A 223,648-nucleotide genomic window follows, 5' to 3' on the forward strand; every position below is an offset into this window, starting at 1 on the left:
GGTCCTATCGCGGCTATGCTTTACTCTATCGTGTCGCAGGCGATCGGATAGGTGTCGTCCGAATCCTTGGACCAGGACAGGACATCGACCGGGCCTTGAACCTACTTTGAGATGAGCGGCGCGCACGAAGCGCCCGTGCTGTCTGCTGTCAATGCTGCGGTTTGTCGGCATGAAACATTATGCAGCCACCCCCAACGGACGGCGCCGAGCGCGGTATCATCAATAGGCTCCAGTCGTCCTGGCGACTGCGGAGCATATTGACACACAGGTTCACGCGCCTGGTCTTCGGCGCATGGGAAGGGGAGAGGGGAGAGAGCAGGCGAGGCCTGTTCAAATGGACCGCAGACCATCACGACCGCGGTTGCTCCAGGGCAGGCGCTCCTAGCACCGGAGTCCTTCCCATGACCATCCCAAGATCCGCGCCATGGACGGCGCAGGAAATCGTTACGCTGCGTGCCTGTTATCCTGCCGAAGGACACAGCGTCGCGCAGCGGCTTCCGGGCCGAAGCGTCCATGCCTTGCAGGTCAAGGCTCACAAGCTCGGCCTGAAGACAGCCCATAGAAATCCCGCGCCGAGGCCGCGCCTTGGCGGTGAGAACCTCGACGAAGCCATCCGGCTGCGTGAGGTCGAGAACTGGTCGTTCAGCGCGATCGGCACACATTTCGGTATCTGCGAAGCCAGCGCCTGCAACGCGGTGACGATCGCCCTTTGTGTCCGGCGCGGATACCGTCCGGCAGAGCGCGATCAGCATGGGCGCCTGACGGCTGAGGGTATCGAGCGACTGCGCTATGCGTTGAAGAAGGGTTACAAGGGCATCGACATTCAGTTGCGTCTTGGCGTCTCGGCCGCCTGCGTTTCCGAGCAGCGCCGGCGATATAATCGTGAACTGCTCGCACGCGGCAAGGCCGCGCTGCCCCCGCCGGGCGGCGGCGAGGCTTACAGCGGCGTCAAACTGTCGCCGGCAAAGCGCAGGCAGGTCGAGGAGCTGTTCCTGCAGGGGCTCGGCACACAGAAGATCGCCGAGCGCACCGGCGTGTCGAAGACGAGCTGCACCAGGATCAGGGGGCGCCTTATCCGAAGTCTGCGCCGCAAAGGGGAGTCGCTTCCTGGATGCGATAGCTGCGGGGTCCGTCATGTGCATGCTGAAAGCGCGCGTTTCGTAACCGATGAACAGAAAGACCTTCTGCGCGCGATGCTCCTCGATCGGGTGCCCGTCCAGCGAGCCGCGCGCGAACTCGCGATTGGCGCCTCGACAGCCTATCGGCTTCGTGACGCCTTCGCCGCCGAACTGGCGGGCGAAGGCCGGGCCCTGCCGCCTCCAAGGCGTCCTGGCCGGGTTCGCCACGCGCCCATGCGCAATTCCTGCTGGCCTCCGGCTTCGCCTCAGGAGATCTACGCGTTCCGGCGCCTCCTCGGCTGTATGGGGTTCGCTGAGGCGAAAGCACATTGGCAGGACACGCGGCGAGAGGAGGCAAGGATAGCACGAGAAGCGGCCGCGACGCACAAGCTTACTTTCGAGGAGCAGCTTGCCAAGGTCGCGTCCGGCGAACTGCGCATCACACGCGGCTTCGTTCGCAACCATCTCGAGCCGCGGCTTCCCGCACAAGCCGTCGACGCGTGATCGCGCGCGGCACCGGCGCGCTGGGGCGGCCGGAATCTCCTGGCATGATCGATCCCGGGCAACCGCCGGTCGCCCAGCCTCTGGCGGCGACGGCCTGACCGAAGAGGAGAGGGAGGGTTTGAGGCGGGCGTGCTGATGCGCCCGGACGGCAGGAACTGGCCTCATGCCCTATGACATCCCCTCTCGCTTCCAGCAGCCGCCCGCCGGCTTGTCCCAGGCGGACCGATCACCGGTGTACTCTTCGAACGTTGCCCCTCGGTTGGCCGCGGGCACCCCCATCGAGATCATCGTCGGCCTTCCCGGCCTGTCGGAGGGGCCCTTGCTCGCCCGCGCGCGCGCGTTGCAGCTTCCCGTCCTCATCTCCGCGAACAGCCTGTCACGCTGGCGGCAATGTGACGGCGGGCGTGAATGGGCCGGTTGGCGGTTGAGGCAGCTTGCCAACGCCCATGGCCTCGCTTCGATCATGCTCGATTCCGCCGGATTCGTCCTCGCATCAAGATATCGAGGCCTCCCATGGACCGTCGAGGATTATGTCGAAGGGCTGGCGGCCGCCTACCCCTGGCGGCTCTGGGCAAGCCTCGATCATTGCGTCGAACCCGAGATCGCGCGCGACCGTGAAGAAGTGCTCGATCGGATCGCGCGCACTGTTCGCCTCAACATCGAATGCCATGCCCGCGCACTCGACGCCGGTATCGTCTCGAATTTCATGCCAGTTTTGCAAGGCCGCCGACCAGGCGATTATGTGCGCTGTCTCGATGGCATCGCCCATATCCTGCGTCCGGGACAAACGGTTGCGATCGGATCGACCTGTCGGCGCGCCGTGCACGGGGAGGATGGCCTTCTCGCCGTGTTCGAAACACTCGACCGCCATCTCGATTCCACGCACCCGCTCCACGGTTTCGGGATCAAAGGCCCGGCTCTTAGTCATTTGCGCGCTTTCGAACATCGCAAGATCACGGTCGACAGCAGCGCATTCTCCTATGCGGCGCGTATGTCCGCGCTGTTCGACGGACACGCCAAGACCAACCACTTCGTCGCCGACCACATGGAACGCTGGACCGAACGGCAATATGCCCGGCTCGCGCGTCCTCGGAACGGGTTTCAATCGTCATTGCCGCTGCCGTTGCCTGCGGAACCCCTTCCGACAGGCTGGGAAGCCGCCGTTGCCGCCGCGCGAGAGGAGATTCGGGCGCTCGTGATGGACGGCGAAATTTCCCACGATCAAATTACCGACGCCTGGATCGCCGAGTGGGCGGCCGATTTGCTGGGGACCGCTTGACCGACCGCTCCGCACCAAAGTGAAGCGTCAGACAGAATGCTGGTTGAATTGGTCGCGATAATCCGCTAAATGTAACTCATTAAACTAGGAGTGCCCCCATGTCCCGTCCCGCCAGCACCGCAACCGTCGATGTCGATAGCATCCTGCGCGACCGGATAATGGCGAGCGCCGACCGCATCATCAAGATGATGCCGCCCGCCGCCAAGGCGGCCGCGATCGGCAGCGTCGATGTTGCGGCGCTCGTCTTCAATATCGCGCGCGGAATCCCATCGGTCGAAACCGATGATCCCGACAAAGCGGAGGACATCACACGGGCAATCGCCTTCAAGCGCCGGCTGATCGACGAAGCGGGCGGCGCGTTCGACGCCGAGGCGGTGCGCAAGCTTCTCGGCCACAAGACCGTGCAAGCCGTCTACAAGGCCGCCCGCGATCGCCGCCTGCTGATGGTCGAAGACAATGGCGCCAAGCTGTTTCCGGCATTCCAGTTCGACGGCGACACCATCCGTCCTGCAATGTCGCGCATTCTTGCCGCCGCGCCCGGCGCCGGCGGATGGGCCGTGCTGCAATATCTGGTGAGCGGCGATGGAGGTCTGGGCGACGCGCGGCCGATCGACCTGATCAAGGGCAATGAGGCGGACGTCGATCGCGTCATACGCTTCGCCGGTACGCTCGACGACTGACGATGGTCGCTCGCGCTACTATGCCGGTGGCGACCATCGCCGCCGGGCAAACGCTCCACCGCGTGCACGGCGCATCCGTTCCCGCGCGCTGGTATGGGCGCAAGGACGCGACATGGCGCTGGGACGACCCTCAAGGGCGCTACGGCGTCCTCTATCTCGGCAAGAGCTTGACCGGTCCATTTACCGAGAGCCTGCTGCGGACACCAGGCGACCGGGACGTCCTATGGGACCGCGTCCAGCAGAAGCGCGCCGCCGCCTTCGTCACCACGCGAACGCTCCGCCTCGCAAAGCTGCATGGCCCTGGCCTCGCCTGGTTCCAAACGACGGCCGCGGGCGTTTCGGCGGACTTCGATCCCGCAATCCATCGGGATGCCTATGCCACGACGCAGACGATCTCCGCGTTCGTCTACGCTGACACCGCGCTTGACGGCATCCAGTACCGTTCACGCTTCGATACCGATCAGCTTTGTGTCGCATTGTTCGAACGCGCCGATTCCGCGATTGACCTGGTCAGCGAAAACCTGCCGATCGGCAAGGACTGGACCCGGAAGATACTGAAGCCGAGAGGCTACGAATTGATTGAGCTATAGAGTCCCGTTTCAACTTCGAAGGCGCCTCCCAGGCGCTGACCTATCCGAGGCGTCGTCACCACCGGGGCGCGAAGAGCGGCGCCCTGCGGCTTCATGCTATGCTGACTGCTCTGCCTCGGTCGGCTTCTTGCGCGGTCGCCGGGTTGTCGGCGTTTTCTTCGCCTTAGGGGCCGGAGCGGTTTCCACCGTCCTTGGCTTACGACCAAGCCCGATTTTCTTGGCGAGCGACCGGCGCTGTTCGGCGTAATTGGGAGCAACCATCGGGTAATCGGAAGGCAAATTCCACTTGGTCCGATAGTCGGCAGGGCTCATCTGATAGTGTGTCATCAGATGCCGCTTGAGCATCTTCAACTTCTTGCCGTCTTCGAGACATACGATGTAATCGGGCTTGACCGAAGCACGGATCGAAACCGCCGGTTCAGGTTTGATGTCCGGCAGCACTGCCGGCTCCCGAAGACTGTTCAGCGCACCGTGAATATTCTGGATCAACACGGGTAAGTCACCAACGGCGACGCTGTTGTTCGAGACATGCGCGGCCACGATATCGGCGGTAAGCGTTATGAGTATTTCTGCCGTATCGACCTTCTCTGTCATGTCGTTCTTCCTTGTCGTGAGGAATAATGCGGCTGCGAAGACGGACACCCGATAGCAAGTCGTTGCGGGCACGGCCAGAGCTTCCATGCGCCCCACTTGCCGGGCCAGTGACCCGGCTTGCCGCCGGACGGGCTACGCATCCGAAAATGGCCGACCGCCGTCGCCGCGACGGGCCGGAGGAGAGAAGGGGGTGGTTGATGGTGATCCAATAGGGAGGCTATAGCCATGACCGCCGTTCACATGATCGCGCCCGACCGTCGTCGGCACGCAGAGCCGATTTTCGTATCCGGCTCGCTTTCCATCCGGCAACTTCCCCAGGCAGTGAAGGCTCGCCTCGGCAAGATTGTCGACGACGGCGTCCCGGTGCTGGTCGGCGATGCCCGCGGCGTCGATACGGCCGTGCAGCTCTATCTTTCGGATTGGAACGTCGACGCGGTGACCGTGTTCTGCACCGGATCCACGCCCCGGAACAATATCGGAGGCTGGCCGGTCACGCGCGTAAAGTCCGATGCGCGTCCGGGCACACGCGAGTGGCATAGCGCGAAAGACCGCGAAATGTCGCTCCTCGCAGGCGCCGGTCTCGTGATCTGGGATGGCACAAGCAAGGGCAGCGGCTTCAATATTCGACGACTGTCCGATCGCGGCTGTCCGGTCATCATCTATCTTCATCCCGCCGGTCGCTTCGTGCAGCTGAGCACCGACGCCGAGCGAAATGCCTTCTTCTCTCGCTACCTCCCGGGCTGATGGGGCTCCGATCAATAGAAGCCGACCACCTTCATCGCTGTCGCCTCAACACGATAGACCAGGATTCAAACCCATGATCTTCTACACCGCCGTCGAACCCGGCACGCTTCACACCAGGATAGTGGGAACCCAAGCCGATGCCCGCGCCATCAACCGGGAGTTCACCCAGATCGATATCCCGATCGGAAAGCCGGAGCTGATGGCTTGGGCGAACGACATGCAGCGTCAGATCGACGAATTGCGCGACGCTCTCGGCCGTGCCGCGGCTGATGAGCCGAGCGGGACTAGCGCAGAGACCCTCGAACCCGCGCCGCTCCCACACCGGACGACTTCCAGCGATGACCGGCCGATGGAAACGGCCCCGATACGCGCTGAACCGCCAACGGAGATCATGGCACTGGACGCGGCGCGGCTCGCTCCGATCGTCGAACAGGCGGTCGAGCGCGTCGGCGAATTGGGCCAAACCGCGTTCGAGGCGATCGACGCCTACCAGGCCCGGGACGGTGTCGGTGGCTCTTTCAGCCGCGGCGTCCATATCCTGTCGGTGCTCTGCGCCAGCGAGCATCAATTGACCCGGCTGCTATTCCGGGCGCGCGCAAAAAGAACCTGATCCTCGGCCGCGGTGCTGCCGCGACGCCCGACTGGGGAGGAGGGGGAAGGATTGAGGCGGGTGTGTTGATGCGCCCGGACCTCAGGAGCCTGACCCCATGTCGTACGACATTGCCTTTCGCTTTCAGCAGGCGCTCGATCCCTCGGCGCTGATCACGCTGCCGACCGCCTTGCACGCCCTCAATGCCGCGATCACGGATTGCCGCAACGCCGGGCGGCCTCACGAAAGCGATCCCGCCGTAATTCTGCTTGCACGTCACCTCGGCGACATCGCCTCTCGGATCGAGCGTCCCAATGTCGAACTGCGGCGCGCCTGCATGGATGCCATTGCCGATCTCAGGCGCAAGCCCGCGCTCATCGCGCTGGCTCACAAAGGCGTTGCCTATGACGAGGCCGCCAAGAAGCTGTTCCACTCGGACGCGCGCAAGGCGCTCCGCCGGTTGGCCGACGCGCTTCGCCTGCCCGAAGACAGCTTCGATATTCGTTCGGTGCAAGGAGGAATCTCGGTGTCGGGCGAGATCATTCTGCACGGCGAACAGATATACGTCCAGATCAGCCTCGGCTGTATGGGGCGCGGCCGCGAGATCATGTTCCGCCGTGTCACCGGCCGCAAGGACTATTGCGGCGATCGCAACCATTGGGGGGACATCGCTGACCTGATGGCGCCCGACACCCTGGCACGACGCATCCGCCGCGAACTTCATCTTTCCGAACCTGACACACCGCCCTCGCGGCTCGTCGCCTGAGGAGCTGCGTCATGGAAATCATTGCTGCCCACGCGTGCGTCCTCGCGCGCCCGAAATCCGTGTCACGGGGGCGTCTCTTCGTCTGCGGTGATATTCACGGCTGCTACGATGAATTGATGCAGCAGCTCCGGCTTGTTGGCTTCGACACGGGACGCGATCGGCTGGTTGCCCTCGGTGACCTCGTCGACCGCGGCCCCAAAAGCGCTGAGGTCCTGGCGCTGCTCACAGAACCCTGGTTCACCAGCATTCGCGGCAATCACGAGGAGCTGATGATCCAGGCCGTCAACGGCGATCCCACCATGCACATCATCAACGGCGGGATCTGGCTTGCCCATCTGCCTGCCGACGAAAGGAATCGTCTCGCCGCCTTGGCGATGGCGCTTCCGGTCGCGCTTACCGTGATCTCACCCTCGGGCCGCAAGATCGGCTTCGTCCACGCCGACGTGCCGGGCGACGATTGGGACGCGTTCATCGAACGTCTCGACTGCCCCCAGGTGCAGGAATACGCCATGTGGACGCGCGATCGCGTGCGAACCGCGAAACGTAACCTCCCCCTGCCGCCGATCCGCAACGTCGATCATGTCTATTTCGGCCACACGCCGCTCGCCGAGTCCGTCACCGCCGCGAACATGAGCTGGATCGATACCGGATGCTTCGCCACCGGCAGGCTGACGCTGGAAGAAATCGCATAACCGTCCTTGTCGAACCCGGCCCCCGCTCGATGGGGCGGGCCGCAAGGTGATGTCCCGCAAGGTCGCGGACCGCAACGACCATGTTAGCGGCTCGTACGCGGGCACCGGTCCACGCGCTTGCCCGACCTGCGAGGCGCGCTGAGCGCATCCACCGCGAACTTCCCTTTTCGAACCCGACACCCCGCCCACGCGACTGGCCGCCTGAGGAGCAGCATTATGGAAATCATCGTCACGACGACCTGACCGCCGCGTTCGATCGTCTCGAACCCCGGTCCGACCTTCTTACCGTCGCCGATCTCGGACTTCGGCAGGACGACGGCCGGCGCGCCGCCTGATCGCCGCCACCTGACATTCGTCATCGCCATTGGAGACCCATGATGGATATTTATGTCGTCACAACATTCCATTTCTCGCAAACGCCGGCGTCCATCAGCTATCACGCCAGCGAACGAGAGGCGTGCATCGCCGCGGCAGAGCGCGTGAACGCGTTTCGCGCCGATCTCGATCCCGTATCCCTGTCGCTGGTCGATGGGGACTGCTGGCAGCTTGGGTTGGCCGCGGCGCAGTTGGTCCAGCTCGCGGTGTTCGGCCTCAATGTCACCGACGTCGATGTCAGCAAGCTTGCCGATGCCTCCGGATTCGATGTCCGGCTCGAAAAGTCCGAACTTCAGGGCATGACCACCCTGGCGCTCGACGACCGCGAGCGGTCGACCGTTCTTGCGGCGCTTCGCGGATACCAGCGGCACCACTGTCCGTCCGATCTTGCCGATACCGGCAGCAACCTCGGCCGTCACAAATCGCTATCCCCGGATGCAATCGATGATCTCTGCACGCGGATCAATTGCGACACCCCGTTCCCGGTCGAAGCCAATATCGTCGTCACGCTCGACGGCGGTCTTGTCCAGGGTATCGCCGCCGACCGGCCTATCACGGTTCGCGTGGTCGACTACGACGTCGAGGGCGCCGATTCCGGTGACCTCGTCATGATTCCCCGAGACCAGGGTGAACCGGTTCCCGCATCCGTCAGCGGTTGGGCGGTGGACAGCGTCTGTATCGATCCGGAATGGATCGCCAACGTCGACGCGGCCTGCGCTTCGGAAAGTCGGGCGACCGCGCTGATGGCAGGAGCATGACCGCCATGAACCGCATCCGCAGGGTCGAGAACTTCGACCGCTATGAGATCCTCGCCCATCCTCTTCCCAGCCGCGAAGATCGCGTCTTCCATCCCGGCGACACAGAAACCTCGCGCGCTTCGATCACCTACGCATCACACGATGTTCGGATCGCCCGACCCACGGGTATCGGCAGCAAAGGCCGGGTCGCCATACTGATGCATCATGGAGGCGGGCGACACGTGCTCGAATTCAACGAGACCGCCCTGCCGATCGCCACCGCGCTCCTGGCCCTGCCGGAAAGGCAGCAATATGCCCTCGCATATGCGATCTTCGAGCAAGCCGATGAGTGCGCCGGCGGCGCCCGTGCGGCGGAGGCGGAGCGATGGGCCGATGCGTTTCTCGATGGCCGGATCCGCAAGCGCCGTAGCGGCGGCAGGCGCTACGCCCAAATAGAAACGCCGGATGAAAAGGCCTGTCGCCGCTCCTGATCTCGCTGCGGGTTTCCGCCGGAACAAATGATCGCCTGGTCGCCGCCAGGCGAGCTCCCAGACCATCACAGCAACCTAGGGGACATTCGCATGGATCACCAACCTTCACCGGCGAGCATCACCCAATTGCCCGTCATGACCAGCGCCGATGCCGAGAACGTCGGCTTTGCCATCTTCAACCATGTCCCGACGTTGCCGATCGACATTCCCGACGGGGGCTTCACGGTGAGCGCGAAAACGAGCGAGGGGCTGCGCGTCACCTTCTATTTCGGTCCTTACCGCACCGGCGGACCGCCACGCTGCATCGACATTTGCTACCACGATGCGAGCATGACCGTGCCCGATGGCGGAGGTTCACCAGTCCCGGTGTTCGACATGTTTACGATCGCGGAGGAAGGCCGCCACCCCTACGACAGCCGCAAATCCGATGTGTCCGAAAAACCGTCGATCGCGGTCGTGCTACTCGACAAGCCCGAGAGAGCGGGCGGCTGATCGTGCCGAACATGGCCCGCCTATCGGCCGCCACACTTACGGAATGACCCCGATTTTCCGGAATTTCCGGTGCGAATGGTCGGGAGCACCGGATCGTATCGCCCGCGCCGCGGGCTGTCCCCGACCGCCATCCCTCCATAATCAGGAGCATTTGCATGAACACGGACGATCTCGACACCGCAACACCCGAGCAGCTTGCGCCGGTCCTCTATGCCGCCCTCCAGCGTCTCGGTCAGCTCGGCCGGACCGGGGCTGTCGCGCTCGCGGCGCTGGTCGATGAAGACGATCCCGATTTCGAGGAAGCTGCGTCCTGGGTCGGCGACGTAGCCGCCGGAGACCTGCGCGAATAGTTCTCCACCACCGACATTTCTACCCACGCACGAAGCCCGGCCATCGCGCCGGGCTTCGTGATTCCGGGACATGCAAATGCACCGATCCGCCCCGGCACAGGATGCTGGCGGGCGTTTGAAAGGACCATCAATGATCAGCTTCACCGCGACATACAGCCCGGAGGACAACAAGATCCACCTCTACGCATCGTCCCGCCTCGATGCCGAGACCTATGCCCGTGTCAAGGAAGCGGGCTTCAAATGGGCTCCGAAACAGGAGCTTTTCGTGGCGCCGAAATGGACGCCGCAGCGCGAAGACCTCGCCATCGAACTGGCCGGTGAGATCGAGCCCGAGGAAATGACGCTGGCCGAGCGCGCCGCCATCAAGGCCGAGCGGCTCGAAGATCTTTCCCACAAGCGGCACGCCCAGGCCAATGCCTTTTCCCGGCGCGCCGATGAACTCTCGCAAGCCTTCTACATGGGCCAGCCCATCCTTGTCGGCCATCATAGCGAACGTCAGGCGCGCCGGACGCAGGAGCGCATGCATTCGGCATCGAGCGCCGCCGTGAACGCCGAAAAGGCCGCGACCTACTGGCTGGGTCGCGCGAGCGGCGTCGAGCATTTCGCCAACATGAAGAACAACCCGCGCACGCGGGCCAACCGGATCAAGACGCTGCTGGCCGAACTGCGCGACCTTCAGCGCGGCATCAACAGAGCCCATGCGGCACTGGCGATCTGGGAGGATATCACGAGCGACGAACAGATCCGCCACGCGCTCGGCAACATGGATTCCCGCACGATCTGGGCGAGCTGCGATCTCTATTACAAGGTCGACAATGGCGAGATCACGCCCGCCGATGCCCGGCAGCAGTGTGTCGAGGGCGCCAAGCTTGCCGCGGGCGGCCCCAACCGCCGCCGTTGGATCGAACATATCCTGCACCGGCTCGCGTTCGAGCGGTCGATGCTCGGCGACGTGCCGCGCTATGACGGCGAGCTGACCCCGGTCATCATCCAGGCCTTCGCCCGCGAGCATGGCGCCGAAAGTCCCAAATCCACAGCAATCGACGCCGGACGGTTCCGGCTCGAAAGCCCGGTCCCGCTCCCGGCGCATATCGCGTCGGAGAATTCCCTCGAGCTCAGCGAGGGCGACTGGCGCGACCTGATGCAAGCGTGCGGATACACCGTGCCGGAAAAGAAGGCCCGTCAAGCCTCGGCCAAACCGGACACCGTGCCTCTGATCAATCCATCGCGCGAACAGGCCGAGCAACTCCAGGCGATCTGGAATCTGCGCATGGTTGCGGCCTGCATCGGCAAGCGCAGCACCGCCAGGGCCAACGCGGTCTACGCGACGACACAGGCCACCTATTCGGCCAATGCGAAGGGCGACTATGACCCGTTCAAGACCGTCGAGATCGCCGCCGACGGGCACCGCGTGCGAATGGAATGGAAGGGCAATGAGCGTGTGCGGTCCGGCGAACCTGTCGCCCGCATCCGTATCTCAACGATCGGCGGTGAATTCTACAAGCCCGACGCGGTGGTCATCATCACCGACAAGCCCGCCAAACCGCTGCCGATCGACCTCGACACCCTGGAGGAGGGCGCCCGCCAGGCCGCGAACGAGGAGGCCGCAGCATGACGACCGGCAGCAACACTCCGCCCGATATCCCATCGCCCATCGACGTCCCGTGGCCCGGCGATTTCGAGAAGGTCGAGATCGCGCCCGCTGCGCAAAACCGGAGCGGCGTCACGCAGACGGACACGCTCGAATTCGCGCTCGAAACCGCCGCCTGCCTCTGGGAGGGGGTGCTGACATTGCGCGACCGTCCCGCCACCGATCCGGATGCCATCGCCCTGGCACTCGCTATCCGCGAAACCTGCAATGCCGTCGGCACCGCCGACCTGCGCTTGACCGTCGTGGGCTGGACCGGCGCCGTCGAGGCGGCCTGGAGCGCGGTCGCCGACGGCTACGACCTCTGTTTCGACTGGGACTTCGTGCCGGGCTGGATCATCGACCATATCGACTGGTCCGATCCCGCTCATCCGACGATCAGGCCGGAATCCCTGCGACAAGATCCCGAATCCGCTGCGAACGGCGGACCAGTCGCCACGCGGCCGACCAGCGTGCAGCCGCCTTCCGACGAGGAGAGCTGACGATGGGGCGCTCGGTATCCTATCCCAGCGAGGCGTATGTCGCCTTCTCGCAGTGGGACGCGGGCTGGATCGAAGACGACGACGAGCCCTATACCCGCCATTTCAGCCAAGTCGCGGCCCAGGACGATTGGGACTTCATCGTCGAGGATTTCCGCGAACAGGTGCTCGCGCTCTATCCTTCGGCATGGACCGCGACCGGCTGGATCGACCGCGAAGACCGTATTGTCGCCATGAACCGCTACGCCCGCTTCGGCATCTCGGAATATTGCGGCTGCATCGCATATTGGGTGGTCCTGCGCCACGACATCCATCCCGGTCAGGAAGGGTTGGCGCAACGCTGGGTCGACCAGATCGCGGTCGGTTTCAAGAAGCGGTTCGCGACCCTCGTCCGCTTGGACGTGTTCTCCAACGGCGAGGCTATTTTCGAGCGAACTGCCCCCTGACCGCGCGGCTCCCCGATCGCGCCCCTCCTAACATCCGACACCGGCATGATCCCGCCGAGCGGCCACCGCTCGGCGGCGCGGCCCGGCCGTGGAGCGAAGGGAGAGTGATGGGGTGCGGCGATGAGGTCGCGGCAACCCAGGAGGCTCACATGACATTTCCCACCACGATCCACGCCAGTGTCGGCGAGTCGATCATCCACAAGGCGACAAGACTTTTTGCCGGCTGCGTCGCCGACGCGCTCCACGAGCTCCTCCAGAACGCCCGCAGAGCAGGTGCCACTCGCGTCGACATCCGCCGGTTCGACCGGGATAGCGCCACGATCCTGCGCATCCGCGACGATGGCAGAGGCATAGCCGATCCGACCAAGCTTCTCGCGCTCGGCGACTCAGGCTGGGACAGCGACATTGCCCGCAGCGAGGATCCGGCGGGCATGGGTGTCTTCAGCCTTGCCGGTCGCCATGTCGTCATCCGGTCGCGCCCCGCCGACGCCGAGGACGGATGGCAAGTGACGATCCCGCCGCAGGAGTGGGAGAGCGGGGAGCCGCTCGAACTTGTCCCGGCAATAATCGCCAAGGGCACCGAAATCGAAATCGAATTGTCCAAGGCGTGGATCGACGAGCTTGGAGAAGCGGTGAAAAACGCGGCGCGCTTCTATCCGCTTCCGGTCTTTTATGGCGAGGAGCGGCAGGCCCATGAAGCCTTTTTGAAAGAGGCCGTGCGCGTCGAAAACTGGAACGGGTGCAGCATCGGCGTTTTTCTCGACAAATACACGCCCCACCGCGAGCAGGCCCGAATCAACTTCCATGGCCTCACCGTCCCGTGCCGCCTGCCGCATGTCCATGACGCCGATGGCGGGCGCGGTTGGTATGCCAAGGTCGACATCGTGGACGCGAAAAATTTGCAGTTTGTGCTTCCGGCACGCAAGGAAATGGTCCAGAATACGGCGCTCGACGCCCTGCGCGAAGCCTGCCAAGCGGCGATTTTCCGCACCATCGCCCGTGAGGGCCATCATCGGCTTTCCTACACACAATGGCTCCGCGCGCGAGAACTCGGCATCTCGCTGCCCGAGGCGGCGCCCTTCCTGCACCTCTGGACACCCCGCATCGCCGAAACGAACGACATCTTTCCGGGTGAGCGGATCGCCGGGGAACCGATGGTCATCATGCCCACGCTATCCGCGAACATCGAGCAGTGCGTCGACCGCGCGCTGAAATCCGCAGATGGTCTCGGCGGCTCGCCCGTTCGCGCGATGCTCGAATTCGCCGGATATGGCTGGTACAATGCGCTCCCGCGCGTCCTGGGGCTGTCCTTTCAGGTCGAGACGGACAACGAGACGTTCCACTATGACGACGGGGCATCGGTTCCCGACGACGTCGATTCCGGCCGCGTCGGCGCGATCACGCTCGAGCTCGCAGTGCGGGCCACCGCCGATTCCGAGGAACCCGCCGACATCCTCGCATTCCCCGCCGATGTGCTGATCGTCCCCACCGACTGTTGCAGCGACCTCGACGACGTCGCCATCCTGCTCGGCACCGACTGCGCGATCACGCCCGGCGAACTCGCCTCGCTGCTCGAAGCCTCCTGCTTCTGGCCCAACGAGGATTGCGACGCCGACAGCCATTACACCCAACAGGCGGCATTCGAGATGCAGGCCCGCTTCGCCGCGAACATGCTGCTTCTCGGCGAGGATGCGGCGGTCCTCGAGCGCGTGCGCGAGGCGTTGCGCCAGCATGTCACCTGGCTGATCCCCAAGGACCGGGCGATCAGCATGCAGGCGGTCAACCATCTGGTCGAGGCCGCCTTCGCGGACAATGACGACGCGCCTTCGGTCGACGCCGCCGAGTAGCCAAGCTTTCCCCTCGCGCATGTCCGGCGCGTCGTTTCGCGCGGCGCGTCGGGCCGCGTCCACAAGGAGCCGTGCCATGACACAAAAGCCGCCCTTCACGAAAATCTTCGACGGCGTTGCGACGCGCAAGCAGATGTTCGAGTTGTTCAACCGGATTCCCGACTGCCCGTTCGAGGATCGAATCTCCGGGAAAGCCTACGAAAATACGTGGTTCGAGGTGGACCGCGAGGGCTATGACACGATGCTTGAAGTGCTGCCGCCGCTCTTCATGCGAGCCGGGATGTTCGCTTTGTCCGAGCTCAAGGCCGGCTTCGTCGGCTCGGTTTTCTTCGAGATCGATAGCATCGACGGACGCAGGCGCTGGTTCACCGGATATTGCAACCTCGGCGATCGCAGCAGCCCCGACGCGATGCGGGCCGCGATCATCGCGTATGAGAAGGTCGCTATGGCCAACCTGTCGCGAGACGCCGCCCTGGATTTGATCTGGGAGCGCACGCACGATGATTTTCGCGGTCTCGCAGGTCAGTTCAATCCCGACGCCTGGCCCACCGAGCATCACGGCAAACGGTCCATCCTCGTCCATGAACCGGGCGTCGGCACTGTCCAGAAGCTTCTCGAAAATCTCACCGACGCCGAGATCGCCGACCGGCTGCCGCACGGGCCGACGATCTAGCTGCGTCCGCGAGACCTTCCGCTCCACGAGGAGCCGCCCGCGAACCCCGATGACGCGATCGGTGACCGAACGGGATTCGCCCGGTCGAGCCAAATCCCGTCATTTTCATCAAGGAGCCGAAACATGACCAACAATTTTGTGCGAACGGCTTTCGCCATTCCGGTGATGCCGCACGAAGCCCTGTTACTCGAAGAATGCTTTGCCGTGGCCGATGAGCTGTCCAGCGATTTCGCCGAACTTCCGATCGACGGCATGCAGACGGTGAAAGCTTACTACGCATCCCGCAGCGACGCTTTCAAGATCACCTTCCCGAAGAAACCGGAAGAAGACGATCCTTTCGCCGGCTTCTTCGACCTCTGGTCCGATCCCGGCTTTCTCGGCTTTGACGCCGACCTCAGTATCCGGGGCGATCCGGAGGGCAAAGCGCAGTTCGCATTCATCAGCGGCCATGATGTCGACGTTCCGTCAATCGCCTCGCTGATCCAGAAGGTCTGCAAATCCGCGTTGCCCTTCGGTTTTCAGTGGGCGGAAGGTAACGAGGAGGACGACGGGTGCCGCTCCTTTGCGGGCGGATATTATGTCATATCCGACACCGAGATCTTCGGCGGCCCGACCCGCTGGCTCATGAATGAAACGCTGCACACCCTGCGGGCAGGTGCGGCGTGAAGCCCCTGCTCAAACGGCCGTGCAACGAGTGCCCCTGGCGCCGCGACCATCCTGCCGGCTGGCTTGGCGGCTATCGGCCGGAAGACTTCACGCAGCAAATCCAGTTCGATGGGCCGCCGCTGCCATGCCATAAGACCATCCCGGGCGACGGCACCGATGCCCGCGCCATGTGCGCCGGCGCGCTCATATTCATGCGCAACTCGTGCAAAGGTGCGCACCATCCCGACTATGGCGATGCGCTCGACACGGTCGAGCCCGACACCGCGACGGTGTTCGCGTGGTCCCACGAGTTTATCGATCACCACTGCAACCCGGACAAATGGCTGGAGCGTGTTCGGGCCAGGATGACCGCCCAGCGTTGACGTCCTCGGTCAGTGAACGGCTCAATCGCCCTGATGGAAGGGAAGGTGGCGGGAGGGGTGCGGCGATGGGTTCGCTGCCAGTCAGGAGACTCCTATGTCATTTTCCACCTCGACACGCACGACAAGCGGCCGTTCCGGCTTCACACAGGCCGACGAGCCGCCCGGTCCGCTCGATACGATCTTACGCGAACTGTTCCGCATCGCCCAACGCGCCGGTGCCTGCCGGATCCATGTCGAAACGTTCGATTATGAAGGACGTCCGACCCTCTCCGTCCTCGACAATGGCTCGGGGATCGACAGTCCACGGGCCTTGCTCGCACTGGACGCCTTCGGTTGGCGCGCGGCCCGTCTGCGGTCGCAGCCTTCATCTGGCCTCGCGCTATCGAGCCTGGTTGGACGGCATACGATCGTCCGGTCCGGTCCCGATGAAACCGAACCCGCATGGAGCGTGACGATTCCAGCCGAGGCCTGGACTGGTGAAGCGCCGATCGCGGTCGAGCCGGATGGCGGCCTTTGCGGCACCAATATCATGGTCGAGATTCCCGAAGAATGGCGTCCGGGGCTCGAGGACGCCGTGGCAGCCGCCGCGCGGCACGTGCCCATGCACGTCTTTTTCCACGCCCGGTGGAAGAATCCCGACTGATCCCGAACGATCGGGCCGGTGCCTGCCGCGCCGGCTCCGGCCGTGCCTTTTAAGGAAACATCCGATGCACGACGATCAATTCGACGCGCTGGTCGACGACGCGACCCATGCCGTCAACAACCTAATTCCCGACCGGCTGCTCGACGGCCTGGGCGATAGCGGAAGGTCGAACCTGCTTTTCCAGATCAACGACGTGCTGACGCCGATCCTGCGCGAGGTGGTCGACACCGCCGGGGACGACAGCGACAATCCGACCCGCGCAAGCACGATCGCCGGGCTTTTGTCAGAGCTTCTGGAGACGCATGCCGCCAAATGTGACGATGGCGGAGCTCGTGAGGAAGACCGTCCGCCGCATGTGATTTCGGAAGTCCACGGCACCAGCGCCAATATCGACAGCATCGCGAGCTGCGACATCGAAACCGGGACGCAAATCTACCTCGTCCTGGACGATGGCGCGGCGTTCCGCATTGCCGTGGAAGCGGTCGCCTGATGATCGAAATGCACATGGCGCTGCTCGCACTTCTCCGATCGCGACGGCCCATCACCTGAGACCCTGATCCAGCGTCGACCTTGCCCGCCTGGCGGGACGCAAAGCTTCCTCAACGCACACACAAGGAGGATATCATGGCCCAACTGTCGCCGCTCAGATCCCGCCTTTGCGATTTCGACCGAGCCTATGCGCTGGCGATCCGCATACGCGAGACCACCGGACGCCATCAGTTCGTCCTGCGCACGGGCGATCCGATCCAGCCATTCCGCATAACGGAGACGCGTCCGGCAATGGACGAAGGTCTGGTCCTGCACGTCGCCTGATCCCGATTCCCATCGTCACGGAGCTACGCCAATGGACGCTGCCGCCCAATATCCCATCAAGCCGGGCATGTGGATCAGGACCGAGGAGGGCGAGAAGCTCTTCTTCCTGCGATACTCGTTGACCGGCCATTGGGGCTTCTTCTCGGAAGACCGCCACCACGCCACACGGGAACACAAGCTCCCGCTCGCGGGCCTGCAACCCTGGCACCAGGAGCGCCGCCGATGAAAACCCACGTCATGACCAGCGGCCTTCGGATCACGCTGTCAAAAACCGAACTCCAGGCGTTGCTGACCCTCGCGCGCTATGGCGCCGAACAGATCGCGGTCGCGCGACTATTACATCGTGCCCAAGCGGCAGGAAGCCGTGGCGCCCGACATCATCAAGGGCCTCGAAGACGGCCTGGCATCGCTTCGGTGGAAGCAGGCGGAGGCCAGGGAGAGACGCGACGCACCCAGGCGCGAGGCCGAACGCCGCGCCGCACGCGAGCATCACGCCGTGGTCGACGGCTTTACGGTCTTCGGCACGCTCGGAGACTGGACCGACCTCTCGGACCACCCCGACGAGCGCCGGTGGGCGGATATGTTCATGCCAGGGACCGAGCCAAGGGAACAGGCCGAACTGCGTCGTAACGTCTGGCGGATATACGTCAGCAAAGGCAGTGCGGCGTCGGACGACTTCACGGTCTTTCCGGGCGACTGCACCGAAACCGCCGACCGCGGAGAAATCGAGCATCTCGCTCGGCGGATCATCGCCAAATATCAGAAATGACGATCTCGCGTCAGCGGGATGCACGCAATCCGGGAAGTGGGTCGCATCGGGGCGAGGCGCTGCCTCTGCTCTTCACAGGAGTTGCGCCATGCAGGAAATCACATTTCATCTCGGCTCCGCCGGACATCCGGTAAGCTGGACCCTCCATGCCGTCTACGGTCGTGCCTGCGGGATCGCGTTCGCCTCCGCCCGCGCATGGTACGCCCGGCAGGTATCGGCCCCCAAATTGGCGACGACGCCGCCAGGCGGCCAATATGTCGTGCAGATCAGGAATAATCAGGTCGTGAACGCCGAGCTGTTCTTCGACGCCGAGTATTTCCGGCATCATCAGGAGCCGGACGACCTATCCTGGCTATGCCAGTTTCACACGTTTCCGCTCGAGATGCCCGAGCGCCTCAAGGACATCGTCACCGCGGACCTGCGCAGCCGGCTGATCGCCGCCGGGTTTCTGATCCCCCGCGCCGAATGGATTGCGCGATACCCCGATCAGGCGGAGTTTTTGCGGCAATTCCGCGAACTGCGGCATCGGGACGGTGCATAGTCCGCGGGCCTCGTCTTAGCCGCGCGAAGAGAAGGAGGAGGGATGGTGGTGAGGTCCATTTGGGAGTCCACCAGCCATGCACGTTGCCAACCACGCTTCGGGTAGTCTGTCTCGAACGCCGCCGGTCTTCATTTCGGGATCCCTGTCGATCCGGCACCTCCCGACCGTCGTGAAGGAGCGGCTCTGCGCCATCGTCGACCAGGCGCTGCCCGTCGTTATCGGGGATGCACGCGGTGCGGACGCGGCTGTCCAGCGGTTCCTTGCCGATTGCGGCGTGCGTCATGTCACGGTCTTTTGCAGCGACACGAGCCCCCGGCACAATCTCGGGCACTGGCCTGTCCAACACGTGAGAGCCAACGCACCTTCCGGCACGCGCGCCTTCCACAACGCGAAAGACCGCGAAATGTCTGGCCTGGCAGGGGCCGGCTTCGTCATCTGGGATGGGTCCAGCCAAGGCAGTCGGGCCAACATCCGTCACTTGTGCGAGCGTGGACGCTATATCGTCGTCTTTCTCCGAGCCGAAAACCGCTTTGCCGTCCTGTCCAGCAACGCGAAACGGATGGCCTTTCTAACTTCCGGCCGCCTCGACTGACATCACGGTGACCACGCCGGGGCTTTCGCGAAAACTCCTGGCCCACACGGGCACGCAGGGCCATCAATCGAAGGACATTCGCTTATGAATCCCGCCCTTGCCAATGAGCTTGCCGCTCGCGTCGACGAGGGTTGGCACCCTGTCACTCTCGACGACATCGAGCGGCGGCTGCGCGATATCGGTTACGCCCTTGATCGTCGCCTGGACTGCCGTTCGACCGCTCGAATCATGACCGGCTCTCGCGCCGGAAAAACCTATCCTTGCCTCTCGACCGGCATCAAGGAGACCGACACTGGCCGTTGCGCCTGCCACACCGAGGCTCGGCGCGATGCCAATTTCCGAACTCTGCAACAGCTTCGCTTCATGGACCTCTGATCCTTTGCGGACCGTTGTCCACCGCTTGAAAGGCGGGCGTTTCATCTCTAGATATTGAATCGATCGTTTCGATCGATACGATCGAATGGAGGTATTATGCAGACGATTACGGCCAATGAAGCCAAAACCCGCTTCGGCGAACTGATCGACCGGGTTCAGCGCGAGCCCGTGCGGGTTACGCGCCGCAACCGGGTGGTCGGCGTCATGGTTTCCCCGGAGGATTACGCGGCGATGCGGGAGTTCTACGCGGACAGGCTTGCCCGCACGCTACGCGAAACCGCGAGCGAGGCTGCGCGCAAGGGCCTGACCGACAGCGAACTGGAGCGTCTGCTTTCCGATGAAGGGTGACGCTTTCGTTCTCGATACGAATGTCCTCATCAGCGCCGCGCTTTCGGCGGAATCGCCCCCTGCCAGAGTGACCCACTGGGTGATCGCTAATGCCCGGCTGATCTTCGCCGAACCCACTTTCGAGGAATTCCGATCCCGGCTCTGGCGTCCGAAGTTCGACAGATATTTGACGATCGAGCGTCGGAACCAGATCCTGCACGATTTCAGCGCTATCGCGGACTGGGTGGAACTGAACAGCGATCCTCTCCCGGTCAGCAGCCGGGATCCCGACGATGATATGTTTATCCGCGCCGCCATTGCCGGATCGGCCCGCTGGCTGGTGAGTGGGGACCGGGATTTACTTGAGGTTCAAGGTTTGCCTGCCCCCACGATCGTGTCGCCCGCGGACATGCTGAAACGCATTTCCGCATAGGCGGCACAGCCTCAGGCCCCTTCGAGCAGCCGCTCGCGGGCCAAATCCAGCGCATGCGACAGCCGCATCGCCACCACCTGGTCCTTGGGATCGACGAGGCATTCAAGAGCCGCCTCCATGTGCTTGATAGCGTTTTCCAACCCAGGTGCTTCATCCGTCATCTTTGGTTCTCCGCTAGTCCGCGCTCAGTCGGCGGGCACCCTCCTTGTGGAGGATGCCGGCCCCTGAGCCGGACGGTTGAAAACGCGAAAGATAGACGCGTGCCTGAATTTTTAGCCGGAGCCTGGACATAGTACAGGCCATCCGGCCGCAAAGGCATGCAGCCGACTCTATCTCTCGGAGTTTCAACGCTCCGGCCCACCACCGGCAGACGCACATCCCCTAGCCCGATCAAGCGTTAGTTGCCAGTCGGTTCGTGTGAAATTACCGGATGTCGAGGTCAGGTGTGCGGGATCAGCGCGTCGACTGGCGGGCCGCTTCGACCGGGCGATACATGTCTGCCCGATCGCGCATCAGGGCAGCGAGCCAGACCAGATCGCTTGCGGCATCAGCCAGCGGCAGGGGCGCAACCTTGTCGAACAGACGGCGCTGATAGGAAGACCCGTGATCGTGAATCTCAACCAGACGGTTGCGCGCCGGGCTGTTCGGATCGGTGATTTCCGCATTGGCTTCGCGAGCCGCATCGAGAAAGGCTTCTGCCAGTTCCTGCGCCTCATAGTAGCCGGAATCCAGGCCTTCCCCCAGAGCGAGGGCGGCGAGTTCGCTACGCACGCCGGTAAGATCGGAGTCGTTCACCGCATCGATCAGTGGCATGTTAAAATCGAAGGTGGTGAGATAATCCGCGATCATGGAGAAACGTCCTTTCAACCATTTACTAGAACATAAAAAGAACGCAATCAAGCTCTCAAACCTCCTATGCTGAAGGACTTTCGTCATGCTTTCTTCCTCCGCAGGGGCCGCCCACAGCGGCCATCCTCCCGCGCAGTGTCCATGGCGGCTGCACCCCTGCGTCTCCATGGCCGTCTTCGCCGCAACGCGCGTGGCTTCCTCCTCGAGATGGACGATGGCCACGTCTGGCGGCTCAGGGGCGCGCAGGATTTCCCGCCGCTCCTGGATACTGCCGTCATCGTCGAGGCACGCAAGGCCAGCAGCATCCTCCTCGACGTTCTCTGGATGGGGCCGGCCTAGCACCTTGGCGGCGCGCCCGGCGCTGGTCTTCGAGCGTCGCGCCGGCGGCACCGTCGCTGCGGACCTCGGCGAGGACGCCTCGGCCCGCCATCACCCTCGGAGCAGGTCTGTCATCGCATCCTGCGCCGCTTCGCACGGTCTCGGCGTGCCAGGGCTGGTCCGGGCAAGCAAGGGCTGCCTCCGCCCAAGCTCCGGTAGAAGAAAATGGGCCTGCCGACGGAATTGCCTGTCCCAAAGGTGTCGGCAGGCCCATTTTCTTCAACCTCCACTAGGGCGCAGCGCGACGTCCCTTGCTTGCCCGGACCAGCCCTGACCCTTGAGCCCCGGCGAAGGCGGCTCCGGATGCGATGACAGACAGGCACCCGCTTCTCCTCAGGTGATCAGGAAGGAATGGCTTCGCCATGCTTTTCCTTGTTCGGGCCGCTACCGCGGCCTTTTTCTTGGCTCAGGCTCACCAGACACGATGAAATACTGTCAAGAAAACAATGACATATAACAAATAAAGGGGAGGTGGTATAAGTATAGGTGCAGACGGGGAATGATCCCCGGAGGCACATATAGGAGTAAAGGCAATGAATATCGGTGAGTTCAAGTTGAACAAGGGGCGCATTTTGGGCTGGATTGCTACCCGCACCATCGACCTGCCCAAGCTGGCCTTGCGCCCGGTCGAAAGCGAAAACGAACTGGCCCCCGCTTTTGAGATCATCGCCCCCAATGTCGGCGGCCGCGTCGTGCAGGTCGGCGCGCTCTGGGCAGCCGTCGCAAAGCGGACGGGCGAGGTATTCTATCAAGGCCATGTGGACGATCCGTCTATGCCCGAACCCCTCCCCATCGCGCTTTTCGGCTCGATTGAAGAAGGCTTCCGCGCAGCATGGCGCAGGCAGGAACGCGACGATTTCGGGCCTACCCTCCGCACGTCGCGCAACGATGCACCTTCCGGTCGCGGCGGCGGTGACGACTACGGCTTCGGGGACAGCACCGCCAATGAAAACGGCGAACTGTCCAGCCAAGGCGCCGCCGCCGATCTGGACGATGAAGTCCAGTTCTAGCCGCTAGGCCGAGACGGGCCGGGGGAGCGCAGCAACGCTTCCCCGGACCCTGACCGATCAACCTGCCATCAGGAGTGACCCATGACCAAGAAGTCAGCTAAGAGAAGCGTTAGCACACTTGCCGACTTGTCGGAACTTATCGCGGAGGAAACCGCAACGCCGGAGTTTGAAGCGTCGTTTGGCGACCCGCTTCCCCTTTCGATCATTGAACCGGGCGAAGAACCGGGCGAACATGACATGCCCGAGCCGTTTGCCGCGCAGAAGGTTTGCGGCGAACTTATCACGTCGCTTTACTGCCTATTCACCGACACACGCCTTGACCCGCTGGCCCCGCAAGTCGCTTGGGGCATCGTCAACAGCTTCCAATTCGTCGCGGGAACGCTGAAACGCCAAGAGGATGACCTGGCCAGCAAAATCCTAGACATGACACGGCGCATGGAGCCGAGCGAGGTATTCAACAAAGACCTTGAGGATACGCAGCTTCAATGCCAGTCGCTTGCCGAGCAGCGCGCCAATATCGAAACAATGCGCGACTACGCCGCCGCCATGTATAAGGCTTGCTGGCGTCGCGCATGGGCACCGGCCAAGGGTAGCAAGGCGTCATCCGTAACGACCGCAAGCTATATCAGCGCGGTTGATTTCCTGCGGGAACGCGCCCTCGCCAAGCGGGAACAGCACCATCCGCAAGGCCCGGTTGTCGTCTTTTCCGGCCCCGCCATATGGGAGGAATGGGAACCCCTCTGGACGAAGCTGACCGAAATCAAGGCGCGCGTTCCGCACATGACGCTTGTGACGACCGGGCAGCGCAAGGGGGCCGATGCCATCGCGGCAGCATGGGCCGCGCGCGAAGGTGTGCCGATTGTCGCTTTCGGCCTTTATGGCGGCGGCAAGAAACCCGCCTTCACCCGCAACAAGAAAATAGCCGAACTTCGTCCGGTCGAAGCCGTGCTTTGCGAGGGATCGGGCATACAGGCCAATCTTTACCAGACCATGCGGAAGCAGGGCGTTCCCATTCACGCTTTCCACTGGCCGAAGGATAAGCCCAAGCCCCAACGACCGCACACTATCGACACCTACCGGGCGGAGGATATATTCCAGCCCTCGGACACGTTCAGGCGAGCGCGCCGCTACGGCTGACACGAGACGGCGCGGCGCTGCCTCAAGCGCCGCGCCCCACATTGCGACACCCCCGCCAAGGCTGGCGCGCTTTCCAGCGCGCTGGCCTTTTTTCGTGCCACCGGACGCCGCCGCGCCTGACGGCGCGGCGGCGGGAGGAACCCAAAAAGGGAAGGGCCGACAGTCTCACGTCCCCGCGCCGGGAACGGCAGCCGCGCCGTTGTCTCCCTTCGCGGGCGCTTGGGCCGTTGGCGCTTTCCCCGAACGGGAGGCATCGGGCGCAACCGATGCCCCCTTGAGCGCGGCCAGCGCGGCAGCACCGCCCAGCCGCAACACATGGCCCAGCACGTCGCGGAACTCGCGTTCCGACACTTGCTCGACCGGCAGCGCCGTGACGATTCCCGCATAGCGATCGCGCAGCCTCTGGCGCGTTGCGGCAATCTCGCTCGCAATACGTTTCTCGCGCGCTTCCAGATCGGCGAGCTTATCGCGTTCAGACATTTTCGGCATGACCAGTTTCCTTGTTCAGGCTGGCCCACTCGTCACGCCCGCCTTGTCGCACAGGCGCACACGCGCCACAAGCGACCCCCGCCGCATAGCGCGGCAAATTCCCCCACATCGACCGAAACCGCAAGGGTGCGCCCGGCAGCGGTAGAGATGACGCAGCGACGCTGTCGCTGCGGGCAAGCGACGCACGCGCTGCGCGGTTTGTAATGCACCGTACGCACGGGTGCTGTGGCCGAAAACGGCCCTGTAATCAGTGCCTTGCGCTGGCAGACGCGTCAGCCAAAAAACCACAAAAGTGGCTGACACGTCTGCCGCCCCAGAAAGCGGCGTCCCAAACCCCCAGCATTTCCGCCGTTTTCTGCTGGCAGACGCGTCTGCCACGTCGATTTTATTGTGATTGCCGTCCATCCGCGCTATATTGCGGCTGCGTCGTGATCTCCTTGCCGAAGCTCCTGATGGAGCGCCCACGTTGGCAAGGATCACAATCCGGATAGACGATGCGCTTTGCGAGCGGCTGCAGCGCCGTGCTCGTAAAGTCGGCATCAGCGTTGCCGAACTCCTCCGCCCTGCGATCGACCAGGCCGCCGACCCTCGCGGCGGCTACGTCTATACGACGCAGGACGAAATCCTCTCCTGCGTCATACAGACACTCTCGATCGTCGCGGCATCGGTACGCCGTCGGTCGCCCGAAGCGCTCGAGCAGGGCATGGCCGACGCCAAAGCGTTGCTCGAAGCGAAGGGCCTGCTCGGGCCGGAGGACCAGCCATGAGCGGGCGTGGGGATACCCCCGTCACGGGCGCGCTTGTCGGCTCCCTGTCCCCCACTAGAGGCTCCTGCCACGGTGGCGATGGCGGCGATCGCTTCCTTCTGCCGTCCGGGTCTCACCCCGAACTGAAGGATCAGGCGGTCCCGGATGCCTCTGTTCGGGGGAGGGCGCAATCATGAGCATCTTCCGTAACGACACATTGGGCTCATGGACCCGCGGTGGTCAGGCGATCGTCCACAATGTCAGGATGACCACCCAGGTCTTCTTCCAGACCGTGGTCGCGGGGATCGTCCTGTGGGCGATGGGGACTGGCTGGTATGCCTTCGAGAAGTCGAGCGAGTATCAGCGTTTCGTTCTGGTCAAGATGGCGGAGGCCAGCTTCAAGGCCGATACCGCGCGAGGAACCAGTGACCCCATGCTGTTCCGCACCCCGGACGGTCGGGAATATTGGACGTCGGCCGACGCCCTCATCGAATCCCGCGTCGGTAAGAAGGCGCTCGGTAAACTCGAAACCGACCTCATCCATGGGGCGGCCATTGCCGGTATGGGGGCACTCGCCGCGCTGGTTTTCGCCTGGTTCTATTTTACCCGGACAGGACGCGGCCTCGGGTCCAACGAATATATTCGCGGCGCCCGCTTTGGGACGATCTCGGAAGTCCGCCGTGCTCTCCGGGGGCAGAAGAAAGGGGCGCTCAACATCGGCGGCGTCGCGGTGCCAGAGGCCTTCGAGCCGGAGCATATCCTGCTTGTCGGCGCCCCCGGCACGGGGAAAACCAACCTCATCACCACCATGCTCGCTGGGATCCGCAAGCAGGGCAAGCGGGCCATCGTCTATGACACCGCCGGGAGCTTCGTCGAGAAATTCTACCGCCCCGGACGCGACATCCTCCTTAACCCGCTGGACAAGCGCACTGACATCTGGAGCCCCTGGGTCGATGTCCCGCAGGAGTATCACTACGACCAGATCGCGGAATCTACCATCCCCGACAAGCATGGCGATCCCTTCTGGTCGAAGGCAGCACGCGGTACGCTGGTCGCGGTCCTGCGCAAGCTTGCCCGGCAGAAGCACACCCTCATCTCGATCCTGCTCGACCGCGTGCTCCGCTCCCCGGTCGCGGACCTCGCCGCCTATGTGAAGGGCACTGATGCCGCCGCGTTCATCTCCTCGGAAGGGGAGCGCACTTCTGCCGGCGTCCAGGCCGAGCTCGCCTCGGTCATGCGCAGTTTCTCCTATCTTGACGATACGGTGGACGGTTTCTCGATCCGTAAATGGGTCGAGGACGAGAAGGACGACAGCTGGCTGTTCGTGACCGTCAAGGCCGACCAGCTTCCCTCGCTGCGTCCCCTCATCACCGTCTGGCTCGATATCGCGATCAGCGCGATCATGAGCCTTACGCCCGATCGCAACCGGCGGCTCTATTGCGTGATCGACGAGTTGCCGACGCTTCAGAAGCTTCCTTCGCTATCCGACTTCCTGGCCCGTGCGCGCAAATATGGGGGCTGCGGCATATTGGGGTTCCAGTCCTATCCCCAGCTCAATGCCACCTACGGCAAGGAGGATGCCGCCGCCATCACCGGCTACTGCTCGACCTGGGTGGCGCTCCGGGCCAACGATTCCGATACCTCGGAACTCATCTCCAAGAATCTCGGCCGGGTCGAGCAAGTCGAGGCGAACGAGGGCATGTCCTACGGCGTCAACGACATGCGCGACGGGGTGAACTTAAGCCGTATGCAGGTGACCCGCCCGCTGGTGATGGACACCGAGGTCAACCACCTGCCCAACCTTTCGGGGTTTCTCCGGTTCGGTCGCAACCTCCCCGTCGTGCGCTTCACTGATCGCTTCAATCTCCTGCCAACGGTCGCACCCGCCTTCATCGAACGGAACGAACCGCCCAAGCGACTGCCGATCGGCGAGAAGATCATATGCGAGACACGGAAAAGTCGCCGGGCGGCGCAAGCACGACAAACGGCCGCTAGGAAAGGAGAGGCTTCATCGGACCAAGGCGCAAGACCGACACCCGGGAAGCCGCAGGGCGACTTTTTCAACCGCCCGAACGATCCTCCACCCGTGGACGAGACGACCGGTGTGCCGATCCCCGAAGAGGCGGCCGGTCACGACAAAAGCACAATACCTCCGGATCATCCTGATCCCGACATGGGCGAGGGCGATTTGCCGATCGAGGACCATGCTGATGCGGACGACGTGGTCGCGACGCCCATCCCACTGCTGGGCGCGCGGCGGGGGACCCTTCGCGTATCGCTCGATAGCCATGGCCGGTCCGAAGGACCGCGCGAGAAGGCGAAGCCGGCATGATACATCCCCGCCGTCTCAAGGGCACGGCCGCCAATATCAGCCGCTACTATACGATCGGCGACTATTATACCAAGGGCGGCGACGAACCGTCTGAATGGGGTGGCAAGCTTGCTCCCGGTCTCGGCCTGTCGGGCAAGGTCGATCCCAAACAGTTCGAGGAACTGCTGGCCGGCAAGGTCGGCGACCAGCAACTCGGTCGGCGCCGCAAGGAAGGTATCCAGCACCATCCCGGCTGGGACTTCAACATCAGCGCCCCCAAGTCGATCTCGATCCTGGCGCTGGTGACGGGCGACGAGCGGATCATCGCAGCGCATGAACGGGCGGTTGGCGTCGCGCTGGCCCATCTTGAAGAGCATGCCGAACTGCGCCGCCGCGTCGAGGGCGAGATCGTCCATGAAACGACCGGCCGGCTTCTCTTCGCCCGCTTCACCGAACATGCGAGCCGCGACCTCGATCCGCACCTTCATACCCATGTCGTCGTCCTCAACATGACCAACCATCTTCGTGGCGACCGGATGTCGAGCCTCGAGACGCGTTCGATGTTCGCGGAACAGCTCGTTACTGGGCAGATTTATCGCAACGAACTAGCCCATGACGTGCGTGAGCTCGGTCACGAGATTGTGTTCGATCCGCGCCGCGGTCTGTTCGAGGTAGCCGGCGTCCCCGGCGAAATGATCCGCGAATATTCGCAGCGGGCAGAGGAGATAAACGCCCATGCGAAGGAACATTGCCTCACCGGACAGGCTGCTCGGCGCATATCCTTCTTCGAGACGCGCAAAGCCAAGGAAAAGATCGGACTGGAGGACCTCCAGGAGCGGTGGAACAAACGTGCCGAACCCTGGCGCGAGGATCTCGACAAGCTCCTGGCGGCCGTCGCGGAGCGCGGCGAACGCACGATCGAGACTGATCCGGGCGTCGCCCGCCGCGCTGCGCTATTCGGAATCCGGCAAAGCGAGACGCGTGAAGCGGTCAACAATATCGGGCGGCTGTACCGCACCGCGCTCGCCTCCCATGTCGGTGAGGTCCGGTTCGGTGACGTGCGTCCGATATTCGATGCTCAGGAAGCCGATCGCAAGCTGCTCCGCACAGTACGCCAGACCGGCGATCAACCGCTTCCACGGGGACGCTCGTCGCGGCGGACCGCGAAACTGGAACTGGCCCTGTCGGAACATCTATCGCTCGCCATGGGCGATGCCTCTCCCGTCGCCAGCTCCGAGCGGCTGGCAGAGGCCGCGGTTGCTGCCGGTCTGACGCAAGAGCAGGCGCGCGCGCTCGAAGGGATCGGTACGGGCAACAACCGTCTTGTCGCGATCCACGGCGTCGCGGGCGCAGGAAAATCGACCCTGGTCGGCGCGCTGGTCGATGCGACCCGCGACGATTACATGACAATCGCACTTGCGCCGACGTCTTCGGCAGCGGCAGAACTGGGTAACCAGGCAAATATCGAATCCCGCACGGTCGCCTCACTGCTCGCCGGTGGCGGCCATAATATCACCGACAGGCATATTCTTGTGCTCGACGAGGCGGGCCAGCTCGGTAACCGTCAGGCATTGCGCATCCTGGAGATCAGCCGCGCGACCGGCGCGAGGCTCATCCTGCTTGGCGACAACAAGCAGACCGGTGCGATCGAGCAGGGCAAGGCGTTCTGGCTCCTTCAGCAGCTGGGACTGCCCACCAGTCAACTTCTCGATCCCATGCGCCAGCAAACCAGGACGACGAAAGAGTCGGTGGCGATGGCGCGCAAGGGCGACTATGCGGCTTCGCTTGCCGCGCTCGATCGTGTGAACACCGGGGAGACCGCAGAGGCTCTCGCCAAGGATATCGTCGTCGAGTGGACCCGGCTGCGGCCCGCTGCGCGCAATGCCACCAATATCCTTGTGCTCGACAATGCGACCCGGTTGATCGTCAACAGCCACATCCGCGAAGTGCTGAAACGCGAGGGCGCGGTCGCGGCCAATGATCACCGGCTCGAAGTCCTGACGCCGGCGGGCATGACAGATCAGGAAAAGCAGATCGCCCGCTTCTACACTGAAGGCCAGGTGCTCAAGTTTGCGCGCGACTACGCGGGTCTCGGAATCGCCCGGGACGCGGAATATCGCGTGGTCGGGATTGGGCGGAATAATAATGGCCGCCAGGTCGTGCGCCTGGCCGACGAGCATGGCCGTCAGATTGAATGGAATCCCCGGCTTGGCAAAGCGGCGCACGTCAACGTCTTCCTGACCGAGCAGCGCCAGCTCGGCGAGGGGGACCGCATCCAGTGGCGGCTCGTCAACAAGGATATCGGCGTCAAGAACGCCGAGCGTGGCACTGTGTTGGCCTTCGACGGGACGATTGCCACTATCAAATGGGACCGCGGCGAGCGTGTGCAGGATGTGGACCTGTCCGCTCATAGGACCTGGGACCACGGCTACGCGGAAACTGTCTATTCCTCCCAGTCGAAAAGCTACCCGCGGACCTATGTGCTGGCGCCGGTCGAATCCGGTCTGGTCAACGGCCAGAACTATTACACTGCGATCACCCGCGCTCGCTATGGTGTGAAGCTGTGGACCGAGGATGTGACACGTCTTGCGGCCAAGCTGGCGTCGCGCTCGGGCGAGAAGACCTCGACGCTCGAAGGGCTTGGCCGGCTCAAGGCCGACAGCCACAAGCAGCGGGGCGCGCGCCACAAGGAACGCCACGATCGGTCGCGCGAGGCGAATGCCCGCGAACGGGACGAACGCAACGCCGAGCGCGAACAGCGCCGGCAGGGGCGGGGTAACACAGGCCCGCCGGGCTTCGCTGACAGCCTTGCCAGTCGCGCGCAAGAGGCTGCCGTTTTGGTCGACCGCTTCCTGCGCGGCACTCTCGATCGCGATCGCGCGCCCGAATCCACCGAGCGTGGCAGCGCGCCCCATCATGTTCACCAGCCAGCACCTCAACCGCAGCATGACCATGGCGATCATGGCAGCGGACACGACCGATAGGAGGGTTACCCATGAATCTGAATCTTGTTCTCATTCTGATCCTCTGCACCGCACTGCTGGCGCTTCTCTTTCGTCACGACCGCATCCCCATCCGCCATCGATGGCGACGGCGGCAGGCCCGGGAGATGTGCGAGCAACTGCGGGGGCGGGACCGCGATCAGCCGGTCGCGCTCCATTATGCGCGGTTCCGCGCCATGGACCCGCTCGCGTTCGAGGAGTTGCTGCTCGAAGCCTTCGAGCGGCGCGGGCACCGCGTCATCCGCAATTGCCGCTATACGGGTGACGGCGGCGTCGACGGCGAAGTCATCATCGATGGAATACGCTTCCTGATCCAGGCCAAGCGCTACAAAGACGCCATCAGGCCCGAACATGTCTGGGACTTTGCCCAGCTCTGCGCCACCAGAAGGCAGCGCGGCCTGTTCATTCATACCGGCCGCACCGGCGGGATGAGTCGCGCCGTTGTCGATGGTGCGACGGGTATCCAGATCGTGTCAGGCCAGAAACTGCTCGCCCTGTTGACGGGGGCGCCGTTCTTACCTGACCTGTGTGATCCTCGTCGCCCCAGAGAAACCATCGCTTTCAGGCGGACGTCGTCATGAACGCGCTGTCCTGCTCACGATCGCAGCGACCCCGCTATTATATCGGCATCGCCTCGCTTTTGTCGCTCTCGCTTGTTCTCGCGCCAACGCCCGCACTGGCACAGCGTGGAGGATCGGCGGAGGCGGCCGAGCTCGCGCGCTGCATCCGCATTGCTGCGCGGGGCTATGGCTGGCTCGAAAAGACCCTCTGGGGACTGCGCAAGCAGGAGGCGGGCTGGATCGGAGCCGAAATCGCCAACACCAACGGAACGCATGACCTGGGACCGCTCCAGATCAACTCATGGTGGGTGCCCCGCATCGCCCGCCTCATCGGCAGGTCCGAGCATCAGGTCCGCCATTGGCTGCGCTACGATGCCTGCTTCAATGTCGAAGCGGCGCGCTGGATATTCATCTCCGGACTGGAGGCTACAGGCGACTATTGGAAGGCCATCGGCACTTATCACAGCCCCACCGCCTGGCGACAGCGGGCCTATGCAACAAAGGTCGCAACCCACATGCGCGTGAGGTTCGGACCGAAGGTGTTCGCAGCAACCGGTATCGACGCACCGAGATAGGGGCGACGAGAAGCGGGAACCGGTGGCCGGATATGGCAGTGTCGCCGTTTCCTGGGTGACTGGTATCCTAGGCTGCCATTGCTGGACGGCATTGGTGATGAGCTCGGCGCTACTATCTCAGCGTATGTGTTCGGGTGGGCCACGCGAGATGAACAGGTCAGTCAATCCTCGACCATGTTGTCGCTCTGGCGAAGGCAAACACTCAACTGGGCGTCAAACTAGCCGAGGTCTGGCGCGAGAGTGGGTAGAAGCTGATCGTCCTCGGCACCAGGGCTGAGGGGGAGGCCCGCGATGAAACGCTGTCGGTACTTCGCCGCAAGCTCTACGATATCACGCGGCTTGGCATGACAGTCGTCATCGCCGGTGACGAGACCGTGCCGCGTATTACCCCAGATCTGGCGTTTTTGGGGCAGAATGAACCGCAACGCTGTCGCGCTGGATCGCATTCGCATGGGCCGCGCCGCGCGTCCCAGTGTCCTCTACGGTCTTCGCGGTGTCGGCAAGACCGTGTTGCTGGTGACGATGCGGGATGCCGCCGAGGTGGAGGGGACGTCGATCTTTATGATCGAAGCGCCTGAGAACCGATCTCTCCCCGGCATTCTCGTTCGGCGCTTCGGGCGGCGCTGCTGCGGCTCCACCGAGAGAAGCAGGCTTCAGAGGGGGCGATCTCGAAGCGGATCTTTCGGATCTGATAGTCACGATAGGGAAGGCCGCACGGGAATGGGGTTCGGCGATGGAACTGGTGATCGATGAGGTGCAATACGTGCCTGAAGCGCAGCTTGCGGCGTTGACCAGCGCTTTGCGCCGGGCGAGGCAGAAGCAGTTGCCGGTGACGATGATCGCTGCAGGATTGCCTCAGCTTATTGGTCGAATGGGGCGCGCCAAATCCTATGCAGAACGCCTTTTCGAATTTGTTGCGATCGGGCTGCTCGACAATGTGTCTGCTAGAGATGCGATCTGCCTCCCGATTGAACGGGAAGGTGAAACGATCGAAGATATTGCGCTGAGCGCTATCGTGGATAGAACGCAAGGATATCCGTATTTCTTCCAGGAATGGGAGAAGCACAGTTGGGATGCCGCTGATATTCCCTGTCACAGAGGGGATGTCGATAGCGCGACGCGGAGCGCACTGGCCGAAGCGATGAGCGTGAAGGTTTCAAGCGTGGCGCCGACCCGCAACAATTTGATCGCCAAGGGGATGCTTTACAGTCCGGCCCATGGAGATACCGCGTTTACGGTGCCATTACTCGACGCGTTCATGCGGCGTGTAATGCCAAACGGCTAAGGTGAATATTTGGAATCGTTCTGTTCGGCTGCCCTATCCACCTGGCCATGTTTCATGAGGCCGAACCAACGGTGCTTACCCGATATGTTGGCAACTGGCGGCTTATCGCAAATAGAATGCCACCGGGATTGTCAGTTCCACCGAATCGGGGCGATCGGCGCGGTCGGTTGCAAATCCCAGCAATGGACGTGATTACAGAAGCGAAGATGGAGGCTCGTCGGAATGGCTATGAGAATTTAGGATGCGACCGAAGATTTTGATCGTGGGCGCCGGCTTTGGCGGAATGGCGGCTGTGAAAGCGCTAAAGCACGCGGATGCGGATGTACTCCTCGTCGATCGTACCAATCACCATCTTTTTCAGCCATTGCTTTATCAGGTCGCGACAGCGGCCCTGTCGCCGGCTGATATCGCCACGGCGAGCCGGGTGCTCCTGAGGCGAAACCGCAATGCGAGCGTCCTGATGGCCGATGTGACTGGCGTCGAACCGACCGCGCAGGTCGTGAAACTCGCAGACGGCAGAACGCTCCGCTACGATTATCTGGTCCTTGCCACTGGCGCGGCGTACAGTTTTTTCGGCCGTGACGAGTGGGCGGACCACGCAAAGGTCCTGAAATCGATCGATGACGCCTTGTCGATTCGGGACCGATTGCTGTTCGCGTTCGAACGCGCCGAGCAATGCGACGATCCTGCGGAGGTGACGAGGCTCCTGACATTCGTAGTCGTCGGGGGCGGTCCGACCGGTGTCGAACTGGCCGGCACCATTGCTGAACTGGCACGGACCACTCTCGCCCGTGATTTCCGGCATATCGATCCCCAATCGGCCCGCATCGTCCTGTGCGAGGCTGGCCAGCATGTCCTGGGCGCATTTCCCGGCGATCTGCCAGACTATGCGTCGGGCGCGCTTCGCTCGCTCGGCGTCGAGGTCCGTCTGGGCGAGGCGGTCACGCTCGTGGATGCGGACGGGATCGTTCTGGGCGATGAGCGGATCGACGCCGCTGTCGTGTTATGGTGCGCGGGCACGCAAGCGCGGCCCGCCGCGATCTGGCTTGGTGCCGCGGCTGCGCGCAATGGCGCCGTCAAGGTGACGGAGAATTGCTCCGTGCCCGGGCATGCCAACATCTTCGCGATCGGCGACGTCGCCAGCTTCGATCCGGGCACGGCCAAACCGCTGCCCGGCCTGGCCCCCGTGGCGAAGCAACAGGGAAAATATGTCGGAAGACTGATTGCCGACCGGATCGCGGGCCGCGAAAAGGCGGTGCCGTTTCGCTATCGCGATCTTGGTACGATGGCGGTCATCGGCAGATCCCGCGCGATCGCCGATTTCGGTCGTTCATTCTTTGTACGCCGATGGCAAGCGTGATGGTGATCACCGCCGGCAGTCCTTCCGGAATGATACCGACGGCAAGGGCCACGACCGCGATCAGCGCATCGACCCAATGAAACTCGCGCGCCAGTACGGCGAAGGCGAACAGCGCGACGGAGCCAGCCAGGACGACTAGGGTGAAGCGGTGGGCAAAGCGGTTGATCTGGCGCAGAAGAGGCGTGGCCACGGTTGCGACACCCTGGAGCAGACCGCTGATCCGGCCGATCTGCGTATTTAGCCCTGTTCCCGTTACGACCCCGGTCGCCTGACCCGATGCGACCAGCGTGCCGGAATAGGCCATGCTGAGACGGTCAGCCAAATCTGCCTCGGTCGCCACAGGGCTGTCCTGCTTTTCCACCGGCAGGGACTCTCCTGTCAGTGGCGCTTCGTCGATAAGCAAGCCGCGGGTGCGGATCAGACGCATATCAGCGGGGACGCGGTCGCCGGCCTCCAGCAAAATGATATCGCCGGGCACGACCTGCGGAACAGGGATCGTCTCTTTCGCGCCGGCCCGCAGCACTGTCGCATGCGGCGCGATCATGTCGCGGATCGCCCCCAGAGCCCGCTCGGCCTTGCCCTCCTGGACGAAGCCGACAATCGCGTTGATCAGCACCACAACGAAAATGACCGCGGCGTCGACGATGTGGCCGAGCAGCGCAGCCGCAGCTGCTGCGGCGAGAAGAAAATAGATAAGGGCGCTGTTGAACTGCGCCAGGAAACGGATGAGCGCAGGGGTCGAGCGAGCCTGGGGCAGGGCGTTGGGACCATGAAACCGATATCGTTCTGCAGCTTCGGCATGGTTCAAGCCTGCGCCGTCGACACCGAGTTCATCGAGGACGGTGTCGGTATCGAGCGAGTGATAGTCTCTGGTTGAACCGGCCACGCTCACGTTTCGTTGTTCCTTTGCAATAGGGCGGTCTTCCAGGTGCCGCGCTTCCCGCTGCTTTCATCCATGTCACCAGAGGCTACGCGATTTGAAGCCTCATGGTTTGTCTGCGCGGTTACGGATTTGTAACATTTGCGGGAAGGGTGCCCTGTTCCGATGAGGGTTATGAAGAAGAAAGCATCTATACTCCAGAGTTTCCTTTTTATATGGTGGCTTGCGCTTGGCCCGAGGGCGCTTCCGTACCTCCATGGGCCGGCATATCTTCAGGGTGATGACCATTGCTGACCAGTTGGAGAGATATCGCCGTATTCCTGAATGCCAGGCCTGAAGGAGAACGGATTGGTCGCCATGCGGCAGCGCTTGCGCAGCGTCATGATGCCCATCTCATCGGGATTTATGGTGTCGCCCGCACACCGCTCGATCCCGCGTCCAGCTATGCGCGTGGCGGGGCAATATCTTCCGTCATTCAGAAACAGAGAGAAGAGGATGAGCAGCGCGCCGTTGCCGCCGCACGTCATTTCGCCGATCTGACCGAAGAATATGGCATCCGTTCGGAGTTCCGCATCATATGGCATGACGGCACCAATGATGATGCGATGTTGCGGGCATTGCATTGCGACCTGATCGTCGCAACCCATCCTTTGCTGGATTTTCTCCCATCGTCCTGGTCCGCCGAACGTCTTTTGCTCGCGACGGGTATTCCTGTTCTTCTTATCCCCGGCGACTGGCACGGGTCAGTGGTCGGGGATACCGTGATCCTTGCCTGGAATCGAAGCCGTGAAGCCCGGCGGGCAGCCGCGGACGCAATGCCATTCATCGCCGGCGCGAAAAAGGTGACGATCCTTACGGTCGATAGCGATCGTAAGCCTGACTATTATGGTGAGGAACCAGGAGAGAATTTGCTCGCGCATCTCGATCGTCACGGGGCTATTGTCGAGATCGCCAAGTTGGCGTCGCAGGGTAAATCCGTGGCGGACACCATTCTGGATTATGCGGCATCCCAGCAGGCGAGCCTTCTGGTCCTGGGTGCTTACAGTCGCTCTCGCACGGCAGAGAGATTGTTCGGTGGTGTCACACGATCCCTTATCGCTGACGCAGAGCTGCCGCTCCTTGTTTCCCATTAGCATGCCCTGATTTACAGGCTTTTACACGCTCTGCCGCCGAAGAATGACGGGTTCAACGCACACGCGGTGTCATACAACGGAATTCACAGGCCGGTTTCGCGGGCGCCTTTGCTCTCGGCGCAAGCTGGCGCGCACCATATTTCAGAGCGGAACACCCTCATTGAGGGTATAGCGCGGATAGTACGCTAACCAACGCTAAAAACGAACGGAATGTGAGCTTGCGTTAAGTCATCAAGGCATCATTTCCCAGATGCAATGGCATGGCGAGCGTTCGACACTCCGCACGAAAACGTCGGACCTGAATTGGTTCCCCGTCGAGATTCATGCTGACATCATGATCGGACTCGAATTCGATCCAGGGACTGCGAGTGGCAATCTTGAGATCATTGATCCTATCGAGCCCTTCGTGCAGAAGGCTGGCAAGTACATTGAGCCCCGCATCGCGGCTGAGTTCTGGCAGGATCATCAGATCCAGTTCTCCATCGTTCAGCAGGGCGCCAGGGCAGAGCTGGATGCCGCCTCCTGCCTGGCGACCATTGCCGATTGCCATTGCGATAAACGAACCTTCCCAACTGAAATCGGGAGTCCGGAAGCGCCCCTTACACCCCGTGAACTCCCTGAGCCGTCCCATGCCCGTAAGAAGATAGGCCAGGCCACCCAGGCGGCTCTTCAAGGCAGGATCGGTTTCCGCAGTGACCCGCGAGCCAAAGCCGCCGGACACGAGATTGACGAAAGGCGTTTCATTCAGCATGCCGATGTCGATCTGGCGCGCCGTCGTGCAGAGGCTCAATCGCAAAGCCGCGGTCAGATCGTCGACCGGGATTCCCGTCGATCGTGCAAAATCATTGGCGGTGCCGAGCGGCAGCACGCCAAATGAGCAATCGCCAAAAGATCCCGTTTTATAAGCGGTCGCAAAGACCTCATTGACCGTGCCGTCGCCTCCACCGGCGATGATGCGATCCACCTCGCCCTGCCGGGCCTGGCGGACAGCGTCCCTGGTGAAACGACGGGCATCGCCCGCTTCCCAAGTGACCCGTACATCGACCATGTGGCCGTCGTTCCTTGCCGCCTGAACGGCCGCGCGGACACGCTCCTCCTGTGCCGCCTTGCCATGAAGAATAAGCCTGGCCCGGATCATTTCGCTCGCTCTGACGGCCGTGGCAGCACTGATATCATGTTTTCTCGTTCTCGGATCGGGATCGTTCTTTCCTAGCTATGCCGGTGTCACCACGCCCTGTCAGCAGGCGCGCGCCGCGGCCATATGTGAACCAGGCCCACGACCAATTGACGTAGACCATCAGCCTGCTTCTGAAATCGACCAGCAACATCAGATGGACCATCGACCAGCCAAGCCAGGCAAGAAAGCCCTTGAGTTGGAAACGACCGAAATCGGCGATCGCGCGGGATCTGCCGATGACCGCCATCGTACCAAGATCGCGATAGCGAAACGGCACCGCCTTTTCGCGGCCCGCGATCCGGTCGGCAATCAGTCTTCCGACATATTTTCCCTGTTGCTTCGCCACGGGGGCCAGGCCGGGCAGCGGTTTGGCCGTGCCCGGATCGAAGCTGGCGACGTCGCCGATCGCGAAGATGTTGGCATGCCCGGGCACGGAGCAATTCTCCGTCACCTTGACGGCGCCATTGCGCGCAGCCGCGGCACCAAGCCAGATCGCGGCGGGCCGCGCTTGCGTGCCCGCGCACCATAACACGACAGCGGCGTCGATCCGCTCATCGCCCAGAACGATCCCGTCCGCATCCACGAGCGTGACCGCCTCGCCCAGACGGACCTCGACGCCGAGCGAGCGAAGCGCGCCCGACGCATAGTCTGGCAGATCGCCGGGAAATGCGCCCAGGACATGCTGGCCAGCCTCGCACAGGACGATGCGGGCCGATTGGGGATCGATATGCCGGAAATCACGGGCGAGAGTGGTCCGTGCCAGTTCAGCAATGGTGCCGGCCAGTTCGACACCGGTCGGACCGCCCCCGACGACTACGAATGTCAGGAGCCTCGTCACCTCCGCAGGATCGTCGCATTGCTCGGCGCGTTCGAACGCGAACAGCAATCGGTCCCGAATCGACAAGGCGTCATCGATCGATTTCAGGACCTTTGCGTGGTCCGCCCACTCGTCACGGCCGAAAAAACTGTACGCCGCGCCAGTGGCAAGGACCAGATAATCGTAGCGGAGCGTTCTGCCGTCTGCGAGTTTCACGACCTGCGCGGTCGGTTCGACGCCAGTCACATCGGCCATCAGGACGCTCGCATTGCGGTTTCGCCTCAGGAGCACCCGGCTCGCCGTGGCGATATCAGCCGGCGACAGGGCCGCTGTCGCGACCTGATAAAGCAATGGCTGAAAAAGATGGTGATTGGTACGATCGACGAGGAGTACATCCGCATCCGCGTGCTTTAGCGCTTTCACAGCCGCCATTCCGCCAAAGCCGGCGCCCACGACCAAAATCTTCGGTCGCATCCTAAATTCTCATAGCCATTCCGACGGGCCTCCATCTTCGCTTCTGTAATCACGTCCATTGCTGCGATTTGCAACCGACCCTGCCGATAAGGCGTCCGCTCCCGACTATTGTGTCATCATCGATCACCCGGCCTGCTCACGCGGATCTAAGTGGTGACGAAGGTGCGAGAGCACATCTCCGCGCGGAAGGCTGGGCACACCGCCCGTCCGCCGTTGTGCCGTGCCAGAGGGCAGCGCCCGCAAGCAACCCGCCCGGCCAGAGCGAAGCGGAGGCCGGAAAGATAGATCGGATCAGGACATGGGAAATCGAATGCCCGAGAAATTGAAGCTGATTACAGCAGCGTCCGCGATGCCATCTCGCATCCGAGCAGCAGCAGACAGATCAGGAATCCACGGCGGAAGGCGACCGGGCTGATCCGGTTGCGAACGTGCTGCCCCGCCCACATGCCTGCTAACGACGGGATCACAGCAAGCGCCGACAGCGCGAGATAATCGCTTTGGAACGCGCCGCGCGCTCCAAGTCCAATCGCCAAAGCAATCGTCGACACAGTGAATGACAAGCCGAGCGCCTGGACCAGATCGTCCTTCGACAGCCCGAGCGCCTGAAGATAGGGCACGGCCGGTATGACGAAGACGCCGGTTCCGCCCGTGATGATACCGGTGATCCCACCGACAAGCGGCGACAGCCATGTCTCGACCTGTCCCGCGACACTGAACTGCCGAGCGAACAGCGTGTAGGTGGAATAGATGATGAGCGCGATGCCGAGCAGCAGCGTCGTCACTCCCGTATCGCCGCTGGCGATCCATCTCGATCCGAGCAGCGTTCCGACAACAACGGCCAGCATCATCGGCCAGAGCCTCCGCAGCAGCGCTCCAAAGCTCGGCCCCGCGAAGAGTTGCCAGACATTGGTGGCGAAGGACGGCACGATCAGCAGGCTTGCGGCCACCAGTGGAGAGATAAGCGCACCGAGCATGCCCATCGCCACGGTCGGAAGGCCCATTCCGGTGACACCTTTGACGAGGCCAGCGGCCAAAAAGGTCGCGAAGACGGCGGCGAGCATTACTGTCGGAAGATCAAACATGCCCCCTGAATATCCGCCTGGACGCCGTGGACAATGCGGATGAGTTGATGTCTGGCTTCGGCTATGCCGAAGCCAGACAAGCGGCTATTCTTGCCGCATGCGCTTCGATCTGACCGACCTTCGCCTGTTTCTCGCTGTCGTTGATGCCGGCAGCATTACCCACGGTGCGATCGAAGCGGGGATGTCGCTGCCGGCCGCCAGCGAACGGCTGCGGGATATGGAGGCGGCGGGCGAAGTGCTGTTGCTCCATCGTGGCCGTCGCGGCGTGGTTCCGACGGAGGCCGGTGAGGCGCTAGCCCATCATGCCCGTGCGATCCTGCACCAGGTGGCCCAGATGCGTGGCGAGCTGGGACGTTACGCGAAAGGACTGCGCACAGAGGTGCGCATCCTCGCCAATACAGCGGCTATCTCCGAGTTCCTGCCCGAAAGGCTTGCGCCCTGGTTGACGGCCCATCCTCAGGTCGATGTCGAACTGAAGGAGCGGCAGAGCACTGAAATAGCGCGGAGCATTGCTGCCGGCTTTGCCGAGATCGGCATCCTGTCGAATGCTGCTGGCACGGAGGGGCTGACTTTGCGCCCCTTTGCCATTGACCGGCTTGTCATGGTGTTCCCGGCCGATCACGATCTGGCAGGAAAGCGACAGGTTCGCTTTGCCGATCTGCTGGACTGCCATTTCGTTGGATTGATGGACGGTGCCCTGCAAAAGCATATCGAGATGCAGGCGGCACGGCTGGGAGCGAAGATCAAGCTGTGTCTGACGCTTCGCGGTTTCGACGGCATCTGCCGTATGGCGGGCGAAGGTGTCGGCATCGGGATCGTGCCGGAAACGGCGGCACGGCGCGCGAAGCGCTCGACGCGGATGGCTTTCGCGCCGCTTACAGACGATTGGGCAACGCGACAACTGTCGGTCTGTGTCCGAGATGAGACGGCATTGACTCCCGCCGCGCTTAGCCTGCTCGATCATTTGACTTCGAGCAGCGCCTGCTGAGCGGCGTGAAGCGCTCCATGTCAGCCCATAGCTTCCAGGCTGATCGCCCGCCGAACGGCGGGGCGCGCCAGCACCTTGGTCATCAGCCGCGCCCAATTGGGCCAACCCGCCTCCATGTCGAGGCCGATGCGACGGCCCCAGAGCCAGAACACGCTAAGATAGGCGTCGACGACAGTATAGCGGGCAGGGACGGCCCAGTCGCGGCCATCGGACAGGATGCGGTCGATATGGTCATAGGCGGCGCGGATGTTCTCCAACCCCTTGCCCTTGACCGCCTCATGCAGCGTGGGGTCGGGCACGAAGCGGTGCGGACGCCAGAGTTGGCTGTAGCCAACGCCGTGGAGATCGACGGAGATCCAGCTCAGCCATTCCAGGCATCGCGCCTCGGCGGCAGCATCGGCAGGCACGAGTTTCGCCTCGGGATAGCTGCCAGCCAGAAACAGCAGGATGGCGACGGATTCGGTCAGCAGGTCGGGCGCGCCGCCGGAGCCACCGGAAACGCCAGTGAGCGCCGGCACCCGGCCCCTGGGGTTGAGCGCCAGATAGTCCGCCGTCGACGTCCCCTCGCCATTTTTGGCGGAGCGGATCTCTGTCTCATAGGGCTGGCCGATTTCTTCCAGAACGATGCGGACGGCGAGCGAACAGGCTCCGGGCGAATAGTAGAGACGATGCATTTGACCCTCCAGTTCAGCGGGCAATGGCATGGTCAGGCCAGCGATTGCGGCCGTCGCGCAGCCACATCAGGGTATCGAGCCAGAATCCAGCGGCATGGCTGTCGTGGAACAGGCCGAAATGCCCAATCTCTTCGCGACCGTAATCCGATGGCTGAAGCAGCACCGACGTCCGCTCGGCGCCGGTGTAATATTCAAGCGTTCGGCGGATCGCGGCCGGTGTGCCAAGCTCGTCATCGCAAACGCTGACAGCCAGCACCTGGGCGGACACGGTCGCCATGCGCTCCAGCACACTTTGCCGCTCGTCGGGCGGGTAGCTACGCTCGAACCGTGACCCGCGAAAGCTCCATTCATGCGCTACGCCAGCCGGCAGGTCTTCAAGCCAGTTCAGCCTGCGACCAGGGAAATAGCCGAAAGCGTATGTCAGCGCAGGCATCGCCACATGCCATTTGAGGAAGAGAGGGAGTCGGCGACGGGCGGCATAGTCGCCCCACCAGGCATATTGCGCCCCGACAGTCAGGATGCGCGCTATGCGCCCGGCGCTGTCAGCAAGTCCCGGCAGAAAGCCGCCTATACTGTGGCCCACCACAAGCAGCTGGTCGCTTCGGCCGTGCTGTCCGATAAATCTGATAGCGCCCTCGAAATCCCGCTCGCCCCAGTCGCGCCAGCGATAGCCACAGCCTCTCAGACGCTCGGGTCGCGACAAGCCGATGCCACGATAGTCGTAAGTGAGCACGTCGAACCCGTGCCGGGAAAGGAACCGGGCATAACTATGGTAATAGCGGGCGAGGACGCCGGTGGCCGGATTCACGATCACCGTTCCGATGGGATGGGCCTTGTTCGCGCGCCAGAGATGGCCGCCGAGACGCACCCCGTCAGGGCAGGAAAGTTCAACCGTTTGCCCGTCAATAGTCGTGGAGTGCGAAGTCAAGCTGCTCATGACGGATATGATATGCGGAGCGATCGCTTGAGTATATTCACTGGTCGGTATACATTGCGGTATGACCAGAACCGATGTGCCCACACGCGATCGAATTATCGAGGCGGCCGGCAAGCTCTTTCACGCCGAGGGAATCCGCGCCGTCAGCGTCGATGCCGTCGCTGAGAAGGCGGGCCTGACCAAGCGGACGCTCTATTACCATTTCCGTAGCAAGGACGATCTGATCGCGGCGTATCTGGAAACGCGAGACCAGCCGAACCTTGCGCTGTTCCAGCGCTGGTTCACTGAAACGGTGGGCAGCACGGCCGACAAGGTGCAAGGCATCTTTTGCAATCTTGCGGCTTCCGCACGGCATCCGAAATGGAAGGGCTGTGGGTTCCTGCGGACATCGGTTGAGCTGATCCACCTGCCGGGGCACCCTGCGATCCTTGCAGGACGCACGCACAAGAAGCGCGTAGAGGACTGGCTGTGCTCGCTGTTTGCAGATGTGCGCCCACCAGACGAGGCCCGGCGTCTTGCGCGCCAGATCATCCTTCTGCTCGACGGGGCATTTGCCGTCGTGCTGCTTCATCGAGACCCGAGTTATATGGAGAGTGCTGGTGAGGCAGCGGCGCAGTTGGTCCGAGGTTAGTGCACAACCTCACACCATTCCAGGATCTGGAGCGTATAGTGCGATACGGCCCGATCGAACGCGGAAGTGATGGCTGACTGGCTGCTGGCGGATGCGCGCTCATCGACCGTGAAGCGGCGGCTTGCGATCGGTTGAAGACTGGCGGAATCGACAAGGGTGGCTGAGCCGCTCACTCTTATCGTCGGAGCGTCGGATTTTTGGGCGTTTCCGCGATAATCCGCTTCGAAACGATCTATCGTCAGGTGCAGGAGCGGGGCGCCGTTGCCCCGGGCGGCAGCGGGCAGGAGGCGAACAGAAGAGGTCGCCTGTTCGAAACGGCGCATCACCGCCTGGGTGAACAGGTCCGGTGCTGGCGCAACCCAGCGCGCATCCTTGATATAGAGGACGGTGTCGCCATGAGCCGTCAATATGCGGTCACCGTCGATCTCGGGAGCGAACCGGACGCGCCCCAGCGTTACAGGCTTTTTATCCCGCTCTATTATGGGGGCCTCATGCGCCGGGTCTTCGACGATGCCGAAGCGATAGAGGTTATCGGGCGGTCCGCTTTTCAGAACGGAGACACAACCGGCCAGCGGCAGGACAGCGGTCATGATCGCGATCCTGGCTCCACGCGTAAAACACATCATCGGGGTAGCTCCAGTTCCTGTCCACTGTCCTTGGTGAGCGCACGGCGCGGATTCTGGCGTATTTCGCGCAAGAACCCATCGAGCGATTCGGATGTCTCCTGCAGGCTATGCATCGCGGCATTGACGGCGGGGAGGGTGGTCGTTCCGATTGTCTCGCTTTGCCGGTTGATATGGGCGAGGGTGCCGCGCGCTTCGCCGATTGCGGCCTTGAGCTCGGTCGCCGCCTCCGACATCTCCGCGAGTGTCCGGCGTCCGTCTCCCTCGCCCATTTCCCGAATGAGCGCCGCTGACGCTTCGATATCGGTGGCAGCGGAATCGAGTTTTGCCAGCATGGACCCGGCATGATCGAACATGGCGCGATTCTCGGCGAGCTCGCCCATGGTGAGACGTACATCCTTTATCGTCGCGCTCAGATCGGCGATGTTCTCGTCCGAGATGAGCTTGTTGACCTGGTTGAGCGCCCTGGTCGCGCTTTCGACCATCTGGCCGCCGCCCTGAATCAGCGACGACATGGCGTTCGGCTTGCTTCGAATAACAGGCCGGTGGGAGCGCTCGGCCTCGCGCAGGAGAGGCTGTTGCGGATCGCCCGCGCTGATCTGGACGATACTCGTGCCGGAAATGCCTTGCGTTTCGGTGGATGCCAGAGAATCGCGGCGAACCGGCGTGCGTGCCTGCAGGGATATGTCGGTGATTACCCGGTTGGGATTGTCTTCGTCGAGCCTGATCCGTTCGATCTGACCCATCTTGATACCGTTGAACTGGACATCCCCGCCCACGCTGAGGCCGCGAACAGGGCCCTCGAAGATGATCCTGTATCGGTCATATTCATTGCTGAAACGCGATCCGCCCAGCCATACGACAAACACCACGCCGGCAATCAGCAGCAGTGTCGAGATGGCGCCTACCAGCGCGTAATTGGCCTGCCGTTCCATCAAATGCTATCCTGCTGTTCTGCCGCAGCGCGGCCGCGCGGCCCAAGGAAATAATCCCTGATCCAGGGATGATCCGATTGCTCCAGCTCGTGAAGCGGGGCCGTGGTCACGATTTTTCGATCGGCGATGACGGCGACCCGATCACAGACCGCGTACAGCGTGTCGAGATCGTGGGTAATCATGAAGACCGTGAGGCCCAGCGTATCGCGCAGATCGCGGATGAGCGCGTCGAATTCTGCGGCGCCGATCGGGTCGAGACCTGCGGTGGGTTCATCGAGAAACAATATGTCGGGATCAAGTGCGATCGCCCTTGCAACGCCAGCGCGCTTGCGCATGCCGCCCGACAGTTCGGCCGGACGAAGATCGGCGGCATGGGCGGGAAGGCCGGCAAGCCTGATCTTGAGGCGCGCCGCTTCGCGCATGAACCCCGGCGCGAGGCGGGTATGCTCCAGCATCGGAGCCTCGACATTCTGAAGCACGGTCAGGAAGGAAAAGAGCGCGCCCTGCTGGAACATGACGCCGATGCGCCGTTGAACATCGCCCTGCGACCGGCCCATATCCTCACCGAAAACTTCCACGTGTCCGGCGTCGGGCTGCTGAAGGCCAAGAATAGTGTTCAGAAGGACCGACTTGCCCGATCCAGAGCCGCCGACCACGCCCAGTATTTCACCACGCCTGACTTCGAGATCAAGATTGTCGTGAATGACCTTGTCACCAAATGCGGTGCGCAGACCGGTCACCCGGATCGCGAGCGGATCGGCCAGACCGTTGTTCACGGACCCGCTCACAGGCCGAGCACCATGAAGATCACCGCAAAGATGGCATCGAACATGATAATGAGGAAAACAGACTGGACCACTGCGGACGTCACATGACGGCCCAGACTCTGGACGTCTCCTCCCACCATCATTCCATGGCGGCACCCCGCGGCAGCGATCAGCAGGGCGAGGAACGGGGCCTTGCCCATGCCGATCCAGAAATGCTTGATACTGACGGTTTCCGCGAGACGGGTGACGAAGAAGGAGGGGCTGATGTCGATGGTGGCCCAGCTTACGAGAAGCCCTCCCAGGAGTCCGCCCAGGTCGCCCACGAACGTCATGAGCGGAATCATGACGAGCGCGGCGAGGATACGGGGCGTGACGAGGGCATCGAACCGGTCGACACCCATGACCTGCATGGCGGCCACTTCCTGGTTCATCCGCATGGAGCCGATTTGTGCCGCGAAGGCAGAGGCCGAGCGGCCCGCCAGAAGAATAGCGGCGATGACGACGCCAAACTCCCTGAGGATTGCGACGCCCACAAGTTCGACGGTAAAAATCTCCACTCCGAGGCTGGTGAGGAGATTGGTGCCGACCAGTGCGATGATCGCACCGATGAAAAACGTCATGATGAAAACGATCGGCAAGGCATTGATGCCTGATTCTTGCATGACAGCGAATAGCGGTGTGACCCGCAATCGCCTGGGGCGTAACAATGTGCCTCCAAGAGCAAGGATCATCTGACCGGTGAAAACCAGCATCGCATAGGCGTCGTGAGCGATTTCAATGATCTGCTGGCCGAAGCGCGCGAAGAACCCGGTCAGGTAGCCACGGGGGGGCGGGCTATCCTCGTGAGGCGTCATGCCCGGCGCAACGAGGTTGGCCAGACGTCGCACATCGTCACGTGTGCCGAACAGGATCTCGCCGTCGGTGGGCATCAGTTTAAGGAGCAGCAAGGCGCCGGTCGTGTCGATCCTCCCGAGGGCGGAGACGTCGATCCTGTTCGCCTGCTGTCCTCCCACAGCCGGCAGCGGCTGACGGCTCGCCTGGTCAAGGGTCAGGGCCGTCCAGTCGCCCTCGGCGTGGAGGGTCAAGGAACCGTCTTCTTCAACCAGCGTCCATGTCGCCGCCTTCATCGGATCAGCGCGATCCCGACGCGCAGACGCCTGGTGTTTCGATCATAGTCGAGGAGGTTTTCTCCATATCCGATGAAGCTCTGACCGAAGAGGTAGAAGTCCGGCCCGCCGCCCAGGATACGGCGGAGCGGATAGGACAGGTCGGCGGACAGCGCGCCCTTTCCGCTGCCGATATTGAAGCGGGTGGAGGTGGAGAGGCGCAGTCCATTATCCTCCCCGACCTCCATAAAAAGACCGGTGTTGCCGCGATACCGGCGTATGTCGGGATTGTCGGACTTGTCCCCGACGAAGAGGGAGAGGCGCGGCGCGATAGAGAGGCGATAGCCGCCGCCCAGCGGAATGGCGGCCATGGGCGCCAGATAGATGCTGTTGATGCTCCGCGAGGCCTCGCCGTCCCGGCCGTTGGACTCGTGCCGGATGCCACCCTGTGCGCTCAGGGACACGCCGCTCGCCAGTGTGGTCGAGGGCGTAAGATAGAATATCTCGGGCTGGAAATCGATGTTCCGGAAAGGCGAGGAGTCCGCGCCCAGATCCCAGAACATGCGCTGCGTGTAGGCGAAATGGAGTCCATCGCGCCAGCTTTGCGGGAGACCTTCCGCGCGGCGGCTTCCGAACAACTGATATTTGAAGCTGAGCTGGATCCGGGCTTCGCTGTTGGTGTCCGGACCATAGACCGCATAAATGGGTTCGTAGCCGGACAGGTTGGCGAGGAAGGCGTTGCCCGCCCTGCGATCCGAAGGCGGCGGTGTGGGAGCAGGGGCTCGCACAGGCGGAACCGGCGCAGGCGTGTGCGCCTCGGCGAGATGCGATGCCGGCGCCGCAGGGCGCGGTATCATGGCGATCTGGCTGACGTTCCAGGCGGGGATGGAAAGCCGGGCCAGGTCCAGGGATTGCCCATCACGGGCTGCCAGGCGGTAGCGGGCGCGCTCGAATCCGCGGGGCGCTATGATCACATGGTCCGCCACATCGCGGGCGCGCTCGAGCCAGACCGTCCGGATATCTCCCGACCGTTCGACCCGGGCCTCGATCCGATCAGGGAGCGCGAAGCTCTGCGGTTCATCGCCCTCGTTCAGCAAGCGCAGATCGACGAGCAAAGCGCCCTCTGCATCCTGTTCGCCCGCGTCCCGGACGAGCACCGCTACCGGCGCTGCCTGCGCCGCGGCGGGCACAAGGAGCGCTGTCGCCAGCAACCATCGGATAGACCGGTCCATCATGCGAGAAGGTGCTGTCCGCCATCGACCGGGATCACCGTTCCGGTGATCCGGCTGGCTGCGTCACTGACGAGGAAGGCAGCCAGCCCGCCGACATCCTCTATCGTCACCAACTGGCCGACCGGCGTCTGGGCGGCGGCGCGCTCGAGCAATTCATCGAACCGCGCGATGCCACTGGCGGCGCGGGTGGCGATAGGGCCCGGCGATATCGCATGGGCGCGGATGCCCTGGGGGCCCAGTTCGGCGGCGATATAGCGCGTCGCGCTCTCCAGCGCCGCCTTGACCGGTCCCATGAGGTTGTAGTTTTCAACGACGCGCTCCGAGCCGTAGAAGGTGACGCAGAGCAGGCAGCCGCCTTGCGCCATCAAGGGCTCGGCCAGCTTCGCCATGCGAAGGAAGCTGTGGCAGGAGACGTCCATCGCGATGCCGAACCCCTCGGCGCTGCTGTCGACGACGCGGCCATGGAGATCGTCGCGGGGTGCGAAGGCGATCGAATGCAGCAGGAAGTCGAGTCCGCCCCATCGGTCCCGCACCTGGTCGAACAGGGCCTCGAGCTGGCCGGGCTCACGCACATCGCAGGGGGCGAGCCATTCGGCGCCCAGCCGGTCCGCCACCGGCTCGACCCAGCCTTTCGCCTTCTCGTTCAGATAGGTCGCGGCAAGGCGCGCGCCGCAGCGGCTGAAAGCCTCGGCGCAGCCCGCTGCAATGCTCTGTTCGTTGGCGATACCGACGATCAGGCCACGCTTGCCGCGAAGATCGACGAGGGGGGTCATGTTTTAACTCCAAAAAGGGTGGCCAGTGTCTGCAGGACGATCATCCGTTCTTCGTCCGTCGGGATGACGCGGACGGTAATGGGGCTGCCAGGCGCGCTGATGACGTCGGCATGGACGGCATTGGCCCGCTCATCGAGGCTGATGTCGAGCCATGCGAGGCGCTCGCAGATGCCCGCGCGGATGGCGGCGTCGTTCTCGCCGATGCCGGCCGTGAAGACGAGACCGTCAAGGCCGCCCAGCGATGACGCCAGCGCGCCGGCCTCGCGCGCGGCACGCCAGATGAAGAGGTCGATGGCCTCGCGGGCTTCGGGCCGGTCGCTGGCCGCAAGCTCACGCATGTCGCTCGAGATGCCTGATACGCCCAGCAGGCCCGATTGCTTGTAGAGCAGCGCCTCCACATCGGCGGCGCTCATGCCCACCCGGTTCTGGAGATGCAGGATGACGCCAGGGTCGATCGACCCGCAGCGCGTGCCCATCATCAGGCCGTCGAGCGCGGTGAAACCCATCGTCGTGTCGATGCTCTTGCCGCCTGACATGGCGCACAGGCTTGCGCCGTTGCCCAGATGCGCGGCGATCACGCGGCCGGCGGCAAGCGATGGGTCGAGCTCTGCCAGGCGGCGGGCGATATAGTCGTAGGAGAGGCCATGGAAGCCGTAGCGCCTGATGCCCTGCTCGTGAAGTGCGCGCGGGAGCGCGAAGCGGGTGGCGGGTGCGGGGCGATCATGGTGGAAGGCGGTGTCGAAGCAGGCGACCTGGGGAAGGTCCGGCGCGAGCGCGGCGATCGCGCGGATGGCAGCCAGATTATGGGGCTGGTGGAGCGGGGCCAGTGGACAGAGCTTCTCAAGCTCCTCGAGCACTATGGTATCGATCAGGCACGACTGGGCGAAGTCGACCCCGCCGTGGACGACGCGGTGCCCGACGGCGAGGACTTCGCGCCCTTCGAGATGCGATGTGGCCCAGTCAAACAACCATGCGAGCAACTCTGCATGGGTCATGGCGCGTTCGTCGGGCCACTCGCGTTCGATCAGCACTGTGCCTGCTGCGTCGCGAATGGCGAGGCGGGGAGAAAGACCGATCCGTTCGATCTTGCCGCCGGCGGACAATGTCGGTTTGCGGTCGCGATCGAGCGTATAGAGCGCGAACTTGATGCTGGACGAGCCCGAATTGAGGCTGACGACGGCCTTCATGTGCGCATACCCTCCGGCAGGCCGGGCGCCGCCTTGGTCGCCGCGCGCGCTACCAGCACGGCAACGGCGCAGGAAGCAAGGCGCGTGCGCAGGCTGTCGGCCCGGCTGGTGAGGATGATCGGCACACGCGCACCCAGCACGATGCCTGCCGCATCCGCCCCGCCGAGGAAGGTGAGCTGCTTGGCGAGCATGTTGCCCGCCTCCAGATCGGGTACGACCAATATGTCCGCCTTGCCCGCGACGGGCGACACGATCCCTTTTTCCTTCGCGGCCGCCTCGCTGATCGCATTGTCGAAGGCGAGCGGGCCATCGAGGAGGCCGCCCGTGATCTGGCCCCGGTCGGCCATCTTGCACAGCGCGGCAGCATCGAGCGTGGTCGGCATCGCCGGGTTCACCGTCTCGACAGCGGACAGGATCGCGACCCTGGGTTGGCCGATGTCCAGCACATGGGCAAGATCGATGGCGTTGCGGATGATATCCGCCTTTTCTTCAAGGTTCGGCGCGATGTTGATCGCCGCGTCGGTGATGATGAGCGGCGTCGGATGGCCGGGCACGTCCATCACATAGGCATGGCTGATCCGCCGTTCGGTACGCAGGCCCGTCGCGCGCGACACGACCGCGCCCATCAATTCGTCGGTATGCAGCGATCCCTTCATGAGCAGCACCGCCTCGCCGGCCCGCACCAGTTCGACGGCCTTCGCCGCCGAATCATGGCTGTGCGCGCTTTCCACGATGCGATAGGCCGCCACATCCTTGCCGGCCTCGGCCGCCGCTGCAAGAATGCGGGCCCTCGGTCCCACCAGGATCGGATCGATCAGCCCTGCCTCGGCGGCCTCGACCGCTGCCGCCAGCGCGGCGGCCGAACAGGGGTGAGCGATGGCGGTGCGCGCGGGGTTGCCGCGCACGCCCTCGATCAACCGATGATAGCCGTCATGGTCTGACAGGCGGATATCGGGGAGCGCGATGCGCGGGCGGCGGATCTTCTCGGTGGGGGCCTTGACCTGCGCTTCGCCGGTGATGACGGTCTCGCCATTCTGATTGTCGCAGCGGCAGTCGAGCAGCAGGATATGCTTGTCCGCCCGCTTTTCCGTCACCGTCACCGTCGCGGTGATGGCGTCGCCGATGCCCACGGGCCTCAGGAACCGCAGCGACTGGCCGAGATAGATGGCACCGGGGCCGGGCAGTTCGGTCCCGAGCACCGCCGATATCAGCCCGCCGCCCCACATGCCGTGCGCGATCACCCGGCGGAAGAAGTCGCTTTCGGCATAATCCTCGTCCAGATGGGCCGGATTGACGTCGCCCGACACCAGCGCGAAGAGCTGGATATCGCGCTTGGAGAGCGTGCGGGTCACGCTCGCGCTTTCGCCCACGGCGATCTCGTCGAAGGTCCGGTTTTCGATCATGGCCTCATCGGTCATGGCTCAGCGCTCCAGGACATAATGGCCGGGCGCGTCCGCGATCGGCGCATAGCCTTTGTCCGCGGCGCCCATGGACGGCGGGGCCCCGGGCGCGCCCGAACGGCTTGCAAGCCAGTCGCCCCATTCGGTCCACCAGGAACCCTGCTTCTTCTCTGCGTGGCGTTCCCATTCCTCCGGATCGTAGGAGAGACCATCGGTTTCGCGCGTCAGCACGCGGTAGCGCCGGCCGTTGTGGCCCGGTTCCGAGACGATACCGGCATTATGGCCGCCGCTCGTCAGCACGAAGGTGATCTCGGCCCCGGTCAGCAGGTGGATCTTATGCACCGAATGCCAGGGCGCGACATGATCGCGCTCGGTGCCGACGACGAACAACGGTCTGCGGATCGCCGAGAGCGCGATGGTGCGACCATTGACCTTGTATTTGCCCTCGGCCAGGTCATCGTCGAGGAACAGGCGCCGCAGATACTGGCTGTGCATGGCATAGGGCATGCGCGTCCCGTCGGCGTTCCAGGCCATGAGGTCGTTGAGAGGCGCGCGCTCGCCCATCAGATATTCCGACAGGATGCGCGACCAGACGAGGTCGTTGGATTTGAGGATCTGGAACGCGCCGCCCATCTGGCCGCTGTCGAGATAGCCCCGGCTCCACATCATCTTTTCGAGGAGATTGAGCTGTCCCTCATCGATGAAGAGGCCCAGTTCGCCCGGTTCGCTGAATTCGGTCTGCGCCGCGAAAAGCGTCACGCTGGCAAGGCGATCGTCACCCTCGCGCGCCATCGTCGCCGCTGCGATCGAGAGCAGCGTGCCGCCTAGGCAATAGCCCACGGCATGAACGGCGGGCGCGCCGGTAATCGCGCTCACCGCATCGAGCGCCGCCATCGGCCCGAGTTGCCGATAGGCCTCCATGTCGAGGTCGCGGTCCTCGCTGTCCGGATTGTGCCAGGAGATCATGAACACGGTGAAGCCCTGGGACGTCAGCCACTGGACGAGGCTGTTCTCGGGCGAGAGGTCGAGGATGTAATATTTCATGATCCATGCCGGCACGATCAGGATCGGCTCGGGCCGCACCGTGTCGGTGGTGGGGGCGTACTGGATCAGTTCGATGAGGCGGTTGCGATAGACGACCTTGCCCCTGGCGGTCGCCACCGTCTCCCCCACGCGGAAGGCGTCCGTGCCCGCCGGAGGCAAGCCTCTTACGAGATGCTGCATATCCTCGATCAGATGGCGGAACCCGTCGACCAGGCATTGGCCGCCGGTCTCGACGATCTTGCGCTGGAGAACCGGGTTGGTCGTAAGGAAGTTGGTCGGCGCAAGGATATCGAGCATCTGTCTGGCGGTGAATTCGACCATGTCCTCATGATGGCTGCCGACGCCGCCCACCCCGGTTGTCGCCGCGTGCCACCATTGCTGGTTGAGAAGGAACGCCTGCGAGAGGAGGTTGAAGGGCGGCTGCTGCCAGGCGGGATCGGCAAAGCGGCGGTCCTGCGGCAGCGGCTCGATCACGGGCGCCGCGTCGCGGTCGCCTGCGGATCGGACGGCATAGTCGAAGAGCCGCACATATTTGCGGGCCGCCTTGGCGGTGAGTTGCAGCTGCTTGCCCGGTGCGAAGGCGAGATGATGTCCCCAGTCCGAAAAGGCCTGGAGGATGGTGATGGGGGAGAGCCCCGCGGTCATCTGCGCGATCGCGGCGCCCGCGGCCCTGTCGAGGGTTTCGGCGATCCCGTCGAGCGGGTCGGGTGCCTGGGGCATGTTCTGGGCGCTCATGATCGGTCCTTTTTGAAGATTTCCATTACAGGGCGGCTACCGGTCGGGCCGTTGCCCGGGGAGGCAAAGCTGCGGCAAAAGGCCGCTGTCGCCCTTGAGAACAGAGAAAGAAAATCAATCCTCATAATTCTCTCCCAGGTACAGACGACGGACTTCGTCATGGTGAAGAAGCTCTTGCGGCTTGCCCACGAAAAGCACCTTGCCGCCGTGGATGACATAGGCGCGGTCGACCAGTTCGAGCATCTCATGGACGTTATGGTCGGTGATGAGGACGCCGACGCCACGCCTTTTGAGATCGCGGACCATGAGCTTGATGTCCGCGATCGAAATGGGATCGATCCCGGCGAAAGGCTCGTCGAGCAGGATCACGCCAGGCTCGGCCGCCAGGGCGCGCGCGATCTCGCAGCGCCGCCGCTCGCCGCCGGACAGGGAAGGGGAGGGTGTCGACCGCAGATGCGTCAGGCCGAAATCGGCAAGCAGTTCGCCCAGCCGGCGGTCGATGTCGCCAGGGTCGGTCATGCGCAGTTCCAGCACAGAGCGGATGTTGTCCGCAACGCTCATCCCGCGAAAGATCGAGGCTTCCTGCGGCAGATAGCCAAGCCCGCGGTTGCCGCGCTCATGCATGGCCAGTGCTGAGACATCTTCGCCGTCGAGCAGTATACGACCGCCATCGAGGCGTATGAGACCCATGATCCCGTAGAAGCAGATCGTCTTGCCTGTGCCGTTGGGGCCGAGCAGGCCAACGATCTCGCCGCGATCGACCTCGAGCGAGAAGCCGTCCAGCACCTTTCGCCGTCCGAACGCTTTCTCGATCGCCTGGACTTTGAGCGCGGGCGGGCCGACCACCGACACCGACCCGGAGGTGTCCAGCCTGGCGCAGTCAACGCCTTCGCGGCAGGCTGATGGAGTGTCGGCAATGCGGCAGGCGCTGTCATCGAGCATCGTCAGAGGCCCGGCGCGGCACATTCGCATGAGAATCGCCGCCGCGCCGTGCCGCTCGTGATCATGCCATCGCCTCCAGGGCGAGGGCCACGCCCTGGCCGCCGCCGATGCACAAGGTGACAACGCCCCGGCGCAGCCCGTCGCGCCGCATCGCATGCAGCAGGCGGGTGGTCAGCACGGCACCGGTCGCCCCGATCGGATGGCCATGCGCGATGGCGCCGCCTTCCACATTGACGATGTCCTCAGGGAGGCCGAGTTCCTGCGTGACCGCGATGGCGATGGCCGCGAAAGCCTCGTTGATCTCGACGCGATCGAGGTCTCCGACCGACCATCCCGCCCGCTCGAGCGCCTGCCGGACGGCGGGCACCGGCCCGAGGCCGAAGAGGCCGGGGGCGACCGCGCCGACACCGAACGCGACGAGGCGCCCCAGGGGCGTCACGCCATTGCGCTGCGCCCATTGCTCGTTCGCGACGATCATCGCGGACGCGCCGGTGTTGAGGCCGGGCGCATTGCCCGCCGTGATGGTGCCTTCCGGTCGGAAGGCAGGCTTTAGACGCGCGAGGCTCTCAAGGCTCGTATCGGCCCGGTTCTGCTCATCTTTTGCAAAGAGCGTCACAGCCTTGCGAGAAGGAATCTCGACAGGCACGATCTCCGCCTCGAACCGGCCATTGGCCTGGGCCGCGCTGAAACTCTGCTGCGAGCGCAACGCCCAGCCATCCTGCGCCTCCCGGCTGATGCCGAACTGTGCGACCAGATCCTCGGTGACCCAGCCTGAATGCTGATTGCTGAAGGCGTCATTCAGCCCGTCATGGAGCATGGCGTCGAGGAGTTTGCCCTCGCCCATACGATAGCCCCAGCGTCCCTTCTCGATGAGATAGGGCGCCTGGTCCATATTCTCCATGCCGCCGGCGATCACGGCCTGGCCAAGGCCGAGCATGATCTCCTGGGCGGCCGAGGCGATCGCCTGTGCGCCCGATCCGCAGACCCGGTTGACGGTCATGGCAGGAGCACTGTCGCGTAACCCCGCGTTGATGGCGGCCTGGCGGGCAGGGTTCATCTTCGCGCCTGCCTGGACCACCTGTCCCATGACGACGCTGTCGATATTGTCAGCGCCCACGCCCGCGCGCCTGAGCGTTTCGGCGATGGCGACGCTGCCGAGCGCGGGCGCTTTCATGTCCTTGAGCGCGCCGCCATAGGCGCCGATGGGCGTGCGAACCGGGGCGCACAGAACGACAGGACTGGTCATGAGAATAATCCTTCCACGCATTTTCAGGCGAGATACTTGCCGCCGTTGATCGAGAGGGTGGCGCCGGTCACGAAACCGGCCTCGTCCTCGACAAGATAGAGCACGCCGCGCGCGATTTCCTGCGGCGTGCCGAGCCGGCCGACCGGCACCGCGGCCAGCACCGCCTCGAGCGCGTCCTGCGGCACCGCGGCGACCATGCCGGTATCGGTATAGCCCGGCGCAATCGCATTGACCGTGATGTTTCGAGACGCGCCTTCCAGTGCCAGCGCCTTGGTGAAGCCGATCACGCCTGCCTTGGCCGCTGCATAGTTGGTCTGGCCAAATTGTCCTGAAAGACCGTTTACCGAGCTGATATTGACGATCCGTCCGAACCGGCGCTCGCGCATGCCCTCGATCACGGCACGGCACATGTTGAAGCAGCCGCCCAGATCGACGTCGACGACGCTGCGCCATTGCTCCTCGGTCATCTTGTGCAACGTGCCGTCGCGCGTGATGCCGGCATTGTTGACCAGAATGTCGATGGGGCCGATGTCTGCCGCAACCTTCGCCACGCCGTCATGACAGGCGGAGAAATCGGCTACATTCCAGTTGTAGATCGGGATCGAGGTTTCCGCGAGGAATCGCTCGGCATCCTCGTCATTGCCATGATAATTGACGGCAACGCGATAGCCTTTGTCGCGGAGGAGCATTGCGGTCGCCGCGCCTATTCCGCTGACGCCGCCGGTAACGAGTGCGACTCTGGGCATGACATCATCCTTTGGCCTTCAATAGTCGCCATGGGCGCCTGGGCCGCACGGCGGGAAGTGGCGCATGCGCTATGCCGCGATGCGCCTGGTCGAAGTCTCTCCCGATATGATTCGGCCCCTGTCATGGCCGATTTAGTCGTGCCTGATCTCGCTGTGAGGGAGCGGCGGCGCCATTAGGAACTATACTTAGAAGTTTCGTATTTGATCGTCAAACGGCTTTGCGTGTCGCGACGATTTGCCATGACATGCGAGGGTCTTGGGCGGGCGCCTGCCGGCGCGAATCAGGTCGCCGCTCCCTGGGCCGCCGGGGGGCGCGGACGTTGAAGCTCCTGGACCCATTCAGCATAATCGGTCGAACGCACAGTCCGGACGACGATCGGTGCGAGCGGAAGGGTTGCGCCGCGGCTGCCTGAATACCCTGGAACCTGGGGGCTGCGACCAGGCCGGGGCTAACGGTCGAAGCAACGCCGTCCATCGACAGGCGAAAACAAGGGCGTCGCGCGTTCGGTCCTGGGCCCTCGTCCTGTCAATGCCTCGGACAGAACGGAGCGCTGGCGGACATCGCAATCACCTTTTGGGTGCGTGTTGCAATTCAGGTTCGAGGAGCGGAACTGCCCGTGCCAGCAGATCCATGGTCTGGGCGAGATGTTCGGTCTTGGCCCGAGCTGTGTTGGCAAGATCCTTTCGTAACAATATTCTCGCGCGCGGACCGGTCACCGTTGCATCGAAGATGAACGCTGCCAGAAAGGGCAGATCCTCTTCTATGTTGCGCACACGCGCCTCCTCCGTCAGCAGATCCTGGATCAATGAGGCGCCGGGGTTGCGATGAATACTGAGCTGCGCCTCGAGCTTGCGTTCGAAAATCCAGGTCGCGAGTGTCTCGATGCCAATGACCTCGGGTTTGAGCGCAGCGTCGAGCATCTTGCGGCAAAGCTTCAGGAGCCGATTGCGTAGGTCTCCCTGATCGCCGGTCGACGGTAATCGCTTTGAGATGGCGCTGGGTGCCGTGCTCGGCACTGGCGATCAGAAGCTGGGTTTTCGATCCGTAACGCGAATAAAGCGTGCGCTTGGAGACGTTCGCGGCCGCGGCAATGTCATCCATGTTGGCGCCTTCCACCCCATGGGCGATGAACTGGTCGAGCGCGACCTGCAATATATGCTCGCCCAATTGCGCGGCTATTTCCTGCGGCGGCCGTCCGCCTTTTGGATCGCGCGGCGCCAGCTTGTGTCGAGGTGATCGGCGGCTTGTCACCTTTTTGTCATTACCTTCCTTTTTCATGCGGGCCAAAGACCGCACTTGATCCGGGGCGGGAAAGCGGCAATAACGACACTCATAAGTATAGATACTAATAGTCCGGAGAGGCGCGACGGGGGAAACCGCGCGGCGTGACCTGAAAAATGGAGCCGGAGTATCATGACGGGAATTGCACTCGTAACTGGGGGAACACGTGGAATCGGCGCGGCAATCGCCCGGTCGCTCAAAGCAGCGGGATGGAATGTTGCCAGCATATATCATGGAAACGACGCCGCCGCCGAGCTGTTCCGGGATGGTACGGGCATTCCCGTCTATAAATGGGACGTCGCGGAGGAACAGGCCTGCCGCGAAGGCCTGGCCCGCGTGGAAAAGGAACTGGGCCCGGTTTCAGTGCTGGTGAACAATGCCGGCATCACGCGCGACACCATGTTCCATCGGATGAGCTTTGCGCAGTGGCGCGAGGTTCTTGGCACCAACCTCGACTCGATGTTCACAATGACGCGCGCCGTCATCGAAGGCATGCGCGAACGCCGCTTTGGCCGGATCATCAATATCTCCTCGATCAACGGCCAGAAGGGCCAGATTGGCCAGGTGAACTATTCGGCGGCCAAGGCGGGTGTGATCGGCTTCACCAAGGCGCTGGCGCAGGAAAATGCGTCGCGCGGCATCACGGTCAACGCCGTATGCCCCGGCTATATCGACACCGAGATGGTCGCTGCCGTGCCGCAGGATGTCCGCGAAAAGATCATCGGCGGCATTCCCGTCGGGCGCCTGGGCGATCCGGCTGAAATCGCCGAAGCCGTTTGTTGGCTGGCCTCGGACAAGGCCGGTTTCAATACCGGCTCGGTGCTCACGATCAATGGCGGGCAATATATCGCCAACGGCTGAAACTCTTGCCGTCCATGAATCTAATGCGTGGTTCGTCTTCCGATCTGCACTCCAGATCCAACCCCACTTCAAGGAGCAGTCTCATGAGCTATCCGTTCGACCAGTTTGCCGCTGTCGCCGGCGCCAATCGGCAACTCGCCCTCAAATGCGCCGAGATCATGCGCGAAGCCGGCCAGCGCCAGGCGGCGATCGCTTCGCGCACGTTCGAGCTTCTCTCGGCGCAGAGCGCGGAGAAGGCGGGGGCTGTGCCTCTGCCCAATATCGCCGGCTTTTCCGAGATGTGGCAGGAAATCAGCCGGAACGGTCAGGCGTGCGCCCAGGACATGAAGGGCGCGCTCGACGATTGGCGGGCCGGGGTTGGTGACAGCCTGTCACCCGGCCAGGTCCAGGAGCAGGCGGCTCATGTGCTGCAACTCTGGACGTCTTTCTTCACACCCTCCCAGGCGGGAGATGCCGCAGCCGCCAAGGCGCCTGTGACCGCCCCGGCCAAGACCGGAACGGCCAAGCCCGAGACCGACAAGACCTGAAAACCACAGTTCGACCGCCATGCCGCCAACCTGCGGCATTTCGGCAGGGCGGGGGCAGGTTGAAGTCTTCTTGCAACAGGGGATGTTGTGCGATTTACTGATCAAGTCCATATGAAAGGGTGGCGCCTGCCGTGCTTTCCCCTGCGGCCGAGGACCGCTGTTGTCGCCGCTTTGATGGTGGGTGTGACCGGCTGCTCTTTTGCGCCTGAGCATGTCCGGCCACCCCAGCCGGTGCCGCCGACCTACGAGGCGGCCAACATCGCCGGGACCACGATCGCGCGCATCGGTTGGCACGACTTCTTCCGGGAAGCCGAGTTGCAGCGGCTGATCGGCGAGGCGCTCGCGAACAATCGCGATATCCGCATCGCGGCGACCCGCGTCGCCGAGGTCCGCGCCGCCTGGCGGATCGAGGGCTCCTCGCTCTATCCGCAGCTCGATGCGGTCGGCACGGGAACGCGGGGCCGGACCCTGTTCAATCTCCCCGGCGCGGGCGCTACGCCTGTCGATGTCAAACAGATCAGCGCGCAGCTCTCGGCCAGTTGGGAGATCGACTTCTGGGGACGGCTGCGCAACCTGCGCGATGCCGCGCGCTGGCAGTATCTGGCGACCGAGGAAGCGCGCCGCGCGGTCGCGAGCCAGCTCGTCGCGCAGGTCGCCAACGGCTATCTTCTCGAACGGGAATATGAGGAACGGGTCGCACTCGCCCGGCACTCGATCGAAACGCGCGAGGAAGCGCTGCGCATCATGCGCCGCCGCTATGAGGTGGGATCGGGATCGAAGCTCGAGATGACCCAGGCGCAGCTGCTCCTGGGCCAGGCCAATACGACGATGCAGGGGCTGGAGCAGGACCGGGCCGTCAACCGCAATGCTCTTGCGGTGCTGATCGGGCGGCCTGTCGAGATCGCGTCCGGGACCCTGTCTCTGACCGACGTGCCCGAACGGCTCACGCTGCCTGCCGGGCTGCCCTCCGACCTTCTGGCCAACCGCCCGGATATCGTGGCGTCCGAATATCAGCTGCGCGCCGCCAGCGCCAATATCGGCGCGGCGCGGGCGGCCTTTTTTCCGAACATCAGCCTGACGGGCGCATACGGCACGATGAGCGATGAGTTGGACGGGCTGTTCTCCGGCGGCAGCGAGGCGTGGAGCTTCACCCCGACCATCCGCCTTCCGCTTTTCAACGCGGGACGCCTGAAGGGCAATCTCGACGTGGCCAGGGCCCGGCAGGAACGGGCGGTCGCGCAATATGAACAGACCGTGCAATCGGCGTTCCGCGACGTGTCCGATGCCCTTGTCCGCCGGCAGCAGTTGCAGCTGCAGATCGACACGACACAGCAGATGCTGGACGCCCAGCGCGAACGCGCGCGGCTCGCCCAGCTTCGCTTCGACAATGGCCGCTCGGCCTATCTGGAGGTGCTGGATGCCCAGCGCGACCTGTTCGACGCCGAACAGGCCCTGGTCCAGCTTCGGCGGGCCGAACTGGCCAGCATCGTCGTACTTTATTCGGCGCTGGGCGGAGGATTTGTCGCGGACGACGCCTTCGACGGCAACCTATCGAACAGAAACGGGGAACAGTCACAATGACGCAGACGACAGGCAAGACCTGGTTCATCAGGGGCGCGATCGTCGCGGCGGTCGTGGCGGTGGCCGTGATCCTCTGGTCGCTGCTCAGGCCCGCGGACCTGCCGGAGGGTATCGTCAGTGGCAATGGCCGGCTGGAAGCGCTCGAGATCGATATCTCGGCGAAAACGCCGGGCCGCATCCGCGATATCGTCGCCGAAGAAGGCCAGTTGGTGAAAGCCGGCGAGGTCGTCGCCCATATGGATGTCGAGACGCTCTCTGCTCAGCTTTCTGAAGCGAAGGCGCAGCTCGCCCAGGCGCTCAATGCCGTCCAGATCGCGCAAACCCAGGTGGGGCAGCGGCAGAGCGAACGCGCGGCAGCGCTCGCCACTGTCCGCCAGCGGGAAGCCGAACTCAATGCGGCCCGCAAGCGGCTTGGCCGGTCGGAAACGCTTGCGCGCGAAGGCGCCACGCCGACGCAGGAGCGCGACGATAACCAGGCGGCGGTCGAAGGAGCTTCCGCCACGGTAGAAGCCGCGCGCGCGCAGTTGGCGTCGGCCGACGCCAATATCGCCGCAGCGCGCAGCCAGGTCATCGGCGCCCGATCCAATGTCGATGCGGCGCGCGCAACCATCGCGCGGATCGAGGCGGATATCCGCGACAGCGACCTCAAGGCGCCTCGCGGCGGCCGCATCCAGTATCGGGTTGCCCAGCCGGGCGAGGTCGTCGCCGGCGGCGGCCGGGTCATGAACCTCGTCGATCTGACCGACGTCTATATGACTTTCTTCCTGCCGGAAACGGTCGCGGGGCGCGTGCGCATCGGCAGCGAGGTTCGCCTGGTGCTCGATGCCGCGCCCGATGTCGTCATTCCTGCAAAGATCAGTTTCGTGGCCGATGTCGCGCAGTTCACGCCCAAGACGGTCGAAACGCAAAGCGAGCGCCAGAAGCTCATGTTCCGCGTCCGGGCGAAGATCGATCCCGCGCTGCTCCAGCGCCATATCGCGCTGGTAAAAACAGGCCTGCCGGGCATGGCCTATGTGCGGATCGATTCCCAGGCAGCCTGGCCGGACAAGCTGTCGAACCTTGTAAAGGAATAGGCCGGTGGCTTCCCCCACGCCCCCCCAGGGGCCACCGGTCGTCCGCCTTGCCGGAGTGCGGTTGCGCTACGGCAAGGCGGAAGCCCTGCGCGGCATCGACCTCAACCTGAGCCCAGGCCGGATGATCGGTCTGATCGGCCCCGACGGGGTCGGCAAGTCGAGCCTGCTATCGCTGGTCGCGGGCGCTCGCGCCGTGCAGGAGGGGACGGTTCATGTGCTCGGCGGCGATATGGCCGACCGCCGTCATCGCGAGGACGTCTGTCCGCGCATCGCCTATATGCCGCAGGGTCTGGGACGGAACCTCTATCCGACACTGTCTGTCGAGGAAAATCTCCAGTTCTTCGCCCGTCTCTTCGGTCATGGCGCGTCCGAGCGCCGCCGCCGGATCGATGCGCTCACCCGCAGCACGGGGCTCTATTCCTTCCTGTCGCGGCCTGCCGGCAAGCTGTCGGGTGGCATGAAGCAGAAGCTCGGCCTGTGCTGCGCGCTGATCCACGATCCCGATCTCCTGATCCTGGACGAACCGACCACCGGCGTCGATCCGCTGGCGCGCGCGCAGTTCTGGGATCTGATCGCCGGCATCCGCGAAGATCGTCCCGGCATGAGCGTGATCGTGGCGACGGCCTATATGGACGAAGCGCAGCGGTTCGACTGGCTGGTGGCGATGGATGATGGCGCGATCCTGGCTACGGGCACGCCTTCGCAAATCCTTGAGCGGACCGGCACGGATCATCTCGAAGCTGCCTTCGCCGAACTGTTGCCCGAAGAGAGGAAACGCGGCCACAAGCCGGTCATCATCCCGCCGCTCGACGTCGACGAGGATGACATCGCCATCGAGGCGGAGGGGCTGACCATGCGCTTCGGCGATTTCGTCGCCGTCGATCATGTCAGTTTCCGCATCCGCCGCGGCGAGATCTTCGGTTTCCTCGGCTCAAACGGCTGCGGCAAGTCGACGACGATGAAGATGCTGACCGGACTGCTGCCGGCAAGCGAAGGGCGGGCCTGGCTGTTTGGCCATGAGGTCGATCCGCACGACATCGCGACGCGCAGGCGGGTTGGCTATATGAGCCAGGCTTTCTCGCTCTACGGCGAACTGACCGTACGGCAGAATCTCGAACTGCATGCGCGGCTGTTCCATGTGCCGGTCGACGAAATACCGGGCCGCGTCACCGAGATGGCGGAACGCTTCAGTCTCGAGCCGGTCATGGACGAGCTGCCCGAGCAACTTCCGCTCGGTATCCGCCAGCGTCTCTCCCTCGCTGTGGCGATGGTTCACAAGCCCGAACTGTTGATCCTGGATGAACCCACCTCCGGCGTCGATCCGGTCGCGCGTGACGCCTTCTGGCGGTTGCTTGCCGAACTGTCGCGCCGGGACAGGGTGACCATCTTCATCTCGACCCATTTCATGAACGAGGCCGAGCGCTGCGACCGCATGTCGATGATGCATGCGGGGAAGGTGCTCGACAGTGACGCCCCCGCGAAGCTCGTCGAGAAGCGTGGTGCTGCGACACTGGAAGAAGCCTTTATCGGCTATCTGGTCGAGGCCGGCGGCGACGGGGATGGGCAGGCCGCCGAAAGCGCGATTGTCGCGCCTGAACGGCCCCAGGAAAGCCATCAGGTCAAGCGCCGCTTCAGTCTGCAGCGCATGCTGAGCTATGTGTGGCGCGAGGCCCTGGAGTTACAGCGCGATCCCCTTCGCGGCACCCTGGCTCTGGCCGGCTCGGTGATCCTGCTGCTGGTGATGGGCTTTGGCATCAGCATGGACGTGGACAATCTGCGTTATGCGGTGCTGGATCGCGACCAGAGCAGTATTTCCCAGCGCTATCAGCTCGACATGGCGGGTTCTCCCTATTTCGTCGAGCGGCCGCCGCTCACCGACTATGACGATCTCGACCGCCGCATGCGGAGCGGCGAACTGGCGCTCGCCATAGAGATTCCGCCCGGGTTCGGGCGCGATGTCCTGCGCGGCGAGCGCGTCGCCCTGGCCGCCTGGTTCGATGGCGCCATGCCCATGCGCGCCGAGACCGTGCAGGGCTATATCCAGGGACTGCATCAAAGCTGGCTGACCGACCAGATGCGCATGGCCGGGGTGGGAAGCACCGCCGGTTCTATCTCGGTCGAGAACCGATTTCGCTACAATCCCGACGTGAAAAGCCTGCCGGCGATGGTGCCCGCGGTCATTCCGCTGCTGTTGCTGATGTTGCCCGCCATGCTCGCGGCCCTGGCCGTGGTGCGCGAGAAGGAGACGGGCGCGATCATCAATCTCTATGTGACACCCGTCACCCGCGCGGAGTTCCTGCTGGGCAAGCAACTGCCCTATGTCGCGCTCGCCATGGTCAATTTCATCGTCATGGTGCTGGTCTCGGCCATCCTCTTCGATGTTCTTCCCAATGGCAGCATCGTGGCCATGATGACGTCGGCTTTCCTCTTCTCGCTGATCGCGACGGGCATGGGTCTGCTTGCCTCCGCCATAACGCGCACCCAGATCGCGGCGATGTTCCTCGCCATGGTCGGCACCCTGATCCCGGCGGTGACCTATGGCGGCATGATAGATCCCGTATCGTCGCTCGAAGGGGTAGGGCGGGCGATCGGCGAGATCTATCCCGCAAGCCATATGTTCACGATCACGCGCGGCGTGTTCAACAAGGCGCTGGGCTTTGGCGACCTCGTCCACTCCTTCTGGCCGCTCCTGGTCTCGGGACCGGTCATCGTCGGTCTGGCGATCGCGCTCCTTAAAAAGCAGGAAAGCTGACATGCGCCAGAAGCTCTCCAACATCTACCGTCTGGGCGTGAAGGAATTGTGGAGCCTGTGGCGCGATCCGATGATGCTTCTGTTGATCGGGTTCAGCTTCACCTTGTCGGTCTATATGTCGGCTTCCTCCATGCCCGAAACGCTGCACAAGGCTGCGCTTGCGATTGTCGATGAAGATAATTCACCGCTCTCGCAGCGGATCGTCGCGGCGTTTTATCCGCCCCAGTTCAAGGAGCCGGTAATGATTAGCCCGGCACAGATCGACCCCGGCCTGGACGCGGGTACATACACGTTCGTGCTGCATATCCCCTCCGGTTTCCAGCGCGACGTGCTGGCGGGGCGTCCCGCCGAGGTGCAGCTCAACACCGATGCGACGCGCATGTCCCAGGCTTTTACCGGCAGCGCCTATATCCAGCAGATCGCTCTTGGCGAGGCCAATGAGTTCCTGCAGCGCTATCGCGGCAGGACGGCGCTGCCGGTCGACCTCGAGCTGCGCGCCCGGTTCAATCCGACCCTCGACAAGAGCTGGTTCGGCGGCCTCTCCCAGATCATCAACCAGATCACGATGCTGTCCATCATTCTCACCGGCGCCGCGCTCATCCGCGAACGGGAGCATGGCACGATCGAGCATCTGCTCGTAATGCCTGTGACGCCGTTTGAGATCATGATGAGCAAGGTCTGGTCGATGGGGCTGGTCGTTCTCGTCGCCTCCTTCGTGTCGCTCACATTCGTGGTGCGCGGCGCGCTTGGCGTTCCCGTTGCGGGATCAACGACATTATTTTTCGCCGGCGCGGCACTTGTCCTGTTCGCGACGACATCGCTCGGCATCTTCATGGCGACGCTCGCGCGCAACATGCCGCAATTCGGAATGCTCGCGGTCCTGGTCCTGTTGCCGCTGCAAATGCTCTCCGGGGGCACCACGCCCCGCGAGAGCATGCCGCAGATCGTTCAGGACGTCATGTTGATTGCGCCTACGACCCATTTTGTCGAGCTAGGCCAGGCGATCCTGTTCCGCGGCGCCGGGTTCGATGTCGTCTGGTCCCAATTTCTCGCGATCGCGGGGATCGGCGCGCTGTTCTTCGCGATCGCGGTGTCGCGATTTCGCAAGACGATCGCGTCGATGGCTTGAGCGGCGGGACCGACGAATGAACGCAGAAAGATACAGAGGTTCGTCTGGTCCGATCGCGCTGACAGATGCGATGAAAGCGCCGCGGGCCGGCTCTTTGGCCCTACCCTGACGCTTATCTCTCGCCGAAGGAGGCAAACGGTCGATCAATCAATTTATAGAAGATATTGGTTTAAGCACCCATGCATCATCATCTCGACGCAGTCGCGGGCCAGGCGCTGCTCACGTAAGTGTGCGTTGTCGGAGCCGGCGCCGCTGGCATCACATTAGCCCGAAAGCTGCTCGAGTCAGGCATCGACGTCGTGTTGCTGGAAAGCGGCGGTATCGACTTCGACCCCGAGATTGCCGCGCTCAATGAAGGCGAAATCACCGGGCTCGACTATTACGACCTGGAAAATGCGCGGTTGCGCTTCTTTGGTGGGTCAACAGCGATATGGGGCGGCCGCTGCGCGGAACTCGACCCGATCGATTTTGCCAAGAGATCTTGGGTCGAACATAGTGGCTGGCCGGTCAGTTGGGCGCAGATGCAGCCTTATTATCGGCAAGCCAGGGAAATTCTTGGGTTGCGCCCAAGGCATCCTGTCGCATCTGATCTGATCGCGGCGGGCATCGCCATGCCTGATTTCAACCCCGATCGCATTCGCTCCCTGCTTTGGACCTTCGATGAGATACATGGCCGCTTTTCCTTCGATAATTGCCGGGACCTGCGTGACCATCCCCGCTGCCGGATTGTCACGCAGGCGACCGTACAGGAGGTGGTGGCCGCTCCCAGCGCGCGAACTATCGACCATCTGGATGTGCGCAGCCTTTCGGGAAATCGCATCACTGTCCGGGCGCGCCACTATGTGCTTGCGACCGGCGGCATCGAAAATGCCCGGCTGCTGCTGGCATCGCGATCCATCATGCCGATGGGACTGGGTAATGGTCACGACTGGGTCGGCCGTTGCTTCATGGAACATCCTCATGCGCGAGGCGGACGTGTCATCTCGGGAAAGACATGGCTACTGCTGAACGCTTTTGCCAAAAGGCATAGAGTGGAGGGGCAGCCGGTTGCTGCGCTGCTGGCACCGGGCATCGAGCTCCAGAAGGAGCAAGGGCTGCTCAACACCTCGCTGACGATCGCTGGACGTCAGCCGCCTCATGGGCGTGAAAGCTATGCAATGCGGACCTATGGCCGACTGAAGCATGAAATGGCGCCTGACCGCCGTGGCCGCAGACTGTGGATGACGGTCAAGAAAAACGCCCATCGCATCCTGCGTTATTCCGAGCCGGCGCGGCCTTGGGTCCTCAACAAGATGCGGCTGCTCGATGTCGCCCTGCTTGTGCGGGCCGAGCAGGCACCCAATCGGGAAAGCCGGGTCATGCTGTCGAACCTTCGTGATCCGATGGGCGTGCCGATTTCGCGCCTGCATTGGCGCACCAGTGCAATAGACACGCATAGCGTCGCCGGTCTCGTCCATGCGCTCGACGCCGAATTGCGGCGCCTGAATCTGGGCACAGTCGAGGCGGCACCCTGGCTGGAAGGCGAGGACTGGCAATTTGATCCGCTGGTGAGCGCGCATCCGATCGGCGGTTATCATCATATGGGTACCACCCGCATGTCGGATAGCCCGCACGAGGGAGTTACCGACAGCTATGGTCGGGTCCATGGCATCGAAAACCTGTCCATTGCAGGCAGTTCACTCTTCCTGACATCGGGCTGGGCCAATCCGACCCTGACGATTATCGCGCTTGCCTGTCGCACAGCAGCGGCGATCGTGGAGGGCCTCAAGGCCGGCGAGAAGACGCGTTCGGGGATGGTCATAGAGGCTGAGAGAACGCGGTGAGCGGGATTGTCATTCGGATGATTTTATATGATCGATCACCGGGACCGCTGCCCGGATCGCCTTTCAGAAACACCTGCCGACAACGGAGGAGGCACGCTATGAACCTGCCCGGATGATGGCGATCCTCAGAATCTTGATCGGCAGGTCTGCCTCCCCCTAGATGCCGCATCCGTGGTCCCGCTGTGCAAGCAGGTTCGCGGGCTCGTCACGACGCTTGGCGCCTTGCCGAGCCTTGCACAATGACCGTATTTCCAGAGGAGACGACCCATGCTGACCGTTCATCATCTTGGCATATCGCAATCAGACCGGATCGTCTGGCTTTGCGAGGAATTGGCGATACCCTATGACTTGGTCCGCTACGACCGCGATCCCGTCACACGGCTTGCACCTGCCACATATAAGGCGCTGCATCCCGCCGGGACGGCGCCAGTCATTACCGATGACGCCCTTGCACTTTCCGAATCCGGTGCGATCGTCGACTATATCGTAGCCCGCTATGGAAACGGGCGGCTGACCCTGCCGTCGGATCATCCTGACTATGCGCGTTTCCTCTACTGGTGCCATTTCGCCAACGGTTCGCTCATGCCCGCGATGATGATGCTGATGGGTGAGGGAGGAATGGCCCAGGTTATGCGTGATCGCATCGCCCGTTATCTGACGGCGCTCGACACGCATTTCGGCCAGGGTCATAGCTGGCTCGCCGGTGATGTTTTCACGATCGCCGACATCATGATCATGTTTCCGTTGACCACGATGCGGGCGTTTGTTCCCCTTGACCTGTCTCCCTATCCAGACCTTCGGGCTTATTTGAAGCGGGTATCCGGGCGTCCCGGCTTTCAAGCCGCAAAAGCAAAAGCCGATCCCGACCTCGAATTGCCGATCGATTGAAGTCCATGATGGAGCGGGAGCCGACGTATGCTCTCATATCGCTCGTCAAAGGCGATCCCGGGCGCAGTGAAGGCTCGCAGCGCCGGGGGGACCGGAGGGTAGGGGAATAGGGTGGCGATCAAGAGTAAAGGGTGCGCAGCGGCGCCTCAGCGATGGGCTTCGTCCTGTTTTGGGCTCATATGCCCGTTCTGGCGTGCCGACAATGAGTGCGAAGGTTTTTCCTGTTCGTGTCACGACCTTGCGCTGATTGGGCATCCTGAGCGAGATGACCGTTACGGTTTCGATGAACCATTTGCGCTTTTCTCGGAGGCATCCTTTACACCGACCTTGTTCAACAGTTTGCTCCAATCGATCCGGACCAAAAGCACGACGAAGCCGATCATCGCGACCTGCAGCGCTATTCCCATGGGGCTGGAGAACATGGAGGTGAAAAGGTCGTTCATGCTGGTTTCGCGGATGCCCTTCGCGGAATAGGCGTAGATGGAATAGGAAACGAGCCGCCCCGCGAAAAAGGCGAGCGTAAAACCCAGCAAGCGAATGCCTGCAAAACCTGCCGCAGCGAACAGTTGAGCCGAGGGTAACGGCGACAGTGCGAACAGGCCCAGGGCCAGTATCATATTGCGCTGCCTGGCTTCCAGCGCCTGGCGGGCGGCTTCCAGGTTCTGACGATATTTTGCCGGCAAATACCCGCCGAAAAATCGGAAAGCATAGGCCAGCGCCAGTCGCCCGGATGCAGCCGCCAGTGCGCCAATGAGAACCAGAGCGACTACCGGCAGGTCTGTGTTCAGACTGAATAACAGGATGATCGACCATGTTGGCGGACCGAATGCGGGTAGCAGGTTCACGCCCAATATGATGACGAACAGCAAAATGTAATCGTTCAAGTCCGCAGTGAGCCTTCATTTATGCATATGGCACGAGCCCACCGCTATGGATGTCGCGTCCCTTGCGCGCAACCCGTTCGCCTGGGCCACGGTGAGGATATAATGTCATTTTTTAAGAATGAGCGAACTGAGTCCGGGGTTTTTTGGGCCAATCCGCGGCTCTTGAACATCAGTTCGCTCATTCTCGAAAACTGAAGTATCCTCGAGGGTGTACTTCTCTCCCCAATTGCGATTGGATCGCATTAAGAATGATGATAGCGTAACCGAATTTGGCAAGGCGATGAGGGACCAGGAGTGCCCAACGGAAAGGCTACCCTCAAATTGTTCCTCTCGCATCGCGAGGCCCTTATCCGTTATGCAAAGAGGATAATGGGCGAAACCGCCGACGCGGAAGACATTGTGCAGGAGGCCTGGCTTCGCGCCAGCACTGGAACCGCCAAGCTGCCAGCGCCGGACGCTATTGCCTATCTGCGAATGACGGTGCGCAACCTTGCGCTGAACGGGACGAGGCGCAAGCAGATCGAGGCGCGGATCTTCGATGCGCGCGACGAGATAGAAGCGATTGGCATTGCGTCAGATCAGCCGGACCCGGAAGTGATCGCGATCTCGCGCGACGAATATGCGCGAATTATTTTCGCGCTCCGGGAGATGCCGGAAAAGATGCGGATCGCTGTCGAAATGCATCGGATCGGCGGTAAAAAACTCACAGAGATCGCAGCCTTTCTGGGAATCTCGAAATCGACAGCTCACACGCTGATCCTTGAAGGCATTGAGCGTTGCCGCGCCATAGCGGATCGCATGTCCGCATGAAAATTCGCATTTCATCCGGAAAAATGCCCTGCTCGATTGTTTAATGAATGGGGGAAAGCCATCATGGCGACTGTTCATCACAAAGGGAAACCATGAGCGCCGGGCGCGACACAGGTGAAGACATGGCCGAACGGCGCCGCGCCAACCGCGAGGCGTCAGGATGGGTCATTCTCCTTCAGGAAGATCCTGAAGATCACGCCCTACGCTCCGAGTTCGACGCATGGCTGGATGCAAAGCCGGTTCACCGGGACGCATGGGCCGAAACGCAGCGCATATCGCATGTTGTCCGCACGATGCCTCCGGCCCACGCCCATCGTTGGCGCAGGGTGAAGCCATCCATCCTGCCGTTCCTCGGCCGAAACAACAGGCGGCGAGCCGCGCATATCTTTCTGGGAGCAGCGGCAGCCTGTCTTGCGATCACCGTGGCCCCCGGTGTGCTGCTCGATCTGCGCGCCGATGCCATTGCGGGGACCGGCGAAATGCGATCGGTTGAGCTTGCCGATGGCAGCAAAATGATCCTCGCGCCAGAAAGCGCCGTCGCGTTCGATGTGAGCAGGGGCGGAGAACGCACAGTGCAGCTGCTTCGGGGCAGGGCATGGTTTGATGTCGCGCCCGATCCCGATCATCCATTCCAGGTCGTCACGGACGTTACCACGACCACGGTTCTCGGCACAGCTTTCGAAGTGCGGAAAGGGGCGGGGCATCAGGTGTCGGTGGCCGTTCGGAACGGCCTCGTCCGTGTGGCCTGCGACGACCAGCCAGATCAGACGGAGAGGCTGACCGCCGGCGAAGCACTCGATCTGAGATGTGCGGAGCAGAGCGCCTTCCGGAAGGATGTCGATCCTGCGCGGATCGCGGCCTGGACCGATCATCAGATCATCGTAAGCGACAGGCCAGTGCGCGAAGTGATCGACGCGCTGAGACCCTGGCATAGCGGTTTGATCCTGACCTATGGCACCGGTCTCGACACACGGCGGGTTACCGGCGTTTATGACACGCGCCAGTCGAGAGAAGTGCTGCAGGCCCTCGCCCAGTCGCATGGTTTGACAGTGCGGAACGTCACGCCATGGGTCACGGTCATCACCGCCGATCAGGGCGACGATTAACAGGGATTCGCGCTTTTTTCCGCTTCCTGTGCATTTTTTTTCCGGAAATTCCCGAGCCTCGATTGTTCTTTATAGTAGGGGCATCTGCAATTGATTATCAGTTGCATGAGATGCCGCCGCTAAGGAATGAAAGGGTGGCTCATAGTGCGTTCGGGGGTTTCAAATTCAGATAAAACACAGGGCCGGATGCTGGCGATATCGTTGCTGGCATCGGTTGCGGCGGTGGGCATTATGGCCCCGCATGCAGCGCAGGCCCAGACTGGCGGCGAGGCTGCTACACATGATTTCAACATACCCGCGCGGACGTTGAGCGAAGCATTGGCCGATTTCGGGCGCCAGTCAGGGATGCAGGTAAACGTGGACGCGGACGAGATCCGCGACCGCGCGTCGCCGGGTGTGTCGGGCCGCATGTCGAGCGACCAAGCCTTGAACCGCTTGTTGGCAGGAACTGGCCTGACTTGGAGACTCAATAACGGGTTCGTCACGCTCCAACCAGCACCCCAGACGGCGCAAGCCTCCGGGGATACGCGAAGTACCGTCAATCTGGGCTCGTTGCGTGTGGAAGGCCAGCAATCCGGTGGCAATGGCGGGTTCGGTCGTGACGGGAGCGTCGGCACCGGTGGTGCGGCGGGCGGCGCGGACGAGATTTTCGCGGCCCCACGCGCAGTTAGCGTCGTCACGCGCGAGGAAATGGACCGCACGCCCGCACGCCACGCTGCCGATCTGATCGCGGAAGTTCCCGGCGTTACCAGCGCGGTCAACCGGCTCAATCCGGGGCTCTCGGTCAATATCCGGGGCATGCAGGACTTCGGCCGCGTCAACATGATGATCGACGGTATGCGCCAGAACTTCGTCCAGAACGGCCACCAGGGTCGAAACGGGCAGATGTATGTCGATCCTGAATTACTGACAGCCGTCGCTATAGAGCGAGGACCGCGAAGCAATGTTTACGGGATGGGTGCGATAGCGGGTAGCGTCGATTTCAAGACTATTGGACCAGAAGATATTCTAAACGGCGAGAGCGATCGCATTGGCGCGAGACTGCGCGCTACGACTGGCCTTGGCGGGGAAGGCAATGGAGTCAATTTTCTTGGAAGCGCCGCGATCGCCGGCAGGTTGACCGATAACATCGAGCTAATGGCTGCTTACTCACGGCGCGACATTGGCGATTACGACGTCGGCACCAAAGGTGATGATGGGCTGGCCAATTTCACTTTTACGGGTGCTGATGGGCTGGAGACGATCAGCCGCATCAAATATGCGAGTCAGCTTCAGGAATCCGCGCTCATCAAAGCGCGTTGGACGCTGGGGGACGGCCATGTCGTTCAGCTGTTGATTTCCACTGAGAAGTGACCCGGGTAGGGCATAAATTTCCACTGAGAATTGACCCATGTTGAACTCGTCCCTGGCTTTGACAAGCGAGGGTATATGGAGTGTTGGACATGGCGTTATTGAGCGTTATCCGGCGCTGGCATTTTCGCGATCATCTACCGATCCGGGAGATAGCGCGGCGCACCGGACTATCACGCAACACGATCCGCAAATATTTGCGGTCCGAGACGATCGATCCGCGGTTCAAGGTGCCTGATCGACCAAGCAAACTGGACCCATTTGCTGAGCATCTGGCGGCCTGGCTGCGACGCGAGATGGGCCGATCGCGCAAGCAGAAGCGCACGATCAAGCAGTTTCACGCCGATCTGGTGAGCCTGGGTTATGAAGGATCCTACAACCGGGTTGCCGCTTTTGCTCGGGACTGGCGCGAAGATTATCGGCGCCAGCAACAGATTGGCGGGCGTGGGACATTCGTGCCCCTATCGTTCGCGCCGGGGGAAGCTTTCCAGTTTGATTGGAGTGAGGACTGGGCAATCATCGCCGGGGTTCGGACCAAGCTGCAGGTCGCGCATTTCAAGCTCAGTTACAGCCGGGCATTCATCGTGCGCGCCTACCTTCTGCAAACCCATGAGATGCTGTTCGACGCCCATAATCACGCCTTCCGCGTGCTGGGCGGCGTGCCGCGCCGGGGTATCTATGACAATATGCGCACGGCCGTCGACAAGGTCGGGCGTGGCAAGGAACGCACCGTCAACGCACGCTTCCTGACGATGGTCAGCCACTATCTGTTCGAAGCCGAGTTCTGTAACCCGGCTGCGGGATGGGAAAAGGGGCAGGTCGAGAAGAATGTCCAGGATGCGCGGCACCGTCTGTGGCAACCCACGCCGCAGGCCGAGAGCCTTGATGCGCTGAACCTGTGGCTGGAGGAGCGCTGCAAGGCGTTATGGGGGGACATCCCTCACGGGATCGAACCCGGATCGGTTGCCAATGTCTGGGCCGATGAATCTGAGTGTCTGATGGTTGCGGGCAGGCCCTTCGATGGTTTTGTGGAATATCGCAAACGGGTATCGCCGACCTGCCTCATCCACTTTGAGCGCAATCGCTACAGCGTACCGGCCTCTTTCGCCAATCGCACTGTCAGCCTGCGCGTCTATCCTGATCGCTTCCAGGTCGTCGCCGAGGGGCAGCCAATCTGCGCACATCAGCGCATCATCAACCGCTCTCACGACGGTCCAGGTCATACGGTTTATGACTGGCGCCATTATCTGGCGGTCGTGCAGCGCAAGCCCGGCGCCCTGCGCAACGGTGCGCCCTTCCTTGAGCTACCCGATGCGTTCCAGCGTCTGCAGCGACATCTGTTGCGCAATCCCGGCGGCGACAGGGAAATGGTCGAAATACTGGCGCTGGTTCTTCATCATGATGAGCAACTGGTGCTGACGGCGGTCACCATGGCGCTGGAGGCTGGCGTTCCGACCAAGACCCATATCCTCAATCTGCTCTATAGGCTGGTCGACGGAAAACCGATCTCCACGCCGCCGGTGACGGCGCCCCAGGCGCTCAAGCTGGTCAGCGAGCCGATGGCCAATGTCGAACGCTATGATGATCTGCGCAAGGAGAAGCGTCATGCGTCATGACCCTGCCAGCGGCGCCATCGTCGTCATGCTCCGCAGCCTCAAGATGCATGGCATGGCGCAGGCCGTCACCGATCTCATGGAACAGGGATCTCCAGCGTTCGAAGCCGCCATCCCGATCCTCTCCCAGTTGCTCAAAGCCGAGACAGCAGAACGGGAGGTTCGGTCTGTGGCCTATCAGCTCAAGATCGCGCGCTTCCCTGTCTATCGCGATCTGGCCGGCTTCGACTTTACCAGTAGCGAGGTCAATGAAGCTCTGGTGCGTCAGTTGCATCGCTGCGACTTCATCGACATCGCCGACAATATCGTGCTGGTCGGCGGTCCTGGCACCGGCAAGAGCCATGTGGCAACGGCGCTGGGCATCCAGGCCATCGAACATCATCGAAAGCGCGTCCGCTTCTTCTCGACGGTCGAACTGGTCAATGCGCTCGAGCAGGAAAAAGCACAGGGCAAGGCCGGTCAGATCGCCAATCGCCTCCTGCACTCCGATCTCGTTATCCTGGATGAGCTTGGATATCTGCCGTTCAGTGCTTCAGGTGGCGCGCTGCTCTTCCACCTGCTGAGCAAACTCTACGAGCGCACCAGCGTCATCATCACCACAAACCTGAGCTTCAGCGAATGGGCCACCGTGTTCGGCGACGCCAAAATGACCACGGCGCTCCTCGATCGGCTTACCCATCACTGCCACATCCTGGAGACCGGCAACGATAGCTTCCGCTTCAAAAACAGCTCTGCCAAGCAGGCCAGAACCCAAAGGAGAAAACCACGGGTTGACCCACCCGTGACACCCGAAACATAATCCGCAGACGGGTCACTTCTCGATGGAAAACCCGGGTCACTTCTCAGTGGAAATCAACACGAACGGCAGAAAGAGCAGCCCAAGCCAGAGCCGGATGTGGTTGTGCCAACGCCGCTTATCCAGCTCCCGATTCCATCCAGGGCTGTGAACGAAAAGCGAGAGCAAGAGGTTGAGGTGGTCGATCCTGGTCCCCCTGTGCCGGAAACGACCGCGCCCAAGAGTATCGCTGCACCTGCGGCAAGCCGTGCATCGAATGACGCGCAGCCCAATTGGGAAGGGCAGATCCTGGCGCATCTTGAGCGCTTCCGCCGCTATCCGGCGCGGGCGCGCGCGGCGCGCCAGGAGGGAACTGCTTTTCTCCGCTTCACGATGAACCGCGAAGGACAGGTGCTGTCCGCCACGATCTTCAAGAAATCCGGCTCATTCGATCTCGATCGTGCAGCGCTCGATACGCTTCAGCGCGCCCAGCCTCTTCCTCCCATTCCCGCAGGAAGGCCCGATGTAGTCGAACTGACTATTCCTGTGGAATTTTATCTGAGGCGGTGATGATCGGAGGAATGTGCCAATTATGAAAAGCGTTTCAGCAAGGATCGGAACAGCAACCTTCGATTGGTTATACACGGTCGCCAGTGAGACACCAATAGAACATCCGGGTAATGCGCCCGGACTGCGTCGGAGAGCGTTAACCTGGGAGGGCGATTGACGATGTATGTTGGTCCGCGTCTGCGCGATGCGCTCTCCCGTCTCAACAGGGCGTCCTCGATTGGAGCGCTGCGCGACGGACTGGCCGATGCCGCCCGGCAGACAGGCTTTCCCTATGTCGCGCTGGTCCAGCATGGCGGCCTCCCACGGCTGGCCGAGGGCGCGCTGGTGGTCACCAACTATCCGGAGAACTTCGTCCGATCCTATATCGACAATCACTACTTCGTCATCGACCCGGTCTATGAGGTGAGCCAGCAGCTCGATCGGCCGTTCGGCTGGGAGGAGATCGCAGGCTTCGTTGAGCTTACCGAGCACCAACTGGCCCTGTTCAAGGAAGCGCGCCGATACGGCATTACCCATGGCGTCACGGTGCCGCTGGACATTCCGAGCGACTCCCGCGCGTCCTGCACCTTCGCCGGCCCGGAATCGATCGAGATCACGCCGTCGTTGATGGCCACGCTCCAGATCGTCGCGGGCTTCGCGTTCAAGGCGGGGCTCTATCTACATCACGCCATGCACGGCCGCAATGATGCCAGGCTCACCCGCCGCGAGGCCGAGTGCACGGCGCTCATCGCGCTCGGCAAGACTGACTGGGAGATCGGCCAGATCCTTGGTATCGCCCAGACCACCGTACGATATTTCATAACGAGAGCGAAGCAACGTTACGGCGTCTTCAGGCGCTCGGAACTGGTCGCGCGCGCAATCGTCGACGCTCAGGTCATCCCTGATAGCCAGGACAAGGTCCCCGAGAGCGCCGGCGACAAGCCGGAACGTGAATAGTCCCCATGGTGCTCTCACTGGCGTGGCGGGAGCGAACCGTTGTCCAAATACGGCCTGTACCTTTTTCCGGCGAGCAGCGCGTAAGGGTGGAGGTTGGTTGAGGCAGGGGAGTAGAATCGCAAAGGTGGGGAGTGGGGATGCGTGTTAAGGCCCCCGAGCGTATGCGCCGTGCTCTTTCAAGGCGTACACTGCTTGACGAACTGCAGCGGAACAGCGTACTAATTGAAGCTGTACGATTGGAGGCGCACAATGCCGCGAGCAGTAGTAGAAGACAACAGACGCATGAGCCTGCGGATTCGGCCGGAGCAAAAGGCTTTGCTTGTCCGGGCGGCTGCGCTCAAGCATACCGATCTCACGACCTTTGTCACACGTTCGGCGCTGCGCGAGGCCGAGAACGTGATCGAAGAGTCGGAGCGGACGAAACTGAGCGAGAGAGACAGCCTGCTCGTTCTTGATCTGCTCGAGAACCCGCCGCCGGCGAATGCGAAACTGCGCGCTGCCATCGCCGCGATGCCGAAGTTGGCATGACGCTTCCTTCATGGCACGAGGAAGCGATTTCGAAAGCGCATGACCGGGCTTCATTCGACTGCGGCGACAATGATCTGAACGTCTACTTGCAGCGTTATGCGCGGCAAAGCCACGAGGCAGGCGGCGCGAAGACGTTCCTCGCCATCGACGACACCGACAACAAGACGGTTCTCGGCTTTTACAGCATTGCTCCGGGCAGCATGGATCACGCGGACACGCCAGAACTGGCGAGGCGAGGACTCGCCAGGCATGAGGTGCCGGGCTTCCGGCTCGCGCGGCTTGCGACGGATGTGCGTGCGCAGGGGAAAGGACTCGGGGGTCAGCTCCTGGGCGCGATCGGGCGCAGATGCATTCGCGTCGCGGCCGAGGTCGGCGGGGTTATGCTGATCATCGACGCCAAAAACGAGCGCGCCGCCGACTGGTATGCCAGCTACGGCGCTATTCCGCTCCATGATAAACCGCTGACGCTCATATTGCCCTTTGCGACACTCGAACGTGAATTGAGAGCGGCAGGCCAGCTCTAGGCGTTTAGGTCGCAAGGGGCCGTGCAACGTCGTTCGCCTTCGACGCGAGCTCCATAGCGGGGGTCGCTCGCGCGACTATATCCTACATCAGAACGCAAACGTAGAGGCGCGCTCCAGATCTGCTCGCAGAGAACAGAATCGGCGGGGTCAAAGCAGTATTCCGGTACGATTTGCCGCACAAAACCGACTATGAATGATGGAACAATGACAAGATATCTGCTATAGTCGCACGTGAGGAATTATCGATGAATACCGCAGTCGACATGCCCCCAACCGATCCCGTGGCGCCGCGGCTGAAGCTGGCCGATTGGCTGTGGCGTCCGTGGTACGCGAAGGCGTGGTGGGCTGCGATACCGGTCTGGTGGACCGGCATGGCGGTTTCCACCAAGGTCGCCCCGCTCGAAGTTTTCTACGACAGCGCGCTTGCCGGATTCCTCAATGTCGCGTTCTTCCCGATGACCGCGCTCATGGTGTTGGGTGTAGGTTTTGTACAGCAATGGCTCGCGTCCGTTTCACCCCGCGGCGATGGCGTTCCCCTGTCTGATGACGAAGCCGCCAGAATTGCCCGTCTGTGGGAGCAGCATGAACGAGACATGGAAAACCTCCGGGCGGGTTCTGATATCTTTGATCCGAGGTCGGGTGGGCTTTATATTGGTAATCCCTCGAGTCTTCAGCACCCCAATCGCTTCTTTCAGCACTAACGCTTTTTGAAGCTGCTATCGCCATCCCCGGCGCTTCCGTCGATGTCGGTCGAGAATCTTCCGCTTTTCAGAACGGAGTTTTGCTCGATCGACGTAAGCGGACCGGTGATGTCGAACGTGGCTCGACCGGAATCAGCGTCCTGAAGGTAGCGGTTACGCATGCCGTCCGGACCGAGAATACGGTCGGATAGTTCGCGCGAGAAGGTGGCAGCCGGATCGCTGGACCGGGCCGCGGCTCGTTCGGAGGCAGCGATGGCCTCGCGGACGTCATAGTTGACAATGTCGAGGGACGATTGCGCCGTCTCATTGCTAAGTCCAACATCGCGGCTCTCGAACCCCAAACTCCCGCCAACCCGCCCAGATGTGGACCGGCCCTTTTGGGTGGTCGAAGCTTGGTTCGGCTGCTGGCCTTTGCCGGTAGGTTGTCCGCGACCGCCTATGGCTTCGGATTCCTGGGTGTCGACACTTCCACCGAGGTGGCCACCGATCGTCGTGCCTATCGTTACCTGATCTTGCGCAGACCGCGATAGCCCGCGCTGCCATCCGGTCTGCGCGATGATCGCCTGCACGTCCCGCGTGAGCGTATCCGCCACCTGCGGGTTGAGCCGCCAGTTGCCGTGACGATCCATCTCGAACCCGCCGCGCAGCCAGTTCTGCATCATGGCCTGGCCCTGCTCGCCGCTGCTCAGGAAATGCTCGATCGTATCGGGCCCGGCCTGTTTCCCCGCCTCGAAGCGCGTGCTGGTGTCGTTGCGCGCCGATTGCTGGAAGCCGACCGAGCTGGAGACAAGGACGTCATTGTCAGCGAATGAAAAGCGCGCACGCCCGCCATTGGCAATCGCCCCGAGCTGGCTCTCGTTGATGAGACCGCCGCGCCACATCTGCGCCGCCGTCTCGGGCGTCAGGTTGAGGCTAAGGTCGCCATTCTGCGACATGGCGATCTGCCGTTTCGACATCTGCACGCCATGCTCGCCCAGCAGCTGCTGCATGCGGGTCAGACGCTCATTGTCGACGATCCGGGTCAGCCGCTCGTTACGTGCGCGATCGGCAATTCCTTCCGCGCCGCCTTCGGCCATATCGACCTGATTGCCGGCACCCTGCGACAATGTGCGAATGAAGCTATCGAGGTGGGCCGCCTGCCGCACCGACATGCCCGCAGCCGCCGCACCCTCGGCAAAGCCGGCATTGTCGGCCTGTCGACGCTGCTCGCCGATCCGAGCCGCAGAGCGCGTTCCATCATGGCCGACCTCGCGCTGCGCATCGAGCTTGCCCGACCGCTCGGCGAAGTCGTAGCCCGCCGCCTCGCGTGTGCGCCCGTAGACGCTGGTGCCTTCCCGGGCAGCCTCGGCCGTCGCGCCGTCGGCGGTGCCGACCTGCACAGCGGCATTGTAGGTTTCGAGCGCGCGCATCACCTGCGCTTCGTTGCGGCCAGTTGCGCGGGAGAGCTGGGAAATGGCGGTGGAGCGGGCTTCGCCCGAGAGGGCGTTGATGAAGGCGATCCGACGGGAGGTTTCCTGCACGCCGAGGCCGAGCATCGATGCGGCATTACGCTGCCCCTCATTGCTGCCGGTGCGGTGTGCCTGCTCGGTCGCGACATTGCCGCGCTCGATCCGCGTCACATTGTCGCCCGCGAAATCGCGCCGTCCTTCCATCGCGCCGACCTGGACCTGAGCGGCGGTGAGGTCGTTCCGCAGCATCTGCTCCTGGTCGAAGGTGTTGGCAATCAGCTTGGCGAAGGTTGGATCGGCCGATGCCTGCGCGATCACCGTCGAAGCTTTCAGTACCGCGTCCTTCTGGTCGTAGCCGTTCCGCTCGAAATGCCGCTGTGCGCCGGACAACATCATGTCATAGGCGCGCGTATCGCCGAACGCCTTCCACTGGACCATCCGTTGCGTAAAGGCGGCAAAGGCACCTTCGCCCGCCTGTCCCTGGCCGAAATATCCCGTGCCCAGCGCGCGCAGCGCATCCTTCTCCGCGAAATTATGGATCGCCGTCGTCGCGGCATTGTCGCGCACTGCGCGAACGGTCGCTGGATCGGTCAGACTACGGCCAGTGAGCGCTGGCGATAACCCGCCCAGTTCTCGTGCGCTATCGAGCCCACCCATGCCGAATGCGGCCGTGCCGTTCGCCCCGCCGCCGTGCTCGCCGAGGACCCGGCTTGCGGCGCCGAATGCCCGGTTCGCGCCGAAGGTCGAGCGCTCCCCGAAGTCGCCGAAGTTCGACGCCGCACCGCGCCGCGCCATGGTGCCCGCCGCCGTCGCCTGCGCCTCGAGCGCGCCCGCATAGCCCTCGCTTGTGGCGAGCGGCGCGGCGGCGGCCGTGCCCTGTCCCTGGACACCGAGGGCGCCGCTGGTGAACGAGGTGAACACGTTGCCCGAAAAACGGAACACGGTGAACACGAAGGCGCCCGCAAGTCCCGCCGCAGCCGTGCGGAAGCTCCCGAAGATGGCGAGCGCCTTCATCGCGGAGGAGGGCGCGAGCATCCATGCGTTGGCCGCGACATTGTTCGCGCGCATCTCGGCCAGCACGTCGGTCGCGCGGCCCAAGGTGAGTTGATAGATGCCGGCGTCGATCACGCCCCAAAGCGCGACGAACACGAAAAGACCGAGCGCGAACGACGCGACGCGCAGGTTGATCGGGGTGAGGATGAACAGGAGCGCGATCGGCATCATGAATAACATGATTCCGAAGACCGTGGCCCGGATGGTCGGCATCCATTCGTTGGCGGTCGACATGGTGGCGAGGCCGGAGGAGACGACGGCGCGATTGGCCATGACGCGCGCGGCGGTTGCCGGACTGTCCTCGAACAGCACGTCTCCCACCGTACTGCCGAGCATGACATTGGTCAGGAACTGCTGGAGCGACTGGGGTGTGTCCATCATCATCTGGCCGAGTTCGCCGATGTTGGATCGGCAACGCTGTAGCTGGGTCGCGTTGGTGATATCGTAGCCGGTGCGTGTGCAGACCTGCGCGACGTAATTGTCGAACAGCGCGGGCTCGGAGAGGCGCGTCGAGATATGCTCCCAGGTTTCGGTGCAGCTGACCGTCGTGCCGCCCTTGTCGGTGGACGTGAACACCGTGCTGAATGTCGCGGGACCCGCCATACCCGCGAAGGCGGCGGGCAGATCGGTGGCGGTGCGGAACAGCATATCATCGTCAACGCCATAGGCGGGCGAGACGCGCGCGACCGGATAGCATTGCCGGACATAGTCCTTGATCGTGCTATCTAGGAAGGTGTCGGTCATCGGACCGCGCGGGGACGCGGCATTGAGAAACAGATCGAACGTGTGGCCGCCCGCGCCGAACTCGAGCTTGGCGTGCGGATCGGTCGTATTGTCGTCGATGACCTCGGCCAGCGCGCGCTCCATCATATTGGTCACGCCCGCGACCAGCACGATCAGGTTCGGCACGTCGCCGACCGGCTGATAGGCGTTGCGGACGCGGTCATAGACATGGACCGTGCCCGTGGTCGCCACCATGCCGACGAACAGCCCGACGCCGATCAGCATCTGAAAACCGAACCCGACCAGCCCCATGCCCTGACCGCGGATGCCGGCGAGCAGGACACCGAGGCCGATGCCGACCACCGCGACGATCAGTACCAGTGTCTCGTAGCGCGGATCGCCGAAGATCATCGAGACCAGGCGGAAGGCGTCCACAGTCTCGGCAAAGCCGTCATAAGTATGGAAGCTGGTATCGATCGCCAGCGCGGGTGTGGCCACGAAAAGCGCGATCAGGACGGACAGGGCGCGGAGAATGCGGATCATGGCGTGGCCCTAGCTCAGCGGTTGCGGTTGGCGGCGGCGCCGGCGGCATCACGCGCATCGCGGTCGCGCTGGCGAACCACCCCGGCATAGTTGGCCGAGAGATTCGCCGACTCAAGCGCTGCCATATAGGACTGACGCATCTGCGCGCGCTGGCGCAGCACTTCGTCGCGCAGTCCGCTCAATTGCTCGATTCCCTTGCTGAGGATGCGCGTCTGGCAGACCTTGGCATTTCCGGGATCGCTGGCCCCTGCCGCCGTCGCGCCGCGTTCGGCATTGGACACCGCGAAGTCGATGCTGCGCGTGAGGTCGTTGAGCATCTGATAGGCGAGCGTCAGGGCGACCAGTTCATCGGTGTCACCGATCACGCTCTCGACCATGCCCTGCCGCACGCCCCATTCCAGCAGGCGATAGACCGGCAATGTACGGACATTGGCGACGAACTGGCGTTCCTCGGGCGTCAGAGCAGCCCGGGTGCGGATTTTGACCGCAATTGACTCCATCCGTCCGCGCGAAAGGATCAGTGCGCCCTTGCCGCTGCCGTCCACGGAACAATCAGTCGAGGTTGGCGGCACGGCGATGGCTCGGGTCTGGACCTTGCCCGTTAGAAAATCGTCCACGCTCTCGGTATCCTGCCGTGGACAGGCCGGGATCGCGCTAAACAGAGGCACGCGATCGGTGGCGTCCCAGCGCATATAGACGTCGCCGACGCGCGCGCGCATAACGCCGGCCCATTCGGATGCTCCGACCCGCGCGGCGGCGTGGGCGAGCAGCGAGCCGGTCTTGAAGATGTCGGTGACCTCGGCGGGGCAGTTTTCGAGCGCGTCCTTCAAATCCTCGGTCGGATTGCCCTGATTGGCCTGGATTTTCTCACGGCTCTGCTGATAGCTTTTCGAGAAACCTTCGCGCACCGACTTATAGCCGGTCATCTCCTCGATGATGCCGGACATGTTGTCGTCACCCTTGGCGATCTGCACCATGCGGTTGGCGAGACGGCAGTCGTTGACCTGGATCGAGTTCAGGAAGTTGGTCGCGGCCTCCATCTTCGAGATGATGTTGCCCATCTTTTCATCAAGGGTTTCGAGTAGATATTGAAAAGCAACGGCGGGCGCGGCCTGCAGGATGCTTTCGAGCTTTTGCACGAGGTAGTCCGGATCGAGGAAACTCATTCCCCCCAGGAACATGTCGATTCCGCCGCAGCCCGCCCTGATCTTCGGCAGCGTGACGCTCATCAGATAGTCGTTATGGACGTCGACCCGGCCCGACATGCCGCCCGCGGTGATGTAGCCGCGAGTCTGATCCTCGAAGCTGCCGGGGCTGGTGTAAGTAACATTGTCGAACCAGCTCTCGGCCCAGCTTTGCGCGGACGCGGGGGAAGCGAAGCCGCAGACCGCCAGCAGCGGCAGGGCAAGCAAGGTCAGACGACAACGAGCGGAGGCCATGGCAGACAACTTTCCTGGAAGTGGGCGAGGACGTGGCTCCCCATGTCAATTCCTCGCCCGGTTGGGGACGGGGCGTGGCGATGCGGCCACGATCCCGGTGAATTTCGACATGCCGCGCACGCCGACGGTGGGCTTCACCCCGGTCAGCATCTTGGCGGCAAGGTAGAGGTTGCGCGCCAGGTTCGGCTCGTGGTCGGTTCCGATCGCAACCGGAATGATGCGATTGGGATCGGAGACCGGGCGCACCCAGGCGACGGGATGCCCCACCCAGGGCAGACCGAGTCGCCCGGAGCGCAGCATCGCCTCCTGGCTACCGATCGTGCGCACCTTCCAACCATAGCGTTGCCCGAGGGCACCGAGTCTGTTCCAGAGATCGGCACAGGGCACGCAACCCGGCGCCGTGCTCATCTCGACGATGAAGGCCGGTCCCTGGCCCTTCATGGTTTCCGCGAAATCGGGCGGCCAGTTGCGTGTCACCGGCACGCGGGCGAGCCATTGTCGCATCCCGGCCTCGGTTGCGACGGGATGGATCGCCGCGCGCATCGCCTGCTCGCGGGTGACAGGCTGTGCGGACGCCGGGGAAGCGCCCGCAAGGAACACGGCCAGCGTGCAGGCCAGGTGCCGCTTCACCGCTGCGGCTCCAGGCTCGCGCCGACAAGATCGCCGCCAAGCGCGCGGGGATCGGTTGCGGACACCGGCCCGGCCGAGAGGGCATCGAAAAAGCCGTCCTCTTCGCCGGCCCCGGTCAGGAACTGTTCGGGCCGGATATCACCCGCAAGCAGCCGCACCGCCTGATAGGCCGTCTGGATGAGATTGGGATAAGCCTCGACCCCGCTCGCGATCACCATGCGCTGCTGGCTGTTGCGCCTGATCACCATCGTCGTCGGCGTGATCTCGACCCCGAACCGCTGGGCCAGCTCGGGCCTGCGCTCGATGTCAATAAGCGTGACCTGCCAGCCCATCTCCTCCTGGAAGCGCTGGACGATCGGCCACTGGACGCGGCAATAGCCGCAAGTCGAACGCGAGAACATGACCAGTGCGAACTCGTTGGCCCGGCCGCGCAGATACTGGCGACGGACCTGATCCTTTTGCGCGGAAAGCTGGTCGCGGGCCTCGCCGACCATCGGATTGGCGGACTTGGCGTTGAGTTCGGGATTTTGGAGCATGGCGATCTGGGTGACTCCCGCGAAGGCGCGCGCCTTGCGCCTCGCGAAATCCTGCAACCGCCAGAAATCCGCCACGGCATCGACCGTCAGTACGGTCGCAGCATAGTCGCGTTGCTGCTCGATCAGATTCCTGATCTTCGGTGGTGTCCATGTCGCCAGCTCCGCCATCGGCGGGATCGCCGGCTTCATCAGCGCATCTGGATCGGCTTCATCATCCGCAGGGCCGGGCGGGGCCTGATACCACCAATAGCCGGTGCGCTGGTCGGCGGCTTGTGCAGGGGCCGGCATGGCAGGCACGAGCGCCGCCGCGAGCAGGAGGGCCGCCCGGCTCACAGCAGTTTCTCCATGCGTTGGAGTTGTCCGATTTCGACCGGACCATAGTAACGGCTGTCGAATCCGCTCGCGTGCGGTGATCCGACATAGATTGTTCCGGGCAGGATGAGACCGTTGTCGGGTTGCCAATGATCGAGACGCTGACCGTCGTGACCGAAGGGCTTGCTGACGCCAAGCAGCCTGCCGTTGCAGTAATACCAGCCATCCCATTCGCCATAGGTCATGGACGGCTTCTCGATCAGCGAGATGCGGTCCCCTGGGAGGCACATGGCATATTTGGTGACAGCAACCGGCTTGGGGCCGGCGAGCGGGTGCGACAAGGTGAACGAGACGAGATCGTCCCGGCCGATCGGTCCCGGCGCCTTGCGGACGAGCCACGCGTCGATCGACGGGCTCATGACGATCGTCGCCTGCGGGATCGCCCACCAGGTGAAGAGGCCGACCGGCAACACGATGCCAAAGGCCTTCCACAGTTGCTTCGGGCGCGGAGGCTGGCCGAGCCCCGAACTGCCGAGCGCCACCGCCGCCTTCAGCGGCAGCGCCTTCAATTCGACGAAGCCGGCTTTAGCGGCCCTGAAGGCGAGCCTGAGCATCGCTGACCTCCTTCTTTCCGCCGAGGCGGGCATATTCTTCGAGAAGTCCGGAAAGCGCCGCGTCGCCATAGACGACATGGGCCGCGCGCGGGCTGTCATCCTCGCGCTCGCAATAGGGCAGGGCGGGATCGCCCGGCACCATGGCGAGCGCTGGAACGCGGGTGACACTGTGCTGACGGAAGATCAGTGGATCGACGATCAACTGCACGTCGCGCATCGCGCAGGCCGGGCCTTCGCAGCCGGGATCATGGCGCAGGATCTCGGCCGAGAGCTTCGCCATCGGGGCGACCTTCGTGAGTCCGCCCGGCATTCCGCGAAAGGCGAGCACGCCGCCGACCCGTTCAAGTTGCCCTGCGTAGGTCCGCAGCGTTGTCACCGGCATGGACGAGGACACGAACAGCACCGGCACCCAGCCTTTGGCGCTCGGCGGCGCGGTGATGCCGACGACCGCCTCCATGTCGGGCGCTTCGAGGCCGAGAGCTTGGCCAAGGCGAAGTGCCATTGCTTCGCGTTCGGCCGCCATAGCCTCCTTGGCCTTGTCCATGGCTGTACGCGCGCGGGCGTCCATCGCAGGGGACGGGGCACGCTTGCGCAGGCCTTCAAAGGCGCGGCGGCGGGATTCTTCCGATGGCGTCGGCAGTGACGTCGGACCGCGCGTTTCCGCTTCCTGCTTTCGGGCGGCCGTGGCGCGTTCGAGCCGGTCGAGTGCGGCCTCACCTTGCGCTGCTGCCCCATCACGCGCATTGTCCGGGCGAGGGTTGTCCTGCGCCAGAGCGGAAGCGGAGACGAGCATCGCCATCGCGGCGGCGAGAGGCCGCACGCTACTGGCCGATGGCCTGCATATGGGCATCGATCTTGTCCTTCATGTCGATCTGGATGTCGGCCTGGGCGCGGGCCTCGATCTCGGAATAATATTCGGAAAGGTCCATTTTGGAGAAATCCAGCGCCTGGAACTCTTCCGGGGTGAAGCCGCGGCAATAGGGGTTCTTCGGCGTGCCCCAGCCGACGCTGTTGAACGATTTGAGCTGCGGGCGGCCCTGTTCCTGGATGATGCGGCCAAGCTTGGTGTTGAAGCAGCAATGGCCGCGCGACCGCTGGACGCAGACGCCGAGAATGCGCGAGGAGCAGTAGCGCCCGACCTCGTGGCACATGCCCGATCCCCGGAGCATGCCCACTTCCATGTCTTGCTGGTCACAGCCCGACAGCAGAAAATCCATCATGAAGTTGATCGCAAGGCTGATCGCGATCGAGGTCGGATCAATACCCGCGATGATGGCGTTTGCGCCTGATGTCGCGGCCTGACCAGCGGTCGCTCCGGCCCGGAAGGCTGTGTAGGCGGCGCTCATGCCGGTATAGACGCCTTTGGCCACGGCGATCTTGGTCTGGATCGATGAGATGGACGAGCCCATCCCGTCCTTGACGATCTTGCCCTTGTCCTTGCAGCAATTCTGGAATGTGGTGCGCAGCCCCGCCGGGCGGCAGCGCACCGCGCGCCCTGCGAAGATCTCGATATTGCCGAGACAATGCCCCTCTGCATCGACCACGCCGTCGGCGGGCGCGCCGGGATCGTCGATGACCGGATCGTCCTCGATTCCAGCGCCGTCGCTCCCCGTGCACGCATGGGGCGAGCACATCGGCGTTCCGCCGCCCGCCGGGGTCAGACATTGATGCTGCGATCCCAGCGGGCAGCTATATTCGCCCTGCGCATCGGCGACGCACATCGTCTGCTGGATCGGGCAGAGCCAGGCATCGTCCGCCATCGCGGAGCAGCTCGCGACCTCGCCGGGATCGCCGGCATCGCCATTGCCGTTGAGATCGGCCGCGCAGATCGGCTGCTGCGCCTGCGCCGGGCTGAATTGCCCTGCAAGCAGGAAGCCCACAACGGCGAGCGCAATCAGGGCAACACGCGTCGGCCAGAAGAGAGGACGCCAGATCATCGCACTTCTCCGGTGCAGACGAGATCGGCGCCGCCGAGGCGGACGGTCTGCATCATCACGACCGCTTCGGGAAAATCGTCGAGACAGCCGCAGGCCGAGACGATCTCCTCGCCGGGGCCGGCGGGGCAGATGTCGCCGCCCGCGCTGCCGGTCTTGCAAGCGTGATAGAAGGTGTCCCAGCCGGTGGGCGCGTTCTGCTTCGCGCCGACCACGCCATCGAGCGCCGCCGCCGTGTTCCGGGTCGGCGCGCGCGTCTTGCAGACCGGCTCGCAGGCCGGGACCGAGCCGCGATCGGGCAGCGCAAAGGGACGCGAGGACGTGGCATGGCCCCCATCGGCCGTCTTCACGCGGTCGGCGAGCATGGTCTCGGTCGAATGGTCGATGATATAGGCGCCGCGGCTGAGATCGGGCTCCGGCATCGATCCGGTGTCGACCATGCAGCGATAGCGTCGCTGGCGTCCGAACCAGTCGCGGGTGAGGCTGAGCGAACAGGCGCCGCCTTCGAACAGGCGGGTCTGCGGCAGAGGTGTGAGGCCGGTCGCGACACCGTTACGGAAGATCTCTACGCCATCGACCGTTTCGTCATGGAGCGTGCAGTTGGCGTCGCCGGCATAGCCCGCACACAGGTCGACGATGCGCTCGGTCGGATTGCAGCTCATGTCGAGCAGCGCGTCGAACTGCGCGAAGGCTTCTCCCTCACCGCCGACCGCCACACGCATCGATATGACGTGCTCGCCCTCGGTCAGCCACGGCTTGAGATCGAGATTGGGATAGGCGTACCATGTCCGGCCCCGCTCACATTTTGCCGGCGGCAGACCGCTCCCGGTCCAGTTCGCGGGATTGGAGAGGACGAGTTCACCATCGATGCGAAGCTGAATCCAGTCGTCGAAGAAATATTGCGAGAGGCGGAACTGCAAGAGCCGGTCGGGATCATCGACGCGCAGTCGCATTTGGAACTCGAAGATGCGGCAGCTTCCGCCCCGCAGACTATCGTCACGTGGCGAGCCCATCTGGAAGGTCAGCCGGTCGGGCGACGGCGCGTAGGTCGCATAGGCTCCGCCGACATGTGCGATTACGTCCTCCGCCTTGGTGGCATTCAACGACACTTCGCGCGTGATGGTGCAGGAGCGGACTTGCTCGGCCTTTCCCATCCCGGCGGGCGAGCCCTTCAATGCCTGGAACACGCTGTTCGAAGCGGCCGCACTCGCCGCATCGCCCTGGATCGCAGCCGGGCTCGCCCGATAGGCGGTCTGGGGCAGCGAGGGGTCGGTCGAACAGGCAGTGCTCTGTGCGCCGGTATAGCGGATCGCCGGGCCATCGATCACCGCCTGCGCAACCCCGACACGCGGATCAGCGGTGGTGAGCGCACCGATCACGCCGCCGCCCAGATCCTTCAGCACTGAGGCCATATTGCCCCAGACGAGGTTCGACCCGCAGCTGTTGTTGACGCAGTAGCAGCCGGCGAGATCGGTGAGGCCGACTTCGGTGAGCTTGAGATCGCCGCCGGAAGCCACGTCCCATTTGAAGCTCTTGCACAGGTTCCATGTGCCGGGCTGACAGGAGACGACGCCATTGGCGCAGATGCCCGATACCGGCACCGGCAAGGTCAACGTCTGATCGACCGCACCGTCGAGATTCTTGTCGCGGCTGATGCGGAGCGTGCCGATATCGCCCGTCGATGCGGGCTGCGCGATCAGCTCGAGCAGGGTGGCCGTCTTCTGGCAGGCGATATTGGGATTGAATGTCTGGCTGTTGTCGACGGTCGAGATCGCCTGTCCGGCAAGGCCCGGCGTCAGGTAATTCTCCTGGATCGCCTCGCTGTCGGATGTCTTCTCGCGCGAGGCTTCGGCGGCGGCGCGGGCGCGTTCCTCTATGGTCTGCGCCGACGCGGGGAGCGGCATCGCAAAGGCGGCTGTCAGAAGAGCCAGGCTGCACCGTTTCATGGCTGCCTCGCACGCGTACTGCGCGACCCGTAGGCGAAGCGCAGCACGTCTCCCGCCCAGAACGCGGCGGATCCGGGCGAGAGTACCCTATAGACGGCCTGTCCTTCGAAGATGGTCAGCGCGGCCGCCACCGAAGGCGTGGCAATAGGGGGGCTTGCCTGCCGCGATGGGGGGCTTTCGGCCGCGCTGACCGGGGGTGGAGCGACGGTGGCAGGGGGCACCGCCGCCGCTCCTTCCGCGCACCCGCCCACGGTGGGGAGCGTTCCGTGACGAGCGGGACAACCGCCCGTGCCGGGAGCGCGGGTTGGGGGAAGCGACCTGGTCATGGCGTCGAAATCCCGGCGCAGCAGATCGCTTTTTCGAAGAGCATGAATTGGGCGTTGTCTTTGCCTGGTGCGTGCTTGCCAGATGTCCACAGTGCGCCGGGACGTCCGATGTTGACGCATTTCCCGCCTTTGACGGGCTCCATGATCTGGAATTTGTAGCGGCTCTTCGTCCAGATCGGCTGCGGCTTGAACGAACAGCCGTCTTCCGAATGGATCGTGAGCGCGCCGAGGCGGCCCATCATGAAGGTGCCGCGCGCGGCGAGGCCCGCCCAGGCTTCGACCCTATCGCCCATATGGATGTCGCCCGCGACCGGATAGGTGCTGCCCCAGCTGCCCATGCACCAAAACAAGGGATCGATGGTCTTGCCCGCGGCGGCCGCGGCGCTGTCGGCCATGCAGGCAAGACCAGCGGCGGGATTGCCGAAGAGGATTCCCTCGGGCTGGATGATCGCGCCCAGCGTGCCCGACTGCCAGGTCGGCAGCACCTCGGTGATCATCGCGACGTCGAAGCCGTCATCCTCGATGCACGGCAGGTCGGTGAACATGTCGAGCATCTTCCAGACCGGCGCGATGTAATAGTGCATTTGCGCGAACAGCTTCGTCGTGTTCGTGCCGTCCGCGATCGACGACTGGCTGCCCTGCAGCTTGCCGCCGGTTGGCATTAGATCGACACCCAAAGCCATCATGCAGCCCGGTTCCGTCACCACATCGATCATGCGATTGGGCGTCCAGAACGACACTTTGACCCCAAACCAGAAGGTCGCGCCCTTGCGGCAGGCACAGAGCGGCTTCGACGCCGATTGCGCGTCGAGCGCCTTGTCGAGTTTGTCGTAGCTGCCGACGCGCACGCCGCCGATGGTAATCGGAAAGATGCAGTTCCAGCGCACCTTTGTGATCGGGTTGAACACCGTATCGCTGGGGCATTTGGAGGCGTGCGCAGGAGTGGCAGGCGCCAGCAGCGACAGCGCAATAGCCGCCGCGCCGGTCCGCAACATGGAAGCTACCCGGCTCATGGATTTGCCTTTCGGGATTGGGCGCGGTCGGGCCGCACTTCGGTCAGTTCGAGTTTCTGGCCGATCTGACGGATAATCACCGGCGCGACGGTGAGACCGAGCCGGTCCTTCACCCGCTCTTCGAGCATGAACAGCGCACGGCCATGGCGCTCGCCCAGCGACAGGGCGTCGTCGCTTGGATCACCACCGCCGGTCACGATGATCCAGTCGGTCAGCGCAGCGGTCTTGAGTGCCCAGCCGATATCGCGCGGATGGACGACCACCAGCTTTTGCGGGAGCGACACATAGGTGAGCGGATTGAAGGTGAAGCCCTTTGGATAGAGCAGCTTGCCGTCCGGGAGCCGAATCTCGGTATCGAGCGTGTAGAAAGGCACGACATGCCGGACCCGATCCTCGCGCGTCGTGGCGAGGGTCGCGCCCTTGAGCGCGCTCCAGCCAGAGCGTGGCCCGAACTTCTCAGCCATATTCGGGGGATGCTGCGCCGCACGGGCCTCGATTTCGGCCATCGCATCGGGCTCGGCGATCGGCCAGGTGCGCCCGATGGTCGAGGTCTCGGCGCGAGCGGCGGACGCAAGCAGCAGAGATCCGGCGATCAGCCCTGCGATCAAGGCGGACTGGAAGACGACGATCGGCCAGCCCGTGCGGTCGGATTCATCGGCCACGGTGGCGCTCCCTCCATGGAACAGGCGGCGTCCGGCTTTCGCCGCAAACCGCGCAGATGAACGCCGACAGGCCGAGCACGAGGGTCAGCCAGATGAGCGCCTGGTTGCCGCCGAGGTCCGGGGCCGACCACAGCACCAGCCCCGACTGCACGATCAGCAGCAGATGAGTGCCGACCAGCAGGCGGATCGATGGCGGGCAAGGCGAGGTGGAGAAGATGCCGTTCATCGCCGCCTCCACCACAGCGTCAGCCGCGCTAGGCCGGTGTTGGCAAGATCGGAGAAGCCGAGAAGGAAGAAGAAGCCGACTAGGCACACGACAAGGACAAGCGGTGCATCGGTCATCACGGTGCCGAGCGGTACGCCAAACCGGGCCCGCATGGCGCTGAGCGTTATGGTGATGATCGCGGCCTGGAAGACCGGAAGACCGAGGCCCCAGAGAAAGGTGCGTGTCTCCAGCCGATCGACGGTAAGATCCTCAATGAGCACCGTGATGTCGGGATCGCGGTCGAGATCACATGCGAGAATCTCGGTCTCCGGCATTGGTTCTGATGCAAGGACTGGTGGCTGAGCCTCGCCGGCGCTCACCAAGGTGTGGACGGTGGCACATGGCTGGGTGATCCGCCGGGGTCGGCGCAGAAGCCGCCGTGCAAGATCCTCCGATGCCAATGTCCAGGATGGAACGCGGCCCAGTATGGATGCAATGCCAAGAGGCACCGCGGCGCCAGCCAGCGCGCATCCGCCGATTATCGCGGCGAGGAGCGGCGCAGGCCCGCTGCCTGCAAGCCCCTCGTGGGCGAGCATGAGATAGGTCGCTGCCGCGAAGCCTGATCCACCGAACGCAAGCGAGATCATGGTGCGGCGCGAGCGGGTGCGTTCGGACTCGAACAATTCGGTCTGCGCGTCGCTGGTCGCTTCGAGCATTCGGATATGGAGAGCCATCTCTTGTCGCGAGCGGAGCAAGAAGTCGTAGAGCGTTTCACCGGGCCTGCGCTCGGTGTAGGCCGGGATGAGATGACCATTGCCGTCGCGGTTGAGTGACACGGAGATCATCGCGGCCTCCTGAAGCGGGCGAGCAGGCGACCCGCAGCGCCGGTGAGGCCGATCAGGATGAGCCCGGTCACGAAGCAGCCGGCTCCGACGACGCCCGCGCCGCGCAGGACGAGACCGATCGGCTGATCGAGAACCACGCCGGCCGCGAGTACCAGCGACGCGATCATCACCGATTCGATGACGACGAGCCGGAACCGCCAGCGCAGCGCATCGGCCTCGGCCCGCGCGGCGACGCGCGCCTCGACATAGGATTCAAGATCGTCGCCCGGCGAAAGCTCGAGCGCGAGTTGGTTGGAATGCGACTTACGCTTGAGCATCATAGCCTCCCTGAGGGGTGAGGATTTCCGCGGGATTGACCCCGGCGAGATCGCAGACCGCTTCGAGCGGCGAGCGGCCTGCGCGCACCAGCGCCTCGAACGCGGCAACGTCCTCGGGGGCGGAGGTGTTGATCCAGTAGGAGAAGGGATCGACGACGAGCCGGGCAATGCCGAGCCCGAGCGGGCTGTCGATGAACACCTCGCTATAGTTGGGCTTGTTGTTCCGGACCGATTTCAGCAGGTCGAGAACGAAGCCCGAGTAATCGAGGATCTTGTTCTCGACCGCCTTGTCGTAAGTCGAACCCTGGAGCAGGAATCGGGTAGCGGCATTTTCAAGGATGACCTGACCCGTGCCGCCGAACAGCAGCAGGTCGTTCATGCTCTGGAGCACGATCCCGAAGCTGCCCCGATATTTGCGGGCACGACGATAGCCCTGGCTGAAGGCTTCGGCCAAGCGCGAGAGGTCCTGACCGTCGCCGCGCGTCATGAACTGCGCGGCTTCGTCGCAGAGCACGAAGCGCGGGCGGTCGCGGGCGGACAGGTAGAGTTCCTGGGTGACCGCGTTCACCACCACCATGATCACGACGTTGAACAGGTCGGGCATGGCCTTGAGCCGTTCCAGCTCCAGCACCACGAATTCGTCGGCCGATATGTCGAAGGTGGAAGGGCCGTTAAAATAATGGCCGTAAGCCCCCTCCGACCCGAAATCGCGCAGGTTGAAGGCGAGCTCGCGCGCGGTCGGGATCAAATGGTCGACCCGGTCGAGGTCGGAGGCCGTGTTGGCCGGATAGGCGCCCAGCCATTCGCGCACCGCGTCGATCCCGGCTTCGGCACGCCCGCTGTCGATCGCCCATTGCACGGCGGACTTGAGCAGGTTCCATTCCGACGTCGTGACCGGTTTCCGCGTTGCAGCGTTCGCCATTTCCGCGACGATCGACACGGCCATGCTGATCGCGGATTCGCGATCGTCGCCATCGAGCGCGAGGCCAAGATCGAAGGGATTGAGGACGAGATGCTCTTCGCCGAGGTCGATGTAGCGGCCCGAGCAGAGGGTGCAGAGCTTACGGTACGAACCGCCGATATCGATGATGCGGATGAGCGCGTTCTGTGCGAAATACTGCTGGCACAGGTTATTGAGCAGGAAGCTCTTGCCCGCGCCGGACTCCGCCGAGACGATGAAATTATAGTTGTTGATCCGCGGATCGAAGAGATCGAGCGTGATCAGCTGTCCCTTGCGTCCGGTGTAGAGCAGGGCGGGGCGCCCCCCGCCCCGAAAGTCGGTCTGGATCGGCGACATCAGGACGCCCGCGCGCACCGGCACGCGGAAATCGCGCTGGAGCATGCGGATCGTGCGGCGCTCGGGGTAAAGACCGAAGGGCAGGCTCGCGGCGAGCAGGATAGGGTTGAGGTAGCTTTCCTCCTGCACCATCCATGGCAGCGGTTCCGATTCCCACAGACGCTTGGCGCGGGCGGCCATTTCGCGCGCCTGATGGCTGTCGCGGCCGAACACCCATAGCGTCGGGATCACCGAGACGAAGCGGCTGTTGCCGACCTCGTCCAGGATCCATGAAATCTCCTCGATCTGCTTGCCGACCTCGACCGCAAAGCTGCCCGCCGCCTTCTGCGCCGAGAGGATCTGCGCTCGCTTGTGGATCTCGAACTGCGAATGGTCGAACAGGACGTTCAGGGTGAACAGGAAAGGGCCGCCGATCTGGTCGCTGTCCTCAGCCGAGCCGCGCATGCCGCCGGTCAGGCGATTGGCGCGCTCGGCGGTGATGCGCCTCGGCGGCGACTTGGGCGTGAGACAGCGCGCAACCTGGTCGCCGAGGAAGACTTCCGGCCCGTCGAAGCGCAGCGCCGGTCCCGCGTCGATGATCTGGCGGCGCAGCGGTACATCGGCGGTCTGAGTGAAGACACCGGGTGCGGCCGCGCGCACGCCGTTGAAGATGCGCCGGTAGAAGCTGACGATCTCGCCCGCCGCCATCGGACGGATGCCGAGCTTGGACAATTGCTCCTCGATCTGGCGCCTGAGATCGCTGTCCATCGGCGCGCGCGTCTTGACCGAGAGGAAGGTGCGGAAATTGCGGACCGGGATGCCGTGCAGCGCCTTCAGCCCGTTGGTGCCGTCCTGCAGATAGTCGAAGGTCCGCCGCGCCGAGGCCTGGATCAGCGGATCGGGCCGCGTCTTCAGGTCGAGGAAGGCATCGAGCGCGCCTTCGACCAGCGGATCGGCGAAGCTCTGAAGCTGGAGGATCGTCCCCTCCGGAAAGTTGACGTTGAGCAGCCCGAGCAGCGCCTCATGGACATGCGCGAACAAATAAGCGGCGGGAACCAGTTCCCAGGCATAGCCCCAGCCATCGTCGATCGTGAGGAAGGCCTGTTCTTCCTCGACCCAGGCAGCGAGCGGCAGAAAATCGGAATAGCTGTCGCGCTCGACGCTGCGGCGGAGCCGCGCGAGCGTCATGCCCGATTGGTAGCTGGTCATGGCCGCGAGCCCCCGTCGTTCGGGGTGTCGTTCTGGCCGTCGTCGGGACGATCCCTGACCTGCTCGAGCACGTTCGCGCGCGCTGCCGGCGACGCCGGCGTGACCAGATAGTCGCCGACCACCCATTGCGGCCGCTCGACCAGCGAGTAGACGTAGCGCGGCATGTAGAGCCGGTCGGGACGCTGGCGGTCGGCATAGGGCAGGATCAGCGTGCGGACCGTGCGCGGGGGCTTGAGCATCGGCGTGACCGGCTGCTCGATCAGGCCCTGCAGTTCGCGATAGACGGAGTCGCGGTAGCCGGCGAACGCACCCGATGCCAGTCTGCCCGAGCCTGCCTGGCCGGAACCGCGTGCGGTCCTGCCGTCCTTCAGCAGCTTCCTGTCGTTGGTGACGGCAGGATCGGACTTCGATGCCACGCCAGCCACCGCATCGGCATAGGCCTTGTCGGGATGGATGCACTGGCCATGATCGTCGTTCTTGCAACTGAACTTCTCGCTATACGGCGACATGACCGATCCCAGCGTCGCGCAGCCGCCAAGTGCGGCAAGCGCGGGAAGGAAGAGGATGAGCTTGGCGGCGCGCATGGCGCGCTGACGCGGCGTGTGGGGCATGAGGTGTGCTCCGTGGCGGGGGATGGGCGGGCGCATCAGAATTTGCTCCCCGCCGTCGGTTTGATTTCGAGGGACACGCCTTCCTGGATCACGACGACCACATCCTTGGCCGCACCCACTTCGACGATGGGACCGGCCTGGCGCGCGAGATCGAGATAGAAATCGGTGAGCTTGTCCGACGAGCGCGACAGGCCGCCGGCGATGCCTGCCTGGGCCGCATCGCCCGCATCGAGCGTGCGGACCGATCCAAGCGCCGAGGTCGAGACGTTGCCGGCCGTGTTCTCGACCGTCTGCGCGACCCCGGTGATGGTTCCCGCGATGAACGAGCGCGCGAGCGCGGCGCCAGCACGCGTGACGACCTTGCCCGAGAGGCCCTTCTTACCGTCCGCGTCGACGAAGAAACCCTTGATCGGCTGATCGACGACCGAGCGTTCGTCGAAGTCGACGCAAGAGAGCGAGACGAGCTGGACCTCGACCCGTTCCTTGGCCAGCGATCCCGTGGCGTTGCCGATGACGAAACAGCCGGAGAGGTTGGCCTTGACGTCATTGGGCAGCACGGCAGGCGCCTGGACACGTGCGATCAGCGGCTCGGGATTGTTGGTCGCGTCCCGGCTCGCCAGCGCGTCGATCCCGGTCAAGAGCCGCGCCTTCATGAAACCAGGCGGCAAATAGATCGTCCGGGTCTTTTTTTTAGCGCCCGCTGCCGCATCGCCGCCGCCGACGGGCGCCGTCGCGGCGCCGATCGCGCCAACGGTCTTCTCGACCGGCGGGGCGGGGGGCGCGGGCGGCGCTGACGGAGGCGCCGGAGGAGCAGACGCCGATGGATCGATATCGCCGGCCGCGGGCGGCTCGGGAAAGTCGGGAACCGCGCCGGGGATCGCCGGCGGCAGGTCGCCGTCGATCGCGCCCGCCGTGCCGGCCCCAGGCACGATCTTGCCTTCCTCGATCGCGGTCACGCGCTCACCGAGCAGGGTCTGGCCATCAAGGATTTTCTTCAGATCGCCGCGCAGCTTGATCTCGAGACTGTCGCCGCGAAGACCGGCGCCCATGTCGAGATGCGAGCTCGGCGGCGCCGTGGCTAGTTCCGCCTTGTCGCCGCTCGCCGAATACAGGCCGAGCCCCAGCGCGCCGATCACGCCGGCGACCCCGAGTTGCTTCAGGCGCAGTTGTTGGCGCGCGTTCAGCGTCTGCCAGCGCGCCTTGAGATCGAGCAGCGCGGGGCCGCGAGGGGCGAGGTTCGGGCGGGCACGCTCTTCCTGAAAACCATCCAGGTCGAGCTCGTCGCTACGATCGCCGGGGCTGCGGTCGTTGGGGCCGGCGGGGCTCATTGCCCAGCTCCCCGGCGCACGACGATCAGCCGCGCGGTCTCTCCCGCCGAGAGAGTGCCGCGATCGAGCGTGACCGCGAAGATATTGGCGCCGAGCGCGCTGTCGAGGAAGCTGCGTTCGTCGAGCTGCGTGTCGGCTGCCACCGACACCAGATATTCCGATGCCGAGAGGCCCGAGCCGTCGACCTCGATGCGGCGGCGTTCCTCGATGCTGGCATCGGGCAGCAACCCCAGCCGGAGCGGGCTCGAGCGCGGTGCGACACTGGTGAAGCTTGCCGGTATCCGGTCCTGCAGCATTGAAAGCGTGATCGAGACCGCGCGTTCTTCCTCGACCAGCGGCCCGAGCAGCTCCTCGTTTGCCTGTGCGCGCTGGGCACCCCCCGGCTGCAACGTCACCGTCTGCGCCGGAATGTCGGATGGCTCGGCGTAAAGCGCATAGACCGCGCCGTTGCAGGTGATGAAGAATTCGGACGGGACCGTCACGAAGGTCCGCGTCACCGCACCGGCATCGTCGATCTCGCGGACGAGAAACTTGATCCACGCGTCACGTCCGGCTTTTTCGACGGCGATCGCCTTCTCGGCGGAGAACTTGACGTCCTCGATCTCGCCGCCCGCGCAGATGACATGGTTGATGTCGCGGTTCGACAGGCGGATCGTGCTGGTCTGGTCGGGCAGCGCGGCGATGGTCTGCGCCATGACGGGCAGCGGCATCAGGGCGAGGCCGAACGCCAGCAGCCGCTCAGCGGGGCTGTGCATCAAACTTCTCCTCATTGAGGGCGGTCAGCCAGAAGCGGCCGTTGTCGATCACGTATCGAATCCGCAGATTGCCCCGGAACTTGCGGATCACGCCGCCGATCACGCGCACCTTCTCGACGGGGACGAGGATCTCGGTCCTGGTCCAGGTGACGGGCTGATCGGGGCGGATGTATGTGGCGATCGACAGCGTCGGATTGTCGGCCAACTCGTCGAGCAGGCGGTTGAGGCTGTCCCGTACGCTGTTGTAGGTCGAGGGGTGGACGATCGAGAGCAGTTCCTGGAACTGCCGGTCCGCCGAATAGGCCGAATAGGTGCCCGACAGCGACACCACGTTGCGTGTGATCGTGCGCAGATATGCCGCGGACGGCTCGCTGCCGGTCACATAGAGGTCGCCGCCGCTACCGAAGGGCACCACCACGGTGCGGGTATTCTGGTTCGAGGTGTAAATGAGCGTGCCGAGCACCGCCGTGATCCCGAACAGGCCAATCACTGCGAGCTTCAGGAGCCGGTTCTCTTCGAACAGGTTGCTCGACCCTTGCAGGTAGCGGTGCAGCCCGTAGCTCGCGGGCTTTCCGAGCAGCGGATCGCGTGGCGGCGCGTCGGGGGATTTGCGTCCGAACATCGCTTGGACTCACTCGAAGAAGCGGGTCTGCGTCGGACCCGGATAATTGCGAAAAGCCACCAGCCCCCAGCGCCAGGCCATATGCGGGATGAAGCCGCGCGGCTTGGTGCGGAGCCAGGGAACGAAAAGGAGAAGACCCGCGACGAGCCCCCAACCGAGCATCCCGCCGAGGATTACGGCGACGAAGATGACGGTGATCACCAGCACGAATTCGTCCGATCCGAACCACAGGATCTGAACCGGCTTGTGCAGATATTGGGGTAGCCGCTCGTCCACGAGCCTTCTCCTCCTTGCGTCGTGACCTCCCTGCGAAGCCGGTTGAACTTCGTGGGCTGTCTCGCCATCGCGCCTGCGCGCGCTGGCCCATTGAGGTCCGCAAGGTCCGCATGGGCGGACCACGGACCGAACCGTCAGATCACCATCCCGAAGGTCTGGAGGATCGAGTCCGCCTTGATCAGGCAGACCGCGGCCACGATTGTCGGGATGCCGATCATGATGTTGCTGAACAGCCTGCTCACGCCGAACAGGAAGGCCGCGACGCCGCCGACGAAACCGAGCGGGCCTTTGACGCCCTGGTTCACGACGATATCGTAGATGTCGTAGCCAAGGTCGCCCGCAGCCGGCGCGGAGAAGGCGTGGGCCCCTCCCGCGCCGAGCAAGGCGATCGCGGTCAAAGGGATGCCGACATTGGCGAACGAGACGGTCTGCCGACCAATGGTCCTCAACATGCATTTTGCTCCTGTGAAGATGGGCCGCTCCGGGATCTGCTTGCCGGCATCGATTGGGATCGCTGTCGGCCGGCGGCGAGGCTGGACGACCCGGTTCGGGCCCTGCCGCCGGCAAGGGGCTGGCGCAGCGATCGCCGTGCCAGGGATCGGGACATGATCAGCGCCCGGCATCGGCGAGCGCCTTGGACCCGGCGAGGAACTCCTCGATCTCGGCCTGCCGGAAGCCAGAAATGATCTTGCCTTGTGCGATCAGCGTCGGCGTGCCCGTGATCCCGATGCTGCGCACGACCCCGGCGTCGGCTTCGACCCGCGCTCTGCCTTCGGCGCATTTGCGCATGGGCGTGGGCGCGGCTCCGCCATAGATCGCCTTGAACGCGGCCTCCTTGTCGGGCGAGCAATGGACATGCTCTGCCTTGGCGGCCGCCTCGGGATGGATGCCGGAGACGAAGAAGATGAGGCGCCGCACCGGCTTGCCCTCGGCCGCCTTTGCCGCCCAGAAGCGATCGAGCGCGCGGCAATAGGGGCAATCGGGATCGGTGAATTCGATGACGGTCGGTGCGCCCTCGGGACCGATGGCCAGCGCCTTGCTGATGTCGATCGCGGCGAGCTTCCTGGCAGCAGCGGCATTCTGAGCCAGCGCGGTCAGGTTCTGCCCGTTGCGGTCGTATACCTCCGCGAATAGCAGGTGCTCGCTCTCGGGCGCGTAGTAGATAATGCGACCACCCGCGCTCGCCTGGTAGATCGGACCCTTGACCGGCGCCGGCCCGAAATCCTCGAACTGGAGATTGGTGAAGGTCTGCCGCAACTCGCTCTCGGCTTCGCGCGCCGCCGCTGTGAGCGGATCGGCTTGTTGCGCGGAGGCTGCGGTTTGGCTCGCGAGGATCAGAGGCAGGGCGAGGGCTACCGCCCCCAGTTTACCGATGCGCATGCAAAATCTCCTGATGGGGACTGGCCGGGCGGGAGAGCAGCCGCACATCGAGATGCGTGCCCGATCCCACCTGAATGTGTTCACGATCCATGGCGGACACGGCACCGCGCTCCGCCGTGCCCGGGGCCGACGATGCCGCCGCGCGGATCACGAAGCCTTCCGCCGTCGCGGCAATGGAGCGTGGCCGCTCGGGGTCGGGCGTGACGCCGGCTCGCCGGGCACGATCGCCCGCCGTCGCGCAGGCCGTCGTCGTGACGACGAGCACGCTCAGGGCAGCCGTCATCGCTCTGGCAATCGGCTTCATGCACGACTCCTTGTTGACGCACCGCGCCAAGGTTAAAATTACTTAACGATCCGAAGTATCAGGTCAGATTCGACTTGGGTTGTTCGGCTGAGTTCTGACTGATGGGAATCGAAGTCGATTGCAACAGGCCCCGGCAGAGGAGTGCCGCCAGCTTCGAAATTAGCCGGAATTGTGCGAAAATAGTTTCGTTTGGACATCAATGGGTGGGTTTATGCCGCTTTGACACGATTTGGGGAAGCTGAGGTCCTGATCAATTCACATTGGATGAATTCGGCAATGAAGTGCCGATTGCGGCGTATTCAGACCTCATTGCGGCATCATCATCCGTAATCGGCAGTTACTTTCCTCTAAAATCAACAGCATCTATTATTGCGGATGATTATCGGGACCATTTAGATCTTTCGGTCGATCCATCGCGCCAGAAGGCGTTGCCGCGGAGGACGAGACCATGGAGCCTGACGATAAATTTGCCGCCGTCGACACGTCGATTTTCAGGGAAATCAAGCTGCTGTCCGGCGAGCGCATCAGGCACGAGCGGACTCTACGTGGCATCACGCAAATAGACCTTGCCGGCAATATGGGCGGCAGCCCGCGCTGGGTGCGCGAGATCGAAGCGGGTGCGCCGGGCACGAAGCTGGAGGATCATCTGCGGGCCACGCTTTGCCTCGGTATGCCGACGGGACATATCGCCTTTTCGATCCTTTTTGCGGGCCAGCGCATGCGGTTCCCGCGCCAGCTGATTTACGGCGATCTGCCCGCGATCGAGCGCAAGTGCATCGAGATGATATCGGATTCGGTGCTCACCTCGCTCAAGCAGGATCTCTCACCTCAATGGCGGCGCGGCGATGAGAGCGACCAGATATGAAACCCGAAGGCTCGCAGAAGTGCGACGCTCGGCCTCGTGGCGAACCATCTCCTCTCGAGCGCCAGCGAGTGACATGCTCGGATGCCCTCCGCACTTTTCACCTGGCGGACACTGAATGCCATCTGTTCCCGACCAGATCTGTCAGCAGCGCAAAAAGGGGCACACCGCGCACAGCCGGAACCCCAGATGCTGCTCACGAAAATGCGCGACCCTGTCCTACGCCCTCTGGCTGGTTCGCATAGCCGACGCGAGGGATCTGTCAGGATGTGAAACCAGAGCGACCTTGCCCAGAGCAAGGGCGCATTGGCGGCGGGAACCGTGAACGGCTCTAGCCGCGAGCCGATTGCGGGAAGTTTGGTGGCAGAAGTGCAACCCCCCGAACCGAGAAAGGATGACCGCCGTGCCATGACCAAAATGACTTATCGGCGCTCGATGCGATCGACCATCTCCCGTTGATCGCGCTCGAACGGGCGCACGGTTGTCCGGACCGGCTGCTCGCCAATGCGGAGTTCGTTTAACGGCCGCTGGTCGGCATCACCGACAACCAGAAGGCGATCAGCGTCGTCAGATGCGCGGACCAGTCGTGAACCGCGTCGTTGAAGATTGGGCCAAGCTCCGCATCCTCCCGGACCCGCGCATAAAAGGCGGTGACGAGCCGGCCCAGCGCGGCGTCGTCGATTCTGGCGTCAGCCGCCACGGTCCCGGCTTCCGTCTGGATGACCGCCGGCGTTTCCGGGCGGAATGAGGCCGGGCCAGTAATGTGCGTCGCCGCCCGGACGCGCGCCGAAAATCGCCTGCCCAACGCGCACGACGGTTGCGCCTTCCTCGATGGCGATCTCATAATCCCCCGACATCCCCATCGACAGCCCGGCAAGACGCTCATCGACGGTAGCCGCCTGGTCGCGCAGCGCGCGCAGCAGCCGGAAGCACGGCCGCACGCGATCGGCGTCCGCACTGAACAGGGCTAGCGTCATCAGGCCGCGCGGCCGCAGCCGGGGAAAATCGGCAAGGCGCTCGACGAAAGGCGTCAGATCGTCCGCGGCCAGGCCGAACTTGCTCGGCTCCCCCGAGGTATTGACCTGCACGAACACATCCAGGTCGCGCCCCTCGGCCTCGAGCCGGCGGTTGAGGGCGTCGGCCAGCCTCAGGCTGTCGAGCGCATGGAACTCCGATGCGAAGCGGACGAGATATTTGACCTTGTTGGTCTGGAGATGGCCGATGATGCTCCACCGGATCGGCAGGTCGGCCAGCAGGCCGTGCTTGTCGCGGGCCTCCTGCAGCTTGTTCTCGCCTATATCCGACAGCCCGGCGTGATGGGCGAGCCGCAGGATCGGCGCCGGGACGGTCTTGGTGACGATCATAAGCCGGACACCCTCGACCGCGCGCCCACTGCGCGCGCAGGCGGCGGCGATGCGGGCGCGGACGCTTGCCAGGTTGCGGGCGAAGCTCGCGGCAGGCGATGAACCAAACCGCTCGCCGTCCACCGCCGAGAGAACTGTCTCTCCGCTCATTGTCGCCAACTGCCGATACCATCCACGACACTGTTGCTCCTTTCCCGGATTTTATATACATCGTAGTCCGAACTAAATAAAGGCTGCCGATGACAGCAAGCGCCAACATAGCGACGGGCCTGGCCAGGATCGGCATGGCGCTGCGCGCGGACGCCTGGAGCCAGGCCGGCACGAAAAATCTGAGCCCGACCCAGGCGCAGATCCTCGTCCATCTTGTCCAGCGCGGGCCGGCCCGCGTGAGCGCCGTCGCCGAGGCGCTGGCCGTGACCCAGTCCACGGCCAGCGAGGCGGTGACGACACTGGTGCGCAAGGACCATGTCGAACGGCGTTCCGATCCCGACGACGCGCGCGCCACCCTGCTGCATGCCACCGAAACCGGGCGGCGTCTCGCGCACGAACTGGCGGTCTGGCCCGATGCGCTGCTCGGCGCGATCGACGCGCTCGATCCGGTGGAGCAAGCGGCCTTCACCAGGGGGCTCGTCAAGATGATCGGCGCGCTTCAGGAGCGCCGCGCCATACCAGTGCAGCGGATGTGCGTTTCTTGCGCGCATTTCCGACCCCACGCCCATTCGGATGCGGCCCGCCCGCATCACTGCGCCTTCGTGGACGCCGCTTTCGGGGACGCCGCCGTGCGGCTCGATTGCGGCGAACACGTTGCGGCCGACGCTTCGGTCCAGCTCGAAAGCTGGACCCGTTTCAAGGAAGCGGCGGCATGAGAGCGAGCGCCCCGCCCGCGGTAACGGACGAGGCACTCTTGGTTGTCCACCCTCAGGTAAAGAAAGCGAACATGTCATCATGACCCAGAAAGCCACGTTTTACCACGCCGGATGCCCGGTGTGCCTCAGCGCCGAACAGGGCTTGGCCCACGCGCTCGATCCCGCCGCCTATGACGTCGAGATCGTTCATCTGGGCGAAGCGCCCGGCCGGATCGCCGAAGCGGAAGCGGCCGGCGTCGAGTCTGTCCCGGCGCTCGTCATGGGCGGCCAGCCGTTCCATATCAATTTCGGCGCGTCGCTCGCCGATGTGAAGGGAGCGGCCTGACGGCCCGCCCGGCGGCGCGCGTCGTCGCCGGGCGATCGCCGCCCGTCCCGACGAGGAGCGGTCCATGACCCAGACCAGGCCCGCGCCGCCGATCGCGGCAAGCCAATGGTTCAACACCGATGAGCCCGTGACGCTCGACGCGCTGCGCGGCCGCGTCGTCGTCATGGAAGCCTTCCAGATGCTCTGCCCGGGCTGTGTCGGTCATGGCCTGCCGCAAGCCGGCCGCGTGTTCGAGACGTTCAGCCGCGACGATGTCATCGTCCTGGGGCTGCACTGCGTGTTCGAGCATCAGGACGCCCAGACCCCGGTTTCGCTCGAAGCGTTTCTTCACGAATATCGCATCGGCTTTCCCGTCGGCGTCGATGAAGCGGGCGGGGATGGCCCGCTGCCGCGCACGATGCGCAATTACGCCATGCAGGGAACGCCGACGCTGATCCTGATCGACCGCAAGGGTCATCGGCGCGCGCAGCATTTCGGGCTAGTGCCCGACCTTCGCCTCGGCGCCGAGATCATGGCGCTCATTCGAGAGGTGTCGTCCTGAATTCGCGATTCTGGCGGGGCGCCGACGATGCAGGTGAACTGGGCTCCCCATGCTTTGCCCGTAACCTATATGCCTGAACTCGGGCACGACGACGCCAGCGCCTTCACGCCCGCTTCGAAAAAGCCACGCACGGCTTCGGCGCCTTCGCCTTTCCTGCCGATTTCGTCGAAGCGGGCAGTCCAGGTGACCTTGCTATGGTCCGCATCGACGGCATCGATGCGGAACTCGGCCATGTAGTTTTCGACCGGAAGTCCCGTTTCGACCATGGCGTAGCGATAGCTGCGCGACGCCTCGTCCCGCGATACCAAGCGCTCAACCTGTTCCTGGCCGTCTTTGGTGTAAGCCCGGCGCCTCGCGCCAGGTTGGTTTCCGTCAGCTTCGACGCGCTCCAGCATGGGGTGCCAGTCGGCCACCGCCTCCCAGGCTCCAAACGCGCGCCAAGCGTCGTCCGCATTGCGGTTCAATTCCGCGCTTTCCTCAATCTGCGCCATTGCATTGCTCCTGGATAGTGCGTGCTGATGCCAACGCCCGCTTTGGGAAAAGGTTGTCAGCGCGGGCGCCAGCGCCTCCATTTCCCCCGTCGGCACGTATCTGCCGCCGTGGCACTACGATGCGGATTGCTTGTTGCCCTCACCGATCTAGCGGCTCCTTTACTCATCCCCGATCGCTGGGGATAACCTCGCTAGCGTTCTGGTAACGGCCCGAGCGCACCAATGTCTCCGCGACATCCTGTTGATGATCGGTCAAAACGACGTTGCGGGTCGGCATAGCAGGGTCTTCTGCGTGCGGATGATCGCGGGGGGATGGGATTGTTCGGGCCGCGAAGGGCAGCGGTGTCTGTCGAACGAAGTCCCTACTCCCGTCTCGTGCGCGCAACAGTCGCCGGGCATGATGGCCCGGAACGAGGGAAGAAGAAGATGAAGCTGGCTGTCTATAATGTCGAGAATCTGTTCGACCGTGCCAAGGCGATGAATCTCGACAGCTGGGAAGAAGGTCGTCCGGTGCTGGAGAAGTTCGCAGCGCTCAACGGACTTCTCGGTCAGATCCATTATGCGCCCGCCGACAAGGTGCGGATGGTGGAGTTGCTGCGCGACCTTGGCCTGGAAAAGTCCGACACCGGCCCGTTCGTCATCCTGCGGCGCAACCGCGGCGGCCTGCTGCGCCGGCCCCAGGCGGGCGGCATCGTGATCGAGGCGGAGGGCCGCGCCGACTGGGTGGGTTCGCTCGAACTGCGCGACGAGCCGGTCAACGAACATGCGATGCGCAATACCGCGCGGGTCATGATGGATCTCCAGGCCGACGTGCTCGGCGTCGTCGAAGCCGAGAGCCGCCCGGTGCTGGCGGCGTTCAACAGCGAGATCCTGCCGGCGCTCGGCGGCACGCCTTTTCGTCATGTCATGCTGATCGACGGCAATGACGAGCGCGGCATCGACGTCGGGCTGATGAGCGGCGAGGACTATCCGATCGGCGCGATGCGGAGCCGCGTCGATGACCGGCTGCCCAGCGGCCAGCCCGTTTTCTCGCGCGACTGCCCGCAATTCGAGGTGACGACGCCGGGCGGCGAGACGCTGCTCGTCCTGGTCAACCATCTCAAGAGCAAGGGCTATGGCGGCACGGCGGCCTCGAACGCGAAGCGCAAGGCCCAGGCCGAGCGCATCGCCGCGATCTACCACGAGCTGACCGATCATGGCGCGGCACATGTCGCGGTGATCGGCGATTTCAACGACACGCCGACTAGCGCGCCGCTGGCGCCGCTACTCGAAGACACAGACCTTCAGGACATCTTCGCCCATCCCGCGTTCGACGACGGCGGCTATCCCGGCACCTACGGCCTGTGCAACGCGGCCAACAAGATCGACTATATGCTGCTCTCGCCTTCGCTGTTCGATCGCGTGCGGTCGGGCGGCGTGTTCCGCACCGGCATGTGGCCCGGCTCGCGGCCGAAGCGCTGGGAGGCCTATCCCGAGGTCGGCAGGAAGGCCGATGCCGGCTCGGACCATGCGGCGCTGTGGGCCGAGATCGACTTGTAACGGAGCCTGCGATGCGCGTCCTCATCCTCGACGGTCATCCCGACGAAGGCCGGCTCGCCAGCCACCTGCTCGATATCTACCAGGCCGCGCTCGGCGACGGTTTCGAGGTTGAGCGCATCGCGGTGCGCGATCTCGCGTTCGAGCCGAACTTGCGGCGCGGCTATGCGGAAGTGCAGCCGCTCGAACCGGATCTCGAGCGGGTCGCCGCCGCGATCATCGCCTGCGATCATCTCGTAGTCGGATTCCCGATGTGGTGGGGCAGCGAACCGGCTTTGCTCAAGGGGTTCATCGACCGCGTGCTGCTGCCCGGCTTCGCGTTTCGCTATCACAGGGACGATCCTTTCTGGGATCGGCTGCTGGCGGGGCGCTCGGCCGACGCGATCGTCACCACCGACACCCCGTCCTGGTATCTGTGGCTCGCCTACGGCAATCCGGTCGTGCGCCGCTGGCGCGGCCAGATCCTCGGCTTCTGTGGCTTCAAGCCGGTTCGCATCGTCAAGCTCGGTCCGGTTCGCCACGGCGGCGCCGAGAAGAACATCGCCGCCTGGCGGCGCACGATCGAGCGGCTGGCGGCATCGGCAGCTTCGCTCCGGCGCGGCAGGACGACCGGCCATGGATGACGGTCTCGACACTTTGTCGCACAAGGAGGGCTTCAGCATTGCTTGACCCCTTCACCTTCTGGACCCGAATCATGGACTCGGCTCTCGAACTGGCGCGGGCGGGGCACCGCACGGCCGAAACGATAGCGGCTTCGCAGGACGTCATCGAGGCTCGATCGGATCTGATCCGAACCGCATTGCGGTCGCCGCTCGAGGCGGACTATCACGAACTCGCGCTTATGGTCCCGGAAAAGGTCGAGGCATTCTCGAAGGCCGGCTCGGCGATCGTCGGCCAGTGGTGGGCGATCCATGCCGACGCGCTGACCCAGGCTCAGCACCTCGGGGCGATGGCGTTCAGGGGACGGCCGCCGACTGCGGCCGAGTGGAACGCGATGACAGCCCGCACGATCGCGCATGGCGTGCGGGCGTTAGAACGCAGCGTTGCGCTTGGCGCGGGCGCGGTGAAGCCGGTTCATGCCCGCGCAACCGCGAACGCTCGCCGGCTGAAACGCATGAAGAAGCGGTAAGAGCGACGACGATATCCTGCGTCAGGCTGCGATTCCGATCGGCCAGAGCGCCGGCCGCGGCGCAGCCCAATTGAACAATGGCGGTCCGCCTGCGGGTTCACGCTCCGCCACGATCGCCTCGAGCGCGGCGATGAATTCTGCAAGCCATTGGGCATCGCCGCCGGCGCGATGGCGGACGAAGGAGCAAGCATTCACCCGGACCTGCGCACGCGCAATCTCCGCGTCGTCGGCACCCAATCGGTCGATCACCTCCTCAATATGCACGATCTCGGCAGGTGAATCCGTTCGGGCAGCGTCCGCCAGGGTCGTCAGCCATACAGCGTCGAGGTAGCTGTCAGCAACGAGCCGGGATGTTCCGATTGCAGCGGTCAGTTCCGCGATCACATGTTCGGCGGGGAGGCCGTCGCGCTCGAGCCGCTCGCGGGTCAGGCCGTGAAGCGATTGCGCTTCGCCGGTCCAGTCCCAGCCCGCCCAATCGTCATGGGGTCGGATCAGCCAGGATCGCGCCGCTTCTCCGGCGCATGCGATGCCCACCTCGATAGGGAAGGAGCGGCCGTGGTACGGCAGGCAGGAGGCTTCGAAGTCGATTGAAATGAAGGTCATGGGACATGCTCGGCGAGACTGAATGGAAGGAAGCGGCAGCGCGACGCCGGTCGCGCCGCCATCGGTTCCGTGTCATTCAGATGCCTGGATAGGTCATGCCGTAGGCGCGGTAAATCTGCTCGCCATAGGCGCGGTCGAAGCGCGGTTCCTCTTCGGCATAGCGCGGCGCGGCCTCCAGCGTCTCCTTGTCGAGATCGACGATATAGCCGCCCTGTTCGGTGTCGTAGGTGAGCGATTGCCAGGGCAGCGGATAATAGTCGGCGCCAAGTCCGAACAATCCGCCGAACTGCAGTACCGCATATTCGACCTGACCCGAGACCTTGTCGACAAGGAAATTGTGGATGTGGCCGAGCTTGTCGCCTTCTTGGTTATAAACGGCGGTGCCTTCGACCTTGTCGGATGCGATCAGGCGGTCGGATTCTTCGATTTCGACATCGTCACGTTGGTCTGTCATGTGGAGTCTCCTTCTTCGAGAACCCCCCGTCTTGTGGTCATTGCCAGTGCAGCAAGACTCTGTCGTGACGGCCAAGGGAATGTCGCCGGAAGGTGCGCGAGGCGGGACGGGCCGATACCCCGCATGCTTTTCGCCGTTTCAAAATCCAACGGGCTTTAGCCGTCCACCTTGTCAGGAAGGCCTTGGGGCAAGGCCACTGGCCGAGATCCAATTGCCTTATTTGCTGAGCACATCGGTGCAACGCCCCTCTTCTGAATGCGGCAGAAAAAGACGTCTGTAGAGGACAGAAACAACCTGCCAATCTCGGTCCAGCAATCTGGGTCCAATGCTGGGAGCTTGGAGAAGCTGCCGCGTGACCGTCTGCCCACCGGATATGGTCAGATGGGCATCACTTCATGTGGGCCCTCACATTACCGGAAAACTCTTCCTCAAACCGGAGGTAGAAAAAGGGGCGGACGTCCCAGACGCGCGGCCAGGTTTCGCGCTAACTCAATGGCCGAGAATCAGCGGAAGCTTGCCGTGCGCGAGCATGCGCTTGGTGACACCTCCGAACGTCTCCATCAGGCGACCGCGTCCATAAGCGCCCATCAGGACATAGTCCGCGTGCCAGTTGGCGGCTTCATCGGCAATCAGATGATCAGCAGGAGTCAGGCCATCATCGACGATATGGACCGAGGCATGAATATTGTGCCGGGAAAGATACTGAGCAGCTTCGGTCGGCTCGGTCTGCTCAGCGCCGTCACGGGCCATGAAGATTTGCACTTCCTCGGCAAGCGCCAGGAGCGGGATGCACGCCCGCATCGTCGCCGCCGAGGAAGCCTGTCCATCCCATGCGATGAGCGCACGGCCGAGTTTGAAGCCTATGACATCGTCAGGCATTGCTACGACAGGCTTGCGTGCTTTCATGACGACGCGGCTCGCGAGTTCGGCGAAGTCAGGGTGCGGAATCTGATCGAGCTTGCGATTCAGCACGATGAGATCGGCGAGGGCCGCGGCGTCGAGAACGGCCTCGGCGGCGAACCCCGTCGCATCGCCCCAACTCCACGCAACATCCTCGGACGCAAGACGGGCCTGGAGGCTGGCCTTGTTACTGGCTTCCCGGTCGCGTTCGTCGGCGAGCAGCATTGCCGAGCCCATGCCGTCATAGTCGCCCGCGAAATTCGGCACCATCGTGACGTCGATACAGGATAGGTGCCCGTCCAGTGCTCGAGTGAGGTCGAGTGCGGCCTGCAGCCGGGCTTCCTGACCCTCATCGTCATGTGCCAGGAAAAGGATATTCTTCATGCGCGCCTCCATCTCGATGGGCCAAGGCTAGGATGTGTTTATGCCGGTCAATATGCGGGATATTACGGAGGCGAATCATTCCTCGGCGCGAATGATTGAACATCTGCAGACAGAGGTTTGGCCTAATCCGCGGGTCGATAATGCACGATCAGCAGATCGCCTTCGAGCATTTCCAGGAGCGTCTTCGCCGTGCTCCCGATCAGCGCGTCAAACAGCGCACCCCGGCCATGGCTGCCGATCACGGTCAGGTCGATATCGTGGTCTTCCACATAATCACTGAGCAACCGCTCGGGGCTGCCATGCGCGATCACGACGTCGGTCCTGCCCCTGAGGGGTTCATCGACGCGCTCATCGGCCAGAAATTTGTCGCCGAGTTCCTTCTCCATGACGCCGAGGTCACGCTTGAAGTCCTGCTCGTCGAGATAGCCGGAGAAGGGGACGTCATAGCCGTGGAACAGCGTCAGCGCGGCAGCCGGGAAACAGGCCGCCGTGATGAGCAGCGCCTGAAGCGAAGCCTCCGAGAAGTCCGTGCCGACGACAATATCGCGATAGTGCCGGACCGCGCGATCATGAACGACGAGCACCGGCACCGGCGATCCGCGCACCAGCCGGTTGAGGGTGTTGCCGAGCAGCATACGGCCAAGCGTCTCGTCGCGGGCGATGCCGGTCACGATGAGATCGCAGTCCTCGCGTGCCGCCATTTCCAGCAGCATCTCGGGCGGATCGCCTTCCTCGACCAGGATCCGGATCGCGTCGGCCGCGGTGCCCAGATCGCGCCTGAGGCGCCATTTCATCCGGTCGACGGGGCTAGGCAGCCGACGCCACGAGGCGGGCTTGCGGTCGAACCGGAACTGACCGGTCTTCGCGGGATCGATGACATGGGCTGCGATCAGTTCGGCGTCCCACTCCCGCGCCAGTTGGATGGCCCGGTCGAGCGCGCGGTCGCAGCGGCAGCTCATATCCGTGGCAAGGAGGATTTTCCGAGGACGGGCAGGAGTGGTCATTCGGCTTCCCATCGCAAATAGGGACCTGGCGGTCAGTTGAGTTCCTCGAACCAGCCAAGGCGGCGCATCAGCAGCTTTTCGCCTTCAAGGCAGAGGAACAGAGCGATGGCGAGGACGATGATAAGCGCGCCATCCTCCAGCGTGAGCGGGCGGCTTTCGAAGATCGCCTGCATGAAAGGGGCATAGGTATAGAGCAGCTGCGCCAGCACCACGCAGGCGATCGCGCCGAGCACCGCAGGGGTTCCGATCGCGCCGCGCCAGGTCAGTGAACGCATGTGGAGGTAGCGTACGTTGAAGAGATAGAAGATCTCCGCGACCACGAGCATGTTGACGACCATGGTGCGCGCGGTCTCCAGATCGCGTCCTTGTCCCAAGGTATGGAAGAAGACACCCAGCGCGAGAACCGCCAGCAGGACAGAGACAAGCAGCACCCGCCACAGCATGAACGGCGAAAGCAGAGGCGCGCTGGCCGGCCGCGGGCGCCGCTCCATCGTACCCGGTTCACCCGGTTCAAACGCCAGCACAAGACCCAGAGTGACCGCGAGAATGAGATTGATCCAGAGGATCTGGGTCGCTGTCATCGGCAGGGTGAAGCCGATCATGATCGCCAGCACCACCGCGACGGTCTCACCGCCATTCGACGGCAGTGTCCAGGCGATGACCTTGCGGATGTTATCATAGACGGTGCGCCCCTCGCGGACCGCGGCGACGATCGATGCGAAGTTATCGTCGAGCAGCACCATCTCGGCCGCTTCTTTCGCGGCCTCGGTGCCTTTGCGACCCATCGCTGTTCCGACGTCTGCCTGCTTCAACGAGGGTGCATCGTTGACACCGTCACCGGTCATGGCGACAATCAGGCCGTGCGACTGCAGCGCGCGGACGATCCGCAGCTTATGTTCGGGACTGGTGCGCGCGAACACATCGATCTCCATCACGCGCGCCGCGAGCGCGTCGTCGGAGAGGTTTTCGAGTTCCTTGCCTGTCACTCCCCGCGGGTCTTCGCTGATCTGAAGTTGGCGCGCGATGGCAAGAGCGGTGCCGAGATGGTCGCCCGTGATCATCTTGATCGCGATGCCGGCCGAGCGACATTCGGCGATCGCCGCTTTGGCCTCTTCGCGCGGCGGGTCGATGAAGCCCATCAGACCCAGGAACTCGACGCCGCCTTCAAGGTCATCGAAGGCGATCCGCGTTTTGCCAGCCGGTAGCCGCTTCATCGCGAAGCCCAGCAGCCGTTCGCCATGGCCGGCCGCCTGGACGATCCGCTGTTCCCAGTTTCGCGGATCGATCCCGGCGATCGCCATCACCTCCTCGGGCGCCCCCTTGAGGAAGATGACATGCTCCCCGGCTGGCCCCGCATGGAGCGTCGCCATGAAGCGGTAGGCGGCGTCGAACGGGATTTCGTCGAGCCGCTTCCATTCGGCTCGCAGATGATCGGCGTTGAGGCCGGCCTTCGTTGCCAGCGCAACGAGGGCGCCTTCCATGGGATCGCCATCGACCTGCCATCGGTCGGCATCGCGTCTCAGCGTCGCGTCGTTGCAGAGCAGGCCAGCGCGAATGATCGCACTGGCGGCCGCGATCGCATCGGCATCGTCTTCGGCGCCTTCGCTGGTCAGACCGCCCTCCGGGGCATAGCCGGACCCGCCAATCAGAATATCGTCCTTCTCGATCAACACCCGCCGCACCATCATCTCGTTGCGCGTGAGCGTGCCGGTCTTGTCCGAGCAGATCACCGAGGTAGCGCCCAGCGTCTCGACGGCAGGCAGTCGCCGGATGACCGCATTGCGCGACGCCATACGCTGCACCCCAATCGCCAGCGTGATGGTGATGACCGCCGGCAGGCCCTCGGGGATGATGCCGACGGCCAGAGCCACGACGGCGATCAGCGCATCGATCCAGTGAAACTCGCGCGCAAGCACAGCGAAGGAAAACAATAGAACCGAGCCCGCCATCACCAGCCAGGTGAAGCGGTGTGCGAACCGGTTGATCTGGCGAAGCAGCGGCGTCGTAACCGTCTCGACAGCCAAAAGCAGGCTGCCGATGCGGCCAATCTGTGTCTGCGGGCCGGTCGCCGCGACGACGCCGCTCGCCTGGCCCGAGGCAACCAACGTGCCAGAAAAGGCCATGCTGCGCTGGTCGGCGATGCCGGCGTTATCGTCTACAGGCTCTTCCTGCTTTTCGACTGGCACGGATTCGCCCGTGAGTGGCGCTTCGTCGATCAACAGTCCTCGCGCCCGCAGCAGGCGCAGGTCGGCCGGGACGCGGTCGCCGGCTTCGAGCATCACGATATCGCCGGGCACCAGATCGCGTACCGAGACCATCCGCCGCGCGCCATCGCGCAGCACGGTTGCGTGCGGGGCGATCATGTCGTGGATCGCACCGAGTGCGCGCTCTGCCTTACCTTCCTGGGCGAAGCCGACGATCGCATTGACGAGGACAACGACCGCGATGACGAGGGCATCGACGAGGTGGCCGAGCAAAGCGGCCGCAAAGGCTGCGGCGAGCAGGAAATAGATCAGCGCGCTGTTGAATTGGGCGAGGAACCGCAGAAGCGGATGCATGGTCGCCAAGTCGGGAAGGGCATTCGGCCCATGCTGGGCGAGCCTTTCGTCGGCTTGCTGCTGGCTAAGACCGGCTAAACCGGAATCCAGCCGGTCGAGCACCGAGTCGGCCGCCAAGGCGTGCCAGGCTGCGATCTTTTCCGGCTTCACCGCAATTACCCCGTTGGTTCGTTGACTTGCAGCGAAGATCAGGATTGCGATTGCTGCGGAATATACGGGATCATACTAGGGCGACCGCCCCCGCTTACGGGAATCTGCGTAATGCGGGTGAGGCAAGAGTGCCGCACGCTTGCCGAGGAAAGGCGAGACTGTGCCAAGCAATGATCATCACTATTATCTCAAGCGCGCCCTGTTTCACCGCCGCCAGCTTGAGCTGGCGCACTGCCCGGAAGCGCGTCTTTGCCACGCACAGTTGGTGAAAGCCTATCAACGCCGTCTGGCGGAAATCCGCGGCAGGCGGGTGCCGAGCCCTGAACTTGCTCCAACGGCGCCGGCATCTCGCGCAACCCTCGCGCTCTTAGGGTCTGGCGGCGCGACGTCCGACATCATCGAACGATGCTGAGGCTTCCATGCGTACAGCACTTGTGACGGGCGGCACCACGGGGATCGGCGCGGCGATCTGCGCCGCGCTTCAGGCGGCCGATTTGCGCGTCGCGGCAACCTATAGCGGCCACGAAGCCCGCGCGGCCAGTTTCACGGAGGCAACCGGCATTCCCACTTTCCGCTGGGATGTGAGCGACCATGCAGCTTGCGCAGCGGGCGTCGCGCAAGTGGAAACGGCGCTCGGTCCTATCGATATCCTGATCAACAATGCTGGCATCACACGCGATTCCAGCCTGCTCAAGATGAGCGAGGAGGCGTGGAAGAGGGTGCTTGGCGTCGATCTCGACAGCTGTTTCAACATGGCGCAAGCGGTGGTCGGCGGCATGAGGGCGCGGCGATGGGGGCGCATCGTCAGCATCGCGTCGATCAATGGCCAGACTGGGCAGTTCGGACAGACCAACTATGCCGCCGCGAAGGCCGGCATGCTCGGCTTCACCAAGGCGCTGGCGCTCGAGGTGGCGCGTGACGGCGTGACGGTCAATGCAGTCGCACCGGGCTATACTGACACCGAGATGGTCGCGGCCGTGGCGCCCGAAATCATGAAGACCATCGTGGCTCGAATCCCGGTCGGCCGTCTTGCCCGGCCCGAGGAAATCGCCCGCTGCGTTGCGTTTCTCGTTGCCGATGAAGCCGGGTTCATCACCGGATCGACGCTTTCGGTCAATGGTGGCCAGGCCATGATCTGATGGTCAGTCGTCGCCGCCTGGCTTCAGGCCAAGCAACGCCCGCGCCTTTCGGGAAAGGTCAGCCAGCAAACCCTCGCTGATCAAGATATCCCAGTTGGCGGGTTTGCCGGTTAATTTTTGCGACTGCGCTCGCACGATTTCGGCGTTCGCATCCGATGCGTCGGATATCCGGCGATCCACGCGAGCGATGCGCTGAAGTTCGGGTAGTTCGAGCCAAAGTCCGGCGAACGCGCACCCTGCGCGTCGCGCGACCTCCGCTATCGCTTCGCGCTCATCCGGAATGCCGAACACCGCGTCAGCGATAACGGCGTGGCCCGCTGTCAGATCGCGCTGGGCAAGGCCGCCAAGGGTAACATAAACGGCAGCGCTGGCCTCGGCGCTATAGGACGAGGCGGGCAACGGCGTTTCCGAGGAAACACCCGCGAGGCGCTTGCGCAGGATATCGCTGCGCAAGATGCGCGCGCCGGGCGGTCTCCCGAAAAACGCGCCTAGCGTTCGCGCCAGCGTCGATTTGCCGGTGCCGGATAAGCCGCCGATCGCGATCAACCTCGGTCTTTTCTCGGCGATCAGACTTCCCGCAAGCTCGAGATAATGCACGGCCTCCTTGCCGGCACGAGCGGCGTCACCGCCGCGCTTTGCTCGCACGGCCGCCACATGGGCGCGGATCGATGCGCGCACGCTCATGAACAGCGGCATCAGGCCGATGGCGCCCTCGTCCTCGGGCGATTGATCGAGATAGCGATTGAATACCATGTTGGCCTGTGAGCGCAGGCCCCGTTGCCAGAGATCCATCAGCAGGAAGGCAAGGTCGTAGAGCACGTCCGTCGTCGCGAGTTCGGTATCGAATTCGAGGCAATCGAACGGCGTCGGCACGCCATCGATCATCGCGATGTTGGCGAGGTGCAGGTCGCCATGGACATGGCGGATGTGGCCGGCCTTTCCGCGCGCATCGAGCAGCTCGCTGTTGTGATCCACCAGGGCGCTGAGCCGCTCAGTCAGTTCGATAGCAGCGTTGGGCTCGAGGATGTCGGAAAAATTCCCCATCGCTTCGGCATTGCCGGCGATGATCTGGCGCATACGGGCGGCGCCGTCGCCGGGCCAGACGATCTGAGCTCTGGAATGGAAGTCGACCAGGGAATCGGCCAGCTGCTGCAGCGCCGTTTGATCGAGCGCGTCGCGGTCAGCCAGTTCGCTCCAGAGCGCGCCGTCCGGGAATCGTCGCATCTCCAGGATCCAGTCGATCGCCTTGCCGTCGCCATCGATGGCCAAGAGGCCGGCCTTGTCTCGCGTGATCGGATGCACGGCTGTGTAGAGGCTTGGCGCGGTTCGGCGATTGAGCGCAAGCTCGGCTTCCAGGGCCGTCCGGCGCTTTTCGGGCGTAGAGAAGTCGAGATAGCCCAGATCCACCGGCCGCTTGATCTTCCACGCGGTGTCGCCACTCAGGAAGATGCTCGCAGCATGTGTGTCGATCCGCCGGACAGGCCCAGAGCTTCCAAAAGCGTTGCCGCGGGAGAGCCACCCGTCCAGATCGGAAGCACTTTTGTCGGCATGATCAGCCATGGTTGCCGCTCGCCGCGTCGGCCTGCGGTGAAATGACGACGGCGGCGCCGGTGAGCGTCCCCTTTCGCAAGCGGTCGAGCGCCACATTGGCCTGTTCTAGCGGGAAAGTCTCTGTGACCGCGCGCAGGCCCGACCGGGCGGCCACCTCGAAGAAGGACGTGCCGTCCTCGCGCGTCAAATTGGCGACGGAGAGGATCTGGCGCTCTTCCCACAGGTCCGCATAGGCAAAGATCGGAATGTCGCTCATAGGGATGCCCGCACACACGACCCGGCCGCGCTTGCACACGAGCGTCAGCGCGGCGGGGACGAGCGCACCGATCTGCATCGCTATCATCACCGCCACGGGTTCACCAATCTGGACAGGGGGCCTATCTCTCGCTGATGGCGCATGCGCTCATGTCTCGGGGGCCGTGTCTCCAACAAGGTCGGCTTCCAATAAAATGAGCGTGGGATCGCCGGGACAGGCTCGCGCGGTGAAGCCCAGATCGCGCTCGACCTCGATCGCGGCATGATTGTCGCGGCTTTCGATCGACTGCAGGCGCAGAATGCCCCTTGCGCGCGCGAGCAGCGCTACGTGCCGCAGCAGGCTCCAGCCAATGCCTTGCGCCTTCCTGTCGCGGTGGACAGAAACCGCGACTTCGGCGGTTTCGCCCTGCACATCGGCGGCAAGCATTGCGACACCGACTAGCGCTGCACTCTCCTCGTAAGCGAGAAGCGTCACGGTCTGCTCCCGATCGGTCCGCAGCATCGCAGTGATCTGGTCGTGCCCGACATGCTGGACCGCCGAGAGGAAGCGGAAGCGCAAATCCTCGAGCGTCACATTTTCGAAGAAGGTTTCGAGCGCGGCTTCGTCGGCGGCATCGGCCGGGCGAACGTGCAGGCGCAGTCCGGTGCCGGTCGTGAGGATTTCTGCTTGCGGGCTCGATGGTTCAGAAGAAGGCGATGACATTGCGGATGCTCCGGAAATCCTGGTGCGGGATTGACTGGGGAAGGGCGATCAATGTCCCAGAAGGACGGGGATAGGCGCGCCGTCGATCAGATCATGAGTGACGCCGCCCAGGAAGAGTTCGCGCAGCCGCGAATGGGCAGAGGCGCCGATGATCAGCAGATCCGCGCGGTGCTGCCGCGCAAAATCGGTCAGCACAGCCGACTGATTCTCGCCTTCCGAGAACAGGGCATGAACCGTCACGTCGAACCCGTGGCGACTGAGATTGCGGGCGATATCGGCGCCCGGCTCGGACCCATGCCCCTTCGTACTGGACTTGGCATCGACGACGAGAATGTCGATCTTTGCGCCAGCCTGCGCGAGCTTCAGCGCATCGCCAAGCGCACGGGTCGCCTCACGCGTCGCATTCCATCCGATCGCAAGATGAGCGAAAGGACGTGGTGTCCATTGCGCGGGCAGGACGATCACCGGTCGCCCGGAAGAAAGGGCAATGTTCTCGAAAAGCCGCCGCCGCAGATGCTTGTTGGCATAGGCATCCACCGGCCCGAAAAGGATCAGATCGGCGTAGCGCGCCTGCACGGGGGCTTTGTCGAGCAGGGCGCCAGGATCGTCGCTCAGGATACGAACCTCGAAGCCGTCCCGCTCGCCGATCCTGGCGACCTTCGCCTGCTTTTCCCCAGCCGCTTCGACATAGTCCGACAGCAGAAAATAGGGCTGCGCGTAGGCGAGGGCATAGTCCGGCGTGGGGACCACCGACAAGATTGCCACGCTCAGATGCGCCTCGTGAAAGCGAGCGAACTCTCGCGCGTCTTTCAAGAACTGCTCGTCAGCATCGCCTGTGTCGACGATCGCCAATATGTCTTTCACCGTCATGTCGCCCTCGCGCGTAGAAGCTGGCGAGAAGGTCGATCATCCCAAGGAGAAACGCATTCGTGGAATCTACTTAGATCCAGACGGGATCAGACCGGAGAGCGCCGACCGGATTGCTGGTTCCGGGCGTTCGTCATTTTTCCAGTCGAACAGTCGCTCTCCCGCCATGGGTATCGCGCTTGTGGGGGACAGCAAGGACGGACCACAGGGTTCGATGCGATCTGCAAGCACCTTTGCTATCATGATCCGCGCCGACCGGACGGCGCACGAGAAAGCGGCTGCCATCCCCTCGCTGCATCGCATTGCGCGATGTTGGTCATGCGCGCCGTCGAAGATGCCCAGCAGTGCCTGTTCGTCGAGCGACAATCTGGTTCCGCCTACGACGATCGGCCTGCCCAAGGCGGTCTCATACAGTGTCAGCAAGCCGTTTAATACCGGGGCAAGCATTCCGCAGTCCTGATCGATGACCAGCGTGTAAAGACGCTGTTGGACCTTCGCCCTTTGGTCGCGTGCCGTGCGCCAGCAGCGCGCGGCGGCCGTAATAAGGCCATGAACTTCCGACAGTCTGACAGGTGAGGAGAGGGCGATAGGGTTCATGACGAACCCCTGGGATTGTGACGATCGAAACCGGGCATAGCGTGGAGGCCGGGATCGACCGTCGTTCCGATCGCAAGATCGCTGCTCGTGCCGGATCGGTGACGCCGCGCGGCCATTTTTTGCACTCCTTCGCGTTGATCGTCCTTCGCGAGGATCGATAATGCATAATCGCGATTAGTCGTCATAAGAAGCCGTTGGCAGCAACAGGCCATCGAGCGAGAACTTTGCCCCACAGCTTAGCGTCAAGCACTGCGAGTCGATCTACGCACATTCCCTTATCGTGCTGTGGGCCGACAGCACCTGTCTCCCCCTGACCATCATTGCGCTGTTTGGATCCGCGATGCGAGCTAAGCGCGACCCGTCGCGCGGTCGACGCATGCGCATAGGCGGCGGTCGAGCAGGGGCTTTTCCAGTATCTCATCAAACAGTGTATCCTCGCCCTCGGCAATGTAGTCGCTGCGGTGGGCGGTGATCAGGATGGCGGGACGTCGCCATCCCACGGCGCGAAGGCCGCGCAGCAGGTCCAGTCCGGTCATGCCCGCCATGCGATAGTCGGTGACCAGACAAGCGGCCTCGACCACGGATGGATCGGCAAGCGCCTGGACACCACTGGAAAAGGCGCGCACGTCATAACCGCGGGCCTGCAGGATCAGCTGGATCGACCGGCGAACCATACTGTCATCCTCCACGAGGAGGACACGCGGTCGTTCCGGTTCGGTTGAAGGAGCGAGGTGGGGCATCGTGCATCCCTCCCGGCAAAATGCGGTTCTATTGCCACTATGTGTCGCGGCCCGGACCCTCGTCCCTACGTAAACATCCCAATCTGCGAGCGAGGCGCTCGCCATCTTCGCGTTGCGTCACAAGGACGCGGCTTGGCGGCGTCAGGTCAAGCGGTTGCCCGGATCCTTCCCATCGGTCCCAGCGTCACGCAGGAGATGACGATCCCTGTTCCCGGTCGGTGCCCAATCCCGCCGCGAAAGCGATCCGCAGGGCATCGGGGAACGAGTGGACCCCGAGCTTCGTCATCAGATTGGCACGGTGAACCTCGACCGTTCGGGCCGAGATGTCGAGATCAAAGGCAATCGTCTTGTTGGGCAGACCTCGGGCGAGACCTTCGAGCACCTCGCGCTCGCGTGGGGTGAGACTGGCGATGACCAGCGCGGCTTCCTGTGCGGATGCCGCATAACGCTCCTGATCGTCCAAACGTGCGAAGGCCGTCTCGATGGCACCGAGGAGGACCGCCATGTCAAAAGGCTTTTCCACGAAATCCACCGCGCCAGCCTTCATCGCGCGTACCGCAATTCCGACGTCGGCATGCCCTGTGAGCAGCACGATCGGCATAGTCACGCCTTGATCGACGAGTGCTTGCTGGACTTCCAGGCCATCGATGACCGGCATGCGGACGTCGAGCAGAATGCAGCCGTCGGTCGCGTGGCGAACCCCCTTGAGAAAATCGACGCCTGAGGCCCACGCTTCCACGCGGTATCCCGACTTCTTGAGAAGGAAGCCAGCCGAGCGGCGGATCGCGGCCTCGTCATCGACGATATGTACGGTACGCCTATCCGACATCACGGTCCTCCGAAACGATATGCATCAACGTGAAATGAAAGCGCGTTCCGCCTCCCGGCGGGTTTTCCACCCAGATCTTGCCGCCATGTGCCTCGACGATCGTTCGGCAGATCGACAGCCCCAGACCCATCCCTTCCGTCTTGGTGCTGAGGAACGCCTGAAACAGCTGGGCGGCGACTTCCGCGTCAAGGCCGGGCCCGGTGTCGGCGATGGTCACGCGCACCATCGCCGGCCCTTCCAGCCCCGTGGCGATCGTCAGTTCGCGCGTGGGGCTTTCCGCCATCGCTTCGGCAGCGTTGCGGATGAGATTGACGAGGACCTGCTCGATCTGGACACGGTCGGCCAGCACCGGCGTCGCATCCGGATCGAGCAGGAGCCGGGTCTCGATGCCATGTTCGCTGAGACCCACCAGGCCGAGCGAACAGGCTTCCTCGATCAGCTTCGGCAGATCCTCGACCTGCTTCTGCACTTCGCCCCGCGCCACGAAAGCGCGCAACCGGCGAACGATCTGGCCGGCACGGAGCGCTTCCGACGCCGCGTCCGCCAGCGCTTCGCGTATCTCCGCGACTGTGTCCGGATCGGGATCTTCCAGAAGCACGTGAGCGATTTGCACATAGTTGACGACCGCGGTGATCGGCTGGTTGAGTTCATGGGCGAGCGTCGATGCCATGGCGCCCATCGCGCTCACGCGCGAGACATGGATCAATTCCGCCTGCAGATCCTGGAGACGCGCCGCCGTGGCCTCCTGGTCGGTGAGATCGCGCATGAAGCCGGTGAACACGCGCTCCCCGCCGCCGGTCGCTTCGCCGATCGCCAGTTCGTGGGGCACGAGCGTCCCGTCCTTCCGGCAACCGATGACCCGCCGCGTGCTGCCGATGATGTGCGCCACGCCGGTTTCAAGATATCGCGCGATATAGCCATCATGCGCCTCGCGGTCGGGGGACGGCATGAGCATCGAGACATTCTTGCCGAGCACCTCGGCTTCCTCGTAACCGAACATCCGCTGCGCGGCATGGCTGAACGAGAGCATTATGCCCTCGGCATCGATGACCACCATGGCGTCGGGAACGCTGGCCAGGATCGAGTTCAATTGCGCTTCTCGCTTCTCGATCGCGCGTTCGGCCGCCTTCTCGTCAGTGATGTCGCGAACGACCTTCCCGAACCCGCGCAGCCGTCCGTCTTCGTCATGAAGCGGGGTGATGGTCACATCGGCAAGAAATTCCGATCCATCCTTGCGCAGGCGCCAGGTGGCCTCCTGAAATCGGCCCTCCGCGCGTGCGCGATCGAGATCGGCCTGGGGTTTGCCACGCGCGACATCGTCTTGAGGATAGAAGACCGCAGCGCTGCGCCCCAGAATGTCCTCTTCCTTCCAGCCCTTGATCCGCTCGGCGCCCTTGTTCCAGATCGCCACCCGGCCTTGTTTATCGAGCATATAGATGGCGAGCGTCGTCGCGCCGTCGATCAGGAGCGCCAGCTCTTCGGCCGTCTCGTGCGCTTTGCGCGAGTTTTCGCCCGCGTCGATTTCGTGGACGTGCGCGGCCTCCCGCCAGTGCGAGAGGCGGCTGGTGAGCAGGATCAGCCCGACCGAAATCATCCCGAAGCCCGACGCGTGAACCAGATGATCCATGTCGCGGAACGGCGTATCGATCAGGAGAAAGCCGGTAACAGCCGAAGCCGCCGTCGCAAAACCTGCCGTCGTGACCCCGCTTGTCCATGCCGATGCGAGAACCGCCACTGTCAGCAGGAGCCAGATCGGGCGATCGGCGAGCAGGGGTTCGAGCGCAAGCGCGGCCACCGTTGCGATCGCGACGAAGACGATCGCCACCATGAGTGATGCTATCGGGCCCGCGCGAGGTGACAGGGTTGAAGAAGTCTTTGTCATCTATTTCGATCCGCGAAACTAAGATGCAGCATGCCTCAGACTGCGCTCACAGTAGCTTACTGCAACTCCTGCGCGGCATCGACGCGATTGTTGTCGCGCGATGTGACCGTTCGGCGACGAAGTCCGGCTAAGTACATTCCACAATGGCTGCGAACAGCTGCCTGGACGAGGCTGCCATCGATCCGTCTGAAAGGACGCGCCCCATCAGGAGAAGACCATGGCACAGCGTCTCGAAAATGTCGTCGCTCTCGCTCAGGCGAATATCCGGTTGGGCCTGAAGCTTGCCGAGACTTGGCGCGAAAGCGGCCAGAAGCTGATCGAGCTCGGAACCAAGGGCGCATCCGAGATCGGAGAGGAAGCTCGCCTCGTCCTCGCGAACGGCCTGTCGAGCGAAAAGAGCGCTTCGATGAATAGCGTCAACGGGCACTGGCAAGACATGCTCGCCGAAATCGAGGCTGTTCGCACGGCGACCGCCCAGGATATCGAGAGCGCCGTCGGCGACTGGCGCAAGAGCTGGGCCGAGGCTCTGACAGTCGAACCGGTTCTCCCGGTGGAGGGGCTATTCAAACCGTGGCTGGCCCTGGTGGCATCGACCGCATCGACGGCTGCGCCGGACAAGGACCTGCCGACGGAGAAAAGCTAGAAGCATCCGCCTGCGCGAGCACAAGCTCAAGCCATCAAATGTTGTCCGCCATCTACCGGGATGATGGTGCCCGTGATCCGGCGGGCCGCATCGCTGACGAGGAAGGCTGCCAGCGCCCCCACATCGGCAATATCGACCAGCTGGCCGGCTGGAGCGGTGGCAGCGGCGCGCTCGAGCAGTTCGTCGAAGCGCTCGATCCCGCTCGCGGCGCGGGTTGCGATCGGCCCGGGCGAGATCGCATGCGCGCGGACGCCCTTGGGGCCGAGCTCGGCGGCGACGTAGCGCGTGGCGCTCTCCAGTGCGGCCTTGACCGGCCCCATAAGATTGTAATTCTCGACCACGCGCTCGGAACCGTAGAAGGTTACGCATAGAAGGCAGCCGCCATCGATCATTAGCGGCTCGGCCAGCTTCGCCATGCGCAGGAAGCTATGGCATGAGACGTCCATCGCGAGCGCAAAGCCCTCGGCGGACGAGTCGACCACCCGTCCGTGCAGATCGTCGCGCGGCGCGAAGGCGATCGAATGCAGCAGGAAGTCGAGCCCGCCCCATTCGGTCCGGACCCGTTCGAACAACGCTTCGAGTTCACCAGGCTGCCGGACATCGCAGGGGGCGAGCCATTCAACGCCGAGCGCCTTCGCGACCGGCTCGACATAGGTTCTCGACTTCTCGTTCAGATAGGTCGCCGCCAGACGCGCGCCGCACCGGGAAAAGGCTTCGGCGCAGCCGGCCGCAATGCTGCTGTCATTGGCGATGCCGACGACCAGCCCGCGTTTTCCGGAAAGATCCACCAGCGGATTCATCGCGAAATACCTCCTTCGGATCTGATGAGGTCGACTACATGATGGGCAATCACGGCTTCCTCGTCGGTCGGAATGACCCGGACGAGCACCTTGCTATCCCCGGTACTGATGACGGCGGCGTTGGCCTCGTTGGCATCGGCATCGAGAGCGATGCCTGCCCATGACAGGCTTTCGCAGATGCGCGCGCGGATGCAGGCGTCATTCTCGCCGATTCCCGCCGTGAAGACGAAACCGTCAAGACCGCCCAGCGTGGGGATGAGCCCCGCTGCCTGACGAGCAGCCTGCCGCACGAACAGGTCGATCGCCTCAGCGGCCTCCGGCGCGTCGCTGGCATGGAGCGCGCGCATGTCGTTCGACAAACCGGACACGCCGAGCAACCCCGATTGCCTGTATAGCAAGGTCTCCACCTCCTGAGCCGACATGCCCAGCTGGATCTGCAAATGCAGAACGACGCCGGGATCCAGCGCGCCGGAGCGCGTGCCCATCATCAGGCCATCGAGCGCGGTGAACCCCATTGTCGTATCGATGCTCTTGCCCTCGCGCATCGCGCACAGGCTGGCGCCGTTGCCGAGATGCGCCGCGATCACGCGCCCGCCGGCGTGTGTCGGCTCAATGTCCCGCAGCCGCTTGGCGATATGCTCGTAGGATAACCCATGGAAGCCGTAGCGCCGAATACCTCGCTCATGGAGGGAGCGGGGCAAGGGGAGACGGGTCGTGAGTGGCGCAAGGTCGTGGTGGAAGCCGGTGTCGAAGCAGGCGATCTGCGGCAGGTGCGGCGCAAGGGCGCGTAGCGCACGAACGGCGGCGAGATTGTGGGGCTGGTGCAGCGGTGCCAGCGGGATCAGGGCGTCGAGCGCATCGAGCAGCGCATCATCGATCAGCCGCGGAGCGGCAAAGTCCGATCCGCCATGAACGATGCGATGACCGATCGCGACGATTTCGCGATCGCCAAGCTGCGTCGCCGCCCAGGCGAAAAGGTCTTCGAGCAGATGCTCATGCGAGATGGCGTTCGCTTGCTGCCAGTCGCGTTCGAGGATGACCTCACCTGCGGCGTTCCGGGCGCGCAGGCGTGGTGCCGTGCCGATCTCTTCGATCTTTCCGCCCGCATCGAAGCGGAAGCCATGCGGCAAAAGTTCGTACAGCGCGAACTTGATGCTGGAGGAGCCAGCGTTGAGCGTGACGATCGCTTTCATGCAGAGTGCACGAACGGCCCCGGGGCGGCTTTAGGCGCGGCGCGGGCGAGAAGCACCGCAACCGCGCAGGAGGCGAGGCTCGTGCGCAGGGAATCGGCGCGGCTGGTAAGAATGATGGGCACGCGCGCGCCCAGCACGACGCCGGCAGCATCGGCGCCGCCGAGAAAGGTGAGCTGCTTGGCGAGCATGTTGCCCGCTTCGAGATTGGGAACGACGAGGATTTCGGCCCGCCCGGCGACGGGGGAGACGATGCCCTTTTCCATCGCGGCCTTCTCGCTGATTGCATTGTCGAAGGCGAGGGGACCATCAAGGATGCCGCCGCTGATCTGGCCGCGATCGGCCATCTTGCAGAGTGCGGCGGCTTCGAGCGTCGATCGGATTGCCGGGTTCACCGTCTCGACCGCCGACAGGATCGCGACCTTCGGTTCGTCTATGCCCATGACATGCGCCAGATCGATAGCGTTGCGAATAATGTCCGCCTTGTCCTCAAGGCTCGGCTCGATGTTGATCGCGGCATCGGTGATGATCAGCGGCGTGGGATGGCCCGGCACATCCATCACATAAGCGTGGCTGATCCGCCGCTCGGTGCGAAGACCCGTCGCTGCGCAAACCACCGCGCTCATCAACTCGTCGGTGTGAAGCGAGCCCTTCATCAGAAGCCGCGCTTCGCCCGAGCGAACCAGATCAACGGCCCGGGCTGCCGCTGCGTGACTGTGCGGCGCATCAATGACCTTGAAGGCGGAGATGTCTTTGCCAGCGTCCTCGGCCGCCTTGCGGATACGCGCTTCCGGGCCGACCAGCTGGGGTCGGATGAGACCGGCTTCGGCCGCGTTGACGGCGGCCGTCACCGCGGCCGCGCTACAGGGATGCACGACGGCCGTCGGTACCGCTTTATCGCCGGCGGTCCGTTCGATCAGCTTGCGATAACCGTCATGATCCGAGATCTGGACGTCGGGCAACGCAATCCGGGGACGCCGCACCTTCTCGGTCGGCGCGCGGACCTCGGCTTCGCCGATGATGACGTCCTTGCCGTCCTGATTGATGCAGCGGCAGTCGAACAGGATCACCTCATGCTCGGCACGCTTCTCCTTCACCGTGACCGATGCGGTGATCGAATCGCCCAGGCCAACCGGTCGGCAGAACCGCAAGCTCTGGCTGAGATAGATCGTGCCGGGACCAGGAAGCTCGGTGCCGAGCACGGCAGAGATCAGGCCACCGCCCCACAAACCATGGGCGATAACGCGGCCAAAGAGATCGCCGGCGGCGAACTCGGCATCGAGATGCGCCGGATTGACGTCGCCCGAGACCAGCGCGAAGAGCTGGATATCCCGCTCTCCCAGGATGCGCGTAACACTGGCGCTCTCGCCCACGGCGATCTCGTCGAAGGTGCGGTTCTCGATGATCTCGGCGCTGCTCATCTCAGCGCTCCATCACATAATGACCGGGAGCATCGCAGATCGGGTGGTAGGGACCTTCGCTTTGTCCCATGACGGGCGGCGCAACAGGGTCGCTCGAATGCTCGCTGAGCCATCGACCCCAGTCGATCCACCACGAGCCCTCCTGCGGGTCCGCCTGCTCCAGCCAATCATCCGGATCGAGGGCAGGGCCATCGACCGGCCGCGTTGCGACCTGAAAACGGCGATGCGCATGGCCGGGCTCGGACACGATCCCCGCATTGTGGCCGCCGTTGGTCAGGACGAAGCGGATCTCCGCGCTGGTCAGCCAATGGATCTTGTGGACCGAACGCCAGGGCGCGACATGGTCGCGCTCCGTGCCGACCACGAAAAGGGGCTGGCGCAGCGCCGAAAGGGTGACGGTGCGGTTTGCGACCTTGAAATGCCCTTCGGCCAGATCGTCGTCGAGAAAAAGCTGGCGCAGATACTGGCTGTGCATTGCAAAGGGCATGCGGGTGCCGTCGGCGTTCCACGCCATCAGGTCCGACATGGGCTCGCGCTCGCCCAGGAGATAGGTGGCGAGGATCCGCGACCAGATGAGATCATTCGAGCGCAAAATCTGGAAAGCGCCGCCCATCTGGCTGCTGTCGAGATAGCCGCGGCTCCACATCAGGTTCTCAAGAAGATTGAGCTGCGCCTCATCGATGAAGAGGCCGAGTTCGCCCGGCTCGCTGAATTCGGTCTGCGCGGCGAGCAGGGTGAGGGTGGCAAGGCGCTCATCCTGATCGCGCGCCATCGCCGCCCCCGTGATGGCGAGCAAGGTGCCGCCGAGGCAGTAGCCCAGACCATGGACCTTGGCCGAACCGGTGATCGCCTGGACGGCGTCGAGCGCAGCCATCGGCCCCAGCCGACGATAATCGTCCATGTCGAGATCGCGATCTTCACGCGAGGGATTGTGCCAGGAGATCGTGAACACCGTGTGACCCTGGCCGACCAGCCAGCGGACGAGCGAATTCTCAGGCGAAAGGTCGAGGATGTAATATTTCATGATCCAGGCCGGGACGATCAGGATCGGCTCGGGATGGACCGTTTGGGTGGTCGGCGTATACTGGATCAGTTCGATAAGCTCGTTGCGGAAAACCACTTTACCCGGCGTCACGGCAACCGTCTCGCCGACGCGGAACTGTTCCGTGCCCACCGGCGGCTCGCCGCGGCTCAGGCGCTCGACATCCTCCCACCAATGCCGTGCGCCATCGAGGAGGCATTGCCCGCCGGTCTCGACGATCTTGCGCTGAAGCACAGGATTGGTGGCGAGGAAGTTGGTAGGTGCGAAGACATCAAGCATCTGGCGCGCGGCGAAATTGACCATGTCCTCATGATGCCGGGAAACCCCGCCGATGCCCGTCGTTGCGGCATGCCACCATTGCTGGTTGAGGAGGAATGCCTGCGAAATCAGGTCGAAGGGCTGCGCGGCCCATGCGGGATCGACGAAGCGCCGGTCTTGCGGCAGCGGTTCAATCGCAGGCAAAGTCTTGGCGTTTCCTGCTCGCCGGGCGGCATAATCGGCAATGCGCCCAACCTTGCGAGCCGCCTTGGCTGCAAGTTGCACCTGCTTCCCCGGCGATATCGTGAGGTGCGTGCTCCAGTCCAAAAAAGCCTGGATCATCGTGACTGGCGAAAGACCTGAGGTCGCCTGGGCGACAAAGGCCGCAGCTGCGCGATCCAGCGTCTGGGCAATGCCATCGAGCGGATCATGACCGTTAGAAGATGAGACCATGTTGGACATATCTGCTCCGCTCGCTTGCCTCGGCTTGGGACATGCCGTCCGGGATCCTACGTCGCACTACGTAATGTCCGTTGGATCGTAACCCGCGAGGATTTACGGAACGTCCCTTTCCGATCGAGCAACACCGAACCCGTCTCGATAAAGCTCCGGTGCCGGGACAAGACCTCGACCGGCAGAGACGGGGATTGCTGGCCGTAGGGGCCTTCGCGCGCGCCGCGATAATAGTCGGTGAGCGCGGGCCGGTACTCGGGATGCACGCAATTCTCGCTCTATCAGGCGAGCCTGTGCGGCGATCCTGACGTCGCTTCACGGCAAAAGGCACTATTCGCTCCCGACCAATGTCAGAAACCAGCGGGCTCTCCGTTGAAAACCGAGCTGCGACCGGGAGCGGAGTGTCGGATCTAAAGCACTGATTTAGGAACGGTGATCGTTTCTGGGCCCGGCCTCTTACCGAGCATGAATGCCTGGACCATAAACCACGCGAACGCAAAGACACCGACGGCAAAGACGACGTCGCCGGGCACCCTTGCCCAAACCAGCGCTTGCATGATCGGGCTATGGATGAACTCCGCCGAGCGGGCATAGGCATAGCCATGTTCGATGCTGGCATAGGTTTGCAGGATACCCTGCGGGAGCAGCGACAGGAAGGTCATCATCGCCAGGCCGATGTTGAGTGACCAGAAGGATATCCTGATCCATTTCTGGTTCCACCGCGTGACGTCGGTCAATCCCCGCATGCAATAGAGCGTCAGCCCAAGGCCGAGCATGCCGTAGACACCGAACAGGGCGGCATGGCCGTGGTTCGCCGTCGTGTTCAGTCCCTGCATGTAATAGAGCGCGATCGGCGGGTTGATCAGGAAGCCGAACAATCCGGCGCCGACCAGATTCCAGAACAGGACGGCAGCGAAGAACATGAACGGCCAGTGATAAATCCGTTCCCATTCGGCCTCATGCTCGACCTTGTGCCGTGTGTAGGCCTCGAACCCGACCACCAGCAGCGGCACCACTTCAAGGGCCGAGATCGTCGCACCGACCGCGATCACCGACGTCGGCGTCCCGCTGAAATAGAGGTGATGGAAGGTCCCGAGCACCCCGCCGAACAGGAAGATGATCGTCGCGAACAGCACCATCACGGTGGCGGTGGAAGTTCGCAGGATACCCATCTGCACGAACAGCAGCGAGATGATGGCTGTGGCGAAGACCTCGAAGATGCCTTCCACCCACAGATGTACCACCCACCAGCGCCAATATTCCATCACGGCGATGTTGGTATGCTGGCCCCACATCAGTCCCGCGCCATAGAGCAGCCCGATGGCGAGCGCCGATACCAGTACAAGATAGATGAGAGATTTACTGCCTTCTTCGCGCAGCACGGGCCAGAGCGCGCGCACGACCAGCGCCACCCACAGGAACAGACCGATCAGAAGATAAATCTGCCAGAAGCGTCCGAGATCGACATATTCATAGCCCTGATGCCCGAACCAGAAATTCGCTGTCAGGTCGGTGAAGAAGCGGTGGACGGCCGCCCATTGCCCGGCAAAGGAGCCGATGACGATGATGAGTAGACTGATGAACAGGAAATTGACGCCGAAGCGCTGGAACCTGGGGTCGCGGCCTCCGAGCATCGGCCCGACGTATAGTCCGGTCGCCAGCCAAGCCGTGGCGATCCACAGCACCGCGAGCTGCGTGTGCCATGTGCGGGTGATCGTGTAGGGCAGATATTCGGCGAACGGCAGCCCGTAGAGACCTTGCCCTTCAACCGCATAATGGGCGGTGACAATACCGAGGAGGACCTGCGCCACGAATAGGGCGCAGACGACCCAGAAATATTTTGCCGTAGCCCGCATAGATGGTGTGATGACAGCCTGTCCCAGAAGGTCGGAGGTCGCCATGCCGCCTTCGGGCAAGATGTCGCCGCGCCAGACGTCGAACTGCTTGGCGTAATAGGCGATCAACGCTCCAGCCGCGGCGAGCAGCAGGATCACCGACGCCAGGCTCCACAACAATGTGCCGGTGGTCGGGCTATTGCCTACCAATGGCTCATGCGGCCAGTTGCTGGTATAGGTGATGGTGTCGCCCGGACGGTTCGTGGTCGCTCCCCAGGCGGTCCAAAAATAGAAGGCCGTAAGCTGCCGGGCTTCTGCGGCCGACAATTCGCCGTAGATGGGGAAGGCGTAATCGCGGCGCAGCTTCAGCGAGGTCGGGTCGCTGCCCACATACAAGCTGACGAAGTGCTGCTGCACCTGCCCGATCGCGCGCGCGCGGGTGTCGCTGACCGTTATGACACCGGATGCAGGATCGTAGCTGTTCCTGCGCATTTCTTCCTGCAGCGCGGCCTTTCGCACGGCATCGGCCTGCGCCGCGGAGAGGCCTGCTGGCAGCGGTGCGGTGGACAGAGCGAGCAAGGCCTCCGTCTCCCGGTGCAGCCAGTCGGCGCTCCAGTCAGGCGCCAGATAGCTGCCATGCCCCCAGATCGAGCCCTGCTGCATGCCGCCGATCGACTGCCAGATATTCTGGCCGGCCTCGATATCGGCGCGCGTGTACAATGTCTCGCCGCGTTGGGATTTCACCGCTTCGGGAATCGGCGGGGCCTGCTGGTAGATCTGCTGACCGAGCAGCAGCAGGATACCGAACATGACCACCATGCCGACCGACAGGATGATCCACAGCCTTTTGATGCTGAATGTCGTCTGATAGCTCTTCATGCCCCAACCCCTCTTCGCTCAGAACAGTCCCTGGCTGCCGCCTACAGCGGCGAAAATTGTTATTGTGCTGACAGCAAGTATAGCTGATGCAGTCGTATAATGCGGACGAAATCCATCTCCGATGACTGTGTATTGGCCAGGCGACGATGGAGATATAGAGGTTCGTATTCGCCAAGATGCGCGCGTTCCCGGATGAACTCGACTTGCCTCGTGATGCGCCCGGGCGGAACGAGATGATGGGTTGCCTGCGGCGGACTGATCGCCGGCCTGTCGGACGTCATCCGATGCTCGCATCGGCAGGTGGAAAAAGGATCGTCAGCAGCAGCACGGAATCTTCAACGCCCTTGACCGAATGCGCCGCGCCGCCTTCGAGATAGACCCATTGATGCGCGCCAAGCTCGGCCACCGTTTCGCCGAGCCCCAATTGCACGCGGCCCTCCAGGCAATGCAGCGTGATGCTGCCCGGAACTTGATGCTGGGGCATATCCGTCCCCCGCGGGATCACGAGACGAATGGCTTCGAACTGGTCGGTCTTGACGATCGCCGTCGAGTGTTCGGTTTCGGCTGAGATCGGCCGCAAGGAAAGATCGATCACCTCACCAGATGTCGCGTGATGCAGCGCCACTATTCGCATTCCTGAGTTGCAGAGCGATGACCGCAATGTCTGCGCGGATCGCTGCCGATGATCCGGCGAAACAATCCCGCGAGCGTTACAAGCAGGCCCGACGATTGGTGACGAGCGTCGAACGGCGCGGGATCGACCGGTTGACCGCACTCGGGGCAGAACATGGCTCAGGCCTCCTTTTGCAACGCCAACTCCTGGCGACGTTTTCGGATCGGGGCTGCGTCAAGCGCACCGATCTCCTGGGAAGCGAAGATCGCGGCGATATCGCCGCGTTTGGCGAGCAGGTCGGCAAGCGTGTAGCGGTCAAGCACCGACATGAATGCGCCGAGCGCCTCCTTCAGCACGCCCGTCAGGCCGCAGGCCGGGGCGACGATGCAGCTTCCGCAGTCGACCAGGTCGAAGCCATCTTCGGTGTGCCGAACGACAGCGCCGACATTGATCTCCTCGGGCGGCATGCCCAGACGAATGCCGCCGGACCGTCCGCGCACACTTTCGACATGGCCGCTTCTTACGAGCTCGACGACCACTTTCATCAGGTGGTTTTGCGAGATGCGATAGGCCTGCGCCACTTCGCCGATCGAGCAGAGCCGTTCGGGGCGCGCCCCCAGATAGAGCAGCGTCCGCATCGCATAATCGGTGAACAGGGTCAGCTTCATAGGCACTCCGGAACGAGCCGTCAGCTCGTCGTATAATCATGCATTGCTATTGCATGTTTTTGACCGTCGGTATAGATGCATTCGTGAAGCATGATTTGGAGTCGGGGCGATGGTCGCGCTGGACATGGACGATGAAGGGCTAAAAGCGCTGGTCGATGCCTTCTACGCGCGTGTCCGTGCCGATGGCGCGCTCGGCCCGATTTTCAATGACGCCATCGCTGACTGGACCGAGCATCTGGACAAGCTCGCCGCCTTCTGGTCGTCGGTCATGCTTACCAGCGGCCGCTATAAAGGGCAGCCGGTGCCCGCACATATGAAGCACAAAGATCGCATCACGCCGGCGCTGTTCGACCGCTGGCTGGCGCTCTGGGCGCAGACCACCGACGAAATGATGACGCCGCCAGCGGCCGCCGCCTTGCAGGACCGCGCGGCTCGCATCGCGCAGAGCCTGCAACTCGCGCTGTTTTTCCGGCTGGATGACCAGCCGATCCCCGGACCCGCCCGCCGCAACGCCGACGCGACGGACCTTCCTCAACGGAGTGTGCTGCCATGACCGATATCCCTCTCGTGGACCTCAGCGTCCATCACCAGCCCCGGGATCTGCGCGACCGCATCGCGCTCGGGTTCACGAAGGTTCTGCGCTGGAGCGCCGACACCTTCTTCGCCAAGCGCTACGGCCACCGCGCCATCGTGCTCGAAACGGTCGCCGCCGTGCCGGGCATGGTCGGCGCGACCATCAACCATCTCAAATGCCTGCGCCGCATGTGCGACGACAAGGGCTGGATCCGCACCCTCATGGAGGAAGCGGAGAATGAGCGCATGCACCTTATGACCTTCATCGAGGTCGCCAGGCCGACCCTGTTCGAGCGCATGGTGATCCTGGGGGTCCAGTGGGTGTTCTATCTTGCCTTCTTCGCGCTCTACCTGGTCAGCGCCAGAACCGCGCACCGCATCGTCGGCTATTTCGAGGAGGAGGCGGTGATCAGCTACACCCTCTATCTCAAGGAGATCGACGAGGGACGCAGCCCGAACCTGCCGGCGCCGGCCATCGCGCGACATTATTGGAAGCTCGCCGACGACGCGACCCTGCGTGATGTTGTGCTCGTGGTTCGCGCCGACGAGGCCCATCATCGCGACGTCAACCATGGTTTCGCCAGCGAACTCGCCGGCCTTGCTCCGACGGGCAGGTCGGCGCCTTATCCTGCGCATGCCGACGACATCCGGATGGCCGCCTGAGATGGCGGCTCCGGCGCCCTACCGCTCGACGCCGGTGTTCGATCAGGACACGCTGCCGGCGGCGCTCCGCGCCCGTCATGACACCAAGGCGGGCGTCTGGGGCGTGATCCGGGTGATAGAGGGCGAACTCCGGCTTACCTATCTCGATCCTCCCTCCGAGGTCGTACTGACGCCGGACAATCCTGGACTCATCCAGCCACAGCAGCCGCATTTCGTGACGCCGATCGGCAACATGAAAATGCAGGTCGATTTCTACGATCAACCGCCTGCGGGCGTCTGAACCAGCACCACCCATTAGCCAACCAGGAGATTTTCATGTCGCAGCCCTTGAGCGAGCAGACCATCGCGCTCGTCAAAGCCACCGTTCCCGCGCTCGAAGCGCACGGCCTCGACATCGTGCGGGAAATGTATTCGCGCATGTTCCAGAATCCGGAGATCCGTGACCTGTTCAACCAGTCGCATCATGGCGATGCCGGCTCGCAGCCGCGCGCGCTGACCGGTGCGATCCTGGCCTATGCCAACAACATCGAGAATCTGGGCGCCCTTGCCCCAGCGGTCGAGCGTATCGCGCAGAAGCATGTCGGGCTGCAGATCCTGCCCGAACATTATCCCTATGTCGCCGAGGCACTGCTTGGGGCGATCAAGGCCGTGTTGGGCGATGCTGCGACAGAAGAGATCCTGGCCGCCTGGGGTGAGGCATACTGGTTCCTCGCCAATATTCTGATCGCTCGCGAACACCGCATCTATGACGATCAGAAGGAGACGACCGGTGGCTGGAACGGTTGGCGCGATTTCCGGGTCGATGAAGTCGTCACCGAAAGCAGCGTCATCAAGTCCTTCATCCTGCGGCCCGTCGACGGCGATCCGGTCATGGCCCACAAGCCGGGTCAGTATCTGACCTTCTGGATCGAAATCCCCGGCCATTCACCGATCAAGCGCAACTACTCGATCTCGGCCGCGCCCAATGGCGAAAGCTACCGTATCTCGGTCAAGCGCGAACCGCATGGCCTGGTGTCCGGATGGCTGCATGAACAGGCGAGGGCCGGCACGGTGCTCAAGGTTGCGGCGCCCGCCGGTGAGTTCTTCCTGGATGGCAAGCCGGAGCGTCCGGTCGTGCTGCTCTCGGGCGGCGTCGGTTTGACACCGATGGTGGCGATGCTCGAAGCTCTGGTGGCGCAAGGCTGCGAGGCGTCCGTCCATTACATCCACGGCACCCACGATCGCGACACCCATGCGATGCGCAATCACGTCCGTGAGCAGGCCGCAAAAGGAAAAGCTGTTGCGGTTACCGACTTTCATCAGATGCCGCTCGGCGACGAGGTCGAGGGGCGCGATTACGACGTTGCCGGGATCATCACCGACGAATGGCTCGTCGCCAACACCCCGATCGCGCAAGCGGACTATTTCATCTGCGGTCCGCGCCCGTTCCTGCGGCATGCGGTCTCCGCGCTGTCGCTCGCGGGCGTGCCGGCAAGCCGCATCCACTATGAGTTCTTCGGCCCCGCCGACGAACTGCTCGCCGCCTGAGGCTCGCCATGGACGACGTCATCATCGCGCGCGCGATCCATGTCGTGGCCGTCCTGTTCTGGATCGGCGGCGTCGCGTTCGTGACGCTCGTGGTGATGCCGTCGGTGCGAAGCGGCCATCCGCCGAAGGAAAGGCTCTCTGCTTTCCACCGCATCGAAGGCCGCTTTGCACCGCAGGCGCGCATCTGGGTGCTGCTTGCGGGCGCCAGCGGGTTCTGGATGACGTGGCGCGGCCAGATGTGGGGCCGTTTCCTCGATCCCTCCTGCTGGTGGATGCATGCGATGGTCGCCGTGTGGCTCGTCTTCGCGGCCATGCTGTTCCTTATCGAACCCTTTTTCCTCCACCGGCATATGGAGAGGACGGCGCGGCCGGCTCGGGATTTCGCGCGCATGGAGCAAATCCACCGCGTCTTGCTGGCAGCCTCCGTGGTCGCGCTAGCGGGCGCCGTGGGCGGCAGTCACGGCCTTTTCTGACGGCCTGCGCCCTTTGCAGAAGTTCGCAGTGCATCGTTCGCTCAGAAAGAGATACGATCAGCGCGGGATCATCCACCCGCATGCCCGGTCATCGCGGCGCATCGCAAAGATCGACGTGACACGCGAGACGCCGGGCAGCTGCCACAGCCGTCGCGGTGGAACGCGCCATAATCCTCGATGCCGCCGATGCGAACGTGAAGAATATAGTCCATCCGATTATAAGGTCGAAATCACTTTGACCGCCGCGCTGCCCTGAGCAGCGGGGCGAGGAGAGAAATCTCATCGGGCCTCGGCGCGACCTTGATCTTCGCCCTCGCAAAGGAAACGAAGGACTCTGCGGCGGCCGGCGAGATGCAGACGATCTCGCCGCCCCAGTCGGCCGCCTGCTGCATGAGCCATCCGGCGATGTGACGACCCGCGCGCGGCGAATGGACAAGGATAGACCCTATCTCGCCGAGCTGGCCAGCGATCCATTCGAGATCGCGTGGCTCCGCTTCTACGATGTGATAGCTGTGCAGCTGCCGCGCTCTGAAGCCGTCCTCGCAAAGCGCCTCGGTGAGCGCCCCAGCAGAATCCGCGGCGCCGACATGGAGGATGTCCGCGCCGGGCCACATCGTCTCGCGAACGGTGCGGCGCAGATCCTCGACAACACCGCCGGCGGAAAACACGTGGCGGTAACCGCGGGTGCAGGCAAAGCGCGCGCTGCGGTCGCCCACCGTGAAGATCGGAAGACCGGCCAGGCCCGGCAAGAACCGGTGCAGCCTGATGCCGTTCAAGCTTGTGAAAACCAGCGCATCCGGCACGGCATAGGCCACGGGCCTTGCAGCCGGCACGACCCTCAGCACGGGTTCGGTCAAGGCTTCATAACCGGCAGCGCGCAGATGCCGGGCGGTGAGACGGTTGAACGGATCGGTCCGCGTCACCCAGACAGCGAACGTCATGTTTTCGGCATCTGCTCCCGGACGGAGCGCCAATAGCCGTCAACGCAGCGTGCCAGGAACGCAATCGGGACGTCGGGCCCCAGCACGTCCTTTAACAGCGGCACCAGCGCGTCACCGAAGTGGCTGAAGACCTTTCGGCTGGAGATCGCTGCCGCGCCCGCGGTAAAGCCAACGTCGGCATGCGACGCGAGGACGACGTCCAGCAGCAGCCTTGCGGCGACCTTGTTGTCAGGGATCGGACTGCTGGAGGGCGTATCCGAAAGAAACTGGGCCATACGCGCTTCGAAAACGTCTCGTCGTTCGGCGAGCAGGGATAGAAGGTCACGGTCGTCGGGCGATGCGATCATACAAGATTCTCCACGGTGGATCGGCGACGGGGACGCGCCTCCGCGCGAGCGCCCGGTGCCGTTGTTCGACCGGCGGATGATGGATCCGGATCCCGGGAAAGCCTCGGACGTGCGGCGCGGTCAGGCCTGGGCGCCGTCCGAGGCGGGCAGGCGCGTCATCAAGGTGCCGCCATGCAACAGGAATCGAATCGCCAGCATGCCTTTGGTCATGCCCTCAGGGTAACATCCCCTCATTGGGGCAACCACGACTATCGACCGTTCTGCCCCGGCACAGGTCCAGGCTGTGTGACCTTGACGATTGTCAGCCTGCGCTCGTGCCCGTCGCGGTCGGGCCAGAGGATCGAACCGCCTTCGCGCAGCCCGATCAGACCTGCGCCGGTCGGGGTCAGGATCGACAGACGTCCGGCCGCGAAGTCAGCCTCGCCCGGCCAGACGAGTTCGACGATGTGCGGCATCCCGCGCGATTCATCGACGAACTCGACACGCGCATGCATGGTCACGACGTCGCCCGGGATCTTCGCCGCGTTATAGATCGTCGCGCGCGTGATCTCCTCGAGCAGCAGGCCGCTCACCTCGGGGTTGCGGTCCTCCGTCCGCAGGGCGAGGTCCGAGAGAGCATCGGCTTGCGTATCGATCATGTGAACGGGTGGGCGGGCCACGTGCTTCGGACTGGTCATGACAAGGGCTTCCTGTGGAAAGGCACGCCGACCGACAAGGAGGCGACGGCAGATGAGGCGATGGAGTTTGTGCCCCGAGTTCGGGCACGAAGCGCCGGAACCCGGGGCTAAATGCCCGCCATAAGCTGGCCCGCGTGATGACGGTTCCGGACAAGGAGACCGCGCATTTGCATGACGGGCAGAACATGTCCTGCCCGGTGCCTGGCGTCAACGTCGACGTGATAGCAAACGCTTGTATCCCCGCGTGATGCGCTTGCGAGATGTCGCGCGAGACAAATGCGACGCTCCTTGCTACCTGCTAACAGTGGCTTCACACTTTTCCTGGAAGCGGCCCGAACTCGCGATTGATTTCGGGACCGCCAATCTGCGCGTCATCGGCCGCGACGAGGGTATCATCCTCGACGAACCGTCGCTGTGCTGCTTTGCGCATATCGATACGGCACCCAGCCTCCATGCCGCAGGCATAGCGGCGCAGGCGATGGTCGATCGGACGCCAGGCAAGCTCCAGATCAGGCGGCCGCTGGCGCGCGGCGTGCTTCAGGACATCGATGCCGCGACGCATTTGCTGCGCTACGCCGTTCGCAAGGCGCGTGGTCGCAAGCATTTTCGCGCACCCCATGCCATGATCGGCGTGCCCGCCGATGCCACACAGGCGGAACGCGGAGCCCTGATGACGGCGGCACACGATGCCGGTCTCGGTTCGGTACGGCTCGTCGCCGAACCCTTCGCTGCCGCGCTCGGGGCCAGTCTTCCGATCGACGCCCCGACCGGTACAATGATCGTCGAGTGCGGTGCCGGTACGACCGAAGTCGCGGTGCTGTCGCTCGGCGGCATCTGCGTGACACGTTCGGTGCGTGTCGGCGGCGCAACGCTCGACAAGGCGATCGCCGACCATCTACATTTCAAGCACAAATTCCTGGCCGGCGAGCTGACCTCGGAACAGCTCAAGCTGGGCTACGCCGAAAATCGTCGCAACGATGCGGCGAAAGACGAGACGATCGAAGTCAAAGGGCGCAGCCTCGCGACCGGACTGCCGGCTGCCTTGGCACTGCCGCTCACTGAACTCGATCGGGTCGCCGAGAAGCACTTTCAGCAGATCATTGATGCCGTTCGCGAGGTGCTGGGCGGAACACCTCCCGAACTCAGCCAGGATATCCATGAGCGCGGCATCATTCTTACGGGCGGGAGCGCGGCAACTCCGCTGCTCGGCGCCATGATCGGGTCGGAAACAGGACTTGCCGTCGCAGTCGCGGACGAGCCGGCGCGCTGCGTAGCGCGGGGGCTACATCAAATGCTGTTCGACTAGGTGTGTTGCGGCAGCAGCCTGCCTGAAAGGGCGATCTTCGTCCTTTGGACCCCGCGTTCAAACTGGTAGATTTGGTTGGCGTCATGGCCTGCTTGCGTGCCCACCGGGTAGCAATCCATGCGCTATTTCAATGGCCCCCAAGATCATTTTGAGCGAACCGCGGCTCACGACGCGCGCATAACGGCTCAATCACTTCAGACCGCTCGGAAGGGAAGGGAGAGGGAAGGAAGCGGAGGCAGCGGGCTGACGATTTTCAAAGGCGCTACTCCCTCGACCGCAGCATGGAAGTCGGCAGCCGATGCGATCGGACATCGCGATGCCTAATCTGCTGGCATTTTCCGATCTGAAGGCGAAGGACATTCCTTTCACCCGCCAGCATGTGGCACGCTTGATCAAACAGGGGCGCTTTCCCGTGCCGATCAAACTGGGCGTGGGCACAAACCGCTGGATAGCGTCCGAGATCGATGATTGGTTGGACCAGCGAAAGGCCGCCCGGGATGAGGCTCTGGCGTCGAGGCCAGGAATCCCATAGCCAATTTTCACGATAGCGGACCGCACGTCCGCCAGTTCCGAGTGGTGTGCAGACACGTCCTTCATTCGGAGCGCCGCCTGCGAATCAGCTTCCGCGAACAGCATAAGACTCGTTCCCAGGCTGGGGCTGAATGCCTCAAGCCGCCACTTGCATGACGGTTTTTGTGGTTGGTGGACGCGAACAAGGCGTCACTCACAGGAACATTCTTAAACCTCTGGGAGCCTAGCATCACGTTAAATCTGCTGCACACTTTGCTGCACACTTTTGGAATTCAAGCGCGACGCTTGCCGAATGCTAAGTTCAAGTCATTGATTTTATCGGAGTTTTTGGTGGACGCACTTGGGCTCGAACCAAGGACCCGCTGATTAAGAGTCAGCTGCTCTACCAACTGAGCTATGCGTCCACACTCTCTTTCGGATCCCTCGGAAGGGCATGCTCCGTCGTGAGGTCGGCCGGTTAGCAACGATCCCAGCGGCTTGCAAACATAAAATGACGCGGTGCCGAAAATATTCCGGCCTGCGCTTCTAGGACCAGTTGCCTTCCGGTGTTCGCCGCCGGTTGGAACGATCGACGCTCATGACGATGCCGACGCAGAGCATCACGGTCAGCATCGACGAACCGCCATAGGACATGAAGGGCAGGGGAATGCCCACCACCGGCGCCAGCCCCATGACCATCATCAGATTGATCGCGACATAGAAGAAAATGGTGGTGGTGAGGCCCGCCGCGACGAGGCGGGCGAATTTGTCCTGCGCGCGCAACGACACGCGGATGCCCCAGCGGAACAACAGCATGAAGCCGCAGATCAGCAGGATGCCGCCGACCAGTCCCCATTCCTCCGCCATGGTGGCGAACACGAAATCGGTGTGGCCTTCGGGCAGATAATCCAGATGGCTCTGCGTTCCTTTCAGGAAGCCCTTGCCGAACATGCCGCCCGATCCGATGGCGATCTTCGATTGGCTGATGTGATAGCCCGCGCCCAGCGGATCGCTTTCCGGGTCGAGGAAGATGAGCACCCGTTTCTGCTGATAGTCATGCAGGAAGCTGAAGGCGATCGGGATGACCGCCGCCAGCGTCAACGCCGACCCGATGAACAGCCGCAGCGGCAATCCCGCGAGGAACATGACGGTGATGCCGCCCGCCGCGATCATCGTCGCGGTGCCCAGATCGGGCTGGATCAGGACCAGCGCCCACGGCACCCCGATCAGCACCAGCGCGGGCCAGATCGCGTTCCATCGGCGAATTTCCCCGACCGAAAGCAGGGCATAAAATCGCGCCACGGCCAGCACGATGACCGGCTTCATGAACTCCGAAGGCTGAAGCTGCATGAAGCCGAGATTGATCCATCGCTGGCTTCCCCCAGCCACGCCGCCGACCAGTTCGACCACGATCAGGGCGATCAGCACGGCCGCATAGGCGGGGAAGGCGAAATGGGCGAAGGTTTCCACCCTGATCCGGCTGAGGACCAGCGCCATCACCGAGAAGATGACGAAGCGTATGATCTGGTTGATCGCCCATGGCGTCATGCTGCCGCCCGCCGCGCTGTAGAGGACGACGGTGCCGAAAGCAGCGATCGCCAGCAGCAGCACCAGCACGCGCCATGGAAATTCGGCGAGAGGCTTGGGGACGATGCTCATGGCGCGCCTGTCGGGCTCGATGCGGGAGGCGGCGCGTCGCCATCTTCTTCCGCCGGCGTGGCCGCGGGCGCGGCGGCGTTTGCGGCCTGCGTCGCATTGCCGGCGGCAGAGGCGGGGACTTCGCCCTTCTCGATGGCCTTGGAAAGGCGGAAGGCGGCGGTTTGCCGCGCCAGCCGCTCGGCGGGCGTTCCGCCCCAGCCCTTTTCCAGCGTTTCCAGCTTCTCCATCGCTTTCTTCGGGTCGAAAAGATAGGACAGGGTGTCGGCGCAGATCATCGGCGCGTCCTCGATCCGGTTGACGTGGCCGCCATGCTCGATGATGCAGCCCACCGCATAGCGCGGATTGTCGAACGGCACAAAGCCCTGGAACAGCGCATGGTCGCGCAGCTTGAAGGGCAGGGAGGCATTGCCGCGGACCCCGCCCGCGCGCTCGGCCATGGTGATGCGGCGGACCTGCGCCGTGCCCGTCTTGCCCGCCAGCAGCACGCCGGGAATGTTGATCCGCGCCGCGCCGCCGGTTCCGCCGCCGTTCACCACCGCGCTCATCGCGTCGCGGATGACGACGAGATGGTCTTCCGAAGCGCCGACCGATTCCGGCGCGGGCCGCTCCGCGTCAAGGATGAAATTGGGCATCAACTGCCGCCCGGTCGCCAGCCGCGCCGCCATGACGGCCATCTGCAACGGATTGATGAGCATATAGCCTTGGCCGATCGTGGCGTTGACGGTGTCGTACACCTGCCAGGACTGGCCGTATTTTTTCAGCTTCCATGCCGGATCGGGCACCGTGCCATAGCTTTGGCTGGGGAAGGGCAGGTCGAATTTCTGCCCCATGCCCACGCGCCGGGCCATGCTGGCGATGCGGTCCATGCCGATGCGCTGGGCCATCTGGTAGAAATAGATGTCGCAGCTCTGGGCGATGGCCGTGCGCATGTTCACCGCGCCATGGCCACGCCTTTTGTGACAGTGGAACAGCGTGTTGCCAACCCTGATCGCGCCCGCGCAGCCCACCGTCTCGGACGGATGCACGCCCGCTTCCAGCAGCGCGAGCGCCACCATGGGTTTGACTGTGGAGCCTGGCGGATACAGCCCTTGCAGCGTCTTGTTGCGCAGGGGGACATGGTCGTCCTTCGACAGCATGTCCCATTCCAGATGGCTGATGCCGTCCGAAAAGCTGTTGGGATCGAAACTGGGCATGGACGCCATGGCCAGCACATCGCCGTTGCGGCAATCCAGGATGACCACCGATCCGCTCTGCGTGGCGAGGCGGCGGCCCGCATATTCCTGCAATCCCGCGTCGATGGTGAGGCGGATGGTGTTGCCGGGTATGTCCGGGCGCGTGGTCAGTTCGCGCACGATCTTGCCGCGCGCGGTGACTTCGACCCGTTTGGCGCCGGGCTTTCCGGTCAGTTCCTTGTCGAACGCCCGTTCCAGCCCGTCCTTGCCGATCTTGAAGCCGGGGGTGATGAGCAGCGGGTTCTTGCGTTCCTCATATTCCTTTGCGGACGCCGCGCCGACATAGCCCAGCAGATGCCCCACCGATGCGCCCGCCGGATAATAGCGGGAAAAGCCCTGGCTCGGCGCGACGCCGGGCAGGTCGGGCAGGCGCACGCTGACCGCCGCATATTGATCGTAGCTCAGCTTGTCGGCGACCTGCACCGGGCGGAAGCCGGGGGATTTCTCCAGCTCCTCCTTGATCCGCTCGATCTCCTCCGCTTCCAGCGCCAGCAGCTCGGCCAGGTTGCGTATGGTGGCGTCGGCATCCTTGACGCGCTCGGGGATCAGGTCGACGCGGAAATCGGTGCGGTTATTGGCCAGCGGCCTGCCGTTACGGTCGATGATCCACCCGCGCCGCGGCGGAATGAGCGTCAGGTTGACGCGGTTGCTTTCGGAAAGAAGGTTGTATTTCTCGTTCTGCGCCACGCTGATCCACGCCATGCGCCCGGCGAGCATCAGGCCGAAGGCGCCTTGCAGCCCGCCCACCACCATCGCCCGTCGCGTGAAGGTGAAGGTCTGGGTGGCTTCGGTGACGATCTTGCGCTTGGACCGGATGAATTTCATGCCATCACGCGCCAGCGGTCGATCCGCGCGCATTGCCGCACGACGAAGGGAAAGAGCAGGATCGTCCAGAGCATCTGCGGCGCCACCAATATCAGCTTGATTTGCCCTCCGCCGGTGATGTGGGCAAAGAACATGCCCCCGGCCAGGCAGAAGATAATCGCGACCGCCGCGATAAGCCAGTCCTGCCGATAGCCGCGCCACACCATTCGATGCTCGATGGCGTCGATGCCGATCAGCATCACCGTCCACAGGCACATGGCCGATCCGATGGGCTGTCCGCTCAGCATGTCGTCGAACAGGCCCAGCGGCAGGCCGATCCATGCCCGCCACAGTTCGGGCCGCATCAGCCGCCATGCGAGCAGGACCAGCAGGCCGAAGGGCGGCATGGACGGAAATTGCGCGATCACCGGCAGGGCGGTGATCATCGACCCCAGCAGGACGGTGATGACCGGCGTGCCGTTCAGGCGAAAGCGGGAGGGGTAGCGGCCCAGCCGGGTGGCATGGTGCAGATGCCGGTCGATCATGGAGCCGCCGCATTGTCGGCGGCGGGCGCTTCGGGCTGGGCCGCCCCGTCCGCTTCGGACCGGGTCACCACCTGTTCGAAGGCGCGTTCCACGATCACGGCGTCGACGCGCGAGGGGTTGGCGAGCGGGACGCCATAGGCGATCTCGCCCTGCACGCGCACGACCACCGCGACGGGAATGTTGGGCTGGTAGATGCCGCCGATGCCCGACGTGACCAGCAGGTCGCCCGGCTTGAACGGATTGCGCCCGGCGGAAAGAGCGCGGATTTCCAGCGTCCCGTCGCCCAGCCCCGTGGAGATCGCCGGGATATTGTCGTTGGCGCGCCGCACCGGCACGATATTGCTGCCGTCCGCCAGCAGCAGCACCTCGGCCGTGTTGGGCGTGGTGGTGAAGACGCGGCCGATCAGTCCTTCGGGCGCGCGCACCGGCATGCCCGGCTTCACCCCCTGCCAGCTTCCCGCGTTCAGCCGGGCGAAGCGCCGCGCGCTGCTGGAAGAGGAGCTGATGAGCCGGGCCGCCAGCACCTCGCTCTGGTCCTCGTCCACCAGTTTCAACAGTTTCTTGAGGCGCGCATTTTCCTGGGCGATGGCCTTGGCTTCGATGATGCGGTTGCGGTCCGCTTCCACCTGCCGTCGCAGCGCGACATTCTGCGTGCCCGCGCGCCAATAGGCGGCCAGCACCTCGTCGACGGAAGCCACGCCGCTCACCATATGGCGAAGCCCGGTGGAGACCGGGCGCGTCAATTCGGCCGTGCCGGTGCGGATGGCGGCAAAGCCGGTGGGATCGAATATGGCGACAACCACCAGCAGCAGGCCGACGACCGCGCCGGTCACCGCCACGACATAGCTGGCGAACAGGCTATATTGCGCCTTCCGGTTATGGCCGGGGCGTCGGCTGGTTGGCCGCGCCATTCCTTGTTCCCCTGTGCCTTAGGTGGTTTGCAGCACGCCCCGGAAGATCGGGTCTTCCATCGCCCGCCCGGTGCCGATCGCGACGCAGGTCAGCGGATCTTCGGCAATGGTGACGGGAAGGCCCGTTTCATCGCGCAGTTCGTCGTCCAGCCCCTTGAGCAGGGCGCCGCCGCCGGTCAGCACGATGCCCTGATCCACGATGTCCGCCGCCAGTTCCGGCGCGGTGTTCTCCAGCGCGATGCGCACCCCTTCGACGATGGTGCTGATCGGCTCGGCCAGCGCGTCGGCGATCTGGCCCTGGTTGATGCTGATTTCCTTGGGAACGCCGTTCACCAGGTCGCGGCCCTTGATGTGGATCGTCTCGCCCACGCCGTCCTCGGGGGGCTGGGCGACGCCGAACTGCTTCTTGATGCGCTCGGCGGTGGCTTCGCCGATCAGCAGGTTGTGGTGGCGGCGCACGAAGGAGACGATGGCTTCGTCCATCTTGTCACCGCCCACGCGCACGGAAGTGGTGTAGGCCAGACCGCGCAGCGACAGCACCGCAACCTCGGTCGTGCCGCCGCCGATGTCCACGACCATGGAGCCGATCGGTTCGGTCACCGGCATGTCCGCGCCGATGGCGGCGGCCATGGGTTCCTCGATCAGGAACACCTGGCTCGCGCCCGCATTGCTGGCGGCGTCGCGGATGGCGCGGCGCTCGACGCTGGTCGAGCCGCTGGGGACGCAGATCACGATCTCCGGGAAGCGCCACGGGCGCTGCTTGCCGCCATGCACTTTCGTGATGAAATGCTTGATCATCTGCTCGGCCACGTCGATGTCGGCGATCACGCCGTCGCGCAGCGGACGGATGGCTTCGATCGAATCGGGCGTCTTGCCCATCATCAGCTTCGCGTCGTCGCCCACGGCCTTGACCCGTTTGACCCCGTTCAGCGTCTCCACCGCGACCACGGACGGCTCGTTCAGGACGATGCCGCGCCCGCGCGCATACACCACCGTATTGGCGGTGCCGAGGTCGATGGCCATGTCTTGGGAGGAGAATTTGAAGAGACGGGAAAAGATCGACATGCTTTATCCTGTTCAGCCTGCCCTTGACCGACGAAAAAAAGCTGGGCTGTGGGTCGCGGAAAGCGTTCGCTTGGGCTAGTCATTGGTTAATGTCAATACGCCGCCTGCCCGAACATCTGGTCAATCGCATCGCCGCGGGCGAAGTGGTCGAAAGGCCCGCCAGCGCGCTCAAGGAAATCGTTGAAAACGCGCTGGATGCCGGAGCGCGGCGGATCGCTGTACGCCTGTCCAACGGCGGGCTGGACCGGGTGGAGGTCAGCGACGACGGCTGCGGCATGGATTCGGCGGACATCGCGCTGGCGCTGGAGCGTCACGCTACTTCCAAGCTGCCCGGCGACGCTATCGAACATGTGACGACGCTCGGCTTTCGCGGAGAGGCGCTGCCCTCCATCGCCAGCGTCGCCCGTCTGTCCATCGACAGCCGCCCGCGCGGGACGGACGGTTGGAATCGCACGATGGACAACGGTGAACTGGTCGGCGAAGGGCCTGCCGCCCTGCCGCCCGGAACGCGCGTCGTCATGGAGCAGCTTTTCGCCCGCGTGCCCGCGCGCCGCAAATTCCTGCGCTCTGCCAAGTCGGAATATGCCGCCTGCATGGATGTGGTCCGCCGTCTGGCGATGGCGCATCCCGCCGTCGCCTTCAGCCTGGAGCATGACGGACGCCGCATATGGAACGTGCAGGAGGGAGAATCGCGGGAAGATCGCGTCGCCGCGCTCACCGACCGGGCGCTGGCGGACAATCATGTCATCGTCTCGCTGGAGCGGGAAGGGGTGCGCCTGTCCGGCGTGGCGTCGATCCCGACCTATCATCGCGGCGTGGGCGATCATCAATTCCTGTTCGTGAACGGCCGCCCGGTACGCGACCGGCTGCTGGTGGGGGCGGTGCGGGCCGCCTATGCCGACATGCTGGCGCGGGACCGGCATCCCGTCGTCGCCCTCTTCATCGACATGCCGCCGCTGGAGGTCGATGTGAACGTCCACCCGGCCAAGACGGAGGTACGCTTCCGCGATCCGGCAATGATCCGGGGCATGATCGTCTCCGGCCTGCGCCGCGCCCTGGATGCGGAGGGCTTCCGCGCGGTGCAGCATGCCGATCCGGCGGCCCTCTCCGCATGGAAGAGCGAGCCCGTCTCGCCCACGCCGATCGGCGCCATGCCGATCTTCGAGGCCGCTTCTCCCGCTCCCGCCATGTTCGCGGACCGCCGCCCCGGCTTCTTCACGCCGCCGCCGCAGGCCCGTGCCGAAACCGCCGCCGCGCCCGCCCCGGAGTCGCGGAATTTCCCGCTCGGCGTCGCGCGCGGGCAGGTGGCGCGCACCTACATCGTCGCGGAGGCGGAGGACGGCCTCGTCATCGTCGACCAGCATGCCGCGCATGAGCGGCTGACGCTCGAGAGGATGCGCCGCGCGATGGAAGGGCAGGGGGTGGCTTCGCAGGCGCTGCTCCTGCCCGAAGTCGTCGAACTGGACGAAACCGCCTGCGACCGGCTGGAGGCACGGGCCGCGGAACTCCGGGACTTCGGTCTGGAACTCGAGCGTTTCGGCCCCTCGGCCATGCTGGTGCGCACGGTGCCCGCGATATTGGGGCAGGCCGACGCGCAGGGCCTCGTCACCGACCTGGCCGACGATCTCGCCGCCTATGACAGCGCGCTTTCGCTCAAGGAACGGATCGATCTCGTCGCCGCCACCATGGCCTGCCACGGATCGGTGCGCGCAGGGCGCGTGCTGAGCGTCGCCGAAATGAACGCCCTGCTGCGCGAGATGGAAGTCACGCCCCGCAGCGGCCAGTGCAATCACGGCCGCCCCGCATGGGTGAAGCTGGGCCATGGCGACATCGAAAAGCTGTTCGGAAGGAAATGAGGATGAAGCCTTTTCTCTCCATATTGGCGCTCGGCCTGGCTGCGCTGTCCGCCCCGACCTTCGCGGCGGAAGGGGAAAAGCCCGGCTGCGAAGCGCCTGCCCGGCTGGCCGAACCATGGACCAGCTGGACCCAGACCGGCACCGCCATCGCGGGCGGGGATAGCCTGAACGCCCCGCGCCTGATCCTTGGCAAGCCGGTCACGGCGACCCTCCGGCCAACCCGATATGTGCAATATGCGGCGACTCCCGGCAAAGGCGCGGATCAGGGGCAGGGCGGTCTGTTCACCCTGTCGCTCAAGTCGCCTGCGCGGATCGGCATCGCGCTGTCCGACGCGGCCTGGGTCGATGTGGTCGATGACCGGACCGCCATCGCGTCCGTGGAACATGGACACGGCCCGGACTGCTCCGGCATCCGAAAGATCGTCTGGTTCGATTTGAAGGAGGGCGCGCACCTCGTCCAGATCGCGGGCGCGCCAGGCCGGGAAATCCGCATCATGGCCGCAGACGAGCGGGCGAACCGGCCCATGCCCCGGCCGGATGATGGTTTCTAGGCGACGGGCCGTGTCCGTGTCATGGTGATCGGGATCATGGTCAGCACCGCCTCGTCCCGCTGATTGAACAGCGTGACCTTCGACTTCACGATGCCCATTTCCGGACGGCTGCGCGATGCCGTGGTCTCGATCACCTCGCCCGTGCCGCGCAGCGTATCGCCGGGGCGGACGGGCCTCAGCCAGCGCAATTCATCGATGCCGATCCCGCCCAGGCTTGCTTCCTGCCAGCCGCGTTTCTGCACTTCGGTCAGGAACATCTTCATATAGAGCGCCAGCGTATGCCATCCGCTCGCCACGATGCTGCCGAAATGGGTTTCGGCCGCCGCTTCGTCGGACAGGTGGAAGGGCTGGAAATCATACTGGCCGGCAAAGCCGATCACTTCCTCGCGATCGACGGTCAGGGGACCGAAATCGATGCGGTCGCCCGGTTTCACATCTTCGAAATAGATCGGTTCGCTCATGCTCGTTCCGTTTTCTTCCGCAACGAGGCTGGAGGTAGGGATGCTTTACGTTCACGTCAAGCAATCCCCGCACGCCCTAATCGATCCAGTTCCGCAACACCCGCCACGCCTCCGCCTTCCTCTCGCGCGGCATGGACGCATAGGCGCCACTGGAAGAGGGCAGGTCGATCAGCGTCAGGCCCTTGCCCGTCCCGATCTGCCGCCGTCCGTGCAGCGCCGCCGTCCTGCCGTTGAACGCGACGGCGCGCAGCAGCGGCAATCGCGCCACGAACGCGGAAAGATCGCGCAATTCCGCGCCCCGGATCGCGCTGTCCAGACTGCCTTCCCGATCCGCGCTTTCGATCACGTCCCACAGGCCCACGCTCCGCTCGCGCAGCCTCTTGAGCCGCATGGCATAAGCTTCGCTGCGCAAATCCTCGTCCAGCACGTCGCCGATCAACGACCAGAAGGCGTTGCCGCGATGGGCATAATATTCCCCCTGCCGGATCGATGCCTCTCCGGGCAGGCTGCCGAGGATCAGCAGCCCGGTCCTTTCATCCACGCTGGGCGGAAAGGCCGCCTTGCGCTGCGCCGCTATCTGTCCGGGGCGCGGCATGACGCTTCAAACGTTGAATCTGAACAGCATGATGTCGCCATCCTGCGTCACATAATCCTTGCCTTCGGAACGCCACTTGCCCGCTTCCTTGGCCCCCGCCTCGCCGTTGAACTGGACGTAGTCGGCATAGGCCATCGTTTCGGCCCGGATGAAGCCCTTCTCGAAATCCGAATGGATCGCGCCCGCCGCCTGCGGGGCCTTCGATCCCTTGGCCACGGTCCAGGCCCGCGCTTCCTTCGGCCCCACCGTGAAGAAGGTGATAAGGCCCAGCAGTTCGTATCCCGCCCGGATGATCCGCGCGAGACCCGCTTCGGTAAGGCCCAGCGCCTCCAGATATTCGGCGCGTTCCTCGACCGGCATCGTGATGAGTTCCGCCTCGATCGCGGCGGACACGATCACCGCCTTGGCCCCTTCCGCCGCGGCCTTCTCGAACACGCGCGCGCTATGGGCGTTGCCTTCCGCGGCGGCCTCTTCCTCGACATTGCAGACATAGAGGACGGGCTTGGCCGTCAGCAATTGCGCCTGACGGAAGAGACGTTCCTCCTCGTCGTCGCGCGGCTGCGTCAGGCGGGCGGGCTTGCCGTCGCGCAGCAGGTCGAGCGCCTGCCCCAGCACGGATGCGGCGGCCTTGGCCTCCTTGTCGCCCTGCGCCGCCTTCTTGGCGAGGTTCGGCACCCGCTTTTCCAGGCTCTCCAGATCGGCGAGCATCAATTCGGTCTCCACCGTCTCCGCGTCGGCGATGGGGTCGATCTTGCCCTCGACATGGGTGATGTCGTCATCCTCGAAACAGCGCAGCACATGAACGATGGCATCCACCTCGCGGATATTGGCGAGGAACTGGTTGCCCAGCCCTTCGCCCCTGGACGCGCCGCGCACCAGCCCGGCGATGTCGACGAAGGCAAGCTGCGTTTCGACGATCTTCTGCGATCCGCCGATCTTCGCGATGGTGTCCAGCCGCTCGTCGGGCACGGCGACCTGTCCGACATTCGGCTCGATGGTGCAGAAGGGATAGTTCGCCGCCTGCGCCGCCTGCGTTTCGGTCAGCGCGTTGAACAGGGTGGATTTCCCCACATTGGGAAGCCCGACGATACCGCAACGAAAACCCATGGAACTGCCTTCATGTCTGGGATGATGGCCGCGCCGATAGCCTGTTCCCGCCCGCTTGGCCAGCCTGCCGGAACGCGGAGGGTGGACAAAAGGCCCAATTGCAATATCTGCCATGCAACCGAAAGGGGCGCGAGCTTGAGGAGGCTGCCATGACCCAGGACGACCAGCAGATGTCAGCGGATGAAGCCGGGGAGCGCTGGCCGAAACTGCCCGCCCATGAAACCGGTCCCTTCAACCGCTGCCCCCGTTGCGGAAAGGGGCATATCTTCAACGGTTTCCTGACGATCAGGGATCATTGCGAGGTTTGCGGCCTCGACTATTCCTTTGCCGACCCGGCGGATGGTCCGGCGGTGTTCGTGCAACTGTTCGCCTGCGTGCCGGGCGTGATCTTCATCATCATGCTGGAAATCATGGCGCGGCCGGGCCTCTGGGTCCATCTGGCGGTCGGCATCCCGGTGCTGATCCTGACAGCCCTGCTGCCGATGCGCCCGATCAAGGGCTGGCTGGTCGCCGCGCAATATACCCAGAAGGCGCAGGAAGCGGGCACGGCCAATCTCTGGGCCAAGCTGCACGGCAAGGACGAGCCGCCCGCGCGGTGATCCGTCAGGTGATGACGCTCGGCCGCTCCATGCCGGTGAAGCCGGAAATGTCCGCCACCTCCTGTGCGGCGCTCACCAGCGGCGCCAGGGCATCGGCCGTCGCCATGCCGAGGTCGCCGTCGCTCGCGACATAGCGCTCGATATAGACGCGCAGGGTCGCGCCTTCCGTCCCGGTTCCCGACAGGCGGAACACGACGCGCGATCCGTCCTCGAACAGGATGCGCACGCCTTGATGGCGGCTGACGGACCCGTCGGTCGGATCGGTATAGGCGAAATCGTCCGCGCTCTTCACCGTGCCGCCGCTGCTGGCGGCGCCGGGCAGGGCAGGGAGCTTCGCCCGCAAGGCCTCCATCAAGGCGTCCGCCCTGTCCTTGGCGATGCCCTCATAATCGTGCCGCGCATAATAGTTGCGGCCATAGGTCGCCCAATGTTCCGCCATGATCTGCGCCACGCTCTGCCGCCGCGCCGCCAGGATGTTGAGCCACAGCAGCACGGCCCAGATGCCGTCCTTTTCGCGCACATGGTCTGATCCTGTGCCCGCGCTTTCCTCGCCGCAGATGGTCGCCATCCCGGCGTCCAGCAGATTGCCGAAGAATTTCCAGCCGGTCGGCGTTTCATAGAGCGGGATGCCCAGCTTCTCCGCCACCCGGTCCGCCGCGCCGCTGGTCGGCATGGACCGCGCGATCCCCTTGAGGCCCAACGCATAGCCGGGCGCGAGATGCGCATTCGCCGCCAGCACCGCCAGCGAATCCGAAGGCGTCACATAGCAATGCCGCCCGATGATGAGGTTGCGGTCGCCGTCGCCGTCCGAAGCCGCGCCGAAATCGGGCGCGTCCTCTCCCATCATCCGGTCGTAAAGTTCCTTTGCATGCACCAGATTGGGATCGGGATGATGGTGCCCGAAGTCGGGCAGGGGCGTGGCGTTGCGCACCGTGCCCTCCGGCGCGCCCAGCCGCTTCTCGAAAATCTCGACGGCATAGGGGCCGGTCACGGCGCTCATCGCGTCGAAGGACAGGGTGAAGCCGTCCGCGATCAAGGCCCGGATCGCGCCGAAATCGAACAGGTTCTCCATCAGCCCGGCATAGCCCGCGACCGGATCGACGATCTCGACCGTCATGTCGCCCAACCGGCTCGTCCCCGGCCTGTCGATGTCCACGTCTCCGGCGTCGAGGATCTTGTAGCTCTCGATGGCCAGCGTCCGGGCATGGATGGCGTCGGTCACCTTCTCCGGCGCGGGGCCGCCATTGGAGACATTATATTTGATCCCGAAATCCTCGTCCGGTCCGCCCGGATTATGGCTGGCCGACAGCACCAGTCCGCCAAAGGCGCCCGAAGAGCGGATCAGGTGCGAAGCCGCCGGGGTCGACAGGATGCCGCCCTGTCCCACCAGGACCCGCCCGAATCCGTTGGCCGCCGCCATCCTGAGCACGATCTGGATCACTTCGCGATTGAGGAACCGCCCGTCGCCGCCGACCACCAGCGTCGTGCCCGCATAGCCTTCCAGGCTGTCGAACACCGACTGGACGAAATTTTCCGCATAATGGGGCTGCTGGAAAATGCGGACCTTCTTGCGGAGGCCCGAAGTGCCCGGTTTCTGGTCGTCGAAGGGGATGGTGGACCGGACCTGTATCACCCAGAACCTCTCGGCTTGTTGGAAATCACAGCCTTATGACCCGCCCCATCGCCATTGTGCAATGCAAAACGATCCATCTCGGCGCTATAGGAAGTCCTGTCGCCGCTCTAAGCCGTTCGCTTCGCCATCTCGTTCATGAAATAAGCGTCCTCACCCTTCGCCAGCCACTCCGCCTCCGCGCCGATCGCGCCCAGCATGTCGGCCAGCGCGTCCATCTCGCTCTTGTGAAAATTGCCCAGCACATAGCCATGCACCCGGTCCTTATGCCCCGGATGACCGATGCCGATCCGCACCCGGCGGAAATCCGGCCCGATATGCGCGTCGGTCGAACGCAAGCCATTATGCCCCGCATTGCCGCCGCCGCGCTTCACCTTCACCTTCATTGGCGCAAGGTCCAGCTCGTCGTGAAAGACCGTCACATCCTCCGGCGCCAGCTTGTAGAAGCGCATCGCTTCGCCCACCGCGCGCCCGCTTTCGTTCATGAAGGTCGCGGGCTTCAGCAGGACGATCTTCTCCTGGCCGATCCGCCCTTCCTGCACCCATCCCTGGAACTGCTTCTTCGCCGGGGAAAAGCGATACAGGTCCGCGATCACGTCCGCCGCCATGAAGCCGACATTATGCCGGTGCATCGCATATTGGGGACCGGGATTGCCGAGGCCCACCCAGATCTGCATCGTCCCAAGCTCCCGAAAAGGAAATCCCGCCCGCCGGGTAGGCGGACGGGATCGAAATTTCCAGTCCTCTGACGAAAGGGAAAGGCTTATTCGCCTTCGCCCTCGGCCGTCGGAGTTTCGTTGTCGCCCTCGGCGCTCTTGAGCGCGGACGGGGCGACGATGGTCGCGATGGTGAAGTCGCGGTCCTCGATGGCGGTCTTCGCGCCCTTGGGCAGCGTCACCGAACTGATGTGGATCGAATCACCCACTTCGAAGCCCTTGAGGTCCACCACGACATCGTCGGGGATGGCGGAGGCATCGACGATCAGCTCGACCTCGTGGCGGACGACGTTCAGCACGCCGCCCTTCTTGAGACCGGGCGAGGCGTCTTCATTCTCGAAGCGGACGGGCACGTTGACGTTCACCTGGGCATGTTCGGAAACGCGCAGGAAGTCGGCGTGCAGCGGACGGTCGGACACGGGGTGGAAAGCCACATCCTTGGGCAGGGTGCGGACGGACTTGCCGTTCACCTCGACCATGACGACCGAATTGAAGAAGTGGCCGGTGCCCAGCAGTTTGTTGAGGAGCTTTTCCTCGACGTGGATCGACACGGGTTCTTCATTGTTACCATAGATGACGGCGGGAACGCGGCCCTCGCGGCGGAGAGCGCGGGAGGCTCCCTTGCCTGCCCGATCGCGTGCCTCGGCCGACAGCGTAAGCTGCTCGCTCATGTGCATGTCTCCAAAAGCATAGATATTGCGGTTCGACCCATGACGCCTCCAGGGATGACCATCACGGGAAGGCGGCCCTGTAGCAGAAAAGCGCCATAAGGCAAGGCTGCGCTCAACTTATTGCACGCGCGTGACCGAAAACCCCCTGGCCTTGAGCAAGTCGATCAGATTGTCCGCGCCAGTCAGATGCCCCGCGCCGACCGCGATGAAGGGGCGTCCGGTCATCGGTTCGATCGCCTTCACCCAGTCGCGGTTTCGGGCGGCGAGGACGGCTTCCTCCACCAGCGGATCGGGCTGCTCGCCGATCTGGTCCTCCTTCGCGATGGCGGCCATGTCGCCCTTCATCCATGCGCTGAGGATGCGGTCGTAGAGCGCGCGCATGTCCTTCGCCTCATGCACCGTCTGCACCAGCAGGCGGCGTTGGGACGCTTCGGACAAGGTGTCGAAGGCCGCGAACTGCCGCTCCACGGTTTCCAGGCCGCCGATCGGCTTGCCCGCCGCCTTGAAGACCGCGATCAGCGCCGGTTCGACGCCATTGTCCTGACTGACTTTCAGGGTTTCCTGAGTCGCCGCCGACAGCAGCATGGCCGCCGCCCAGCTTTCATAGCCTGCCAGCGCCTGCGTGCTGGTGCCGCCGTCCGCGACGATCCGCTCCAGCGCTTCCCGGTCGGCGGGCGGCACCCGCGCCTCCAGCGGGGGGAGGCCGGGACTGCGCCCCATCCGTTCGAACAGCGCCAGCGTCTTTTCCGGATTCTGGAGGTCGGCGGCTTCCAGAACCAGCCGGTCCGCCTTGCCCAAGATGTCCTTGAAGGCGCGCGTCTGCCATGAAATTCCCTTGGGCAGCACATGGATGGTGCCGAAAATCCAGCCGTCCAGTTCCCCCCGTTGCACCCGCCAGATCGCCGGCCCCTGTTCCGGCTCCGGCGCGGAGGGCTCCGGACCGCAGGCCGCGACAAAAGCGAATGCAAGGAGCGCCAGAAACCGGGCGAAGACCTGCGCCAACGGACTATTTCCCGACCCGCGCAGTCGCGATGCCCAGCGCCTTCAACTGATCCTGCACGCTGTTCCTGCCCGCCAGATGCCCCGCGCCCACCGCGATGAATACGGTTCCCGGCTGCGCCATCCGCGCCTTGATCCACTCCGCCCAGCGGGCGTTGCGCTGGAACAGCAGAATGTCGGCCAGTTCGGGCGTCGCTTCCAGGGAAGCGTTCATTTCCTCGGCCAGTTTCTCCGGCTCGCCATCCTGCCAGTGCCGCACCAGAGAGGCGAACTGCGCCTCCATGTCGTCCAGCCCATCGACCGTCGCATTGAGGAAAGCCACTTGCTGCGTCATCGGCAGCGCCGCGAAATAGCCGATCTGCTGCTCCGGCGTTTCCAGCGCGCCGATCTTCTTCCCTGCGGCCCTTGCGGCGGCGCTCAGCCCCTTTTCCACGCCCTCGTCGGCCTTGTAGCCCAGCTTTTCGAGAGGGGCGACGGACAGGGCAAGGCCCGCCATCCAGGGATTGAACATTTCGAACGCCTGCCAGGGCAGGCTGTTGGCGGCCATCGCCGCCTGATATTTCTGCCGCGCCGACGGTTCCAGCCGCTGGGAAAGCGCCGTCCCGTCCCGCGCCACCGCCGCGCCGCCCATGATCGAAGCCATTTCCCGCGGATCTTCCGGCTCGATGATTTCCAGCACCAGTTCATCGGATTGGTCGAAAGCGCGCCTGATCCCGCCCTTGAACCAGTCCACGCCCGGTTTCAGCACATGGACCGTCCCGAACAGATAGACGGTCGTGTCCGCATCCTTCACTTCCCAGAGGGCGGGCGCGACAAGGGCCTGGCGGGCCTTGGTCCGGGCCAGCGCCTGAGGCGGCTCCGCGAGCATTCCTCCAAACAGCAACAGCGCGGCGGCCAACAGCCGGGGAAAAGCCCTTTTCATCTCAATCGAACATCCCGTGGATCCATTTCCTCCTCCATGCGGGCGGGCGGGCGGCAGGGCAAGGGGGTTAACCCTCATCGGCCCCTCTTTCCCTTGACCGTTCGCCCCGCCTGCGCCAATGCGCGCGGCAAACACGAAGTTGTTTCGGGGATCATCAGTGGCCGACGGCAAAGCGCTATCCTTTCAGGATCTGATCCTGACCCTCCACGCCTATTGGGGGAAGCAGGGCTGCGTCATCCTGCAACCCTATGACATGGAGGTCGGCGCGGGCACCTTCCATCCCGCGACCACGCTGCGCAGCCTCGGCCCGGACACATGGAACGCCGCCTATGTCCAGCCCAGCCGCCGCCCGACCGACGGCCGCTATGGCGAGAATCCCAATCGCCTCCAGCATTATTACCAATATCAGGTCATCATGAAGCCGTCCCCGGCGAACCTTCAGGACCTCTATCTGGGCAGCCTGCGCGAGATCGGCATCGACCCGCTGGTCCACGACATCCGCTTCGTGGAGGACGACTGGGAAAGCCCGACGCTGGGCGCATGGGGGCTGGGCTGGGAAGTCTGGTGCGACGGCATGGAAGTCACCCAGTTCACCTATTTCCAGCAGATGGGCGGCTTCGACTGCAAGCCGGTCGCGGGCGAGATCACCTACGGTCTCGAACGCCTCGCCATGTATATTCAGGGCGTCGACAGCGTTTACGACCTCAGGTTCAACGATGCGGGCGTCACCTATGGCGATGTCTTCCTCGCCAATGAACGGCAGATGTCGAAATGGAATTTCGAGATCGCCGATACCGAAAAGCTGTTCCGCTGGTTCCGCGACGCCGAAGCGGAATGCAAGGCCTGCATCGAAGCGGGCGTCCCGCTCGCCGCCTATGACCAGGCGATCAAGGCGAGCCATGTCTTCAACCTGCTGCAAGCGCGCGGCGTCATCTCCGTGCAGGAGCGCGCCAGCTATATCGGCCGCGTCCGCGATCTCGCCAAGGGAAGCTGCGAGGCATGGATGGAAGTGAACGGGTGGGCCGCGTGATGACCGATTTTCTCCTCGAACTGCGCTGCGAGGAAATCCCGGCGCGGATGCAGTGGAAGGCCTCCGAAGACCTCGCCCGTCTCTTCACCGAGGAACTGGGCAGGGCCGGGTTGAAGCCGGCGAGCATCGACAGCTTCGTGACGCCGCGCCGCCTCGCGCTGATCGCCCGCGACCTGCCGCTGGAGACCGAGGCGGTGAGCGAGGAATTCAAAGGCCCCCGCACCAGCGCCCCCGCGCAGGCGCTCGAAGGCTTCCTCCGCAAGACCGGCTTGACTCAGGAGCAGCTTGAAGATCGCGACGGTGTCTGGTTCGCGGTCGTCAACAAACCCGGCCGCGCCACGGCGGAACTTCTGGCGGAGGCCATCCCCGCGATAATCCGCGCCTTTCCATGGCCCAAGTCGATGCGTTGGGGCACAGCGTCGAGGACGACCGAAAGCCTGCGCTGGGTCCGCCCGCTGCAAGGGATCGTGGCGATCCTCGGCGAAGATCTCGTGAACATGGAGATCGAAGGCATCCGGAGCGGCTACACCACGCTCGGCCACCGCTTCCATCATCCCGGCGAGATCACCATCGGCGGCGCGCATGATTATGTCGAGAAACTGCGCGCCTGCCATGTGATCGCCAGCCATCAGGAACGGCAGTCGATCATCGAGGCGAAGGCCAGGGAAGCCGCCGCCGCCGCGCATGGCTATAGCGTCATCGAGGACAAGGGTCTCGTCGCGGAGAATGCGGGCCTCACCGAATGGCCGGTGCCGCTGCTGGGCGATTTCGATCCGGCGTTCCTTGAAGTGCCGCCTGAGGTTATTCAGCTAACCCTCCGCATCAACCAGAAATATTTCGTCCTGCGCGATCCGGCGGGCAAGCTTGCCCCCGCCTTCATCTGCTCCGCCAATATCGAGGCGAAGGATGGCGGCGCGGCGATCGTGGAGGGCAATCGCAAGGTTCTGGCCGCCCGCCTGTCGGACGCCCGCTTCTTCTGGGAGCAGGACCGCAAGACCCGCCTTGAGGACCATGCCCAGAAGCTGGAACGCATCACCTTCCACGAAAAGCTCGGCACCGTGGCCGACAAGGTGGAACGGGTCGCGAAGCTCGCCCGCTGGCTGGTGGAGGAAGGGATCGTCAAGGGCGCGGACGCCGATCAGGCCGAACAGGCGGCCCGCCTCGCCAAGGCCGATCTCGTCACCGAAATGGTCGGCGAGTTCCCCGAACTGCAAGGCGTCATGGGCGGCTATTATGCGCGTGCCGAAGGCTTGCCCGACGCCGTGGCCGACGCTATCCGCGATCATTACAAGCCGGTCGGGCAGGGGGATGAGGTGCCGGCCGCGCCGGTGACGGTGGCGGTGTCGCTGGCAGATAAGCTGGATACTCTGAGTGTCTTTTTTCACGAAAGATTGTTGCCGAGTGGGTCCAAAGATCCTTTTGCGCTTCGTCGTGCCGCCTTGGGTGTATTGCGCCTAATTGAAGAAAACTCCCTTCGTTTCTCGATGAAGAAGGCGGCGGCCCAACCTGTTATTAGGCTCACGGCTAAACGCGCATTCTCCGAAGATCGCAGAGCATTGGACATTTACTCCGAACTTCTTGCTGCAAAGCGCGCTGGGCAAGATTGGAAGACGATTGATGCTGAGGCGAGGGCCGATGCACGCTTTTTCTCGGACGAGACTATGCGGCGAGACTTTGTCGAACCGTTTGCCCAAACGTTCTCCTTGCTTGAGGATTTCTTCGCTGATCGCCTCAAGGTCCAGCAGCGTGAAGCAGGCGTCCGTCACGACCTCATCGATGCGGTGTTCGCGCTTGGTGGAGAGGACGATCTTGTCCGCCTGCTCGCCCGCGTGAAGGCATTGCAATCCTTCATTGCTACGGACGACGGCGCGAATCTCCTTGCAGGCTACAAGCGCGCCGCGAATATCCTCAAGAAGGAAGGCGTGGAGCAGGCCGAGCGGATTTCCCTCAGTTACACGCCCGAACAGGCGGAAGCCGACCTGATCGCCGCGCTCGATACGGCGGAGCCTCGGGCGCGACAGGCGGTGGAGGCCGAGGATTTCGAAGGCGCGATGGCTGCGCTGGCGACTCTCCGCGCGCCCATCGACGCCTTTTTCGAAAGCGTCACGGTCAATGATGCCGATCCCGCCAAACGCACCGCGCGTCTCGCCCTGTTGGCGCGGGTCCGCGGGGCCGTTCACGCGGTAGCGGACTTTTTGAAAATTACGGGATAGCGTTATAAAATGACGCGCCGCGTGGCAGTTTGGCGACGCTGGGCAGAAAATATCGTAAAAGCAGGTGCATTTATCGCCTGCATATTGTTTAGGGCTTGTTGCAACGCACAAAGATGCGGCCGACACTTTCTCAAGGGAGCCGCGCAATGTTGACGATGGAAGAGAACAGCATGAGCACTACGGCCACTCGTTATGTCTATCGTTTCGGCGGCGGCGTCGATGATGGCGGCAAGGGGGATAAAAATCTCCTCGGCGGCAAGGGCGCGAATCTGGACGGCATGGCCGCCATCGGCCTGCCCGTGCCTCCCGGCTTCACCATCACGACCGAGATGTGCACCCGCTATTATCAGGATGGCGGCGTCTATCCTGAAAGCCTGAGGGCGCAAGTCGCGAACGGCATCGCCCATATCGAATCGGTGACGGGCAAGAGGTTCGGCGATGCGTCCGATCCGTTGCTGGTGTCCGTCCGCTCCGGCGCGCGCATTTCGATGCCCGGCATGATGGACACGGTGCTGAACCTGGGCCTCAACGACGAAACCGTGCAGGGCCTTGCCGCCGCGTCGGGGGACGAGCGTTTCGCCTGGGACAGCTATCGCCGCTTCATCCAGATGTATTCGGACGTGGTGCTGGAACTGGACCATGGCGCGTTCGAGGAAGCGCTCGAAATCGCCAAGGAAGACCAGGGCTACACGCTCGACACGGAGATGAGCGCCGAGGATTGGAAGGCTCTCGTCGCGGAATATAAGGGGCTTGTTTCAAAGCTTTGGGGGAAACCTTTCCCGCAGGATGTGCACGACCAGCTCTGGGGCGCGATCAGCGCCGTATTCGGATCGTGGCAGGCGGACCGCGCGAAGGTCTATCGCCGCCTGAACGCGATCCCGCACGATTGGGGCACCGCCGTCAACGTGCAGGCGATGGTGTTCGGCAATATGGGCGACACTTCGGCGACCGGCGTCGCCTTCACCCGCGATCCGGCGACGGGCGAGAACGCCTATTATGGCGAATATCTCATCAACGCGCAGGGCGAGGACGTGGTGGCGGGCATCCGCACCCCGCAATATCTGACGAAACAAGCCCGCGAGCGGGCAGGAGCCAAGCCGCTTTCGATGGAAGAGGCGATGCCCGGAACCTATGCCGAACTGGCCCGCGTGTTCGAGATCCTCGAAAAGCACTATCGCGACATGCAGGACATCGAGTTCACGGTGCAGCAGGGCAAGCTCTGGATGCTCCAGACCCGTTCGGGCAAGCGCACCGCCAAGGCCGCGCTCAAGATCGCGGTCGACATGGCGCGCGAAGGGCTGATTTCCGAAGAGGAGGCCGTCGCCCGCGTCGATCCCGCCGCGCTCGACCAGCTTCTCCACCCGACGCTTGATCCCAAGGCGCCGCGCGACGTGCTGACCAAGGGGCTGCCCGCTTCGCCGGGCGCGGCTTCGGGCGCGATCGTGTTCGATGCCGATACCGCCGAGCGCCGCAACGAACTGGGCGATGCCGTCATCCTCGTCCGCGTGGAAACCAGTCCGGAAGACATTCACGGCATGCACGCGGCCAAGGGCATCCTGACCGCGCGCGGCGGCATGACCAGCCACGCCGCCGTGGTGGCGCGCGGCATGGGCCGCCCCTGCGTGTCCGGCGCGGGCAGCCTGTCCATCGATAATGCGAGCAAGGTCCTGCGCATCGGCAGCCGCGAATTGAAGGAAGGCGACATCCTCACCATCGACGGCGCGACCGGCGAAGTGATGGCCGGCGAAGTGCCGACCGTGCAGCCCGAACTGGCGGGCGATTTCGGTACGCTGATGGGCTGGGCCGACAAGGTGCGCCGCCTCAAGGTCCGCGCCAATGCGGAAACGCCGCTGGACTGCCAGACCGCCCGCGATTTCGGCGCGGAAGGCGTGGGCCTGTGCCGCACGGAACATATGTTCTTCGACGCCGCCCGCATCACCGCCGTGCGCGAGATGATCCTCGCCGACACGGAAAAGGGCCGCCGAGCCGCGCTCGACAAGTTGTTGCCCGAACAGCGCGACGACTTTGCGCAGATTTTCATGGTGATGGCTGGCCTGCCCGTCACCATCCGTCTGCTCGATCCGCCGCTGCACGAATTCCTTCCCCATGGCGAGGCGGAGTTCGAGGAAGTGGCCAAGGCTGCGGGCGTCGGCGTCGACGCGCTCAAACGCCGTGCCGCCGAGCTGCACGAATTCAACCCGATGCTCGGCCATCGCGGTTGCCGTCTGGGCGTCACCTATCCTGAAATCTATGAAATGCAGGCCCGCGCGATCTTCGAGGCCGCCTTGCTCGTCAAGCAGCGCAGCGGTGAAGCGCCGATCCCGGAGATCATGATCCCGCTCGTCGCGACGAAGAAGGAGCTGGAGCTGATGAAGGCGATCGTCGATCGCGTCGCCAGCGAAGTCTTCGTCGAACAGGGCGCGACCGTCGACTATCTGGTCGGCACCATGATCGAACTGCCCCGCGCCGCGCTCAAGGCGGGAGAGATCGCCGAGGTGGGCGAGTTCTTCTCCTTCGGCACCAATGATCTTACCCAGACCACCATCGGCATCAGCCGCGACGATGCGGGCCGTTTCCTGACGCAATATGTCGACAAGGGCATTTTCGCGCGCGACCCCTTCGTCAGTATCGATGTGGAAGGGGTCGGCCAGTTGATCGAACTGGCCGTCGAACGCGGCCGCGCCACGCGTAGCGGCATCAAGCTGGGCATTTGCGGCGAGCATGGCGGCGATCCCGCCTCCATCGCCTTCTGCGAGCAAACCAACCTCGATTATGTGTCGGCATCGCCCTATCGCGTGCCCATTGCCCGACTGGCGGCCGCTCAGGCGGCTTTGGCTCGGAAGGCTTGAGAGAAGGAAGGGGCGGGCTGATTACCCGCCCTTTTCTGGGAATGCTCCAAGTGCAAAGCCGGTTCGACAGACGGCTTGGAGGATTTCGGCCGGCCCGCGCCCGACGGGTCTCCCGGGCCGGCCTTCGGCGTATCGGATTCCGCGTTATCGGGAGGTGACGGGCCGGTCATAGCGGCGGCCATGTTCGTCCAGTTTTCCGTCCTGCAACAGCCGGGCCTGTTCGGGCCATTCCTCGCGATGGATGGTCCCGGGGGATCGCCCCAGCCGCCCTTCCAACGTCGCCTGCTGCTCGTCCGAAAGATCCGCGATCTGCGAGTAGCGATGATAGCCCGCTTCATTCAGCGAGATTTCGTCCTGCAACGTCACGCCGCTGATCATGCTGAGGTCGTCCCGGCCATAAACCGCGCCCGCCACGGCTGAGGCGGTTCCGGGTCCGATGGGACCTGATTGCCTCTCCAGCTCGGCAATCCGCTCATTGGCGGCCTGAAGGCGCTGGTCGCGGTCCTGAATGCTGTGCCTGTGACCGATCTGTTCGTCGCGCCAGAGCCTCTTATACTTGCCTCGACCGCTGATCATCAACCCCAGGATCACCCCGGCGACGAGGGCGATGGCGAGCAGTGCGATCTCATTCAGGGTAAAGGACATGAGGGCTCCTCTCTGTGGAGGGGTGAACGGTTTGGCGCCCGGAAAGTTGCCTGCGCAGGAGCGGGGCGGGAAGGAACAAAAAAAAGAGAAAAAGGGGGTTGCTCAAATATCCGCCCCCCTCTATCTGCCGCTCCACAACGCGCCCGTAGCTCAGCTGGATAGAGCATCAGACTACGAATCTGAGGGTCGGACGTTCGAATCGTTCCGGGCGCGCCATTTCGGTTCAAAACCACGAACGCCTAGCACCGCCGCCTCTACGCCAGAGGCGGCGGTGAGGGTGCGCAGCAACTCGGTGCGGGTGCCGAGGATGCGGACCTCGGTCTTGCTGACCACTTCGACGCGCTGGGCGACCGCACGCAGATGGTCGCGAGCGAACGAACCATCATCGTTCCGCAGCTTGCGCTTCGCGGCCAGGGCGAACCGCCGCAAGCTCTCGGCCGTGATCGCGGGGCCGATCTTCTCGATATGCGCCACGGCCCGCTCGGCATCGCCCCTGGTCTGGTCGCGGATCACAGTCAGCTCGGCGATCCGATCCTTGAGCGACGAATCGCGCATGTCGATCAGGCCATCCTCGATCGCCTCGTAAAGCCGCTTGAGCTTCGTTTCCGCCTCGGTCGCGCGGCGCTCCAGCTCGGCGACGTGCTGGCGGCGTCGATCGACCCATTCGTCGCGCCGGTCGATGATCTGATCCATCAGGGCTTCGAGCCGCTTGGGTTCGAGCAGGCGGGTTTCCAGATGCTCGGCGACCGCCGAGTCCAACTTGTCCATCGGGATCGTGAGGCCGGGGCAACCTTTCGCGCCCTGCCGCGCCTTAGTCGAGCAGGTGTAATAGCGATACTCGCGGCCGACGCTGCTGGTGCCGGTGCGCAGCGTCATCGCCCCGCCGCAGCACGCACAGAAGCAGATGCCCGTAAGCAGCGTCGTGCCGCCCACGGCGCGCGGTGGCATCGCCATTGGACTGCGCGCCTTCAAGGACCGCTGCACGGCCTCCCATTCGACCCTGGTGACAATCGGCGGCACTTCCATGACCGCGTGTTCGGCCTGGGGCTTTGGCGTGCGCGTCTTGTGATCGCGGGTGTTGAAGCGATGCTCGCCGATATAGGTGGTGCGCGTGAGCACCTGATGGACGGCGGCCAAGCCCCAGCGCCCGCCGGTGCGCGTGCGGATATTGTTGTCGTTGAGCCAGGTGGCGATCCGCTTGAGGCCCATTGCGCCGCTGTTGTCGATCCCGTTGAGCGCCATGCGGTAGATCAGCCGCACGGTCTCGGCATGGATCGGGTCGATCTCCAGCTTCTTCTTCAACTTCGCGCCGCGCTGTTCGGACACGACGATACGATAGCCGATCGGCGCCCGCGCTCCGTTCCAGAAGCCTTGCCGGGCGTTCTCGTTCATCGCCCGCAGCGTGTGCTTGGCATTCTCCTTCGACTGATATTCGTCGAACAGCGTCATGATTTGACGCATCATCACGCTCATCGGATCATCGCCCAGGTCTTGCGTGATGGAGACGAGCTTGACCCCATTCTTCGCCAGCTTGCGGACGTAGAACTCGAACTGGAACTGATCGCGGAAGAAGCGCGAGAAGCTATGGACGACGATCACGTTGAACGCTGGCGGCTTTTCCATCGCCGCGTCGATCATCGCCTGGAATGAAGGCCGGCGATCATCGGTCGCGGTGTTGCCCGGCTCGACGAACTCCGTCGCAATCTCCCAACCCTTGCCAGTGCAGTAGTTTTCCATCTGGCGACGCTGATCGGGGATCGACAGGTCATGTTCCGCCTGGCGGGGCGTCGAGACGCGCAGATAAAGAGCGGCGCGGGAGGTCGCCAGGACCGGCGCCTCATCCTCATATCGTTGCAGGGCGGCGCTAGTCATGACGCTTCACTCCTTACTTCATGGCAAGGGACCGAACAGCGCGTCCAATTCCTTGCGTAGATGGCCTTCGATGACGCGCAGCTCGGCGTCGCTGATAGGCGGTTGCTCGGGCCAGTCGTCGGTGACGACGATCGGGCCGTCATTCTTCGATGCGCGAGCGCGGGCGTGCGGACGCTGTTGCGGTTGCGGCTGCATATAGTCGTGCAGGTCTTCGAGACCTTCCGACCATTGGCGGGGCGCACGGCGGCGACGTTTGCGAGGTAGGGCCATGCGCCAACGGTGGCTGGCGGCGGCGATCGGCGCAAATCGCGAAGCGCAGCGTAGCAGAGATACGTGCTCACGGCGGTCCAGGCGTAGTCGCATCCAGCCGGGCTTGCGCCTCCGACTCGCTCGCCGCCTTCAACAGTGCCGCCCAATCGTCGGGCGGATTGCCCTTGTCGAGCATCTTGCGGAACACAGCATAGGCGTCCGACTTCGATCCATAGGTGCGCAGCGTGGTTTCGTCGTTCACCCAGGCGAAGACAATGATCTTCGCGCTGGTGCTGTAGCGGAAGAACAAGCGGAACCTTCCGCCGCCGAACTTCGCCCGGAACCAATGCTTGCGGTCATCCCCAAGCGTGCCGCCCTGACGATACTCCGGGCGCGTCGGGTCTTGCGGAATGGTATCGAACACGAGCTGGCGCAATGCCGCCAGCAGTTTCGCATTGGCCGACTTGCGCCAACCGCGCGGGTCTTTCTGCCGCGAGCGCGCGACGGCCGCCCCGAGCTTCTCGAACTGATCGAGAAACAGGGGATGGGCAAAGAGCTGCCACCCGTTGACGACCATCATCAGAGATCGACATCGCCGTCGATCGGCGCGTCGAGATCGACCTTCACGCCTTCCGTTAGAGCGGCGATGCGCTCGGCCAGCGCGGGGGTGAGCGCCGTCAGCGCCTCGGGCCGGCGTTTGATGTCCTCGGCCAGAAACGCCAGAAAGCCGTCGATCGCCGGATCGTCATGGTCCGCGTCGGCGCGATGCACTGATACCCCATGCTCATCGACACGGAAGGCAATCTTGCCCCCGTAATCGACGCCGAGCGCCTGACGGACGGACTTCGGAATCGTCGTCTGGCCCTTGGCGGTGATGGTGCTGACTTCTTCGAGCAATGCCGGCATGACGAAATCTCCTTACCCCACGAAGGTAAGGAAAAAGCATTACTTTGTCAAGGTGTAGTTGGTCCTGGTGGACATCATGGGCCGGCCAGGGCCGGCGTCATTTTCCTTCGCACCGCAAGCGGCGCGACCGCTGCTAAGGACAAGCCCTCGCGCGGCGCAAGAAAACTCTCGGACCTTTCGCGGCATAAACGGCCCGCTCCCCGCAAGCGGTCCCCTCCATTTATTCCACGGTGCCCGAGACTTGTCTGGCGCCTTTCTACCCCAGTCTCGGCGACGGCCAGAAGGTCAGGCGGGGCGCTTCGCTACGCTGACCTTCAGACCCGAGGATTAGAGACATGACTAGCAATTCCAAGGCTCCCCGCAATGTGGTTTTCAATGCCGATTGTATCGACGTTATGCAGGCGTTCGATACCGGCACGGTGGACTTCATTTTGACCGATCCGCCCTATGTGACCCGCTACCGGGACCGGACGGGGCGTAGGGTGGCGAACGACGATAACGGGCGTTGGCTCCGTCCGGCTTTCCGAGAGATGCACCGTGTTTTGAAGGACGGGGGCTTTTGCGTCAGCTTCTATGGCTGGAACAAGGTTGATCTATTCATGGACGCATGGAAGGCGGCGGGCTTCCGCGTCGTCGGCCATCTTGTGTTTCGCAAGCGTTATGCGTCGTCGGCCCGCTTCCTTCGCTATGAGCACGAACAGGCTTACTTGCTGGCGAAGGGCAATCCTATCCGTCCCGCGCGGCCCATCCCCGACGTGCTGGATTTCCCCTATACCGGGAACCGGCTGCACCCCACGCAGAAGCCGGTTGAAGCCCTGGCGCCGTTGATCGAGGCTTTCACCCAGCCGGGCGACCTTGTGCTGGACCCGTTTTGCGGCAGCGGCTCGACATTGGCGGCGGCGCAGCAGCTCGGACGTGACTGGACCGGCATCGAGCTAAGCAACGAGCACTATCACACCGCCAGCAAGCGCCTGGCGTCACGACACCACCACCGGGCGGCCGCATAGGTCGCCCCCATTTCCCCACCATCGCCGGCAGACCGCCGACCGGATGCCCCGGCCGGCGGCGGCCGCACGTCCCGAGGTCCGCGCGGCCGAATTGCGCGCGCTCGCCGGGCACGGCCCGGCTCGCGGGATGACTGTAGCCAAGATCACGACGTCGTCCTAAAAAGGACGCGGGCCGCTACGCGGCGGCCTGGGGTTGGTAGCCCCACGTTTAGCGGTTTGGGCGTCGGCCGTGACGGCGCCGCCATCCTTGACCACATGGTCGGGGAGCCTGTGACGTATACAACAGGCTCTCCGAGCTAAAGGTCATGGGGCCGACTAAACGCGGTTTACCACTCCCCGATCAGGGTCAGGAGAGATGTTTGCGGGGGCGCACCGCAGACAAACCGCCTCTCGCCCAAGAGCAGACCGTTGCGGATAGCGCGCGAAACCATGCCTGCCGTGCATCTGGAATCACGCCCGTTCCGGTTTAGAAGGTTAACGGGGCTGGAGGCCGGGACATGGAGAGCGGCAAGCAATTCGACGATCGCGCGCCGGAGGCGCAGCGTCTCACCGCCTATGACGAGGATCATCTGGCGGACTACATTCGCCTGCTCGACGAGGATGACGCGGGCGCCGACTGGCCCGATGTCGCCGCGCTGGTTTTCGGCATCGACCCGGCCGCCGAGCCCGAGCGCGCGAAGGCGATGCACGCCAGCCATCTCGCCCGCGCGCGGTGGGTGACTGAAGTCGGCTACGCTTACCTGCTTGGGCCGCGCGCCACCGACTAGCGTTAACATTCAGTCCAAATTGAACTTTCCGGTCGCGCAACACCGGCATGTATCTGCGCGGCCTTCGCGCTGTCGGCGCAAGTCCCGCTTGTCGATCATGGACGTCCAGAGTCCGCGCCAATAGTGGGCCGGGAGGATGCCATGCCAACACCGCCAGAACGGTCTCGGCGTGCCGGCCCACGACCGGACACGCACAGCAGGGCCGAGTTCGCCGCCGCGTTCCTGCGGCGCAATCGACGTTATCGCGCAGATCACGCCAGCATGGTCCACCGCATCGCGGAGGGCGCGGTGAGCGAGCAAGCCGCACAAGCGGCGTTCGCCCACCGATGGGGGTTGTCCTTTCGCCTATGCGCCAGATGACCTGTCGGACACGGCGGTCTGGCGACCCGAACTGACCGCCGTCACCGTGATCCTCGACGCCGTGCCTGAGAACTTCACCGGCGCGGCGATTGACCCGCTCTCGCTTGGCGCCTTGCTCGCCGACCAGGCCGGGCTCGACGGCCGCCACGTCATCATCGCGGACCCGGCCGGCGAACATCGTCTATGGCTGCGCGATCCGACGCCCGGCCGGCCGCTCGCCGCGATCATCCCGCTGGACAAGGATTTCGTCACCCGCATTGCCAGCCTGTTGCGCTTCCACCGCCTGATGTTCGGCAAGCGGACTGGACCTTTGCCGCGCGGCTGGCCGCTCACCGCCTATCGGCGCACGCGCCTCGATGCCATGCTGCGCGCGCTCGACCTGCGCCTTGCCGGCGCCACCTACCGCGAGATCGCCATCGCGATGGGCAAGGGTGAAGCCAACCACCTCTCGGCGGCCGAATTTAAGGCTTCAAGCGCCCGGTCCTTCGCCTATCGCCTGGTGCGCGACGCCACCGCGATCATGAATGGCGACTACCGCAAGCTGCTGCGCATCCGCTGACCGCAAAGCAACGCAGCATTTTGGGGCACCAGCGTTGACACAGGCGCAGCCACAATCGAAGCCTGCCGCCCCGCTCTTGTCACCGAAGCGAACTATGTTCTCCTTGCAACTTAGCCGCTATGTAGGATCGGGTCTTAGACAGATTCACAGCTTCTAGGGGGGACAAAATGGCTGACAAGAAGGTGGTGTTTATTGCGTTCGCTATTGAGGATGAACGGCAGCGGGACTTCCTAAAGGGTCAATCCCTTCATCCGCGAGCACCCTATGAGTTCATCGATATGTCGGTGAAGCAAGCCTACGACAGCGATTGGCAGAACAAGGTGCGGACCCGCATCCGACGTTCGCACGGTGTCATTGCGCTTATTAGCAAGAACTCACTTACTTCAAGCGGTCAGAAGTGGGAAATCCAGTGTGCGAAGGACGAGGGAAAGCGTGTTCGAGGCATTTGGGCTTATTCTAACGATAGGACTGACATACCCGGCGTGGCCACGTATTCCTGGAGCGACAAAAATATAAGCGACTTCATCGATTCACTCTGAGGGGAGTCGATTGTGCGGAAAGCTCTTATCGTCGGCATAGATCACTATGACCACATCGGCTTGCTTAGTGGTTGTGTGAACGATGCCCATTCCGTGAAAAGCGTTCTCGAACGGCACGCCGATGGCACAGTTAACTTTGCAACGCCAAAAATATTGACGGGCACCAGCGGCAATGATCGGATTGAGAAAGCGCAGCTTAAAGATGCCGTTCGTGAACTATTCGCTGACGACTCAGAAATCGCACTCTTCTATTTCGCGGGACATGGATACATCGAGGATACCGGAGGCTTTCTCTGTGGCACGGAATGTAAGTCAGGTGATGATGGGCTGTCCCTTGCCGAGTTGATGACTTTGGCGGGGAAGTCGCCGGCCAAGAACAAGATTGTCATTCTCGATAGTTGCCATAGCGGCGTCGCTGGAACCCGGCCGGAGCAAACGGTAGCCGAGGTGAAAGAGGGCATGACGATCCTCACGGCTTCGACCGCCGAGCAGTATGCTATGGAAGTTTCCGGTGGTGGCGCTGGCGTTTTCACAAGCCTATTCGTCGACGCGTTAGGCGGCGCGGCCGCGAATCTTCTCGGAGACGTTACCCCCGGCAGTGTCTACGCTCACATTGATCAATCGTTAGGACCGTGGGCTCAGCGGCCTATGTTCAAGACGAACGTGAAGACGTTCGTGTCACTTCGAAAGGCAGCCGCCCCCATACCCCTCGCCGACCTTCAGGCGCTAGCAACTCACTTTCCGCGCCCCGATTATGACTTCCCCCTCGATCCGGCGTATGAGCCGGAACGGTCTGAAGAACAAAAAGCTGATCCAACGATCCCGCCTCCTGACCCGCAAAAAGCGGCAGTATTCGCTGTTTTGCAGAGGTATGTGAAAGTCAACTTGGTCCGACCTGTTGGCGAGGCGCACATGTGGCATGCCGCCATGAATAGTAAATCATGTGAGTTAACAGTCTTGGGCCAACATTACCATCAACTAGTTGCCAGTGGGCTCATCTAATTATGATTGAGCGCGCAAAAATAGAAGCCGTGCTTGGCGATCTTGTAGAGCAGTTAGCCGCTATCGAACATGAGCGATGGTCACACTGGCAGCTCTACATGCACTCGAAGGGCCAGAAGCGGCCGGACGGCTCACTCGTGTTTTCGGCTGAAGCTGTAAGCCGTTGGGAAAAGCAAGCCACTACAGCCTACGCCGATCTTACTGAAAGCGAAAAGAAAAGCGATAGGGAGCAGGTAGATCGTTATCTACCCCTGATCTTGAAGACGCTAAAGACGGACGTCACTGAATAAAGATTATAGCGGTTCAGTCGGCCGCCCCCTAGCACATCGGGGATAAGCGGCATGGAGAGGGTCGGGCGGGCAAACTGCCGCCCGCTGCTGCCAACTATGCACATCTGCTAATTGCCCGACCGCTCCACCGAAGGGGGGGCACATCGGCGTGGTTGCGAATCTTCGTTCCCCACAGCGCCGCACATAGTTCGTCATGTTCGCCTCCTGCCGCCACATTCCGCAGGAGACACCCCTTGACCCATTCGCCCGTTAATCTGCCGCCGCGCTTCCTGCGGACGCCGGAGGCGGCGCGCTTCCTGGGACTGTCCGGTCGCACGCTGGAGAAGCATCGCTATTTCGGCACCGGCCCGGCCTATCGGCGCATCGGCGGCCGGGTGGTCTATTCGGTGGACGACCTTCGCGCCTGGGCCGATCTCGGCACCAAATACTCCACCTCCGATCCCGGCCAGGACGATCTCATGCCTCGGCGGGATTCGGCGCTGGCGCAGAGCCGTCGATGAATCCGGCGCCGTCTCCCATGCGCAGACGAGCCAGCGCGGAGCGCGCGCAGCTCGACCTGTTCCATTCGATCCCCGGCGACCTGGCCGCGCGTGACGCGCAGGACTTGATGGCCTGGCCGTTTTTCAGCCTCGCCAAGTCGAAACGCGTCCGGCCGATCGATTTCCGCATGGGAGCGACCTGGATCTCGGTCGAGGCCGTCCCCGAACACGGCATGGCGACGATATGGGACGCCGACGTGCTGATATGGGCGGCCAGCCAGCTCGTGGAGGCGCGCGACGCCGGCCGCCCGACCTCGCGGCTGATGGCGGCGACCCCGCATGAGATTCTGACGTTCATCGGACGGGGCACGTCCGCCCGCGACTATGAGCGGCTGCGCGCCGCGCTCGACCGGCTGCAATCCACCACTGTCGCCACCTCGATCCGCCAGCAGCACCAGCGCCGCCGGCATCGCTTCTCATGGATCAACGAATGGCAGGAACGCCTCGACGACGCCGGGCGGCCGCTCGGGCTGGAGCTGATCGTCCCCGACTGGTTCTATGCCGGCGTGCTCGACCGCGCGCTCGTGCTCACCATCGACCGCGCGTATTTCGATCTCACCGGCGGGCTCGAACGCTGGCTCTACCGGATCGTGCGCAAGCATGGCGGGCGGCAGAGCGGCGGCTGGAGCTTCGACGTTCCGCACCTTCATCTCAAATCCGGCGCGCTCTCGCCGCTTAAGCATTTCGCGCACGACCTGCGCCGGATCGTCCAGCGCCAGCCGCTCCCCGGCTATGTCCTTACGCTCGAACATGCGCTCGGACGCGAGCGGCTCAACTTCGTTCCGATCCCTGTCGATCCGTTCGACGCCGCCATGCGCCGGGTCGGCATCCGGCTTGTGGATAAGCGGTGATGGCGCTCGTGCTATCAGGGACCGCCGGACTCGTGCCATCAGGGACCGGAGAGTCGTGCTATCGGGGACCGCGAGCCTGCGCAAACCCGCAGAAATCCTCGCGAAATCGCACACCTTCTAACAATCCTAATAGAGAAGAATCCTTCGGATTCTTGCTAACGCGCGCCGCGATTGTGGATTGCCGCCGCCGCTTCGGGGATCGCCCCGGTGATGGCCGAGCGAGCGTGCGCCTCGCTGCGCTGCTGCCCTTTTCCGACAACTCAGGAGCCGAACGATGAGCGATCCCGCGCGCCCGCAGCGCATAGATTTCAGCGGATTCGAAGCCGCGTTGCGCCGCCAGGCGATGGAGCGGGCGCAAGCCGCCCGCACGCCGACCGTCCCAACGGCGCTGGCCGCCGGTTCGCGGTTGACCGAAGTCGAACTCAACTGGATCGAAAAGAAGCTGGAGCACTGGATACGCTTCGGCCGCGTCGCCCAGGAGCGCATCGTCACGCGCCGCACCCGCGTCATGGGTTTCCGGCCGGGCGCGATCTTCGCCTTCGTCCGCTGGGCGTCCAACGACTTCGGCACGATCAGCTCGCGCATCGATGTCGTGCGGGCGGTCGGCGACGGCGAAGCCTACACGACGCTGCCGTTCGTGCGGCCGGGCGGCGACATCCTGTTGCATATCGAAGGCTGGCCGAAGGTCGCCCAGGTGCTCGCCACGATCGACGCGGTGGAACTGGCGGGCGTCGATCCGTGCAACGCCGCGCCGGACCACTGGCGCCACGTTCACAACCGCATCGCCGCCGGCCAGCAGCCGCGTCCTTACACGAGGGAGCGCCATCGCGCCTGGCTCAAACGCCGGGAGATCGAAGGATGACGCGCCGCCGCTATGCCATCGCGACGGTTGTCACCGCATCCGTCTTCGCGGTGTCGTTCGTCGCCATCGCCGTCGTCGACCCGTTTCCGCGCCTCATCTGGAACGCCAGCGCCAGCGCGCCGATCGGACTCTATCGCATCCATCCCGACAGTGATCCGCCCACCGGCGCGCTGGTCGCCGTCACGCCGCCCGAACGGTTGGCACGTTGGCTCTCGGCGCGCGGCTATCTGCCCGAGGGTGTGCCGCTGTTGAAGTATGTCGTGGCGAAGCCCGGCCAGCGGGTTTGCCGGATCGGCGACATAGTGAGCGTGGACGCCCAGCCAGTCGCCAGCGCCCGCGCGCGCGACGGCCAGGGCCGTCCGCTGCCCGTCTGGCGGGGCTGCCGCACGCTGCAACCGGGCGAGCTGCTGCTGCTCAACCCCGACGCCGCCGACAGCATGGACGGCCGCTATTTCGGCCCGCTGCCGGCCTCGACCGTCATCGGCCGGGCAACGCCGCTGCGTCTGCGCACGCCGTCGCCAACGCCTTCCACCCCCGAAGCCAAGGAGATCGGTCATGCCGACGAATATCTTTGAAGCCATCGCCAACGGTTATGCCGGCCGCGTTCGGCTGTTCGGCATAAACGAGCAGATCGTGCTTGCCGCGCTCGACCCGAGCGACGCCGAGAACGCGCCTGACTATCGCATCCACCTCGACGACGAGGACGGCCCGGAAGTCGGCGGCGCGTGGAAACGGGTCGGCGAACGCGCCGGTGACTACATCGCACTGGAGATCGACAGCCCGCTCTTTGGGTCGCCGTTCCGGCCGGTGCTGTTCCGCGCCGATGATGATGGCCGGACATTCCGGCTGTCGTGGAAGCGCCCCAAGCCGCGCGATGATCGGAGCTGATCGGTGCCGTCCCCGATCATCCCTTTGTTCGCGGAAAGTCCGTCTCATCCCTCCGTCCCGCTCGGTCGCAGGCCGGGCGGCGCGCGGAGCGAAGGTCAAGGGCGGCCCCCGGCCGGCGCTTCGCGCGCACCCTTTGCCGGAGCGAGCACGCTGGCAGGCTGGCGGCGAAGCGGGGGCGGGTCGGCCGCCATGCTCGCGGTTCTGCTGCTGCTCGCGCCGGGCGCTGCGCCCGTCGCCGCGTTGGCGCAGGACGCGCCCGCCGAGCGATCGGCCGCGCATCATCCCTATGCCGGTCATGTCGCCGAAGCCGCGCGCCGCTTCGGCATTCCCGAACGCTGGATATGGGCAGTCATGCGCGTCGAGAGCAACGGCGACTCCCGCGCTGTTTCGTCGGCGGGCGCGATGGGCCTGATGCAGATCATGCCCGCGACATGGGCCAGCCTGCGCGCACGCTATGGGCTCGGGGTCGACCCCTACGACGTGCGCGACAACATCATGGCGGGCGCGGCCTATCTGCGCGCGATGCACGACCGCTATGGCGACGCGAGCGCCATGCTGGCCGCCTACAATGCGGGGCCGGGCCGCTACGAAGAATTTCTGTCGCGCGGCCGCCCGCTGCCCGCCGAAACGCGCGCCTATCTCGCAAAGCTGGCGCCAATGATCGGCGGCTCGGGCGACGTGCAGCTTGCCGCCGCGACGCTGCCCGATCCCTTCGCCTGGCGCCGCGCCGCGCTGTTCGTGCGCAGCCCGAGCGTCGCCGCGAGCACCAGCAGCACGCCGGCCGAAGACGATGGCGCTGCGGCCGAACCCACCACGGCCGCGCAGACGGAGCGCCTTTCGAGCGACAGCGAAACCGCCGCCGAGACGCTGTTCGTTCGCCGGTCTGGCGGGGCTCGATCGCAATGACCGTCCCCCGTTTCAGATCGTCGGTTGCAGTCAGGAGCGGGGCTGAAGGGGCAGGAGAAAGCCGAAGAAAGGGACGGCAAGATACAAAGCGCACCCCATTTTCCCGAAAAGCCAAGGCTTTTCATGGGGTTCATGCGGGTGCGTCGGTCGGCGAGCGTGCCGCTCGGAAGGAAAAAGCAAGCAAATTCAAAGCGCCGAATGGCACCATAGGCCATTTTCGGCGGAAAGCGCGCCGGCCGTGACCGAGGACAGCGATTTCCGCGTCCGACCGGGGAAGGCGAAGCGCAGCAGCGCACAGGGGCGCAATGCGCGCGGCCTGGTCGCCGAGGTGCTGCGCGTCGCCGCGCGTAGCGGTGGAGGCCGGCGCCCTGGCTGGGGTGGAGCGCGCCGACGCGGGCAATCGAACTTCGGCCGGGGCCGCACGGCCTTCGCCCGCAGCCGCCTGTTCGGATCGGGCCGGCGCGTGGTGGTCAAGATGCTGCCCGTTACCCGCTTCCACCGAAACGGGCAGCCGAAGGCGCCGCTATCCGCGCACATTACCTATCTCAAGCGCGAGGGCGTCACGCGCGACGGATCGCCCGCGCGGATGTTCGACGCCAACCGCGATGGCGCCGACGATCGCGCCTTCGCCGATCGCTGCAAGGACGACCGGCATCATTTCAGGATCGTCGTCTCGCCCGAGGACGCGGCGGACCTCACCGACCTGCGCGAATATACCCGCGATCTCGTTCGGCAGATGGAAGCCGATCTCGGGACGCGGCTCGAATGGATCGCGGTCGATCACTGGAACACCGACAACCCGCACGTTCATCTGCTCGTGCGCGGAGTCAACGACCAGGGGCAGGATCTCGTAATCAGCCGCGACTATATCAGTCACGGCTTGCGCTCGCGCGCCGAGGAACTGGCCCAGGCCGAACTCGGGCCGAAGCCCGAACATGAAATCCAGCGTGCGCTCGACCGCGAGGTGACGGCCGAACGCTGGACCCGCCTCGATGCCGAGATCGGCCGCTCGGCCGACGAGCTGGGCGTGATCGACCTTCGTCCCGAACGGCCCGGCCCGGACGATCCGCGCTTGCGCCGGCTGATGACCGGCCGCTTGCAATATCTTGAGACGATGGGGCTCGCGGCCGAGGCCGAACCCGGTCAATGGGTGATGGCGACAAGCGCGCAAGCCAGGCTGCGCGACCTGGGCACGCGCGGCGACATCATCCGAACCATCGGCCAGGCATTGCGGGATCGCGGCCAGGACCGGCCGCTCGACAGCTATGCGGTCGTGGACGCACCGCCCGAAAAGCCCGTCGTCGGAAAGCTGATCGACAAGGGCTTGCACGACGAGTTGAAGGGCACGGCCTATGCCGTGATCGACGGCACGGACGGGCGCACCCATCATGTCCGGTTTCCCGGCATCGAGGCGCTGGAGCACAGCCCCAACATCGGCGGCATCGTCGAGCTGCGCGCCATCGGCAGGCCGGGCGAGCAGAAGCCGACGCTGTTCCTCGCCACCCGTTCCGATCTCGACCTTGCCGCTCAGGTAAAAGCGCCGGGCGCGACCTGGCTCGACCATCGGCTGATCGAGCGGGGGACCGGCATCGCGGAGGGCGGCTTCGGCGCCGAGGTGCGGCGCGCGATGGACGGGCGCACCGACCATCTTGTCCGCGAAGGGCTGGCGCGGCGCTTCGGCGAGCGCGTGGTTCTCCAGCGCGGCCTTCTCGACACATTGCGGCGCCGCGAGTTGGACGCGGCCGGCGCGCGCATCGCCGCCGAGACCGGCCTTGAATATCGGCCCGCAGCGGCAGGCGGGAAGGTCGCGGGCATTTGCCGCCAGCGCCTCGCCCTCACGTCCGGCCGCTTCGCCATGATCGACAACGGACTCGGGTTCAGCCTCGTGCCCTGGTCGAACGGCCTGGAACGCCAGCTTGGCCGCCAGGTGTCAGGCGTCATGCGCGACGGCGGCGGCATCGACTGGACGCTGGGCCGCCAGCGCGGCCTCGGCATTTGAACAAGGAGAATTTCAATGTCCGCAACCAAAATCCTTTGGGGCCAGGTCATCGCCGTGTTCCTGATCGCGCTCATAGCGATATGGAGCGCGACCCAATGGACGGCCGCCGCGCTGGCCTATCAGCCCGAGCTTGGCCCGCCCTGGTTCACGGCTTTCGGCTGGCCCGTCTATCCGCCGCCGGCCTTCTTCTGGTGGTGGTTCTCGTTCGACGCATATGCACCCGAGATATTCGAGACCGGCGCGTTCATCGCGGCGTCCGGCGGCGTCATCTCGATCATCGTCGCCATCGGTATGTCGGTCTGGCGCGCGCGGGAGTTGAAGAACGCCGAGACCTATGGCTCGGCGCGCTGGGCGTCCGTGAAGGAGGTGCAGTCAGCCGGTTTGCTCGGCCCGGATGGCGTGATGCTGGGCAAGCTCGGCATCCATTATCTGCGCCACGACGGCCCCGAGCATGTCTTGTGCTACGCGCCGACAAGATCGGGCAAGGGCGTCGGTTTGGTCGTGCCGTCGCTTTTGACCTGGCCGGAGAGCTGCATCGTCCACGACATCAAGGGGGAGAACTGGACGCTCACCGCAGGCTTCCGCTCGCAGCACGGCCGCGTCCTGCTGTTCGATCCGACCAACGCCGCATCGGCCGCCTATAACCCGCTGCTGGAGGTGCGGCGCGGTCAGTGGGAGGTCCGCGACGTGCAGAACGTCGCCGACGTGCTGGTGGACCCGGAAGGATCGTTAGAGAAGCGCAATCATTGGGAGAAGACATCGCACGCGCTGCTGGTCGGCGCGATCCTGCATGTGCTTTACGCCGAACCCGACAAGACCCTGGCGGGCGTTGCGGCCTTCCTGTCCGATCCGGCCCGCACGATCGAACAGACGCTGGCGGCAATGATGGCGACGCCGCACCTGGGCGAAGCGGGCGTGCATCCCGTCGTCGCCAGCGCGGCCAGGGAATTGTTGAACAAGTCGGAGAATGAACGATCGGGCGTGCTCTCGACCGCCATGTCGTTTCTCGGACTCTACCGCGATCCCGTCGTCGCGCAGGTCACACGCGCCTGCCATTGGCGCATCGCCGATCTTGTCGAAGGCGAGCGGCCGGCGACGCTCTACCTGGTCGTGCCGCCGTCCGACATCTCGCGGACCAAGCCGCTCATTCGCCTGGTGCTCAATCAGATCGGCCGCAGGCTCACAGAGGAACTGAACCCATCGGGCAAGCGCCATCGCGTGCTGCTGATGCTCGACGAGTTTCCCGCGCTGGGCCGCCTGGACTTCTTCGAGTCGGCTTTGGCGTTCATGGCGGGCTACGGATTGAAGTCGTTTCTGATCGCCCAATCGCTCAATCAGATCGAACGCGCCTATGGTCCCAACAATGCCATCCTCGACAACTGCCATGTCAGGGTGAGCTTCGCCATCAACGACGAGCGCACCGCCAAGCGCGTGTCGGACGCGCTCGGCACCGCGACCGAAATGCGGGCGATGAAGAACTATGCTGGACATCGGCTGTCGCCCTGGCTCGGGCATTTGATGGTGTCGCGCTCCGAGACCGCGCGCCAGCTTCTCACTCCCGGCGAGGTGATGTCGCTCCCGCCCGACGACGAAATCGTCATGGTCGCGGGCGTGCATCCGATCCGCGCGAAGAAGGCGCGCTACTTTCAGGATCAGCGTTTCGCCGAGCGGATCATGACCGCGCCGGTCCCGGCGGCAGGCACGCCCCAGGCCGACGACTGGACCGGGATGGTCGCCGCCGCCGATCCGGCCGAGGTGGAGAAGATCGTCCGCGCGCAGGAGGACGAGGCAAACGCCGGCCTGCGTCGCGAGCCCGAACTGCCCGACCATGTGGCGATCGTGAAGGAGACGACGGACGCACCGCCCGCGCAGGAGTTTTCCATCGTCGAGGACGATCCCGAGGAAGCCGCGCGCCAGGCCGCCGCAGTGCGCCGCCAGCGGATGCGCGGGATCGCTCGGCAGGCGTCGCTCGATCCCGGCGACGGCATCGAACTGTAGGAGCGGCCCATGCGCGTCCGGCTCAATGTCTATTTCCCGCCCGAGCTGGCCCGCCAGGTGAGCGAGCTGGCGATCCGGCGGCGCATATCGCGCTCGGCGATCGTGGAGGCGGCCGTCGCGTCATATATGTCACCGGACGGCGCCGACCGGATGGAGGCGGCCTTCGCGCGCCGGCTCGACCGCCTCTCGCGCCAAGTCCAGCGGCTTGAACGCAACACCGGCCTGACCACCGAGGCACTGGCGCTGTTCGTCCGCTTCTGGCTGTCGGTGACGCCGCCGCTTCCCGACGAGGATCAGGCCACCGCACAGGTGAAAGGCCGCAAACGCTATGAAGGCTTCGTCGAAACGCTCGGTCGACGCTACGCCAGCGGCAAGAGCCTGCTCGACGAAATCCCCGAGGATGTCTGGCCGCAGCCCCCCGCCGATTCGGAATAATCGGCTTCTGCCCGGCCATATCGGCAAGACGCCGATCCGCACCGGGTAAGTATCTGCCGCCGCCTCTACTACGCCGCGAGGCAACTGTTGCACCGCGCGATTTCCTGTCCCTCTTGATGTGCCCCTGACGCCGGGCGGTTGGTCGCCCGGCCCATTTCAGGGGCCGTTTCTTGTCCATCCAGCCGATCCGATCCGAAGGTTTCACGCGCGGCGCGCGGATGCTGCGCACGGCGCTGGGGCCGTCGATCGCATCCTGGCTCGAAGACTCCGCCGTCATCGAGGTGATGCTGAACCCTGACGGCCGGCTCTGGATCGATCGGCTCGGCGAGGGGATTTCCGACACCGGCATGACGATGGGCGCGGCGGACGGTGAGCGCATCGTTCGCCTGGTCGCCCACCATGTCGGCGCCGAGGTTCACGCGCGTAGCCCCCGCGTCTCGGCCGAGCTGCCCGAGGGCGGCGAGAGGTTCGAGGGGTTGCTGCCGCCGATCGTCGCGGCGCCGGCTTTCGCTATCCGCAAGCCCGCCGTCGCGATCTTCACGCTCGATGACTATGCGGCGGCCGGGATCATGTCGCCGGCCGAGGCCGGCGCGCTGCGTGAGGCCGTGGCGTCGCGCGCCAACATCCTTGTCGCGGGAGGCACCGGCGCCGGCAAAACGACGCTGGTCAATGCGCTCCTGGCGGAGATCGCTCGCACGCCAGACCGGATCGTGCTGATCGAGGATACGCGCGAGCTGCAATGCGCCGCGCCCAACCTGGTCGCCATGCGCACGAAGGATGGCGTCGCCTCGCTGTCCGATCTTGTCCGATCCTCGCTGCGCCTCCGTCCCGACCGCATCCCCATCGGCGAGGTGCGCGGGGCCGAGGCGCTGGACCTCATCAAAGCCTGGGGGACGGGACACCCCGGCGGTGTCGGCACCATCCACGCAGGAACGGCGCTCGGCGCGCTGCGCCGCATGGAGCAGCTCATCCAGGAGGCCGTCGTCACGGTCCCCCGCGCGCTGTTGGCCGAGACCATCGACCTGATCGCCGTGCTGGTCCGCGACGGACACGGCCGCCGGCTTTCCGAGCTGGCCCGCGTCGCCGGGCTCGATCCCGCGACCGGCGACTACCGCCTCGCGCCGCTTTCCACCACCCCACCGGGAGACTTGTCATGAAGAAGGACACCAAGCGCCGCCTGCTGGGCGGCACCATGCTCGACCGCCTCGGCCATGCGGGAATCACCGCCGCCGGGTTGCTCTATGCGTTGCCGGCGCACGCGGCCGGATCGTCGATGCCGTGGGAAGCTCCGCTCCAGTCGATCCTCGAAAGCATAGAGGGGCCGGTCGCCAAGATCGTCGCGGTGATAATCATCATCGTCACCGGCCTGACCCTGGCCTTCGGCGACACGAACGGCGGGTCGCGGCGAATGATCCAGATCGTGTTCGGCCTCAGCATCGCTTTCGCGGCCAGCTCCTTCTTCCTCACCTTCTTCTCGTTCGGCGGCGGGGCGTTGATCGCATGACCGGCGCGGCCGATCAGGGCGAACCGATCGCGGGCTATTTCGCGCCGGTTCACCGGGCGCTGACCGAGCAGATATTGCTCGGCGGCGCCCCGCGCTCGCTCGCCATCGTCAACGGGACGCTGGCGGGCGCGATCGGGCTCGGCCTGCGCCTCTGGATCGCGGGCCTCGCCATCTGGGCGATCGGCCATGTCTTCGCCGTATGGGCCGCGCGCCGCGATCCGCAATTCGTGGACGTGGCCCGCCGTCACCTTCGCTATCCGACGTGGATGCAGCCATGATGAGCCTGCGCGAATACAGGAACCGCGCGGCCCACCTGGCCGACTTCCTGCCCTGGGCCGCCCTGGTCGGCGAGGGCGTCGTTCTCAACAAGGACGGCAGCTTTCAAAGGACTGCGCGCTTTCGCGGCCCCGATCTCGACAGCGCGACGCCGGCCGAGCTGGTCGCCACCACGGCGCGGCTCAACAATGCGCTGCGCCGTCTCGGTTCGGGCTGGGCGATCTTCGTCGAGGCGCAGCGCACGCCCGCGCTCGACTACCCGGAATCGGAATTTCCCGATCCCGTGTCGGCGCTCGTCGACATGGAGCGCCGCGAACAGTTCCGTGAGGAAGGCCGCCATTTCGAGAGCGGCTATTATCTGACGCTGCTGTGGATGCCGCCAGCCGAAGACGCCGCCCGCGCCGAAACCTGGCTCTATGAAGGCCGTTCCGGCACGGGCGTCGATCCGTGGGAGTTGCTCAAGGGGTTCACCGATCGCAGCGACCGCGTTCTCAATCTTGTCGAAGGCTTCGTGCCCGAGGTCGGCTGGCTCGATGACGCCGAGACGCTGACCTACCTGCACAGCACGATCTCGACCCGCCGCCAGCGCGTGCGCGTGCCGGAAACTCCGATGCACCTGGACGCGCTGCTCGCCGACGAGCCGCTGACCGTCGGGCTGGAGCCGAAGCTGGGCGATCACCACCTTCGCACGCTCACCGTCATCGGATTCCCGAGCGTCACTTTCCCCGGACTGCTCGACGAGCTGAACCGGCTCGCTTTCGAGTATCGCTGGTCCACCCGCGCGATCATGCTCGACAAGACCGACGCGACCAAGCTGCTGACCCGCATCCGCCGCCAGTGGTTCGCCAAGCGCAAGAGCGTCGCGGCGATCTTGAAGGAAGTGATGACCAACGAGGCATCCACGCTGCTCGACAGCGACGCCTCGAACAAGGCCGCCGACGCCGACACCGCCCTGCAGGAGCTGGGCGCGGACTATGCCGGCATGGCCTATGTGACGGCGACCGTCACCGTATGGGATCGCGATCCCGCCATTGCGGCCGAGAAGCTGCGGCTGGTTGAAAAGGTCATCCAGGGCCGCGACTTCACCGTGATCCCCGAAGGGATGAACGCGATCGAGGCATGGCTGGGGAGTCTCCCCGGCCACACCTACGCCAACGTCCGGCAACCGCCGATCTCCACCCTCAATCTCGCCCACCTGATCCCCCTGTCAGCGGTATGGGCGGGGCCGGAACGGGATGAACATTTCGGTGCGCCCCCTTTGCTCTATGGCAAGACCGAAGGAAGCACCCCGTTCCGGTTTTCCCTTCATGTCGGCGATGTCGGCCATACGCTGATCGTGGGGCCGACCGGCGCCGGCAAGAGCGTCCTGCTCGCGCTGATGGCGATGCAGTTCCGGCGCTATGAGAACGCCCAGGTCTTCGCCTTCGACTTCGGCGGCTCGATCCGCGCCGCCGCGCTCGGCATGGGCGGCGACTGGCAGGATTTGGGCGGCGGGCTGTCGGATGATGACGCGACCGTCGCCATGCAACCCCTGGCCCGGATCGACGAGGCGGCCGAGCGCGCCTGGGCGGCCGAATGGCTGGCCGCCATCCTCGACACCGAGAATGTCACCGTCGATCCCCAGGCGAAGGAACATATCTGGACGGCGCTGACTTCGCTCGCCAGCGCGCCGCCGCCCGAACGCACGCTGACGGGCCTCGCCGTCCTGCTCCAGAGCCAGCAGCTCAAACAGGCGCTCGCGCCCTGGTGCGTCGGCGGCCCCTGGGGGCGCTTGCTCGACGCCGAATCCGAGCGGCTGGGCGAGGCGGCGATCCAGGCGTTCGAGACCGAAGGGCTGATGGAGAGCGGCGCGGCCCCGGCCGTGCTGTCCTACCTGTTCCATCGCATCGGGGGCCGGCTCGACGGGAGCCCGACTCTCATCATCATCGATGAAGGCTGGCTCGCGCTCAAATCGCCGGCCTTTGCGAAGCAGCTTTCCGAGTGGCTGGTCACGCTCAGGAAAAAGAACGCCAGCGTCGTCTTCGCCACCCAATCGCTCGCGCAGATCAAGGACAGCGCGGTCGCGCCCGCGATCGTGGAGAGCTGCCAGACGCGCATCCTGCTTCCCAACGAGCGCGCCGTCGAGCCGCAGATCGCGGAGATATACGAACGCTTCGGGCTCAATGCCCGGCAGATCGAAATCCTCAGCCGGGCGACACCCAAGCGCGACTATTACTGCCAGTCGCGGCGGGGAAACCGGCTGTTCGAGCTGGGGCTGGGCGAGGTCGCGCTGGCCTTCGCCGCCGCCTCGGCCAAGGCCGACCAGCTCGCCATCGCCGACATCATCGCCGTCCACGGCCAGGCCGCGTTCGCCGCCGAATGGCTGCGGCATCGCGGGCTCGCCTGGGCCGCCGACCTTCTTCCCCCCGATCCCGATCAACCGCAGCAGGAGTTTCCCCTATGATCCGCTTCCCCCTGCGCCGCGCCATCCTGGCCGGCGCCGTCGCCGCCTCGGCCGTCGCGCCCGTCGTCGCGCCCATGCCGGCCTACGCGCAGTTCGGCGGGATCGTCTATGACCCGACCAACTACGCTTCCAACGTCTTGCAGGCGGCCCGCGCGCTCCAGCAGATCAACAACCAGATCACTCAAAACCAGAACCAGGCCACCAGCCTCATCAACGAGGCGCGCAATCTCGCCAACCTGCCGTTCAGTTCGCTCCAGCAGTTGCAGCAACAGGTGCAGCGCACCCAGCAGCTTCTCGGGGAAGCGCAGCGCATCGCCTATGATGTGCAGAACATCCAGCAGGCTTTCACCGACCGCTACAAGGGCACAGGCGTAACCGGCGATCATGCCCGGATGGTCGCCAACGCGAACGCCCGCTGGGAGGATAGCGTGGGCGCGCTGGAGGACGCGCTGCGCGTGCAGGCGGGCGTCGTCGGCAATATCGACGGCGCCCGCACCACGATGGACAGCCTGGTCTCGGCCAGCCAGTCGGCGACCGGCGCGCTCCAGGCGACGCAGGCGGGCAACCAGCTTCTCGCCCTGCAATCGCAGCAGCTCGCCGACCTTACCGCCGCCGTAGCGGCGCAGGGCCGGGCGCAGGCGCTCGAATCCGCGCGCAACGCCGCGATCGAAGCGGAGGCGCGCGAACGCTTCCGCCGCTTCCGCAACCGCGATTGACATGAGCCGCACCATGAAGATCGCTGGCGGCGCGGCGCTGGCCGGCATGATGATGACGGTGGCCGTCGTTTCGGCTTCCCGCCGTCCCGAACCGGCCGCGTCGCCGCCGGTAGCGCGCGAAAGCGCGCCCGACCCAATCACCGTCGATATGCGCCGCTGCCGGACGCTCACCATGCCCGACAGCGGATGCGAAGCCGCCTGGGAAGCGAAGCGCCGCCGCTTCTTCGGCAAGGACGAGCGGTGATGGACGACACAGGCATCATCGACACCTTCCTGGGCGTCTTCACCAGCTACATAGATTCAGGCTTCGGCTTGCTCGGCGGCGAGGTCGGTTTCCTGTCCACGACGCTCATTGCGATCGACGTGACGATCGCCGCCCTGTTCTGGGCCTGGGGCGCCGACGAGGATGTGATCCAGCGCCTCGTGAAGAAGACGCTCTACATCGGCGCCTTCGCTTTCATCATCGGCAATTTCCAGTCGCTTGCGACCATCGTGTTCGAGAGCTTCGCGGGGCTGGGGCTCAAGGCGAGTGGTGATGCCCTCAGCCTCGCGGAGTTCATGAAGCCGGGCAGCATCGCGGCGACCGGCCTCGACGCCGGAGCGCCGCTGCTCGACGCGACCGAGGACTTGATGGGGCCGGTCGGCCTGTTCGCCAACTTCGCGCAGATTCTGATTCTGCTCGTGGCCTGGCTGATCGTCGTCCTCGCCTTCTTCATCATCGCCGTGCAGGTCTTCATCGTCCTGATCGAGTTCAAACTGGTGACGCTCGCCGGCTTCGTGCTGCTGCCCTTCGCGTTTTTCAGCAAGACCGCCTTCATGGCCGAAAAGGTCTTGGGGCATATCGTCTCGACCGGAATCAAGGTGCTGGTCCTGGCCGTCATCACCGGGATCGGCACGACCCTGTTCAGCCAGTTCACCGACACGCCCGTCGTGGTCGAGCCGGACATGGAACAGGTCATGGCGATCGCGCTCGCGGCATTGACATTGCTCGGCCTCGCCATCTTCGGCCCGTCGATCGCCAACGGCATCGTCTCGGGCGGCCCCGCGCTCGGCGCGGGCGCCGCGGCCGGGACCGCGCTCGCCGCGGGCGGTGCGCTGGTCGGAGGCGCCGCCGCCGCCCGTCTCGGCGCTGGCGCGGCGGCAGGCGCCATCGGCGGTGCGGCCAGGGGCGCAGCGTTCACGTCCGGCGCGGCATCGAGCGCCTATGCGCTGGGCTCGGCCGGCAAGACCGGCACGGCGGCCGTCGCCGGAGGCGCGGGCGGCATCGGCAGGGCGGCGGCCGGGGCCGCCATGTCGCCGCTGCGCAAGGCCGCTGCATCGCTCAAGGACAGCTATCGCTCGGGCGGCCGCGCTGCCGTCACCGCAACCGGGGACACGATCAGCGGCGGCGCCACACCGCCGTCGTCATCGCCCGATGGCCCGCCGGCCTGGGCCGCAGCCATGAAGCGCCGCCAGACCATGACCCACGGCGCCACCGTCGCCGCCCACACCCTGCGCGGTGGTGACGGCGGCGGCGGCGGCGCGTCGGTCGATCTCAGCCAGAAGGATTGATCTGCAATGTTCCGACGCCCCACTATCCGCTACGGCCAGACCCCCGAACCCGTCACCCCCTATCAGCGCGCCGCGCAGGTATGGGACGACCGCATGGGCTCCGCCCGCGTGCAGGCGAAGAACTGGCGCCTTGCCTTCTTCGGCGCGCTTGCCCTCTCGGGCGGGCTTGCCGCCGGCCTCGTGTGGCAATCGGCACGCGGCCATATCGTCCCCTGGGTTGTTCAGGTGGACAAGCTGGGCGAGGCGCAGGCGGTCGCACCGGCCGAAGCGAGCTACCGGCCGAGCGACCCGCAGATCGCGTTTCACCTGGCCCGCTTCATCGAGCAGGTCAGGAGCATACCGGCCGATCCCATCATCGTCCGCCAGAACTGGCTGCGCGCCTACGACTTCACGACCGACAAGGGCGCGATGGCCTTGAACGACCACGCCCGCAACAACGACCCCTTTGCGCAAGTCGGCAAGGTGCAGGTCGCGGTGGACGTGTCGAGCGTGATCCGCGCCTCGGGCGACAGCTTCCGCGTCGCCTGGACCGAGCGCCACTATCAGGACGGCAGTCTCGCCGAGACGACCCGCTGGTCAGCGATCCTCACCATCGCCGTGCAGACCCCGCGCACCCCCGACGCGCTGCGCAAGAACCCGTTGGGGGTCTTCGTCAACGCCATCAACTGGAGCAAGGAACTGGCCCAATGAGAAATCCCCGATTGAGGAAGGCCGTCATGCCGGCCTTGCTCATTTCCGCGTCCGCGCTCGGCGCTTGCGCCGCTACGTCGGCCAAGACGGCCAACGTGCCGCCGCTCGAGATCGCAGCGACGCCGGCTCCCGAACCGCCGCGCGCCGTCGAGGTGGTGACGATCCCCGAGCCGCTGCCGCTCCCCGGCCAGTTGAAGCCGGTCGCGGCCGGCGCTCGGTCGTCCGAGCCCGCCGATCCGCGCCAGCGCGTCGGCGCGGCTAACGCCGCCGCTCGCATCCAGCCTACCCGCGACGGCTATGTGAACGCCATCCAGCAATATCCCTGGACCGAAGGCGCGCTCTATCAGGTCTATACCGCGCCCGGCCAGGTCACGGACATTGCCTTGCAGGAAGGCGAGCAACTCGTGGGGCCAGGGCCGGTCGCGGCCGGCGACACCGTGCGCTGGATCATCGGCGATACGGTGAGCGGCAGCGGCCCCACGGCGCGCGTGCATATCCTCGCGAAGCCCACCCGGCCTGACATTTCCACGAACCTGGTCGTGAACACCGACCGGCGCACCTATCATCTGGAACTGCGCGCCACGCCTTCGACCTACATGGCGTCGGTGAGCTGGACCTATCCGCAAGACCGCCTCATCGCGCTGCGCGGCGCCAACGCCGCCGCTGCATCATCCGCCCCGGTCGCCACCGGCCTCGACATCGCCGCGCTCAATTTCCGCTACCGGATCGAGGGCGACCGCGTGGCCTGGCGTCCAGCCCGTGCGTTTGACGACGGCCGGCAGGTGTTCATCGAGTTCGCGGCCGAGATCTCGCAGGGCGAGATGCCGCCGCTGTTCGTGACCGGCGCGGCCGGCGACGCCGAACTGGTCAACTACCGCGTCCAGGGCCGCTACATGGTGGTGGACCGGTTGTTCGCCGCCGCCGAGCTGCGCCTGGGCGATCGTCGCACCGAGCGGCGCGTGCGGATCGTGCGCGATGAAGCGCGCAGGGGGCGGCCGTGAGCGATCCCGCCGGCACGCCCGCACAACCCGTTCCGCAGCAGCCCGCACCGCAGGCAGCGCCGCAGCCTACGCCTGCCGATCCGCGCGTGTTCCAGCTTCGCGGTGATCCGCCGCGCGTCATGCGCCTGTCGAAGAAGGCGCTCGCCGCGCTCGGCGCTGCCGCCGGCCTCGGCATTGGCGGCGCGCTGCTCTACGCGCTCAATCCCGCCGACAAGGGTGAACGGCAGGAACTCTACGGCACCGAGAACAGGGCGGCGGCCGAAAACATCACGTCCGGCCCGAAGGACTATAGCCAGGTGCCGAAGCTTGGGGCGCCGCTCCCCGGCGACCTTGGGCGGCCGATCCTGTCGGCGCAGCAGCGCGGCGAGAACGTGGCCGTCCCACCTATGGGGGCCGGACAACCCGATCCCCGCGCGCAGGCGGCCGAAGCCGCCCGGCAGCGCGCCCAGCAGGAGCGCGACGCGGCCCGAACCGCCAGCCTGTTCCTCGGCGGCGCGACGAGCGGCACGGCCGCCGCACCGACGATCGGCGCCGCGCCGGATTCCCCCGTCCTTCTACAGCCGGATGGAACGGCGCCCCAGGGCGACCAGGCCGGCAAGCGCGCCTTCATGGCGCAGGCGTCCAACCAGCGCACGGTGAGCGTTGAGAGGCTGACAGCGCCGGCATCGCCCAACATCGTGCAGGCCGGCAGCATCATCCCGGCCGCGCTTATCACCGGCGTCCGTTCCGATCTTCCGGGCCAGATCACCGCCCAGGTGACGCAGAATGTCTATGACAGCCCGACCGGGCGCATCCTGCTCATTCCCCAGGGCGCACGGCTGATCGGCGAATATGACTCCGAGATCGCCACCGGACAGACCCGCGTGCTGCTCGCCTGGGACCGGCTGATATTGCCGGACGGCCGCTCGATCGTTCTCGAGCGCCAGCCCGGCGCCGATCCGGCCGGTTTCGCGGGGCTACAGGACCGCGTGAACCAGCATTGGGGCAATATGCTGAAAGCCGCCGCCATCTCGACCTTGCTCGGCATGGGGACCGAGCTGGCCGCCGACAGCGACGACGATCTCATTCGCGCCCTGCGCCGGGGCACGCAGGACACCATCAATCAGACCGGCCAGCAGATCGTGCGCCGCCAGCTCAATGTGCAGCCGACGCTCACCATCCGGCCGGGCCATCCCTTGCGCGTGGTCATCACCCGCGATCTCGTGCTTGAACCGATCGGAGCGACACGATGACGAAATTGAAGCTGGGGCCGCTGGCCGACGACCGCCCGGTCAAGATAAGCGTGGAGCTGCCCGCCGCCGTCCACCGCGACTTGCAAGCCTATGCCGCCGTGCTCGCCGCCGAGACCCGGCAACAGCCCGTCGCCCTGGAGAAGCTGGTCGCGCCCATGCTCGCCCGCTTCATGGCGACCGATCGGGCGTTTGCGAAGGCGCAGCGCCAGGGTCAGGGAATATCGAAGGCAAGCCCGTAGCGGTCGCGCACGAAGGCGAGGAACCGCCGTAGCGCGGGATTGCCGTTGTCCTTCCGCCAATATCCCGAAAAGGCGATCATCACCGGCCCCTGCTCGCCATGCACCGGCCGATAGACCACATCGGGATAGCGGGCGCCGGTCCCGCCTTCGCAGACGACCGAGAGGCCGAGCCCGCCGCCCAGCACGCTCAGGATGCCCTCTCGGCTGACCTGGTGCATCCTGATGTCCGGCTGCATCCCCGACACCGCCAAACGGCCCAGCAGCATGTCGCGGATTTCCGGGCCGGGATCGCTGGCGGGCAGCAGGAATCGCTCGCCGCGCAGATCGGTCCAATGGATGATTTCGCGCTCGGCGAGCCTATGGCTGGCTGGCAGGGCCACCAGCACGCGCTCGCTCCAGAAGGATTCGCGCCGAATGTCGTTGCGTGCCATTTCGCCCACGAGGATCGCAATGTCGATCTCGCCCTTGTCCAGACCGGCGAGCAGCGTCCCCCGGGCGGCTTCCACCCCGTCCAGATCGACATCGGGGTGAGCACCACGCCAGCATAGGATTGTCGACCGCAGCTTGCCCGCGGATATGGCGCTGTTGTGCCCGACCATGAGCCCACCGGCGCGGCCCTGACTCGCCGCGCGCATGGTCGCTACCAGCTTGTCGGCGCTGTCGATCATTGGCCGGGCGTTGCGGATGAACTGTGCGCCCGCAATCGTCATAGTAACCCCCGCGCGGGAGCGCTCGAATATCTTGACCCCGACCACTCGTTCCAGTTTGAGGATATTCCTGCTAAGTGTCGATTGCTCGACTTCCAGTGCTCGCGCAGCGCGATAAAGACTGCCATGATCGGCCGCCGCGATGGCATAGCGAAGCTGGCGTATGTCAAAGGGCAACACTTCTACTCAATTTGACCGCAGCAATTCTGCCCTTGCAACTTCAAGGTCGCGACGGAGCGCACCATTCCAATGTAGTTGCGCGACGATCGAGGCGTCGGCGAAACGTCTACCTTCGACCACCCTCAGATTGTGGATGTCGCAGATATAGAGGTTGTCCCTATGGGCCCGGCCGCGTTCGAAGATTTGCGTTGCCCGGTCGGGGACCAGTGCCACCAGTACCAGCGGTTCATCGATGACTACGGGCGCGACAACCATAGGATGCAGATGCCTGTATTCAGAAAGCGCGTCGTGTGTCCTGGCCTCGCGATCATAGGGCATAAGCGTGTGGGGCGGCTCCAACTCCTCGCACACCCAGACGACACGTTCGGATTGGGAACAGGCGACACGGTGAACAGTGGTCACGAACGTCATCCTACAGCCCGTAAGGGCAATATCCACGAACAGAAACCATCGGCGGCGGCGCCTAGTGGCCGCCGCTCATATCGAGCGGTCCTTTAGGCTTCGGCACCAGCCAGATCAGCATGGCAGCGAATGCGAAACAGATGGCAAGCATCGCGAACATGTCGAGCGTCGCAAGCATGGTGCTTTGGCCCTGGACCATGCCGGTAAGCATGGCGGTTGCGGCTTCCTGCGAGGTTCCGTCGGCCATCATCGTGTCCAGCGTGGCGCGATCCTGCGTCATGGCGCCGACCAGCTCCGCCTGATTTTCTCGTCCTGCATTGTTCCAGCCGGTTTGCACGAGGGCTGCGGCAAAGGCGCCGGCGACGGTGCGCATGAAGTTGGAGATGCCCGCGGCATCGGCCTGTTCGTGGTTCTCGACGCTGGAGATGCACAAGCCCGTCACGGGGATGAAGAACATCATCAGAAACGGCCCCGTCAGTAGCATGGGCCAGGCCATCTGGCCGAAGGTGATGTCAGGGGTGAAGCCGGTTCGCCAGGCAGCGATGGCGCCAAGCCCCATGACGCCGACGAACACGATAAGGCGCGGATCGATCTTCTCGGCCGCCTTGCCGATGAGCGGTGAGGAGAACACGGCCAGGATACCCATGATGCCGGTCGCGTAACCGGCCCATGTCGCGGTATAGCCCATATTCTGCTGAAGCCAGAGCGGGATGAGCACGACCGTGGCGAAGAACGCGCCGAACGCCGCCGAATAAGTCAGCGATGCCGCGACGAAGCCGCGATGCCGGAACACCCGCAGGTTAACGATCGGTTCCTTCTCGGTGAGTTCCCAGATTAGGAAGGCGACAAAGCCGATCGCGGCGACGACGGCCAGCAGGCGAACCTCGGCGGACGCGAACCAATCGAGGTTGCGTCCCTCATCGAGCATGATCTGCAGCGCGCCGACCCAGACGATGAGGAGGCCCAGCCCGACGCCGTCCACCTTCGCTTTCGCGACAGGGTCGGGTTGACCGCGCATCAGGTAGATGAGGCCCAGACCGCCTGCGAAGGCCAGGGGCACATTGATGAAGAAGATCCACTCCCAGCCGATATTGTCCGAGATGATCCCGCCGAGGATCGGCCCGGCGATCGGCGCGACCGTAGTGGTCATCGCCCAGATGATGGTGCCGACCGTGGCCTTCTCAGGCGGGAAGATGCGCAGCAGGAGGGTGAGCGACAAGGGAATGATCGTGCCGCCGGCAAGGCCCAGCAGCACGCGCCCGGCGATCAGCATGCCCAGCGTGGGGGACAGGCCGCACAATATGGAGATCGCTCCGAACGCAATGTAAGAGGTGATGAACACTCGCAGGCCACCGAACCTTCGGGCCAGAAAACCTGTCAGAGGCACGGTGATGGCCTCGGCCACCGCATAGGATGTGATGACCCAGGTCGCCTGTGACGGCGATACGCCCAGCGATCCGGCGATGGTGGGGATGGAGACATTTGCGATCGTCGTGTCGAGCACGACGAGGAAATTGCCGAGACCGATGATGATCGCGGCCAGGATCAGCTTCGCGCCGGTCATGGGCCGGATGACGGGTCCGTCGCTTGCGGCGCTGGCCATGAGACTTGCCCCCGAGGATCAGTTGGAGACGTCGACGCGCGCGGTCATCGACAGGCCGACCTGCAGCGGATGCTCGGCAAGCTGCTTCGGGTCGAGCCTGATCCGCACCGGCAGGCGCTGGACCACCTTGATCCAGTTGCCGGTAGCGTTCTGAGCCGGGACAACGGCGAAGGCCGAGCCGGTCCCGCCAGAGAAGCCGACGACAGTGCCGCGATACTCGACCTTGCCGCCGTAAAGGTCGGAGGTGAGTGTCACGCTCTGTCCGGGGCGGACCTTCTCAAGCTGCACTTCCTTGAAGTTGGCATCGACATAGGCGGCATGCGTCGGCACGATCAGCATCAGCATGGCGCCAGCCTGTACCCTTTGCCCCGGCTGCACCTGACGGCGCGACACCACACCGTCGATCGGCGCGCGGATTACCATTCGATCGAGGTTCAGCCGGGCCTGATCGCGCGCCGCCCGCGCGGCGAGCACTTCGGGATGCGTTCCGGGCGTGGTGTTGTCGATCAGGACGCGGTTGGCGTTGCGCGTGCCGATTGCCGCGGTCCGGTTGGCAGCAGCCTGCGCGCGTTCGGCTTCGGCGGCCTTGAGATTGGCAGAGGCAGTGCTGAGCGCATTGCGCGCGCTGCTCAGCTCTTCACCGGAGACGGAACCGGATGAAGCCAGTGCTTCGCGCCGTTCGAGGTCGATCCGCGCACGATCAAGATCGGCGCGGGCGGAGGCAAGCTGGGCATCGGCGCGGGCCTGATCGGCGACGCGGGCCTCGACCTGCGCCCCGAGACCGCCATCGGTGGCGACGAGCCCGCGCACGCGGCGCTCGGTCAGCGCCAGTTCCGCCTCGGCACGGGCGAGCGCGATTCTGGCATCGGTATCGTCGAGACGCACTAGGATGTCGCCGCGCTTCACCGGCACGGTATCCTCAGCGAGAACCTCCAGCACCGGCCCGCCGACCAGCGGTGTCACCTGCGCGACATTGGCGCCGACATAGGCGTTGTCGGTCGTCACATGGCGCGAGGCGATGAAATAGTCATAGGCCCAGTAGCCACCGCTGAGGATCAGCACGGCCGCGCCAAGGCCCAGAAACAGGCGTTTGCGCTTGTTCGTGCGCGTGGTTGCGTCGTCAGGGCTGTTATCGTCGAGAGGAAGGTTGGCATCCTGTTCGGCGGCAATGGTATCGCTGGACATAAGGTCTTATCCTTCAGGAACGGAAGCCGCCGCCGAGCGCGCGGACAAGCGCGACATCGAGAGCGAAGGCACGGGTTTGCAGGGCGGCAACGGTCCGCCGGGTCGCGATCAACGCGTCTTCGGCCGCCAGCACATCGAGCGAGGTGGCAAGGCCGCCGCGATAGCGGTTGTTGGCGACGGTCCAGGCGGCATCGGCGGCGCGCTCGGCTTCCTGCGCCCGATCGAGACGTTCACCCAATGCCTTCACGCTTGCCGTGGCATCGGCCACTTCGCGTAGCGCCTGGACGAGCGCGCCGTCATATTGGGCGACTGCCGCCTGATAGTCGGCTTCCGCGCCGCGCAGACGGCCACGCAGGCGACCGCCGTCGAAGATTGGCAGGCTGATCGCGGGTCCGACCGTGCCAAACTCCGATCCGCTCTTAAAGACATTGTCGAGTCCCAGCGCCTGGAGACCGATCAGCCCGGCAAGGTTGACATTGGGATAGAAGGACGCGCGTGCTTCCTTGATCCGGCTTGCGGCCGCCTCGCTGCGCATCCGCGCGGCGATGATGTCGGGCCGGCGTCCGATAAGCTCGGCCGGCAGGTTGGCGGGAAGCCCGAAGCTGTCACGCGCAATGGGAGCCGGACGGGCAATGGCAAGGCCGCGATCGGGCCCCGCGCCGAGCAGCGCGGCGATGCGATGCCGGGTGAGCACGAGCGATTCGTCGAGCGCGGCAAGGTCGCCCTGCGCCGTCGCCAGCGCGGAGCGCGCGCGTTGCACCGCGCCGTCATTCTCCAACCCTTGCGCCTTGCGCCCATCCATCAGGTCCAGCGTCCGGGCGCGGACCTCTACAGCCTTGCGGGCGGCGTCCTGCTCCGCATGGAGCGCGGCCAGATCGGCATAAGTGCTGGCGATGCCGGCAGAGACGGCCAAACGCGCGGCGGCCGCTTCGGCCTCTGCCGCAGCCGCTTCGGACCGGGCAGCGGCCAATGCGGAGCTGTTGCGGCCCCAGAAATCGAGCTCCCAGTCGAGACGCGCCGTCACAAGGCCATAGTCGGGCCAGCCTTGGGGTGCGAACTCGCGCGGGAAGAGATAGTTGTAGCTCTGCTTGGTCGCGCCGCCTTCCGCGCCAACGTTCAATGTCGGCAGCAGACGGCTTTGCGTCTCGCGGATCATGGCTTCGGCGCGGGCGAAACGTGCCTGTGCCACACGCAGATCGGTCGCTCCGGCAAGACCTTCCTCGATCAGCGCGATCAACTGGGGATCACCAAAGCCATCCCACCAGCGATCGGACGGCCAGTCAGCAACCGGGGTCGTGAGGCTGCTGGTGCTTTCAAAGCGATCGGGAGACGAGATTGCGGCAAGCTCTGCCCGCTCAGGGAGCGTGGCGCAGCCGGACAATGCGATCGCGGAGGCCAACGCGACAATCCGCCAACCAAACCGCTTCGAGAATGTTGAATGAGGCGAATCCATAGCACACCTAAAACCATACAGTATCGTCATTTATGAGCCCGCGCTTGTGTTCGTCAATCGAAAACCGTACAGGTATGTACGAGAAAGGATTTTGCGCATGAGGGTGAGGACCGATGATCGCCGTCAGGCGATCCTCGACGTGGCGACCGAGATGTTTCGTGAGGTGGGCTATGCGCGCGCCAGCATGGCGGCCATCTCCGCCAGGATCGGCGGGTCGAAGGGAACGCTTTACCGCTACTTCAAGTCCAAGGAAGAGTTGTTCGCAGGCGCGATGATGGCGGTCATGGAAGAGCAGGCCGAAGATGCGATCGGCCTGCTTGATACTTCCAATCCGGATGTGTGTTCCGCGTTGCGCGGCTTCGGCCTTGCCTATCTCGCGCTGCTGACATCATCGGATGCCATCGCGATCATGCGCGCGGCGATCGCCGAAGGAGCTAACTCGGCGCTGGGCAGCACGCTCTACACTTGCGGCGCGGAGCGGGCCTGGCGTGAGATGGCGGCCTACATCGCGCATTTGCACGAGACGGGCGCGCTACGGGCAGGCGATGCAAAGCTTGCCGCGGCCCATCTCAAGGGTCTCCTCGAGGCAGGGATGATCGAGCCGCTCCTGTTCGGTGCGAAGGCCTGGTTTGCGCAGGATGAAGCGGTGGACGCAGCCGTGGACAGGTTTCTGCGGGCCTATGACTACGATGGCGACGCTGGAGATGCCCGGTGAAGACAGATAGTCCTGCGATTGCCTGGTCCGCCGTCGGTCGAGGCGCTATCCGTGATGTTTGAGCTTTTCCGCAAGGTGGCGCTGGTCGAAGGCATTACGACGCTGGCATTGTTCCTCGTCGCCATGCCGCTCAAATATCTTGCAGGCTGGCCCGCACTGGTGCCGCCGTTTGGCTGGATTCATGGCATTGCGTTCATCGCCTATGTCGTTGCCATGCCGCTCGCATTGCCGACGCGGCGCGGAGTTGGCCTGCTTGGCTGGCTTCGGACGCTGATCGCGGCGTTCCTGCCCTTTGGCACTTTCATCAGTGAGTCATGGCTTAGACGCCTGAGGCCACGGGGCTCGCGCGGCGCGATCTCGCGTCCCGGTCGGGGAGGACGATGAAGGATAGCGCATCATGATCGGATTGTGGGCTGCGATCTCCGCTGCTCTTGCTGTCGCTGCCGGGGCATTCGGAGCGCATGGCGCTGCGGGACAGCAGGAGGCCGAATGGCTGCGCACCGGCGGCCTCTATCAGCTGATCCATGCTGTTGCCGCGCTGGGTCTTATGGGGATGGCGCGGGGCCCCGCGATCACGCTGCTTGTCGGTGCCGCAATCTTCGCCGTTACGCTCTATGCAATGGCGCTGGGAGGCCCAAGATGGCTGGGTGCCGTGACGCCCTTGGGCGGCACATTGCTGATAGGCGGGTGGCTCTGGGCCGCCTGGTGTTACTGGCGCGATGCGGCAAACTGAGGCTCATCTTCGATGGCTTCGCCGCCATCCCGTAACCGTGCTCGTGCCTCGCTGATTTCTCCGTGGTGTCGGTCAGCCCAGTCAACCAGCGCCGCGAGCGGTGTCAGCAGGGACGTGCCTAAAGGTGTCAGCCTATACTCCACACTCGGCGGGCTGGTCGCGAAGACGTGACGGCTGATGAGCCCGTCGCTTTCGAGATCGCGTAGCGTCTGCGTCAGCATCCGCTTGGAGATGTCGGGAATGGAGCGGTGAAGCTCGCCGAAGCGATGCGGCCGCAAGGCAAGCGCGATGATCATCAGCATGCTCCACTTGTCCCCGATCCGGTCGAGCACATCACGCACAGGGCACTGCGCGCTTCTGCCCTCGGCGGACTGCAACTGTTCGAATGCCCGCACCGTGCGGGAGATTGGATCGTCCAAAGGTTCCATATCCGTCACCTGGTTACTTCAACCTGCCTACTTTTCCAGACAGCAATAGTCTCTATGTGAGACCTAGTCTCGATATGATTTGAAATCAAGGAACGTCCCATGAGCGATACCCAGCGCCGTCTTCTTGTCACAGGCGCCAGTGGCCATCTGGGCCACAGGATTGTCGAACGTCTGCTGGAAAGCGGCCAGACGAATGTGGTTGCGGCAACCCGTTCGCCTGAAAAGCTTGCCGATCTCGCCGAACGTGGCGTTCTGACGGTGGCGTCCGATTTCGATCGCCCCGAAACGCTCGATGCAGCCTTTGCGAATGTCGATGGCCTCCTCATCGTTTCGACCGATGCGCTGGGCGTTCCGGGGCAGCGCCAACGCCAGCATCTCAATGCCGTGGAAGCGGCGGTGCGCGCAGGGGTGCGCCACATCGTCTATACCTCGATGCCCAATCCCGAGCCGGGCTCGTTGATCCCCTTCGCGCCCGATCACCATGCAACCGAGCAGGCGATTGAGCAGAGCGGCATTCCGTTCACGATCCTGCGGGTCAACTGGTATGCCGAGGCGGTCCATCTGTGGTTGCCGCAAGCGCTGAAGACCGGCACATGGTTTTCCTCAGCAGGCGAAGGCTGCGTCCCTTATATCGCACGAGAAGACGTGGCCCGCGCCGCAGCGGCTGCTCTCTCTCGGGGCGTTGCGGAAGGACGCCTTAATGTCACTGGCCCAGCGGCGCTTACGACAGCGCAGATCGCCGATATCGTCAACACGGTGTTCGATGCTTCGATTGCCGTCGTGTCGGTCAGCGACGAGGAACTGGAAAGAGGTCTGCTGGACGTGGGATTGCCCGGACCGCTGGTTGAACTGCTTGTCGCCATGGACGCCAACACACGCGCAGGCGGCGTCGATGTCGTCAGCGATGCGGTCGAGCGCCTCACCGGGACGCCCGCGCGAGGCTTGCGCGAGTTTCTGGCCGAACAGCGCACCGCGCTTGCACAGGGAGCCTGAAGACGATGGCAAAATCCCTCAAGGTCGAACTTTATACTGACATTGTCTGTCCCTGGTGTCTGATCGGCGAGCGTCGTCTCGATAACATCCTGACGACGGATCTGGCCGATGCGGATGTCGATATCGAGCATCATCCGGTTCTGCTGATGCCCGACCTTCCCGATGAAGGCATCGAAACGCTTGCCTATTTCCGTGCCCGCTTCGGCAATATCGACCCGAAAACCATGTGGGATCGCCCACAGGCCGAGGCACGCAAGACCGGTCTCGCGCTCGATCTCAGCCGCCAGACCATGCTCTACCCGACGATTCGCGCGCATACCCTGATCCGTCACGCCCGCGCGCGTGGCACTCAGCATGCGCTCGCCAGCGCGCTGACCCAGAGCTATTTCCAGAAGCAATTTCGGATCAACGATCCCGAAGCCTTGGCAAGCATCGCCGTGCAGCATGGCTTCGACCAAGATGAAGCGCTTGTTCTGGTCGCGTCCGGTGAGGAACGCCAGGCGACGGTCGAAGCAGCGGTGGTATCAGCGCGGCGCGGCGTGCGGTCGGTGCCCACTTTCGTGATCAACGGGCAGCCCGTGCAGCCCGACAGCGAAGACGCGCTTGCGGCTCGGCTCATTCGCGAGATCACCTGAACCCAAAAGCGGCGGTGATACTGACCGGATTAAACCAATCCGCTTTCGGTCGCGGGTATCCGCGACCCCTGACTCTCTCAAGCATTCGGAGATAGCAAAATGCCCAGCAAGCTTAAGATCGCTGTTATACCTAGCACGACGCGGCCGACACGGTTTGCGGATCGTCCGGCGAAATGGCTGCTCGATATTGCCGCTACCCGGAACGACGCGACATTCGAGTTCGTGGATCTGCGCGACTATCCGATGCCCTTCTTCGAGGACGAGACGTCACCGATGTGGGCGCCGCCCGCGGATGAGACCGCCGTGCGCTGGGGGCAGAAGATCGCGGAATATGATGGGTTCATCTTCCTTACGGCCGAGTATAATCATGGCATTCCCGCCGTGCTGAAGAACGCGCTCGACTATGCCTATAACGAGTTTGTGCGCAAGCCGGCGACCTTTGTAGGCTATGGCGGCGTAGGCGCGGCGCGGGCTGTTGAGCAGCTTCGTCTGGTGCTGGCCGAGATGCAGGTCGCGAGCCTCAAGCACACAGTCCACATCAACGCGGGCGAGTTCATCGCGATGCTGCGGGACGGCAAGGATTTCGCGGATTTCCCCTATCTGGACGACACCGTGGGACCGATGCTTGACAATCTCGTCTGGTGGGCTTCGGCGCTGAAGGCTGGGCGTGATAGCAGGAACCAGGAATAACGCGAACTGAGCAACTGCGGCACTCCGTATGCGACCCTAACCACGTCATAGTGTTCAGAGGTATCCAACGGCAGTTATCGGCGGAGCGATGCAGAGAGGTGCGGCCCTAGCGTAGTAGAAGCGGCGACTCATATTCATCGCTTTCGTCCTGCTTGGGGCGCCATTTGTTCAAATGGCTTTTACGGGTCTAAGAAGTACCCATTCAAATTCCGGATGGCCTTCTGCTAGCTCTTGGAACAGGTTACTTTGGCGGCTTCCACCTAAGTGTTTGATCCCACGGTTTGATGGTGCGATCCTTTCGTTGGAATGGAAGGAAGCCTTATGGGACAGGTACGTCACGGGAGCGCCACGACCACGCACGCCGTCCGAGCAGCAATACAGCGATCGCAAGCTTCGCTCGCGACGCTGAGCCGGGATTTGGGGATCAACCCGAAGACGGTGGCGAAGTGGCGCAAGCGGGCGACGGTCGAGGATTTGAAGACCGGGCCGAAGGCCCCTCATTCCACCACCCTGTCCGAGGCCGAGGAGGCAATGGTTGTGGCGTTCCGTCGACACACGTTGCTGCCGCTCGATGACTGTCTTTATGCCCTGCAACCATCGATCCCGCACCTGACACGATCGGCGCTGCATCGGTGCCTGCAGCGACACGGCATCTCTCGCCTGCCCGACATCGAAGGTGACAAGCCAAAGCGACAACGCTTCAAACGCTATCCGATCGGCTTCTTCCACATCGATATTGCCGAAGTGCAAACTGCAGAAGGCAAGCTGTACCTGTTCGTCGGCATCGACCGCACCAGCAAGTTCGCCGTCACGCAACTCGTCGACAAGGCGGATCGCCGAACGGCGTGGGAGTTCCTCGAACACCTGCTGAAAGCGGTGCCCTACCGCATCCACACGATCCTGACGGACAATGGCATCCAGTTCGCCGAGCAGCCGCGCAACCGTAACACCGCATGGTCACGCCAGATGCGCTTCGACATGATCTGCGAGGCAAACGACATCGAGCATCGTCTCACCAAACCGAACCACCCGTGGACCAACGGCCAGGTCGAGCGGATGAACCGGACCATCAAGGAGGCGACCGTCAAACGCTTCCACTACGACAGCCATCAGCAACTCCGGACGCACCTCGCTGACTTCATGGCCGCCTACAACTTCGCCCGAAGGCTCAAAACGCTCAGCGGGCTCACACCCTACGAATACATCGCCAAGATCTGGACGTCAGAGCCAGAACGGTTCATCGTCAACCCAATCCACCAGATGCCGGGACTGAACAACTAGGCGCTGTAACGCATATGACTTCGCCCATGACGTAGGCACGCGACGAAACCATCGTCAGTTCCACGATGTCCTGGGTATTCGCGAGGTAATATGCTGCCCATATTGAAGCTGTGACCACGCTGCCTGGCAACAACTTTATACGAGAACGCTTGGGGTTGTGAAGGCCCAACCAGATGGGCGGGAACCGCCAGAAGCCGGAACTATGGTTAAACCCACGCCACAGGTCGATATTCTCCCTGCGTGACGCGCGTCACGCGCAAACATCCTTGTGCTCCCTTAACTTGCCGGTTGCGACCCGAGGGAATCAGATCTTTTTGATTCCCCCCCTTGAGGCCCGGCAGCATTCTTGTTGCCGGGCCCCCTTTTATCCCGGCGAACGCTACGGAAAATGTTGACAGCGCCACGCCAGCGATAGTTCTTAGGTCCCGATGTCCTTGGCTTTTGGGGAATAGCTTGTTTGAGGCGGAACGGCTGGCCGTTATCAGGAGCCTTTTTTCCTGCGGGCAGGAGAGCGCTGCTGCCCTCGATGCCGCCGTTCGCGAAGCATTGTTCGCCCATAAGGCGGTGATCGCGCATCAGGGGGATATGGCTACCCTTTGCTGGCTGGTCGTGGAAGGGAATGTCCATGCGCGGATCATTTCGACGGATGGACAACTGACGTTGTTGGCCTCCTACGGCCCCGGCGAGATATTCGGCTGTTACCCCGAACCGACGGCTTTGCGAGCCGATATGGTCGCCCATGGGGCGCTTCGGTTGCTGTGTGTCGATACTGGCACGCTGGTCGAACTGGCGCGGCGATTTGCCGATGTCGCTTATGGTCTCACGACGCTTTTCGCCCGGCAACTGGATGTCACGCTGGATCGGATGGCGGCCAGAACGACATTGACCGCGACCGGACGCGTTTATGCCGAACTGCTGCGTCTCGCCGGCTCGGCCAACCGGATTGAGCCGCCGCCCGTGCTCTCGGCGCTTGCGCTGACCGTACACACCACGCGGGAAACCACCTCGCGAGCACTGGCGCATATCGTCCGGCGCGGGATCGTCCGCCGCTCCGACGAAGCGCTCGAAATCCTGGCGCCCCGCTTGTTAGCCGACCTGATCGCCTGAGCCGGGGAAAAGCCCGTAAAGCGTCCGGTCTCCCGCGATCCCGCGCATGGCCCCCATGGATTGCACATTCGCCTCCGGCCAGTGGAGCGCGAGCGCCAGCGCGGCGGACTCGCTGAGCGCGACCGCTCCCGTCAGATCGGCGCGGGCCAGCATGACGGCCCGTTCCAGCCCCTGATCCCCGGTCCCATCATCGGCAACGGCGCAATAGTCGATGCCCAATCGCGCTTCGGGGTGACGCACCCGTATTGCGCACGCCCATGCCGCCGCGTCCGCCAGTCGAGGCATGCCAAGAACGACATGCCCTGCCGTCCGGCCCAGCAACACTGCTCCGTCTCCCTCATCCGGTTCAAGCGGCCAGGCTTCCGGCACGGAGAGCAATGCCATCGCCTTCCCCTGACCGGGCAGAACGGCCTGGCTGCGGTCGCTTCTTTCCATCCGGACGCGGGACAGGGGAAGATCGAGCCGATGCCATGGTTCCGCTGCCCTCGACCGCTCTTCCTCCCCCTTGGCGGAGATATGCAGGGCCTGCGGAGAGGATTGCAGCCGCTTCGCCTGGCGGATCGCCAGTCCCATGGCCGCCTGGCGCGATATGTCGATGGAGGCGTCGCTGAGGGCGTGCCAGTCGTCCAGCATCAGGACGGAGACGGCTTCGTCCATCAAGACATCGAAGCGTCCGGCCCAGCCGGGCCCGAACGGCTCGACCGAGGTTGTCCGGAAAAGCCCGGCGGGGCAGGGCAGGACGATATGCAATTCACTGCCGAGCCGGATGGCTGCCTCCGCCACCAATATGTCAGCCCCGGCGGCGAGCGCACCGATCGCTATGGAAGGCGACAGCGCCTCCACGGCGTCCTCGATGATTGCCGCGGCTTGGGCGTCGTCCGTGGCGATCCCCAATATGCCGTCGAAATACAGCGGTGCGCGCGGGCGATAGCGATCCAGCCAGCCGTCGGGCTGTCCCATGCCGCGCAGGATCATGGAGAATTGGCGCAGCGTGGAGGCGTGATCCTCCCACGCGTCGGGCTGATGGGCGATCGCTTTTCCCAACAGCCGTTGCGCATCGTCGGTCCGGCCCAGCAGCAGCAGGGATTCGGCCCGCGTCGCATCGATCCAATAGGGCGTTTCCGGCGCGCAATCCTGGCTGTCGAGCAGGGCCAGCGTTGCTTGGGCGAGCCTGTTCGCCTTGTCCTGCAAGCCAGCGAGAAAGGCCAGTGTCGCCGCGTTGATGAGCGGATAGGTGGCGCGCGACAATATCGATGCGCGCTCATAGGCCGCGATGGCATCATGCAGCAATTGGCCCCGCACCGCGCCGGTCGCCTGCGCGGCGCGATCCTTGAGCAGCCGCCCATAGACGGTCAGGACCTCCGGGTCATCCGATCCCGGCGTGAAGCGGGACGCATGGAACAGGCTCCAGGCCTGCTCCAGCGCGCCCGCGCGCGCCAATCGCGTGATGCTGTTAAGCTGCGGGCTGATCATTCCTCGCTTTGTCTCACAGGCGTTGGCGTGGCGCCACAAGATTCAGTTATTCGGTCCCCGGCTGGTCCCGTCCGGGTCGATCACCAGGGTGACGCCGGTTGCGTCGTCATGCGCATAGCGCGCCTGAAGGTGGATGTTGAAGATGAACCCCTGTTCCTCTCCCTTCTTCAGCGGTTCTCCCGTCAGGCCGTTGCGCAGATAGTTCCGGCAACGCAGCGCCGGAAATCCCCGGACCCGCGTGGTTTCGAGATCGTAGAAGGTCCGGTTCGGCACGACCGGCGCCGGCGGTGGGGGAAGGCGGGAATTGACCTTCTTTTCCACGAACCATATCGGGTCGGTGCCCTTGTCGTCCTGAAATTCATAACCGGGCGCGTCCAGCACGATGGTGAAATAGGATGGATGTCCGACGAAGCGGATATTCTCGAAACCATGGCCCTGAAATTCGCACGCGCATTCGCGCTTGCGTGACCGGGCGAGCCGGAGCAGCCGCTCCTCCGTCGCGCCCAGGCCTCCCTTGCCGATCGGCGCGAACCAGCGATTGACGTGCCACACTCCCCGCTTCACGCTGATGTGGAGCAGGACGACATGGCTGAAGCGGATATCCTTGTCGGGTCCGGATTTCCTGATGCTATCTCCAAAACGCATTTTACTGGCCCTCCTTCACGATGCTGCTGTCCAACTGGGCTATGGCATCCAGCCTTTGGATGGATGTAGCCTTGAATTCGGGAGCCGCCGCCGCCTGAGGGCTGGATTCCCGCATGAAAAGGCGCGCCTGATCGACTAGGCGGCTGGCTTCGGTTTCGTGCCGGCGCGCTTGCGCCACTTCCGCCGCGTCTATGAGGATGCGCAGATGCTGTTCGAACCAGCTCTGGTTTTCCGGGTCGCGCCTGCGTAACGCCCAGGACCGCTTCTTCGCATCATCCAGCAGCCGGGCGGCGTCAGCCAGGTCGCCCGTCTTGAAGGCGATGCGGGCGAGCGACCGGGTCGCAACCAGCGTGTCATAGGCGACATCGCCATTGCCCGGATCTTCCCGCCTCAACGGTTCGAGCAGCCTCAATTGCCGAAGCCGATGTTCCCGCGCCGAAGGATATTCTCCGCGGTCGGACTGCACGTCGGCGATGCGGGCATGTCGTTCGGCCACTTCCATCCGGATGGAAAAGGAGCGGGGAGCCGCCGCCTGCGCCCTTTCGAACCAGCGAAGGGATCTGGTGTAATTCCTGATCGCCTGGTCTCGATCGTTCAGGTTTTCCCCTTGCACGGAGGCGATGTTGCTGAGCGCATAGCCGACTTCCGTGAAGCTGCGCGCTTCCCTGGGCTGGAGTCGCAAAAGCTCCAGCGCGCTGCGCAGATAGGCCTGATAATGCCGGAGCGCCGCGTCGGCCCGACCGGAAAGCTGATCCACCTGTCCGATCCAGAATTCGCTTTGCGCATGGGCGAAAATCCATTCCGGTCTTGCGGGATCGTCGTCCAGCAGCGCCGATGTCGTCCGGTGGGATTCCCCGAACTTCCGCATGGCCGCTGGCAGATTGCCACGCGCGATATCGTCCTCGCCCATGGCCTGAAGGATGCGAGCCCGCCTTTCTAGGCTGTCGTCCGGCAGGTGTGTCAGATCACCCTGATCCCGGTAATAGGTCATCGCCCGCTCGTTGACCACGCTCAGCGCGTCGAGCCGGCCGACGCTGCGCAGGCGCTCTCGTAGATCGGTCAGCATGAATTCGACCATCCCTTCCGCTTCGGCGCGTTGCCGCTCCGCCTCCCGCTTTGCCTGCGTGGCCGCAATGGCCAGCGCGAGGAAGCCTAGCATGACGATCAGCGCAGCGACCGTGATGGCCGTCACGCGGCGGACGCGCCGTTGCGCGTCGCGCTGGACGAGGCGGTCCAGCCCTGTTCCGGCAAGCCCGGCGACGAGTTTCAGCGTTCCCAATCGCAGGCCGTCGCCCTGTCGCCGCAAATCGGCGGCCAGCGGCTCTGCCCCTTCCCCTAGCGCGGGAGGGAACGCCTCCTCCGGTTCGCCGCCGATGATCGCCGCCAATATCGGACGATCAGGATGCATGGCCCGGAACAGGCGGATTTCCTGGTCCACCCACGGGGAAGCCGCGGAATGGGGCGAACATAGGACGACCAGAGCATCCGATTGCGACAGCGCCAGTTTCACCGCTTCCGACAGGTCGGTCGCGGCGGGCAGTTCATCCCTGTCGCGGAAAATCCGCCCCAATTTCCTCGACCCGTCCGGCCGGGCGGCGCCCTTGGGCAACCGATAGGATTCCAGCCGCCGGTGGAGCTGGCGGGCAGCCCGGACATCCTTGTGGTTATAGCTGAGGAAGGCGGCATAAACCGCCCTTGCATGGCCCCCTTGCTGCGTCACATCGATCCGCTCCGCCTTCCCGATCGGCTTTCCGGCAAGCCGGCTGCCTATGTCCATTTCGGATATTATGCCGAACGGCGCATGAAAAACAGTATCTCGGAAGGGGGAGGCGATCCCAGGCGGCTTGCGTTTCGCCGTCATGAACAATGCGCCTCCTTCCTCGTTGGAAGAGAAGCGAGGGGCGCGACGGATCGAAAGATGGAAGGATCAGGCTATGAACCAGTTTCCCGCGGATGAACCGGAAGACAATAGCGAACAGGACGAAGAAGGAGCGCAGGCGCAGGATGTGGCGCAATCGGCGCGGGACCGCGCGACGGATATTTCCGAAGACAGCGAACATGGCGGACGAAGCAACCCGGCGCAGGTCACGCCCGATGACGCGCCCGATCTGGTCGACCGGATGAACGACATGGTGCGATCGGGCCGGATCGATACCGATGCGTTCGCCGGGGAACCGCAGATGGATGACGAGGAGGACGCGCTGGGTCCCACCGAGGACGAGGACTGATCGCGGCGGATGACGGACATATTTTCCCCAAAAACCGGAAGAAAATTTGATCGAAGTTAATGGAAGCGGGAAAGATGCGCAGTGATGCTTGATTCTGGATCGGAACAGTGGCTACGCGATCAAGGGGGGCTTCACCGCTAGACGAGGATCATCATGACAAAATCGGGATTCGCCCGTTTCGGATCGCGTTCCGACACATGGGCGGCTCTTGGTCTGATCGCAGGACTGGTCTTCTTCCTCGTCAGCGGCGTCATTGCCTATCTGAATATCCAGACCTTGCGCGACAGCGATCAGGCCATCCGCCACACGCATAGCGTGCTCGTCTCGCTGGAGGAGCTTCTCTCGACGGCGCAGGATGCGGAAACGGGGCAAAGGGGGTATCTGCTCACCGGCGATCCGGGCTATCTGGAACCCTACACCAATGCGGTCGCGATCCTGTCCTCGCGCATCGACAATATCGCCGCGATGACGCGGGACAATCCCACCCAGCAGACCAATCTCGTCGGTCTCAAGCGCCATGTGAACGCCAAGCTTGCTGAACTTCGCGAAAGCATCGACCAGCGCCGCGCCGGGCAAAGGGAGGCGGCGGTGGCCGTTGTCGAGAGTGGACGCGGCAAGGATGAAATGGACGCCATACGCGCGCAACTCGACATCATGGCGCGGGAGGAGATGCGCCTGCGCGAGATCCGGATCGACGACATGGCGTCCGCGTCCCGCACGGCCATCACGAGTGGCATCGTCACCGGATTGCTGGGCGCGGTGCTGGTGATCTCGGTCTTCATTCTCGTGCGAAGGAACAGCCGCGCGCGCGTTCGCCAGTCCTGGCTTCAGGCCGGCCATCTCGGCCTTGCCGCCGCGATGCGGGGCGACCAGTCCGTCGAACAGCTGGGCGAGGCGATTCTGGCGTTCCTTGCGCGTTATCTCGGATTTCAGGGCGGAGCGCTCTTCAAGGGCGAGGAAGGACTCTTCCAGCGGGTGGCAACGCTCGGTATCCCGTCCGATGCCGACATTCCCCAACGCTTCGGCACCAAGGAAGGTCTGTTGGGACAGGTCGCCACAGAAGGGCGTCCGCAGGTTCTGCGGGATGTCCCGGATCATTACCTCACGATCGGATCGGCTTTCGGTCGGGACCGTCCCCGCCACCTCGTCATCGTGCCGGCAAAGGTCGATGATGTGGTCAATGCGGTGCTCGAACTGGGGTTTTTCGAACCTGTCGACGCCGCCGCCCTGGAACTGCTCGACGAAGCCAGCCTGTCGATCGGCATTGCTCTTCGTTCGGCCCGCTTCCGGGCGCGCTTGCAGGATGCGCTGGAGGAAACCCAGCGGCAAGCCGAGGAATTGCAGGCGCAGGGCGAGGAACTGCGCGCCAATAATGACGAGTTGGAAACGCAGAGCCGCCAGTTGCAGGAATCCGCGACCCGGCTGGAAGCGCAGCAAAGCGAACTGGAGCAGACCAATGCCCAGTTGGAGGAACAGGCAAGGCAACTCCAGGTCCAGCGCGACGACCTCGCGCGGGCGCAGGTCTCGCTTCGACATCAGGCCGCCGATCTCGAGCAGGCCAGCCGCTACAAGTCCGAATTCCTCGCCAATATGAGTCACGAACTGCGCACGCCGCTCAATTCGCTGCTCATCATGGCGCGTCTGCTGGCGGAAAACCGCGCGGGCAATCTGACGGCGGATCAGGTCCGCCACGCCGAAACCATCGAAACGTCCGGCAATGATCTGTTGACGCTCATCAACGACATTCTCGACATTTCGAAGATCGAGGCGGGCAAGCTGGAGCTTCAGCCCCGGTCCGTGCGGATCGCGACCATGCTGGACAAGTTGCAGGCGGTTTTCGCTCCGTCGGCGGAGGCCAAGGGCCTGTCTTTCCGTCTGATGGCGGGCAGCGACCCGGCCGAGATCGAAACCGATTCGCAGCGTGTCGAGCAGATCCTCAAGAACTTCCTCTCCAACGCCATCAAATTCACCGAGAAGGGGGAGGTCGCCCTCACCGCCGGCCGCCATGCCGACGGACGCATCGCCTTCACCGTGCGCGACACGGGCGTCGGCATCGCCGCCGAGCAGCAGAAGCTCATCTTCGAACCCTTCCGTCAGGCGGATGGGACGATCAGCCGCAAATATGGCGGCACGGGCCTGGGCCTGTCGATCTCGCGTGAACTGGCGCGGCTCCTGGGCGGCGAGTTGCTGGTCGAGAGCGACGCGGGCCAGGGCAGCGCCTTTTCGCTGCTGCTGCCCGACCGCTTCGACCCGACGCTCAGCCAGGTGCCGACGCTCACGCTGCCGGACAGCCCCAAGCCGCTTCCCGCCTCCGCCCATTCACGGCCTCGGATCGCTGCCAACACCACGCAGGATGACCGCGAAACCCTGTCGGGCGACGCGCGGCTGATCCTGATCGTGGAGGATGACCCGGTCTTTGCCGGTATCCTCTGCGACATCGCCCATGAACAGGGTTTCCAGTGCCTGATCGCGGGCACCGCCGACGAAGGTGCGCTCATGGCCCGGCAATATCTGCCCCATGCCGTCATCCTCGACATGAACCTGCCCGACCATACGGGCCTGTCGGTGCTCGACCGGATCAAGCGCGACGTGCGCACCCGCCATATCCCGGTACATGTCGTGTCTGTGGACGACGACAGCCGGGCCGCGTTGTCGAGCGGCGCCATCGGCTATCTCTTCAAGCCGGTGAAGCGCGAGGCGTTGATCGAAATGCTGGAAGGGCTGGAGGCCCGGATGGCGAAGCGGATGCGCCGGGTACTGGTGGTCGAGGATGACGCCCAACAGGCCGAAAGCATCAAATTGCTGCTCGCATCGCGCGACGTCGAGACGATGGAGGCGCATTCGGCGGCCCAATGTTTCGAGATGCTGGGCAAGGAAACCTTCGATTGCATGGTGCTCGACCTCAACCTGCCGGACGCATCGGGCCTCAACCTGCTCGAACGGCTCAGCGTGGACGAGAATGTCGGCTTCCCGCCGGTCATCGTCTACACGGGGCGCGATCTCGATCCCGAAGAGGAGTTGCGGCTGCGGCGCTATTCCAAATCGATCATCGTCAAGGGCGTGAAGTCGCCCGAGCGCCTGCTCGACGAAGTGACGCTGTTCCTGCATCAGGTGGTGTCGGAACTGCCCGAAACGCAGCAACAGTTGATCGCCCGCTCGCTCAGCCGCGACGAGGCGCTGGAGGGGCGGAATATTCTGGTCGTCGAGGACGATATCCGGAACGTTTACGCCCTTACGAGCATTTTCGAGCCTCATGGAGTTCATGTTCGTATCGCACGCAATGGGCGCGAGGCGCTGGCCGCGCTGGACGAGTCCGCGCGCAATCTCGCCGCGCCCGTCGATCTGGTGCTGATGGACGTGATGATGCCGGAAATGGACGGCCTTGCCGCCACGCGCGAGATACGCCGCCAGCCCTGGGGCGTGTCGCTGCCGATCATCGCGCTCACGGCGAAGGCGATGGCGCAGGACCAGCAGGAATGTCTGGTGGCGGGGGCGAATGACTATCTGGCCAAGCCGCTGGACGTCGACAAGCTGCTCAGCCTGGTGCGCGTATGGATGCCGCGATGAACGCCGACCATGCCGCGCCGCATGAGGAACTGGAACTCGACCTGCTGCTGGAGGCGATCTTCCGCCATTATCACTACGACTTCCGGGGCTATTCGCGCGGATCGTTGCACCGCCGCCTGTCGCGCGCGATGCAGAGCCATGGTTGCGACAGCTTGTCCCAGCTTCAGCACAGGGTGCTGCGCGATCCGGCGGTGTTCGTGGACCTCATGGGCTTCCTCACCATCCAGGTGAGCGAGATGTTTCGCGACCCTGCTTATTTCCGCGCCCTGCGCGAACAGGTGATCCCGCACCTGCGGACCTATCCCTCGCTCAAGGTGTGGATCGCCGGTTGCGCCAATGGAGAGGAATTCTATTCCCTCGCCATCCTGTTCCGCGAGGAGGGACTGGAGGACCGCACCGTCTTCTATTGCACCGACATCAGCCCCGCCGCGCTCGAACGGGCGGAAGCGGGCATCTATGGCGTCGACCGCATCCCGTCCTTCACCGAAAATCACCGGCTGGCGGGCGGCAGGGCATCCTTGTCCGACTATTATACCGCGGCTTACGGCGCTGCTGTCTTCGACAAGTCGTTGCGCCGCCGCGCGGTGTTCGCCCAGCATAATCTGGCCAGCGACCAGGTTTTCGGAGAGGTGCATCTGGTGTCCAGCCGCAATGTCCTCATCTATTTCGACCGCGCCTTGCAGGACCGTTCCCTTGGACTGTTCGCGGATTCCCTCGTCCGGGGCGGCTTCCTGGGCCTGGGTTCGAAGGAGACGTTGCGCTTTTCCTGCTATTCCGATGCTTTCGACGATTTCGAGGAAGGTGAAAAAATCTACCGTCGCAATGTCCGCGACCTGAGGGCGCTCGATCATGCAGCCTGAACCCACGAAAATCCTCGCGGTCGACGATGTCGAAGAAAATCTGACCGCGCTCGAGGCGCTGCTGACCGGCGAGGGGGTGAGGCTCATCAAGGCGCGTTCAGGCGCGCAGGCGCTTGAGCTGCTGCTGGTGGAGGATGTCGCGCTTGCGCTGCTCGACGTGCAGATGCCGGGTATGGACGGCTTCGAACTCGCCGAACTGATGCGCGGCACGGAACGGACCCGGCGGGTTCCGATCATCTTCCTCACGGCGGTCGCGACGGATGAGCGGCGGCAATTCCGCGGTTATGAAAGCGGTGCGATCGACTATCTCTTCAAGCCGGTCGACCCCCATATCCTGCGGCACAAGGTCGCCCTGTTCGTGGAACTGTTCCAGCAGCGGCAGGAACTGGCGCGCGAACGCGACCGGCATGCCGCCGCCCTCGCGCGGCTGCATGCGCATGGCGACAATTCCCCGCTGGCGATCGTCGAATTGAATGCCGACCAGCATATCATCGCCTGGTCCCACGGCGCGGAACGTCTGTTCGGCTGGCGCGGGGCCGAGGTGATGGGGTTCGACCTTGGCGAACTCAAATGGCTGGATGCGGACGAGCGGGGGGAATTTGCCGCGGTGATGGATGAAATGATCGCCGGGACGCTGCCACGGGCGACGCGCCCGCTCCGATTCCACACTGTCGAAGGGCTGCCGGTGGAGTGCGAATGCTATTGCTCCGCGCTGCGCGATGCGGGCGGACGGCTCTTTTCGATCAGTCTTCAGATACTCGACGTCACCGAACGCAAGCGGGCGGAGGAAACCCAGCGGCTGCTGGTCGGCGAACTCAATCACCGGGTCAAGAACACGCTTGCGTCCGTGCAGGCGATCGCGACCCAGACGCTGCGCCATTCGTCCGGTCCGTCCGATTTCGCGCCGACCTTCATCGGGCGCATTCACGCGCTGGCCGGCGCTCACTCGCTGCTGAGCGGCGCGACCTGGCAGGCGGCCCGATTGCGCGAGCTGGTGGAAGGACAGATGTCGATCGGCGCGATCGACGGGGAGCGGTTCGAATTTGAAGGGCCCGATGTCGATCTGGCTCCCGAACCGGCGCTGCATCTCGCGCTCGTCCTGCATGAGCTTGTGACCAATGCGCATAAATATGGGGCGTTGTCGGTCCCCGGCGGACGGGTTTGTCTCCATTGGCGGCTGACGGGAGACCGGCTGGTGCTGGAGTGGCAGGAGCGCGGAGGACCGGCCGTCGCGCCGCCGACGCGGCGGGGCTTCGGCACCGCCTTGATCGAGCGCAGCCTGCGGGCGGACGGAGGCAGCGCAGAGCCTCATTATGCATCGGAAGGCATGGGCTGGACGCTCATTCTTCCTCATGTCTCGGAAGGGCGCGCGGCGGAGCGGCCCGCGCGGCGGAGCCAGCCCTCGGCCACCGATCCCGCGCAGGGCCTTCCCGACCTGAAGGGACGCCGCCTGCTTCTGATCGAGGACGAACCTTTGATCGCATTCGAACTCGCAGCGAGCCTGGAAGACGCGGGCGCCGAGGTTGCCGGCTCCGTTTCCACCGTGGAAGATGCCCTTGACAGGATCGGGCGGGGCGGTTTCGACGCGGCCCTTGTGGATGGCAATCTTCAGGGGCAGCCCGTGGACCGGATCGCCCACGCATTGACCGCACGGAACTTGCCGTTCCTGTTCGTCAGCGGTTATGGCAGCGAACATCTCCCGCAGCCTTTCAGCCATGCGACCGTGATCGAAAAACCGTTCAGCAACAAGGAATTGATGAAGGCGATCGCTGAACTGTGGGGAAACTGACAGGCCCTCGTCTCGGCGGACCGTGCCGCCCATGCCTTCATGATCCCCATGTCTCCGGCGAGGACGCGGCCAAGGAACATTCGACACCATAAGCCGTTATTTTCCCGGCTGGCGCGGGGTCAGGCTGTCGCCGACAGGTCGACGTGTTTCAAGCTCCCGCCATGGCAGGTTGATGGGGAGAATTGCGATGCCGAAACCGGAAAATTCACCAGCGCTTGCGAACTCGCTGCATGACCATGCGCCCGGCGCGGGCAGTCCCGCCTCCGATGCCGTCGTGGGCGCGGGCGGCGAACTGCATCAGAATGTGCCTGCCGAGGCGGATCATAGTGATGGAACTGCCCACCTGACCGACAATTTCGGTCATCGTATCGCCGACAATCAGAACAGCTTGCGTGCCGGGGAACGTGGCCCGACGCTGCTGGAAGATTTCGTCCTGCGCGAAAAGATCTTCCATTTCGATCACGAGCGCATCCCGGAGCGGATCGTCCATGCCCGCGGTTCGGGCGCGCACGGCGTGTTCGAATGCACAAAGGCTATTCCCGACCTCACCAAGGCGTCGATCTTCCAGAAGAAAGGCAATAGCTGTCCGGTCTTCGTCCGCTTTTCCACCGTGGCGGGCGGCGCGGGATCGATCGATACCCCGCGTGACGTGCGCGGCTTCGCCGTCAAGCTCTACACCGATACCGGCAATTGGGATCTGGTCGGCAACAACATCCCGGTCTTCTTCATCCAGGATGCGATGAAGTTCCCCGACCTCGTGCACAGCGTGAAGATGGAGGCGGATCGCGGTTATCCGCAGGCCGCTTCCGCACATGACACTTTCTGGGACTTCATCGGCCTGATGCCGGAAGCGATGCACATGATCATGTGGGCGATGTCGGATCGGGCGATCCCGCGCTCGCTGCGGATGATGGAAGGCTTCGGCGTCCACAGCTTTCGCTTCGTCAATGCCAAAGGCGAGGGCCGTTTCGTCAAATTCCACTGGAAGCCGGTGCTGGGCATTGAATCGACCTGTTGGGATGAGGCCGTGAAGATCGCCGGGGCCGATCCCGATTTCCATCGCCGCGACCTGTTCGAGGCGATCGATGCGGGCGATTTCCCCCAATGGGATCTGGGCGTTCAGGTCTTTGACGAGGCATGGGCCGCGCAACAGCCCTATGACGTGCTCGACGCCACCAAGCTCATCCCGGAAGAGGATATTCCGGTCGAGGTCATCGGCCGCATGACATTGAACCGGAATGTCGACAATTTCTTCGCGGAGACGGAACAGGCCGCTTTCCTGCCGACCAACATCATCCCCGGCATCGATTTCACCAACGATCCCTTGTTGCAGGGGCGGCTGTTCTCCTATCTAGACACGCAGAAGTCGCGGCTGGGCACCACCAATTTCCATCAGATTCCGATCAACGCGCCCAAATGCCCGTTTCATAATTTCCAGCGCGACGGGATGATGCAGACGCTGGTGCCGACCGGGCGCGCCAATTACGAACCGAACAGCCTGGCGGAAGCGGGGGAGCAGGGCGGGCCGCGCGCCTGTCCGGAAACCGGCTTCACATCCTTCCCGGCCAATGGCGAACGCAACGATCCCGCGCAGAAGCTTCGGGTGCGTGCCGAATTGTTCGCCGACCATTATAGCCAGGCGCGGCTCTTCTATCGCTCGCAGACGGAGAATGAGCAGGCCCATATCGCTTCGGCCCTCGTTTTCGAATTGTCGAAGGTGCAACTGGAGCATGTGCGCGTCCGCGTCGTGTCGCGGCTGCGCAATATCGACGAGACGCTGGCGAAACGCGTCGCCGCCGGACTGGCCATCTCCCTCCCGGAAAAGGCGAAGGCGGCAAAGGCGCCCATCGACATGAAGCCGTCCGACGCCCTGTCGATCCAGAAACAGGCGAATGGCACGCTTAAGGGCCGCAAGGTCGGCATATTGTTCGCCGAAGGGTCCGACAAGGCCGCGATCGATGCGCTCAAGGGGGGCATCGAGAAAGCGGGCGGCACGGCGTTCCTGGTCGCGCCCAAGGTGGGCGGCATCGCGGTCAAGGGCGGCACGCTCAAAGCCGATGGTCAGTTGGCCGGATCGCCCTCCGTACTGTTCGACGCCGTCGCTTCGATACTGATGCCGGATCAGGCGGAAAAGCTGTCCAAGGAGGGCGCGGCGGTGCAATGGTTCATGGACGCCTATGGCCATTGCAAGACCATCGCCCATTGCAAGGGCACGCAGCCGCTGCTCGACAAGGCGCATGTCGAGCCCGACGAGGGTGTCGTTCCCATCGAGGATTTCCTGAAAACCGGCGTGAAGCGGCATTGGGCGCGCGAACCCAGGGTGCGCGATCTGGCCTGAGCGCGGGGCGCGGGCCACATGCGCGGCCCGCGAAAAGCAGGTCACGCGACTGAACAGGTCGCGGAATCCTCGCCGTCCGCTGGCGACGGACGGCGTCCCCCATCTCTGAATGGTGAGGAGACGCCGCTTTTGGATCGGCGAGGGCAGCCCCGGCGCAGGTGCCCATCAGTGCAGAAGGTAACATCAGGTTAGAGGCTCCCACTGTCCGTCGCTGGTGGGCATGACACGCGTGGGTCGCGCAAACTGGCCGAAACGGCACAGATGAAGGCCGAAGATGAAGTGGCGTCTTGCCATCGCGGCACTTAAGCTCGCTGATACACGGCTATGTGATTTGTAGGAGAATATGGATGATCGCATCCCTCGTCCGGGCTTGCAGGCATGCTCTTTCGAATGATTCCGCGATCCCGCAAATCCGCAGGGAGGGGGCGGGGCTGACCCGGTCCGGTTTCCTGCGCGTCGCGGCGGCGGGCGTCCTGTCCGCCGGCATCGCTGTCGGGGCTGGCCGGGCTTTCGCCGCGGGCTCGTCGGGCATCGCGCCTGTGACGGATCTGGATAAATTCTATGACGCCTGGCAGGACCGCTTCAATGCCCACGATATCGAGGGCATGGTCGACCTGTATGTGGCCGACGTGACCTACATCAATCCCGAGGGCAAGGAACTGATCGGAAAAACCGGCGTGCGCGCCGATTTCGAAGGGTTGTTCGCCATGAAGCCTCAGATCGACCTGCACGACCGCAAGCACATCGTTTATCACGACATCGCGCTGACAACGAACCACTGGACGCTCAAGCTCACCGATGCGGCCGGCAAGGCACAGGAACTGACCGGCGGCGGGATCGAGGTCGTTCGCAAGGAAAGCGATGGCGGCTGGCGTTTCATCATCGACGACGCTTCCCGATCCGCCTCTTGACGGCGCGGCGATGCGCGGGGGTGGCGATCATGATGGAATCGGCAAACTGATGGCGGGGATATCGGCAATGCGGGGGTGGGTGAACATATCGTTGGCGGCGATGCTGGCCGTCGGTCTTGTCGCTTCGGCTCACGGCGCCGAACCCCAGCCGGTCGGCCTTGAGCCGATGCCGGTGGGGGCCGGCCCTTATCATTTCGATACCGCTGAGCAACATGGCATCCGCGTCGACATATTGGCGCGTGGATTGGCGCACGGCTACAGTTTCGCTTTCCTGCCGGATGGCGATGCATTGATCGTCGAACGCGGCGTTCGGATACGGCAGCTTCGCGATGCTACGGGGGCAAAACCGGTGTTGGTCGCTGCGCCGTTGGCGGGAGTGCCCGATTTCAGCGGCACCGCCAACATCCATCCGGACGACGTGCTCGGCATCCAGGATATCGCGATCGATCCCGATTTCGCGAACAACCGCCTCCTCTACTACACTTATAATCGCCCTGCCGGCTATGATGCCGGGGCGCGGCGACTCAAAGTCGTTACCGTTCTGGCGCGCGCGACGCTGCGGGACGGGTGGCTGACGGGGGCGAAGGATCTGCTCACCGGCGAAGCGGCCGTCGGCGTGGGGGGCTCACGCATCCTGTTCGGCAAGGACAATATGCTTTTCCTGTCCGTCGGCGGTCTGAGCATCGGGGATATCCAGTCGGCTCAACGCACCGACAATATCTATGGCAAGATATTGCGGATTCGTCGTGACGGAACCGTGCCGGGCGACAACCCCTTTGTGAAGACCAGGGGCGCTCGGCCGGAAATATATACGTTCGGCCATCGCGACCCGCTGGGGCTCGCCTTGGACCCGGCATCGGGCGACGTGATCGCCTCGGAACACGGGCCGCAGGGCGGCGATGAAGTCAATCGCATCCTGGCGGGGCGGAATTACGGATGGCCTCTCTATAGCTATGGCGTGGAATATGGCGGTTCGCCATTGCCGACCGTGCCGGTCGGACCCGGCACGGAGCCGCCCGTCATGGTCTGGATGCCCGCGATCGCGCCTTCGGGCATCGCCCTTTATGACGGCGACAGATTTGCGGCCTGGAAGGGTAATCTGTTCGTCGCCAGTGCCCGTCGGGGCGAAATCGACGGGACGGGCGCGCTGGTTCGCGTCGTGTTCAACGACAAGTTTCAGGAGATACGGCAGGAATCCTTGCTGGAAAGCCTCCACCAGCGCTTCAAGGACGTGCGTCAGGGGCCTGATGGATTGCTCTATGCGCTGACCGACGAGAGCGACAGCGTGCTGCTTCGCATCAGTCCGGCACCGCGCCCGTCGCGCTAGAGTATTTCCAGTTGGTAGTTTACGGTCCCGGAGAAGGCATCATCGAAAGGCTTCCAGAACCGTGGGATAGGCGGAACATCCCGTTGCAGGCGGCATGGAATTGACGATGAATATGTCTTTTTCATATATATGAGCGATATCTTCGGCGAAGGATAGCGCCCGGCGGGGGATCGATAGAAGGGGGACGGCACCATGGCGGATCAGATAAAGAACGGGCGCTGGGTCAAATATCCGTTGAGCCTGCGGATCCTCCACTGGGTGCGCGCGGTCCTGATCCTGGGGTTGATCTGGTCGGGATGGACCATGACCGGCCTTCCGGAAGATACGCCGATGGAAAAGTTCTCGTTCTTTTACCATAATCACAAGCAGTTCGGCGTATTGATATGGCTGCTGGCGGTGGTTCATCTCATGATCCGCTGGCGAAACCGCGCCCTCCTGCCGCAGACGCCCATGGGACTGGCGCCATGGGAAAAACTCCTGTCGCATGTCGTCCATCGGCTGATCATTTTCTTGACCTTGCTCGTGCCGCTGCTTGGCTATTCGATGTCCAGCAGCTTCACGCAAAGCGATGGCGTTCCTTTCTTCTTCGTCGGTGATCTGCCTGAATTGCTTCCCAAGAATGATGCCGCCTTCGAGATTTTCGACGCGCTGCATGCCTATGGCGCCTATGCGTTGCTGTTCCTGATCGTCCTGCATGTCGCGGGCACCGTGAAGCATCGTCTGGCCGATAAGGGCGGCGAAACGGACGTCCTGCCGCGCATGCTTTGATATAGTCTGCCGGACGAAGGTTCTCGGCGGGCCGATCGGCCCGATATCCCAAAGCTGCGATGCGTTGGCTTCGCGGGCCATGCCGCTTTGCCTGCAATCATTCTCACCGATCGGTGTCGCGCGGTGATGCACCTGCCCAAATCTCCGATCGCGATGGCCGAAAAAACATAATTTCGGTCCGGATGGGCAATTCCGTGATTCACACGGATAGCCAATTCTGAACGCGCCGATCACCTGAAGGTGGCGGCTGGCGATAATGCGACACGCGCCGTCCATAATATCGGCGGGGTGTCGCGTCATGGTCGAAAAAGGCGCCGGAGAGTGCCGAAGCCCGGTTTTCGAGCAGATAAAATAGGGAATGGAGGGGGAGTTTGATGTCGGTCCGGCCGATCAAGGTCAAGCTGCATCGCTATATCGGCCTTTCCCATCGGACGGCCGGACGGTGGCCATGGCTGCTGCTGCTGATCTTCGTCTCGGGCGTCGCGCTGCATCGGGCTGTCCCCTACGCAATCGCCGACTATGGGCATTTCCAGGTGCAACCGCTGCACCCGGCGCTGGCGCAGCCGCTGACCGACCCGCTCTGGCGGATCGCAATATCGGCAACGGGCATCCTGATCGCCCTCATCTTCGTCACCGGCGTCTCGTTCGTCGGCGCGGGCGCGGGTCGCCCCAACCATGTGCAGTCAAGAGGGGAAAGGAAGCAGGGCGAGGACGCCTGAACGACAGGGGCGACGCCGGAAGAGCGGAGGGCCGCCGCCGGACAGACCCGAACCGCGGCATGACCGCGGCAATAACGGAAACAGGACCCTACGGGGCGAAATGAAGGGAGCACTCTATGGACACGACCAAGGCACGGCTGAAATCCCTGGGCTATCTTTCCCTGGCTGGTGTGATCGCCGTCGGATTGGGCTGGACCCCTGCCGCGACCGCGCAGGATGGGGGAACGAGGGGCAGCGGCGATGAGATCATCGTTACCGCCCAGAAGCGGGAAGAGCGGTTGAAGGATGTGCCTGTGCCGGTCACGGCGGTCACCTCCGACGCCTTGCTCAGCCAGAATCAGACGAGGGCGCAGGATTTCTTTTCGAACGTGCCGGGCGTCAACCTCCAGTTCCAGAATAACCGGGCGCAACTCGCCATTCGCGGCATCACGACAAGCCCGGTGACCGGGAACCCCGTCGTCGGCTTCACCATCGACGATGTGCCCTATGGCTCGTCGACGGGGCAGGGCGGCCTGTTCGGCGCCGCGCCGGACCTCGATCCGGCCGAGCTGGCGCGGATAGAGGTGCTGCGCGGTCCGCAGGGGACCCTTTATGGCGCGAGCAGCATTGGCGGTCTGGTGAAATATATCACGGTCGATCCCGACATGAACGCCTTCAGCGGGACGATCGCCGGAGGGCTTCAGCATATCTCCGGCTCCGGCGGCGACTTCGGCTATAATGTTCGCGGCGCGGTTAACATTCCAGTTTCGGAAACGCTTGCGGTGCGCGCCAGCGCCTTCCACCGGGACGATGCCGGTTATATCGACAATGTGGTCACCGGCGTCAGGAACGTGAACCAGTCGAAAGTGTCGGGCGGCCGCTTGTCCGCCCTGTGGAAGCCGGTGGAGGGCCTGTCGGTCAAGCTGTCCGGCTTGTATCAGGATCGCAATATCTATGGCACGTCGAACATCGACTCGCGGCTGGGCGACCTGCGGCAGAGCGACCAGTTCCGCGCGGGCCGCAGCAATACCAAGACCCAGTTGTACAGCGCCGTCGTGACCGCCGACCTCGGCGCGGTCGAGCTCACATCGATCAGCGCCTATTCGAAGAGCAAGAATTACGATTTCGTCGACTTCACGGCGTCGCCGCTCACCGGATTCCTGTTTCCCATGGTGTTCCCCGACGTGACCGATTTCGGGAACGTCCTGCGCCAGGGCTATAATGTGAACAAGATTTCGCAGGAAACACGCTTGGCCGGTTCGGTCGGGGACAGCATCGATTGGATCGTCGGCGGTTTCTACACGCGTGAGAAAGCCAAATACACGATCGACACCTTCGCCACCAATCCGACCAATGGCGATATATACGGCGCCCCCGTGATCTGGCGCGACAATGTGACTTTCAAGGAATATGCCGCGTTCGCCAATATAACCGCCCGGCTGTCGGAGCAGTTCGACGTGCAGTTCGGTGGGCGATACAGTGAAAACCGCCAGAACATGCATCATCGGGAATGGGTGCAAACCTCTCCGGGAGAGGTGCCGGACGGCTATTTCACCAACCCCAGGGCAAAAGGGCACAGCTTCACCTATCAGGTGACGCCACGGTTCAAGCCCTCGCGCGATCATATGATCTACGCGCGCGTCGCGTCGGGCTATCGCCCTGGCGGCCCCAATGCGGGCTGCAATCCCGATCCGGTCGAACCCGTGCCGTGCCAGTTCCTTCCCGACGAGGTGGTGAACTACGAACTGGGCGCGAAGGGCGACCTGTTCGGGCGCGTCTTGTCCTATGACCTGTCGATATACCATATCGACTGGAAGGACATTCAGGTCACACAGGTGTCGAGCCTTGGAACGTTCACCTTCAACACCAATGCGGGCAAGGCCCGAAGCCAGGGTGTGGAACTGTCCTTCGACGCCAGGCCCACCGACGGGCTGACGCTTACTTTATGGGGCGCCTATACCGATGCGGAACTGCGCGAAGGGATCGCCTCCGGGACGATCTTCGCTGCCAAGGGTGATCGCCTGCCGTTCTCGAGCCGCTATTCCGGTCGCTTCTCGATCAACTATGAAGCGGATATATCGTCCAGCCTGAACGCTTTTGCCGGCGGTTCGCTCACCTATGTCGGGAAGCGCAAGGGCGAGTTCGTCTCTTCCGAGCCGGAAGCCGTGCTGCGCCAGACCTATCCTTCCTATGCGCAACTCGACCTGAACGCGGGCGTGAAATCCGGCGGTTGGCGTGTGAGCATGTTCTTGCAGAACGCGACCAACAAGCGCGGCGTCACCGGCGGCGGCTATTACAACCAGACCTCGTTCAATCAATTCTGGTTCAATTATATCCAGCCGCGCACCTTCGGCCTCAATGCCGAATATTCCTTCTGATCCCATCCGAAGACCGTATGCACGGGCGGAAGCCGCTTCGCCCGTGCATACGTGCAATACTTACGGCGTTTCGGGCGTCAGGGCGCGATCATGTTCACCGCCGCGGTCGATGAGCTTGGAACCCTTGATAGCGCCTGAAGCCTTGAGTTTGAGGTGCACGGTTTCAAAACCCCGGTTCTGCCAGTGCCAGCCGTGGATGCCGCTGAACGCCGCGACATAGCTTCCGGCCAGATGGTCGGCCTTGGCGATGCTGTAGCTTTCGGTCAATTCCTCGCCGCCGTCGAAGGGGTGCGCGTGCATGTCATAATTGACCGGCGTGGAGGCGGTCCATTCGAAGCTCACCGGCTGGTCCTTATCGATCACATATTTGAGCTCGATGCTTTCATAGGGCTGGAGGTCATAGGTCCAGTAATCGCTGGCGCCCGCCTCGCTCGGCATTTTTTCGCCGGGCGTGAAGACGCCCTTGCGCTGGACGCCGCGTTCGAGGAACCGGGCGGCATCGGGATTGGCCATGTCGGACAATCCCGTCGCCTCGCCCATTCCCGTCGGATCGATCCCGGTTTCGGCCGGGAGCACGAACAGGACGACGATCGCGGCCCCGACGGCGATCGCCGCGCCTGCGGTGAGGAGGAGGCCGCGTCGCGACGGCAGTCTGACTTCTGTTTCGCTCATGATTCAAGATACCTCGTGATTTGATGACCGGTGAGAAGAATGCCGCAGGCGATCAACGCCAGGTTGGCGGCGAATGCGCCCCGCGCGAAACCCTTCGTGCTGCGCCAGAAACCCAGCAACGTCACGAGGAACGCCAGCACGAGGCATTGTCCCAGCTCGACCCCCAGATTGAAGCCCACCAGATTGATCATGAGGCCGTTGCCCGACAAGCCCAGTTCTCCCAGTTTCGTCGCGAGGCCGAGGCCGTGAACCAGTCCGAACAGCAGCACCGCAACCCTGGGATCGATCGATAGGCCTACCCGCTGGAAACCGCCGATATTCTCCACCCCCTTGTAGACGACGGACAGCCCGATCACCGCGTCGACGAGGTGGGAATTGGCATGAATGTCGAGGAGGACTCCTGAAAGGAGCGTCGCCGAATGACCCAAGGTGAACAGCGAGACATAGAGCAGGACATCCCTCAGGCGCGTCAGATAGAAGACGACGCCGGCAAGGAAGAGGATATGGTCATATCCCGTCACCATATGCTTGGCGCCGAGATAGAGAAAGGGCAGGAAGGCCGGGCCATCGGCCCCCTGCACGAAGGCCCGGTCTCCCGCCGCGACATCGTGCGCCAGGGCGACGAAAGGCCATAAGCCGAGCGCCAGCGCCCACAGCAGCGCCAGCGCCGGGCGCGGAAAGAGCGGCCATAGCCTCAAGGCGCGTCAGGACCGGCTGTGGGCGGCTGGCTGCCGGCCAGCGGGAGGTAGACTTCGTGGCAGGCGCTGCACACATTGTACATCATCCCGCCCAGTTCGAGCACCTTGTCGGCCTTGCGGGATTCGGCCGCTTCCGCTGCCCGTGCGGCCACGTCGGAAAGGCCCTTCGCAAAGTCGTGCCAGTCCTGCCCGCGATACTGGGCATAGGCGGGCGTCAGCATGAGATCGGCGTATCGCCCCACGCTTTCGGCCGCCTCGCGGGTCTGGACCCAATCGGCATCGGTGCGCGGCATGATTTCATGAAGGCCGTTTTCGTCGCTGATATATTTCACGGCATTCCAGTAGACTTTTGCCGCCGGTTCGATCTTCCCCACCATCAGCTCATGCGTGTCGGCCGGTTCCGCCACCGGCGATGGATCGGCTTTCCGGTCGCAGCCGCCGACGAGTGCGGCCCCCATGGCCAGTGCGGTCATTTTTGTTCTCATGCCTGCCTCTTTGTCAGGCCGCTCCCGCGGCTGGACGTGATGGATATATGGATCGTCCGCAGCCTGTCAGTCGCGGCGCACGTGCCAAGATAGTTGCCGTTACACTCCCGTTACAGCAGGGGCGCGGCGAACCCGCTCAGGAACTATAGCCAATCCCGGCGCGAAAGGTCCGCGGCTGAGCCGGCCTTCGGCAGGCGCGCTGCCGGAGCCGGGAATGTGCCCCCAATCCCTTGCCTGCGCTGTGGCCGAACATCAGGATGTTGACGTTGCTGGCGGTGTCGGCCGCCGGGGCGGCGCCAGCCGTGGGATATGTCGCATGAAGGCTCCGGGATTTTTGAATGACGCTCTGGATGACGGGCATCGTTATTCCTCTCGGACATTTTTCGGCGTGCCGCCCGTTATTTACGGTTCTTCCCATGTTAAGGTTCGTGAAAGAGGAAGCGGCGATCGCTCCCGCCGGTCGCCGCCATGGCCCGGCATGCTGGCCGGAAACCTCCCCGAATAAGCGGCTTTGGAGAGGAGGCGGAGCGAAGGAGGGCGCCGCATCCGGCTGCCCGTCATTGCGCCGCCGTCGAGGCGTGGTTCTCGCTTCTCCAGGGCTGGAATCAGGCACGTTTCCAAAGGGAATGTCGCCGTAGCGAACCGTTTCAAACGAGTCTTTTCCAAATCTCGCGTCTATGCCTTGTTGCGCGGCCGGTAGATCGATCGAAGGCGGTGTGCCTGTTTGACCCTGCGATCAAAAGCAGGCCGGTTTTTGAGGGAGAGTTTCCACAATATGTCCATCACATCTTTTAGCGATTGGCTGTACGCCACGCCGGTTGCGACCTCGATCCGCGACACGACATGGGTGATCCCCACGGTCCAGAGCATCCATATCCTCGCCATCGGCGTCATCGTCGGTTCGGCGATCGTTTCCGACCTGAGGCTCGCGGGAGTGATCGCGACCGATGAAAGCCCGCGCGCCGTTGCTCGCCGCTACCTGCCGTGGATGTGGACGGCCCTCGTCGTATTGCTGACCACCGGCCTCATACTCGTCGTCGCCGAACCGGGCCGTACCTTGGGCAACACGATCTTCTGGCTGAAGATGGCGCTCGTCCTGTTCGCGTTCGTGCTGACCCTCATGTTTCGCAAGCCGCTGCTCGATCCGGCTTTCGAACATGACCGTGCCCATTGGCAGGCGATCGCGAAGCCTGCCGCCTGGATATCGCTCGTGGTGTGGATCGTGGTCATCTTCTGCGGCCGCTGGATCGCTTACACCTGATCCTGAACACCGCGCGAATCCCGAAATGAAATATAGGAAAATGAGGGGCTGTCATGTCTTTGGATAATCTGCTGCGCAACATTTACGACTTGTCGATTTCCGACTGGATCCGGGCCAATGTCAGCGCCTTTCCGATGCTTGAATCGCTGCATGTGCTGGCGTTGACGATGGTTTTCGGCACGATCCTGATCGTCGACCTGCGATTGCTCGGCATCGTGTCCCATCGGCGCAGCGCCCGTAAGTTGATCGTCGAATTGCTGCCTTATACCTGGGTTGCGTTCGTCCTGGCCGTGATCACAGGCAGCCTGCTGTTTGCCTCCAATGCCTTGTCCTATGCCCATAATCCGCAGTTCCTGTGGAAGATGGTGGCGATTGCCGCCGCGGGCATCAACATGGGGATTTTCCATATGACGGCTTATCGCCGCATCGTCGACTGGGACGATGCGCTGCCGCCGCCGATGGTTGCCCGGGTTGCCGGCGCCACCTCGCTCATCCTGTGGACCGTGGTCATATTCCTGGGCCGCTGGATCGGGTTCACGCTCGAAACCGTTTTTTGAGTTTTCGTTCATGGCCGTCGGCGCGGGCCGGCGGCCGTCAGAGGAGTTGATGATGGCTGGAAGACCTTTGGAAGTCCGCGAGGTCGCGGCCGGCATCCTGTTGGGCGCCGCCATGCTGTCCATGACCGGCTGTCATCGGCCGCCGACCGCTTCCTCGCGCAGGTCCACCGCGGACCAGACCCTTCCGCCCTTCAAGGCGGTCGCCAGCATCAAGGAATTGATGGACTCGACCGTCGATCCGTCGGCGGACGGCGTTTGGGACTCGGTGGGCGTCATCGTGAACGAGGCCGGCACCGAAAATCGCCAGCCCCATAGCGATGCGGAGTGGCATGAGGTGCGCCGGCATGCGGTATCGCTGGTCGAATCGATGAACCTCGTCATGATCGAGGGGCGTCATGCCGCGCCGCCCAACAGCAAGGCGGGGCTGGGCGAATTGACGCCGCAGCAGATCGAGGCGGCGATTGCCGCCAACCGTCCCGAATTCAACCAGTTCGCTGCGGCGGTCCGCGATTCGGGTATCGAGGCGATCGATGCGATCGATCGCAAGGACGTTAAGGCGCTGACGCGGGTCGGCGGCGATATCGACCAACGGTGCGAGGCGTGTCACGTCACTTTCTGGTATCCGGATTCGCAGCGCCCCGGCGCATAGTGCGACAGCGCGCGCCGACGCGTCTGCTATTCGCGATCCTCGACGGACGGGGTCTTGGCGAATCGGCCCGGCGAAACGCCAGTCCACTCCTTGAAAGCGCGGGAGAAGGTCGCCGTATCGGAATAGCCCAGCTGTTCGGCGGCGACCGCAAGGGGCAGGTCGGTCGCTTCCAGCATGGTCCGCGCCCGCGCTTGCCGGGCTTCCTGAAGCAATAGCCGGAAGGAAGTCCCCGCTTCGTTGAGACGTCGGCGCAAGGATCGTTCGGACAGATTATGCTCGGCCGCGACCGATATGAAATCGAGATGGGTCCGGCCAAGCCGGCGCTCGATGATTTCCCTCGTACGGGCCACGATGCCTTCGTCGCCCCCGGCTTCCGGCCCCATCAGATCGAGCAGATGCTTCTCGAGCGTGTCGCGCAACTTGGCGTTGCTCGCAGGACTGCCGCCAGCGAAGGGGTGATCGAGATCGTCGTTGCGGATCACGAGCGCGTTGGTCACCTGATTGCCCAGCACCGGCGCGCGGAAGAATTGCGCGAGCCGCTTTTCCCTTCCGGCGATGGAATGCTCGAAATGCACTTCGACCGGCGCCCAGTTTGTCGTCGTCAATTGCCTGATCAGCGTCGTATAGCCCGAAATGGCGAATTCGGCGTCCTGCCCGCGCGGCCAGATGCGATGATCCTCGATCCGGTAGCAATAGCTGGCCGTGTCCGCGCCCGCCATGCTCTCGAACAGGGTCCGGTTCTGTATGCGGGACTGGAACAGGACGAGGCTGTCCAGCGCGGCCCGCAGGGTGCCCGAAGCCTGAAGCAGCGCATGGAGGGGGCCCAGGTCGGCGAGCCCGAAACTCGATCCCATTTCGAGCCCCAGATAGGGACGCTGGAATCGTGTCGCGACATGTTCGATCAACGCGACGTAACCGTGCAGCGGCACGCGCTCATAGGGCCGATCGAGTTGCGATCGCGAAAATCCGTGTTCGCGAAGCACCGGATCGATGCGGGTTCCCAAATCCGACACCGCTTCCAGCAGCGCCGTCAGGAACAGCAGCCTGATCGTCGCCTGTCCGTTGCCGGCAGGAACG

General features: G+C 63.8%; 236 protein-coding genes, 2 tRNA genes and 1 pseudogene (2 of these 239 running past the window's edge). 134 read left to right on the plus strand and 105 right to left on the minus strand.

Annotation, left to right across the window (positions count from 1 at the left end; translation table 11 throughout):
* The 5 genes from SCLO_RS00595 to SCLO_RS00615 all read left to right on the plus strand — a co-directional run.
* Positions 1 to 110, plus strand: the 3' portion of a protein-coding gene (locus SCLO_RS00595) for a type II toxin-antitoxin system RelE/ParE family toxin (protein ID WP_048575817.1). It extends 187 nt beyond the left edge of the window; 110 of the gene's 297 nt are visible here — the last part of the coding sequence; its start codon lies beyond the left edge, outside the window; its stop codon occupies positions 108 to 110.
* 408 nt (positions 111 to 518) lie between these two features.
* Positions 519 to 1,622: a helix-turn-helix domain-containing protein gene (locus SCLO_RS00600; protein WP_231923291.1), complete on the plus strand. Its 1,104-nt coding sequence runs from the start codon at positions 519 to 521 to the stop codon at positions 1,620 to 1,622.
* 259 nt (positions 1,623 to 1,881) lie between these two features.
* Positions 1,882 to 2,901: a deazapurine DNA modification protein DpdA family protein gene (locus SCLO_RS00605; RefSeq protein WP_048575859.1), complete on the plus strand. Its 1,020-nt coding sequence runs from the start codon at positions 1,882 to 1,884 to the stop codon at positions 2,899 to 2,901.
* A 98-nt stretch (positions 2,902 to 2,999) separates the two neighbouring features.
* Positions 3,000 to 3,581, plus strand: coding sequence for a hypothetical protein (locus SCLO_RS00610; protein ID WP_048575815.1), 582 nt, complete (start codon positions 3,000 to 3,002; stop codon positions 3,579 to 3,581).
* Positions 3,582 to 3,601: 20 nt separating this feature from the next.
* On the plus strand, positions 3,602 to 4,171 hold the full coding sequence (locus SCLO_RS00615; RefSeq protein WP_048575814.1) for an RES family NAD+ phosphorylase: 570 nt from the start codon (positions 3,602 to 3,604) through the stop codon (positions 4,169 to 4,171).
* Positions 4,172 to 4,267: 96 nt separating this feature from the next.
* Here SCLO_RS00615 and SCLO_RS00620 read toward each other — a convergent pair whose 3' ends face one another.
* Positions 4,268 to 4,765 (minus strand): MucR family transcriptional regulator, encoded by a 498-nt coding sequence (locus tag SCLO_RS00620; protein WP_048575813.1) that lies wholly within the window; start codon positions 4,763 to 4,765, stop codon positions 4,268 to 4,270.
* A 225-nt stretch (positions 4,766 to 4,990) separates the two neighbouring features.
* Here SCLO_RS00620 and SCLO_RS00625 point away from each other — a divergent pair, with 225 nt between their 5' ends.
* The 25 genes from SCLO_RS00625 to SCLO_RS00750 all read left to right on the plus strand — a co-directional run bounded on the left by SCLO_RS00625 (position 4,991) and on the right by SCLO_RS00750 (position 20,615).
* Positions 4,991 to 5,509, plus strand: coding sequence for a hypothetical protein (locus SCLO_RS00625; RefSeq protein WP_048575812.1), 519 nt, complete (start codon positions 4,991 to 4,993; stop codon positions 5,507 to 5,509).
* A gap of 73 nt (positions 5,510 to 5,582) precedes the next feature.
* Positions 5,583 to 6,119 carry a hypothetical protein gene (locus SCLO_RS00630; RefSeq protein ID WP_066519796.1) on the plus strand — a complete coding sequence of 179 codons (537 nt, stop codon included), beginning with the start codon at positions 5,583 to 5,585 and terminating at the stop codon, positions 6,117 to 6,119.
* A gap of 97 nt (positions 6,120 to 6,216) precedes the next feature.
* Positions 6,217 to 6,864 carry a hypothetical protein gene (locus tag SCLO_RS00635; protein ID WP_048575810.1) on the plus strand — a complete coding sequence of 216 codons (648 nt, stop codon included), beginning with the start codon at positions 6,217 to 6,219 and terminating at the stop codon, positions 6,862 to 6,864.
* Between the two features lie 11 nt (positions 6,865 to 6,875).
* Positions 6,876 to 7,556 carry a metallophosphoesterase gene (locus SCLO_RS00640; protein ID WP_048575809.1) on the plus strand — a complete coding sequence of 227 codons (681 nt, stop codon included), beginning with the start codon at positions 6,876 to 6,878 and terminating at the stop codon, positions 7,554 to 7,556.
* A gap of 374 nt (positions 7,557 to 7,930) precedes the next feature.
* Positions 7,931 to 8,689, plus strand: coding sequence for a hypothetical protein (locus tag SCLO_RS00650; RefSeq protein ID WP_066519806.1), 759 nt, complete (start codon positions 7,931 to 7,933; stop codon positions 8,687 to 8,689).
* Complete coding sequence (locus tag SCLO_RS00655; protein ID WP_048575806.1) at positions 8,686 to 9,159, plus strand: hypothetical protein; 474 nt, start codon at positions 8,686 to 8,688, stop codon at positions 9,157 to 9,159. The genes SCLO_RS00650 and SCLO_RS00655 overlap by 4 nt, the downstream gene beginning before the upstream one ends.
* 135 nt (positions 9,160 to 9,294) lie before the next feature.
* A complete protein-coding gene (locus SCLO_RS00660) occupies positions 9,295 to 9,651 on the plus strand; it encodes a hypothetical protein (protein WP_231923292.1) in 357 nt (118 codons plus the stop codon).
* 155 nt (positions 9,652 to 9,806) lie between these two features.
* Positions 9,807 to 10,001: a hypothetical protein gene (locus SCLO_RS00665; RefSeq protein WP_048575804.1), complete on the plus strand. Its 195-nt coding sequence runs from the start codon at positions 9,807 to 9,809 to the stop codon at positions 9,999 to 10,001.
* 130 nt (positions 10,002 to 10,131) lie between these two features.
* Complete coding sequence (locus SCLO_RS00670; protein WP_048575803.1) at positions 10,132 to 11,616, plus strand: DUF3560 domain-containing protein; 1,485 nt, start codon at positions 10,132 to 10,134, stop codon at positions 11,614 to 11,616.
* Entirely contained in the window at positions 11,613 to 12,131 is a 519-nt protein-coding gene (locus tag SCLO_RS23560) for a hypothetical protein (protein ID WP_174521978.1), read from the plus strand. Before SCLO_RS00670 ends, SCLO_RS23560 begins: the two co-directional genes overlap by 4 nt.
* 2 nt (positions 12,132 to 12,133) lie before the next feature.
* A complete protein-coding gene (locus SCLO_RS00680) occupies positions 12,134 to 12,574 on the plus strand; it encodes a hypothetical protein (protein WP_048575802.1) in 441 nt (146 codons plus the stop codon).
* Positions 12,575 to 12,723: 149 nt separating this feature from the next.
* The gene (locus SCLO_RS00685; RefSeq protein ID WP_048575801.1) at positions 12,724 to 14,421 is read left to right on the plus strand and encodes an ATP-binding protein; all 1,698 of its coding nucleotides are present in this window, start codon (positions 12,724 to 12,726) and stop codon (positions 14,419 to 14,421) included.
* 19 nt (positions 14,422 to 14,440) lie between these two features.
* A complete protein-coding gene (locus tag SCLO_RS00690) occupies positions 14,441 to 15,094 on the plus strand; it encodes a DUF1419 domain-containing protein (RefSeq protein ID WP_231923293.1) in 654 nt (217 codons plus the stop codon).
* Between the two features lie 123 nt (positions 15,095 to 15,217).
* Positions 15,218 to 15,760: a hypothetical protein gene (locus SCLO_RS00695; protein WP_048575799.1), complete on the plus strand. Its 543-nt coding sequence runs from the start codon at positions 15,218 to 15,220 to the stop codon at positions 15,758 to 15,760.
* Positions 15,757 to 16,122 (plus strand): DUF6283 family protein, encoded by a 366-nt coding sequence (locus SCLO_RS00700; RefSeq protein ID WP_048575798.1) that lies wholly within the window; start codon positions 15,757 to 15,759, stop codon positions 16,120 to 16,122. The genes SCLO_RS00695 and SCLO_RS00700 overlap by 4 nt, the downstream gene beginning before the upstream one ends.
* 94 nt (positions 16,123 to 16,216) lie before the next feature.
* Complete coding sequence (locus tag SCLO_RS00705) at positions 16,217 to 16,765, plus strand: ATP-binding protein (RefSeq protein ID WP_048575797.1); 549 nt, start codon at positions 16,217 to 16,219, stop codon at positions 16,763 to 16,765.
* Between the two features lie 64 nt (positions 16,766 to 16,829).
* A complete protein-coding gene (locus SCLO_RS00710) occupies positions 16,830 to 17,255 on the plus strand; it encodes a hypothetical protein (protein WP_048575796.1) in 426 nt (141 codons plus the stop codon).
* A gap of 134 nt (positions 17,256 to 17,389) precedes the next feature.
* The gene (locus tag SCLO_RS00715) at positions 17,390 to 17,578 is read left to right on the plus strand and encodes a hypothetical protein (protein WP_048575795.1); all 189 of its coding nucleotides are present in this window, start codon (positions 17,390 to 17,392) and stop codon (positions 17,576 to 17,578) included.
* Between the two features lie 31 nt (positions 17,579 to 17,609).
* Positions 17,610 to 17,804, plus strand: coding sequence for a hypothetical protein (locus SCLO_RS00720; protein WP_048575794.1), 195 nt, complete (start codon positions 17,610 to 17,612; stop codon positions 17,802 to 17,804).
* A 78-nt stretch (positions 17,805 to 17,882) separates the two neighbouring features.
* Positions 17,883 to 18,347: a hypothetical protein gene (locus tag SCLO_RS00725; RefSeq protein WP_048575793.1), complete on the plus strand. Its 465-nt coding sequence runs from the start codon at positions 17,883 to 17,885 to the stop codon at positions 18,345 to 18,347.
* 88 nt (positions 18,348 to 18,435) lie between these two features.
* On the plus strand, positions 18,436 to 18,888 hold the full coding sequence (locus SCLO_RS00730) for a hypothetical protein (protein ID WP_048575792.1): 453 nt from the start codon (positions 18,436 to 18,438) through the stop codon (positions 18,886 to 18,888).
* A 76-nt stretch (positions 18,889 to 18,964) separates the two neighbouring features.
* Positions 18,965 to 19,480, plus strand: coding sequence for a hypothetical protein (locus SCLO_RS00735; protein WP_048575791.1), 516 nt, complete (start codon positions 18,965 to 18,967; stop codon positions 19,478 to 19,480).
* Positions 19,481 to 19,564: 84 nt separating this feature from the next.
* Positions 19,565 to 19,855: a hypothetical protein gene (locus SCLO_RS00740; protein WP_048575790.1), complete on the plus strand. Its 291-nt coding sequence runs from the start codon at positions 19,565 to 19,567 to the stop codon at positions 19,853 to 19,855.
* 96 nt (positions 19,856 to 19,951) lie between these two features.
* Positions 19,952 to 20,203, plus strand: coding sequence for a type II toxin-antitoxin system prevent-host-death family antitoxin (locus SCLO_RS00745; protein WP_048575789.1), 252 nt, complete (start codon positions 19,952 to 19,954; stop codon positions 20,201 to 20,203).
* Positions 20,193 to 20,615 (plus strand): putative toxin-antitoxin system toxin component, PIN family, encoded by a 423-nt coding sequence (locus SCLO_RS00750; protein ID WP_048575788.1) that lies wholly within the window; start codon positions 20,193 to 20,195, stop codon positions 20,613 to 20,615. The genes SCLO_RS00745 and SCLO_RS00750 overlap by 11 nt, the downstream gene beginning before the upstream one ends.
* 11 nt (positions 20,616 to 20,626) lie before the next feature.
* Here SCLO_RS00750 and SCLO_RS23205 read toward each other — a convergent pair whose 3' ends face one another.
* Together SCLO_RS23205 and SCLO_RS00755 are read right to left on the minus strand one after the other, a co-directional pair.
* Positions 20,627 to 20,776: a hypothetical protein gene (locus SCLO_RS23205; RefSeq protein WP_169800572.1), complete on the minus strand. Its 150-nt coding sequence runs from the start codon at positions 20,774 to 20,776 to the stop codon at positions 20,627 to 20,629.
* A gap of 292 nt (positions 20,777 to 21,068) precedes the next feature.
* On the minus strand, positions 21,069 to 21,551 hold the full coding sequence (locus SCLO_RS00755) for a hypothetical protein (RefSeq protein WP_231923294.1): 483 nt from the start codon (positions 21,549 to 21,551) through the stop codon (positions 21,069 to 21,071).
* A gap of 54 nt (positions 21,552 to 21,605) precedes the next feature.
* Between SCLO_RS00755 and SCLO_RS00760 the strand changes: the two genes are divergently transcribed.
* The 3 genes from SCLO_RS00760 to SCLO_RS00770 all read left to right on the plus strand — a co-directional run bounded on the left by SCLO_RS00760 (position 21,606) and on the right by SCLO_RS00770 (position 23,989).
* Complete coding sequence (locus SCLO_RS00760) at positions 21,606 to 21,803, plus strand: DUF5818 domain-containing protein (protein WP_048575786.1); 198 nt, start codon at positions 21,606 to 21,608, stop codon at positions 21,801 to 21,803.
* 572 nt (positions 21,804 to 22,375) lie between these two features.
* On the plus strand, positions 22,376 to 22,852 hold the full coding sequence (locus tag SCLO_RS00765; protein ID WP_048575785.1) for a DUF736 domain-containing protein: 477 nt from the start codon (positions 22,376 to 22,378) through the stop codon (positions 22,850 to 22,852).
* An 81-nt stretch (positions 22,853 to 22,933) separates the two neighbouring features.
* Entirely contained in the window at positions 22,934 to 23,989 is a 1,056-nt protein-coding gene (locus tag SCLO_RS00770) for an SLOG family protein (protein WP_048575784.1), read from the plus strand.
* Between the two features lie 165 nt (positions 23,990 to 24,154).
* Here SCLO_RS00770 and SCLO_RS00775 read toward each other — a convergent pair whose 3' ends face one another.
* Positions 24,155 to 24,478, minus strand: a complete 324-nt coding sequence (locus SCLO_RS00775) for a hypothetical protein (protein WP_048575783.1) — start codon at positions 24,476 to 24,478, stop codon at positions 24,155 to 24,157.
* A 466-nt stretch (positions 24,479 to 24,944) separates the two neighbouring features.
* Between SCLO_RS00775 and SCLO_RS00780 the strand changes: the two genes are divergently transcribed.
* From SCLO_RS00780 to SCLO_RS00815, 8 genes are all read left to right on the plus strand, one after another.
* Positions 24,945 to 25,244: a ribbon-helix-helix domain-containing protein gene (locus tag SCLO_RS00780; protein ID WP_048575782.1), complete on the plus strand. Its 300-nt coding sequence runs from the start codon at positions 24,945 to 24,947 to the stop codon at positions 25,242 to 25,244.
* Positions 25,245 to 25,416: 172 nt separating this feature from the next.
* Positions 25,417 to 27,555, plus strand: a complete 2,139-nt coding sequence (locus tag SCLO_RS00785; RefSeq protein WP_048575781.1) for a type IV secretion system DNA-binding domain-containing protein — start codon at positions 25,417 to 25,419, stop codon at positions 27,553 to 27,555.
* A complete protein-coding gene (gene mobF / locus SCLO_RS00790) occupies positions 27,552 to 30,518 on the plus strand; it encodes a MobF family relaxase (protein WP_066519823.1) in 2,967 nt (988 codons plus the stop codon). The genes SCLO_RS00785 and mobF overlap by 4 nt, the downstream gene beginning before the upstream one ends.
* An 11-nt stretch (positions 30,519 to 30,529) precedes the next feature.
* Positions 30,530 to 31,117, plus strand: a complete 588-nt coding sequence (locus SCLO_RS00795) for a restriction endonuclease (protein ID WP_066519827.1) — start codon at positions 30,530 to 30,532, stop codon at positions 31,115 to 31,117.
* Positions 31,114 to 31,671 (plus strand): lytic transglycosylase domain-containing protein, encoded by a 558-nt coding sequence (locus SCLO_RS00800; RefSeq protein WP_048575778.1) that lies wholly within the window; start codon positions 31,114 to 31,116, stop codon positions 31,669 to 31,671. The genes SCLO_RS00795 and SCLO_RS00800 overlap by 4 nt, the downstream gene beginning before the upstream one ends.
* A 414-nt stretch (positions 31,672 to 32,085) precedes the next feature.
* Entirely contained in the window at positions 32,086 to 32,424 is a 339-nt protein-coding gene (locus SCLO_RS23715) for an ATP-binding protein (protein WP_231923295.1), read from the plus strand.
* Positions 32,405 to 32,956 (plus strand): hypothetical protein, encoded by a 552-nt coding sequence (locus SCLO_RS23565; protein WP_053085621.1) that lies wholly within the window; start codon positions 32,405 to 32,407, stop codon positions 32,954 to 32,956. Before SCLO_RS23715 ends, SCLO_RS23565 begins: the two co-directional genes overlap by 20 nt.
* A 283-nt stretch (positions 32,957 to 33,239) precedes the next feature.
* Positions 33,240 to 34,316, plus strand: coding sequence for an NAD(P)/FAD-dependent oxidoreductase (locus SCLO_RS00815; RefSeq protein WP_231923428.1), 1,077 nt, complete (start codon positions 33,240 to 33,242; stop codon positions 34,314 to 34,316).
* Here SCLO_RS00815 and SCLO_RS00820 read toward each other — a convergent pair.
* Positions 34,249 to 35,208, minus strand: a complete 960-nt coding sequence (locus tag SCLO_RS00820; RefSeq protein WP_231923296.1) for an HAD-IC family P-type ATPase — start codon at positions 35,206 to 35,208, stop codon at positions 34,249 to 34,251. The two genes, SCLO_RS00815 and SCLO_RS00820, sit on opposite strands and share 68 nt — an antisense overlap.
* A gap of 275 nt (positions 35,209 to 35,483) precedes the next feature.
* On the opposite strand from SCLO_RS00820, the gene SCLO_RS22760 reads away from it, so the two are divergent.
* Positions 35,484 to 36,329, plus strand: a complete 846-nt coding sequence (locus SCLO_RS22760; protein WP_123905422.1) for a universal stress protein — start codon at positions 35,484 to 35,486, stop codon at positions 36,327 to 36,329.
* 223 nt (positions 36,330 to 36,552) lie between these two features.
* Here the strand turns inward: SCLO_RS22760 and yegS are convergent, their stop codons facing one another.
* The 3 genes from yegS to SCLO_RS00845 all read right to left on the minus strand — a co-directional run bounded on the left by yegS (position 36,553) and on the right by SCLO_RS00845 (position 39,879).
* Positions 36,553 to 37,467: a lipid kinase YegS gene (gene yegS, locus SCLO_RS00835; protein ID WP_066522403.1), complete on the minus strand. Its 915-nt coding sequence runs from the start codon at positions 37,465 to 37,467 to the stop codon at positions 36,553 to 36,555.
* A 34-nt stretch (positions 37,468 to 37,501) separates the two neighbouring features.
* Positions 37,502 to 38,797, minus strand: a complete 1,296-nt coding sequence (locus tag SCLO_RS00840; protein WP_066703033.1) for an NAD(P)/FAD-dependent oxidoreductase — start codon at positions 38,795 to 38,797, stop codon at positions 37,502 to 37,504.
* A gap of 332 nt (positions 38,798 to 39,129) precedes the next feature.
* Entirely contained in the window at positions 39,130 to 39,879 is a 750-nt protein-coding gene (locus tag SCLO_RS00845; protein WP_066516474.1) for a sulfite exporter TauE/SafE family protein, read from the minus strand.
* 97 nt (positions 39,880 to 39,976) lie between these two features.
* Between SCLO_RS00845 and SCLO_RS00850 the strand changes: the two genes are divergently transcribed.
* Positions 39,977 to 40,867 carry a LysR family transcriptional regulator gene (locus SCLO_RS00850; RefSeq protein WP_066516475.1) on the plus strand — a complete coding sequence of 297 codons (891 nt, stop codon included), beginning with the start codon at positions 39,977 to 39,979 and terminating at the stop codon, positions 40,865 to 40,867.
* Between the two features lie 20 nt (positions 40,868 to 40,887).
* On the opposite strand, the gene SCLO_RS00855 is transcribed toward SCLO_RS00850, so the two are convergent.
* Complete coding sequence (locus SCLO_RS00855) at positions 40,888 to 41,541, minus strand: glutathione S-transferase family protein (protein ID WP_048575775.1); 654 nt, start codon at positions 41,539 to 41,541, stop codon at positions 40,888 to 40,890.
* A gap of 13 nt (positions 41,542 to 41,554) precedes the next feature.
* Positions 41,555 to 42,478, minus strand: coding sequence for an alpha/beta hydrolase family protein (locus tag SCLO_RS00860; RefSeq protein WP_048575774.1), 924 nt, complete (start codon positions 42,476 to 42,478; stop codon positions 41,555 to 41,557).
* A gap of 61 nt (positions 42,479 to 42,539) precedes the next feature.
* Between SCLO_RS00860 and SCLO_RS00865 the strand changes: the two genes are divergently transcribed.
* Positions 42,540 to 43,109, plus strand: coding sequence for a TetR/AcrR family transcriptional regulator (locus SCLO_RS00865; protein WP_048575773.1), 570 nt, complete (start codon positions 42,540 to 42,542; stop codon positions 43,107 to 43,109).
* Here the strand turns inward: SCLO_RS00865 and SCLO_RS00870 are convergent.
* The 13 genes from SCLO_RS00870 to SCLO_RS23720 form a co-directional block, all read right to left on the minus strand.
* Entirely contained in the window at positions 43,106 to 43,699 is a 594-nt protein-coding gene (locus SCLO_RS00870; RefSeq protein WP_020820686.1) for an ABC-type transport auxiliary lipoprotein family protein, read from the minus strand. The two genes, SCLO_RS00865 and SCLO_RS00870, sit on opposite strands and share 4 nt — an antisense overlap.
* A gap of 32 nt (positions 43,700 to 43,731) precedes the next feature.
* Positions 43,732 to 44,667, minus strand: coding sequence for an MlaD family protein (locus SCLO_RS00875; RefSeq protein WP_037444199.1), 936 nt, complete (start codon positions 44,665 to 44,667; stop codon positions 43,732 to 43,734).
* Entirely contained in the window at positions 44,667 to 45,455 is a 789-nt protein-coding gene (locus SCLO_RS00880; protein WP_037444202.1) for an ABC transporter ATP-binding protein, read from the minus strand. The genes SCLO_RS00875 and SCLO_RS00880 overlap by 1 nt, the downstream gene beginning before the upstream one ends.
* A complete protein-coding gene (locus tag SCLO_RS00885) occupies positions 45,452 to 46,561 on the minus strand; it encodes an ABC transporter permease (RefSeq protein WP_037444205.1) in 1,110 nt (369 codons plus the stop codon). Before SCLO_RS00885 ends, SCLO_RS00880 begins: the two co-directional genes overlap by 4 nt.
* Positions 46,558 to 47,775, minus strand: coding sequence for a phospholipase A (locus SCLO_RS00890; RefSeq protein ID WP_037444207.1), 1,218 nt, complete (start codon positions 47,773 to 47,775; stop codon positions 46,558 to 46,560). Before SCLO_RS00890 ends, SCLO_RS00885 begins: the two co-directional genes overlap by 4 nt.
* The gene (fabI, locus tag SCLO_RS00895) at positions 47,772 to 48,545 is read right to left on the minus strand and encodes an enoyl-ACP reductase FabI (protein ID WP_037444209.1); all 774 of its coding nucleotides are present in this window, start codon (positions 48,543 to 48,545) and stop codon (positions 47,772 to 47,774) included. Before fabI (SCLO_RS00895) ends, SCLO_RS00890 begins: the two co-directional genes overlap by 4 nt.
* The gene (locus SCLO_RS00900; RefSeq protein WP_037444212.1) at positions 48,542 to 49,732 is read right to left on the minus strand and encodes an acetate/propionate family kinase; all 1,191 of its coding nucleotides are present in this window, start codon (positions 49,730 to 49,732) and stop codon (positions 48,542 to 48,544) included. Before SCLO_RS00900 ends, fabI (SCLO_RS00895) begins: the two co-directional genes overlap by 4 nt.
* The gene (locus SCLO_RS00905) at positions 49,729 to 51,150 is read right to left on the minus strand and encodes a bifunctional enoyl-CoA hydratase/phosphate acetyltransferase (protein WP_037444215.1); all 1,422 of its coding nucleotides are present in this window, start codon (positions 51,148 to 51,150) and stop codon (positions 49,729 to 49,731) included. The genes SCLO_RS00900 and SCLO_RS00905 overlap by 4 nt, the downstream gene beginning before the upstream one ends.
* A gap of 3 nt (positions 51,151 to 51,153) precedes the next feature.
* A complete protein-coding gene (locus SCLO_RS00910) occupies positions 51,154 to 52,911 on the minus strand; it encodes a PHA/PHB synthase family protein (RefSeq protein WP_066516476.1) in 1,758 nt (585 codons plus the stop codon).
* Between the two features lie 114 nt (positions 52,912 to 53,025).
* A complete protein-coding gene (gene lptB / locus SCLO_RS00915) occupies positions 53,026 to 53,853 on the minus strand; it encodes an LPS export ABC transporter ATP-binding protein (protein ID WP_082166316.1) in 828 nt (275 codons plus the stop codon).
* 61 nt (positions 53,854 to 53,914) lie between these two features.
* Positions 53,915 to 55,099 (minus strand): thiolase family protein, encoded by a 1,185-nt coding sequence (locus tag SCLO_RS00920; protein WP_037444218.1) that lies wholly within the window; start codon positions 55,097 to 55,099, stop codon positions 53,915 to 53,917.
* 23 nt (positions 55,100 to 55,122) lie between these two features.
* Positions 55,123 to 55,845 (minus strand): acetoacetyl-CoA reductase, encoded by a 723-nt coding sequence (gene phbB, locus SCLO_RS00925; RefSeq protein WP_037444222.1) that lies wholly within the window; start codon positions 55,843 to 55,845, stop codon positions 55,123 to 55,125.
* Positions 55,846 to 56,412: 567 nt separating this feature from the next.
* Complete coding sequence (locus SCLO_RS23720; RefSeq protein WP_066516477.1) at positions 56,413 to 56,766, minus strand: hypothetical protein; 354 nt, start codon at positions 56,764 to 56,766, stop codon at positions 56,413 to 56,415.
* Positions 56,767 to 57,259: 493 nt separating this feature from the next.
* On the opposite strand from SCLO_RS23720, the gene phbB (SCLO_RS00935) reads away from it, so the two are divergent.
* The 8 genes from phbB (SCLO_RS00935) (at position 57,260) to SCLO_RS00970 (ending at position 67,761) form a co-directional block, all read left to right on the plus strand.
* Complete coding sequence (phbB, locus tag SCLO_RS00935) at positions 57,260 to 57,988, plus strand: acetoacetyl-CoA reductase (RefSeq protein ID WP_020817741.1); 729 nt, start codon at positions 57,260 to 57,262, stop codon at positions 57,986 to 57,988.
* A gap of 83 nt (positions 57,989 to 58,071) precedes the next feature.
* Complete coding sequence (locus SCLO_RS00940) at positions 58,072 to 58,515, plus strand: hypothetical protein (protein WP_066516480.1); 444 nt, start codon at positions 58,072 to 58,074, stop codon at positions 58,513 to 58,515.
* Between the two features lie 174 nt (positions 58,516 to 58,689).
* Positions 58,690 to 60,096 carry an efflux transporter outer membrane subunit gene (locus SCLO_RS00945; RefSeq protein ID WP_048578300.1) on the plus strand — a complete coding sequence of 469 codons (1,407 nt, stop codon included), beginning with the start codon at positions 58,690 to 58,692 and terminating at the stop codon, positions 60,094 to 60,096.
* The gene (locus tag SCLO_RS00950; RefSeq protein ID WP_037444232.1) at positions 60,093 to 61,169 is read left to right on the plus strand and encodes an HlyD family secretion protein; all 1,077 of its coding nucleotides are present in this window, start codon (positions 60,093 to 60,095) and stop codon (positions 61,167 to 61,169) included. The genes SCLO_RS00945 and SCLO_RS00950 overlap by 4 nt, the downstream gene beginning before the upstream one ends.
* A gap of 4 nt (positions 61,170 to 61,173) precedes the next feature.
* On the plus strand, positions 61,174 to 63,921 hold the full coding sequence (gene rbbA, locus SCLO_RS00955) for a ribosome-associated ATPase/putative transporter RbbA (RefSeq protein WP_037444235.1): 2,748 nt from the start codon (positions 61,174 to 61,176) through the stop codon (positions 63,919 to 63,921).
* Between the two features lies 1 nt (position 63,922).
* A complete protein-coding gene (locus SCLO_RS00960) occupies positions 63,923 to 65,050 on the plus strand; it encodes an ABC transporter permease (protein ID WP_066516481.1) in 1,128 nt (375 codons plus the stop codon).
* 227 nt (positions 65,051 to 65,277) lie between these two features.
* Complete coding sequence (locus tag SCLO_RS00965) at positions 65,278 to 66,873, plus strand: FAD-dependent oxidoreductase (protein ID WP_086485530.1); 1,596 nt, start codon at positions 65,278 to 65,280, stop codon at positions 66,871 to 66,873.
* A 267-nt stretch (positions 66,874 to 67,140) separates the two neighbouring features.
* Positions 67,141 to 67,761, plus strand: a complete 621-nt coding sequence (locus SCLO_RS00970) for a glutathione S-transferase family protein (RefSeq protein WP_066516482.1) — start codon at positions 67,141 to 67,143, stop codon at positions 67,759 to 67,761.
* Between the two features lie 272 nt (positions 67,762 to 68,033).
* Here the strand turns inward: SCLO_RS00970 and SCLO_RS00975 are convergent, their stop codons facing one another.
* The gene (locus SCLO_RS00975) at positions 68,034 to 68,645 is read right to left on the minus strand and encodes a hypothetical protein (RefSeq protein WP_066516483.1); all 612 of its coding nucleotides are present in this window, start codon (positions 68,643 to 68,645) and stop codon (positions 68,034 to 68,036) included.
* A gap of 369 nt (positions 68,646 to 69,014) precedes the next feature.
* Here SCLO_RS00975 and SCLO_RS00980 point away from each other — a divergent pair, with 369 nt between their 5' ends.
* The 10 genes from SCLO_RS00980 to SCLO_RS01025 all read left to right on the plus strand — a co-directional run bounded on the left by SCLO_RS00980 (position 69,015) and on the right by SCLO_RS01025 (position 77,558).
* Positions 69,015 to 69,455, plus strand: a complete 441-nt coding sequence (locus SCLO_RS00980) for an RNA polymerase sigma factor (protein ID WP_231923298.1) — start codon at positions 69,015 to 69,017, stop codon at positions 69,453 to 69,455.
* Positions 69,456 to 69,547: 92 nt separating this feature from the next.
* Entirely contained in the window at positions 69,548 to 70,561 is a 1,014-nt protein-coding gene (locus SCLO_RS00985; RefSeq protein ID WP_066703038.1) for a FecR family protein, read from the plus strand.
* A 126-nt stretch (positions 70,562 to 70,687) separates the two neighbouring features.
* Entirely contained in the window at positions 70,688 to 71,914 is a 1,227-nt protein-coding gene (locus SCLO_RS00990) for a TonB-dependent receptor (protein ID WP_083949051.1), read from the plus strand.
* Positions 71,915 to 72,003: 89 nt separating this feature from the next.
* Positions 72,004 to 73,527 (plus strand): IS21 family transposase, encoded by a 1,524-nt coding sequence (gene istA / locus SCLO_RS00995; protein WP_066516489.1) that lies wholly within the window; start codon positions 72,004 to 72,006, stop codon positions 73,525 to 73,527.
* A complete protein-coding gene (gene istB, locus SCLO_RS01000; protein ID WP_037523679.1) occupies positions 73,517 to 74,323 on the plus strand; it encodes an IS21-like element helper ATPase IstB in 807 nt (268 codons plus the stop codon). The genes istA and istB overlap by 11 nt, the downstream gene beginning before the upstream one ends.
* A gap of 144 nt (positions 74,324 to 74,467) precedes the next feature.
* Positions 74,468 to 74,869 (plus strand): energy transducer TonB family protein, encoded by a 402-nt coding sequence (locus SCLO_RS01005; protein ID WP_231923299.1) that lies wholly within the window; start codon positions 74,468 to 74,470, stop codon positions 74,867 to 74,869.
* A 159-nt stretch (positions 74,870 to 75,028) separates the two neighbouring features.
* Positions 75,029 to 75,805, plus strand: coding sequence for a LuxR family transcriptional regulator (locus tag SCLO_RS01010; RefSeq protein ID WP_066516490.1), 777 nt, complete (start codon positions 75,029 to 75,031; stop codon positions 75,803 to 75,805).
* A gap of 282 nt (positions 75,806 to 76,087) precedes the next feature.
* A complete protein-coding gene (locus tag SCLO_RS01015; RefSeq protein WP_231923300.1) occupies positions 76,088 to 76,333 on the plus strand; it encodes a type II toxin-antitoxin system TacA family antitoxin in 246 nt (81 codons plus the stop codon).
* The gene (locus SCLO_RS01020) at positions 76,330 to 76,857 is read left to right on the plus strand and encodes an acetyltransferase (protein ID WP_066516491.1); all 528 of its coding nucleotides are present in this window, start codon (positions 76,330 to 76,332) and stop codon (positions 76,855 to 76,857) included. Before SCLO_RS01015 ends, SCLO_RS01020 begins: the two co-directional genes overlap by 4 nt.
* Before the next feature lie 245 nt (positions 76,858 to 77,102).
* A complete protein-coding gene (locus SCLO_RS01025) occupies positions 77,103 to 77,558 on the plus strand; it encodes a hypothetical protein (protein ID WP_066516492.1) in 456 nt (151 codons plus the stop codon).
* On the opposite strand, the gene SCLO_RS01030 is transcribed toward SCLO_RS01025, so the two are convergent.
* The 23 genes from SCLO_RS01030 to SCLO_RS01135 all read right to left on the minus strand — a co-directional run bounded on the left by SCLO_RS01030 (position 77,555) and on the right by SCLO_RS01135 (position 99,865).
* On the minus strand, positions 77,555 to 81,325 hold the full coding sequence (locus SCLO_RS01030) for a conjugal transfer protein TraG N-terminal domain-containing protein (RefSeq protein WP_066516495.1): 3,771 nt from the start codon (positions 81,323 to 81,325) through the stop codon (positions 77,555 to 77,557). The genes SCLO_RS01025 and SCLO_RS01030 overlap by 4 nt on opposite strands.
* Before the next feature lie 14 nt (positions 81,326 to 81,339).
* A complete protein-coding gene (locus SCLO_RS01035) occupies positions 81,340 to 82,764 on the minus strand; it encodes a conjugal transfer protein TraH (protein ID WP_048577675.1) in 1,425 nt (474 codons plus the stop codon).
* A 45-nt stretch (positions 82,765 to 82,809) separates the two neighbouring features.
* On the minus strand, positions 82,810 to 83,307 hold the full coding sequence (locus SCLO_RS01040; protein WP_373886193.1) for a hypothetical protein: 498 nt from the start codon (positions 83,305 to 83,307) through the stop codon (positions 82,810 to 82,812).
* A gap of 83 nt (positions 83,308 to 83,390) precedes the next feature.
* Positions 83,391 to 84,263: a conjugal transfer protein TraF gene (locus tag SCLO_RS01045; RefSeq protein WP_231923301.1), complete on the minus strand. Its 873-nt coding sequence runs from the start codon at positions 84,261 to 84,263 to the stop codon at positions 83,391 to 83,393.
* Complete coding sequence (locus SCLO_RS01050) at positions 84,260 to 84,856, minus strand: S26 family signal peptidase (RefSeq protein WP_048577677.1); 597 nt, start codon at positions 84,854 to 84,856, stop codon at positions 84,260 to 84,262. The genes SCLO_RS01045 and SCLO_RS01050 overlap by 4 nt, the downstream gene beginning before the upstream one ends.
* The gene (locus SCLO_RS01055; protein WP_048577678.1) at positions 84,828 to 85,706 is read right to left on the minus strand and encodes a type-F conjugative transfer system pilin assembly protein TrbC; all 879 of its coding nucleotides are present in this window, start codon (positions 85,704 to 85,706) and stop codon (positions 84,828 to 84,830) included. The genes SCLO_RS01050 and SCLO_RS01055 overlap by 29 nt, the downstream gene beginning before the upstream one ends.
* Positions 85,678 to 86,793, minus strand: coding sequence for a conjugal transfer protein TraN (traN, locus tag SCLO_RS01060; RefSeq protein WP_066516496.1), 1,116 nt, complete (start codon positions 86,791 to 86,793; stop codon positions 85,678 to 85,680). Before traN ends, SCLO_RS01055 begins: the two co-directional genes overlap by 29 nt.
* Positions 86,790 to 88,736, minus strand: coding sequence for a hypothetical protein (locus SCLO_RS01065; protein ID WP_066516497.1), 1,947 nt, complete (start codon positions 88,734 to 88,736; stop codon positions 86,790 to 86,792). The genes traN and SCLO_RS01065 overlap by 4 nt, the downstream gene beginning before the upstream one ends.
* Positions 88,733 to 88,957 (minus strand): hypothetical protein, encoded by a 225-nt coding sequence (locus SCLO_RS23725; RefSeq protein WP_145980660.1) that lies wholly within the window; start codon positions 88,955 to 88,957, stop codon positions 88,733 to 88,735. Before SCLO_RS23725 ends, SCLO_RS01065 begins: the two co-directional genes overlap by 4 nt.
* A 101-nt stretch (positions 88,958 to 89,058) precedes the next feature.
* On the minus strand, positions 89,059 to 90,057 hold the full coding sequence (locus SCLO_RS01070; protein ID WP_407695337.1) for a TraU family protein: 999 nt from the start codon (positions 90,055 to 90,057) through the stop codon (positions 89,059 to 89,061).
* Between the two features lie 14 nt (positions 90,058 to 90,071).
* Positions 90,072 to 90,737: a conjugal transfer protein TraW gene (locus SCLO_RS01075; protein ID WP_066516500.1), complete on the minus strand. Its 666-nt coding sequence runs from the start codon at positions 90,735 to 90,737 to the stop codon at positions 90,072 to 90,074.
* Complete coding sequence (locus SCLO_RS01080; RefSeq protein WP_066516585.1) at positions 90,727 to 90,963, minus strand: hypothetical protein; 237 nt, start codon at positions 90,961 to 90,963, stop codon at positions 90,727 to 90,729. The genes SCLO_RS01075 and SCLO_RS01080 overlap by 11 nt, the downstream gene beginning before the upstream one ends.
* Positions 90,960 to 91,778: a hypothetical protein gene (locus tag SCLO_RS01085; RefSeq protein ID WP_123905423.1), complete on the minus strand. Its 819-nt coding sequence runs from the start codon at positions 91,776 to 91,778 to the stop codon at positions 90,960 to 90,962. The genes SCLO_RS01080 and SCLO_RS01085 overlap by 4 nt, the downstream gene beginning before the upstream one ends.
* Positions 91,779 to 91,783: 5 nt before the next feature.
* On the minus strand, positions 91,784 to 92,107 hold the full coding sequence (locus SCLO_RS01090; protein WP_306304822.1) for a hypothetical protein: 324 nt from the start codon (positions 92,105 to 92,107) through the stop codon (positions 91,784 to 91,786).
* Positions 92,091 to 94,589 carry a TraC family protein gene (locus SCLO_RS01095; RefSeq protein ID WP_066516504.1) on the minus strand — a complete coding sequence of 833 codons (2,499 nt, stop codon included), beginning with the start codon at positions 94,587 to 94,589 and terminating at the stop codon, positions 92,091 to 92,093. Before SCLO_RS01095 ends, SCLO_RS01090 begins: the two co-directional genes overlap by 17 nt.
* Positions 94,586 to 95,200: a TraV family lipoprotein gene (locus SCLO_RS01100; protein WP_066516505.1), complete on the minus strand. Its 615-nt coding sequence runs from the start codon at positions 95,198 to 95,200 to the stop codon at positions 94,586 to 94,588. The genes SCLO_RS01095 and SCLO_RS01100 overlap by 4 nt, the downstream gene beginning before the upstream one ends.
* A gap of 35 nt (positions 95,201 to 95,235) precedes the next feature.
* Positions 95,236 to 96,528, minus strand: a complete 1,293-nt coding sequence (locus tag SCLO_RS01105) for a TraB/VirB10 family protein (RefSeq protein WP_066516506.1) — start codon at positions 96,526 to 96,528, stop codon at positions 95,236 to 95,238.
* Entirely contained in the window at positions 96,525 to 97,283 is a 759-nt protein-coding gene (locus tag SCLO_RS01110; RefSeq protein ID WP_066516508.1) for a type-F conjugative transfer system secretin TraK, read from the minus strand. The genes SCLO_RS01105 and SCLO_RS01110 overlap by 4 nt, the downstream gene beginning before the upstream one ends.
* Complete coding sequence (locus SCLO_RS01115) at positions 97,267 to 97,905, minus strand: TraE/TraK family type IV conjugative transfer system protein (protein WP_066516509.1); 639 nt, start codon at positions 97,903 to 97,905, stop codon at positions 97,267 to 97,269. The genes SCLO_RS01110 and SCLO_RS01115 overlap by 17 nt, the downstream gene beginning before the upstream one ends.
* 9 nt (positions 97,906 to 97,914) lie before the next feature.
* Positions 97,915 to 98,181 carry a type IV conjugative transfer system protein TraL gene (locus SCLO_RS01120; RefSeq protein WP_066516510.1) on the minus strand — a complete coding sequence of 89 codons (267 nt, stop codon included), beginning with the start codon at positions 98,179 to 98,181 and terminating at the stop codon, positions 97,915 to 97,917.
* A gap of 134 nt (positions 98,182 to 98,315) precedes the next feature.
* On the minus strand, positions 98,316 to 98,633 hold the full coding sequence (locus SCLO_RS01125) for a hypothetical protein (RefSeq protein WP_066516587.1): 318 nt from the start codon (positions 98,631 to 98,633) through the stop codon (positions 98,316 to 98,318).
* A gap of 157 nt (positions 98,634 to 98,790) precedes the next feature.
* Positions 98,791 to 99,561: a DsbC family protein gene (locus SCLO_RS01130; RefSeq protein ID WP_066516512.1), complete on the minus strand. Its 771-nt coding sequence runs from the start codon at positions 99,559 to 99,561 to the stop codon at positions 98,791 to 98,793.
* Positions 99,548 to 99,865, minus strand: a complete 318-nt coding sequence (locus SCLO_RS01135) for a hypothetical protein (RefSeq protein WP_066516513.1) — start codon at positions 99,863 to 99,865, stop codon at positions 99,548 to 99,550. The genes SCLO_RS01130 and SCLO_RS01135 overlap by 14 nt, the downstream gene beginning before the upstream one ends.
* A 448-nt stretch (positions 99,866 to 100,313) precedes the next feature.
* Here SCLO_RS01135 and SCLO_RS01140 point away from each other — a divergent pair, with 448 nt between their 5' ends.
* The gene (locus SCLO_RS01140) at positions 100,314 to 100,730 is read left to right on the plus strand and encodes a helix-turn-helix domain-containing protein (RefSeq protein ID WP_066516514.1); all 417 of its coding nucleotides are present in this window, start codon (positions 100,314 to 100,316) and stop codon (positions 100,728 to 100,730) included.
* Between the two features lie 517 nt (positions 100,731 to 101,247).
* On the opposite strand, the pseudogene SCLO_RS01145 reads toward SCLO_RS01140, so the two are convergent.
* Together SCLO_RS01145 and SCLO_RS01150 are read right to left on the minus strand one after the other, a co-directional pair.
* Positions 101,248 to 101,427, minus strand: a pseudogene (locus SCLO_RS01145) (group III truncated hemoglobin); the annotation flags it as partial.
* Positions 101,417 to 102,241, minus strand: a complete 825-nt coding sequence (locus SCLO_RS01150) for a YggS family pyridoxal phosphate-dependent enzyme (protein WP_066516516.1) — start codon at positions 102,239 to 102,241, stop codon at positions 101,417 to 101,419. The pseudogene SCLO_RS01145 and the gene SCLO_RS01150, both read right to left, overlap by 11 nt.
* Before the next feature lie 89 nt (positions 102,242 to 102,330).
* On the opposite strand from SCLO_RS01150, the gene SCLO_RS01155 reads away from it, so the two are divergent.
* The 3 genes from SCLO_RS01155 to SCLO_RS01165 all read left to right on the plus strand — a co-directional run bounded on the left by SCLO_RS01155 (position 102,331) and on the right by SCLO_RS01165 (position 103,823).
* Positions 102,331 to 102,957, plus strand: a complete 627-nt coding sequence (locus SCLO_RS01155) for a MarR family winged helix-turn-helix transcriptional regulator (RefSeq protein ID WP_066516518.1) — start codon at positions 102,331 to 102,333, stop codon at positions 102,955 to 102,957.
* A 79-nt stretch (positions 102,958 to 103,036) separates the two neighbouring features.
* The gene (locus SCLO_RS01160; RefSeq protein WP_066516519.1) at positions 103,037 to 103,282 is read left to right on the plus strand and encodes a thioredoxin; all 246 of its coding nucleotides are present in this window, start codon (positions 103,037 to 103,039) and stop codon (positions 103,280 to 103,282) included.
* Between the two features lie 64 nt (positions 103,283 to 103,346).
* On the plus strand, positions 103,347 to 103,823 hold the full coding sequence (locus tag SCLO_RS01165) for a redoxin domain-containing protein (RefSeq protein ID WP_066516521.1): 477 nt from the start codon (positions 103,347 to 103,349) through the stop codon (positions 103,821 to 103,823).
* A gap of 65 nt (positions 103,824 to 103,888) precedes the next feature.
* Here the strand turns inward: SCLO_RS01165 and SCLO_RS01170 are convergent, their stop codons facing one another.
* Positions 103,889 to 104,395 (minus strand): SRPBCC family protein, encoded by a 507-nt coding sequence (locus tag SCLO_RS01170; protein WP_083949052.1) that lies wholly within the window; start codon positions 104,393 to 104,395, stop codon positions 103,889 to 103,891.
* A gap of 345 nt (positions 104,396 to 104,740) precedes the next feature.
* Between SCLO_RS01170 and SCLO_RS01180 the strand changes: the two genes are divergently transcribed.
* The 3 genes from SCLO_RS01180 to SCLO_RS01190 all read left to right on the plus strand — a co-directional run bounded on the left by SCLO_RS01180 (position 104,741) and on the right by SCLO_RS01190 (position 106,979).
* Entirely contained in the window at positions 104,741 to 105,853 is a 1,113-nt protein-coding gene (locus SCLO_RS01180) for an endonuclease/exonuclease/phosphatase family protein (protein ID WP_066516523.1), read from the plus strand.
* An 11-nt stretch (positions 105,854 to 105,864) separates the two neighbouring features.
* On the plus strand, positions 105,865 to 106,473 hold the full coding sequence (locus SCLO_RS01185) for an NAD(P)H-dependent oxidoreductase (RefSeq protein WP_066516525.1): 609 nt from the start codon (positions 105,865 to 105,867) through the stop codon (positions 106,471 to 106,473).
* Positions 106,474 to 106,544: 71 nt separating this feature from the next.
* Positions 106,545 to 106,979 (plus strand): hypothetical protein, encoded by a 435-nt coding sequence (locus tag SCLO_RS01190; protein WP_231923302.1) that lies wholly within the window; start codon positions 106,545 to 106,547, stop codon positions 106,977 to 106,979.
* Positions 106,980 to 107,000: 21 nt separating this feature from the next.
* Here SCLO_RS01190 and SCLO_RS01195 read toward each other — a convergent pair whose 3' ends face one another.
* The 5 genes from SCLO_RS01195 to SCLO_RS01215 form a co-directional block, all read right to left on the minus strand.
* Positions 107,001 to 107,582 carry a hypothetical protein gene (locus tag SCLO_RS01195; RefSeq protein WP_066516531.1) on the minus strand — a complete coding sequence of 194 codons (582 nt, stop codon included), beginning with the start codon at positions 107,580 to 107,582 and terminating at the stop codon, positions 107,001 to 107,003.
* 76 nt (positions 107,583 to 107,658) lie between these two features.
* Entirely contained in the window at positions 107,659 to 108,036 is a 378-nt protein-coding gene (locus SCLO_RS01200; RefSeq protein WP_066516533.1) for a PRC-barrel domain-containing protein, read from the minus strand.
* Positions 108,037 to 108,525: 489 nt separating this feature from the next.
* Complete coding sequence (locus SCLO_RS01205) at positions 108,526 to 109,320, minus strand: universal stress protein (RefSeq protein WP_066516588.1); 795 nt, start codon at positions 109,318 to 109,320, stop codon at positions 108,526 to 108,528.
* Positions 109,321 to 109,442: 122 nt separating this feature from the next.
* Positions 109,443 to 110,324 (minus strand): universal stress protein, encoded by an 882-nt coding sequence (locus tag SCLO_RS01210; RefSeq protein WP_169925547.1) that lies wholly within the window; start codon positions 110,322 to 110,324, stop codon positions 109,443 to 109,445.
* Positions 110,325 to 110,356: 32 nt separating this feature from the next.
* A complete protein-coding gene (locus SCLO_RS01215) occupies positions 110,357 to 113,032 on the minus strand; it encodes an HAD-IC family P-type ATPase (RefSeq protein ID WP_066516537.1) in 2,676 nt (891 codons plus the stop codon).
* 160 nt (positions 113,033 to 113,192) lie between these two features.
* Here SCLO_RS01215 and SCLO_RS22770 point away from each other — a divergent pair, with 160 nt between their 5' ends.
* Positions 113,193 to 113,444 (plus strand): hypothetical protein, encoded by a 252-nt coding sequence (locus tag SCLO_RS22770; protein WP_123905424.1) that lies wholly within the window; start codon positions 113,193 to 113,195, stop codon positions 113,442 to 113,444.
* 7 nt (positions 113,445 to 113,451) lie between these two features.
* Positions 113,452 to 114,171 carry an acetoacetyl-CoA reductase gene (gene phbB, locus SCLO_RS01220; protein ID WP_066516538.1) on the plus strand — a complete coding sequence of 240 codons (720 nt, stop codon included), beginning with the start codon at positions 113,452 to 113,454 and terminating at the stop codon, positions 114,169 to 114,171.
* 3 nt (positions 114,172 to 114,174) lie between these two features.
* On the opposite strand, the gene SCLO_RS01225 is transcribed toward phbB (SCLO_RS01220), so the two are convergent.
* The 8 genes from SCLO_RS01225 to SCLO_RS01260 all read right to left on the minus strand — a co-directional run bounded on the left by SCLO_RS01225 (position 114,175) and on the right by SCLO_RS01260 (position 121,541).
* Positions 114,175 to 115,731 (minus strand): bifunctional aminoglycoside phosphotransferase/ATP-binding protein, encoded by a 1,557-nt coding sequence (locus tag SCLO_RS01225; RefSeq protein WP_066516539.1) that lies wholly within the window; start codon positions 115,729 to 115,731, stop codon positions 114,175 to 114,177.
* Complete coding sequence (locus SCLO_RS01230; RefSeq protein WP_066516541.1) at positions 115,724 to 116,074, minus strand: MDR/zinc-dependent alcohol dehydrogenase-like family protein; 351 nt, start codon at positions 116,072 to 116,074, stop codon at positions 115,724 to 115,726. The genes SCLO_RS01225 and SCLO_RS01230 overlap by 8 nt, the downstream gene beginning before the upstream one ends.
* 51 nt (positions 116,075 to 116,125) lie before the next feature.
* On the minus strand, positions 116,126 to 116,680 hold the full coding sequence (locus tag SCLO_RS01235) for a GNAT family N-acetyltransferase (protein ID WP_066516542.1): 555 nt from the start codon (positions 116,678 to 116,680) through the stop codon (positions 116,126 to 116,128).
* 48 nt (positions 116,681 to 116,728) lie between these two features.
* Positions 116,729 to 117,550 (minus strand): universal stress protein, encoded by an 822-nt coding sequence (locus SCLO_RS01240; RefSeq protein WP_066516544.1) that lies wholly within the window; start codon positions 117,548 to 117,550, stop codon positions 116,729 to 116,731.
* A 66-nt stretch (positions 117,551 to 117,616) separates the two neighbouring features.
* Entirely contained in the window at positions 117,617 to 118,144 is a 528-nt protein-coding gene (locus SCLO_RS01245; RefSeq protein ID WP_066516545.1) for a hypothetical protein, read from the minus strand.
* 347 nt (positions 118,145 to 118,491) lie between these two features.
* On the minus strand, positions 118,492 to 118,884 hold the full coding sequence (locus SCLO_RS01250; protein WP_066516546.1) for a response regulator: 393 nt from the start codon (positions 118,882 to 118,884) through the stop codon (positions 118,492 to 118,494).
* Between the two features lie 184 nt (positions 118,885 to 119,068).
* A complete protein-coding gene (locus SCLO_RS01255; protein ID WP_066516548.1) occupies positions 119,069 to 119,713 on the minus strand; it encodes a response regulator transcription factor in 645 nt (214 codons plus the stop codon).
* Positions 119,703 to 121,541, minus strand: a complete 1,839-nt coding sequence (locus SCLO_RS01260; protein ID WP_096362073.1) for a PAS domain-containing sensor histidine kinase — start codon at positions 121,539 to 121,541, stop codon at positions 119,703 to 119,705. Before SCLO_RS01260 ends, SCLO_RS01255 begins: the two co-directional genes overlap by 11 nt.
* A 271-nt stretch (positions 121,542 to 121,812) precedes the next feature.
* Between SCLO_RS01260 and SCLO_RS01265 the strand changes: the two genes are divergently transcribed.
* Positions 121,813 to 122,238, plus strand: coding sequence for a hypothetical protein (locus SCLO_RS01265; RefSeq protein WP_066516550.1), 426 nt, complete (start codon positions 121,813 to 121,815; stop codon positions 122,236 to 122,238).
* A gap of 26 nt (positions 122,239 to 122,264) precedes the next feature.
* On the opposite strand, the gene fabI (SCLO_RS01270) is transcribed toward SCLO_RS01265, so the two are convergent.
* The 7 genes from fabI (SCLO_RS01270) to SCLO_RS01305 all read right to left on the minus strand — a co-directional run bounded on the left by fabI (SCLO_RS01270) (position 122,265) and on the right by SCLO_RS01305 (position 131,397).
* On the minus strand, positions 122,265 to 123,038 hold the full coding sequence (gene fabI / locus SCLO_RS01270) for an enoyl-ACP reductase FabI (RefSeq protein ID WP_066516552.1): 774 nt from the start codon (positions 123,036 to 123,038) through the stop codon (positions 122,265 to 122,267).
* Positions 123,035 to 124,231, minus strand: coding sequence for an acetate/propionate family kinase (locus SCLO_RS01275; protein ID WP_066516553.1), 1,197 nt, complete (start codon positions 124,229 to 124,231; stop codon positions 123,035 to 123,037). The genes fabI (SCLO_RS01270) and SCLO_RS01275 overlap by 4 nt, the downstream gene beginning before the upstream one ends.
* The gene (locus tag SCLO_RS01280; protein ID WP_066516554.1) at positions 124,228 to 125,649 is read right to left on the minus strand and encodes a bifunctional enoyl-CoA hydratase/phosphate acetyltransferase; all 1,422 of its coding nucleotides are present in this window, start codon (positions 125,647 to 125,649) and stop codon (positions 124,228 to 124,230) included. The genes SCLO_RS01275 and SCLO_RS01280 overlap by 4 nt, the downstream gene beginning before the upstream one ends.
* A 1-nt stretch (position 125,650) precedes the next feature.
* Positions 125,651 to 127,411, minus strand: coding sequence for a PHA/PHB synthase family protein (locus SCLO_RS01285; RefSeq protein ID WP_066516555.1), 1,761 nt, complete (start codon positions 127,409 to 127,411; stop codon positions 125,651 to 125,653).
* A 401-nt stretch (positions 127,412 to 127,812) separates the two neighbouring features.
* Entirely contained in the window at positions 127,813 to 130,116 is a 2,304-nt protein-coding gene (locus tag SCLO_RS01295; RefSeq protein WP_066516557.1) for a nitric-oxide reductase large subunit, read from the minus strand.
* A 277-nt stretch (positions 130,117 to 130,393) separates the two neighbouring features.
* Positions 130,394 to 130,777 carry a cupin domain-containing protein gene (locus SCLO_RS01300; protein WP_231923303.1) on the minus strand — a complete coding sequence of 128 codons (384 nt, stop codon included), beginning with the start codon at positions 130,775 to 130,777 and terminating at the stop codon, positions 130,394 to 130,396.
* Between the two features lie 131 nt (positions 130,778 to 130,908).
* Positions 130,909 to 131,397 (minus strand): Rrf2 family transcriptional regulator, encoded by a 489-nt coding sequence (locus SCLO_RS01305; protein ID WP_066516560.1) that lies wholly within the window; start codon positions 131,395 to 131,397, stop codon positions 130,909 to 130,911.
* A gap of 109 nt (positions 131,398 to 131,506) precedes the next feature.
* Here SCLO_RS01305 and SCLO_RS01310 point away from each other — a divergent pair, with 109 nt between their 5' ends.
* Genes SCLO_RS01310 through SCLO_RS01330 form a run of 5 tightly spaced genes read left to right on the plus strand, consistent with a single transcriptional unit; the run spans position 131,507 to position 134,633 of the window.
* A complete protein-coding gene (locus tag SCLO_RS01310) occupies positions 131,507 to 131,950 on the plus strand; it encodes a group III truncated hemoglobin (RefSeq protein WP_066516563.1) in 444 nt (147 codons plus the stop codon).
* On the plus strand, positions 131,947 to 132,633 hold the full coding sequence (locus tag SCLO_RS01315; protein ID WP_066516564.1) for an alternative oxidase: 687 nt from the start codon (positions 131,947 to 131,949) through the stop codon (positions 132,631 to 132,633). Before SCLO_RS01310 ends, SCLO_RS01315 begins: the two co-directional genes overlap by 4 nt.
* Before the next feature lies 1 nt (position 132,634).
* Positions 132,635 to 132,913 carry a DUF1971 domain-containing protein gene (locus SCLO_RS01320; protein ID WP_066516566.1) on the plus strand — a complete coding sequence of 93 codons (279 nt, stop codon included), beginning with the start codon at positions 132,635 to 132,637 and terminating at the stop codon, positions 132,911 to 132,913.
* A gap of 35 nt (positions 132,914 to 132,948) precedes the next feature.
* Complete coding sequence (gene hmpA, locus SCLO_RS01325) at positions 132,949 to 134,160, plus strand: NO-inducible flavohemoprotein (protein ID WP_066516568.1); 1,212 nt, start codon at positions 132,949 to 132,951, stop codon at positions 134,158 to 134,160.
* Positions 134,161 to 134,168: 8 nt separating this feature from the next.
* Complete coding sequence (locus tag SCLO_RS01330) at positions 134,169 to 134,633, plus strand: hypothetical protein (protein WP_066516571.1); 465 nt, start codon at positions 134,169 to 134,171, stop codon at positions 134,631 to 134,633.
* 230 nt (positions 134,634 to 134,863) lie between these two features.
* Here SCLO_RS01330 and SCLO_RS01335 read toward each other — a convergent pair whose 3' ends face one another.
* The 3 genes from SCLO_RS01335 to rnk form a co-directional block, all read right to left on the minus strand.
* The gene (locus tag SCLO_RS01335; protein WP_066516573.1) at positions 134,864 to 135,574 is read right to left on the minus strand and encodes a uroporphyrinogen-III synthase; all 711 of its coding nucleotides are present in this window, start codon (positions 135,572 to 135,574) and stop codon (positions 134,864 to 134,866) included.
* Complete coding sequence (locus SCLO_RS01340) at positions 135,571 to 135,921, minus strand: hypothetical protein (RefSeq protein ID WP_066516576.1); 351 nt, start codon at positions 135,919 to 135,921, stop codon at positions 135,571 to 135,573. The genes SCLO_RS01335 and SCLO_RS01340 overlap by 4 nt, the downstream gene beginning before the upstream one ends.
* A gap of 248 nt (positions 135,922 to 136,169) precedes the next feature.
* Entirely contained in the window at positions 136,170 to 136,598 is a 429-nt protein-coding gene (gene rnk / locus SCLO_RS01345; protein ID WP_066516577.1) for a nucleoside diphosphate kinase regulator, read from the minus strand.
* Positions 136,599 to 136,830: 232 nt separating this feature from the next.
* Here rnk and mreB point away from each other — a divergent pair, with 232 nt between their 5' ends.
* A complete protein-coding gene (mreB, locus tag SCLO_RS01350) occupies positions 136,831 to 137,904 on the plus strand; it encodes a rod shape-determining protein (protein ID WP_231923304.1) in 1,074 nt (357 codons plus the stop codon).
* A gap of 298 nt (positions 137,905 to 138,202) precedes the next feature.
* Positions 138,203 to 138,436 carry a helix-turn-helix transcriptional regulator gene (locus SCLO_RS01355; RefSeq protein WP_231923305.1) on the plus strand — a complete coding sequence of 78 codons (234 nt, stop codon included), beginning with the start codon at positions 138,203 to 138,205 and terminating at the stop codon, positions 138,434 to 138,436.
* A gap of 327 nt (positions 138,437 to 138,763) precedes the next feature.
* Here the strand turns inward: SCLO_RS01355 and SCLO_RS01360 are convergent.
* From SCLO_RS01360 to SCLO_RS01385, 6 genes are all read right to left on the minus strand, one after another.
* Positions 138,764 to 138,839: transfer RNA gene (locus SCLO_RS01360), tRNA-Lys, on the minus strand.
* Between the two features lie 121 nt (positions 138,840 to 138,960).
* The gene (gene rodA / locus SCLO_RS01365; RefSeq protein WP_066516580.1) at positions 138,961 to 140,073 is read right to left on the minus strand and encodes a rod shape-determining protein RodA; all 1,113 of its coding nucleotides are present in this window, start codon (positions 140,071 to 140,073) and stop codon (positions 138,961 to 138,963) included.
* Positions 140,070 to 142,130 carry a penicillin-binding protein 2 gene (gene mrdA, locus SCLO_RS01370; RefSeq protein WP_066516581.1) on the minus strand — a complete coding sequence of 687 codons (2,061 nt, stop codon included), beginning with the start codon at positions 142,128 to 142,130 and terminating at the stop codon, positions 140,070 to 140,072. The genes rodA and mrdA overlap by 4 nt, the downstream gene beginning before the upstream one ends.
* Positions 142,127 to 142,654 (minus strand): rod shape-determining protein MreD, encoded by a 528-nt coding sequence (gene mreD, locus SCLO_RS01375; RefSeq protein WP_096362075.1) that lies wholly within the window; start codon positions 142,652 to 142,654, stop codon positions 142,127 to 142,129. The genes mrdA and mreD overlap by 4 nt, the downstream gene beginning before the upstream one ends.
* Positions 142,651 to 143,565, minus strand: a complete 915-nt coding sequence (gene mreC, locus SCLO_RS01380) for a rod shape-determining protein MreC (RefSeq protein ID WP_066519066.1) — start codon at positions 143,563 to 143,565, stop codon at positions 142,651 to 142,653. Before mreC ends, mreD begins: the two co-directional genes overlap by 4 nt.
* 18 nt (positions 143,566 to 143,583) lie before the next feature.
* Positions 143,584 to 144,630, minus strand: coding sequence for a rod shape-determining protein (locus SCLO_RS01385; RefSeq protein WP_066519071.1), 1,047 nt, complete (start codon positions 144,628 to 144,630; stop codon positions 143,584 to 143,586).
* Positions 144,631 to 144,719: 89 nt separating this feature from the next.
* Here SCLO_RS01385 and mutL point away from each other — a divergent pair, with 89 nt between their 5' ends.
* Together mutL and SCLO_RS01395 are read left to right on the plus strand one after the other, a co-directional pair.
* Positions 144,720 to 146,486 (plus strand): DNA mismatch repair endonuclease MutL, encoded by a 1,767-nt coding sequence (gene mutL, locus SCLO_RS01390; protein ID WP_066519073.1) that lies wholly within the window; start codon positions 144,720 to 144,722, stop codon positions 146,484 to 146,486.
* A gap of 2 nt (positions 146,487 to 146,488) precedes the next feature.
* Entirely contained in the window at positions 146,489 to 147,037 is a 549-nt protein-coding gene (locus SCLO_RS01395) for a hypothetical protein (protein WP_066519074.1), read from the plus strand.
* Here SCLO_RS01395 and SCLO_RS01400 read toward each other — a convergent pair.
* The 3 genes from SCLO_RS01400 to ychF all read right to left on the minus strand — a co-directional run bounded on the left by SCLO_RS01400 (position 147,034) and on the right by ychF (position 149,200).
* Positions 147,034 to 147,498 carry a MaoC family dehydratase gene (locus SCLO_RS01400; protein ID WP_066519076.1) on the minus strand — a complete coding sequence of 155 codons (465 nt, stop codon included), beginning with the start codon at positions 147,496 to 147,498 and terminating at the stop codon, positions 147,034 to 147,036. The genes SCLO_RS01395 and SCLO_RS01400 overlap by 4 nt on opposite strands.
* A gap of 76 nt (positions 147,499 to 147,574) precedes the next feature.
* Complete coding sequence (locus tag SCLO_RS01405; RefSeq protein ID WP_066519078.1) at positions 147,575 to 148,093, minus strand: DNA-deoxyinosine glycosylase; 519 nt, start codon at positions 148,091 to 148,093, stop codon at positions 147,575 to 147,577.
* A gap of 6 nt (positions 148,094 to 148,099) precedes the next feature.
* Positions 148,100 to 149,200 carry a redox-regulated ATPase YchF gene (gene ychF, locus SCLO_RS01410; RefSeq protein WP_066519080.1) on the minus strand — a complete coding sequence of 367 codons (1,101 nt, stop codon included), beginning with the start codon at positions 149,198 to 149,200 and terminating at the stop codon, positions 148,100 to 148,102.
* 149 nt (positions 149,201 to 149,349) lie between these two features.
* On the opposite strand from ychF, the gene SCLO_RS01415 reads away from it, so the two are divergent.
* Positions 149,350 to 149,799 carry a DUF983 domain-containing protein gene (locus tag SCLO_RS01415; protein ID WP_255210250.1) on the plus strand — a complete coding sequence of 150 codons (450 nt, stop codon included), beginning with the start codon at positions 149,350 to 149,352 and terminating at the stop codon, positions 149,797 to 149,799.
* A 4-nt stretch (positions 149,800 to 149,803) separates the two neighbouring features.
* Here the strand turns inward: SCLO_RS01415 and SCLO_RS01420 are convergent, their stop codons facing one another.
* The 5 genes from SCLO_RS01420 to SCLO_RS01440 all read right to left on the minus strand — a co-directional run bounded on the left by SCLO_RS01420 (position 149,804) and on the right by SCLO_RS01440 (position 154,737).
* On the minus strand, positions 149,804 to 151,432 hold the full coding sequence (locus SCLO_RS01420; RefSeq protein ID WP_066519085.1) for an alpha-D-glucose phosphate-specific phosphoglucomutase: 1,629 nt from the start codon (positions 151,430 to 151,432) through the stop codon (positions 149,804 to 149,806).
* Positions 151,433 to 151,539: 107 nt separating this feature from the next.
* Entirely contained in the window at positions 151,540 to 152,106 is a 567-nt protein-coding gene (gene pth / locus SCLO_RS01425; RefSeq protein WP_066519087.1) for an aminoacyl-tRNA hydrolase, read from the minus strand.
* An 86-nt stretch (positions 152,107 to 152,192) separates the two neighbouring features.
* Positions 152,193 to 152,816, minus strand: coding sequence for a 50S ribosomal protein L25/general stress protein Ctc (locus tag SCLO_RS01430; protein WP_066519192.1), 624 nt, complete (start codon positions 152,814 to 152,816; stop codon positions 152,193 to 152,195).
* 117 nt (positions 152,817 to 152,933) lie between these two features.
* Positions 152,934 to 153,818 carry a TraB/GumN family protein gene (locus SCLO_RS01435; protein ID WP_066519089.1) on the minus strand — a complete coding sequence of 295 codons (885 nt, stop codon included), beginning with the start codon at positions 153,816 to 153,818 and terminating at the stop codon, positions 152,934 to 152,936.
* Between the two features lie 4 nt (positions 153,819 to 153,822).
* On the minus strand, positions 153,823 to 154,737 hold the full coding sequence (locus SCLO_RS01440) for a TraB/GumN family protein (RefSeq protein ID WP_066519091.1): 915 nt from the start codon (positions 154,735 to 154,737) through the stop codon (positions 153,823 to 153,825).
* A 157-nt stretch (positions 154,738 to 154,894) separates the two neighbouring features.
* Between SCLO_RS01440 and SCLO_RS01445 the strand changes: the two genes are divergently transcribed.
* The 3 genes from SCLO_RS01445 to ppdK all read left to right on the plus strand — a co-directional run bounded on the left by SCLO_RS01445 (position 154,895) and on the right by ppdK (position 160,829).
* The gene (locus SCLO_RS01445) at positions 154,895 to 155,767 is read left to right on the plus strand and encodes a glycine--tRNA ligase subunit alpha (RefSeq protein WP_066519092.1); all 873 of its coding nucleotides are present in this window, start codon (positions 154,895 to 154,897) and stop codon (positions 155,765 to 155,767) included.
* Complete coding sequence (glyS, locus tag SCLO_RS01450) at positions 155,767 to 157,980, plus strand: glycine--tRNA ligase subunit beta (protein ID WP_066519194.1); 2,214 nt, start codon at positions 155,767 to 155,769, stop codon at positions 157,978 to 157,980. Before SCLO_RS01445 ends, glyS begins: the two co-directional genes overlap by 1 nt.
* Positions 157,981 to 158,126: 146 nt before the next feature.
* Positions 158,127 to 160,829, plus strand: a complete 2,703-nt coding sequence (gene ppdK / locus SCLO_RS01455) for a pyruvate, phosphate dikinase (protein WP_066519094.1) — start codon at positions 158,127 to 158,129, stop codon at positions 160,827 to 160,829.
* Between the two features lie 144 nt (positions 160,830 to 160,973).
* On the opposite strand, the gene SCLO_RS01460 is transcribed toward ppdK, so the two are convergent.
* The gene (locus tag SCLO_RS01460; protein ID WP_066519097.1) at positions 160,974 to 161,474 is read right to left on the minus strand and encodes a hypothetical protein; all 501 of its coding nucleotides are present in this window, start codon (positions 161,472 to 161,474) and stop codon (positions 160,974 to 160,976) included.
* 139 nt (positions 161,475 to 161,613) lie between these two features.
* Here SCLO_RS01460 and SCLO_RS01465 point away from each other — a divergent pair.
* Positions 161,614 to 161,690 (plus strand) — tRNA-Arg (locus SCLO_RS01465).
* On the opposite strand, the gene SCLO_RS01470 is transcribed toward SCLO_RS01465, so the two are convergent.
* The 4 genes from SCLO_RS01470 to SCLO_RS01485 all read right to left on the minus strand — a co-directional run bounded on the left by SCLO_RS01470 (position 161,646) and on the right by SCLO_RS01485 (position 164,501).
* The gene (locus SCLO_RS01470; protein ID WP_083949127.1) at positions 161,646 to 163,346 is read right to left on the minus strand and encodes a recombinase family protein; all 1,701 of its coding nucleotides are present in this window, start codon (positions 163,344 to 163,346) and stop codon (positions 161,646 to 161,648) included. The genes SCLO_RS01465 and SCLO_RS01470 overlap by 45 nt on opposite strands.
* 18 nt (positions 163,347 to 163,364) lie before the next feature.
* Complete coding sequence (locus tag SCLO_RS22775) at positions 163,365 to 163,616, minus strand: hypothetical protein (protein WP_123905425.1); 252 nt, start codon at positions 163,614 to 163,616, stop codon at positions 163,365 to 163,367.
* A 67-nt stretch (positions 163,617 to 163,683) separates the two neighbouring features.
* Positions 163,684 to 164,175, minus strand: a complete 492-nt coding sequence (locus SCLO_RS01480) for a type II toxin-antitoxin system YhaV family toxin (protein WP_066519107.1) — start codon at positions 164,173 to 164,175, stop codon at positions 163,684 to 163,686.
* Complete coding sequence (locus SCLO_RS01485; RefSeq protein ID WP_066519110.1) at positions 164,175 to 164,501, minus strand: type II toxin-antitoxin system PrlF family antitoxin; 327 nt, start codon at positions 164,499 to 164,501, stop codon at positions 164,175 to 164,177. The genes SCLO_RS01480 and SCLO_RS01485 overlap by 1 nt, the downstream gene beginning before the upstream one ends.
* A 335-nt stretch (positions 164,502 to 164,836) precedes the next feature.
* Between SCLO_RS01485 and SCLO_RS01490 the strand changes: the two genes are divergently transcribed.
* The 27 genes from SCLO_RS01490 (at position 164,837) to SCLO_RS01625 (ending at position 187,155) form a co-directional block, all read left to right on the plus strand.
* Positions 164,837 to 165,508 carry a DNA methyltransferase gene (locus SCLO_RS01490; protein WP_066519113.1) on the plus strand — a complete coding sequence of 224 codons (672 nt, stop codon included), beginning with the start codon at positions 164,837 to 164,839 and terminating at the stop codon, positions 165,506 to 165,508.
* Between the two features lie 497 nt (positions 165,509 to 166,005).
* Positions 166,006 to 166,275 carry a DUF2285 domain-containing protein gene (locus tag SCLO_RS01495; protein WP_066519115.1) on the plus strand — a complete coding sequence of 90 codons (270 nt, stop codon included), beginning with the start codon at positions 166,006 to 166,008 and terminating at the stop codon, positions 166,273 to 166,275.
* A gap of 141 nt (positions 166,276 to 166,416) precedes the next feature.
* Positions 166,417 to 166,635: a transcriptional regulator domain-containing protein gene (locus SCLO_RS23730; RefSeq protein WP_083949128.1), complete on the plus strand. Its 219-nt coding sequence runs from the start codon at positions 166,417 to 166,419 to the stop codon at positions 166,633 to 166,635.
* A gap of 46 nt (positions 166,636 to 166,681) precedes the next feature.
* The gene (locus tag SCLO_RS01505; protein ID WP_231923306.1) at positions 166,682 to 167,194 is read left to right on the plus strand and encodes a DUF2285 domain-containing protein; all 513 of its coding nucleotides are present in this window, start codon (positions 166,682 to 166,684) and stop codon (positions 167,192 to 167,194) included.
* A gap of 167 nt (positions 167,195 to 167,361) precedes the next feature.
* Positions 167,362 to 167,733 carry a TIR domain-containing protein gene (locus SCLO_RS01510; protein ID WP_066519117.1) on the plus strand — a complete coding sequence of 124 codons (372 nt, stop codon included), beginning with the start codon at positions 167,362 to 167,364 and terminating at the stop codon, positions 167,731 to 167,733.
* 12 nt (positions 167,734 to 167,745) lie between these two features.
* Positions 167,746 to 168,735, plus strand: a complete 990-nt coding sequence (locus SCLO_RS01515) for a caspase family protein (protein ID WP_066519119.1) — start codon at positions 167,746 to 167,748, stop codon at positions 168,733 to 168,735.
* Between the two features lie 2 nt (positions 168,736 to 168,737).
* On the plus strand, positions 168,738 to 169,025 hold the full coding sequence (locus tag SCLO_RS01520) for a hypothetical protein (protein WP_066519121.1): 288 nt from the start codon (positions 168,738 to 168,740) through the stop codon (positions 169,023 to 169,025).
* A 233-nt stretch (positions 169,026 to 169,258) separates the two neighbouring features.
* Entirely contained in the window at positions 169,259 to 169,525 is a 267-nt protein-coding gene (locus tag SCLO_RS01525; protein ID WP_066519125.1) for a helix-turn-helix transcriptional regulator, read from the plus strand.
* 17 nt (positions 169,526 to 169,542) lie between these two features.
* Positions 169,543 to 170,415, plus strand: a complete 873-nt coding sequence (locus SCLO_RS01530; protein ID WP_066519128.1) for a replication initiator protein A — start codon at positions 169,543 to 169,545, stop codon at positions 170,413 to 170,415.
* 343 nt (positions 170,416 to 170,758) lie between these two features.
* A complete protein-coding gene (locus SCLO_RS01540) occupies positions 170,759 to 171,277 on the plus strand; it encodes a DUF2840 domain-containing protein (RefSeq protein ID WP_066519198.1) in 519 nt (172 codons plus the stop codon).
* Positions 171,274 to 171,852: a S26 family signal peptidase gene (locus tag SCLO_RS01545; RefSeq protein WP_066519130.1), complete on the plus strand. Its 579-nt coding sequence runs from the start codon at positions 171,274 to 171,276 to the stop codon at positions 171,850 to 171,852. The genes SCLO_RS01540 and SCLO_RS01545 overlap by 4 nt, the downstream gene beginning before the upstream one ends.
* Positions 171,833 to 172,165, plus strand: coding sequence for a DUF736 domain-containing protein (locus tag SCLO_RS01550; protein WP_066519133.1), 333 nt, complete (start codon positions 171,833 to 171,835; stop codon positions 172,163 to 172,165). The genes SCLO_RS01545 and SCLO_RS01550 overlap by 20 nt, the downstream gene beginning before the upstream one ends.
* Positions 172,166 to 172,354: 189 nt before the next feature.
* Positions 172,355 to 173,071 (plus strand): lytic transglycosylase domain-containing protein, encoded by a 717-nt coding sequence (locus SCLO_RS01555; RefSeq protein WP_197705118.1) that lies wholly within the window; start codon positions 172,355 to 172,357, stop codon positions 173,069 to 173,071.
* Between the two features lie 238 nt (positions 173,072 to 173,309).
* Positions 173,310 to 175,070, plus strand: a complete 1,761-nt coding sequence (locus SCLO_RS01560) for a relaxase/mobilization nuclease domain-containing protein (protein ID WP_066519139.1) — start codon at positions 173,310 to 173,312, stop codon at positions 175,068 to 175,070.
* A gap of 15 nt (positions 175,071 to 175,085) precedes the next feature.
* Complete coding sequence (locus SCLO_RS01565) at positions 175,086 to 177,068, plus strand: conjugal transfer protein TraG (RefSeq protein WP_066519141.1); 1,983 nt, start codon at positions 175,086 to 175,088, stop codon at positions 177,066 to 177,068.
* Positions 177,069 to 177,077: 9 nt separating this feature from the next.
* A complete protein-coding gene (locus tag SCLO_RS01570) occupies positions 177,078 to 177,503 on the plus strand; it encodes a ribbon-helix-helix domain-containing protein (RefSeq protein WP_066519143.1) in 426 nt (141 codons plus the stop codon).
* Positions 177,504 to 177,673: 170 nt separating this feature from the next.
* On the plus strand, positions 177,674 to 178,660 hold the full coding sequence (trbB, locus tag SCLO_RS01575; RefSeq protein WP_066519145.1) for a P-type conjugative transfer ATPase TrbB: 987 nt from the start codon (positions 177,674 to 177,676) through the stop codon (positions 178,658 to 178,660).
* Positions 178,661 to 178,695: 35 nt separating this feature from the next.
* Positions 178,696 to 179,007, plus strand: a complete 312-nt coding sequence (locus tag SCLO_RS01580; RefSeq protein WP_066519202.1) for a TrbC/VirB2 family protein — start codon at positions 178,696 to 178,698, stop codon at positions 179,005 to 179,007.
* Positions 179,004 to 179,285, plus strand: coding sequence for a VirB3 family type IV secretion system protein (locus SCLO_RS01585; protein ID WP_066519147.1), 282 nt, complete (start codon positions 179,004 to 179,006; stop codon positions 179,283 to 179,285). The genes SCLO_RS01580 and SCLO_RS01585 overlap by 4 nt, the downstream gene beginning before the upstream one ends.
* Entirely contained in the window at positions 179,282 to 181,726 is a 2,445-nt protein-coding gene (trbE, locus tag SCLO_RS01590) for a conjugal transfer protein TrbE (RefSeq protein ID WP_066519149.1), read from the plus strand. Before SCLO_RS01585 ends, trbE begins: the two co-directional genes overlap by 4 nt.
* Positions 181,723 to 182,442 carry a P-type conjugative transfer protein TrbJ gene (trbJ, locus tag SCLO_RS01595; protein WP_066519151.1) on the plus strand — a complete coding sequence of 240 codons (720 nt, stop codon included), beginning with the start codon at positions 181,723 to 181,725 and terminating at the stop codon, positions 182,440 to 182,442. Before trbE ends, trbJ begins: the two co-directional genes overlap by 4 nt.
* Before the next feature lies 1 nt (position 182,443).
* A complete protein-coding gene (gene trbK-alt / locus SCLO_RS01600; RefSeq protein WP_066519153.1) occupies positions 182,444 to 182,686 on the plus strand; it encodes a putative entry exclusion protein TrbK-alt in 243 nt (80 codons plus the stop codon).
* Complete coding sequence (gene trbL, locus SCLO_RS01605; protein WP_066519155.1) at positions 182,686 to 183,993, plus strand: P-type conjugative transfer protein TrbL; 1,308 nt, start codon at positions 182,686 to 182,688, stop codon at positions 183,991 to 183,993. Before trbK-alt ends, trbL begins: the two co-directional genes overlap by 1 nt.
* A 6-nt stretch (positions 183,994 to 183,999) precedes the next feature.
* Positions 184,000 to 184,683 carry a conjugal transfer protein TrbF gene (gene trbF / locus SCLO_RS01610; RefSeq protein WP_066519157.1) on the plus strand — a complete coding sequence of 228 codons (684 nt, stop codon included), beginning with the start codon at positions 184,000 to 184,002 and terminating at the stop codon, positions 184,681 to 184,683.
* Positions 184,680 to 185,684: a P-type conjugative transfer protein TrbG gene (gene trbG, locus SCLO_RS01615; RefSeq protein ID WP_066519159.1), complete on the plus strand. Its 1,005-nt coding sequence runs from the start codon at positions 184,680 to 184,682 to the stop codon at positions 185,682 to 185,684. The genes trbF and trbG overlap by 4 nt, the downstream gene beginning before the upstream one ends.
* On the plus strand, positions 185,681 to 186,916 hold the full coding sequence (locus SCLO_RS01620; RefSeq protein ID WP_066519160.1) for a TrbI/VirB10 family protein: 1,236 nt from the start codon (positions 185,681 to 185,683) through the stop codon (positions 186,914 to 186,916). Before trbG ends, SCLO_RS01620 begins: the two co-directional genes overlap by 4 nt.
* Positions 186,913 to 187,155, plus strand: a complete 243-nt coding sequence (locus SCLO_RS01625; protein WP_066519162.1) for a DUF2274 domain-containing protein — start codon at positions 186,913 to 186,915, stop codon at positions 187,153 to 187,155. Before SCLO_RS01620 ends, SCLO_RS01625 begins: the two co-directional genes overlap by 4 nt.
* Here SCLO_RS01625 and SCLO_RS01630 read toward each other — a convergent pair.
* Genes SCLO_RS01630 through SCLO_RS01650 form a run of 5 tightly spaced genes read right to left on the minus strand, consistent with a single transcriptional unit; the run spans position 187,128 to position 192,631 of the window.
* Positions 187,128 to 188,042, minus strand: a complete 915-nt coding sequence (locus SCLO_RS01630) for a LysR family transcriptional regulator (protein ID WP_083949126.1) — start codon at positions 188,040 to 188,042, stop codon at positions 187,128 to 187,130. The genes SCLO_RS01625 and SCLO_RS01630 overlap by 28 nt on opposite strands.
* A 6-nt stretch (positions 188,043 to 188,048) precedes the next feature.
* Positions 188,049 to 188,453 (minus strand): hypothetical protein, encoded by a 405-nt coding sequence (locus tag SCLO_RS01635; protein ID WP_123905426.1) that lies wholly within the window; start codon positions 188,451 to 188,453, stop codon positions 188,049 to 188,051.
* Positions 188,454 to 188,505: 52 nt separating this feature from the next.
* Complete coding sequence (locus tag SCLO_RS01640) at positions 188,506 to 190,047, minus strand: DHA2 family efflux MFS transporter permease subunit (RefSeq protein WP_066519169.1); 1,542 nt, start codon at positions 190,045 to 190,047, stop codon at positions 188,506 to 188,508.
* Between the two features lie 18 nt (positions 190,048 to 190,065).
* On the minus strand, positions 190,066 to 191,232 hold the full coding sequence (locus tag SCLO_RS01645) for an HlyD family secretion protein (RefSeq protein WP_066519171.1): 1,167 nt from the start codon (positions 191,230 to 191,232) through the stop codon (positions 190,066 to 190,068).
* Positions 191,233 to 191,245: 13 nt separating this feature from the next.
* Positions 191,246 to 192,631: an efflux transporter outer membrane subunit gene (locus SCLO_RS01650; RefSeq protein ID WP_231923308.1), complete on the minus strand. Its 1,386-nt coding sequence runs from the start codon at positions 192,629 to 192,631 to the stop codon at positions 191,246 to 191,248.
* Positions 192,632 to 192,731: 100 nt separating this feature from the next.
* On the opposite strand from SCLO_RS01650, the gene SCLO_RS01655 reads away from it, so the two are divergent.
* From SCLO_RS01655 to SCLO_RS01665, 3 genes are all read left to right on the plus strand, one after another.
* The gene (locus SCLO_RS01655; protein ID WP_123905427.1) at positions 192,732 to 193,400 is read left to right on the plus strand and encodes a TetR/AcrR family transcriptional regulator; all 669 of its coding nucleotides are present in this window, start codon (positions 192,732 to 192,734) and stop codon (positions 193,398 to 193,400) included.
* 75 nt (positions 193,401 to 193,475) lie between these two features.
* Positions 193,476 to 193,784: a DUF3817 domain-containing protein gene (locus tag SCLO_RS01660; protein WP_231923309.1), complete on the plus strand. Its 309-nt coding sequence runs from the start codon at positions 193,476 to 193,478 to the stop codon at positions 193,782 to 193,784.
* Between the two features lie 13 nt (positions 193,785 to 193,797).
* Positions 193,798 to 194,133: a DUF423 domain-containing protein gene (locus tag SCLO_RS01665; protein WP_066519180.1), complete on the plus strand. Its 336-nt coding sequence runs from the start codon at positions 193,798 to 193,800 to the stop codon at positions 194,131 to 194,133.
* Here the strand turns inward: SCLO_RS01665 and SCLO_RS01670 are convergent.
* Positions 194,109 to 194,561, minus strand: coding sequence for a winged helix-turn-helix transcriptional regulator (locus SCLO_RS01670; RefSeq protein ID WP_066519183.1), 453 nt, complete (start codon positions 194,559 to 194,561; stop codon positions 194,109 to 194,111). The two genes, SCLO_RS01665 and SCLO_RS01670, sit on opposite strands and share 25 nt — an antisense overlap.
* Before the next feature lie 99 nt (positions 194,562 to 194,660).
* On the opposite strand from SCLO_RS01670, the gene SCLO_RS01675 reads away from it, so the two are divergent.
* The 5 genes from SCLO_RS01675 (at position 194,661) to SCLO_RS01695 (ending at position 199,267) form a co-directional block, all read left to right on the plus strand.
* Positions 194,661 to 195,554, plus strand: a complete 894-nt coding sequence (locus SCLO_RS01675) for an SDR family oxidoreductase (RefSeq protein ID WP_066519185.1) — start codon at positions 194,661 to 194,663, stop codon at positions 195,552 to 195,554.
* Between the two features lie 5 nt (positions 195,555 to 195,559).
* The gene (locus SCLO_RS01680; protein WP_066519187.1) at positions 195,560 to 196,189 is read left to right on the plus strand and encodes a DsbA family oxidoreductase; all 630 of its coding nucleotides are present in this window, start codon (positions 195,560 to 195,562) and stop codon (positions 196,187 to 196,189) included.
* A 99-nt stretch (positions 196,190 to 196,288) separates the two neighbouring features.
* Positions 196,289 to 196,879: an NADPH-dependent FMN reductase gene (locus tag SCLO_RS01685; RefSeq protein ID WP_066519189.1), complete on the plus strand. Its 591-nt coding sequence runs from the start codon at positions 196,289 to 196,291 to the stop codon at positions 196,877 to 196,879.
* A gap of 321 nt (positions 196,880 to 197,200) precedes the next feature.
* Positions 197,201 to 198,160, plus strand: a complete 960-nt coding sequence (locus SCLO_RS01690) for an IS481 family transposase (RefSeq protein WP_096362068.1) — start codon at positions 197,201 to 197,203, stop codon at positions 198,158 to 198,160.
* A 546-nt stretch (positions 198,161 to 198,706) separates the two neighbouring features.
* The gene (locus SCLO_RS01695; RefSeq protein ID WP_231923310.1) at positions 198,707 to 199,267 is read left to right on the plus strand and encodes a Crp/Fnr family transcriptional regulator; all 561 of its coding nucleotides are present in this window, start codon (positions 198,707 to 198,709) and stop codon (positions 199,265 to 199,267) included.
* On the opposite strand, the gene SCLO_RS01700 is transcribed toward SCLO_RS01695, so the two are convergent.
* Genes SCLO_RS01700 through SCLO_RS01710 form a run of 3 tightly spaced genes read right to left on the minus strand, consistent with a single transcriptional unit; the run spans position 199,247 to position 203,162 of the window.
* Complete coding sequence (locus tag SCLO_RS01700) at positions 199,247 to 200,740, minus strand: tetratricopeptide repeat-containing protein (RefSeq protein ID WP_066518424.1); 1,494 nt, start codon at positions 200,738 to 200,740, stop codon at positions 199,247 to 199,249. The genes SCLO_RS01695 and SCLO_RS01700 overlap by 21 nt on opposite strands.
* 42 nt (positions 200,741 to 200,782) lie before the next feature.
* The gene (locus tag SCLO_RS01705; RefSeq protein WP_066518426.1) at positions 200,783 to 201,385 is read right to left on the minus strand and encodes a hypothetical protein; all 603 of its coding nucleotides are present in this window, start codon (positions 201,383 to 201,385) and stop codon (positions 200,783 to 200,785) included.
* A 1-nt stretch (position 201,386) separates the two neighbouring features.
* Positions 201,387 to 203,162, minus strand: a complete 1,776-nt coding sequence (locus tag SCLO_RS01710) for a toll/interleukin-1 receptor domain-containing protein (RefSeq protein ID WP_169800564.1) — start codon at positions 203,160 to 203,162, stop codon at positions 201,387 to 201,389.
* A gap of 157 nt (positions 203,163 to 203,319) precedes the next feature.
* On the opposite strand from SCLO_RS01710, the gene SCLO_RS01715 reads away from it, so the two are divergent.
* The 10 genes from SCLO_RS01715 (at position 203,320) to SCLO_RS01760 (ending at position 218,249) form a co-directional block, all read left to right on the plus strand.
* Positions 203,320 to 203,613, plus strand: a complete 294-nt coding sequence (locus SCLO_RS01715; RefSeq protein ID WP_066518429.1) for a hypothetical protein — start codon at positions 203,320 to 203,322, stop codon at positions 203,611 to 203,613.
* Positions 203,614 to 203,766: 153 nt separating this feature from the next.
* A complete protein-coding gene (locus tag SCLO_RS01720) occupies positions 203,767 to 207,180 on the plus strand; it encodes a response regulator (RefSeq protein ID WP_066518431.1) in 3,414 nt (1,137 codons plus the stop codon).
* Entirely contained in the window at positions 207,165 to 208,040 is an 876-nt protein-coding gene (locus SCLO_RS01725) for a CheR family methyltransferase (protein WP_066518434.1), read from the plus strand. Before SCLO_RS01720 ends, SCLO_RS01725 begins: the two co-directional genes overlap by 16 nt.
* Positions 208,030 to 209,829: a response regulator gene (locus SCLO_RS01730; protein ID WP_066518440.1), complete on the plus strand. Its 1,800-nt coding sequence runs from the start codon at positions 208,030 to 208,032 to the stop codon at positions 209,827 to 209,829. The genes SCLO_RS01725 and SCLO_RS01730 overlap by 11 nt, the downstream gene beginning before the upstream one ends.
* A 187-nt stretch (positions 209,830 to 210,016) precedes the next feature.
* Positions 210,017 to 212,167 (plus strand): catalase, encoded by a 2,151-nt coding sequence (locus SCLO_RS01735; RefSeq protein ID WP_083949110.1) that lies wholly within the window; start codon positions 210,017 to 210,019, stop codon positions 212,165 to 212,167.
* Positions 212,168 to 212,514: 347 nt separating this feature from the next.
* Entirely contained in the window at positions 212,515 to 213,078 is a 564-nt protein-coding gene (locus SCLO_RS01740; RefSeq protein WP_066518442.1) for a YybH family protein, read from the plus strand.
* A gap of 79 nt (positions 213,079 to 213,157) precedes the next feature.
* A complete protein-coding gene (locus SCLO_RS01745) occupies positions 213,158 to 214,405 on the plus strand; it encodes a PQQ-dependent sugar dehydrogenase (protein WP_169800565.1) in 1,248 nt (415 codons plus the stop codon).
* Between the two features lie 192 nt (positions 214,406 to 214,597).
* Positions 214,598 to 215,173 carry a cytochrome b gene (locus SCLO_RS01750; RefSeq protein WP_066518446.1) on the plus strand — a complete coding sequence of 192 codons (576 nt, stop codon included), beginning with the start codon at positions 214,598 to 214,600 and terminating at the stop codon, positions 215,171 to 215,173.
* Between the two features lie 374 nt (positions 215,174 to 215,547).
* Positions 215,548 to 215,892 carry a hypothetical protein gene (locus SCLO_RS01755; protein WP_066518449.1) on the plus strand — a complete coding sequence of 115 codons (345 nt, stop codon included), beginning with the start codon at positions 215,548 to 215,550 and terminating at the stop codon, positions 215,890 to 215,892.
* A gap of 116 nt (positions 215,893 to 216,008) precedes the next feature.
* Positions 216,009 to 218,249, plus strand: a complete 2,241-nt coding sequence (locus tag SCLO_RS01760) for a TonB-dependent receptor (protein ID WP_066518450.1) — start codon at positions 216,009 to 216,011, stop codon at positions 218,247 to 218,249.
* A 60-nt stretch (positions 218,250 to 218,309) separates the two neighbouring features.
* Here SCLO_RS01760 and SCLO_RS01765 read toward each other — a convergent pair whose 3' ends face one another.
* From SCLO_RS01765 to SCLO_RS01775, 3 genes are read right to left on the minus strand one after another with little or no spacing between them, the layout of a single operon-like run.
* Complete coding sequence (locus SCLO_RS01765; protein ID WP_066518453.1) at positions 218,310 to 218,921, minus strand: hypothetical protein; 612 nt, start codon at positions 218,919 to 218,921, stop codon at positions 218,310 to 218,312.
* Entirely contained in the window at positions 218,918 to 219,619 is a 702-nt protein-coding gene (locus SCLO_RS01770) for a HupE/UreJ family protein (protein ID WP_083949111.1), read from the minus strand. The genes SCLO_RS01765 and SCLO_RS01770 overlap by 4 nt, the downstream gene beginning before the upstream one ends.
* Positions 219,616 to 220,092, minus strand: coding sequence for a hypothetical protein (locus tag SCLO_RS01775; RefSeq protein ID WP_066518459.1), 477 nt, complete (start codon positions 220,090 to 220,092; stop codon positions 219,616 to 219,618). Before SCLO_RS01775 ends, SCLO_RS01770 begins: the two co-directional genes overlap by 4 nt.
* Positions 220,093 to 220,879: 787 nt before the next feature.
* Here SCLO_RS01775 and SCLO_RS01785 point away from each other — a divergent pair.
* The 3 genes from SCLO_RS01785 to SCLO_RS01795 are packed head-to-tail and all read left to right on the plus strand — an operon-like array spanning position 220,880 to position 222,571.
* Positions 220,880 to 221,365 carry a DUF6644 family protein gene (locus SCLO_RS01785; RefSeq protein WP_066518471.1) on the plus strand — a complete coding sequence of 162 codons (486 nt, stop codon included), beginning with the start codon at positions 220,880 to 220,882 and terminating at the stop codon, positions 221,363 to 221,365.
* 53 nt (positions 221,366 to 221,418) lie between these two features.
* Positions 221,419 to 221,922: a DUF6644 family protein gene (locus SCLO_RS01790; protein ID WP_066518472.1), complete on the plus strand. Its 504-nt coding sequence runs from the start codon at positions 221,419 to 221,421 to the stop codon at positions 221,920 to 221,922.
* Between the two features lie 52 nt (positions 221,923 to 221,974).
* Complete coding sequence (locus tag SCLO_RS01795; RefSeq protein ID WP_217998855.1) at positions 221,975 to 222,571, plus strand: hypothetical protein; 597 nt, start codon at positions 221,975 to 221,977, stop codon at positions 222,569 to 222,571.
* A 26-nt stretch (positions 222,572 to 222,597) separates the two neighbouring features.
* Here SCLO_RS01795 and SCLO_RS01800 read toward each other — a convergent pair whose 3' ends face one another.
* Positions 222,598 to 223,648 carry the 3' portion of an AraC family transcriptional regulator gene (locus SCLO_RS01800; protein WP_231923311.1) on the minus strand. It continues 50 nt past the right edge of the window, so the window shows 1,051 of its 1,101 coding nt (coding positions 51-1,101); the start codon falls outside the window, past its right edge; it ends in the stop codon at positions 222,598 to 222,600.

Source organism: Sphingobium cloacae (genome assembly GCF_002355855.1).
Classification (GTDB): domain Bacteria; phylum Pseudomonadota; class Alphaproteobacteria; order Sphingomonadales; family Sphingomonadaceae; genus Sphingobium; species Sphingobium cloacae.

Bases quoted from the DNA above. Each gene is read 5' to 3' on its own strand.
- SCLO_RS01185 (WP_066516525.1), top strand. From the start codon at position 105,865: ATGCGCGTCCTCATCCTCGACGGTCATCCCGACGAAGGCCGGCTCGCC.
- SCLO_RS01095 (WP_066516504.1), bottom strand. From the start codon at position 94,589: ATGACCAGCTACCAATCGGGCATGACGCTCGCGCGGCTCCGCCGCAGC.
- rodA (WP_066516580.1), bottom strand. From the start codon at position 140,073: ATGAGCATCGTCCCCAAGCCTCTCGCCGAATTTCCATGGCGCGTGCTG.
- yegS (WP_066522403.1), bottom strand. From the start codon at position 37,467: ATGATCCGGGCCAGGCTTATTCTTCATGGCAAGGCGGCACAGGAGGAG.
- SCLO_RS01565 (WP_066519141.1), top strand. From the start codon at position 175,086: ATGTCCGCAACCAAAATCCTTTGGGGCCAGGTCATCGCCGTGTTCCTG.
- SCLO_RS01115 (WP_066516509.1), bottom strand. From the start codon at position 97,905: ATGTTCGGACGCAAATCCCCCGACGCGCCGCCACGCGATCCGCTGCTC.
- SCLO_RS00670 (WP_048575803.1), top strand. From the start codon at position 10,132: ATGATCAGCTTCACCGCGACATACAGCCCGGAGGACAACAAGATCCAC.
- SCLO_RS01050 (WP_048577677.1), bottom strand. From the start codon at position 84,856: ATGCTCAGGCTCGCCTTCAGGGCCGCTAAAGCCGGCTTCGTCGAATTG.
- SCLO_RS01795 (WP_217998855.1), top strand. From the start codon at position 221,975: ATGGCTGGAAGACCTTTGGAAGTCCGCGAGGTCGCGGCCGGCATCCTG.
- traN (WP_066516496.1), bottom strand. From the start codon at position 86,793: ATGATCTGGCGTCCTCTCTTCTGGCCGACGCGTGTTGCCCTGATTGCG.
- SCLO_RS00865 (WP_048575773.1), top strand. From the start codon at position 42,540: ATGACCAGAACCGATGTGCCCACACGCGATCGAATTATCGAGGCGGCC.
- SCLO_RS00905 (WP_037444215.1), bottom strand. From the start codon at position 51,150: ATGACCGATGAGGCCATGATCGAAAACCGGACCTTCGACGAGATCGCC.
- SCLO_RS01200 (WP_066516533.1), bottom strand. From the start codon at position 108,036: ATGACAGACCAACGTGACGATGTCGAAATCGAAGAATCCGACCGCCTG.
- phbB (WP_037444222.1), bottom strand. From the start codon at position 55,845: ATGCCCAGAGTCGCACTCGTTACCGGCGGCGTCAGCGGAATAGGCGCG.
- SCLO_RS00690 (WP_231923293.1), top strand. From the start codon at position 14,441: ATGTCCGGCGCGTCGTTTCGCGCGGCGCGTCGGGCCGCGTCCACAAGG.
- mobF (WP_066519823.1), top strand. From the start codon at position 27,552: ATGATACATCCCCGCCGTCTCAAGGGCACGGCCGCCAATATCAGCCGC.
- SCLO_RS01625 (WP_066519162.1), top strand. From the start codon at position 186,913: ATGACGAAATTGAAGCTGGGGCCGCTGGCCGACGACCGCCCGGTCAAG.
- SCLO_RS23205 (WP_169800572.1), bottom strand. From the start codon at position 20,776: ATGACGGATGAAGCACCTGGGTTGGAAAACGCTATCAAGCACATGGAG.
- trbG (WP_066519159.1), top strand. From the start codon at position 184,680: ATGAGAAATCCCCGATTGAGGAAGGCCGTCATGCCGGCCTTGCTCATT.
- istB (WP_037523679.1), top strand. From the start codon at position 73,517: ATGCGTCATGACCCTGCCAGCGGCGCCATCGTCGTCATGCTCCGCAGC.
- SCLO_RS00615 (WP_048575814.1), top strand. From the start codon at position 3,602: ATGCCGGTGGCGACCATCGCCGCCGGGCAAACGCTCCACCGCGTGCAC.
- SCLO_RS01125 (WP_066516587.1), bottom strand. From the start codon at position 98,633: ATGTTGAGGACCATTGGTCGGCAGACCGTCTCGTTCGCCAATGTCGGC.
- trbL (WP_066519155.1), top strand. From the start codon at position 182,686: ATGGACGACACAGGCATCATCGACACCTTCCTGGGCGTCTTCACCAGC.
- SCLO_RS01355 (WP_231923305.1), top strand. From the start codon at position 138,203: ATGCGATCGGACATCGCGATGCCTAATCTGCTGGCATTTTCCGATCTG.
- SCLO_RS01740 (WP_066518442.1), top strand. From the start codon at position 212,515: ATGATCGCATCCCTCGTCCGGGCTTGCAGGCATGCTCTTTCGAATGAT.
- SCLO_RS01210 (WP_169925547.1), bottom strand. From the start codon at position 110,324: ATGACCACTCCTGCCCGTCCTCGGAAAATCCTCCTTGCCACGGATATG.
- SCLO_RS01730 (WP_066518440.1), top strand. From the start codon at position 208,030: ATGCAGCCTGAACCCACGAAAATCCTCGCGGTCGACGATGTCGAAGAA.
- SCLO_RS00980 (WP_231923298.1), top strand. From the start codon at position 69,015: ATGGGCGAAACCGCCGACGCGGAAGACATTGTGCAGGAGGCCTGGCTT.
- SCLO_RS01280 (WP_066516554.1), bottom strand. From the start codon at position 125,649: ATGAGCAGCGCCGAGATCATCGAGAACCGCACCTTCGACGAGATCGCC.
- SCLO_RS00705 (WP_048575797.1), top strand. From the start codon at position 16,217: ATGTCATTTTCCACCTCGACACGCACGACAAGCGGCCGTTCCGGCTTC.
- SCLO_RS00640 (WP_048575809.1), top strand. From the start codon at position 6,876: ATGGAAATCATTGCTGCCCACGCGTGCGTCCTCGCGCGCCCGAAATCC.
- SCLO_RS00775 (WP_048575783.1), bottom strand. From the start codon at position 24,478: ATGCCGAAAATGTCTGAACGCGATAAGCTCGCCGATCTGGAAGCGCGC.
- SCLO_RS00890 (WP_037444207.1), bottom strand. From the start codon at position 47,775: ATGATGGACCGGTCTATCCGATGGTTGCTGGCGACAGCGCTCCTTGTG.
- SCLO_RS00625 (WP_048575812.1), top strand. From the start codon at position 4,991: ATGACCGCCGTTCACATGATCGCGCCCGACCGTCGTCGGCACGCAGAG.
- SCLO_RS01760 (WP_066518450.1), top strand. From the start codon at position 216,009: ATGGACACGACCAAGGCACGGCTGAAATCCCTGGGCTATCTTTCCCTG.
- SCLO_RS00710 (WP_048575796.1), top strand. From the start codon at position 16,830: ATGCACGACGATCAATTCGACGCGCTGGTCGACGACGCGACCCATGCC.
- rnk (WP_066516577.1), bottom strand. From the start codon at position 136,598: ATGACCAGTCCGAAGCACGTGGCCCGCCCACCCGTTCACATGATCGAT.
- SCLO_RS01010 (WP_066516490.1), top strand. From the start codon at position 75,029: ATGTATGTTGGTCCGCGTCTGCGCGATGCGCTCTCCCGTCTCAACAGG.
- SCLO_RS01570 (WP_066519143.1), top strand. From the start codon at position 177,078: ATGCGCGTCCGGCTCAATGTCTATTTCCCGCCCGAGCTGGCCCGCCAG.
- SCLO_RS01530 (WP_066519128.1), top strand. From the start codon at position 169,543: ATGCGCAGACGAGCCAGCGCGGAGCGCGCGCAGCTCGACCTGTTCCAT.
- SCLO_RS01675 (WP_066519185.1), top strand. From the start codon at position 194,661: ATGAGCGATACCCAGCGCCGTCTTCTTGTCACAGGCGCCAGTGGCCAT.
- SCLO_RS00860 (WP_048575774.1), bottom strand. From the start codon at position 42,478: ATGAGCAGCTTGACTTCGCACTCCACGACTATTGACGGGCAAACGGTT.
- SCLO_RS01310 (WP_066516563.1), top strand. From the start codon at position 131,507: ATGGTCGCGCTGGACATGGACGATGAAGGGCTAAAAGCGCTGGTCGAT.
- SCLO_RS00795 (WP_066519827.1), top strand. From the start codon at position 30,530: ATGAATCTGAATCTTGTTCTCATTCTGATCCTCTGCACCGCACTGCTG.
- mreD (WP_096362075.1), bottom strand. From the start codon at position 142,654: ATGATCGACCGGCATCTGCACCATGCCACCCGGCTGGGCCGCTACCCC.
- ppdK (WP_066519094.1), top strand. From the start codon at position 158,127: ATGTTGACGATGGAAGAGAACAGCATGAGCACTACGGCCACTCGTTAT.
- SCLO_RS00735 (WP_048575791.1), top strand. From the start codon at position 18,965: ATGCACGTTGCCAACCACGCTTCGGGTAGTCTGTCTCGAACGCCGCCG.
- SCLO_RS01070 (WP_407695337.1), bottom strand. From the start codon at position 90,057: ATGTTGCGGACCGGCGCGGCGGCTATTGCGCTGTCGCTGCTGGCGCCT.
- SCLO_RS23730 (WP_083949128.1), top strand. From the start codon at position 166,417: ATGCCAACACCGCCAGAACGGTCTCGGCGTGCCGGCCCACGACCGGAC.
- SCLO_RS01035 (WP_048577675.1), bottom strand. From the start codon at position 82,764: ATGGCCTCCGCTCGTTGTCGTCTGACCTTGCTTGCCCTGCCGCTGCTG.
- SCLO_RS01025 (WP_066516492.1), top strand. From the start codon at position 77,103: ATGAATACCGCAGTCGACATGCCCCCAACCGATCCCGTGGCGCCGCGG.
- SCLO_RS01015 (WP_231923300.1), top strand. From the start codon at position 76,088: ATGAGCCTGCGGATTCGGCCGGAGCAAAAGGCTTTGCTTGTCCGGGCG.
- SCLO_RS00660 (WP_231923292.1), top strand. From the start codon at position 9,295: ATGACCAGCGCCGATGCCGAGAACGTCGGCTTTGCCATCTTCAACCAT.
- SCLO_RS01395 (WP_066519074.1), top strand. From the start codon at position 146,489: ATGAAGCCTTTTCTCTCCATATTGGCGCTCGGCCTGGCTGCGCTGTCC.
- SCLO_RS00685 (WP_048575801.1), top strand. From the start codon at position 12,724: ATGACATTTCCCACCACGATCCACGCCAGTGTCGGCGAGTCGATCATC.
- istA (WP_066516489.1), top strand. From the start codon at position 72,004: ATGGCGTTATTGAGCGTTATCCGGCGCTGGCATTTTCGCGATCATCTA.
- SCLO_RS01685 (WP_066519189.1), top strand. From the start codon at position 196,289: ATGCCCAGCAAGCTTAAGATCGCTGTTATACCTAGCACGACGCGGCCG.
- SCLO_RS22775 (WP_123905425.1), bottom strand. From the start codon at position 163,616: ATGGCCCTACCTCGCAAACGTCGCCGCCGTGCGCCCCGCCAATGGTCG.
- SCLO_RS00940 (WP_066516480.1), top strand. From the start codon at position 58,072: ATGAGCTATCCGTTCGACCAGTTTGCCGCTGTCGCCGGCGCCAATCGG.
- SCLO_RS00720 (WP_048575794.1), top strand. From the start codon at position 17,610: ATGGACGCTGCCGCCCAATATCCCATCAAGCCGGGCATGTGGATCAGG.
- phbB (WP_020817741.1), top strand. From the start codon at position 57,260: ATGACGGGAATTGCACTCGTAACTGGGGGAACACGTGGAATCGGCGCG.
- SCLO_RS00785 (WP_048575781.1), top strand. From the start codon at position 25,417: ATGAGCATCTTCCGTAACGACACATTGGGCTCATGGACCCGCGGTGGT.
- SCLO_RS01510 (WP_066519117.1), top strand. From the start codon at position 167,362: ATGGCTGACAAGAAGGTGGTGTTTATTGCGTTCGCTATTGAGGATGAA.
- SCLO_RS01700 (WP_066518424.1), bottom strand. From the start codon at position 200,740: ATGATCAGCCCGCAGCTTAACAGCATCACGCGATTGGCGCGCGCGGGC.
- SCLO_RS01030 (WP_066516495.1), bottom strand. From the start codon at position 81,325: ATGATCCGCATTCTCCGCGCCCTGTCCGTCCTGATCGCGCTTTTCGTG.
- SCLO_RS01170 (WP_083949052.1), bottom strand. From the start codon at position 104,395: ATGGAGGCGCTGGCGCCCGCGCTGACAACCTTTTCCCAAAGCGGGCGT.
- SCLO_RS00620 (WP_048575813.1), bottom strand. From the start codon at position 4,765: ATGACAGAGAAGGTCGATACGGCAGAAATACTCATAACGCTTACCGCC.
- SCLO_RS00740 (WP_048575790.1), top strand. From the start codon at position 19,565: ATGAATCCCGCCCTTGCCAATGAGCTTGCCGCTCGCGTCGACGAGGGT.
- SCLO_RS01320 (WP_066516566.1), top strand. From the start codon at position 132,635: ATGGCGGCTCCGGCGCCCTACCGCTCGACGCCGGTGTTCGATCAGGAC.
- SCLO_RS00665 (WP_048575804.1), top strand. From the start codon at position 9,807: ATGAACACGGACGATCTCGACACCGCAACACCCGAGCAGCTTGCGCCG.
- SCLO_RS01635 (WP_123905426.1), bottom strand. From the start codon at position 188,453: ATGACGTTCGTGACCACTGTTCACCGTGTCGCCTGTTCCCAATCCGAA.
- SCLO_RS01480 (WP_066519107.1), bottom strand. From the start codon at position 164,175: ATGATGGTCGTCAACGGGTGGCAGCTCTTTGCCCATCCCCTGTTTCTC.
- SCLO_RS01135 (WP_066516513.1), bottom strand. From the start codon at position 99,865: ATGAAGCCGATTGCCAGAGCGATGACGGCTGCCCTGAGCGTGCTCGTC.
- SCLO_RS00850 (WP_066516475.1), top strand. From the start codon at position 39,977: ATGCGCTTCGATCTGACCGACCTTCGCCTGTTTCTCGCTGTCGTTGAT.
- SCLO_RS00815 (WP_231923428.1), top strand. From the start codon at position 33,240: ATGGCGGCTGTGAAAGCGCTAAAGCACGCGGATGCGGATGTACTCCTC.
- SCLO_RS01670 (WP_066519183.1), bottom strand. From the start codon at position 194,561: ATGGAACCTTTGGACGATCCAATCTCCCGCACGGTGCGGGCATTCGAA.
- SCLO_RS01205 (WP_066516588.1), bottom strand. From the start codon at position 109,320: ATGAAGAATATCCTTTTCCTGGCACATGACGATGAGGGTCAGGAAGCC.
- fabI (WP_066516552.1), bottom strand. From the start codon at position 123,038: ATGAATCCGCTGGTGGATCTTTCCGGAAAACGCGGGCTGGTCGTCGGC.
- SCLO_RS01720 (WP_066518431.1), top strand. From the start codon at position 203,767: ATGACAAAATCGGGATTCGCCCGTTTCGGATCGCGTTCCGACACATGG.
- SCLO_RS01415 (WP_255210250.1), top strand. From the start codon at position 149,350: ATGACCCAGGACGACCAGCAGATGTCAGCGGATGAAGCCGGGGAGCGC.
- SCLO_RS00630 (WP_066519796.1), top strand. From the start codon at position 5,583: ATGATCTTCTACACCGCCGTCGAACCCGGCACGCTTCACACCAGGATA.
- SCLO_RS00755 (WP_231923294.1), bottom strand. From the start codon at position 21,551: ATGACGAAAGTCCTTCAGCATAGGAGGTTTGAGAGCTTGATTGCGTTC.
- SCLO_RS01090 (WP_306304822.1), bottom strand. From the start codon at position 92,107: ATGATGCTCAAGCGTAAGTCGCATTCCAACCAACTCGCGCTCGAGCTT.
- SCLO_RS01460 (WP_066519097.1), bottom strand. From the start codon at position 161,474: ATGTCCTTTACCCTGAATGAGATCGCACTGCTCGCCATCGCCCTCGTC.
- SCLO_RS00990 (WP_083949051.1), top strand. From the start codon at position 70,688: ATGAAAGGGTGGCTCATAGTGCGTTCGGGGGTTTCAAATTCAGATAAA.
- SCLO_RS00970 (WP_066516482.1), top strand. From the start codon at position 67,141: ATGCTGACCGTTCATCATCTTGGCATATCGCAATCAGACCGGATCGTC.
- SCLO_RS00920 (WP_037444218.1), bottom strand. From the start codon at position 55,099: ATGACCAGTCCTGTCGTTCTGTGCGCCCCGGTTCGCACGCCCATCGGC.
- SCLO_RS00760 (WP_048575786.1), top strand. From the start codon at position 21,606: ATGGCGGCTGCACCCCTGCGTCTCCATGGCCGTCTTCGCCGCAACGCG.
- SCLO_RS00800 (WP_048575778.1), top strand. From the start codon at position 31,114: ATGAACGCGCTGTCCTGCTCACGATCGCAGCGACCCCGCTATTATATC.
- SCLO_RS00950 (WP_037444232.1), top strand. From the start codon at position 60,093: ATGACGCAGACGACAGGCAAGACCTGGTTCATCAGGGGCGCGATCGTC.
- SCLO_RS00770 (WP_048575784.1), top strand. From the start codon at position 22,934: ATGACCAAGAAGTCAGCTAAGAGAAGCGTTAGCACACTTGCCGACTTG.
- SCLO_RS00910 (WP_066516476.1), bottom strand. From the start codon at position 52,911: ATGAGCGCCCAGAACATGCCCCAGGCACCCGACCCGCTCGACGGGATC.
- phbB (WP_066516538.1), top strand. From the start codon at position 113,452: ATGCGTACAGCACTTGTGACGGGCGGCACCACGGGGATCGGCGCGGCG.
- SCLO_RS01080 (WP_066516585.1), bottom strand. From the start codon at position 90,963: ATGAACGGCATCTTCTCCACCTCGCCTTGCCCGCCATCGATCCGCCTG.
- SCLO_RS01110 (WP_066516508.1), bottom strand. From the start codon at position 97,283: ATGCACAGCCCCGCTGAGCGGCTGCTGGCGTTCGGCCTCGCCCTGATG.
- SCLO_RS01750 (WP_066518446.1), top strand. From the start codon at position 214,598: ATGGCGGATCAGATAAAGAACGGGCGCTGGGTCAAATATCCGTTGAGC.
- mutL (WP_066519073.1), top strand. From the start codon at position 144,720: ATGTCAATACGCCGCCTGCCCGAACATCTGGTCAATCGCATCGCCGCG.
- SCLO_RS01385 (WP_066519071.1), bottom strand. From the start codon at position 144,630: ATGTCGATCTTTTCCCGTCTCTTCAAATTCTCCTCCCAAGACATGGCC.
- trbE (WP_066519149.1), top strand. From the start codon at position 179,282: ATGATGAGCCTGCGCGAATACAGGAACCGCGCGGCCCACCTGGCCGAC.
- SCLO_RS01555 (WP_197705118.1), top strand. From the start codon at position 172,355: ATGCTCGCGGTTCTGCTGCTGCTCGCGCCGGGCGCTGCGCCCGTCGCC.
- SCLO_RS01140 (WP_066516514.1), top strand. From the start codon at position 100,314: ATGGAGCCTGACGATAAATTTGCCGCCGTCGACACGTCGATTTTCAGG.
- lptB (WP_082166316.1), bottom strand. From the start codon at position 53,853: ATGCTCGATGACAGCGCCTGCCGCATTGCCGACACTCCATCAGCCTGC.
- SCLO_RS01195 (WP_066516531.1), bottom strand. From the start codon at position 107,582: ATGACCTTCATTTCAATCGACTTCGAAGCCTCCTGCCTGCCGTACCAC.
- SCLO_RS01100 (WP_066516505.1), bottom strand. From the start codon at position 95,200: ATGCCCCACACGCCGCGTCAGCGCGCCATGCGCGCCGCCAAGCTCATC.
- SCLO_RS00655 (WP_048575806.1), top strand. From the start codon at position 8,686: ATGACCGCCATGAACCGCATCCGCAGGGTCGAGAACTTCGACCGCTAT.
- SCLO_RS01330 (WP_066516571.1), top strand. From the start codon at position 134,169: ATGGACGACGTCATCATCGCGCGCGCGATCCATGTCGTGGCCGTCCTG.
- SCLO_RS01245 (WP_066516545.1), bottom strand. From the start codon at position 118,144: ATGAACCCTATCGCCCTCTCCTCACCTGTCAGACTGTCGGAAGTTCAT.
- SCLO_RS01275 (WP_066516553.1), bottom strand. From the start codon at position 124,231: ATGAAAGCGATCGTCACGCTCAACGCTGGCTCCTCCAGCATCAAGTTC.
- mrdA (WP_066516581.1), bottom strand. From the start codon at position 142,130: ATGAAATTCATCCGGTCCAAGCGCAAGATCGTCACCGAAGCCACCCAG.
- SCLO_RS00960 (WP_066516481.1), top strand. From the start codon at position 63,923: ATGCGCCAGAAGCTCTCCAACATCTACCGTCTGGGCGTGAAGGAATTG.
- SCLO_RS01255 (WP_066516548.1), bottom strand. From the start codon at position 119,713: ATGTCGGATAGGCGTACCGTACATATCGTCGATGACGAGGCCGCGATC.
- SCLO_RS00845 (WP_066516474.1), bottom strand. From the start codon at position 39,879: ATGTTTGATCTTCCGACAGTAATGCTCGCCGCCGTCTTCGCGACCTTT.
- SCLO_RS01495 (WP_066519115.1), top strand. From the start codon at position 166,006: ATGGAGAGCGGCAAGCAATTCGACGATCGCGCGCCGGAGGCGCAGCGT.
- SCLO_RS01295 (WP_066516557.1), bottom strand. From the start codon at position 130,116: ATGAAGAGCTATCAGACGACATTCAGCATCAAAAGGCTGTGGATCATC.
- SCLO_RS01055 (WP_048577678.1), bottom strand. From the start codon at position 85,706: ATGCCCATATGCAGGCCATCGGCCAGTAGCGTGCGGCCTCTCGCCGCC.
- trbF (WP_066519157.1), top strand. From the start codon at position 184,000: ATGTTCCGACGCCCCACTATCCGCTACGGCCAGACCCCCGAACCCGTC.
- SCLO_RS01265 (WP_066516550.1), top strand. From the start codon at position 121,813: ATGGCACAGCGTCTCGAAAATGTCGTCGCTCTCGCTCAGGCGAATATC.
- SCLO_RS23720 (WP_066516477.1), bottom strand. From the start codon at position 56,766: ATGCTCGACGCTGCGCTCAAACCCGAGGTCATTGGCATCGAGACACTC.
- SCLO_RS01665 (WP_066519180.1), top strand. From the start codon at position 193,798: ATGATCGGATTGTGGGCTGCGATCTCCGCTGCTCTTGCTGTCGCTGCC.
- SCLO_RS01225 (WP_066516539.1), bottom strand. From the start codon at position 115,731: ATGGCTGATCATGCCGACAAAAGTGCTTCCGATCTGGACGGGTGGCTC.
- SCLO_RS01260 (WP_096362073.1), bottom strand. From the start codon at position 121,541: ATGGTGGCGATCGTCTTCGTCGCGATCGCAACGGTGGCCGCGCTTGCG.
- SCLO_RS01550 (WP_066519133.1), top strand. From the start codon at position 171,833: ATGCCGACGAATATCTTTGAAGCCATCGCCAACGGTTATGCCGGCCGC.
- SCLO_RS00650 (WP_066519806.1), top strand. From the start codon at position 7,931: ATGATGGATATTTATGTCGTCACAACATTCCATTTCTCGCAAACGCCG.
- SCLO_RS00855 (WP_048575775.1), bottom strand. From the start codon at position 41,541: ATGCATCGTCTCTACTATTCGCCCGGAGCCTGTTCGCTCGCCGTCCGC.
- SCLO_RS01585 (WP_066519147.1), top strand. From the start codon at position 179,004: ATGACCGGCGCGGCCGATCAGGGCGAACCGATCGCGGGCTATTTCGCG.
- SCLO_RS00725 (WP_048575793.1), top strand. From the start codon at position 17,883: ATGGCGCCGAACAGATCGCGGTCGCGCGACTATTACATCGTGCCCAAG.
- SCLO_RS01520 (WP_066519121.1), top strand. From the start codon at position 168,738: ATGATTGAGCGCGCAAAAATAGAAGCCGTGCTTGGCGATCTTGTAGAG.
- SCLO_RS01690 (WP_096362068.1), top strand. From the start codon at position 197,201: ATGGGACAGGTACGTCACGGGAGCGCCACGACCACGCACGCCGTCCGA.
- SCLO_RS00900 (WP_037444212.1), bottom strand. From the start codon at position 49,732: ATGAAGGCCGTCGTCAGCCTCAATTCGGGCTCGTCCAGCATCAAGTTC.
- SCLO_RS01490 (WP_066519113.1), top strand. From the start codon at position 164,837: ATGACTAGCAATTCCAAGGCTCCCCGCAATGTGGTTTTCAATGCCGAT.
- SCLO_RS01235 (WP_066516542.1), bottom strand. From the start codon at position 116,680: ATGTCATCGCCTTCTTCTGAACCATCGAGCCCGCAAGCAGAAATCCTC.
- SCLO_RS01405 (WP_066519078.1), bottom strand. From the start codon at position 148,093: ATGCCGCGCCCCGGACAGATAGCGGCGCAGCGCAAGGCGGCCTTTCCG.
- SCLO_RS01785 (WP_066518471.1), top strand. From the start codon at position 220,880: ATGTCCATCACATCTTTTAGCGATTGGCTGTACGCCACGCCGGTTGCG.
- SCLO_RS01775 (WP_066518459.1), bottom strand. From the start codon at position 220,092: ATGACCGCACTGGCCATGGGGGCCGCACTCGTCGGCGGCTGCGACCGG.
- mreC (WP_066519066.1), bottom strand. From the start codon at position 143,565: ATGGCGCGGCCAACCAGCCGACGCCCCGGCCATAACCGGAAGGCGCAA.
- trbK-alt (WP_066519153.1), top strand. From the start codon at position 182,444: ATGAGCCGCACCATGAAGATCGCTGGCGGCGCGGCGCTGGCCGGCATG.
- SCLO_RS01755 (WP_066518449.1), top strand. From the start codon at position 215,548: ATGTCGGTCCGGCCGATCAAGGTCAAGCTGCATCGCTATATCGGCCTT.
- SCLO_RS00985 (WP_066703038.1), top strand. From the start codon at position 69,548: ATGAGCGCCGGGCGCGACACAGGTGAAGACATGGCCGAACGGCGCCGC.
- SCLO_RS00885 (WP_037444205.1), bottom strand. From the start codon at position 46,561: ATGAAGGCGGCGACATGGACGCTGGTTGAAGAAGACGGTTCCTTGACC.
- SCLO_RS23565 (WP_053085621.1), top strand. From the start codon at position 32,405: ATGGAACTGGTGATCGATGAGGTGCAATACGTGCCTGAAGCGCAGCTT.
- SCLO_RS01040 (WP_373886193.1), bottom strand. From the start codon at position 83,307: ATGCGCGCGGCGATCCATCCCGTCGCAACCGAGGCCGGGATGCGACAA.
- SCLO_RS01580 (WP_066519202.1), top strand. From the start codon at position 178,696: ATGCTCGACCGCCTCGGCCATGCGGGAATCACCGCCGCCGGGTTGCTC.
- SCLO_RS00730 (WP_048575792.1), top strand. From the start codon at position 18,436: ATGCAGGAAATCACATTTCATCTCGGCTCCGCCGGACATCCGGTAAGC.
- SCLO_RS01155 (WP_066516518.1), top strand. From the start codon at position 102,331: ATGACAGCAAGCGCCAACATAGCGACGGGCCTGGCCAGGATCGGCATG.
- SCLO_RS00695 (WP_048575799.1), top strand. From the start codon at position 15,218: ATGACCAACAATTTTGTGCGAACGGCTTTCGCCATTCCGGTGATGCCG.
- SCLO_RS01340 (WP_066516576.1), bottom strand. From the start codon at position 135,921: ATGATCGCATCGCCCGACGACCGTGACCTTCTATCCCTGCTCGCCGAA.
- SCLO_RS01470 (WP_083949127.1), bottom strand. From the start codon at position 163,346: ATGACTAGCGCCGCCCTGCAACGATATGAGGATGAGGCGCCGGTCCTG.
- SCLO_RS01545 (WP_066519130.1), top strand. From the start codon at position 171,274: ATGACGCGCCGCCGCTATGCCATCGCGACGGTTGTCACCGCATCCGTC.
- SCLO_RS01020 (WP_066516491.1), top strand. From the start codon at position 76,330: ATGACGCTTCCTTCATGGCACGAGGAAGCGATTTCGAAAGCGCATGAC.
- SCLO_RS01705 (WP_066518426.1), bottom strand. From the start codon at position 201,385: ATGCGTTTTGGAGATAGCATCAGGAAATCCGGACCCGACAAGGATATC.
- SCLO_RS01430 (WP_066519192.1), bottom strand. From the start codon at position 152,816: ATGAGCGAGCAGCTTACGCTGTCGGCCGAGGCACGCGATCGGGCAGGC.
- SCLO_RS01065 (WP_066516497.1), bottom strand. From the start codon at position 88,736: ATGAAACGGTGCAGCCTGGCTCTTCTGACAGCCGCCTTTGCGATGCCG.
- SCLO_RS01130 (WP_066516512.1), bottom strand. From the start codon at position 99,561: ATGCGCATCGGTAAACTGGGGGCGGTAGCCCTCGCCCTGCCTCTGATC.
- SCLO_RS01485 (WP_066519110.1), bottom strand. From the start codon at position 164,501: ATGCCGGCATTGCTCGAAGAAGTCAGCACCATCACCGCCAAGGGCCAG.
- SCLO_RS00765 (WP_048575785.1), top strand. From the start codon at position 22,376: ATGAATATCGGTGAGTTCAAGTTGAACAAGGGGCGCATTTTGGGCTGG.
- SCLO_RS00610 (WP_048575815.1), top strand. From the start codon at position 3,000: ATGTCCCGTCCCGCCAGCACCGCAACCGTCGATGTCGATAGCATCCTG.
- SCLO_RS00840 (WP_066703033.1), bottom strand. From the start codon at position 38,797: ATGCGACCGAAGATTTTGGTCGTGGGCGCCGGCTTTGGCGGAATGGCG.
- SCLO_RS00635 (WP_048575810.1), top strand. From the start codon at position 6,217: ATGTCGTACGACATTGCCTTTCGCTTTCAGCAGGCGCTCGATCCCTCG.
- SCLO_RS01400 (WP_066519076.1), bottom strand. From the start codon at position 147,498: ATGAGCGAACCGATCTATTTCGAAGATGTGAAACCGGGCGACCGCATC.
- fabI (WP_037444209.1), bottom strand. From the start codon at position 48,545: ATGACCCCCCTCGTCGATCTTCGCGGCAAGCGTGGCCTGATCGTCGGT.
- SCLO_RS01335 (WP_066516573.1), bottom strand. From the start codon at position 135,574: ATGACGTTCGCTGTCTGGGTGACGCGGACCGATCCGTTCAACCGTCTC.
- SCLO_RS01160 (WP_066516519.1), top strand. From the start codon at position 103,037: ATGACCCAGAAAGCCACGTTTTACCACGCCGGATGCCCGGTGTGCCTC.
- SCLO_RS01645 (WP_066519171.1), bottom strand. From the start codon at position 191,232: ATGTCCAGCGATACCATTGCCGCCGAACAGGATGCCAACCTTCCTCTC.
- SCLO_RS01710 (WP_169800564.1), bottom strand. From the start codon at position 203,162: ATGGACATAGGCAGCCGGCTTGCCGGAAAGCCGATCGGGAAGGCGGAG.
- pth (WP_066519087.1), bottom strand. From the start codon at position 152,106: ATGCAGATCTGGGTGGGCCTCGGCAATCCCGGTCCCCAATATGCGATG.
- SCLO_RS01180 (WP_066516523.1), top strand. From the start codon at position 104,741: ATGAAGCTGGCTGTCTATAATGTCGAGAATCTGTTCGACCGTGCCAAG.
- SCLO_RS01150 (WP_066516516.1), bottom strand. From the start codon at position 102,241: ATGAGCGGAGAGACAGTTCTCTCGGCGGTGGACGGCGAGCGGTTTGGT.
- SCLO_RS01105 (WP_066516506.1), bottom strand. From the start codon at position 96,528: ATGAGCCCCGCCGGCCCCAACGACCGCAGCCCCGGCGATCGTAGCGAC.
- SCLO_RS01440 (WP_066519091.1), bottom strand. From the start codon at position 154,737: ATGAAAAGGGCTTTTCCCCGGCTGTTGGCCGCCGCGCTGTTGCTGTTT.
- SCLO_RS01315 (WP_066516564.1), top strand. From the start codon at position 131,947: ATGACCGATATCCCTCTCGTGGACCTCAGCGTCCATCACCAGCCCCGG.
- SCLO_RS01285 (WP_066516555.1), bottom strand. From the start codon at position 127,411: ATGTCCAACATGGTCTCATCTTCTAACGGTCATGATCCGCTCGATGGC.
- trbJ (WP_066519151.1), top strand. From the start codon at position 181,723: ATGATCCGCTTCCCCCTGCGCCGCGCCATCCTGGCCGGCGCCGTCGCC.
- SCLO_RS01735 (WP_083949110.1), top strand. From the start codon at position 210,017: ATGCCGAAACCGGAAAATTCACCAGCGCTTGCGAACTCGCTGCATGAC.
- SCLO_RS01305 (WP_066516560.1), bottom strand. From the start codon at position 131,397: ATGAAGCTGACCCTGTTCACCGATTATGCGATGCGGACGCTGCTCTAT.
- SCLO_RS00745 (WP_048575789.1), top strand. From the start codon at position 19,952: ATGCAGACGATTACGGCCAATGAAGCCAAAACCCGCTTCGGCGAACTG.
- SCLO_RS01190 (WP_231923302.1), top strand. From the start codon at position 106,545: ATGGACTCGGCTCTCGAACTGGCGCGGGCGGGGCACCGCACGGCCGAA.
- hmpA (WP_066516568.1), top strand. From the start codon at position 132,949: ATGTCGCAGCCCTTGAGCGAGCAGACCATCGCGCTCGTCAAAGCCACC.
- SCLO_RS01765 (WP_066518453.1), bottom strand. From the start codon at position 218,921: ATGAGCGAAACAGAAGTCAGACTGCCGTCGCGACGCGGCCTCCTCCTC.
- SCLO_RS01725 (WP_066518434.1), top strand. From the start codon at position 207,165: ATGGATGCCGCGATGAACGCCGACCATGCCGCGCCGCATGAGGAACTG.
- SCLO_RS00945 (WP_048578300.1), top strand. From the start codon at position 58,690: ATGGTGGGTGTGACCGGCTGCTCTTTTGCGCCTGAGCATGTCCGGCCA.
- SCLO_RS23715 (WP_231923295.1), top strand. From the start codon at position 32,086: ATGAACCGCAACGCTGTCGCGCTGGATCGCATTCGCATGGGCCGCGCC.
- SCLO_RS01715 (WP_066518429.1), top strand. From the start codon at position 203,320: ATGAACCAGTTTCCCGCGGATGAACCGGAAGACAATAGCGAACAGGAC.
- SCLO_RS23560 (WP_174521978.1), top strand. From the start codon at position 11,613: ATGACGACCGGCAGCAACACTCCGCCCGATATCCCATCGCCCATCGAC.
- SCLO_RS00875 (WP_037444199.1), bottom strand. From the start codon at position 44,667: ATGGAACGGCAGGCCAATTACGCGCTGGTAGGCGCCATCTCGACACTG.
- SCLO_RS01790 (WP_066518472.1), top strand. From the start codon at position 221,419: ATGTCTTTGGATAATCTGCTGCGCAACATTTACGACTTGTCGATTTCC.
- SCLO_RS00680 (WP_048575802.1), top strand. From the start codon at position 12,134: ATGGGGCGCTCGGTATCCTATCCCAGCGAGGCGTATGTCGCCTTCTCG.
- SCLO_RS00750 (WP_048575788.1), top strand. From the start codon at position 20,193: ATGAAGGGTGACGCTTTCGTTCTCGATACGAATGTCCTCATCAGCGCC.
- SCLO_RS01680 (WP_066519187.1), top strand. From the start codon at position 195,560: ATGGCAAAATCCCTCAAGGTCGAACTTTATACTGACATTGTCTGTCCC.
- SCLO_RS00715 (WP_048575795.1), top strand. From the start codon at position 17,390: ATGGCCCAACTGTCGCCGCTCAGATCCCGCCTTTGCGATTTCGACCGA.
- ychF (WP_066519080.1), bottom strand. From the start codon at position 149,200: ATGGGTTTTCGTTGCGGTATCGTCGGGCTTCCCAATGTGGGGAAATCC.
- SCLO_RS01250 (WP_066516546.1), bottom strand. From the start codon at position 118,884: ATGCCCCACCTCGCTCCTTCAACCGAACCGGAACGACCGCGTGTCCTC.
- SCLO_RS01240 (WP_066516544.1), bottom strand. From the start codon at position 117,550: ATGACGGTGAAAGACATATTGGCGATCGTCGACACAGGCGATGCTGAC.
- SCLO_RS00870 (WP_020820686.1), bottom strand. From the start codon at position 43,699: ATGACCGCTGTCCTGCCGCTGGCCGGTTGTGTCTCCGTTCTGAAAAGC.
- glyS (WP_066519194.1), top strand. From the start codon at position 155,767: ATGACCGATTTTCTCCTCGAACTGCGCTGCGAGGAAATCCCGGCGCGG.
- SCLO_RS01540 (WP_066519198.1), top strand. From the start codon at position 170,759: ATGGAGCGGGCGCAAGCCGCCCGCACGCCGACCGTCCCAACGGCGCTG.
- SCLO_RS01640 (WP_066519169.1), bottom strand. From the start codon at position 190,047: ATGGCCAGCGCCGCAAGCGACGGACCCGTCATCCGGCCCATGACCGGC.
- SCLO_RS01165 (WP_066516521.1), top strand. From the start codon at position 103,347: ATGACCCAGACCAGGCCCGCGCCGCCGATCGCGGCAAGCCAATGGTTC.